This window comes from Mesorhizobium wenxiniae, assembly GCF_002284535.1.
Taxonomy (GTDB): domain Bacteria; phylum Pseudomonadota; class Alphaproteobacteria; order Rhizobiales; family Rhizobiaceae; genus Mesorhizobium; species Mesorhizobium wenxiniae.
On record NZ_NPKH01000020.1, the window covers coordinates 112,870 to 343,555 of the forward strand.

Annotated in this window: 202 protein-coding genes, 2 other RNA genes and 8 pseudogenes (2 of these 212 running past the window's edge); 70 read left to right on the plus strand and 142 right to left on the minus strand. The window is 63.1% G+C overall.

Annotated elements, in window-relative coordinates; translation table 11 throughout:
• A pseudogene (locus tag CIT31_RS10810) lies at positions 1–416 on the plus strand (SDR family oxidoreductase); it begins 476 nt to the left of the window's first position.
• Positions 417–573: 157 nt separating this feature from the next.
• On the opposite strand, the gene CIT31_RS10815 reads toward CIT31_RS10810, so the two are convergent.
• Together CIT31_RS10815 and CIT31_RS10820 are read right to left on the minus strand one after the other, a co-directional pair.
• Positions 574–2,487 (minus strand): potassium transporter Kup, encoded by a 1,914-nt coding sequence (locus CIT31_RS10815; RefSeq protein WP_095518604.1) that lies wholly within the window; start codon positions 2,485–2,487, stop codon positions 574–576.
• 103 nt (positions 2,488–2,590) lie between these two features.
• Entirely contained in the window at positions 2,591–3,331 is a 741-nt protein-coding gene (locus CIT31_RS10820; RefSeq protein ID WP_029352125.1) for a pyridoxine 5'-phosphate synthase, read from the minus strand.
• Positions 3,332–3,444: 113 nt separating this feature from the next.
• Here CIT31_RS10820 and CIT31_RS10825 point away from each other — a divergent pair, with 113 nt between their 5' ends.
• Positions 3,445–3,867: a SpoIIAA family protein gene (locus CIT31_RS10825; protein WP_095518605.1), complete on the plus strand. Its 423-nt coding sequence runs from the start codon at positions 3,445–3,447 to the stop codon at positions 3,865–3,867.
• Between the two features lie 19 nt (positions 3,868–3,886).
• On the opposite strand, the gene CIT31_RS10830 is transcribed toward CIT31_RS10825, so the two are convergent.
• From CIT31_RS10830 to CIT31_RS10870, 9 genes are all read right to left on the minus strand, one after another.
• The gene (locus CIT31_RS10830) at positions 3,887–5,014 is read right to left on the minus strand and encodes an ATP-dependent DNA helicase (RefSeq protein WP_095519313.1); all 1,128 of its coding nucleotides are present in this window, start codon (positions 5,012–5,014) and stop codon (positions 3,887–3,889) included.
• A 147-nt stretch (positions 5,015–5,161) separates the two neighbouring features.
• Entirely contained in the window at positions 5,162–5,545 is a 384-nt protein-coding gene (locus tag CIT31_RS10835) for a nitrile hydratase accessory protein (protein WP_164891962.1), read from the minus strand.
• The gene (nthB, locus tag CIT31_RS10840) at positions 5,532–6,191 is read right to left on the minus strand and encodes a nitrile hydratase subunit beta (RefSeq protein WP_095518606.1); all 660 of its coding nucleotides are present in this window, start codon (positions 6,189–6,191) and stop codon (positions 5,532–5,534) included. The genes CIT31_RS10835 and nthB overlap by 14 nt, the downstream gene beginning before the upstream one ends.
• Positions 6,188–6,793: a nitrile hydratase subunit alpha gene (gene nthA / locus CIT31_RS10845; protein WP_095518607.1), complete on the minus strand. Its 606-nt coding sequence runs from the start codon at positions 6,791–6,793 to the stop codon at positions 6,188–6,190. The genes nthB and nthA overlap by 4 nt, the downstream gene beginning before the upstream one ends.
• Positions 6,794–6,863: 70 nt before the next feature.
• Entirely contained in the window at positions 6,864–10,028 is a 3,165-nt protein-coding gene (locus CIT31_RS10850; RefSeq protein WP_095518608.1) for an efflux RND transporter permease subunit, read from the minus strand.
• Positions 10,025–11,263, minus strand: coding sequence for an efflux RND transporter periplasmic adaptor subunit (locus tag CIT31_RS10855; protein ID WP_095518609.1), 1,239 nt, complete (start codon positions 11,261–11,263; stop codon positions 10,025–10,027). Before CIT31_RS10855 ends, CIT31_RS10850 begins: the two co-directional genes overlap by 4 nt.
• A 167-nt stretch (positions 11,264–11,430) precedes the next feature.
• Positions 11,431–12,027: a LysE family translocator gene (locus CIT31_RS10860; RefSeq protein ID WP_095518610.1), complete on the minus strand. Its 597-nt coding sequence runs from the start codon at positions 12,025–12,027 to the stop codon at positions 11,431–11,433.
• Positions 12,028–12,154: 127 nt separating this feature from the next.
• Positions 12,155–12,727 carry an acetolactate synthase small subunit gene (gene ilvN, locus CIT31_RS10865; RefSeq protein ID WP_029351349.1) on the minus strand — a complete coding sequence of 191 codons (573 nt, stop codon included), beginning with the start codon at positions 12,725–12,727 and terminating at the stop codon, positions 12,155–12,157.
• Between the two features lie 82 nt (positions 12,728–12,809).
• Positions 12,810–14,591 carry an acetolactate synthase 3 large subunit gene (locus CIT31_RS10870; RefSeq protein ID WP_095518611.1) on the minus strand — a complete coding sequence of 594 codons (1,782 nt, stop codon included), beginning with the start codon at positions 14,589–14,591 and terminating at the stop codon, positions 12,810–12,812.
• 495 nt (positions 14,592–15,086) lie between these two features.
• On the opposite strand from CIT31_RS10870, the gene CIT31_RS10875 reads away from it, so the two are divergent.
• A complete protein-coding gene (locus CIT31_RS10875) occupies positions 15,087–16,889 on the plus strand; it encodes an NAD(P)/FAD-dependent oxidoreductase (protein ID WP_095518612.1) in 1,803 nt (600 codons plus the stop codon).
• A 13-nt stretch (positions 16,890–16,902) separates the two neighbouring features.
• Here CIT31_RS10875 and CIT31_RS10880 read toward each other — a convergent pair whose 3' ends face one another.
• From CIT31_RS10880 to CIT31_RS10890, 3 genes and pseudogenes are all read right to left on the minus strand, one after another.
• Positions 16,903–17,430, minus strand: a complete 528-nt coding sequence (locus tag CIT31_RS10880) for a GNAT family N-acetyltransferase (RefSeq protein WP_095518613.1) — start codon at positions 17,428–17,430, stop codon at positions 16,903–16,905.
• Positions 17,431–17,488: 58 nt separating this feature from the next.
• Positions 17,489–17,796 (minus strand): annotated as a pseudogene (locus CIT31_RS10885) (hypothetical protein).
• Positions 17,797–17,800: 4 nt separating this feature from the next.
• Positions 17,801–18,367: a helix-turn-helix domain-containing protein gene (locus CIT31_RS10890; RefSeq protein WP_095518614.1), complete on the minus strand. Its 567-nt coding sequence runs from the start codon at positions 18,365–18,367 to the stop codon at positions 17,801–17,803.
• A 153-nt stretch (positions 18,368–18,520) separates the two neighbouring features.
• Between CIT31_RS10890 and CIT31_RS10895 the strand changes: the two genes are divergently transcribed.
• On the plus strand, positions 18,521–20,350 hold the full coding sequence (locus CIT31_RS10895) for an ATP-binding protein (RefSeq protein ID WP_095519315.1): 1,830 nt from the start codon (positions 18,521–18,523) through the stop codon (positions 20,348–20,350).
• Positions 20,351–20,670: 320 nt separating this feature from the next.
• On the opposite strand, the gene CIT31_RS10900 is transcribed toward CIT31_RS10895, so the two are convergent.
• Together CIT31_RS10900 and miaA are read right to left on the minus strand one after the other, a co-directional pair.
• Positions 20,671–21,462, minus strand: a complete 792-nt coding sequence (locus tag CIT31_RS10900; protein WP_065010266.1) for a GGDEF domain-containing protein — start codon at positions 21,460–21,462, stop codon at positions 20,671–20,673.
• A gap of 104 nt (positions 21,463–21,566) precedes the next feature.
• Positions 21,567–22,580, minus strand: a complete 1,014-nt coding sequence (gene miaA / locus CIT31_RS10905; protein WP_425350592.1) for a tRNA (adenosine(37)-N6)-dimethylallyltransferase MiaA — start codon at positions 22,578–22,580, stop codon at positions 21,567–21,569.
• Between miaA and serB the strand changes: the two genes are divergently transcribed.
• On the plus strand, positions 22,549–23,451 hold the full coding sequence (serB, locus tag CIT31_RS10910; RefSeq protein WP_095519316.1) for a phosphoserine phosphatase SerB: 903 nt from the start codon (positions 22,549–22,551) through the stop codon (positions 23,449–23,451). The genes miaA and serB overlap by 32 nt on opposite strands.
• Positions 23,448–24,011 (plus strand): GNAT family N-acetyltransferase, encoded by a 564-nt coding sequence (locus CIT31_RS10915; protein ID WP_095518615.1) that lies wholly within the window; start codon positions 23,448–23,450, stop codon positions 24,009–24,011. Before serB ends, CIT31_RS10915 begins: the two co-directional genes overlap by 4 nt.
• On the opposite strand, the gene CIT31_RS10920 is transcribed toward CIT31_RS10915, so the two are convergent.
• The 7 genes from CIT31_RS10920 to CIT31_RS10950 form a co-directional block, all read right to left on the minus strand.
• Complete coding sequence (locus CIT31_RS10920; RefSeq protein ID WP_095518616.1) at positions 24,012–24,272, minus strand: type II toxin-antitoxin system HicB family antitoxin; 261 nt, start codon at positions 24,270–24,272, stop codon at positions 24,012–24,014.
• Positions 24,273–24,481: 209 nt separating this feature from the next.
• Complete coding sequence (locus tag CIT31_RS10925) at positions 24,482–25,996, minus strand: DegQ family serine endoprotease (protein WP_065010270.1); 1,515 nt, start codon at positions 25,994–25,996, stop codon at positions 24,482–24,484.
• 138 nt (positions 25,997–26,134) lie between these two features.
• Positions 26,135–26,323 carry a DUF2065 domain-containing protein gene (locus CIT31_RS10930; protein WP_027154962.1) on the minus strand — a complete coding sequence of 63 codons (189 nt, stop codon included), beginning with the start codon at positions 26,321–26,323 and terminating at the stop codon, positions 26,135–26,137.
• Positions 26,324–26,329: 6 nt separating this feature from the next.
• Entirely contained in the window at positions 26,330–27,295 is a 966-nt protein-coding gene (gene hflC / locus CIT31_RS10935; protein ID WP_095518617.1) for a protease modulator HflC, read from the minus strand.
• On the minus strand, positions 27,295–28,398 hold the full coding sequence (hflK, locus tag CIT31_RS10940) for an FtsH protease activity modulator HflK (protein ID WP_095518618.1): 1,104 nt from the start codon (positions 28,396–28,398) through the stop codon (positions 27,295–27,297). Before hflK ends, hflC begins: the two co-directional genes overlap by 1 nt.
• Before the next feature lie 143 nt (positions 28,399–28,541).
• The gene (locus tag CIT31_RS10945; RefSeq protein ID WP_095518619.1) at positions 28,542–29,060 is read right to left on the minus strand and encodes a dihydrofolate reductase; all 519 of its coding nucleotides are present in this window, start codon (positions 29,058–29,060) and stop codon (positions 28,542–28,544) included.
• Positions 29,060–30,073, minus strand: coding sequence for a DUF4424 domain-containing protein (locus tag CIT31_RS10950; RefSeq protein ID WP_095518620.1), 1,014 nt, complete (start codon positions 30,071–30,073; stop codon positions 29,060–29,062). The genes CIT31_RS10945 and CIT31_RS10950 overlap by 1 nt, the downstream gene beginning before the upstream one ends.
• A gap of 129 nt (positions 30,074–30,202) precedes the next feature.
• Here CIT31_RS10950 and cobF point away from each other — a divergent pair, with 129 nt between their 5' ends.
• Positions 30,203–30,976: a precorrin-6A synthase (deacetylating) gene (gene cobF / locus CIT31_RS10955; RefSeq protein ID WP_095518621.1), complete on the plus strand. Its 774-nt coding sequence runs from the start codon at positions 30,203–30,205 to the stop codon at positions 30,974–30,976.
• A 30-nt stretch (positions 30,977–31,006) separates the two neighbouring features.
• On the opposite strand, the gene CIT31_RS10960 is transcribed toward cobF, so the two are convergent.
• The 6 genes from CIT31_RS10960 to CIT31_RS10985 all read right to left on the minus strand — a co-directional run bounded on the left by CIT31_RS10960 (position 31,007) and on the right by CIT31_RS10985 (position 35,615).
• On the minus strand, positions 31,007–31,348 hold the full coding sequence (locus CIT31_RS10960) for a winged helix-turn-helix domain-containing protein (RefSeq protein WP_029351372.1): 342 nt from the start codon (positions 31,346–31,348) through the stop codon (positions 31,007–31,009).
• Positions 31,349–31,437: 89 nt separating this feature from the next.
• Complete coding sequence (modC, locus tag CIT31_RS10965) at positions 31,438–32,550, minus strand: molybdenum ABC transporter ATP-binding protein (protein ID WP_095518622.1); 1,113 nt, start codon at positions 32,548–32,550, stop codon at positions 31,438–31,440.
• On the minus strand, positions 32,547–33,251 hold the full coding sequence (gene modB / locus CIT31_RS10970) for a molybdate ABC transporter permease subunit (RefSeq protein ID WP_065010276.1): 705 nt from the start codon (positions 33,249–33,251) through the stop codon (positions 32,547–32,549). Before modB ends, modC begins: the two co-directional genes overlap by 4 nt.
• 14 nt (positions 33,252–33,265) lie before the next feature.
• Entirely contained in the window at positions 33,266–34,063 is a 798-nt protein-coding gene (gene modA / locus CIT31_RS10975) for a molybdate ABC transporter substrate-binding protein (protein ID WP_425350593.1), read from the minus strand.
• Positions 34,064–34,344: 281 nt separating this feature from the next.
• Positions 34,345–35,139 carry a thymidylate synthase gene (locus CIT31_RS10980; RefSeq protein ID WP_095518623.1) on the minus strand — a complete coding sequence of 265 codons (795 nt, stop codon included), beginning with the start codon at positions 35,137–35,139 and terminating at the stop codon, positions 34,345–34,347.
• A 164-nt stretch (positions 35,140–35,303) separates the two neighbouring features.
• Positions 35,304–35,615: a DUF2853 family protein gene (locus CIT31_RS10985; protein ID WP_095518624.1), complete on the minus strand. Its 312-nt coding sequence runs from the start codon at positions 35,613–35,615 to the stop codon at positions 35,304–35,306.
• Positions 35,616–35,755: 140 nt separating this feature from the next.
• On the opposite strand from CIT31_RS10985, the gene ssrA reads away from it, so the two are divergent.
• Together ssrA and CIT31_RS10995 are read left to right on the plus strand one after the other, a co-directional pair.
• Positions 35,756–36,114: a transfer-messenger RNA gene (ssrA, locus tag CIT31_RS10990) on the plus strand.
• A gap of 39 nt (positions 36,115–36,153) precedes the next feature.
• Positions 36,154–36,462, plus strand: a pseudogene (locus CIT31_RS10995) (AAA family ATPase); the annotation flags it as partial.
• A 156-nt stretch (positions 36,463–36,618) separates the two neighbouring features.
• Here CIT31_RS10995 and CIT31_RS11000 read toward each other — a convergent pair.
• Positions 36,619–37,824, minus strand: coding sequence for a multidrug effflux MFS transporter (locus CIT31_RS11000; protein WP_095518625.1), 1,206 nt, complete (start codon positions 37,822–37,824; stop codon positions 36,619–36,621).
• A gap of 165 nt (positions 37,825–37,989) precedes the next feature.
• Here CIT31_RS11000 and CIT31_RS11005 point away from each other — a divergent pair, with 165 nt between their 5' ends.
• The 4 genes from CIT31_RS11005 (at position 37,990) to CIT31_RS11020 (ending at position 39,840) form a co-directional block, all read left to right on the plus strand.
• The gene (locus CIT31_RS11005) at positions 37,990–38,679 is read left to right on the plus strand and encodes a TetR/AcrR family transcriptional regulator (RefSeq protein ID WP_065010280.1); all 690 of its coding nucleotides are present in this window, start codon (positions 37,990–37,992) and stop codon (positions 38,677–38,679) included.
• 118 nt (positions 38,680–38,797) lie between these two features.
• Positions 38,798–39,328: an SspB family protein gene (locus tag CIT31_RS11010; protein WP_095518626.1), complete on the plus strand. Its 531-nt coding sequence runs from the start codon at positions 38,798–38,800 to the stop codon at positions 39,326–39,328.
• 18 nt (positions 39,329–39,346) lie between these two features.
• On the plus strand, positions 39,347–39,592 hold the full coding sequence (locus tag CIT31_RS11015; RefSeq protein WP_065010281.1) for a DUF4169 family protein: 246 nt from the start codon (positions 39,347–39,349) through the stop codon (positions 39,590–39,592).
• A 20-nt stretch (positions 39,593–39,612) separates the two neighbouring features.
• The gene (locus tag CIT31_RS11020) at positions 39,613–39,840 is read left to right on the plus strand and encodes a ribbon-helix-helix domain-containing protein (RefSeq protein ID WP_095518627.1); all 228 of its coding nucleotides are present in this window, start codon (positions 39,613–39,615) and stop codon (positions 39,838–39,840) included.
• Between the two features lie 6 nt (positions 39,841–39,846).
• On the opposite strand, the gene CIT31_RS11025 is transcribed toward CIT31_RS11020, so the two are convergent.
• The gene (locus CIT31_RS11025) at positions 39,847–43,905 is read right to left on the minus strand and encodes an AsmA family protein (RefSeq protein WP_095518628.1); all 4,059 of its coding nucleotides are present in this window, start codon (positions 43,903–43,905) and stop codon (positions 39,847–39,849) included.
• Positions 43,906–43,999: 94 nt separating this feature from the next.
• Entirely contained in the window at positions 44,000–45,412 is a 1,413-nt protein-coding gene (locus CIT31_RS11030) for an FAD-binding oxidoreductase (RefSeq protein WP_095518629.1), read from the minus strand.
• A gap of 203 nt (positions 45,413–45,615) precedes the next feature.
• On the opposite strand from CIT31_RS11030, the gene CIT31_RS11035 reads away from it, so the two are divergent.
• Both CIT31_RS11035 and CIT31_RS11040 read left to right on the plus strand, forming a co-directional pair.
• On the plus strand, positions 45,616–46,122 hold the full coding sequence (locus tag CIT31_RS11035; RefSeq protein ID WP_095518630.1) for a thioesterase family protein: 507 nt from the start codon (positions 45,616–45,618) through the stop codon (positions 46,120–46,122).
• 122 nt (positions 46,123–46,244) lie between these two features.
• Complete coding sequence (locus CIT31_RS11040) at positions 46,245–46,442, plus strand: hypothetical protein (RefSeq protein WP_095518631.1); 198 nt, start codon at positions 46,245–46,247, stop codon at positions 46,440–46,442.
• Between the two features lie 284 nt (positions 46,443–46,726).
• Here CIT31_RS11040 and CIT31_RS11045 read toward each other — a convergent pair whose 3' ends face one another.
• Positions 46,727–47,206, minus strand: coding sequence for an Lrp/AsnC family transcriptional regulator (locus tag CIT31_RS11045; RefSeq protein ID WP_095519319.1), 480 nt, complete (start codon positions 47,204–47,206; stop codon positions 46,727–46,729).
• An 88-nt stretch (positions 47,207–47,294) separates the two neighbouring features.
• Between CIT31_RS11045 and CIT31_RS11050 the strand changes: the two genes are divergently transcribed.
• Positions 47,295–48,200 (plus strand): EamA family transporter, encoded by a 906-nt coding sequence (locus CIT31_RS11050; RefSeq protein WP_095518632.1) that lies wholly within the window; start codon positions 47,295–47,297, stop codon positions 48,198–48,200.
• Here the strand turns inward: CIT31_RS11050 and CIT31_RS11055 are convergent, their stop codons facing one another.
• A complete protein-coding gene (locus CIT31_RS11055; protein WP_095518633.1) occupies positions 48,201–49,049 on the minus strand; it encodes a dienelactone hydrolase family protein in 849 nt (282 codons plus the stop codon). It lies immediately after the preceding gene.
• Positions 49,050–49,173: 124 nt separating this feature from the next.
• Positions 49,174–49,409 (minus strand): annotated as a pseudogene (locus CIT31_RS11060) (membrane-bound PQQ-dependent dehydrogenase, glucose/quinate/shikimate family); the annotation flags it as partial.
• Between the two features lie 96 nt (positions 49,410–49,505).
• Here CIT31_RS11060 and CIT31_RS11065 point away from each other — a divergent pair.
• Complete coding sequence (locus CIT31_RS11065; protein ID WP_095518634.1) at positions 49,506–52,175, plus strand: ATP-dependent helicase; 2,670 nt, start codon at positions 49,506–49,508, stop codon at positions 52,173–52,175.
• A gap of 13 nt (positions 52,176–52,188) precedes the next feature.
• Here the strand turns inward: CIT31_RS11065 and CIT31_RS11070 are convergent, their stop codons facing one another.
• The 5 genes from CIT31_RS11070 to CIT31_RS11090 all read right to left on the minus strand — a co-directional run bounded on the left by CIT31_RS11070 (position 52,189) and on the right by CIT31_RS11090 (position 57,179).
• Complete coding sequence (locus CIT31_RS11070; RefSeq protein ID WP_095518635.1) at positions 52,189–53,238, minus strand: ABC transporter permease; 1,050 nt, start codon at positions 53,236–53,238, stop codon at positions 52,189–52,191.
• Complete coding sequence (locus tag CIT31_RS11075) at positions 53,235–54,032, minus strand: ATP-binding cassette domain-containing protein (protein ID WP_095518636.1); 798 nt, start codon at positions 54,030–54,032, stop codon at positions 53,235–53,237. Before CIT31_RS11075 ends, CIT31_RS11070 begins: the two co-directional genes overlap by 4 nt.
• 89 nt (positions 54,033–54,121) lie before the next feature.
• Positions 54,122–55,135, minus strand: coding sequence for a substrate-binding domain-containing protein (locus tag CIT31_RS11080; protein ID WP_095518637.1), 1,014 nt, complete (start codon positions 55,133–55,135; stop codon positions 54,122–54,124).
• A 104-nt stretch (positions 55,136–55,239) separates the two neighbouring features.
• On the minus strand, positions 55,240–56,148 hold the full coding sequence (locus CIT31_RS11085; RefSeq protein WP_095518638.1) for a sugar phosphate isomerase/epimerase family protein: 909 nt from the start codon (positions 56,146–56,148) through the stop codon (positions 55,240–55,242).
• On the minus strand, positions 56,145–57,179 hold the full coding sequence (locus CIT31_RS11090; protein WP_095518639.1) for a Gfo/Idh/MocA family protein: 1,035 nt from the start codon (positions 57,177–57,179) through the stop codon (positions 56,145–56,147). Before CIT31_RS11090 ends, CIT31_RS11085 begins: the two co-directional genes overlap by 4 nt.
• Before the next feature lie 197 nt (positions 57,180–57,376).
• On the opposite strand from CIT31_RS11090, the gene CIT31_RS11095 reads away from it, so the two are divergent.
• The 3 genes and pseudogenes from CIT31_RS11095 (at position 57,377) to CIT31_RS11110 (ending at position 59,654) form a co-directional block, all read left to right on the plus strand.
• Complete coding sequence (locus CIT31_RS11095; RefSeq protein ID WP_095518640.1) at positions 57,377–58,402, plus strand: LacI family DNA-binding transcriptional regulator; 1,026 nt, start codon at positions 57,377–57,379, stop codon at positions 58,400–58,402.
• Between the two features lie 228 nt (positions 58,403–58,630).
• A pseudogene (locus tag CIT31_RS11105) lies at positions 58,631–58,873 on the plus strand (hypothetical protein); the annotation flags it as partial.
• 205 nt (positions 58,874–59,078) lie between these two features.
• Complete coding sequence (locus tag CIT31_RS11110) at positions 59,079–59,654, plus strand: TMEM175 family protein (RefSeq protein WP_065010296.1); 576 nt, start codon at positions 59,079–59,081, stop codon at positions 59,652–59,654.
• Between the two features lie 108 nt (positions 59,655–59,762).
• On the opposite strand, the gene CIT31_RS11115 is transcribed toward CIT31_RS11110, so the two are convergent.
• Positions 59,763–60,044, minus strand: coding sequence for a hypothetical protein (locus CIT31_RS11115; RefSeq protein ID WP_029351415.1), 282 nt, complete (start codon positions 60,042–60,044; stop codon positions 59,763–59,765).
• A gap of 134 nt (positions 60,045–60,178) precedes the next feature.
• Between CIT31_RS11115 and CIT31_RS11120 the strand changes: the two genes are divergently transcribed.
• Entirely contained in the window at positions 60,179–61,045 is an 867-nt protein-coding gene (locus CIT31_RS11120; RefSeq protein ID WP_095518641.1) for an SDR family NAD(P)-dependent oxidoreductase, read from the plus strand.
• 3 nt (positions 61,046–61,048) lie between these two features.
• Here CIT31_RS11120 and CIT31_RS11125 read toward each other — a convergent pair whose 3' ends face one another.
• From CIT31_RS11125 to CIT31_RS11135, 3 genes are all read right to left on the minus strand, one after another.
• A complete protein-coding gene (locus CIT31_RS11125; protein ID WP_165778411.1) occupies positions 61,049–61,477 on the minus strand; it encodes a low affinity iron permease family protein in 429 nt (142 codons plus the stop codon).
• Positions 61,478–61,550: 73 nt separating this feature from the next.
• Positions 61,551–62,192 (minus strand): DapH/DapD/GlmU-related protein, encoded by a 642-nt coding sequence (locus CIT31_RS11130; protein ID WP_029351421.1) that lies wholly within the window; start codon positions 62,190–62,192, stop codon positions 61,551–61,553.
• Between the two features lie 59 nt (positions 62,193–62,251).
• Positions 62,252–62,746, minus strand: a complete 495-nt coding sequence (locus CIT31_RS11135) for a CreA family protein (RefSeq protein ID WP_425350606.1) — start codon at positions 62,744–62,746, stop codon at positions 62,252–62,254.
• A 210-nt stretch (positions 62,747–62,956) separates the two neighbouring features.
• Between CIT31_RS11135 and CIT31_RS11140 the strand changes: the two genes are divergently transcribed.
• Both CIT31_RS11140 and CIT31_RS11145 read left to right on the plus strand, forming a co-directional pair.
• A complete protein-coding gene (locus tag CIT31_RS11140) occupies positions 62,957–63,535 on the plus strand; it encodes an SCO family protein (RefSeq protein ID WP_095519321.1) in 579 nt (192 codons plus the stop codon).
• Between the two features lie 11 nt (positions 63,536–63,546).
• On the plus strand, positions 63,547–64,419 hold the full coding sequence (locus tag CIT31_RS11145; RefSeq protein WP_095519322.1) for a 50S ribosomal protein L11 methyltransferase: 873 nt from the start codon (positions 63,547–63,549) through the stop codon (positions 64,417–64,419).
• Positions 64,420–64,454: 35 nt separating this feature from the next.
• Here the strand turns inward: CIT31_RS11145 and CIT31_RS11150 are convergent, their stop codons facing one another.
• Complete coding sequence (locus CIT31_RS11150) at positions 64,455–64,640, minus strand: hypothetical protein (RefSeq protein WP_095519323.1); 186 nt, start codon at positions 64,638–64,640, stop codon at positions 64,455–64,457.
• Between the two features lie 381 nt (positions 64,641–65,021).
• Here CIT31_RS11150 and CIT31_RS11155 point away from each other — a divergent pair, with 381 nt between their 5' ends.
• Positions 65,022–66,866 (plus strand): aminopeptidase P family protein, encoded by a 1,845-nt coding sequence (locus CIT31_RS11155; RefSeq protein WP_095518643.1) that lies wholly within the window; start codon positions 65,022–65,024, stop codon positions 66,864–66,866.
• A 42-nt stretch (positions 66,867–66,908) separates the two neighbouring features.
• On the opposite strand, the gene CIT31_RS11160 is transcribed toward CIT31_RS11155, so the two are convergent.
• A complete protein-coding gene (locus CIT31_RS11160; RefSeq protein ID WP_095518644.1) occupies positions 66,909–67,820 on the minus strand; it encodes a LysR family transcriptional regulator in 912 nt (303 codons plus the stop codon).
• Between the two features lie 167 nt (positions 67,821–67,987).
• On the opposite strand from CIT31_RS11160, the gene CIT31_RS11165 reads away from it, so the two are divergent.
• Complete coding sequence (locus CIT31_RS11165) at positions 67,988–68,686, plus strand: type 1 glutamine amidotransferase domain-containing protein (protein ID WP_095518645.1); 699 nt, start codon at positions 67,988–67,990, stop codon at positions 68,684–68,686.
• 172 nt (positions 68,687–68,858) lie between these two features.
• Here the strand turns inward: CIT31_RS11165 and CIT31_RS11170 are convergent, their stop codons facing one another.
• The 23 genes from CIT31_RS11170 to mraZ all read right to left on the minus strand — a co-directional run bounded on the left by CIT31_RS11170 (position 68,859) and on the right by mraZ (position 95,900).
• Positions 68,859–69,155 carry an AzlD family protein gene (locus tag CIT31_RS11170; protein WP_077383210.1) on the minus strand — a complete coding sequence of 99 codons (297 nt, stop codon included), beginning with the start codon at positions 69,153–69,155 and terminating at the stop codon, positions 68,859–68,861.
• Complete coding sequence (locus CIT31_RS11175; RefSeq protein ID WP_095518646.1) at positions 69,152–69,880, minus strand: AzlC family ABC transporter permease; 729 nt, start codon at positions 69,878–69,880, stop codon at positions 69,152–69,154. Before CIT31_RS11175 ends, CIT31_RS11170 begins: the two co-directional genes overlap by 4 nt.
• A gap of 107 nt (positions 69,881–69,987) precedes the next feature.
• Complete coding sequence (locus tag CIT31_RS11180) at positions 69,988–70,674, minus strand: DUF2461 domain-containing protein (protein ID WP_095519324.1); 687 nt, start codon at positions 70,672–70,674, stop codon at positions 69,988–69,990.
• Positions 70,674–72,881 (minus strand): NAD-dependent DNA ligase LigA, encoded by a 2,208-nt coding sequence (gene ligA, locus CIT31_RS11185; RefSeq protein ID WP_095518647.1) that lies wholly within the window; start codon positions 72,879–72,881, stop codon positions 70,674–70,676. Before ligA ends, CIT31_RS11180 begins: the two co-directional genes overlap by 1 nt.
• A 138-nt stretch (positions 72,882–73,019) precedes the next feature.
• Positions 73,020–74,690, minus strand: a complete 1,671-nt coding sequence (gene recN / locus CIT31_RS11190; RefSeq protein ID WP_095518648.1) for a DNA repair protein RecN — start codon at positions 74,688–74,690, stop codon at positions 73,020–73,022.
• Between the two features lie 13 nt (positions 74,691–74,703).
• Entirely contained in the window at positions 74,704–75,573 is an 870-nt protein-coding gene (locus tag CIT31_RS11195; RefSeq protein WP_095519325.1) for an outer membrane protein assembly factor BamD, read from the minus strand.
• A gap of 203 nt (positions 75,574–75,776) precedes the next feature.
• On the minus strand, positions 75,777–76,724 hold the full coding sequence (lpxC, locus tag CIT31_RS11200) for a UDP-3-O-acyl-N-acetylglucosamine deacetylase (RefSeq protein ID WP_095518649.1): 948 nt from the start codon (positions 76,722–76,724) through the stop codon (positions 75,777–75,779).
• 272 nt (positions 76,725–76,996) lie between these two features.
• Entirely contained in the window at positions 76,997–78,661 is a 1,665-nt protein-coding gene (gene ftsZ / locus CIT31_RS11205; RefSeq protein ID WP_095518650.1) for a cell division protein FtsZ, read from the minus strand.
• A gap of 67 nt (positions 78,662–78,728) precedes the next feature.
• Entirely contained in the window at positions 78,729–80,036 is a 1,308-nt protein-coding gene (ftsA, locus tag CIT31_RS11210) for a cell division protein FtsA (RefSeq protein ID WP_095518651.1), read from the minus strand.
• On the minus strand, positions 80,033–80,974 hold the full coding sequence (locus CIT31_RS11215) for a cell division protein FtsQ/DivIB (protein ID WP_095518652.1): 942 nt from the start codon (positions 80,972–80,974) through the stop codon (positions 80,033–80,035). The genes ftsA and CIT31_RS11215 overlap by 4 nt, the downstream gene beginning before the upstream one ends.
• Positions 80,962–81,888, minus strand: coding sequence for a D-alanine--D-alanine ligase (locus CIT31_RS11220; protein WP_065010308.1), 927 nt, complete (start codon positions 81,886–81,888; stop codon positions 80,962–80,964). Before CIT31_RS11220 ends, CIT31_RS11215 begins: the two co-directional genes overlap by 13 nt.
• Before the next feature lie 301 nt (positions 81,889–82,189).
• Positions 82,190–83,155, minus strand: coding sequence for a UDP-N-acetylmuramate dehydrogenase (gene murB / locus CIT31_RS11225; protein WP_095518653.1), 966 nt, complete (start codon positions 83,153–83,155; stop codon positions 82,190–82,192).
• Complete coding sequence (gene murC, locus CIT31_RS11230) at positions 83,152–84,558, minus strand: UDP-N-acetylmuramate--L-alanine ligase (protein ID WP_095518654.1); 1,407 nt, start codon at positions 84,556–84,558, stop codon at positions 83,152–83,154. The genes murB and murC overlap by 4 nt, the downstream gene beginning before the upstream one ends.
• On the minus strand, positions 84,555–85,682 hold the full coding sequence (gene murG / locus CIT31_RS11235) for an undecaprenyldiphospho-muramoylpentapeptide beta-N-acetylglucosaminyltransferase (protein WP_095518655.1): 1,128 nt from the start codon (positions 85,680–85,682) through the stop codon (positions 84,555–84,557). The genes murC and murG overlap by 4 nt, the downstream gene beginning before the upstream one ends.
• A 1-nt stretch (position 85,683) precedes the next feature.
• Positions 85,684–86,835 (minus strand): putative lipid II flippase FtsW, encoded by a 1,152-nt coding sequence (gene ftsW / locus CIT31_RS11240; protein ID WP_029351459.1) that lies wholly within the window; start codon positions 86,833–86,835, stop codon positions 85,684–85,686.
• Positions 86,835–88,238 (minus strand): UDP-N-acetylmuramoyl-L-alanine--D-glutamate ligase, encoded by a 1,404-nt coding sequence (murD, locus tag CIT31_RS11245; RefSeq protein ID WP_095518656.1) that lies wholly within the window; start codon positions 88,236–88,238, stop codon positions 86,835–86,837. The genes ftsW and murD overlap by 1 nt, the downstream gene beginning before the upstream one ends.
• An 8-nt stretch (positions 88,239–88,246) precedes the next feature.
• Positions 88,247–89,329 (minus strand): phospho-N-acetylmuramoyl-pentapeptide-transferase, encoded by a 1,083-nt coding sequence (mraY, locus tag CIT31_RS11250; protein WP_029351461.1) that lies wholly within the window; start codon positions 89,327–89,329, stop codon positions 88,247–88,249.
• Between the two features lie 24 nt (positions 89,330–89,353).
• A complete protein-coding gene (locus tag CIT31_RS11255) occupies positions 89,354–90,787 on the minus strand; it encodes a UDP-N-acetylmuramoylalanyl-D-glutamyl-2,6-diaminopimelate--D-alanyl-D-alanine ligase (protein ID WP_095518657.1) in 1,434 nt (477 codons plus the stop codon).
• Positions 90,784–92,238 carry a UDP-N-acetylmuramoyl-L-alanyl-D-glutamate--2,6-diaminopimelate ligase gene (locus CIT31_RS11260; protein WP_095518658.1) on the minus strand — a complete coding sequence of 485 codons (1,455 nt, stop codon included), beginning with the start codon at positions 92,236–92,238 and terminating at the stop codon, positions 90,784–90,786. The genes CIT31_RS11255 and CIT31_RS11260 overlap by 4 nt, the downstream gene beginning before the upstream one ends.
• 54 nt (positions 92,239–92,292) lie before the next feature.
• A complete protein-coding gene (locus tag CIT31_RS11265; RefSeq protein ID WP_206073354.1) occupies positions 92,293–94,017 on the minus strand; it encodes a peptidoglycan D,D-transpeptidase FtsI family protein in 1,725 nt (574 codons plus the stop codon).
• Complete coding sequence (gene ftsL / locus CIT31_RS11270; RefSeq protein WP_095518660.1) at positions 94,014–94,409, minus strand: cell division protein FtsL; 396 nt, start codon at positions 94,407–94,409, stop codon at positions 94,014–94,016. Before ftsL ends, CIT31_RS11265 begins: the two co-directional genes overlap by 4 nt.
• Positions 94,410–94,413: 4 nt before the next feature.
• The gene (gene rsmH, locus CIT31_RS11275; protein WP_095518661.1) at positions 94,414–95,445 is read right to left on the minus strand and encodes a 16S rRNA (cytosine(1402)-N(4))-methyltransferase RsmH; all 1,032 of its coding nucleotides are present in this window, start codon (positions 95,443–95,445) and stop codon (positions 94,414–94,416) included.
• Entirely contained in the window at positions 95,442–95,900 is a 459-nt protein-coding gene (gene mraZ, locus CIT31_RS11280) for a division/cell wall cluster transcriptional repressor MraZ (RefSeq protein WP_095518662.1), read from the minus strand. Before mraZ ends, rsmH begins: the two co-directional genes overlap by 4 nt.
• Positions 95,901–96,315: 415 nt before the next feature.
• On the opposite strand from mraZ, the gene CIT31_RS11285 reads away from it, so the two are divergent.
• Positions 96,316–97,431 carry a cystathionine gamma-lyase gene (locus CIT31_RS11285; protein ID WP_095519326.1) on the plus strand — a complete coding sequence of 372 codons (1,116 nt, stop codon included), beginning with the start codon at positions 96,316–96,318 and terminating at the stop codon, positions 97,429–97,431.
• A gap of 9 nt (positions 97,432–97,440) precedes the next feature.
• Here CIT31_RS11285 and CIT31_RS35035 read toward each other — a convergent pair whose 3' ends face one another.
• The 7 genes from CIT31_RS35035 to CIT31_RS11325 form a co-directional block, all read right to left on the minus strand.
• Positions 97,441–97,527 carry a hypothetical protein gene (locus CIT31_RS35035; RefSeq protein ID WP_245316283.1) on the minus strand — a complete coding sequence of 29 codons (87 nt, stop codon included), beginning with the start codon at positions 97,525–97,527 and terminating at the stop codon, positions 97,441–97,443.
• 209 nt (positions 97,528–97,736) lie between these two features.
• A complete protein-coding gene (locus CIT31_RS36010; RefSeq protein WP_425350595.1) occupies positions 97,737–97,913 on the minus strand; it encodes a ribbon-helix-helix domain-containing protein in 177 nt (58 codons plus the stop codon).
• A gap of 276 nt (positions 97,914–98,189) precedes the next feature.
• An RNA gene (gene rnpB / locus CIT31_RS11300) (RNase P RNA component class A) lies at positions 98,190–98,588 on the minus strand.
• Between the two features lie 58 nt (positions 98,589–98,646).
• On the minus strand, positions 98,647–99,426 hold the full coding sequence (locus tag CIT31_RS11305) for a lytic transglycosylase domain-containing protein (protein ID WP_095518663.1): 780 nt from the start codon (positions 99,424–99,426) through the stop codon (positions 98,647–98,649).
• 184 nt (positions 99,427–99,610) lie between these two features.
• Positions 99,611–100,372: an N-acetylmuramoyl-L-alanine amidase gene (locus tag CIT31_RS11310; RefSeq protein ID WP_095518664.1), complete on the minus strand. Its 762-nt coding sequence runs from the start codon at positions 100,370–100,372 to the stop codon at positions 99,611–99,613.
• Positions 100,369–101,088 (minus strand): J domain-containing protein, encoded by a 720-nt coding sequence (locus CIT31_RS11315; protein WP_095518665.1) that lies wholly within the window; start codon positions 101,086–101,088, stop codon positions 100,369–100,371. The genes CIT31_RS11310 and CIT31_RS11315 overlap by 4 nt, the downstream gene beginning before the upstream one ends.
• 267 nt (positions 101,089–101,355) lie before the next feature.
• Positions 101,356–101,547 (minus strand): hypothetical protein, encoded by a 192-nt coding sequence (locus tag CIT31_RS11325; RefSeq protein WP_029351485.1) that lies wholly within the window; start codon positions 101,545–101,547, stop codon positions 101,356–101,358.
• A gap of 201 nt (positions 101,548–101,748) precedes the next feature.
• Here CIT31_RS11325 and CIT31_RS11330 point away from each other — a divergent pair, with 201 nt between their 5' ends.
• The 3 genes from CIT31_RS11330 to CIT31_RS11340 all read left to right on the plus strand — a co-directional run bounded on the left by CIT31_RS11330 (position 101,749) and on the right by CIT31_RS11340 (position 107,684).
• Positions 101,749–105,672 (plus strand): hydantoinase B/oxoprolinase family protein, encoded by a 3,924-nt coding sequence (locus CIT31_RS11330; RefSeq protein WP_095518667.1) that lies wholly within the window; start codon positions 101,749–101,751, stop codon positions 105,670–105,672.
• Between the two features lie 81 nt (positions 105,673–105,753).
• Entirely contained in the window at positions 105,754–107,001 is a 1,248-nt protein-coding gene (locus CIT31_RS11335) for a BtaA family protein (protein WP_095518668.1), read from the plus strand.
• Positions 106,998–107,684: a class I SAM-dependent methyltransferase gene (locus tag CIT31_RS11340; RefSeq protein ID WP_095518669.1), complete on the plus strand. Its 687-nt coding sequence runs from the start codon at positions 106,998–107,000 to the stop codon at positions 107,682–107,684. Before CIT31_RS11335 ends, CIT31_RS11340 begins: the two co-directional genes overlap by 4 nt.
• Before the next feature lie 3 nt (positions 107,685–107,687).
• On the opposite strand, the gene CIT31_RS11345 is transcribed toward CIT31_RS11340, so the two are convergent.
• The gene (locus tag CIT31_RS11345) at positions 107,688–109,067 is read right to left on the minus strand and encodes a serine hydrolase domain-containing protein (protein WP_095518670.1); all 1,380 of its coding nucleotides are present in this window, start codon (positions 109,065–109,067) and stop codon (positions 107,688–107,690) included.
• A 309-nt stretch (positions 109,068–109,376) separates the two neighbouring features.
• Between CIT31_RS11345 and CIT31_RS11350 the strand changes: the two genes are divergently transcribed.
• Positions 109,377–110,168 carry a glycoside hydrolase family 25 protein gene (locus CIT31_RS11350; RefSeq protein WP_095518671.1) on the plus strand — a complete coding sequence of 264 codons (792 nt, stop codon included), beginning with the start codon at positions 109,377–109,379 and terminating at the stop codon, positions 110,166–110,168.
• A gap of 80 nt (positions 110,169–110,248) precedes the next feature.
• Positions 110,249–111,427 (plus strand): lytic murein transglycosylase, encoded by a 1,179-nt coding sequence (locus CIT31_RS11355; protein ID WP_095519327.1) that lies wholly within the window; start codon positions 110,249–110,251, stop codon positions 111,425–111,427.
• Between the two features lie 6 nt (positions 111,428–111,433).
• Here CIT31_RS11355 and CIT31_RS11360 read toward each other — a convergent pair whose 3' ends face one another.
• Entirely contained in the window at positions 111,434–112,327 is an 894-nt protein-coding gene (locus CIT31_RS11360) for a LysR family transcriptional regulator (protein ID WP_095518672.1), read from the minus strand.
• A 131-nt stretch (positions 112,328–112,458) separates the two neighbouring features.
• On the opposite strand from CIT31_RS11360, the gene CIT31_RS11365 reads away from it, so the two are divergent.
• Positions 112,459–113,190 (plus strand): SDR family oxidoreductase, encoded by a 732-nt coding sequence (locus CIT31_RS11365; RefSeq protein ID WP_095518673.1) that lies wholly within the window; start codon positions 112,459–112,461, stop codon positions 113,188–113,190.
• A 10-nt stretch (positions 113,191–113,200) separates the two neighbouring features.
• Here CIT31_RS11365 and CIT31_RS11370 read toward each other — a convergent pair whose 3' ends face one another.
• On the minus strand, positions 113,201–114,421 hold the full coding sequence (locus tag CIT31_RS11370) for an alanine racemase (RefSeq protein ID WP_029351502.1): 1,221 nt from the start codon (positions 114,419–114,421) through the stop codon (positions 113,201–113,203).
• 216 nt (positions 114,422–114,637) lie between these two features.
• On the opposite strand from CIT31_RS11370, the gene CIT31_RS11375 reads away from it, so the two are divergent.
• Positions 114,638–115,540: a DMT family transporter gene (locus tag CIT31_RS11375; RefSeq protein WP_029351504.1), complete on the plus strand. Its 903-nt coding sequence runs from the start codon at positions 114,638–114,640 to the stop codon at positions 115,538–115,540.
• Positions 115,541–116,027: 487 nt separating this feature from the next.
• On the opposite strand, the gene metF is transcribed toward CIT31_RS11375, so the two are convergent.
• Both metF and CIT31_RS11385 read right to left on the minus strand, forming a co-directional pair.
• Positions 116,028–116,945: a methylenetetrahydrofolate reductase [NAD(P)H] gene (metF, locus tag CIT31_RS11380; RefSeq protein WP_029351506.1), complete on the minus strand. Its 918-nt coding sequence runs from the start codon at positions 116,943–116,945 to the stop codon at positions 116,028–116,030.
• Complete coding sequence (locus CIT31_RS11385) at positions 116,945–117,967, minus strand: ArsR/SmtB family transcription factor (RefSeq protein WP_095518674.1); 1,023 nt, start codon at positions 117,965–117,967, stop codon at positions 116,945–116,947. Before CIT31_RS11385 ends, metF begins: the two co-directional genes overlap by 1 nt.
• Positions 117,968–118,109: 142 nt before the next feature.
• On the opposite strand from CIT31_RS11385, the gene tsaA reads away from it, so the two are divergent.
• The 3 genes from tsaA to CIT31_RS11400 all read left to right on the plus strand — a co-directional run bounded on the left by tsaA (position 118,110) and on the right by CIT31_RS11400 (position 120,001).
• Positions 118,110–118,631 carry a tRNA (N6-threonylcarbamoyladenosine(37)-N6)-methyltransferase TrmO gene (tsaA, locus tag CIT31_RS11390; RefSeq protein ID WP_165778412.1) on the plus strand — a complete coding sequence of 174 codons (522 nt, stop codon included), beginning with the start codon at positions 118,110–118,112 and terminating at the stop codon, positions 118,629–118,631.
• A complete protein-coding gene (locus tag CIT31_RS11395) occupies positions 118,628–118,939 on the plus strand; it encodes a DUF2293 domain-containing protein (protein ID WP_095518675.1) in 312 nt (103 codons plus the stop codon). Before tsaA ends, CIT31_RS11395 begins: the two co-directional genes overlap by 4 nt.
• 102 nt (positions 118,940–119,041) lie before the next feature.
• Positions 119,042–120,001 carry a D-amino acid aminotransferase gene (locus CIT31_RS11400; protein WP_095518676.1) on the plus strand — a complete coding sequence of 320 codons (960 nt, stop codon included), beginning with the start codon at positions 119,042–119,044 and terminating at the stop codon, positions 119,999–120,001.
• Positions 120,002–120,012: 11 nt separating this feature from the next.
• Here CIT31_RS11400 and CIT31_RS11405 read toward each other — a convergent pair whose 3' ends face one another.
• From CIT31_RS11405 to ettA, 4 genes are all read right to left on the minus strand, one after another.
• Positions 120,013–120,630 carry an MOSC domain-containing protein gene (locus CIT31_RS11405; protein WP_095518677.1) on the minus strand — a complete coding sequence of 206 codons (618 nt, stop codon included), beginning with the start codon at positions 120,628–120,630 and terminating at the stop codon, positions 120,013–120,015.
• Positions 120,631–120,775: 145 nt separating this feature from the next.
• Entirely contained in the window at positions 120,776–121,897 is a 1,122-nt protein-coding gene (locus CIT31_RS11410; RefSeq protein ID WP_095518678.1) for a beta-ketoacyl-ACP synthase III, read from the minus strand.
• A 209-nt stretch (positions 121,898–122,106) separates the two neighbouring features.
• Complete coding sequence (gene tam / locus CIT31_RS11415; protein ID WP_095518679.1) at positions 122,107–122,877, minus strand: trans-aconitate 2-methyltransferase; 771 nt, start codon at positions 122,875–122,877, stop codon at positions 122,107–122,109.
• A 48-nt stretch (positions 122,878–122,925) separates the two neighbouring features.
• Positions 122,926–124,575 (minus strand): energy-dependent translational throttle protein EttA, encoded by a 1,650-nt coding sequence (gene ettA, locus CIT31_RS11420; protein WP_095518680.1) that lies wholly within the window; start codon positions 124,573–124,575, stop codon positions 122,926–122,928.
• Between the two features lie 262 nt (positions 124,576–124,837).
• Between ettA and CIT31_RS11425 the strand changes: the two genes are divergently transcribed.
• The gene (locus CIT31_RS11425; protein ID WP_095519329.1) at positions 124,838–126,133 is read left to right on the plus strand and encodes a GGDEF domain-containing protein; all 1,296 of its coding nucleotides are present in this window, start codon (positions 124,838–124,840) and stop codon (positions 126,131–126,133) included.
• A gap of 21 nt (positions 126,134–126,154) precedes the next feature.
• Here CIT31_RS11425 and CIT31_RS11430 read toward each other — a convergent pair whose 3' ends face one another.
• The gene (locus CIT31_RS11430) at positions 126,155–127,180 is read right to left on the minus strand and encodes a ribonuclease T2 family protein (RefSeq protein WP_095518681.1); all 1,026 of its coding nucleotides are present in this window, start codon (positions 127,178–127,180) and stop codon (positions 126,155–126,157) included.
• A 198-nt stretch (positions 127,181–127,378) separates the two neighbouring features.
• Here CIT31_RS11430 and CIT31_RS11435 point away from each other — a divergent pair, with 198 nt between their 5' ends.
• From CIT31_RS11435 to CIT31_RS11445, 3 genes are all read left to right on the plus strand, one after another.
• Positions 127,379–128,314 (plus strand): alpha/beta fold hydrolase, encoded by a 936-nt coding sequence (locus tag CIT31_RS11435; RefSeq protein ID WP_095518682.1) that lies wholly within the window; start codon positions 127,379–127,381, stop codon positions 128,312–128,314.
• A 96-nt stretch (positions 128,315–128,410) separates the two neighbouring features.
• Entirely contained in the window at positions 128,411–129,586 is a 1,176-nt protein-coding gene (locus CIT31_RS11440) for a CaiB/BaiF CoA transferase family protein (protein WP_065009916.1), read from the plus strand.
• Positions 129,583–131,232: a thiamine pyrophosphate-binding protein gene (locus tag CIT31_RS11445; protein ID WP_065009915.1), complete on the plus strand. Its 1,650-nt coding sequence runs from the start codon at positions 129,583–129,585 to the stop codon at positions 131,230–131,232. Before CIT31_RS11440 ends, CIT31_RS11445 begins: the two co-directional genes overlap by 4 nt.
• A gap of 42 nt (positions 131,233–131,274) precedes the next feature.
• Here CIT31_RS11445 and CIT31_RS11450 read toward each other — a convergent pair whose 3' ends face one another.
• From CIT31_RS11450 to CIT31_RS11475, 5 genes are all read right to left on the minus strand, one after another.
• Positions 131,275–131,724, minus strand: coding sequence for a CHRD domain-containing protein (locus CIT31_RS11450; protein WP_065009914.1), 450 nt, complete (start codon positions 131,722–131,724; stop codon positions 131,275–131,277).
• A gap of 197 nt (positions 131,725–131,921) precedes the next feature.
• Positions 131,922–132,893 carry an ABC transporter substrate-binding protein gene (locus CIT31_RS11455; RefSeq protein ID WP_029351531.1) on the minus strand — a complete coding sequence of 324 codons (972 nt, stop codon included), beginning with the start codon at positions 132,891–132,893 and terminating at the stop codon, positions 131,922–131,924.
• Positions 132,894–132,974: 81 nt separating this feature from the next.
• Positions 132,975–134,111: an ABC transporter permease gene (locus tag CIT31_RS11460; RefSeq protein ID WP_095518683.1), complete on the minus strand. Its 1,137-nt coding sequence runs from the start codon at positions 134,109–134,111 to the stop codon at positions 132,975–132,977.
• Positions 134,108–134,986, minus strand: a complete 879-nt coding sequence (locus CIT31_RS11465) for an ABC transporter permease (RefSeq protein WP_095518684.1) — start codon at positions 134,984–134,986, stop codon at positions 134,108–134,110. Before CIT31_RS11465 ends, CIT31_RS11460 begins: the two co-directional genes overlap by 4 nt.
• 517 nt (positions 134,987–135,503) lie before the next feature.
• Positions 135,504–136,295 (minus strand): ABC transporter ATP-binding protein, encoded by a 792-nt coding sequence (locus tag CIT31_RS11475; RefSeq protein WP_095518685.1) that lies wholly within the window; start codon positions 136,293–136,295, stop codon positions 135,504–135,506.
• Between the two features lie 134 nt (positions 136,296–136,429).
• Between CIT31_RS11475 and CIT31_RS11480 the strand changes: the two genes are divergently transcribed.
• Positions 136,430–136,834 carry a cupin domain-containing protein gene (locus tag CIT31_RS11480; protein ID WP_095518686.1) on the plus strand — a complete coding sequence of 135 codons (405 nt, stop codon included), beginning with the start codon at positions 136,430–136,432 and terminating at the stop codon, positions 136,832–136,834.
• Between the two features lie 35 nt (positions 136,835–136,869).
• Here the strand turns inward: CIT31_RS11480 and CIT31_RS11485 are convergent, their stop codons facing one another.
• The 5 genes from CIT31_RS11485 to aptA form a co-directional block, all read right to left on the minus strand.
• Entirely contained in the window at positions 136,870–137,244 is a 375-nt protein-coding gene (locus tag CIT31_RS11485) for a hypothetical protein (RefSeq protein ID WP_245316171.1), read from the minus strand.
• Positions 137,241–138,692, minus strand: a complete 1,452-nt coding sequence (gene hydA, locus CIT31_RS11490) for a dihydropyrimidinase (RefSeq protein ID WP_095518688.1) — start codon at positions 138,690–138,692, stop codon at positions 137,241–137,243. Before hydA ends, CIT31_RS11485 begins: the two co-directional genes overlap by 4 nt.
• 62 nt (positions 138,693–138,754) lie before the next feature.
• Complete coding sequence (locus CIT31_RS11495) at positions 138,755–140,005, minus strand: Zn-dependent hydrolase (RefSeq protein ID WP_095518689.1); 1,251 nt, start codon at positions 140,003–140,005, stop codon at positions 138,755–138,757.
• Positions 140,006–140,008: 3 nt separating this feature from the next.
• Positions 140,009–140,455, minus strand: a complete 447-nt coding sequence (locus tag CIT31_RS11500; protein WP_095518690.1) for an endonuclease domain-containing protein — start codon at positions 140,453–140,455, stop codon at positions 140,009–140,011.
• Between the two features lie 112 nt (positions 140,456–140,567).
• Complete coding sequence (aptA, locus tag CIT31_RS11505; RefSeq protein ID WP_095518691.1) at positions 140,568–141,896, minus strand: omega-aminotransferase AptA; 1,329 nt, start codon at positions 141,894–141,896, stop codon at positions 140,568–140,570.
• A 254-nt stretch (positions 141,897–142,150) separates the two neighbouring features.
• On the opposite strand from aptA, the gene CIT31_RS11510 reads away from it, so the two are divergent.
• Entirely contained in the window at positions 142,151–142,786 is a 636-nt protein-coding gene (locus CIT31_RS11510; protein WP_165778413.1) for a TetR family transcriptional regulator C-terminal domain-containing protein, read from the plus strand.
• Positions 142,787–142,955: 169 nt separating this feature from the next.
• Here the strand turns inward: CIT31_RS11510 and CIT31_RS11515 are convergent, their stop codons facing one another.
• The 6 genes from CIT31_RS11515 to CIT31_RS11540 form a co-directional block, all read right to left on the minus strand.
• A complete protein-coding gene (locus CIT31_RS11515; protein ID WP_095518693.1) occupies positions 142,956–143,447 on the minus strand; it encodes a DUF3592 domain-containing protein in 492 nt (163 codons plus the stop codon).
• A 102-nt stretch (positions 143,448–143,549) separates the two neighbouring features.
• Positions 143,550–143,924, minus strand: coding sequence for a DoxX family protein (locus CIT31_RS11520; RefSeq protein ID WP_095518694.1), 375 nt, complete (start codon positions 143,922–143,924; stop codon positions 143,550–143,552).
• A gap of 59 nt (positions 143,925–143,983) precedes the next feature.
• Positions 143,984–144,442 carry a carboxymuconolactone decarboxylase family protein gene (locus tag CIT31_RS11525; RefSeq protein WP_095518695.1) on the minus strand — a complete coding sequence of 153 codons (459 nt, stop codon included), beginning with the start codon at positions 144,440–144,442 and terminating at the stop codon, positions 143,984–143,986.
• Positions 144,443–144,454: 12 nt separating this feature from the next.
• Complete coding sequence (locus CIT31_RS11530) at positions 144,455–144,973, minus strand: RrF2 family transcriptional regulator (RefSeq protein ID WP_095519330.1); 519 nt, start codon at positions 144,971–144,973, stop codon at positions 144,455–144,457.
• Between the two features lie 530 nt (positions 144,974–145,503).
• Positions 145,504–146,817: an NAD-dependent dihydropyrimidine dehydrogenase subunit PreA gene (gene preA, locus CIT31_RS11535; RefSeq protein WP_095518696.1), complete on the minus strand. Its 1,314-nt coding sequence runs from the start codon at positions 146,815–146,817 to the stop codon at positions 145,504–145,506.
• A 2-nt stretch (positions 146,818–146,819) separates the two neighbouring features.
• A complete protein-coding gene (locus tag CIT31_RS11540) occupies positions 146,820–148,184 on the minus strand; it encodes an NAD(P)-dependent oxidoreductase (protein WP_095518697.1) in 1,365 nt (454 codons plus the stop codon).
• A gap of 210 nt (positions 148,185–148,394) precedes the next feature.
• On the opposite strand from CIT31_RS11540, the gene CIT31_RS11545 reads away from it, so the two are divergent.
• Positions 148,395–148,862 carry a hypothetical protein gene (locus tag CIT31_RS11545; protein ID WP_133116136.1) on the plus strand — a complete coding sequence of 156 codons (468 nt, stop codon included), beginning with the start codon at positions 148,395–148,397 and terminating at the stop codon, positions 148,860–148,862.
• Positions 148,863–148,881: 19 nt separating this feature from the next.
• Here CIT31_RS11545 and CIT31_RS35040 read toward each other — a convergent pair.
• Positions 148,882–148,971 (minus strand): annotated as a pseudogene (locus tag CIT31_RS35040) (gamma-glutamylcyclotransferase); the annotation flags it as partial.
• A 173-nt stretch (positions 148,972–149,144) separates the two neighbouring features.
• Between CIT31_RS35040 and CIT31_RS11555 the strand changes: the two are divergent.
• Complete coding sequence (locus tag CIT31_RS11555; RefSeq protein ID WP_095518699.1) at positions 149,145–149,921, plus strand: VOC family protein; 777 nt, start codon at positions 149,145–149,147, stop codon at positions 149,919–149,921.
• Positions 149,922–150,011: 90 nt separating this feature from the next.
• On the opposite strand, the gene CIT31_RS11560 is transcribed toward CIT31_RS11555, so the two are convergent.
• Both CIT31_RS11560 and CIT31_RS35045 read right to left on the minus strand, forming a co-directional pair.
• Complete coding sequence (locus tag CIT31_RS11560) at positions 150,012–150,500, minus strand: hypothetical protein (RefSeq protein ID WP_240992767.1); 489 nt, start codon at positions 150,498–150,500, stop codon at positions 150,012–150,014.
• A 102-nt stretch (positions 150,501–150,602) separates the two neighbouring features.
• Positions 150,603–150,821, minus strand: coding sequence for a hypothetical protein (locus CIT31_RS35045; RefSeq protein WP_245316306.1), 219 nt, complete (start codon positions 150,819–150,821; stop codon positions 150,603–150,605).
• Between CIT31_RS35045 and CIT31_RS11565 the strand changes: the two are divergent.
• Positions 150,756–151,087 (plus strand): annotated as a pseudogene (locus CIT31_RS11565) (DoxX family protein). The gene CIT31_RS35045 and the pseudogene CIT31_RS11565 overlap by 66 nt on opposite strands.
• A gap of 19 nt (positions 151,088–151,106) precedes the next feature.
• Here CIT31_RS11565 and CIT31_RS11570 read toward each other — a convergent pair.
• Entirely contained in the window at positions 151,107–153,548 is a 2,442-nt protein-coding gene (locus tag CIT31_RS11570; protein WP_095518700.1) for a GcvT family protein, read from the minus strand.
• Positions 153,549–153,666: 118 nt separating this feature from the next.
• A complete protein-coding gene (locus CIT31_RS11575; RefSeq protein ID WP_165778414.1) occupies positions 153,667–155,205 on the minus strand; it encodes a trimethylamine methyltransferase family protein in 1,539 nt (512 codons plus the stop codon).
• Positions 155,206–155,423: 218 nt separating this feature from the next.
• Here CIT31_RS11575 and CIT31_RS11580 point away from each other — a divergent pair, with 218 nt between their 5' ends.
• Positions 155,424–156,014: a transglycosylase SLT domain-containing protein gene (locus CIT31_RS11580; protein ID WP_095518702.1), complete on the plus strand. Its 591-nt coding sequence runs from the start codon at positions 155,424–155,426 to the stop codon at positions 156,012–156,014.
• A gap of 13 nt (positions 156,015–156,027) precedes the next feature.
• Here the strand turns inward: CIT31_RS11580 and CIT31_RS11585 are convergent, their stop codons facing one another.
• From CIT31_RS11585 to CIT31_RS11610, 6 genes are all read right to left on the minus strand, one after another.
• The gene (locus tag CIT31_RS11585) at positions 156,028–158,232 is read right to left on the minus strand and encodes a dipeptide ABC transporter ATP-binding protein (RefSeq protein ID WP_095518703.1); all 2,205 of its coding nucleotides are present in this window, start codon (positions 158,230–158,232) and stop codon (positions 156,028–156,030) included.
• A gap of 52 nt (positions 158,233–158,284) precedes the next feature.
• The gene (locus tag CIT31_RS11590) at positions 158,285–159,442 is read right to left on the minus strand and encodes an ABC transporter permease (RefSeq protein ID WP_095518704.1); all 1,158 of its coding nucleotides are present in this window, start codon (positions 159,440–159,442) and stop codon (positions 158,285–158,287) included.
• A 12-nt stretch (positions 159,443–159,454) separates the two neighbouring features.
• Complete coding sequence (locus tag CIT31_RS11595; protein WP_029351580.1) at positions 159,455–160,489, minus strand: ABC transporter permease; 1,035 nt, start codon at positions 160,487–160,489, stop codon at positions 159,455–159,457.
• A 226-nt stretch (positions 160,490–160,715) separates the two neighbouring features.
• Positions 160,716–162,368, minus strand: coding sequence for an ABC transporter substrate-binding protein (locus CIT31_RS11600; protein ID WP_095519331.1), 1,653 nt, complete (start codon positions 162,366–162,368; stop codon positions 160,716–160,718).
• Positions 162,369–162,765: 397 nt separating this feature from the next.
• A complete protein-coding gene (locus tag CIT31_RS11605; RefSeq protein ID WP_245316172.1) occupies positions 162,766–170,682 on the minus strand; it encodes a translocation/assembly module TamB domain-containing protein in 7,917 nt (2,638 codons plus the stop codon).
• Positions 170,682–172,610 carry an autotransporter assembly complex protein TamA gene (locus CIT31_RS11610; RefSeq protein WP_095518705.1) on the minus strand — a complete coding sequence of 643 codons (1,929 nt, stop codon included), beginning with the start codon at positions 172,608–172,610 and terminating at the stop codon, positions 170,682–170,684. The genes CIT31_RS11605 and CIT31_RS11610 overlap by 1 nt, the downstream gene beginning before the upstream one ends.
• Before the next feature lie 278 nt (positions 172,611–172,888).
• On the opposite strand from CIT31_RS11610, the gene CIT31_RS11615 reads away from it, so the two are divergent.
• The 9 genes from CIT31_RS11615 to CIT31_RS11665 all read left to right on the plus strand — a co-directional run bounded on the left by CIT31_RS11615 (position 172,889) and on the right by CIT31_RS11665 (position 187,434).
• Positions 172,889–178,369 (plus strand): alpha-2-macroglobulin family protein, encoded by a 5,481-nt coding sequence (locus CIT31_RS11615; protein WP_095518706.1) that lies wholly within the window; start codon positions 172,889–172,891, stop codon positions 178,367–178,369.
• 195 nt (positions 178,370–178,564) lie between these two features.
• Positions 178,565–180,670: a penicillin-binding protein 1C gene (gene pbpC, locus CIT31_RS11625; RefSeq protein ID WP_095518707.1), complete on the plus strand. Its 2,106-nt coding sequence runs from the start codon at positions 178,565–178,567 to the stop codon at positions 180,668–180,670.
• A 1-nt stretch (position 180,671) separates the two neighbouring features.
• Positions 180,672–181,391: a M15 family metallopeptidase gene (locus CIT31_RS11630; RefSeq protein WP_095518708.1), complete on the plus strand. Its 720-nt coding sequence runs from the start codon at positions 180,672–180,674 to the stop codon at positions 181,389–181,391.
• Between the two features lie 243 nt (positions 181,392–181,634).
• Positions 181,635–182,663 carry a sulfate ABC transporter substrate-binding protein gene (locus CIT31_RS11640; protein WP_095518710.1) on the plus strand — a complete coding sequence of 343 codons (1,029 nt, stop codon included), beginning with the start codon at positions 181,635–181,637 and terminating at the stop codon, positions 182,661–182,663.
• A 32-nt stretch (positions 182,664–182,695) separates the two neighbouring features.
• Entirely contained in the window at positions 182,696–183,547 is an 852-nt protein-coding gene (gene cysT, locus CIT31_RS11645) for a sulfate ABC transporter permease subunit CysT (RefSeq protein ID WP_029351596.1), read from the plus strand.
• Positions 183,540–184,424: a sulfate ABC transporter permease subunit CysW gene (gene cysW, locus CIT31_RS11650; RefSeq protein WP_029351598.1), complete on the plus strand. Its 885-nt coding sequence runs from the start codon at positions 183,540–183,542 to the stop codon at positions 184,422–184,424. The genes cysT and cysW overlap by 8 nt, the downstream gene beginning before the upstream one ends.
• Before the next feature lie 81 nt (positions 184,425–184,505).
• Positions 184,506–185,546, plus strand: a complete 1,041-nt coding sequence (locus CIT31_RS11655) for a sulfate/molybdate ABC transporter ATP-binding protein (RefSeq protein WP_065006751.1) — start codon at positions 184,506–184,508, stop codon at positions 185,544–185,546.
• Positions 185,547–185,746: 200 nt separating this feature from the next.
• The gene (locus tag CIT31_RS11660; RefSeq protein WP_095518711.1) at positions 185,747–186,733 is read left to right on the plus strand and encodes a sulfate ABC transporter substrate-binding protein; all 987 of its coding nucleotides are present in this window, start codon (positions 185,747–185,749) and stop codon (positions 186,731–186,733) included.
• Positions 186,734–186,984: 251 nt separating this feature from the next.
• Positions 186,985–187,434 (plus strand): RrF2 family transcriptional regulator, encoded by a 450-nt coding sequence (locus CIT31_RS11665; RefSeq protein WP_029351604.1) that lies wholly within the window; start codon positions 186,985–186,987, stop codon positions 187,432–187,434.
• 38 nt (positions 187,435–187,472) lie between these two features.
• Here the strand turns inward: CIT31_RS11665 and CIT31_RS11670 are convergent, their stop codons facing one another.
• From CIT31_RS11670 to CIT31_RS11715, 10 genes are all read right to left on the minus strand, one after another.
• Entirely contained in the window at positions 187,473–188,021 is a 549-nt protein-coding gene (locus CIT31_RS11670) for a gluconokinase (protein ID WP_425350596.1), read from the minus strand.
• 8 nt (positions 188,022–188,029) lie between these two features.
• A complete protein-coding gene (locus CIT31_RS11675) occupies positions 188,030–189,016 on the minus strand; it encodes an ABC transporter permease (RefSeq protein ID WP_095518713.1) in 987 nt (328 codons plus the stop codon).
• Positions 189,013–189,993 carry an ABC transporter permease gene (locus CIT31_RS11680; RefSeq protein ID WP_095518714.1) on the minus strand — a complete coding sequence of 327 codons (981 nt, stop codon included), beginning with the start codon at positions 189,991–189,993 and terminating at the stop codon, positions 189,013–189,015. The genes CIT31_RS11675 and CIT31_RS11680 overlap by 4 nt, the downstream gene beginning before the upstream one ends.
• Complete coding sequence (locus CIT31_RS11685) at positions 189,990–191,606, minus strand: sugar ABC transporter ATP-binding protein (protein WP_245316174.1); 1,617 nt, start codon at positions 191,604–191,606, stop codon at positions 189,990–189,992. Before CIT31_RS11685 ends, CIT31_RS11680 begins: the two co-directional genes overlap by 4 nt.
• 70 nt (positions 191,607–191,676) lie before the next feature.
• On the minus strand, positions 191,677–192,801 hold the full coding sequence (locus CIT31_RS11690) for a sugar ABC transporter substrate-binding protein (RefSeq protein ID WP_065006774.1): 1,125 nt from the start codon (positions 192,799–192,801) through the stop codon (positions 191,677–191,679).
• A gap of 307 nt (positions 192,802–193,108) precedes the next feature.
• Positions 193,109–194,137, minus strand: a complete 1,029-nt coding sequence (gene gntR, locus CIT31_RS11695; protein WP_095519333.1) for an HTH-type transcriptional regulator GntR — start codon at positions 194,135–194,137, stop codon at positions 193,109–193,111.
• A gap of 234 nt (positions 194,138–194,371) precedes the next feature.
• Complete coding sequence (locus CIT31_RS11700) at positions 194,372–194,692, minus strand: hypothetical protein (protein WP_425350597.1); 321 nt, start codon at positions 194,690–194,692, stop codon at positions 194,372–194,374.
• Between the two features lie 22 nt (positions 194,693–194,714).
• Positions 194,715–195,125, minus strand: coding sequence for an SRPBCC family protein (locus CIT31_RS11705; protein ID WP_095518715.1), 411 nt, complete (start codon positions 195,123–195,125; stop codon positions 194,715–194,717).
• The gene (locus CIT31_RS11710) at positions 195,122–195,445 is read right to left on the minus strand and encodes an ArsR/SmtB family transcription factor (RefSeq protein WP_095518716.1); all 324 of its coding nucleotides are present in this window, start codon (positions 195,443–195,445) and stop codon (positions 195,122–195,124) included. The genes CIT31_RS11705 and CIT31_RS11710 overlap by 4 nt, the downstream gene beginning before the upstream one ends.
• A 150-nt stretch (positions 195,446–195,595) precedes the next feature.
• Positions 195,596–196,828 carry an MFS transporter gene (locus CIT31_RS11715; protein ID WP_095518717.1) on the minus strand — a complete coding sequence of 411 codons (1,233 nt, stop codon included), beginning with the start codon at positions 196,826–196,828 and terminating at the stop codon, positions 195,596–195,598.
• A gap of 177 nt (positions 196,829–197,005) precedes the next feature.
• Between CIT31_RS11715 and CIT31_RS11720 the strand changes: the two genes are divergently transcribed.
• Positions 197,006–197,293 (plus strand): DUF3175 domain-containing protein, encoded by a 288-nt coding sequence (locus CIT31_RS11720; protein ID WP_029351626.1) that lies wholly within the window; start codon positions 197,006–197,008, stop codon positions 197,291–197,293.
• Positions 197,294–197,302: 9 nt separating this feature from the next.
• On the opposite strand, the gene CIT31_RS11725 is transcribed toward CIT31_RS11720, so the two are convergent.
• A complete protein-coding gene (locus CIT31_RS11725) occupies positions 197,303–198,079 on the minus strand; it encodes a FadR/GntR family transcriptional regulator (protein ID WP_095518718.1) in 777 nt (258 codons plus the stop codon).
• Positions 198,080–198,180: 101 nt separating this feature from the next.
• Positions 198,181–199,077 (minus strand): NAD-dependent epimerase/dehydratase family protein, encoded by an 897-nt coding sequence (locus tag CIT31_RS11730; RefSeq protein WP_095518719.1) that lies wholly within the window; start codon positions 199,075–199,077, stop codon positions 198,181–198,183.
• Between the two features lie 155 nt (positions 199,078–199,232).
• On the opposite strand from CIT31_RS11730, the gene CIT31_RS11735 reads away from it, so the two are divergent.
• Positions 199,233–200,171, plus strand: coding sequence for an NAD(P)-dependent oxidoreductase (locus tag CIT31_RS11735; protein ID WP_095518720.1), 939 nt, complete (start codon positions 199,233–199,235; stop codon positions 200,169–200,171).
• 170 nt (positions 200,172–200,341) lie between these two features.
• On the opposite strand, the gene CIT31_RS11740 is transcribed toward CIT31_RS11735, so the two are convergent.
• Positions 200,342–201,139: a FadR/GntR family transcriptional regulator gene (locus tag CIT31_RS11740; RefSeq protein WP_095518721.1), complete on the minus strand. Its 798-nt coding sequence runs from the start codon at positions 201,137–201,139 to the stop codon at positions 200,342–200,344.
• A 134-nt stretch (positions 201,140–201,273) separates the two neighbouring features.
• The gene (locus tag CIT31_RS11745) at positions 201,274–202,263 is read right to left on the minus strand and encodes a sugar-binding protein (protein ID WP_065006737.1); all 990 of its coding nucleotides are present in this window, start codon (positions 202,261–202,263) and stop codon (positions 201,274–201,276) included.
• 426 nt (positions 202,264–202,689) lie between these two features.
• Between CIT31_RS11745 and CIT31_RS11750 the strand changes: the two genes are divergently transcribed.
• The 11 genes from CIT31_RS11750 to CIT31_RS11800 all read left to right on the plus strand — a co-directional run bounded on the left by CIT31_RS11750 (position 202,690) and on the right by CIT31_RS11800 (position 212,764).
• Complete coding sequence (locus CIT31_RS11750; protein WP_029351636.1) at positions 202,690–203,430, plus strand: ATP-binding cassette domain-containing protein; 741 nt, start codon at positions 202,690–202,692, stop codon at positions 203,428–203,430.
• Positions 203,431–203,470: 40 nt separating this feature from the next.
• Positions 203,471–204,469 carry an ABC transporter permease gene (locus tag CIT31_RS11755; RefSeq protein WP_029351638.1) on the plus strand — a complete coding sequence of 333 codons (999 nt, stop codon included), beginning with the start codon at positions 203,471–203,473 and terminating at the stop codon, positions 204,467–204,469.
• A gap of 175 nt (positions 204,470–204,644) precedes the next feature.
• Entirely contained in the window at positions 204,645–205,472 is an 828-nt protein-coding gene (locus CIT31_RS11760; protein ID WP_029351641.1) for an AraC family transcriptional regulator, read from the plus strand.
• 115 nt (positions 205,473–205,587) lie between these two features.
• Positions 205,588–206,031 carry an SRPBCC family protein gene (locus tag CIT31_RS11765; protein ID WP_095518722.1) on the plus strand — a complete coding sequence of 148 codons (444 nt, stop codon included), beginning with the start codon at positions 205,588–205,590 and terminating at the stop codon, positions 206,029–206,031.
• 16 nt (positions 206,032–206,047) lie between these two features.
• Positions 206,048–206,839, plus strand: a complete 792-nt coding sequence (locus tag CIT31_RS11770) for an FAD binding domain-containing protein (RefSeq protein ID WP_095518723.1) — start codon at positions 206,048–206,050, stop codon at positions 206,837–206,839.
• A 50-nt stretch (positions 206,840–206,889) separates the two neighbouring features.
• Positions 206,890–207,372 (plus strand): (2Fe-2S)-binding protein, encoded by a 483-nt coding sequence (locus CIT31_RS11775; protein ID WP_095518724.1) that lies wholly within the window; start codon positions 206,890–206,892, stop codon positions 207,370–207,372.
• Between the two features lie 14 nt (positions 207,373–207,386).
• A complete protein-coding gene (locus CIT31_RS35715) occupies positions 207,387–208,754 on the plus strand; it encodes a xanthine dehydrogenase family protein molybdopterin-binding subunit (RefSeq protein WP_095518725.1) in 1,368 nt (455 codons plus the stop codon).
• Position 208,755: 1 nt separating this feature from the next.
• Positions 208,756–209,760 carry a xanthine dehydrogenase family protein molybdopterin-binding subunit gene (locus CIT31_RS35720; protein WP_065006732.1) on the plus strand — a complete coding sequence of 335 codons (1,005 nt, stop codon included), beginning with the start codon at positions 208,756–208,758 and terminating at the stop codon, positions 209,758–209,760.
• Between the two features lie 9 nt (positions 209,761–209,769).
• Positions 209,770–210,651, plus strand: coding sequence for an AAA family ATPase (locus CIT31_RS11790; protein ID WP_095518726.1), 882 nt, complete (start codon positions 209,770–209,772; stop codon positions 210,649–210,651).
• Positions 210,652–210,740: 89 nt separating this feature from the next.
• Complete coding sequence (locus CIT31_RS11795) at positions 210,741–211,877, plus strand: vWA domain-containing protein (RefSeq protein ID WP_095519335.1); 1,137 nt, start codon at positions 210,741–210,743, stop codon at positions 211,875–211,877.
• Positions 211,877–212,764: an amidohydrolase family protein gene (locus tag CIT31_RS11800; RefSeq protein ID WP_165778457.1), complete on the plus strand. Its 888-nt coding sequence runs from the start codon at positions 211,877–211,879 to the stop codon at positions 212,762–212,764. Before CIT31_RS11795 ends, CIT31_RS11800 begins: the two co-directional genes overlap by 1 nt.
• Positions 212,765–212,963: 199 nt before the next feature.
• Here CIT31_RS11800 and CIT31_RS11805 read toward each other — a convergent pair.
• A pseudogene (locus CIT31_RS11805) lies at positions 212,964–214,391 on the minus strand (MFS transporter).
• A 246-nt stretch (positions 214,392–214,637) separates the two neighbouring features.
• Between CIT31_RS11805 and CIT31_RS11810 the strand changes: the two are divergent.
• Together CIT31_RS11810 and CIT31_RS11815 are read left to right on the plus strand one after the other, a co-directional pair.
• A complete protein-coding gene (locus CIT31_RS11810; RefSeq protein ID WP_095518728.1) occupies positions 214,638–215,639 on the plus strand; it encodes an ornithine cyclodeaminase family protein in 1,002 nt (333 codons plus the stop codon).
• Entirely contained in the window at positions 215,636–217,117 is a 1,482-nt protein-coding gene (locus tag CIT31_RS11815; protein WP_095518729.1) for an HAL/PAL/TAL family ammonia-lyase, read from the plus strand. The genes CIT31_RS11810 and CIT31_RS11815 overlap by 4 nt, the downstream gene beginning before the upstream one ends.
• A 59-nt stretch (positions 217,118–217,176) precedes the next feature.
• Here the strand turns inward: CIT31_RS11815 and CIT31_RS11820 are convergent, their stop codons facing one another.
• The 14 genes from CIT31_RS11820 to CIT31_RS11885 all read right to left on the minus strand — a co-directional run.
• Positions 217,177–217,977: a 3-methyl-2-oxobutanoate hydroxymethyltransferase gene (locus tag CIT31_RS11820; protein WP_095518730.1), complete on the minus strand. Its 801-nt coding sequence runs from the start codon at positions 217,975–217,977 to the stop codon at positions 217,177–217,179.
• 37 nt (positions 217,978–218,014) lie between these two features.
• On the minus strand, positions 218,015–218,329 hold the full coding sequence (locus CIT31_RS11825; protein WP_065006726.1) for a MocE family 2Fe-2S type ferredoxin: 315 nt from the start codon (positions 218,327–218,329) through the stop codon (positions 218,015–218,017).
• 43 nt (positions 218,330–218,372) lie between these two features.
• The gene (locus CIT31_RS11830; protein WP_095518731.1) at positions 218,373–219,461 is read right to left on the minus strand and encodes a fatty acid desaturase family protein; all 1,089 of its coding nucleotides are present in this window, start codon (positions 219,459–219,461) and stop codon (positions 218,373–218,375) included.
• An 88-nt stretch (positions 219,462–219,549) separates the two neighbouring features.
• Positions 219,550–220,734, minus strand: a complete 1,185-nt coding sequence (locus CIT31_RS11835) for an aldose 1-epimerase family protein (protein ID WP_095518732.1) — start codon at positions 220,732–220,734, stop codon at positions 219,550–219,552.
• A gap of 16 nt (positions 220,735–220,750) precedes the next feature.
• Positions 220,751–221,533: an ATP-binding cassette domain-containing protein gene (locus CIT31_RS11840; RefSeq protein WP_164759565.1), complete on the minus strand. Its 783-nt coding sequence runs from the start codon at positions 221,531–221,533 to the stop codon at positions 220,751–220,753.
• Complete coding sequence (locus CIT31_RS11845; RefSeq protein WP_245316182.1) at positions 221,530–222,534, minus strand: ABC transporter permease; 1,005 nt, start codon at positions 222,532–222,534, stop codon at positions 221,530–221,532. The genes CIT31_RS11840 and CIT31_RS11845 overlap by 4 nt, the downstream gene beginning before the upstream one ends.
• Before the next feature lie 61 nt (positions 222,535–222,595).
• The gene (locus tag CIT31_RS11850; protein ID WP_095518735.1) at positions 222,596–223,534 is read right to left on the minus strand and encodes a sugar ABC transporter substrate-binding protein; all 939 of its coding nucleotides are present in this window, start codon (positions 223,532–223,534) and stop codon (positions 222,596–222,598) included.
• 37 nt (positions 223,535–223,571) lie between these two features.
• A complete protein-coding gene (locus CIT31_RS11855) occupies positions 223,572–224,486 on the minus strand; it encodes a sugar phosphate isomerase/epimerase family protein (RefSeq protein ID WP_095518736.1) in 915 nt (304 codons plus the stop codon).
• A 26-nt stretch (positions 224,487–224,512) separates the two neighbouring features.
• Positions 224,513–225,610 carry a Gfo/Idh/MocA family protein gene (locus CIT31_RS11860; RefSeq protein WP_095518737.1) on the minus strand — a complete coding sequence of 366 codons (1,098 nt, stop codon included), beginning with the start codon at positions 225,608–225,610 and terminating at the stop codon, positions 224,513–224,515.
• Positions 225,611–225,646: 36 nt separating this feature from the next.
• On the minus strand, positions 225,647–226,738 hold the full coding sequence (locus CIT31_RS11865) for an ABC transporter ATP-binding protein (protein WP_095518738.1): 1,092 nt from the start codon (positions 226,736–226,738) through the stop codon (positions 225,647–225,649).
• 4 nt (positions 226,739–226,742) lie between these two features.
• Positions 226,743–227,834, minus strand: a complete 1,092-nt coding sequence (locus CIT31_RS11870; RefSeq protein ID WP_095518739.1) for an ABC transporter ATP-binding protein — start codon at positions 227,832–227,834, stop codon at positions 226,743–226,745.
• On the minus strand, positions 227,831–228,790 hold the full coding sequence (locus tag CIT31_RS11875) for a carbohydrate ABC transporter permease (RefSeq protein ID WP_095518740.1): 960 nt from the start codon (positions 228,788–228,790) through the stop codon (positions 227,831–227,833). Before CIT31_RS11875 ends, CIT31_RS11870 begins: the two co-directional genes overlap by 4 nt.
• Complete coding sequence (locus CIT31_RS11880) at positions 228,787–229,647, minus strand: carbohydrate ABC transporter permease (RefSeq protein ID WP_095518741.1); 861 nt, start codon at positions 229,645–229,647, stop codon at positions 228,787–228,789. The genes CIT31_RS11875 and CIT31_RS11880 overlap by 4 nt, the downstream gene beginning before the upstream one ends.
• 80 nt (positions 229,648–229,727) lie before the next feature.
• On the minus strand, positions 229,728–230,686 hold the 3' portion of the coding sequence (locus CIT31_RS11885; RefSeq protein WP_095518742.1) for an extracellular solute-binding protein. 655 nt of this gene lie beyond the right edge of the window; the window shows 959 of its 1,614 coding nt (coding positions 656–1,614); its start codon lies beyond the right edge, outside the window; the stop codon is at positions 229,728–229,730.

A 230,686-nucleotide genomic window follows, 5' to 3' on the forward strand; every position in this document is an offset into this window, starting at 1 on the left:
ATGCCATTGTTTCGGGGCAGTGGTACACATCGGCGGCCGACGGCCGCATCGCCCATGGCGCTCGCGACGACATGGCCGTGGCGATCGCCGCCGGTCTTGCCTCGGGCGATACCGAAAGCACCACATACACGCTGACGGGTCCGCAGGCCTACACGGTCGCCGAGATCGCGGCCCTGGTCACCGACGTCACCGGCAGGCCCATCGAGGTCGTTCAGCTTTCGGATGAAGCCTTGACCGACGGTCTGACGGCCGCCGGCGTTCCCTCGGATTTTGCTCCCGTTGTCGTTTCCTTCGACACCAACACGCGCTCCGGCCGCATCGGCGTGGTGACCGACGCGATCGAGACACTTTCAGGCAAAAAGCCGCAATCGCTGAAGCAATTTCTTGAAGCGAACAAGGCAGTGCTAGCCGGCTGAAGTCCGCCGTGGTCAGGGGCATGTCGAGATTCAGGTCAGGCCGGGTCGAGAATGGTGGGTTCCGAGAACCGGAACGGAGCGGACATTTGGTCCGTGAGTACCGGAAGCGCAGGAACCCGCCGTTCGCAGGCCGGCCTCACCTGAATATCGGCATGTCCTAGATAGCCACCTGCGTTCCGATCTCAACCACACGTCCGGTCGGGATCTGAAAATACTCCGTCGCATCCGCTGCCGTGCGCGCCAGCCCGATGAACAGCTTGTCCTGCCACACCGGCATGCCGGAATTGGGTGACGCCTTGAGCGAGCGCCGCGACAGGAAGAAGGAGGTCGTCATGATGTCGAACTTCCAGCCCTGCTTGCGGCAGATCGCCAGCGCACGCGGGATGTTGGGCTGTTCCATGTAGCCGAAGGTCAGCGTCACCCGCATGAACAGCTCGTTGATCGTTTCCATCTTGACCCGCTCGCTGTCGGGCACCACGGGCTGCTGCGCCGTCACCACCGAGAGGATGACATTCTGTTCGTGCAGCACCTTGTAGTGCTTCAGGCTGTGCATCAGCGCCGTCGGAGCGCTGACGGGATCGCTGGTCAGGAACACGGCCGTACCGGACACCAGCTGCGGTTTCTTCTTCAACAAATTGCCGGCAAGGAAATCGAGCGGAATCTCGTTCCTGCGCGTCTTGTCGAATAGGTAGCGACTCCCGCGTATCCAGGTTCCCATGACCAGCCCCATGATGCAGGCAACAGCGATTGAAACCCATCCGCCTTCCACGAATTTCACGATATTTGCCAGGAAGAAGCCGGTGTCTATCGTGCCAAAGAGCAGCGCAAGCGCCGCAGCGAGTGCGGTCTGCCATTTCCATTGCCACCGCATCACCACGAATAGCAAAATAGTCGTCATCAGCATTTCGCCTGTCACCGAAATTCCATAGGCGGAAGCCAGGGAACTCGAACTGCCAAAGCCGACGACCAGCAGCATTACGCCGAGCGCGAGAATGAGATTCACGCGTGGCATGTAAATTTGGCCGAGTTGCATCTCGGAAGTATGCTGAACTTCGATTCTGGGCAGAAGATTGAGCTGCACCGCCTGCCTGGTCAGCGAAAACGCCCCGGAGATAACGGCTTGACTGGCGATGACAGTCGCTGCTGTGGCGAGCCCGACCATCGGTATCAGTGCCCAATCTGGCAGCATCTGGAAAAACGGATTGTCGGGCAGCCCCCCGTGAGCAAGAACGAACGCGCCTTGCCCAAAATAGCTGAGTAGCAGGCAGGGGAAAACGATCCAGAACCAGGCTAGCACGATTGGACGGCGACCGAAGTGCCCGAGATCGACGTAAAGCGCTTCAGCACCGGTAACCGCCAGAAAAACCGCACCGACTGTGAGAAATGCACCCGTTTTGGCTTCGGCAAGGTAGGCGACCGCATAGTAGGGGTTGATTGCCAAAAGCACCGACACATCGTCAAGAATATGCACCAATCCGGCAATGCCGATCGCCAGGAACCAGAGCGCCGTCACCGGCCCGAAAACGGAGGCCACTCTACCGGTCCCGAAGCGCTGCACGGCAAACAAGACGGCAAGAATCACCAATGTAATGGGAACCACGTACGGATCGAACGCCGGGGTCACGACGCTCAGGCCTTCCACCGCTGAAAGCACCGAGATGGCCGGCGTTATGATCGCGTCGCCGAAAAACAGTGCGGCTCCGCAGAGACCAATGGCAAGAATGATGCCGGAACCAGCCGGATAAGCTTTCCGGGCCAGCGCCATAAGCGACAGGGTACCGCCTTCACCCTTGTTATCCGCCCGAAGCACGAAGGCGACGTATTTGATTGTCACGATAATCGTCAATGCCCAGACGATCAGCGACAGAATGCCCAGAACGGCACTGCGCGGATCGGTGCCGGACGAAGCATGCAGTGCTTCGCGAAGCGCATAGATCGGGCTGGTGCCGATATCGCCGTAGACCACGCCGAGAGCGCCCAGCATCAAAACCTTGGTGCTGTGCTTTTCGACCTCAGGATGGCTTGATTGTTCGACTGGTTCTGCCTCACTACCACTGTTGGTAAGGGCCATGGACGACACTCCGATAAGCGCGCGGTGCTCTACGCTTGCTGCGATGCAATATCAAGTGCCCCAACGTGATGGCTGCCATGTCCGCAAAGCGAGGCTTCCATCGCTACCACCCACAGGCCTTCAGAAATCTTTTGACCGTACCGGCCATGCCATACTCCAACGCATCGGCTGTCAACCCATGTCCGATCGACACTTCGGCCAGTGCCGGAATGCGCTTTGCCAATGCCGGCAGGTTGTTCACCACCAGATCGTGCCCGGCATTGACCTGAAGTCCGGCGGCAAGCGCGGCATCCGCGGTTTTCCCTAATCTTTCCAGCTCCTTCGCCGCTTCTGCCGAATCGGAATGATAGCTGCCATATGGACCCGTGTAGAGCTCGATCCGGTCGGCGCCGGTGTCGCGCGCGGCCTTCATGCCTGCCGGATCCGGGTCGGAAAACAACGACACGCGAAAGCCCCCCTTTTTCAGGCGTTTGACGACCAGCGTCAGGAACGCCGCCTCGGCGGCAAAGTTCCAGCCATGGTCGGAGGTGGCCTGGGCAGGGTCGTCGGGCACCAGCGTCACTTGCTCCGGCTGGTGCTTTTCCACAAGCGCCAGGAAATCCTCGCTCGGATAGCCCTCGATGTTGAACTCCGCCTGAGGGAATTCGTCGTCGATCAGCGCCCTGATCTGCGGCAGGTCGGAATGCCTGGTGTGCCGCTCGTCGGGCCGCGGATGCACTGTCAGCCCATGCGCGCCCGCGGCAAGTGCGATGCGTCCGAGCCCGGTGACGCTTGGCCACGGCAGATCGCGCCGGTTGCGCAGCATGGCGATGGCATTGAGATTGACGGAGAGTTTTGCAGGCATGGCTTCTCGGGTCCGGACGTATTTGCGGCCACCTATAACGCCTTTGGCGGGAACAGACAGGGGGTTTCCGGTGTTCCAGAGGAACGAATAAATATCCAGCAAGAGGAAGGCCCGTGAATTATCTTGAAGCCGTGCCGGCGGTTCGCCGCATCGACACCGACCGCGACGACCTGTTCGCCATCGACGTCGTCGGCCATATCACGGCCGCCGACGCGGAGAATCTGTTCGGTTTGCTGGAGGCGGCTTACGCGCTGCACCCGAGAATCGACGTGCTGGTGCGTCTGGTCGATCATGACGGCGTCGACTGGGCCGATGTGTCGGACAGTACTATCGAACAGGGCACCGCCGATGCCGTGGCGCATATCGGCCGCTGTGCGGCAATCGGCGAGCCAAACTGGATACCGGGCGCACAAGGCATCTTGCCCGCCTCCGTGCCAATCGAATTCCGGCATTTCGAGGCCGAGGACGAAGCGGCCGCCTGGGAATGGCTGGGCGCCAAGCCGCTTAGTGCGCCGGTGATGCCAGCAGGGTCATGATGGTGACGCGGGATCGATCCTATCTGACGATCGTCAGCCCTTCGGCCGCGCGCGTGATCGCGGTGTAGAGCCAGCGCTGGCGGGTTTCCTTGAACGCCCAGCTTTCGTCGAAAAGCACGATATCGTTCCACTGCGAGCCCTGCGCCTTATGCACGGTCAGCGCGTAGCCATAGTCGAAATCGTCGAAGCGCTTTTTCTGCTGCCAGGGAATATCGGCGTCCGGGTCCTCGAACGCCGCTTTGAGCAGCTTGATCTTGGCAACGCCGCGGTCCGGATCGTCCTCCTCCGGTGAGACCAGCAAATTGATGCCGGGTTTCACCGTCTCGCGCGACGAGGTCATCACCTTCCACAGCGAGCCGTTGAGCAATCCCTTGGCCGGGTCGTTGCGCAGGCAGACGAGCTTGTCGCCGGCCTGCGGGTAGTCGGCATTGAACCCCTTCAGTTCGCGCAGCCGCTGATTATACCGACGCCGCGTCCTGTTGGTGCCGACCAGCACCTGGTCCGCCTTCAGCACCAGTTCCTGGGTGACATCTTCCTTGCCGATCACCTGCGCCGTGCCATAGTCGCCGCGCATGAATTCGCGTCCCTCGCGTACGTCGAGCGCCAGCCGGATGATCGGGTTGTCGCGCGCCTGCCGGTGGATCTCGGTGAGCAGAATATCCGGCTCATGGTCGGTGAAGAAGCCGCCGCCCGAGATCGGGGGCAACTGCCCGGGATCGCCGAGAACGAGGATCGGCGTGCCGAAACTCATCAGGTCGCGGCCGAGCTGTTCGTCGACCATCGAACATTCGTCTATGACCACGAGCTTCGCCCGCGAGATCGGGCTCTGCCGGTTGAGCGAGAAGGTCGGCGACATCGAAGTCTTGCCGGTCACCTCGTCCGCTACCGTCTCCTCGCCCTTCGGCCGGTAGATCAGCGAATGGATGGTGCGGGCATTGACCGCGCCCTTGGAACGCAGCACCTGCGCCGCCTTACCGGTGAAGGCGGCGAACTGCACCTGGCCGTCGACATGCTCGGCAAAATAGCGCGCCAGGGTCGTCTTGCCGGTACCGGCAAAGCCGAACAGCCGGAAGAGCTGCGGCTTTCCGGTCTTGAGCCAGGTGGCGACCGCTTTCAGCGCATCGTCCTGTTGAGGAGAGAATTCCATCAGCGCGAGAGACCGGATTCGCGAGGGAAAGACAAGGCCGACGACTACCGGCACCAAGATCATCAGTGGCGGGTCTACCGCCGACAATAACGCAAGTTATCAGGCAGAGGTCGGAACGTAAAGGGAACAAAGTCGAGCCGCCACGACCTAACCGGTCGGGCCGCCACGACCTTCGGTCCGGCTGGGATCGTTCTCCAGCAGGATCGGCTTGCCATGGGGCGTTGCGTGCGCGGCGCGTTCCCAGGCAGCGGCAAGCGTATCGACATCGCTTTTGCCGGCGACGCCTTTGGCCGACAGCAACTTTTCCAGTGCTGCCAGCCAGTGCTCGTAATAATCATGGCCATCGCTCGCGGCACCCGGCTTCTTGACCTCGGCGGACAAGGCGTCCGCCCATTCGCTCCAAGAGAACAGGCCCTTGTCGTGCAGCGCGACCGTCATGGCGAAGGCTTCCGCTTGCCATGGCTCGGCGAAAACCGGCGCATCGACGCCGGCCGGCAGCGCGGTGACTGACTTCGCCTCACGCCGGTTCAAGATAGCTCTCCCAGGCGTCGATCGACACGGTCAGCGTCGGGTCGGCGCCCTCGCCCCAGATTTCCGCGCCCTCAAAAACCACCGTATAGACCCATTGCGGGTTTTCGCCTTGCCCATGCGCGTTGGTGTCGGGAAAGACAAAACCATCGCGCACCGCCTCGACGGCGCCTTGCTTGCCGCGTGCGTAGCGCGGCAGCCGCGTATGGCCGGTCGGATGAAAATTCTTCGTCTGCACGAGGTCGCCCGCCTTGAACCGAGCCGGGGTGGCGATCGGCCGGTCGCATGGGCCGCCCGTGGCCAGCACCGCCAGCACGTTTTCCGCCTTCAGCACCCTTTTGGGCGCCGCCGCTGGATCGACCGCCTTGCCCGCGACCAAATCGCGATCGCTGACGAAGCCATGCCGCTTGAGCAAGGTTTCCAGCGCCTTGATCCAGATCTCGTAGTAGCTGGAGGCATAGTAGTCGGCTGGATGCAGCGACTCCCGCGCATGCCGGCTCTCGTCGATGTTCCACGCCCCCATCGCGCCGGCGCACAGCGTCACGCCCAGTGCACGCCTTTCCCAGGCGGCATGGAAATAGGGCTCGTCCTTCTCAGGCGCGACCGGCCCGAACCCCATCTGTCCGCCGAGATCCTGCGGCCCGTTCATTTCGGCGCCCCGGCCAGTTCGGTGCCGATCATCGCGTCGCGCGTCACCAGATCCGCCAGCCGCTCCTCGCTCCAGTCCTCGGTGCCCTTCGGCCGCGTCGGCACGACCAGATAGCGGAGCTCGGCAGTAGAGTCCCACACCCGGATTTTGGTCGTTGCCGGCAAGGTCAGCCCGAATTCTTCGAGCACGCCGCGCGGATCGATCACTGCACGCGAACGATAGGGCGGCGCCTTATACCAGACCGGCGGCAGGCCGAGCACCGACCACGGGTAGCACGAGCACAGCGTGCAGACGACGAGGTTGTGCGTGTCAACCGTGTTGAAGACGGCCTGCATATGCTCACCTTGCCGTCCGGTGTAGCCGAGCGAGCCAATCGCCACCGTCGCGTCGCGTTTCAGCAAGGCAGCAAAGTCAGGATCGACCCAGGCCTTCGCCACCACCTTGGCGCCGTTGCGCGGGCCGATTTTTGTCTCGTAGGTGTCGACGATCACGTCGATGGCGGCCGGATCGATCAGCCCTTTCTGGGTAAGGATCGTCTCCAGCGCGCGCACCCGGGCGGCAAAAGGATCAAGCTCGTTGTCGTGGTCGTGATCATGGGACATGGGCGTCAAATTACGATCGCGAGCCGCCGGCGGCAAGCGCCACGGCTTGGGCCAGTGAAATCCATCGGCTTTACTCTGCAGCCGCCTTTTGCGGCTCGCCCTGCAACTCTTCTCCGCCCTCGAACATCGACGGCTGGTCGACGGTTTCGACCGGTAGCTGCTCGTCCCGACGCTGCGGCCACAGCCCGAGAAGCCAGCCGGAAAAATGCTCCATGTAGACATAGATGACCGGCGTGACGAACAGCGTCAGCGCTTGCGAAGCGACCAGGCCGCCGACCACCGCAACGCCGAGCGGCTGGCGCAGTTCCGCGCTGGCGCCGGTCCCGAGCGCGATCGGGATCGTGCCCATCAGCGCCGCCAGCGTCGTCATCATGATCGGACGAAAGCGCATCAGGCAGGCCTTGTGGATGGAATCGAGCGGCGACATCCCCTCGCGCCTGAGTTCGAGCGCAACGTCGATCATCATGATGCCGTTCTTCTTGACGATGCCGATCAGCATCAGCATGCCGATGACCGCGATCACCGACAGGTCCATGCCCGCAAGCCGCAACGCCACCAGTGCGCCGAGCACGGCCGACGGCAGTCCGGTCAGGATGGTGAGGGGATGGATGAAGCTCTCGTAGAGGATGCCGAGGACGATGTAGATGGTCAGGATCGCGCCGCCGATCAGCAGGCCCTGGTTGGCAAGCGAATCCTGGAACGTTTTCGCCGTGCCCGAAAAAGTGGTCGAGATCGTCGCCGGCATTCCGATCTTTTCCTTCAGCGCATTGATGTGGGTCACGCTGTCACCGAGCGCGACGCCCTGCGGCAGATTGTAGGAGATGGTCACCGCCGGAAGCTGGCCGAGCTGATTGACGGTCAAGGCGCCGGCGGTCCGATCGACACTGGCGAAAGCGCCGAGCGGCACCAGGCTGCCGCTGGCCGTCCTCACCTTGATCGCCAGCATCCTTTCTGGCGACCACTCGATCCTCGGGTCGAGCTCCATGATCACCTCATAGCTGTCGGCCGAACCGAAGATGGTCGACACTTGCTCGGTGCCGAAACCGCCATAGAGGCTGGAGCGCAGCGTATCGGTGTCGATGCCGAGCGTCGCCGCCTTGTCCCGGTCGACCACCAGCGACGCCTGCAAGGCGTTGTTCTGCAAATCATTGGTGACGTCGGTGAAGGCGCTATGGTCAGCGGCCATCGCGTAGGTGAGCTTCTGCGCCCAGCTGTCAGCCGCGCCGATGTCGAGGCCCTGCACGACGAGCTGATAGGCGCTGGCCGAAGCGCGCGCGCCGAGCCGCAGATTCTGCACCGGCTGCATGAAAGTTTCGATGCCGGGAACATTGGCCAGCTGCCGCCGCAGATCCGAGAGCACCTTGTCGATATCGGGGCGCTGGTCCTTGTCCTTCAATTGCACATAGAGCCGGCCCTGGTTGAGCGCGTTGTCTCCGCCGCCTACCGACCACCCTACATGCGAGACATAGGGTGAATGGGTGAAGACATCAGCCACTTGCCCCTGCAGCTTCACCATGGCGTCGAACGAAATGTCCTGGCGCGCGGTGGTCGTCACCGAAATCTGGCCGATATCCTCCTGCGGGAAGAAGCCCTTCGGCGAGGTCTGGATCAGCCAGACCGACAGTGCGGCCGTTCCGATAAAGACGAGAAAAACCAGGAAACTGTGCCGCAGGCAGAAGGTCAGCAGCCAGCCATAGCCTCGCATGAAGAAATTGTGCCTGTGATCTCCGCCCTGCGCTGCTTCGCGCTCGGCCTTCGACACCGATAAAAGCCGCGAGCACAGCATCGGCGTCAGTGTCAGCGACACGAACATCGACGCCAGGATGGCGACTGTCACCACCACCGCGAACTCGTTGAAAATGCGGCCGATCACTCCGCCCATCAAAAGCACGGGGATGAACACCGCCACCAGCGAGATCGAAATCGAAATGATGGTGAAGCCGATTTCCCGCGCACCTTTGAGCGCCGCGTCGGGGGCCGAGAGCCCATCCTCCTCCATGTGGCGGAAGATGTTCTCCAGCATGACGATCGCATCGTCGACGACAAGGCCGACCGCCATTGTCAGACCCATCAGCGATATGTTGTCGATAGAAAAGCCGAACAGGAACATGGCGCCGAGCGTGGCGATCAGCGAGGTCGGCACCGCCACCGCCGGGATGATTGTCGCGGTTACCCGGCGCAGGAACAGGAAGATCACCATCACCACCAGTGCGATGGTGAGCAGCAGCGTGAACTGCACGTCGTCGACCGCCTCGCGGATCGAAGTCGAGCGGTCGTTGAGCAACTGGATACTGGCCGCCGCCGGCATTTGATCCTGGAAGGACGGCAGCATCGCCTTGACGCGGTCAACGACGTCGACGGTGTTGGCATCGGGCTGGCGCTGCACCGCCATGATGATCGCGCGGGTGCCGTCGTACCAGCTTGCCGTCGTCGTGGTCTCGACCGAATCGATGACGCGGGTCACCTCGCCGAGCCGCACCGGACGGCCGTTCCTGGTGGCTATAATGATGTTGGAAAATCCCGCCGCGTTGTTCAGCTGCGTATTGGCGGTGATCGTCAGCTGCTGCTTGTCGTTCTGCAGCACGCCGAGCGGCGTGTTGCTGTTGGCCGAGGCGATCGCCGTCTGCAGCTGGTCGATCGAGATGCCGCGTGCGGCGAGCGCCGTCGGATCGATCTGGACGCGCACGGCGTATTTCTGCTGCCCGAAGATCGAGACCTGCGCCACGCCTTCGATCGTCGACAGCGACGGCGAGATCACATTCTCGGCAAAGGCATCGAGATCGGTCAGCGGAACCGTGTCGCTGACCAGCGACATCAGGAGGATCGGCGCATCGGCCGGATTGACCTTGCGGTAGCTCGGCGGGCTGGTCATCTCGGGCGGCAATTGCCGCTGCGTTCGCGCGATCGCCGCCTGCACGTCGGCCGCCGCGGCGTCGATGTCGCGATTAAGCACGAACTGGATGGCGATCGAGGTGGAGCCAAGCGAATTCGTGGTCGAGATCGAATCGATGCCGGCGATGGTGGCGAACTGCTTGATCAGCGGCGTTGCCACCGAGGTCGCCATGGTTTCCGGCGAGGCGCCGGGCAGCGAGGCCGAGACGTTGACCACCGGAAACTCGGCGCTCGGCAGAGCGGCCACTGGCAGGAACTTGTAAGCGAACAGCCCGCCCAGCACGAGGGCAAAGGACATGAGCAGGGTGGCGACGGGCCTGCGGATGCAGAATTCGGAGATCATGGGCGCGTCCCGGCCGCCTTGCCAGCCTCCGCAACCCTTGGAGACGCCTGATCGCCGGTTCCGACCTCGGCTTCGCGGATCGGCGAACCGTTCTTCAGCTTTGCCTGGCCCTCGACGACGACACGTTCGCCGCTTTTTAGCCCCTCGCCGATAGCGCTGCTGTCGCCTTCGGTCAGCGCGACCTGCACGGGCCGCATCTCCACCGTCTCGTCAGGCTTGATCACATAGACGAACGGTCCCTTCTGGCTGGGCTGGACCGCAACCGTGGGAACGGAGGTCATTTGCGGCATGATGCCGGCATCGAGAACGACATTCACATATTGGCCCGGCCACAGCGAAAGATCGGCATTGGGCACGCGGGCACGCGTTGCGATCGTGCCGGAGGCTGTGTCGACGCTGGAATCGACGAAATCGAGGGTCCCCTTGCCGATCGGCGTCGGATCGCCGTCCCCGGTCAGCGTGACTGCGCCTTCCCTTGGCTCCGCCAGCGCCTTGTGCAGCAAGGCAAGATCGCTTTCCGGAAGATTGAAGTTCACCTGCAACGGGTCCACCTGGGTGATGGTCACCAGCGGGGTCGACGTGCTGTTGCCGTTGCTGGTGGTGACAAGATCGCCGATCGCGACGTTGACCGCGCCCAGCCTGCCGGAAATCGGCGCCGTGATCGTGGCAAAGCCGAGTTGGACAGCGTCGGCATCGAGCGACGCCTTGTCCGCATCGACTGTGGCCGCAGCGGACTTCTGCGCGGCGATTGCCTGATCATAGGTTTGCTGCGTGCCAGCCTGCCTGGCGACAAGGTTCTTGGCGCGCTCAAGATCGGCCGTGGCACTGGCAAGCAGCGCCTCGTCCTTGGCGAGCGTCGCCTGGTCACGGGCCTGTTGCGCCTTCAGTGAGCGGTCGTCCAGCGAGAACAGAAGGTCGCCAGCCCTCACCATCTGCCCGTCCTTGACGGCGATCGATGTGATCTGGCTCGAGATCCGTGCGTTCACGCTGACCACGGCGGGGGAGGATACGAAGCCGATGGCGTAGCGCCGGATCGGGAAATCGGCCGTCGAAGCGGTGGCGGCAACCACCGACGTCGAACGTGCGGCATTTGCGGCGGCCGCCGGTTTGTCAGGAGCCGCCTGCCCCGCTGACAGCATCTGCCGGACCTTGTCCGTTGCCGCGGGCGAAAGGTAGAGCCCGGCTGCGACAAGGCAGGCGGCCGCAAGCACCGCAAGCACGATCTTCCGACGCATTGTCAAAAGCCTTCTATCCGACACGCCATGGTTCGGTGGTCATATCTTGACGTAACTCGCAGCCTAGTGCCGCGGTTTTCACCAAGTAGATAGCAGGCGCCGAAGGCGAAAAAGTGCCAAAACCCGGCATTACGAAGATTTAATGTGCAGTGCACAATAAAAGGCAGCTACCGAAGCATCGGCCACAGCGTCGCCGCCAGCAGAACGCCCATGGCGATGTTGAACCATTTCAGCCGTACCGGATCCGACAGAAAACCGCGCAGCGCCATGCCGAAACCTGCCCACACCGAAACACTCGGCAGGTTGACGACGGTGAAGGCTATCGAGATCAACGCCACCGACAGAAACGGATGCTCCGGAATGGCATAGACGGCCATGGCAGTGATAGCCATCACCCAAGCCTTGGGATTGACCCACTGGAACGCCGCCGCATCGATGAAACGCATCGGTCGCGCATTGGCCTCGCCCTTGCCGCTGAGCGAACGCGACATGGCGACCTTCCAGGCGAGATAGAGCAGGTAGACGCCGCCCGCGACCTTCAACCCGGTGTGCAGCGCCGGAAACGCAGTCAGCACGGCGCCGAGACCGAAGCCGACGGCCAGCAGCAGCACGAGAAAGCCGATGCTGATGCCCAGCATGTGCGGAATGGTTTTGGCAAAACCGAAATTCACGCCGGAAGCCAAAAGCATGAAGTTGTTCGGGCCCGGCGTGATCGAAGTCACGAAGGCATAGACCAGCAGGGCAAGAAATGCATCGAGGGTCATGGCTTCTTCCCAAGCAGGTCAGCAACAAAGGCCACCCCGCGCCGGCAGCCGGCCCAGAGGATCAGCACCAAAAGCAACAGACAGGTGTAGGCGGCGCCAGCGCGTTGGAGCCATAGCGCCGGACGGTTTACATCCCTTGCGGGCCGCGATTCATCGCCGCCACGCCGGTCCGGCAGATCTCGACCAGGCCGAGCGGTTTCATGATGGCGATGAACTGGTCGATCTTGGAGCCCTTACCAGTGATCTCGAAGATGAAATGCTCGGTATTGGCGTCGATGACGCTAGCGCGGAAGGCATCGGCCAGCCTCAGCGCCTCGACGCGACCTTCGCCGGTGCCGGCCACTTTCACCAGCGCGAGCTCCCGCTCCAGCGGCCGGTCCTGGCCGAGTTCATGCGAGCGCACGGTGAGATCGACGACACGGTGCACCGGCACGATGCGCTCGAGCTGATGCTTGATCTGCTCCAGCACATGCGGCGTACCCCGCGTTACGATGGTGATGCGCGACAGATGCTTTTCATGTTCGGTTTCGGAGACCGTCAGGCTCTCGATGTTGTAGCCGCGTCCGGAAAACAGGCCGATGACCCGGGCCAGCACGCCCGGCTCGTTGTCGACCAGCACGGAAAGCGTGTGAGTCTCCGGCTTTTCCGTTTCCTTGGCGATGAAGTAGGCGGAGCCGGTCGGTTGAAGCTGTGCGTTCATGACATGAATCTCGATTTCAAACTTTTGAGCCAATTCTCTGTTTCCGCACGGCTTCTTCCGACAGCCCTGCCCCGGCTGACAGTTACACCAGTTCCCTGCCCTTGGCGTCGATGGCGTTGGCCACCGCCTCGTCGGTCGCCTCATCCGGCAGAAGAATCTCGTTGTGCGCCTTGCCCGACGGGATCATTGGGAAGCAGTTGGCAAGTGTCGCCACCCGGCAGTCGAAGATCACCGGCTTCTTCACCGAAATCATCTCCTTGATCGCGTCGTCCAGCTCGTCCGGCTTCTCGCAGCGGATGCCGTGGCCGCCATAGGCTTCGGCAAGCTTGACGAAATCCGGCATCGCTTCGGTGTAGGAATGCGACAGCCGGTTGCCGTGCAGAAGCTGCTGCCACTGCCGCACCATGCCCATATACTGGTTGTTGAGGATGAAGATCTTGATCGGCGCTTCGTGCTGCACCGCGGCACTCATCTCCTGCATCGTCATCTGCACCGAGGCGTCGCCGGCAATGTCGATGACCAGCGCATCCGGGTGCGCGATCTGGACGCCGAGCGCCGCCGGCAGGCCGTAGCCCATCGTGCCGAGCCCACCGGAGGTCATCCAGCGGTTCGGCTTCTCGAAATGGTAGTGCTGCGCCGCCCACATCTGGTGCTGGCCGACCTCGGTGGTGATGTAGGTGTCCATGTCTTTGGTCAGTGCGTAGAGCCGCTGGACGGCATATTGCGGCATGATCACGTCGTGGTTCATCTTGTAGGCAAGTGAATCCCGCGCCCGCCATTTCGCGATCTGCTCCCACCACGGGTGGAGCGCCTTCTTGTCGGCTTTGGCGGTCGCCCGCCACAGCCGCACCAGATCCTCCAGCACCCGGCCGACATCGCCGATGATGGGCACATCGGTGTGGACGTTCTTGTTGATCGACGATGGATCGATGTCGATATGGATCTTCTTCGAGTTCGGCGAGAACGCGGTGAGCCGACCGGTAATACGGTCGTCGAAGCGCGCGCCGATGCAGACCATGACGTCGCAATCATGCATCGCCATATTGGCTTCATAGGTGCCGTGCATGCCGAGCATGCCCATCCAGTTCTTGCCCGACGCCGGATAGGCGCCAAGGCCCATCAGCGTCGAGGTGATCGGGAAGCCGGTCAGATCGACCAGTTCGCGCAGCAAATGGCTGGCTTCCGGGCCGGAATTGATGACACCGCCGCCCGTATAGAGGATCGGCCTTTTCGCGTTGGCCATCAGTTCGACCGCCGCCTTGATCTTTTCCAGGTCGCCCTGGACCTTAGGCTGATAGCTCGTGCGCGGCGCCGTCTGTGGCGGCACGTAGATGCCCTTGGCGAACTGCACGTCCTTCGGAATATCGACGACGACCGGACCGGGACGTCCTGTCGTTGCGACGTGGAAGGCCTCGTGGATGATTGCCGCGAGCTCGTTGACGTCCTTCACCAGCCAATTGTGTTTGGTGCAGGGGCGCGTGATGCCGATCGTGTCGCACTCCTGGAACGCGTCCGAGCCGATCAGCGAGGTCGGTACCTGACCGGTCAGGCAGACCAGCGGGATCGAATCCATCAGCGCATCCTGCAAGGGCGTCACCGCGTTGGTGGCGCCCGGCCCCGACGTCACCAGCATGACGCCGGCCTTGCCGGTCGAGCGCGCATAGCCCTCCGCCGCATGACCCGCGCCTTGCTCGTGACGGACGAGGATGTGCTCGACCTCGTCCTGTTGGAAGATTTCATCATAGATCGGGAGAACCGCGCCACCCGGATAGCCGAAAACATGTTTGACGCCGTTATCCTTCAGCGCCTGCACCACCATTTCGGCACCGGTCATTTCGCGCCGCTCGTTCTGTCCACTGCTCATCGGTCTGGTCCCGTACTGTCCGCCATGCGGCGATTGCTGGTCGTTTAGTCGTGTTTCGGGCAATAAAAAAGGCCCCCGAGGGAGCCTGTGTCTTGCGCATGGGAGGTTTTCGCCCGGCGGTTACACCGCCTTGCCCACGCGCTTTCCTACTACGAGAATGAGTGCCGTTTTCATGGTGGCGGACAATAGAATTGGTTTTGCGCCGCTGTCAACGGGGAATGTGACACGATGCCAAAGGGTTTGAACCCGTTGGTCATATCGGACGGCAGGTTGACGATCATCGCATTGAGCCAGTTGGTTCCGCCACAAGGCACCGTTCCGGTACGATCGCCGGCAGGACCAGAGTTCACGATCGTCCCGATAAGCCATTGAAACCACGCCAAACTATTTGACGACGTGACGCGGCGCACAGTTTGCCGCGATACTCCGGTCAACCGGGCTGGGAGGGTCCGGCATAGCCACGATGACGACCAGGACTTCACGGGAGGAAATCTGATGCTCGACAAGGCCCCAGGCAAGAAACTGTCCGACCTGCTCGACCGATTCGGCGCAGCGCTTGCCGCCGGCGACATCGACAAGGCGGTCGGGTGCTTTCAGGAAGACTGCTACTGGCGCGACCTGGTGACCTTCACCTGGAACATCAAGACCATGGAAGGTCGCGACCAGGTGCACGATATGCTGACGAGCCAGTTGGCGAAGTCGAAACCTTCGAACTGGGCGCTTGCGAAAGGCGAAGAGGCCACAGAGAGCGACGGGCTGCTCGAAGGTTGGATCAGCTTCGAAACGGAGGTTGCGCGCGGCTTCGGCCATATCAGGTTGAAGAACGGCAAGATCTGGACGCTCCTCACCACCATGGTCGAGCTGAAGGGTCATGAGGAACCCGCCGGCTTCGCCCGGCCGTTGGGCGCCAAGCATGGTCACGGAAAAAACCGGCCGACCTGGAAAGAGGAGCGTGAGAAAGAAGCCGCCGAACTTGGCTTTGTCAGTCAGCCCTACACGCTGATCATCGGCGGCGGCCAGGGCGGCATCGCGCTCGGTGCCCGGCTGAGGCAGCTCGGCGTGCCGACCATCATCGTCGAGAAGAACGAGCGTGCCGGCGATTCATGGCGCAGGCGCTACAAGTCGCTCTGCCTGCACGACCCGGTCTGGTACGATCATCTGCCCTATATCGACTTCCCCAGGAACTGGCCGGTCTTCTCGCCCAAGGACAAGATCGGCGACTGGCTGGAAATGTACACCAAGGTCATGGAGCTGAACTACTGGTCCTCCACCGAGGCCAAGAGCGCCGCCTATGACGACGAGAAAAAGGAGTGGACGGTCGTCGTCCATCGCGGTGGCAAGGACATAACGCTGAAGCCGAAGCAGCTGGTGCTGGCCACCGGCATGTCGGGCCGGCCCAACATCCCGAAGTTCAAGGGCATGGAGAATTTCAAGGGTGATCAGCACCATTCTGCGAAACATCCCGGTCCGGACAGCTACGTTGGCAAGAAGGTCGTCGTCATCGGTTCGAACAATTCCGCGCACGATATCTGCGCGGCACTCTGGGAAGCCGGCGTCGACGTCACCATGGTGCAGCGCTCGACCACGCATATCGTCAAATCCGACACGCTGATGGATGTCGGGCTCGGCGCGCTCTATTCGGAGCAGGCCGTGCAAAACGGCATGACCACGGCCAAGGCCGACCTCATCTTCGCCTCCCTGCCCTACAAGATCCTGCACGAGTTCCAGATCCCGCTCTACGAAAAGATGAAGAAGCGCGATGCCGCCTTCTATGAGGGCCTGGAAAGGGCCGGCTTCATGCTCGACTGGGGCGACGACGGTTCGGGCCTATTCATGAAATATCTCAGGCGCGGTTCCGGCTACTACATCGACATCGGCGCCTCCCAGCTGATCATCGACGGCGCCGTCAAGCTAAAAAGCGGCGTCGACGTGACCGAGATCAAGGAACATTCGGTCCTGCTCAGCGACAGCACCGAACTGCCGGCCGATGTCGTCGTCTATGCCACCGGCTACGGTTCGATGAACGGCTGGGCAGCGGAGCTGATCTCGAAAGAAGTCGCCGACAAAGTCGGGAAGTGCTGGGGTCTCGGCTCGAACACCACCAAGGACCCCGGCCCCTGGGAGGGCGAACAGCGCAACATGTGGAAGCCGACACAACAGGAAGCGCTCTGGTTCCACGGCGGCAATCTGCACCAGTCACGCCACTATTCGCAGTTCCTGTCGCTGCAGTTGAAAGCACGGCTCGAGGGCATCGCAACGCCTGTCTACGGGCTGCAGGAGGTCCACCACACGGGATAGAAATTCGGGGCTGTTACCGGGACTGGCCGATGCGCTTCCAGTAGATAAGCGTACCGGTCAGTCCGCCATGCGGCTTCAATGCAAAGTCCGGTATCTCACCGGCAAGCGTGAAGCCCAACCTCTCATAGAGACCGGAAGCGCCCTCCTCTGTCGCCGTATCCAGGACCAGCAGCGTGCGGCCTTTTTCGACTGCGAAGCTTTCGGCCGCCGACATCAGGCGAGTAGCCACGCCTTTGCCGCGATGGTCGACGCGGGTCATCAGCTTGGCGATCTCGGCCCGGTGCGGCTGGTTGGGGGGACAGTCGAGCAGCAAGGTCACGGTGCCGACCAGAGCCTCGCCGTCCCAGGCACCGAGCACAGCTCTTTCGCCTCTTGCAGCCGCGATAAGCGACTTCCTCCAGAAGGCGCCTGCGGCGTCCGGCGCCAGCGGATGCATGAAACTGACCGATCCACCGGCCGCAACCGTCTCGATCAGCATATCGACCAGCATTGCGTGCGTTTCCGCAGTTTGTGTCAGAGCCTTGATTTCGATGCAACTCATGCGTGCGGTGATCCTTGAACAAGATGAAACGACTGTGAAGTCGCGATCGTCGCTGCCGTCAGTCGGAAAGGTTGACACGCCTTCGCCTCCTGGCCCGACGAATTTCTGCGATGCGCTCTGCATCTTCTTCCTGCAGATGCCGCCCGCGCTCCAGCAGTTCGAGCGTGTATTCCTCATATGTCAGGCCCAGCCGCTCGGCCTTGTCCAGCCGCATCAAAACGACGTCACGGCTTGGCGCTTTCCAGCTTTGGCGTGGGCTGCCTGCCAGGCAAGGAAGATGTAGGCGTCGCACTTGCCCCATGGCGGCCCCTCATAGTCGTCAAGAGGCGGCCCGCCATTGTCGTTGCGTTTGGGGCGACGCGTCATTGCCTCAGCCTCTGACCAGCGCGACCAGATAGTCGGCGGCGGCCGGTCCCGGAGCATGGAACGTGCAATCCGATGGCGCGCCAAGCGCCAGGCAGTCACCCGGTTCGAGGCCGTGGACGATGTCGCCCTCGGTGAATTCCAGCCGTCCGGAAATCAGCCATATCTGCTGTCTGATGAAGGCATAGGACGCTGCCGGAAAGCTCACCTTGGCCCCCGCCGGCAATTGGACCCGGATCAGTTCGAGCGGCATGTCCGAGACCGGCGAAAGATGCCGCCGGACATAGCCGGTGGCGGGATCGCGCCAAACCGGCTGATCGTTTTCGCGAAGCAAACCGCCGGCTTGCAGCTCGGCCCGCGCGATGAGGGTGGAAAGCGTCATGCCGAAGGCCGCGGCGATGCGCACGAGAAGTGCCGCGGTCGGGCTCGTCTTGCCGCGCTCTATCGTGCTGAGCATGGCTTTCGACACGTCGGACCGGTCCGCGAGCTCCGCCAGCGACCAGTCCCTCAAGGCTCTTTCGGAGCGTATTCGCCTGCCGATGGTCGAGGAGATATCGTTCGCTATATCACTCATTCATCCGGTATATCGAAATTTTGGGGTCGAGCAAGGGCCGATCGGTCCAATTTTTGCGAATGGTTTAATGTCCCCTACACCATCCGACCTCATCCGCCTTTAACCCCGTCGGTGTAAGGTCGATTGCCTGGGGAAATGGGAAACAGCCTGTCCATGTTCGTCGACCGCGAAGCCTCCGTCGGAGAGCCGACCTTGCAGGAGCGCCGCAAGGCGGAGCAGAACGACAAGCGCGTTCTGGGCAATGTCGTCCAGTGCGACGGCGCGCGCGCCACCATCAGCGCCCATGCCGCCGATGTCGAAGGCACGGTCACCGGCCATTGGAGTGTCGGCAAGATGATCTCCATCAACCTTGGCGCCACGCGAACCGTCGGGCTGGTCTACGAGGTCGGCAAGTCGGATCGCGCCTGGCACAATGCGGGCCAGAACCCGATAGAGGTCAGCATCGAGCTCATCGGCGAGGTGCGCGACGGCGCCGAGCCCGGCACCAAACCGATTTTCGACCGCGGTATCACCACCTATCCGCATATCGGCGCCATCGCCCACCGCATCCGCAGCCGCGACCTGCAGGCGGTCTATGATCTCGCCGGACGTCATTCGATCACCATCGGCACGCTGTCACAGGATGAGGCGATCGACGCCAACATCGCCATCGACGACACGCTGGCGCGCCATTTCGCCATTGTCGGCACCACAGGCGTCGGCAAATCCACCGCTGTCTCGCTGCTTTTGCGCAAATCGATCGCCGCTCGACCCGACCTGCGCGTTCTCATCCTCGATCCGCACAACGAGTTCGCCGCGTCCTTGCCCGAGCACTGCGTCAGGGTCGATTCGACGACGCTGGACTTGCCCTTCTGGATGTTCAAGCTCGAGGAATTTGCCGAAGTGCTGTTTCGCGGGCGCGAGACCGTGCCGGAAGAGGTCGATGCTTTGCGCGATCTCATTCCCGCAGCCAAGAACTTGTATCGCAACCCGAATTCCGGCACCTATCTCAGGCGTGGCACTAATACACTGACCGCGGACACCCCGGTGCCCTATCGCGTTGTCGATCTTATCAAGCAGATCGACGAGCGCATGGGACTGCTGGAAAGCAAGAACGACCGCCCCACCCTCAAATCGCTGAAGACGCGCATCGAATCGGCAGCCTCGGATCCGCGCTACCGCTTCATGTTCAATTCGCGGCTGATCGAAGATACCATCCACGAGACGATCGGCAATATTTTCCGCGTGCCGCATCACGGGCGCCCGGTGACCTGCTTCGAGATGGCCGGCATGCCGTCGGAAGTGGTCAATTCCGTCTGTTCGGTGCTGGCGCGCCTGGCCTTCGACCTTGCACTGTGGAGCGAAGGCCGGCTGCGGCTGCTTTTGCTGTGCGAGGAAGCACACCGCTATATGCCGGCCGATCCGCGCCTTGGTTTTGCGCCGACCCGACACGCGCTGTCGCGCATCGCCAAGGAAGGCCGCAAATATGGCTGTTATCTCGGTATCGTCACCCAGCGCCCGGGCGAGCTCGATCCCACCATCCTGTCGCAGTGCTCGACCTTTTTCGCTATGCGGCTTGCCAATGAGCAGGACCAGGCGATCATCCGCTCGGCGATCGCCGATTCCTCGGCCTCGACGCTGGCATTCCTGTCTTCGATGGGCCAGCGCGAAGCCATCGCCTTCGGTGAGGGCGTGGCAACGACCATGCGGCTGAAGTTCGAGAAAATGTCCGATGACCTGATTCCAGGCACGGCCAAGCGCGAGGAAGCCTTGCCGTCCGAAACCGGCAATGATGTCGACCTGGTGGCGATCGTCGAAAGGCTGCGCAACGTACCGAAATCGCAGCAGGCGATGGCCTTCGCCGAAGTCGTGGATTCCGCCCGACAGGCCGGTGACCCCAACTACCGAAAGCCACCCGTCCCGCGCGTCCAACCCGACGACGATTTCGACATGCGTTATGGCTTGAAACCCGCAACCTTCGGCCTGCGCCCGCAGAACGATTGAGCCGGCGACGGTTAAAGTCTCCATGGATCCAGCGCCCTGCGCGCTTGAGATACCGGGCAAGCTTTCCCTGCTTGGGTAAATCCCGTCAGGAAATTCGTCAGGCTGAGCCGGATTGTGTCGTTTTCGAGAACCGGAGCGGAGTGGACATTCAGTCCACGAGCACGCGCATGACCCCAAAATCGTGATCGATTTTCGGAAAGGATCATGGGCGCAAAATCAAGATGCTACAGCGTCCTTTGCGAGTCCAAAGGACGCGCGGCGCTGTAGTAGCGCAGAAAACGGCATCAGGCGGCTAGCCTCACGAATTTAGTGACGGGATTTTAGGCGCAGACGCGGTTTCGGCCTTGCCTCTTGGCCTCATACAGCTGGCGGTCGGCGCGGCGATAGAACTCTTCGGCGGTTTCCTTACGGTCCCAGACGGCAAGGCCGACGCTCGTGGTGATCTTCAGGCGGACATTGCCTGACAGTATCGACATGTTGGCAATAGCCTTGCGGATGCGCTCGGCGAATTTGGACAGAAGTTCGGCGTCCATGTTGGGCGTGACGACTGCGAACTCCTCGCCACCCAGACGCGCCACCACATCGTGATAGCGTGTCATGTCCTTGAGGCAGTTGGCGACCGCCCGCAACACCTCGTCACCAACATCATGGCCGTGGGTGTCGTTGACCTGCTTGAAATGGTCGAGGTCAAGGATCATCAGCCCGACCGGCTTCTCGATGCGGCGGAATTCCTCGAGATATTCCTTCAGTGCGTCATCGAAATAGCGCCGGTTCTGCATACCGGTCAGGCTGTCGGTCAGCGCCGCATGTTCCAGCGTTTCCGAACGGGCGCTGAGCGAAACCGTCATGGCGCGCAGCTTGCCTTCTTCTGTCGCCTGCTTGCGGATCAGCGGATAGATGAAGAAAATGCCGAAGAACAGGGCAGTCGCCAAAAGAACGCCGGTCCCAAACAGCAGCTTGTTGAGATAGATGATCTTGTCGACCCTTGCGGGTGTATGAACGTCTTCGGCGAAGGCCTGCAGAAGCCCATAGGCGTGAAGCGTCACTAGGCCGGCGGCCAGGATCACGAATATAAACACAAAAAAGGCTGATTCCGCCTTGTGAAAACGCATCTGCTCCCCGTTGGAAAATTCCCAAAGGCGTTATGGCATGGACGGGCTTACGGAGGGTTAATTAGGACAACTTCGACGGGAAGTCTCCCCTCAAAATCAACTTTTCAGGTTGCACTGGAAAGGGGATCCGAGATCGTGGATTCCACACGATCACCAGGGCGCAATCTCATCCATTCCGGACCCAACTGATGCCTGAACCAGGTCGCCTGGCGCTTGGCATATTGTCGCGTCGCGATCTTCGCGCGCTCGATCGCTTCGGGGAAACTCAACTCGCCGGCCATTGCGGCCTGGAGTTCGCGAACGCCGATCGCTTTCATCGCCGGCAAGTCGGGATCGAGGCCAAGGTCGGTCAGCCGCCTGACCTCGTCGAGAGCGCCCTTCTCCAGCATGCGGTCGAACCGCGCCTCGATCCGCTCCACCAGCTCCGCTCGGTCCGGTTCGATCACAAAGAAACGCGTGCTGGCCCTGTCGATCAGTGGACGGCCGCGCGCCGCCTGCCATTCCAGGATGGAACGGCCCGATGCGTCGAGCACCTCCAGCGCCCGCACGATGCGCTGGCCGTCGGTCGGCTTCAGCATCATGCCGGTTGCGGAATCCTCGCGCAGCAGGATGCGGTGCAGCTTGGCTGCGCCCTGCTCCTGGAGTTCGTAGCGCCAGCGATCACGGATCGACTGCGGAATGTCGGGCATTTCCGAAATGCCTTCCGCAAGCGCCCGAAAATAAAGCCCCGTCCCACCGACGAAAATCACCGGCCGTTCGAAGAACGTGCCGACCCGTCGTTCCAAGAACGCACCGTTGTCGATGAGCTTCATCACATCGCGCAGCCAGGCGCCGGTGGAATATGCGGTGGAGGGATGGACATGTCCGTAGAGGAAATGCGGGACGCGAGCGAGTTCGGCAGCAGTCGGCCGCGCCGTCAGCACGTCGAGCACCGAATAGCCTTGCATGGAATCGGTGTTGACGACGACGCCGCCATTGCGCTCGGCGAGGTCGACCGCAAGGGCGGACTTGCCGCTGGCGGTCGGCCCGGCTATCAGGATCGCGTTCTTAACGCGGCCCTCGCCCGCCTGCCTGCCGGAATTTTCGATGCCCCCGCTTGCCACGCCCTTGGTCGCCACGCTTGTGTCCCATCCCGCCGGCCGCGCATTGTCGCCGGCGCTTGCGAATATGGTGTCACGGTCGGTTGGCGCAAGCACTGTTCGCTGGCTGGCCGAAGGCATCGCCTGCGAAATCGCTTTGCCCGAGGCGGCCGAAGCCGTTGAAACGACCGCCGGCCTGCGCGCCGTGCTCGCACCCGAACCGGTCGACGTGATCGTCCAGCAGGCCGAGGGAAGGCGGAAGAAAATCCTCATCGCCGATATGGATTCGACTGTTATCGACCAGGAATGCATCGACGAGCTTGCCGACGAGATCGGCGTCAAGGATTACGTCGCCGCCATCACGGCGCGATCGATGAATGGCGAGATCGCATTCGAGCCGGCCTTGCGCGAGCGGGTGGCGCTGCTGAAAGGCCTCGACGCTGCCGTGGTCGACCGCGTCATCGCCAACCGCTTGACGCTGGCCTCCGGCGGCCGCGCACTTGTCCAGACCATGCGGGCCAATGGCGCATGGACTGCACTCGTGTCGGGTGGCTTCAACGTCTTCACCTCACGCATCGCCGCCATGCTCGGCTTTCAGGAGAACCGCGCCAACCGCCTGATCGAGCAGGACGGCCACTTCACCGGGCTGGTGGCCGAGCCGATCCTGGGGCGTGCCGCCAAGGCCGATGCGCTGCTCGAGATTTCGGCGCGACTCGGGCTGACGACCGCCGACGCCATGGCTGTCGGCGATGGCGCCAACGACCTCGACATGATCCGCCTAGCCGGCACCGGTGTGGCACTTCATGCCAAACAGGTCGTGGCGGCGGAGGCAAAATTCCGCATTGACCACGGCGACCTGACGGCGCTGCTCTATCTGCAGGGCTACCGGCGGGAGGAATTTGTGGAGTGACGCCGATCCGCACCGAGCGCCTGATCCTGCGCAACTGGGAGGATCGCGACCGTGAGCTCTTCTACCGCATCAATTCCGACGAACGCGTCATGGAATTCTTTCCATTTCGCCGCGACCGCGCTGCCGCGGACGCCAAAATGGACGAGTTCCGCGCCTGGATCGCCGAGGATGGCTACGGTTTCGCTGCCGCCGAGATAATTGAAACGCGCCAATGCATCGGCTTCGTCGGCCTCCTCGACACCGATCATTTGCCCTTCCTGCCTGCCGGCACAGTCGAGATCGGCTGGCGGCTGGCGCCCGAATTCTGGGGCCATGGTTATGTCACCGAGGCAGCCGAAGCGTGGCTCGCCTATGGCTTCGAAACGCTTGGCCTCGACGAAATCGTGTCCTTCGCCGTTAGGGATAACAGCCGTTCCACAGCCGTCATGAAGCGCCTGGGCATGATTGCCGACCCGGCCAGCGATTTCGACCACCCCGGCATTCCGGACAGCCATGCCATGCTCAAGCGGCATGTGTTCTACAGGCTGACAGCCAAGGAATGGCAAAAAAACCGGCCTTGATCAGTGCTTGTCAAACGGAAGCTCGCCGCCGGGTTGCGGCGGTTTGACGCCGACGCGATCGAGCATTTTAGCGAAATCATCGCCTGATGCATCACCAGCCCGTCGACGTAGGAAATCGGCCGCTGTCTCCATGGCTCCAACCTTTTGCGCCACGGCCGAAGCGATCCACTGGTTAAGCGACACCCCATCAGCCTTTGCCAGACGTGCAGCCGCCTCCTTGATCGACAAGGGAAGTTTCAACGGATAGGTCGCCTTGCTCATGTTCGAAATCCTTCCAACAATTCGGCGGGACTGATGACTGGAACTTCAAAACGGCCTGCCGCAGTGACAAAATCGCGGCGATTGTGAGTGACCAATGCGTCTGCCCGACGATTGATCGCAGCCGCAAGCACCATCTCATCCTTCGGATTGCGGGCGCCAGAGAAAGTGCAGCTCGACCGGTTCTGCCAAGACAGCAAAGCCGGCCGGACTTAGTCCATCCGGATCGTCACAAACCGCAATTCGCCGGTCTTCGACGCCAGCATCAGCAGCGCGTTCTTGCGTCCCTGCTCCTTCAACGCAGCAATCCGGTCCATGACATCCTTGGGCGTGGCGACCGATTCCTGAGCGATCTCGGTGATCACCTCGCCGGCCTGGATGCCACGTTCGGCAGCGGCCGAGTCCTTGGTGACTTCGGTGATGACGACGCCGGAGACTTCGGCGGCGATGCCGAATTTCGTCCGCGTCTCGTCGTTGAGCTCGCCAACGGTCATGCCGAGCACGGAAGCCGTCGAAACGGCGGGCGCCTCGTCGCCATTATCCTTGCCGGCGGTGCCATTCTCGCCGCTGGCAAGCTTTTCGCCATCTTCGAGCCGGCCGAGCGTCACCTTCACGGTCTGCTCGACACCCTTGCGCACGATGACCACGTCGACAGCCTTGCCGACCGTGCTTTCCGCGACGACGCGCGGCAGGTCGCGCATTTCATTGACGTCCCTGCCGTCGAACTTGATGATGACGTCGCCCGCCAGGATGGTGCCGTTGTCGACAGGCCCGCCCTTGATGACGCCGGCGACCAGGGCGCCCTTGGCGGTGGCCATGCCGAGGCTTTCGGCAATGTCGTCCGTCACCGGCTGGATGCGCACGCCGAGCCAGCCGCGCCGCGTCTCGCCGAACTGGCGGAGTTGGTCGACGACGCCCAACGCAAGCTGCGAGGGAATGGAAAAGCCGATGCCGATCGAGCCGCCGGACGGCGAGATGATCGCCGTGTTGATGCCGATCACCTCGCCGTCGCTGTTGAACAGCGGTCCGCCGGAGTTGCCTCGGTTGATCGCGGCATCAGTCTGGATGAAGTCGTCATAGGGACCGGAATTGATGTCGCGGTTGCGGGCCGAGACGATACCAACCGTCACGGTGCCGCCGAGGCCGAACGGATTGCCGATCGCCATCACCCAGTCACCGACACGCATCTTGCTGGAATCGCCGAATTTCACCGCCGTCAGTTTGTGCCCTTTCGGATCGACCTTCAGCACCGCCACGTCGGTCTTGGTGTCGGTGCCGACCAGCGTCGCCTTCAGAGTCACGCCGTCGGAGAAATTCACCTCGATGTCGTCGGCATCGGCGATCACATGGTTATTCGTCACCACGATACCCTGCTCGGCGTCGACCACGAAGCCGGAGCCCAGCGACTGCACCTTTTGCGAGGGGTTGCCCTGTTCGCCGGGACGGTTCTTGAAGAAATCGTCGAAGAAATCCTGGAAGGGCGAGCCCTCCGGAAGCTGCGGCATCGGCACCGCGCCCGGGCCTTCCGTGCCCTTCACCCTCTGCGAGGTCGATATGTTGACCACGGCGCCGAGCAGGCCCTGCGCGAGATCGGCGACCGAAGCCGGGCCGTCGGCGGCGGCCGCAGGCGTCACCAGCGACGGGACGGTAGCGGCGCCGATAAGAAGTGCTGCAGCACCCGCGGTGAACGTCCGCCTCGCCGCGCGCAAAAACCTGTTGGATGTCATCGAGAAATCTCCCGGTGTCTCTGAGAAGAAAAGCGCTCGCCGAAAACGCTGCGTCGAACCATGTTGGCAAGAAATACGGCACGTTTGCGGCTATGGCCATCGGTGGAGGATAAATCCTCCGTTATCCCGAAATCATCGTCATCCACCACGCACCAGCCAGACGAGGCCGACACCGACGGCGATTGCAATCAGCCCCGCGACCCGCAGCGTATTCTCCGGCATCGACAGAACTTCGCCGGCAAGCTTCTTGGCCAGACCGGGAAAGCCGCCATAGACCAGGCCCTCGACGACGAGAACCAGGCCTATTGCCGCCAGAAAATCCTGCACCGGCCGTTACTGGCCGGCGCCTGGCTGCGCTGCCGGTGCAGCGGGCGCTGCTGCACCAGGCGCTGCTAATGCAGCCGGCGCTGCCGGCGTATCAGCGCCGGCGGGATTGCGGAAGAAACGGAAGAAATCCGAATTCGGCGACAGCACCATCGTCGTCCCGGTATTGTCCAGCGCCGTGCCGTAGGCATTCATCGACCGGTAAAAGTCGAAGAAGGCTGGATCGCGCTGGTAGGCGTTCGCGAAGGTGGCGCTGCGTTGAGCTTCGCCTTCACCGCGCAGGATTTCAGACTCTCTGCGTGCCTCGGCGACGATCTCCACCACTTCGCGGTCGGCGCGCGCCCTGATGCGCTGCGCCGCCTCATTGCCGCGCGCCCTCAGCCGTTCGGCTTCGGCCAGACGCTCGGCCTTCATGCGGTCATATGTCTGTTGCGAGACTTCCGCCGTCAAATCGGTCCGGCGAATGCGGACATCCTCGATCTGCAGGCCGAGCGACGTGGCGTCGGGCCTCAGCTGATCGCGCACTTCGCGCATCATCACGGCTCGCTCTTCCGAGAGCGCCGCCTCGAAGTCGCGCAGACCGTAAACACGGCGCAAGGCGGCGTCGAGACGCGTCCTCAACCGTGCCTCGGCCAGTTCGATCTGGCCGGACACCGCGGAGCGGAACACGCGTGGATCGGAGATCCGATAGGCGATGAAGGCGTCGACCTCATAGAACTTGCCGCCTGAAACCTGGACGCGGATGTTGTCGAGGTCGAAGCGCAGCACCCGGTTTTCGATCAGCTGCACGCTGTCGGCATCGAAGAAGGCGAACGGCGCCTTGAAATAGATGCCCGGCTGGCTTTTGACGTCGACGATTTCGCCGAACCTGAGCACCAGCGCCTGCTGGCGCGCATTGACGACGAAGACCGACGAATAAAGCAGGAACAGGATGACCGCGGCGATGACGGCGATGATGGGAAGACGGTTGGCCATCACTGGGTTCCTCCAAGGACCGGCGCCGGCGCCTTCTGCTGCAATGCTGGCAGCGGCAGATAGGGAACGACCCCTGGTCCGCTGCCTTGCTCGATAATGACCTTGCTGGAATCCCTCAGAACCCTCTCCATCGTTTCCAGATAAAGCCGCTGGCGCGTCACATCCGGCGCCTTGGCGTATTCGTCATAGACCGAGATGAAGCGCTGCGCCTCGCCTTCGGCCTCCTGCACGACCCGGTTCTTGTAGCCGGCCGCCTCCTCGCGGATCTGTGCGGCCTCGCCGCGCGCCTGGCCGAGCTTCTGGTTGGAATACTGGTTGGCCTGCTCGACGAACTTGTCCTCGTCCTGTTCGGCGCGCTGCACCTCGTCGAAGGCGTCGGCCACTTCGCGCGGTGGTGCGGCATCCTCGATCGAAATCGCGTTGACGTTCAGGCCGGCCTTATAGCCGTCCAGCGTCGTCTGGATGATTTCGCGCACCGACGCCGCAATGCCCTCGCGATCGTCGCGGAAGATGTCCTGCGCCGGCCGCCGGCCGACCGCTTCGCGCATGGCGCTTTCGGCGACCTGGCGCAGCATGCCGTCGGGATCGGACACGTCGAACAGATAGGCTCTCGGATCGGAGACCTGATAGGCCACCGAGAACTGGACGTTGACGATGTTCTGGTCGCCCGAAAGCATCAGCCCTGATCCGTTGCCGGTGGCCGTGCCGCCGCCGATGTTGACGAGTTGTTCGGCGATGTTGGCCGTCTCGACCGTCTCGATGGGCCACCAATGGAAATGCAGGCCTGGCTGCGAGAACTCCGCCTTTGGCACGCCGAATCTGAGTTCGACCGCAACCTCGTCGGGCTGCACGGTATAGACCGCCTTGAACGCCCACAGCACGACAAGCGCCGCCGCGATCAGCCCGAACACGGCAGGGCTGGCGCCGCCGCCACCCGGCAAAGCACGCCGCAACCTGTCCTGGCCGCGCCGGATGATATCTTCGAGATCGGGAGGCGAGCCCTGCGGACCGCTAGGCCCCTTCGGCCCCTGCCCCCAGGGTCCTGGATTGTTGCCGCCGCCCCATGGGCCGCCGCCTCCGCCGCTTTTGTCATTCCAGGGCATGAATGTCCTTTCGCTCCCTCACGCGCCGGCCTGACGACGCAAAAATCCAGTATCGTCCTTCTATAGGGACGCGACGGCACGCTTTCAACGCGATCGGTCGTCGGCACCGCCCGTTTTGGACCGTCGCGACCCTTTATCGCCTCTCAATGCACGTCGCGACGTCGCTCGTAAACCGAATAGCGTGTCGCCTGGGTATCCTTTTCACCGGCCGGAACGTCCTGCGAGCGGACAATGCGCCACAAATCCGGGTCTATCGGCGGGAAATGCGCGTCGCCGTCGACCGCGGCAAGGATATGGGTGACATGCAAGCGATCGGCCAGCGGTAGCGCCTGGGCGTAGATCTCGCCGCCGCCGATAACGCAGATTTCGTCGGCGCCGGCCATGCAGCGCCCGCGCACCTTCGCCAGACTGATCGCCTCGTCGAGCGAATGCACGACTTCGACGCCCTCGGCGCGCCAGGCCTTGTCACGGGTCACCACGATGTTGAGCCGGCCTGGCAGAGGCCGGCCGATGCCTTCATAGGTCTTGCGACCCATGATGATAGGTTTGCCCATCGTGTCGGCCTTGAACCGCTTGAGATCGCTGGAAAGCCGCCACGGCAAACCACCATCGCGCCCGATCACGCCGTTTTCGGCGATGGCGACATAGATCGCGACGTCCATCAGCCGCCGCTCCCGCCATCGTCCGAACGCACCAGCAGCAATATGTCGATATCGTGCTCAGGGTAGAAATTTTCTGCCGTCATCTCGAAACGGGTCGGTCCGACTTTCCTGACGTTTTCGCCACAGAACGAGACCAGGTTCTTTGGATCGCCCTTGTCGACGGTCAGCTTGAACTTGCCGATGGCGCCCGTCGCCCAGTTACCGCCCGTGGTCAGGATATAGGCGATGCGGTTCTCGAAATATTTCGGATTGCCGTCGGGATTTTTCTTCGCTGCCTTGCGGATCGCGTTCTCGAACGTGCCGTCTATGCAGTATCGGGTCTTGTAGGCGGCGTATTGGCCCTGGAACTGGCCATCGTAGAAGAAGCTGACCGAGGACGTGCCGCCGACGCTCGGTTTGTAGCGGTGGGCGACGTGGACTGCCTTATTGGCTGGAAAGGTCGAGCGCCACCAGTAGGTCGAGCGCAATTGCCAGAACGGCACATAGACGGTCTTCATGCCCGAACCGTCGTCGGAGGTGTCCTCGATGATGAGGCCGCGATCGACCCAGTCGTCGGCAACCGCCTGCGGCAGCTTTGCCAAAGCCGCCCTGGCCGCATCGCCGAACGGGTAGAGCGGCACGTTTTGCGCCTTGAAATCGGCGCTGATGTCGATGCCGAGCGCAAATGCCTTCTGCTCGAGCTGCGGCTTTGCAGCCACGCCGTCGATCGTCACCTCGAAGCCGAGGAAATTGTCGCTCTGCCCGTCGGGGATCGCCGGCATCTCGTTCGGATCGCCTTCGATGTCAGGCATCGGAAAAGCAACGATCGCGTCGACATCCTTGTCGGTGTTGTTTCGGAAGACATAATCGACCGTCACCTTTTCCGGGGAGATGTAGAGATCCTCACTCTCCATAGCGACCGCGTCGCTGCGAGACAGGATCAGGCCGCCCGTTCCCAATTCGGCAATCGAATCATTGGCGAATACGGGCGTGGCCGAGAGCGCCAGCGCTGCGGTCAGAACATAACGGAACATGGAAGCTCCCTTGGCGAGATGCCGGCATGACTCTAGCCGTTTCAATGTGGAGTTTCAAAGCCCTTCCGCGCTTGCGCACATGCCATGGCTCTCTGGACACCGACGTTCCGATCGGGCAGGAGTTCGTCCATGCGCAAGCTTCTCGTAATCGGCATCGGCGCCGGCAATCCCGACCACATGACCGTGCAGGCCATCGGCGGCTTGAACCGCGCCGACGTACTGTTCATTCCCGACAAGGGCGAGAAGAAGAACGACCTCGCAGAACTGCGCCGCCAGATCTGCGACCGATTCGTCACCAATCCAAACTCGCGTCGCGTCGAATTCGACGTGCCGGTGCGGGCCGAGCCAGCGCCCTCCTATCGCTCGACCGTCGATGACTGGCACGAGGCGATCGCCGCGATCTATGAAGGCCTGATCCGCGACGAGCTCTCGCAAGATGGCTGCGGCGCCTTCCTGATCTGGGGCGATCCCTCGCTCTTCGACAGCGCGCTGCGCATACTGGAGCGTGTGCGCATGAGAGGCAATGTCGGGTTCGAGCTCGAGGTGATCCCCGGCATCACTGCCGTCCAGGCGCTCGCCGCCAGCCACAAGCTGGCACTGAACCGCATCGGCGACGCGGTTCAGATCACCACCGGGCGCCGGCTTACCGAAGAAGGTTTGCCCGACAATGCCGGCAGCACCGTCGTCATGCTGGACGGCAAATGCGCCTTCGACTCGCTGGATGACAAGGATCTCCTCATCCACTGGGGCGCCTATCTCGGCACGCCCGACGAGATCCTCATTTCCGGCCGCCTTGGAGACGTCGGCGCCGAGATCGTGAAGACCCGCGACGAGGCCCGCCGGAAAAAAGGCTGGATCATGGACACTTATCTGCTGCGCAAGCCCGGCGAGCCGGAGGAATAGGCTCGGCCGGTACAGAATCCATCATCGACCTCACCCGGCATCGATCTCCGCCTGTAGTGCCTCCATATGCGCCGCCGCCGCGGAAGCCGCAGCCCGTTCGATGGCGCGAAAGCGGCTGACGACCGCAAGCCCCACCGGCGTCAACTGGGCGCCGCCGCCCTTTTTCCCACCGGTCTGCGCCGCGACCAGCGGCTTACCGAACACCCTGTTCATGTCCTCGACGAGATCCCAAGCGTGTTTGTAGGACATTTCCATGCCGCGCGCCGCCGCCGAGATCGATCCGAAGGCGGCGATCTGCTCGAGAAGCTCGATCTTGCCCGGCCCGATGCGCCCTTCTGGATCAAGGTTTATCCGCAAGCTCAGCGACGGCATTTGCTCCTCCGCAGTCGCGTCACATCCATCCTAAACAGCTCTCCGCGATACCGCTATTTCAAAATGATATAGCGACAATCATCCGTCTGTCATCCATCCGCCTCGACAGGCAGGCCGGCGCTCGTATTCGCCTGGTCGAAGCTTACCGTCTTGACCACCGCGTAGGCTTTTCGACCGAGCCGAAGTTTCAGCGTCTGTCGCGATTGCTCGGTGATCCGGGCAAGCACGGTTGCGCCATTGCAGTCCATGCCGATCTCGACCGTAGGCCCCTCGCCCGGCTCTATCGCAACGATCCTGCCCGGCAGAATGTTGAGCGCGCTGAGACCCGTTGGCTGTTCGATGGCGATCATCACATCGCGGGCACGGATGCGGATGCGCACCGGCGCACCCACCGGCACTGCCAGAAGCGGCACGCGGATGTCGCCCGCCGCCGAGCCAAGCACGGTCATGCCAAAGACTTCGTCGTGGCGCAGCACCGCAGTATCCAGCACCGCGCCCCCCTCGCCGCGCTCTTCTGCCGGCAGCAGGTCGAGCCGCTGCATGATCGCTCCGGTCGGGCCGCAAGCGGCGACTTTGCCTTGCGCCAGCACAACGACGTCGCTTGCCAGCCGCGCCACTTCCGGGATCGAATGGCTGACATAGACGATCGGGATTTTCGTCTCGTCGCGCAGCCGCTCGATGTAAGGCAGGATTTCTGCCTTGCGGGCGTCGTCGAGCGAAGCCAGCGGCTCGTCCATCAGCAACAACCTTGGACTAGCGAGCAGCGCCCGGCCGATTGCCACGCGCTGTTTCTCGCCGCCGGAAAGCTTCGCCGGCCGCCGGTCGAGCAAAGGACCGATGCCGAGCAGGTCGACAACGGCATTCATGTCCGCATAGCGTTCCGCCGCCGGCGTGAACCAGCGGCCGTAACGCAGATTGCTGGCCACGCTCATATGCGGAAACAGCCGCGCATCCTGGAACACCATACCGATGCGGCGCTTGTGCTTCGGCACGAACAGGCCCGCATCCGTATCGACCAGCACGCGGCCGTCGGCCTCGATCCGCCCCTTCTCGGGCCGGATTAATCCGGCAATCATGTTGATCAGCGTCGTCTTACCGGAACCCGAGGGCCCGAACAGCGCGGTCAGCCGCCCGGCGCTCCCGAAGCGGACGTCGAGCCCCAAATCGCCAAGCCGATGGGTGATATCGAGCGCGACCGTCATTCGATATCCATCCGCTTGCCGACGCGCCGCGCCAGAACCTCCGAGGCGACAAGTGCTGCCATCGAAATGACGATCGAGATCAGCGTCAGCCTGAGCGCGCCGGCATCGCCGCCCGGCACCTGCGTGAACGTGTAGATCGCCGATGGCAGTGTCTGCGTCTCGTTTGGGATATTGGAAACGAAGGTGATCGTTGCGCCGAATTCGCCCATCGCCTTGGCGAAAGACAGGATCGCGCCGGTGATCAGGCCGGGCAGGATCAGCGGCAGCGTGATCGTCCCGAACACCCACAGCGGATTGGCGCCAAGCGTTCCGGCCGCCGCCTCGATTCTGCGGTCGACCGCCTCGATCGACAGCCGGATCGCCCGCACCATCAAGGGAAAGCCCATGACGGCGCAGGCCAGTGCGGCACCTGTCCAGCGAAAGGAAAAAACGATGCCGAAATGCTCGGCCAGAAACGCCCCGGCCGGGCCGCGCCTGCCGAAGGAGAGCAGCAGCAGATAGCCGACAACCACCGGCGGCAGGATCAACGGCAGATGCACCAGCCCGTTGAGCAGCGTCTTGCCCCAGAATTGTCCACGGGCGAGCACAAGCGCGATCAATATGCCGGGCGGCAGGCTGGCGATCATCGCCACTGTCGCCACCTTGATCGACAGCCGGACCGCATTCCATTCGTCGGGAGTGAGATCCAGCAGCCAGTTCATCTTTTTGGCGTGCCTCAGTTGCTCGGCGTAAGGACCGTAAAACCTTGCGCCTTGAAGATCTCGCCTGTCTTGGCGGATTGCAGGCATTCCAAAAACGCCGGCGCATCCTTGTCCCTCGAATCCGCCATCTGGGCAACCGGGTAGACGATCGGCGGGTGCGAATCCTCCGGGAGGGTGCCGATCACCTTGACGCCGGGCTCGGCGTGCGCGTCGGTGGCGTAGACGATGCCGAGTGCTGCTTCACCGGTCGAGACCAGCTTGAGCGCTGCGCGCACATTCTCGGCCTGTGCCACCTTGCCTTCGATCGAGGACCAGACGCCGAGCGATTCAAGTGCGGCCTTGCCATATTTGCCGGCCGGCACCGCTTTGAAATCGCCCATGGCCAGCCTGCCGTCGCCGATCAGCCCGGCAAGGTCAAAACCCTTTACGATCCTGGTTTCGACCGACGAATCCTTCGGCGCCACCAGCACGATCTGGTTGCCGAGCAACTTCACTTCGGTATCCGGCTTGGTCAGCTTTTTGTCGGACAGATATTTCATCCAGTCGAGGTCGGCTGCGATGAAGACATCGGCTGGCGCGCCGCCCTCGATCTGCTTGGCCAAGGCGGAGCTTGCCGCATAAGAAATGATTGCCACCTCGCCGACATCGGCCTCGCAGGCGGTGTTCACGGCGTCCAGGGCGTTCTTCATGCTTGCCGCGGCGAAGACGATCAATCTGTCATCCGCATGGGCAACCGGCATGGCGGCGATCAGCATCGCTGTCAGGCCGCCAATGGCAGCCGCCTTCAATCCGAAACCGTTGCGCACCAGCATGAACTCTCCTGGGCTTGAAAATCCGATCGTCGCGAGCCTGCCAATCGATATATCCATGTGAATATAACAAGGAAAGGGCTTTTGCCAGACAATGGCCCAGCCGATGGCCTTGCATGGTGCTGCCACCGCCGCGATAAATAGCGGTGGATACAGCGCGACATCGCAGGGCCGACGAGGCAGGTCAAAGCATCTGTTGTCGTGGTCGGCATCGCGGGCGGACGGCACAGCGCTACAGCCGCACAATTTCGAAACAAGGTAGGTAGAAGCCCGATGTTTGCGGCTCACACCGCGATGGGCGCCTTGATCACCGCATCGGCGAGGTAGTTTTCCAGCCGGAAATCCTCGAAGCGGAAGGCAAAGAGGTCCTTCACCTCCGGATTGATCCACAGCGTCGGCAGCGCCTTGGGCGTGCGCCGCAACTGTTCGCGCGCTTGCTCGAAATGGTTCGCGTAAAGATGCGCGTCGCCCAGCGTGTGGACGAAATCGCCGGGCTTCAGCCCCGTCACCTGCGCCACCATCAAGGTGAGCAGCGCATAGGAAGCGATGTTGAACGGCACGCCGAGAAAGATATCGCCGGAACGCTGATAGAGCTGGCAGGAAAGCCTGCCTTCCGAGACATAGAACTGGAACAGGCAATGACAGGGTGGCAGCGCCATGGCTTCCACTTCGGCCGGGTTCCACGCCGAAACGATCAGCCTTCGGGAATTAGGATTCTTGCGTATCTCCTTCAAGAGATTGGCAATCTGGTCGATGGCGCCACCATGGCCGTCCGGCCAGGAGCGCCATTGCTTGCCATAGACCGGGCCGAGGTTGCCATTCTCATCGGCCCATTCGTCCCAGATCGAGACGCCGTGGTCGTTCAGGTATTTGATGTTGGTGTCGCCGGCCAGAAACCACAGAAGTTCATGCACGATCGACTTCAGGTGAAGCTTCTTGGTGGTGGTGACCGGAAAGCCGCGCGCAAGATCGAAGCGCATCTGGTAGCCGAACACCGAGCGCGTTCCGGTGCCGGTGCGGTCGCCGCGATCGGCGCCGTTTTCCAGCACGTGCTTCAAGAGGTCGAGGTACTGGCGCATCGGCTTCGGCTCGATTCGGGACTCGATTCGGGTTACCGGCCATCATAACCGACTGGCTGCTGGCCGAACATATCAAAGCGCAGAATCTTAAGACAAGACACTCGCGGCCATGCTCTGGGCTGGCGCGGGAATCGCACCAGCATCCGCCGATGCAGGATGATTGTTCAGAGGCTGGCGAGCTTACCCAGATCCTTGGCGACCAGGTAATAGAAGGTCACGCGGCTCTTGGTGTTGTCGGCCTCCATCGCCTTACAAGTCTTTTCGATGGCCGCGTCCGCCTTGCTGCCGTCGGCTATGCCGAGCTTTTTGGCAACCCAGTTGGCCTTGACGCGATCGAGTTCCTTGGGATCCGTGCAGGACACCAGCGAGGAATCCCGATTCCTGAGCGCAATGCCCAAATGCTTCACGATCTTGGCGACCGCGTCGGCATCTGCCGCGGCGTCGTACTTCTTCACGTCTGCAAGATAATCGGCCATCAAAATTCCCCTCGTCAGCGCCACGGGATCCGGTCGATGAGGGTCGTGGCGCGCTGCCGCAAATGGCAAGCTTCGGTTGAGACGGTTGACAAGTCAAGCCTTCGCGAGGCTGTTTGACCACAGCGACAAGCATCAATTGAGGCCTTTCATTTTCCATGATCGGTCCCTATATCTGTTTGGTCGGCTCGACCGACTATGGCGATAAACAGGCGATGAAATAAGCCGTTCGGACCCGGGGGCGGTACCCGGCGCCTCCACCAAAAACCGCTGTTATCGAGGAGCGGCTTTTGCTGGGGGCGAAATAGGATCGACGAAGGTGTAAAGATCGTACTTTTGCCCGGCATTGTACCACCGTTATCGGGCTAAACTTATAGTTGCCAACGACAACTATGCGGAAGCACGTCTCGCCGCGTAAGCGGTGCGATAGCTTCAATTCAAGCCCTAGTGGTTCGCACTTCTAGGCGGGGTTCGGAGGTACCTGGCAACAGAAACCTCCACTTCTCCCCTTCGATTCCACCTCTCCCCCTTCGAAACGATAATGGGAGCAGGCTTGCTGGCCGCGCTTCTTGCGCTATGCCTCTTCACGACGCTGTCTTGCTGTCCTGGGAGCTGCGCTCCTATCGAGCCGCCCTCGAACAGAACGGTCCCGTCTTCTTTCGATCGCGGCGTGCCGGACACTCTTGATTATTTGCGCCTCACTGGCCTGCCGGTGCCCGACCACATCAGGAATGCCGCCCAACGCTTCCGCTACGCCAGTCATGTCTTAATCGCCCCGCCATGGCGCGAGATTTTCTGGCAGGATTGCGAGCGAAGGCAGCCCTCGACGAAGCCGAACGCGCTGGCCAGCATCTACACCGAATTGGGCTATGAGCTGGTCCCGTTGCCCTTGGCGCCGGTCGAGGCTCGACTGCGATTATCTTGGCCGAGGCGGGCTTGCAGCTTGAGCCCAGACGTGAAAAAGGCCGGGAATGACCGGCCTTTTCATGCTCTCGCTGGAAAGCATCTACTCTGCCGGCGCTTCGACAACCTCCCGCCCACGGCCAAGCGTGACCTTGGCCAGCACGAACGAGATCACCGCGCAAAGCGTGATGCCGGCCACCATCGGCAGCGGCGTGCCGTCGAAGAACACGCCGGCGATGCCCATGGCGACCGCACCGATCGCGAAGTGCAGCGTGCCCATCAGCGCCGAGGCCGTGCCGGCGATCGCGCCATGCTCCTCCATGGCCAGCACCGAAGTCGTCGGGATCACCAGGCCGAGGAACCCGTAGCCGACGAACAGCAGCACCGCCATCACGTCGAGCCGGTCGACGCCGGACGCCATCACCGCGAACAGCACCACCATCGTCGTCGCATAGCCGACCACCGCGACCCGCACCACGGGCCTTAGCCCGAACCGTTCGGACATCACCCCCGTCAACTGCGACATGCCGATGAAGGCGACCGCGTTGATTGAGAAGAACACGCTGTAGACCGACGGCGACAGCCCGTAATGGTCGATCAGGATGAAGGAGGAGCTCGATAGATAGACGAAGAAGCTCGCGATCCCGAAGCCGCCGATAGACGCCAGGCCAAGGAAGTTGCGGTCGCCCATCAGGAAGCGATAGGCCGTGAGCGCGGTGCCGAACGAACTGCCTGCACGCGCCTCGACCGGCCGCGTCTCCTTGAGCGAGGTCGCCAGCAGGACGGTGGCGAGCACCGCCCCACCCGTTACCGTCCAGAACACGGCACGCCAGCCGAAATTCTCGATGATCACGCTACCGGTCAGCGGCGCCAGGATCGGCGACACCGAAAACACCAGCATCAAGAGCGACATCAGCTTGGCAGCGTCGGTGCCGGTGTGCAGGTCACGCACGATGGCGCGCGGCACCGCCATGCCTGCGCTGGCGCCGAGCCCTTGCAGGAAACGGAAGGCAATCAGCCATTCGATCGAGGGAGCGAGCGCCGAGCCGATGCCGCCGACCATGAACAGTGCGAGGCCGCCATAGAGCGGCAGCTTGCGTCCGACCATGTCGGAGATCGGTCCGACGACGATCTGGCCAAACCCCATGGACAGGAAGAAGATCAGCAAACTCATCTGCACGGCAGCGGTGCTGGCCTGCAGATCCGCGCCGATCGAAGGCAGCGCCGGAAGATACATGTCGATGGCAAACGGACCGATGGCGGTCAACAGGCCGAGCACGATCGCGATGCGGAGGAATCGGGGACTCATGATAGCAGGCTTCTTTCAAATCTGATTGGCCGCCGACCGGCGCATAATCCTAGGACGTTCCATGCCGTGAAATTCCGACTTCCTGCGGAGGGAAATTCCTTTTAGCTAAGTCCATAAATTTAGACACTCTTGTCTAATCCGTCAATCACCTCTATATAGTTTTTCATGAAGCACGACGTTTCTCCTGACAGCATCCCGCCACGCGGTCATGAGGCAAAGCGCGCCTCCATCATGGACGCTGCCGGCGAGGTGTTCTGCCGCGAAAGCTTCGCCGGCGCCAATATCGACATGATTGCCGCCGAGGCCGGCGTTTCGCGCCAGACGATCTACAACCACCACGGCGACAAGGAGAAACTCTTCGTCGCCATCGTCCGCGACCTCACCGAGCGCTGCAATGCCGGCATCTTCGCCACCATTTCCACCTTTCCGGACCAGCCGAAGGATCTCGAGGCCGATCTGATCGCTTTTGCTGTGCGCATGAACCGCAACTGTATCTGCAACCGCGACGGAAAATTCCTGCGCAAGCTGATCCAGACCGAGGGCGAGCGCTATCCCGAGCTCTTTGCCGAATGGCGCGAACAGGGGCCGGGCAGGACATGGCCGGCGATCGCCGCCCGTTTCGCCCGCCTCGCCCATGCCGGTTTCCTCGACATCGAGGACCCCGATGTCGCGGCGCGCCAGTTCCTCGCCCTGGCCAATGCCGAATTGCAGACCACCTTCATGCTTGGCGGCACGCCGACCGATGACGAGGTGCTGCAATCGGCGACACATGGCGTGCGCACCTTCCTGCGCGCCTTCGGCAAGCGGCAGCCGGCGGCCGACGCGCAAAAGCACAGCGCGCTCGCTGGCGCCTGAGCGATCAAATCTGAGGCATGCCCTCTCGCATCTGCGCTGCCGGCGTCTATATCCGGTTTACGCCGCGCTCAAGCTTGATTACAGCTATGCGGACGATTCAACGGAACCCGACAGCCACATGGCCGACGACCACATCCGCTACGACATTCTGGCCCAGGAGGCATTGCGCGGCGTCATGCGCAAGGTCCTGGCCGAGGTCGCGCGCACCGGCCTTCCCGGCAACCATCATTTCTTCATCACTTTCCTGACCGGTGCCCCGGGCGTGCGCGTATCTTCCCGCTTGCGCGAGCGCTATCCCGAACAGATGACCATCGTCATCCAGTTCCAGTATTGGGACCTGAAGGTGACCGACACCGGCTTCGAAGTCGGGCTGTCTTTCTCCGACGTGCCGGAAAAGCTGGAAATCCCGTTCTCGGCCGTGCGCGGCTTTTACGACCCGTCCGTCAATTTCGAGCTCGAGTTCGACGTGAGGACGGAGACCTCGGCAGAAGAGGAACTGGGCGGCCAGCCCGCTTCCGAAGCGCTGGCCGTCGTCGCCGAGAAAAAGCCTGAGAAGAAGAAGACCGCAGAGGCTGAAAAGAAGCCTGCCGCGGCCGATGCCGCAAAAGGCGCCGAAGTGGTGTCGCTCGACGCCTTCCGCAAGAAGTGATCCGACGGGCCGCGCGACATGGCCGACATCGTCAATCTCCGCCAGGCCCGCAAGCAGAAGGCACGAGCCGAGAAGGGGCGCCTAGCCGAACAGAACCGGACGCTGCACGGCCGTTCCAAGGCCGACCGGGAGCGTGACCGTCTGATCGCCGACAAGGCAGAAAAGTTTGTCGCCGGCCATCGCCGCGAAGCCTCGGGCGATCCGGATTCCCCGGGTATCGGACCGAAAAGTGCGCCGCGGTTTTCGGATAAATCCGATGCTTGAAGTGAAATGAGTCACGTCCGGTGAGCCCGGTCGAGAAACGCTCGGTGACCATTCGCGGCCATCGCACCAGCTATTCGCTCGAAAAGGCGTTTTTCGACGACCTCGTCGCCATCGCGGTCGCGCGCAAACTGACGCTCGCCGCCCTCGTCGCCGAAATCGACGAGGCCCGGCCGCGCGATGCCAACCTGTCCTCGGCGCTCAGGCTCTACGTCTTGGATTGGGCGAAGCGAAAGATGAAACCAGTCTAGGTCGAGCTATCCGCCGCCCAGCGACTTCAGCAGATTGTCGATCGACGAAGGTTCAAGCGTGGGTTTTGGCGCGGATTCTGCTGGCGGCGGGTTGTCATTGGCCGGTGGCTGAGGCGCGCGCTCGATTTTCTGCGCCTGCTCAGCGGCGGCCCTGCGCTCTGCGTCGAGCTTTGCCTTTTCTTCCGCAGCGATCCGCATCGCCTCTTCCATCTTCCCGCGTTGCTGTTCTTCGGCCCCCGCCGCCTCGTCCGCCGCTTTTTGCGCCGCCCTGGCTCTCGTTTCGGCATCCGCCTTAGCCTTGGCCTCAGCATCCGCCTTGGCTTTGACCTCCGCTTCAGCCTTCGCCTGTGCATCCGCCTTGGCTCTGGCCTCCGCTTCAGCCCTGGCCTGCGCCTCGGCCTTGGCTTTAGCCTCGGCTTCAGCCCGCGCCTGAGCATCCGCTTTGGCCTTCGCCTCCGCTTCGGCTTGAGCCTTTGCCTCGGCTTCAGCCTTTGCCCTGGCATCTGCCTCGGCTTGCAGCCGCGCCGCCTCCTGCTGTTTGCGCAATTCTTCGGCTGCCCTCTCACGCTCGGCTTGCAGGGCCGCGTAGTAACGCACCTCGCGCCGCAGCCGCTGTTTTTCAAGCAGTGCCGCCTGCATGGCCTCGACCCGCTGCTGTTCCTTTTCCAGCGCGCGCTGGGTCAGGAACTGCGCCAGCGGCTCACTGTCGAATTGCCGCTTCGCGGCGCCGAACGGCCCGTCGACGCTGAAATTCACAGTCGGATCGGAGCCGACCAGCGCCTCGTCGCCGGGCCGATAAGTGATCGAACCGCTGACGGCGACCGTGCTGGCGTTCAGGTCCGCCGTGATGTCGGCGGACAGCTTCGCCGCCGGATTTTCAAGATTGACCGGCGGTGCCCTCAGCGTGCCACCGGCGATTGTGAAGGCGATGTCGATATCCCCGGCCGGAAAACTGCCGTCCGCGGCGATCTGCGGCGCGAAGCGGGCAGTCTTTGCCGCATCGATATCGCGCCCGATCGCGTCGGCCTTGGCGATGAAGGCGCCAAAGGCCTCGGGATTGACACCGGCAATGGTCAAGCCCTTCAGCGCCGCCGTGCCGGAACCGGACAGCGCCGCAACCATCGCATCGACCGATTTGCCGCTGGTCGAGAGCGCCGCCGAGAAATCGCCGCTTCCGCTGATGCCAGCCTGTGGCAGCACGGTGGCCAGATCGGCGCCGGCAAGTTTCATCTGGCCGGAGAAAAGCCCGGTGCCGTCATTGTTCTTCAGCTCGAACAGCCCGGAAAGCGCACCGCCGGCGAACTTTGCCTTGAGGTCCGACACGCGGATGCCTTCCTGATCGAGCCTCAGCGAAAGCGCTGCGTCATAGGCCGTGGCCAGCGGGCCGGCGGCCAGCGATGCCGTGGTCAGGTCGAGTTCGGCGGTGAATGGCAGGCTGGACTTCTGGCTGAATGGGGCGGTCGGCCAGGCCCCGCCGGCGCCCAGGAAGGCCTGGTCGCCAAACAGTGCCACCGCCATCGGATCGAGATCCAGTTCATCGAGTGCCAGCGCGCCGGCAAGATGCGGCAGCCCGTCCTTGACGTCGACATTGACGTCGCCGGAAACCGCCGCCTCGTTGATAGCGCCGCTGAGCCTGGACAGAACCAGAAGGCCGTTGCCGAAATCGGCGTCGGCCGCAAGCCACGTCGACATGCCTGTCCCCATCCCCGGCAAGCCAACGCCTGTCGTCATCAGCCACGGCTCGATGTCGGCGGCTTCCAGACTGACCTTGCCTTTTGCGGTGGGGCCTTCTGGCGTGCCCGCGATCGTCCCGTCGAAACCGGCCTTGAAGTCGTTGCCGATGAGGTTGAAGCTCGTCGCCATGCCGCCGCCAAGCGTGCCTTTTGCCGAGACATCGGTGGTCGCCTCGCCAAGCATGCCGAGTGGCAACGCCGGCAGGCCGTAAAGCGCCAGAAGTGCGGTGGCGTCGGTATTCCTGGCGTTGAAGGTTAGCGACACCGGCGCCTCGAGAAGCCGGTCGGCCACCCCTTTGCCGGACAGCGACGCCGAAAACGCCGAACCGCCGGCCTTGCCTTGCGCGCTGACTGCCAGGCCTGTCGTGCCATCGCCATTGGCGGCGGCACTCGTCACCAGATCGACGCGCGCATCCTGGAACAGTTCGGGATAGGCCGCCGCACGCCCCGCCAACCCCTTCAGCACGGCATTATTAGGATAGTGCTGCGCCGCGACATCGACCAACGGCTTGAGGTCGACGGCGACTACGGAGGCATCGAGCTTGCCGGTCGGGCTCACCGGGAAATCCTTGATCCGGCCGGTGGCGCTGATCGAGGCGCCGGCGAGCCCGCCAACCGAGAGCCGGTCGATTTCGAGCAGACCGTCGCGCAGCCTGAGCGCCGTATCGACGGTATCGGCGGTCAGCCCGCCGGCACTAACCGGTCCGGCCTTGATCTGGAAATCGAGGTCGCGGTCGGAAAAACGGTTGGCCCCCTTGTCGCTGATGAAGATCGAGGCGAAGGCGGCGAGGCCGTCGACATCGAGTTCGCCACCTTCGAGCCGCATCAGCACCGACGGCCTGGCCTCGTCGGGCTGGCTGGAATCGATGCGACCGGAAAATTTCGCCTTGCCGAGAACGAGTTCGAGGTCGCTGAAGGCTTGGCGCTTTCCGGTCAGGTCGACCTTGGCCTTGAAGCCGGCGGCCGGCAGCCGGCGGATCGCTTCGTCGACATCCCTCGACAGCCAGGCGGCAAAGCCGGAAGGCTGCGCCACCGCCAGAAGCAGCGAACCGGTGAAGCCGAAGTGATCCTCGACGCTGAGCATGCCATTTGCTTCCAGCCTGGCACGGCCGGGCAGTGTCGCGGCCAGCGACTTCACTGACCAGCCAGCATCGGCCGGCTCAGCGGAAAGGCGTACGTCGCGAACCGTCGTGTCGCCGGCCACCACCGCCGGCAGCTTCACCTCGACGGTGCCCGGTATGGTCGGCTTGGGCAGATCGAGCAGAGCCTGCTCCAGCGCCGCGACACGCGCCGACAGCGTCAGCCCGGCGCCGGCCGCGGCGCCGACGGCTTCATCGAACTGTACCTGAGCGCCATCGGCCTCGATCGAAAAGCTTGGGTTCGGCCCAAGCTCGACGGCAGCCTTGCCGTCGGCGGTGTATGGGTTGTCGAGCGGCCCGGTCTCGAAGCGGAATTCGTCGACCCCAAGTTTCTGGTGGTCGAGCGAAAACTTGCCGTTCAGCCTGAACCCCGGCTCCGGCTTGCCTGCGCTGGCCTTCATCATCTCACCGTCGGTGCCTTGAAGCTGCGCCGAACTCTTGTCGGCACCATTCTTGTCGGACCTTGCGACCTTGAACTGGCCCGAATAGATGGCCGCGCCGTTGACGATGCCGGCATTGCCGTCGGCTTCGATGACCAGCGGATAGGCGTCCGGATCGGCCTTGAGCCTGAGCCGCATCTGCCCGTCGCTACCGGCCTTGCCGGTGGAGGCGACGACCATGCTGCGCAGACCGTCGAGCCGCAGCGAACCATCCATCCGCCAAGGTCCGGCCAGCGATTTGGCAGAGATCGTCGAATTGATCTCGGAAAGGAGATGGCTGCGCCCGCCGGCGGCATGGCGCAGTGCGATCTCTCCGTCCGTCACCGTCAGCTTCTCGATCGAGATCTGGCTGGGATCGAAGGGCGACGACGGGCGTATCGCCCAGTCGACCGTGCCGTCGGCGGCAATGTCGATCGTCGCCTTCGGCCGCACCAGCCGCATGTCGAAGATCAGCACTTCCCCGCTCAGGAAGGGCGCCAGTTCCGCATCCATCGAAAAGGTCTCGACGGTCATTGCCGGCTGGCCGCCGGGGCCGCCGGCAACAGTGACGTTCGAGAAGGTCACCGACGGAAACGGCAGCAATTTCGCCGTCGCATCGCCCTGAACGGTTACCTTGCGGCCCAGAATGGCGCTTGCCTCGCGCTCGAAATCGGCACGGTAGCCCGTCCAGTCGATAAAATACGGCACCACCAGCGCCGCACACAGCACCAGCACGAAAAGGCCACCGAAGATCACGAACAGGCGTGCGAGCATGAGCTCCGAGCAGTTGATTGAAAAATCAGCCGCACTCTACCCGCATCCGCGTGTCGATAAAGAGGCAAATCGATCGCCCCAAGAGCAAAAAGCTCTAGTCGGCCGGCAGTATCTTCCCAGGGTTCATAATATTCAGCGGATCGAGCGCCTGCTTGATCGTGCGCATGATGTCGACGCTGTGGCCGAGTTCATGGCGCAGGAAGCCGACCTTGCCTTGTCCGATGCCGTGCTCGCCGGTGCAGGTTCCGTCCATGCCGATCGCCCGCATATTCAGCCGCGCGACGAACTCTTCCGTTGCGGCGATTTCCTTCGGATCGTCCACGTCCATCAGCACCAGCACATGGAAATTGCCGTCGCCGGCATGGCCGACGATGGGCGCGATCAACCCCATCTCAGCGATGTCGGCCTCGGTTTGCGTGACGCATTCGGCAAAGCGCGAGATCGGCACGCAGACGTCGGTCGACAGCCCCTTGGCGCCGGGCCGCAGCGTCAGCGACGACCAATAGGCGTCGTGCCTGGCCTTCCACAGCTTCGTCCGTTCCTCGGCGACGCTGGTCCACAGGAATGGTCCGCCGCCATATTCTTCGGCGATCATGCCGAAGGTCTCGGCCTGCTCGGCAACGCCGGCATCACTGCCGTGGAATTCGACGAACAGGCATGGGCTTTCCGGGTAATCGAGTTTCGAATAGTTCTTCATCGCCCGCATCTGCAGCGCATTGACCAGTTCGATGCGCGCCACCGGAATACCCATCTGGATTGTCGCGATCACCGCGTTGCAGGCCGCCTCGACGCTGGGAAACGGGCAGACGCCGCCGGAAATCGCCTGCGGAATGCCCTGCAGCTTCAGGGTCAGTTGGGTGATGATGCCGAGCGTGCCTTCAGAGCCGATCAGGAGCCGCGTCAGATCGTAGCCGGCCGAGCTCTTTTTTGCGCGCTTGCCGGTCGTCACCATCTCGCCGTCGGCCATCACCGCCGTCAGCGACAACACATTCTCGCGCATCGTCCCGTAGCGCACGGCATTGGTGCCCGACGCCCGCGTCGCCGCCATGCCGCCGAGCGATGCATTGGCGCCCGGATCGATCGGAAAGAACAGGCCGGTGTCGCGCAGATGCCGGTTGAGATCCTCGCGCGTCACGCCGGGCTCGACCGTGCAGTCGAGATCCTGCGGGTTGACCGCGAGGATGCGATTCATCCGCGACGTATCGACAGAGATGCCGCCACCCGGCGCGTTGGTGTGGCCTTCCAGCGAGGAGCCGACGCCGAAAGCGATCACCGGCACGCGGTGTGCGGCGCAGGCCGACACGACCTCCTGCACCTCCACCGTCGTCTCCGGAAGAGCCACGCCATCCGGCGCCTGGGTCGGAATGTAGGTGGTGGTATGCGCGTGCTGGGCGCGGATCGCCTCGCCGGTCTGGAATCTCTCGCCGAGCCGCTGCTTGAGGATGCCGAGCACAGCGGCGATCCCTTCTTCATTGCGCTCGACCGGATTGAGGTCGCTCAGAGCCATGTTTTCCTCCGCGAATGGACCAGTGCCCACCCTGCTATGGATCTATGGAGGCTTATCGCATCGGCCCGAAAATCGGAATCGATTTTCGGAAAGCACGATGAGAAGATTCAAAGTCTTGAGACGCGTACTTTGTGCGTCCAATTGGACGCACATCCGCTCTAGTCTCACCGACCACGCTCTGTCCAGCCAGAAGGAAGTTTTCGATGTCCACCCCCGCCCCCTTCGTCTCTCCTCCCATGGCCATCGAGAAGGACTGGATCGACTACAACGGCCATCTCAACATGGCCTATTACAACGTGCTGTTCGACCGCTGCTCCGACGAAGCGTTCGAGATGATGGGGATGGGGCTGGATTATGTGAAGCAGCGGCGGCTGACCATCTACACGGCGGAAGTCCATGTCTGCTATATCAGGGAGCTGCATCTCGACCACAAGGTCGATGTCTCGTTCCAACTCCTCGACCATGACGACAAGCGGCTCAGAGCGTACCAGGAAATCCGCCATGTCGACGGCTGGCTCGCTGCCACTTCCGAATCATTGTCGCTGCATGTCGACATGTCTGGACCGAAGGTGGCGCCATTCCCGGCCGATGTTCTGGCCAAGGTGGAAACCATGCGCGCCGCCCATGCGGCGCTGCCGATGCCTGAGCGCGCCGGCCGTTCGATCGGTATTCGTCGCAAGACGCTTGAACCGCAGTCGGACCGCCGTTAACCTTACCAAGGTTTTAACGTGAACAAGTCGAATTGAGGCGTTGAACGACTCAGCGCGGCGTTGGAAAACCCTCCGCATCGGGTTGATACGGGGGCGGAGCTGAAGCGGTTCGGGAAACGTGCATGAAAACCGACATCAACGTCGAGGCGGACAGGCTGGCAGCCGATCCACGCATCAGCGACTATGATTTCTGGCGCTCGCTGAAGAACCTCAACAACGAGATCTTTCACATTGCCAACAACAACGAGCCGATCCCTTTCGCCATGGTCCGCTGGCGCGCCATCCTGAAGCAGGCGCGCTCGAAGCGCGGCCATGCCTGATCGGTGCGGGAAGAAAATAGGCTCGTCGTTCGGTTGCATTTTTCTGGGGCGTTTGCGCCGCCCTTTATCCGGCTGCCCCCACCTTCTCCCCGTATAGTGACGGGGAGAAGGGAGCTTGCCGCAGCCTTGGCGCTTTCTCTGCAACGCTGGAGATTAACGAAATCCGCCGCAAACGCGTCCTTCTCCCCGTCACTATACGGGTGCCCGGCAGGGCGCTGAGGGGCGGCGCGACGTTTCTAGTTAAGCTGATGATGCGCTGACGAGCGACCACTTCACCTCGAACATCAAGGCTGGTGCTTCACCGCCCCCAGCGGCGAGCGCGCCACCACCGGTGACGACTGGATGATCGCGGTATTGGTCATCGCAAACGGAATGATGCGGTCGATCACCCGTTCGAGCTCGGCCACGGAGCCGACATGCGCCAGCGCGACGAAACAGTCCTCGCCGGTCACCCGGTCGCATTGCGCGATCTCCGGCAAGTCGCGGATGATCTCGGCCACCACAGCCAGTTGCCCCGGCACCGGCCTGATGCGCAGCCATGCCGACAGTTTCATGCCGAGCGCGGCCGGGTTGATCCGCACCGTATAGCCCTCGATCACGCCGCTCTCCTGCAGCCGCTTGATGCGTTCGGCTACGCTCGGCGCCGATAGGCCGACGGAACGCGCCAGTTCGGCGGTGCTGGTGCGCGCATCCTTTTCCAGCAGGCGCAGGATCTTCAGGTCAGCCGCATCCAGATCGGTATTTTCGTTTCGAAGGCGTTTCAGACAAAACTCCTTGGTTTTGGAAAAGAGCTTATCTCTTCGGCCGACTATCAGCCATATAATCCAAAAAACTGCCTGCGATAATGATCTCATGGATGATCCAGCGCAAGCTCCGGCTGCAATCCCTGCCCTCGCCGGGCCTGTCTTTGGCAAGCTGGCGACCTCCCTGCCGCCGCATGTCTGGTTCGGCGTCAGCGCCGTGTTCCACTATCTCGGGCCGGCTTTCGCCGTGCTGCTTTTCCCGCATGTCGGCGTGCTCGGCATGGCCTGGCTGCGCATCGTCACGGCCGCCCTCGTCTTCGCGCCACTGACCCGGCCCTGGACGGTCTTCGCCGGCGCCGACCGGCGCACACGACTGCTGCTTCTCGCCTTTGGCGCCTGTCTCGGCGTGATGAATTGCTCCTTCTACCTGGCACTCGACCGATTGCCGATCTCGTTGGTCGCGGCGATCGAATTCGTCGGCACTATCGGCGTCGCGCTGGTCGGCGTCAGAAGCCCGCGCAACCTCGCAGCTCTTGTCATCGCCGTCATCGGCACCTTGCTGCTGATCGACGTCAAATGGTCAAGCGACCTGATCGGACTGCTCTGGGCCTTCCTTAACGGCGCGCTGTTCGTTGGCTACATCGTGCTTGGCCATCGCGTCGCCCGCGCCGGCGCTGGCGACGGCATCGCCGGCCTGGGTGCCGCCATGGCGGTCGCCTTCCTTATCGTGCTGCCGGTCGGCTTCACCGATGCGCTGCCGGCTTTCTCGGCGCCGCCACTGCTCATCGCCGCCATCGGCGTCGGCATCTGCTCGTCGGTCATCCCCTACATCTGCGACCAGCTTGCCATGTCGCGGCTGCCGCGCTCGAGCTTCGCGCTGATGCTGTCTTTGCTGCCGGTCACCGCCACCCTGATCGGCGTCATTGTGCTCCGCCAGATACCTGGCCCTATCGATTGCATCGGCATTGCGCTGGTGATGGCCGGGGTCGCTTTTCACAAACCGGCAAATGCCTGATCAGGCAAGCTTCTCCTTGAGAAAGGCGATCGTCCGGCCCCAGGCGAGGTCCGCCGCGTTCTTGTCGTAGCGGGCCGCGGACGTGTCATTGTTGAAGGCATGATTGGCGCCTTCATAGACATAGACCGTGTACTCGACCTTGGCGGCATCGAGTTCTTTCTTGAAGGCGTCGATACCGGCATTGATGCGGGTGTCGAGCCCGGCATAATGCAGCAGCAGCGCCGCCTTGATCTTCGGCACATCCTCGGCCTTCGGCTGCATACCGTAATAGGCGACAGCGGCAGCCAGATCCGGCGTGTTGGCAGCCAGCGTGTTCACCGTGCCGCCGCCCCAGCAGAAGCCGACCGCGCCGACCTTGCCGTTGCCATCCGCATATCCCTTGAGGAAAGCGACCGTTGCGACCGCATTGGCGGCGGTCTGCGCCGGATCGAGCTTGGAAAACTGGTCGCGCGCCTTGTCTTCGTCGGCCGGCGTGCCGCCGAGCGGCGACAGGAAGTCCGGGGCAAGCGCCACGAATCCTTCCAGCGCCACGCGCCGCGCCACATCGCGTATATGCGGATTGAGCCCCCTGTTCTCATGCACGACGATGACGGTGCCGAGCTTGCCGGACTGGCCGGCCGGCTTGACCAGATAGCCCTTGACCTCGCCGCCGCTGCCGGGATAGCTGATGTCCTCGCCGGTCACGCGTGAATCGTCCTCGGCAACGATCGCTGCCCGGGCCGAATTCGCCGCCAGCAGCGGCGCAATTGCGGCCGCCGCCGCACCTGATCCGGCAATCCTGGTCAACTGTTCCATGAAGCGCCGCCGGTCGAGCGTCAGATGCGTGTATTCGTCATAGGCGTCTATCATCGCCTGGGTGATGGCGGGCTCGTGACGGCTGGGCTGGCAGGGCTCGGTTTTGTCATGGCGCTCTCCTCGGCTTCGGGAAATTCCCGCCGCGCAACATAGGGTAGAAGCCCGCACGGTCCAGTCACGGATGAGTGAGGCTGTCGTCGACGGTGCCGTTGCGGTGTTTGTAGACGATCTTGCCGGTCCTGAGATCGACGCCCGCGACATAGCCCCAGGGCCGCGCCTGGCAGGGAATGCCGAGCGGCGACAGAAACGGCTTCAATATCACTGCGTAAGGCGCACGTCATTGCGGTTTAGGCCCTGGTCGCTGCCCTTTGTATCGCCCGGCGGCGGCACGTCCGCGTGCGGGGCCAGCTTGGAGATGTGTTCTACCGGATTTGTAAGTTCCGGCCTGGATCGAGAACAAAACGGAGACACTTCTGGCCTTTCGCTGCCGAATCACTACATTCGGGGACAATGTCCGGCTTTTCGGAAGATATGCCTTTTTTTGACGAACCGAACGCGCGGCCCGTGGCCCCGTCGGGCATTGCTGCGCGTGCCATGGCTGCGCGCAGCGGCCACAACAAAGCACCCGATTATCTGAACGGGCTCAACCCCGAGCAGCGGCTGGCGGTGGAAACCACCGAAGGCCCGGTCCTTGTGCTGGCCGGCGCCGGCACCGGCAAGACGCGCGTCTTAACCACCCGCATCGCTCACATCCTCGCCACCGGCAAGGCTTTCCCCTCGCAGATCCTCGCCGTCACCTTCACCAACAAGGCGGCGCGGGAGATGAAGCAGCGCATCGGCATGCTGATCGGCGAAGGCAATGTCGAGGGCATGCCGTGGCTCGGCACCTTTCATTCGATTGGTGTGAAGCTGCTGCGCAGGCACGCCGAGCTTGCCGGGCTCAAATCCGACTTCACCATTCTCGACACCGACGATGTCGTGCGCCTGATCAAGCAGCTGATCCAGGCCGAAGGGCTGGACGACAAACGCTGGCCGGCCAAGCAGTTCGCCCAGATGATCGACGGCTGGAAGAACAAGGGGCTTGGCCCCGCCGACATTCCCGAGGGCGACGCCCGCGCCTTCGCCAACGGCAAGGGCCGCGAGCTCTACAAGGCCTACCAGGAGCGGCTGAAGACGCTGAACGCCTGCGACTTCGGCGATCTCCTGTGCCACCCGATCCGCATCTTCCGCGCCAATCCGGACGTGCTGAAGGAATACCACAAGCGCTTCAAATACATCCTCGTCGACGAGTATCAGGACACCAACACCGCCCAATACATGTGGCTGCGCCTGCTGGCGCAACGGCCGGATGCCGGACGTGCTTCAACGTCGACAGATCTGCGATCGGCCGAAGGCCGCAAGCCCGACCGGGCGCCCGAGCCGTTGCGAGGCCCGCGCGGAGGGCCCGCGCCGGCAGGCGCGGAACAGCCGGTGAGCGAAAACAAAGTAAATATTTGCTGCGTCGGCGACGACGACCAGTCGATCTATGGCTGGCGCGGGGCCGAGGTTGACAATATCCTGCGCTTCGACAAGGATTTCCCCGGCGCCAAGATCATCCGGCTAGAGCGCAACTACCGCTCCACCGCGCACATCCTCGGCACCGCCTCCCACCTCATCGCCCACAATGAGGGCCGCTTCGGCAAGACGCTGTTCACCGAAAAGGTCGCTGAGGACGACGAGAAAGTGCATGTCCACGCCGCCTGGGATTCCGAGGAAGAGGCCCGCGCCGTCGGCGAAACCATCGAAGCGTACCAGCGGCAGAAGCACAATCTCAACGATATGGCCATTCTTGTCCGCGCCTCCTTCCAGATGCGCGAGTTCGAGGACCGCTTCGTCACGCTCGGTCTCAACTATCGCGTCATCGGCGGCCCGCGATTTTACGAGCGTCTCGAAATCCGCGATGCGCTAGCCTTCTTCCGCGTCGTCGCCCAAGGCGCCGACGACCTCGCCTTCGAGCGCATCGTCAACGTGCCGAAGCGCGGGTTGGGCGAAGCCACCATCCGCCAGATCCACGACACCGCCAGGGCGCTCCGCATCCCGATGCTGGAGGCTGCGGAAAAACTCGCCGAGAGCGACGAACTGAAGCCGAAGCCGCGCGCAGCATTGCGCGAAGTCGCCGCCAATTTCGAGCGCTGGCAGAAGGCGCTGGAGACCACGCCGCACACCGAGCTCGCCGAGACCATCCTGGAGGAGAGCGGCTACACCGACATGTGGAAGAACGACCGCTCGGCGGAAGCGCCCGGCCGGCTGGAAAACTTGAAAGAACTGATCCGCTCCATGGAGGAGTACGAATCGCTGCGCTCCTTCCTCGAACATGTCGCACTCGTGATGGACGCCGAGCAGAACGCCGAGCTCGACGCCGTCAACATCATGACGCTGCATTCGGCCAAGGGCCTCGAATTCGAGACGGTGTTCCTGCCTGGTTGGGAGGAAGGTCTTTTTCCACACCAGCGCGCGCTCGACGAGGGCGGCCGCTCCGGGCTCGAGGAAGAACGGCGGCTGGCCTATGTCGGGCTGACCCGCGCCAAGAAGAACCTGCATTTGTGGTTCGTTTCCAACCGCCGTATCCACGGCCTGTGGCAATCGACCATCCCGTCGCGCTTCCTCGAGGAATTGCCGGAAGCCCATGTCGAAGTCGCAGAGAGCGGCAACAGCTACGGTGGTTACGGCAATTCCTACGGCGGCGGTTCTTTTGCCCCGGGACGTGGCGGCCGGCAGAACCCCTATGGCGCGTCGCGCTTCGACAATGTGGGCGGCAATACAGGCGGCACTGAGAAATCCGGCGCCTTCTCCAGCACCTACGCGACGCCGGGCTGGCAGCGCGCGCAACAGAACCGCACCGAGGCGACCGACCGCAACTGGGGCACGCGTTCCGGCCACCAGGTCGAGCGCATCGGCTATGGCGAAACCGACAGTGGCTATGGCGCCGGCCGCACCTCGATCAAGGGCCGCACCATCGACGGCGAGCTGGTCGCCAAATCCGTCGCCGACAAGCCCTCGGCCTTCAATGTCGGCGACCGCGTCTTCCACCAGAAATTCGGCAACGGCAATGTTTCGGCCATCGAAGGCAACAAGCTGACCATCGACTTCGACAAGGCCGGCCAGAAGCGTGTGCTGGACGGGTTTGTCACGGGGGTGTGAGCGTCGGTCCCGTTCAGCGATAGCGCGCCTGGTTCCATTTGTGACCGAGCAGCGACAGGATGATGATCAGCCCGTTGAAGAACTGGACGTAGAAGCCGCTCAGGCCCGCCGCGACGACGCCGGTCTGAATGAACGACACGGTGACCGCGCCAATCGCACCGCCAACGACCGTGCCGATGCCACCCCAGGTCGGCGTGCCGCCGACGAACACCGATGCCAGCACCGGCAGCAAATAGCCGTCGCCAGCGGTCGGCCACCAAGTGAAGTTGATCATCACCGAGAAGGTGCCGGCGATCGCCGCCCCGATGCCGACGAAGACGAACACTTTCACCCGCACGCGCTTGACGTCGATGCCCATCTGCTGGGCGCTGTCGGGATTGTCGCCGACCACCTTCACCTGCGCGCCGAAACGATGGCGGTTGTAGAGCAGCGCCGACAGCACGACGAAGCCGATGGCCCAAAAGATCTGCACCGGAATGCCGTAAAGCTGGCTGGAGAAGATCTTGTAGGCCCAGCTGTCGGCAAGGCCGGTCAATGCCGTCGACCTGCCCTCGTTGATGATCTGGATCAGGCCGCGCAGCAGGAAATTCATGCCAAGCGTGGCGATCAGCGACGACAGCCCGCCATAGACGACCAGCGACCCGACCAGGAAGCCGAGCAACGTGCCCGTTGCAATGGCGGCGGCGATGCCGAGAAACGGGTCGTAGCCGGCCTGCACGACCAGCGCGAAGACCCAGGAAGCAAAGCCCATTGTCGCCGGAAACGACAGGTCGATCTCGCCGCAGGTGACGACGAACACCAGCGGCACCACCACGAACAGCGCCACCGGCAGCGTGGTGAGCACGGAACTATAGAGGTACCAGGTGGTGAAAACGGTCGGATTGGCGATCATGAACAGCGCCATCATGACGATGAACACGGCAAGCGTGCCGAGCGCGGCGCGGTTGTCGAGGATGAAACCGCGCAGCAAATTGTCGGATGGATGTCTCCACTCTTTCCCGGCGGCCTCATTATGCGTGCCGCCGAGGGGACTCTTCAGATCGGGTTCCATGGTCTTGCTCATCGCGCTGCCCTCCCCGCATCGCCGGCCTCGTGCAACCCGGGCAATCCGCCGGGGTGGGCTAGGTCTTCCATGAAGTTGATCAGGTCTTCGGCCGACTTGACCTCGCTGCGGCCGGCGGTGAACGCCACCTTGCCGCGGTCGAGCACCACGAAGCGATCGGCAATGTCGAAGACATGGTGGATGTTGTGGCCGATGAACAGGATCGAGCGCCCGCTCGCCCGCACCTGGCGCACGAAGTGGAAGACCTTGGCGGTCTCGGTCAGCGACAGCGCCGTCGTCGGCTCGTCGAGGACAATCAGCTCAGCCTTCTTGTAGATGGCGCGGGCGATGGCCACGCCCTGGCGTTCGCCGCCCGAGAGCTGGCCGACGATCGAGTGCGGCGTGAACACTTTCGAGGTGAAGCCGATCTCGCGCATCAGTCGGCTCGCCTCCTCGATCTCCTTGTTGACCTTCAGCCAGCCCAGCCAGCCGGTGAGTTCGCGGCCCATGAAGATGTTGCGCACGATCGTCTGCTGCACGGCGAGCGCCCGGTCTTGGAACACCGTCTCGATGCCGGCGTCGCGCGAGCGCGCGGCGCTCCATCCGGTCACCGGCTTGCCGCGCACAAGGATTTCGCCGCTGGTCGGCTTGACCACGCCCGACAGGATCTTGATCAGCGTCGATTTGCCGGCGCCGTTGTCGCCGATCAGGCCGACGACCTCGCCACGGTCGACGCTGAGATTGACCCCGCCCAGCGCGTAGACCTGACCGTAGGACTTGCTGATGTCGCGCAGTTCGATGATGCGTTCGGCCATCGGATCCTCGCTTGATTGTCGCTTACCGGCCTTTTCCGCCGGCGGTCCCGCCGGCCGGGGTCGATCCCGGCCGGCGGCGGCTTGGGAGGTCAGCGCAGCGCCTGCTTGGCTAGTTCGGCGACGATCTCGTAATTCTGCGGCGTGACGAAGCCGGCACCGGTGTCGACATTCATCGGCGCCAGACCCAGCACCACCTGCTGGCAGAGGCTGAGGATCGGCAGATAGCCCTGCAGGAAGGGCTGCTGGTCGGCGGTGAGCTGCACCCAGCCGCCCTTGAAGGCTTCGACGATCTGCGGGCTGGTGTCGAAGCCGAAGTTGAAGATGTCGCCCGGCTTGCGTCCAGCCGCCTGCATGTAGGTGGCGACGTTGCCGAGCATCTGGCCGCCGGGATAGCCGACCGCCTTGACGTCGGGATTGTTGAGCAGTGCCGCCGTGAGCACCGGAATGGCCAGATTGGGATCGGAAGCCCATTCGCCGCTCGGCGGCGAGGGGAGCTGGATGACCTCGACGCCGGCCTCCTTCAACACGGCAACCGTGCCGCGCTCGCGCGCGCCGCGGGCCTCGTTCTCGAAGGGGCCAATCATGATCGCCTTGTCGCCGGCCTTGAGCCCGGCAAGCTTGAGCGCTTCGGCGCCAAGCGCGCGGCCCTGCTGCTCCTGCTGGGCGCCGACATAGCCGCCGCCGAACGCCGCCACCACCTTCGGCACCGGCACGTTCTGGTACATCATCTTGATGCCGTCCTTGTGCGCTTGTTCGGCGAGCGGCATGATCGAGGCGTCACCAGGATGGCCCATCATGGCGATGCCGCCGGGCTTGACCGCGACGGCCTCGCGCAGCTGCTGCACCATCTTTTCGGCGTCCCACTGGGAGAAGATGTAGTCGACCTTCGGTCCGAGATCGGCCGCCGCCTGCTTGGCGCCATTGTAGACGATGGTGCCGAAGGCGTCGCCCTCGGCGCCGCCGACGAAGAAGCGGATATGGACGTCCTTGCACCACTGGGCGTCGAGCGCCTGCGCCGGCAAGGTGGAGATGGCGGCGGCGAGCGCCGTGGCGGCCGCCACGACGGTCGAGCGCAGAACGGTCGTTCTCATCGCGATGCTCATGCACGTTCCTCCCATTGTTCCCTCGCAAGCCGAGGGGTTTCGACGAATGCTTCGGCTTTTCGCCGCAATGCTTCACTGACCGGCCCTCCCGCCGGGCCGGATTCTCAACCTGGATTTGGCAGGTAGCTGGCACCTCCCCGGCATTGCTTGAGGTAATCCAGCGCCCGCACCTGGCCGGTAATCTCGAGGTCGCCGCGATAGACCGGGTCGTGCCAGCCTTCGATGTCGATGGCACCCTTGTATCCGGCCAGCCGCAATTCGCTGATCACCCGCGTCCAGTCGCTGTCGCCGAAGCCGGGCGTGCGCATCTGCACGAATGGCAGGCGGCCGAACACGCCATGCTCGCGGATCACGTCCCAGCGCACCGTCGCGTCCTTGCCGTGGACATGGAAGATGCGCGGCGCCCATTTGCGGATCTGCGGGATTGGATCGATCAGATAGACAAGCTGATGGCAGGGTTCCCATTCCAGGCCGAGATTGTCATCGGGCAATTCGTTGAACATCAGCTCCCAGGCGTCCGGATTGTGGGCGATGTTCCAGTCGCCGCTCGCCCAGTTGCCGTCCATCGCGCAATTCTCGAAGGCGATGCGCACGCCCTTGTCAGCGGCGCGTTTGGCCAGCGGTTCCCACACCTCGCGGAAGCGCGGCAGGCTGTCGGGCAGCGGCTTGCCGCGAATGCGGCCGGTGAAGCCGCTCACCATGCTGGTGCCGAACAGATGCGCATGGTCGATGGCCGCTTCCCAGGCATGAAGCACGCCGCGATCGACATCGCCGCTCTCCAGCGGATTGCCGAACACGCCGAGCGAGGAGACGATGACGTCGGCGTCACCGATCGCCTCCCGGATCTGGCCGGCCAGCCGAGGAAGGTCCTTGCCGCCCAGTGTCTGCCAGAAGAACGGCTGTATGCTCTCGAAGCCGAGCGGCAGAATCTGTTTGATGTAAGCCGCCGGGTCATCAAGGTTGGCCCGCACCATGGTGCCGATCCTGATGTCGAGCAGCGGGTTTGGCATCATGATCCTTCCTGTGCAGCGATGGCGACCCGGCGCCCGGTCTCGGCGCTCTCGATCGCAGCGAAAACCATGGCCAGGCTCTTGATGTTGTCGGAGCCGCGCGTCTCCGGCTCGGTGCCGGTCTCGACGGCGCGGACGAAATCCTGGATGATGCCGAGATGGCCGCCGACGCGATCGGCCGGGTCGAGCGACGGCACGGCTATCGGTTCGGTGCGGTCGAACAGGCCTTCACGGACCGGCTGCACGATTTCCGCCTTCAGCCCGTCCTCGCCGTCCCAGACAATGCTGCCGCGCTCGGCGACGATCCGCCATGTACTGTCCCAGCTGGTGCGGAATCCGGCCGCGCACCAGCTGCCGGCATAGGTGAACAGCTTGCCGCCGCCTAGGTCGAAGCTTGCGGTTGCCGACGACCCTTGCCGATACCAGGAATTGGCCGGCTCCCACTCCTGGCAATAGACACCGGCCGGCTCGCCGGCCACCATGTAGCGGGCGGCATCGAATGTGTGGATCGCCATGTCGAGCAGCAGCACATGGCGCATCTCCTCGCGAAAGCCGCCGAAATGCGGCGCGACGAAGAAGTCGGCGTGGATGCTGGTCGCAGCACCAATGGCGCCGGACTCGAGAAAACGCCTGATACGCCTGACATTGCCGACGTAGCGGCGGTTCTGGATGACGGCGTGCACGCGCTTTGCGCGCCGGGCGGCTTCAACGATGGCGCGCGCATTGTCCGGGCTGTCAGCGAGCGGCTTCTCGGTCAGGAGATGGCAATGATGGGCAAAGGCTGAAAGCGCGACGTCGCGCCGGGCCGCGGGAACCACGACGTCGAACACCGCATCGGGCCGGGTCTGGTCGAGCACGGCGTCGAGGCTGGTTCCGATAACCGCGCCGGCAAGCTCGTATTCGCGCGCCCTTGCCCTCGCCCGCTCGGCGTCAAGGTCGACAAGCCCGACAATGGCGAGCCCGGCGACCTGCCTGGCTGCATCGAGCCAGGCCTTGCTCATCGCTCCGCAGCCGACCAGGACGACATTCATCATCCAGCGCTCCTCCTCCGCTCGGCCCCTCCAGACCGATCGTCACGGCATTCACGGCATGACCGTAAACGTTTTTCCGTAAACGTTTACGAGAACACACCCGAAGGCGTAGAATGTCAATTGGCCGCTCCCGAAAATCACCTTGATCACCTTGGCCCGGAGAGCAGCCGGTGCTAGCCAGGCTAGGGGAGAACTGTCCTTTGGCGTCCAGCATTCACGACCTTGCGCGTCACCTGAACATTTCGATCGGCACGGTGTCGCGCGCGCTCAACGGCCGCGCCGACGTCAACGCCGACACACGCCAGCGCGTGCTCGATGCGGCCAAGAAGCTGAATTATTCGCCGAACCAGTCCGGCCGCAGTTTGCGGCGCGGCGCCACCCATTCGATCGCCTTCATGCTGCAGCCGCATCCGGGCGATCAGGAATATGGCGAGCCGTTCTTCATTCCGTTCCTGACCGGGTTGCAGGCCAAGCTCGCCGAAAGCGGACTCGACCTGATCGTGGTGATGGGCGCGCCGGGCGACTATCAGCAGGAGCGCCTGCGCCGTGTCGTCGAGACCCGGCGGGCCGATGCGGTGGTGCTGGCCTGGACGCGGCGCGAGGACGAGCGCATCGACTATCTGACCCAGGCCGGTTTCCCGTTCGCGACGCTTGGCCGCAGCCGCTCTGGCGGCGATGCCTACCCCTCGCTCGACCTCGACTTCGAAAAAGCCGGGGCTGACGCGGTCGATCGTCTCGTCGCGCGCGGCCACCGCCGCATTGCGGCCATCCGCCCGTCGCTCGATCTCAACTTCGGTTATCTGTTCCTCACCGGATATCGCAAGGCGTTGCGGCGGCACGGCATCGAATTCGACCCCGAACTGGTCGCCGACGGCTTCATCAACGAGGCCGGCGGCTACGCGGTGACCCCTGAGGTGATGCGCCCCAAGGATCCGCCGACCGCCATCATCTTCAACAATGACGCCATGGCACTTGGCGGCTGCAAGGCGCTGGCCGAGATGGGCATCAGGCCGGGTCACGACATTGCGGTGATCGTCATCGTCGACACGCCGCTCTGCCGCTATTTCTCACCGGCGCTGACCGGCTTCCGCCCTCCCCTGGAGCCGATGGGACGGCGGCTGGCCGAAATGTTGCTGGCGTCGATTCCGGCCTTCGCCGGCCCTGAGGGGGCCCGGATCATCCGCGAGGTCTGGCCGCTGGAGCTGATCGCACGAGACAGCGATTGATGATGGCCTTCCCCTCGTTGTTGTGAAAAGAAATATCTGAACGAAGTGAAGGCAAATGAGGGGTGTTGGAAAAAATCCAACGCATCAACGGCAAGGGCGAACTCGGTGCTTCGGCCTGCACAAAAGCGTTGGGCACCGACCGCAAGAGAAAGATCTCAATTGCCCTCTACATCGCCGCCATCCCGCTGGCCTTCGTCAATCAGTCGATCGGCGTCGCGCTCTATATGCTATGGCGCTGGCCGTACCTCCATCAAGGGCCGCACCATCGACGGCGAGCTGGTCGCCAAATCCGTCGCCGACACGCCATCCGCCTTCAGTGTCGGCGACCGCGTCTTTCACCAGAAATTCGGCAACGGCAACATTTCGGCCATCGACGGCAACAAGCCGAACCATCGACTTCGACAAGACCGCCAGAAACGCGTGCTGGACGGGTTCGTCGCGGCGGTGTGGGACATTTGCCCAGCCGCCTGAAACGCTCAAAAACCCCTCCGCATTGGCGTACCATGCACATGATCGAGGACCGGCCGGCTGCCGGCGAGCCGCCGGACAGCGGCCTCGGCGTACCGCGCCAGCGCGCATCTGTCGCCGGAGACGCCGAGCGGCTGAAAGACAGTGCCAAGCCTTCCCTCCAGCCCCTTCGATCGTCTAGGATGAGCCAGGCACAGCAGGAAGAATCATGGGCAAGGGACGGGTCGAGGCATTTACCGATGGCGTCGTCGCCATCATCATCACCATCATGGTGCTGGAATTGAAGGTGCCGCACGGCGAGGATTTTTCAACCCTGGCGCCACTATGGCCGGTCTTCCTCAGCTATGTCTTGTCCTTCATCTATGTCGGCATCTACTGGAACAATCTGCACAACATGTTCCACACCGTGCAGCGCGTCGACGGCCGCGTGCTATGGGCGAACCTCAATTTGTTGTTCTGGCTGTCGCTGATGCCGGTCACCACTGCCTTCATGGGCGAAAACCATTTCGCGCCGGTTCCGGTCGCCGTCTACGGGGCCGAACTCGCGCTGTGCGCGGCCGCCTACATCATCCTCGCCGTCATGCTGCATCGGTTGCACAGCAACGATACCGCCTTTGCCAGGGCGCTGGGCAGCGACCGCAAGGGAAGGATCTCGCTGGCCCTCTATATCGCCGCCATTCCGCTGACCTTCATCAGCCAGTGGATCGGCGTCGCTATCTACGTCCTGGTCGCCATGATCTGGTTCGTGCCGGACAGGCGCTTCGAGCGGGTGATCGAAAAATAGGCCTGCTGGAGCATTTTGCAGCCAAGTGGAATCGCTTGGCGTCGCACAAATGCGGCTAAAACAAACAGATAGAGCAGGATGCCCCATTCAATAAGAATGCGTTCCGCTCTAGCCTCGCATCGCCTTCAGCTTTTCCGCCACCGAGGCCGCAAGGTCGGCATAGCGCTCCTCAAGCCGCTCGGCCGCCTTGATCACCGAAAAATCATGACCGAATTTCTCCAGCGCCATGCGCAGCTTCTCGACAAATTCCGCTTGCTTTTCGAGCGCCGAAAACAGCGTCTTCACTTGCGCTTCGCTGATGTCGGGATTGGCAAGCATTTGCGGCACCTCGCGGCTCATCTGGTCGCCGGTGGCGGTCTGTTCTTTCAGGATCTCGATCCAGTCGGTCAATCGGTAATCTCCTTCTTACGCGGACAGCATGCGCAGCGCCTGCCGATGTGGTCAACCCAAGGACGCCAAAGCGGGCTTGCGCGAGCCCCGCGCCGCGTTAAGTTCGGCGCAACTTGAATGAGGACGCTATAGCCATGACCACCGATGCCGAAATCCAGAGCGCTTTGCCTGCCCTTGCCTCCGGCAACGTTGCCGTCATCACCGGCGGCGCCAGCGGCATCGGCCTTGCCGCGGCCAAGCGACTGGCGGCGATGGGCCTGAAAATCGTGCTGGCCGATATCGGCGGCGCGCGGCTCGATGAGGCTGCCGGCGCCGTTGCAACGATTGCCGGCGACAGCGCGGTGCTTGCTGTCGCCACCGACGTTTCCAAGCCCGACGAACTCGACCGGCTGGCCGAAAAGGCGTTCGGTGCCTTCGGCGGCGTGTCCCTGTTGATGAACAATGCCGGCGTCGGCAACAATCCCGGCAAGCCCTGGGAAAACCGCGACGCCTGGAAGCGGCTGCTGGAGATCAATTTCTGGGGCATCGTTCATGGCGTCGAGGCCTTCACACCGCGCATGCTGGCGACCGGCAGGCCGGGCCTGATCGTCAACACCGGCTCCAAGCAAGGCATCACCACGCCGCCCGGCAACCTTGCCTACAACGTCTCCAAATCAGGCGTGAAGACCTTCACCGAAGGCCTGGCACACGCGCTGCGCAACGAGCCCGGCGCAAAAGTTGCTGCGCATCTGCTCATTCCGGGGTTCACCTATACGGGCCTGACCGAAGGTGCGACCGAAAAACCCGCCGGCGCCTGGACCGGCGAGCAGGTGATCGACTTCATGCTGGCCGCGCTGGTGCGTGGCGACTTCTACATCCTGTGCCCCGATAACGAGGCGACACGGCCCATGGACGAAAAGCGCATGGCCTGGGCGATCGGCGACATCATCGAAAACCGCCCTGCTCTGTCGCGTTGGCACCCGGACCACAAGGAAGCGTTCGCGGCGTTCATGGAAAGCTGACGCTCACGCCGCATGGGTCTTCGAGCCGGGCTTTTGCGCCGCGGCTTTCTTGACCGCCATATCGGCGACCTGCCGGTCATGCCGCTTCGCCGCGCGCTCACATTTTTCGCGGATCTCCTGAACCTCGGATTCGGTCAGATGCTCGATACCGATAAAGCTGTTTTTGGCTTTGCTGACCCGGATCAATTCATCGAGCTTCGCCTGGATCGCGGCGCCATCACGGTTTTGGGTATTCTGTATGAGGAACACCATCAGGAAGGTGACGATCGTCGTGCCGGTATTGATGACGAGTTGCCACGTATCGGAAAACCCGAACATCGGTCCGCTTGCCCCCCACGCGACAATGATCAGGAAACAGACGGCGAATGTCGACGGCAGACCGGCGAGATGGGCAACGTAGTTGGCGATCCTGGTGAAAAGCTTTTCTATCATGGCAGGAGAAACAACCAGCATCCGCTCCGGGTTCCCTTGCACGGAGGGATTTCGCGGACATAGCCCCGCAAGATCAGGGTATTTCGTTATCCCAGACGTCGAGGAAGGCCTCGATGGACAGCGTCTGCATGTCGGGGACTGCCTTGGCCAATCTCTCGGGCGGCCAGTCCCACCAGGCGAGGCTTTCGATCCGCGCGGCGACGTCCGCCGCGAAGCGTTGGCGCAATTGCCTGGCCGGAACGCCGGCGACAATCGCGTAGGCAGGTACGTCGCGCGTCACCACAGCGTTGGCGCCGACGATCGCGCCATTGCCGATGGTCACATCAGGCATGATCACCGCGCCATGGCCGATCCAGACGTCGTGGCCGATGCTGACGGACTTCGCCCGCCGCCTTTCCCGAAACGCCCCGTCGACGCCCAGCCAGCGAAAATATTCGTTCGGGCGATAGCTGACCTTGTGCTGGGTCACCCGCTCAATCGGATGCTCCAACGCGTTGATGCGGCTGTTGGCGGCGATCGAACAGAACTTGCCTATGGTCGTGTAGATCGCCTCGGCATGACGTTCGAAATAGGAGAAGTCGCCGACCGATACCTCGCGCAGGATGACCCGCTCGCCGATCGAGGCGTAGCGCCCGAGCTTGCACGCCTTCAATTCCGCTGTCGGATGGATGCGCGGCTCAGGATCCTTGGGGACAAGATTTTCGGGACGGTCCATGCCCGCGGCTTTACGCCCGAGCGATTGGTCCCGCAAGCGGGGACCAATCGTCCCAGAGCCTATTTCGGCTTGTCGTTGGTCCACACCACGTTCTGGCCATAGAGCGGCACCGTGGTGACCGACATTTTCGCTGAACCGTCCTGCACCTGGCGCGAATGCGACAGATAGATCAGGGTCTCGTTGGCTTTATCGTAGATGCGGTTCACCACCTGCTTCTTCCAGATCAGGCTGATGCCTTGCTTGAACACTTCCTCGCCGGCCTCGCTCATATCGATGTCGCCGATGGTGATCGGCCCGGTCTGGCGGCAGGAGATCGAAGAATCGGACGGATCCTCGAACCAGTTGCCCTTCTGCAGGCGATCAATCACGCCGCGGTCGAAATAGGAGACGTGGCAGGTCACGCCTTCGACCTTCGGATCCTTGATCGCCTCGACGATGATGTCGTTGCCGAGCCAGTCGACGCCGACCTTGCCGACCTCCTGAGCGGCGGCTGCGCCGGCACCGACGACGAGGCATGCGACCAAAGCGCCGCCGATCAGTTTTCGCCCAATCAGTCTTTGCAAGGGGAGCCTCCTGCGGTTCGAGTTTTGCCGACCTCAGGTGGGACGGGCGGCAGTGCTTTGCAAGCGGATCACCTTTTGACAGGAATGCCGGTTGCGGCAACGCGACATCTTTGCGCGCGTGAGATCAAACCGTTAAGAGTGTTCGCCGAACAAGCTTTGCGCCGATACGGCGGCAATGAAATCACGACGGACACCCAATTGATGATGCGTTCAATACTGGTCGGCATTCTCGTCCTGATGGCGGCGGGCATCGGGTGGCTCACCTTTGAGTGGTACCGCGACCGCTTTGGCGGCGAACCATACGGCGCGCCGTTCACCCTGGTCGACCAGAAGGGCGCTCCGATCACCGAGGCTGCCTTTCGCGGCCACCCCAGCGTCATCTTCTTCGGCTTCACCCATTGCCCGGAAGTGTGTCCGACCACGCTGTTCGAACTGGCCGGCTGGCTAAAGACGATGGGCGACGACGGCAAGAACCTGCGCGCCTATTTCGTCACCGTCGACCCGGAGCGCGACACGCCCGAAATCATGAACGCCTATATCAGTAATTTCTCCGACCGCATCCTTGGCATCACCGGCGATCCGGAAAAGGTCCATGCCATGGTCAAGGCCTTCGGCATATACTGGAAAAAGGTCGACACTGGCGACGGCGACTATACGATGGATCACAGTTCTACGATGCTCTTGCTCAACGCCAAGGGTGACTACGCCGGCACCATCGCCTATGGCGAAAGCCCGGACGCCGCCGTCGCCAAGCTCAAGCGGCTGGCCGCGGCAGGTTGATGCATCGTTTGATGACCCAAGCGCGACTTTATTTCACCACTGGAAAGATCGAGGCCGACCGTATCTTCGCGGCGTTCGAAGCGGCCTTCGAAGACGAGGGCCTGCCGATTGGCGTGCTCGAGGTCGACGAGGACCGCGACGTCCACGAAGTGTCGCTCTATGCCGACGGCGATGTCGATGCCGTCGAGGCGCGCGTGAAAGACATTCTTGCCGGGCTCACCCTGTCGATGCCGATTAGGCGGGAGCCCGTGCCTGATATCGACTGGGTGACGCGTTCGTTGGAGGGACTGAAGCCGGTGCGGGCCGGCCGTTTCTTCGTTCACGGCGCGCATGACCGCAGGAAGCGCCACAGCGGCGAGCTCGCCATCGAGATCGAGGCCGGCCTCGCCTTTGGCACCGGCCATCACGGCACCACCGCCGGCTGCCTCGAAATGCTGGAACAGGTTGTTCGGCGCGAGCGCCCGCGCAACGCGCTCGACCTCGGCACCGGCAGTGCGGTGCTGGCCATCGCGCTGGCCAAGCTCGCCAATATCCCGGTGCTGGCGACCGACATCGATCCGGTCGCCATAACAGTCGCCGCCGCCAATGCGCGGCTCAATCACGTCAAGGCGCTCGTCGAGACGGTGACGGCGCCGGGCTTCCACCATCCGATCTTTGCCGCGCGCGGCCCCTTCGACCTCGTCGTCGCCAACATACTGGCGCGGCCGCTGATGCGGCTGGCGCCCGAAATGGCCAAGCATATCACCCTGGGCGGCTCGATCGTACTGTCAGGCATTCTCGACCGGCAGCGCGACGCCGTGGTTTCGGCCTATGTCGGCCAGCAATTCCGCCATGTCAGGACGTTGCACCGCGAAGGCTGGGTGACGATCCACCTCAAGCGGTGACGCGCAGCACCTTCAATCGCAAGCCGTAAATTCGCTCAGACGTAGCGCGACCTTGCCGTCTTTCTCAGTTCTTCGCGATCGTAGCCGTGCGCTTTCAGCGTTTCGTCGTCAAAACCAAGCAGAACGCCGCTCACATAGCGGCTCGCTTCGCGCTGGCGCGCTTCGATGAGAGCGTTCACAGCACTTCTGAAAAATCCGCGTCTGGCTGAAATCGTGGACATGATGGTCTCCTTTGCAGGGCAATAAGACTCGTTCCTCCACATCGAAAAGGTAAGGTCTGCTGACCTATTTGAAAATCGCTGATTCTGCATGGCGTCTATGCGAAAAAGCGATGTTGCTGGACCAAACCCCACCGGTTGCCAGGCGGCGGACGCTGTAGCACTTTGATCTTGCGCTGATTTTCTCCGGACCAAAGATCAGTGCAGCAAAAGTCGATACCGATTTTCGGGGTCATGCGCTACGGTCGCGCTAGAGCATCGGGCCCAAAAGTGGAAAACCGGTTTTGGGAAAACCCGATGCTCAAACAGAAAGCTAGATGTGAGCGGCGGCACGGTTCGACTTGAAAGTCCGCCGGTCACATCTAGCATCCGAGGAGAGGCCAGATGTTCCAGACCTTTGATTCCGCCGGCGACCCCGCCGTCGGCAAGCCGCGTGTGGCGTTGCTGCGTCAATGGCTGGCGGCCAACGGGCTGGATGGCTTCATCGTGCCTCGTGCCGACGAGCATCAGGGCGAATATGTCGCCGACCGCTCGGCGCGGCTGAGATGGCTGACCGGCTTCAGCGGTTCGGCCGGCGTCGCCATCGTGCTTGGCGACCGTGCCGTCATGTTCGTCGACGGGCGCTACACGCTGCAGGTGCGCCAGGAGGTCGATCTCGACATCTTTTCGATCGAAAGCCTGGTCGACAATCCACCCGCCCCCTGGATCAAGGACAATCTCGGCAAGGGCGTGCGGCTTGGCTTCGATCCGTGGCTGCAGACGATCGGCGACGTCAAGGCGCTGAAAGCTTCGGCCGAAAAATCGGGGGCGACATTGGTGCCGCTCGAGAAGAATCCAATCGATGCCATCTGGAAGGACCAACCCGAACCACCGCTGGCGCCGGTCGAGCTCCATCCGATCGCGTTTGCCGGCGAACTGGCCAAGGACAAGCTGGCACGCCTGGCCGAGGCCATTGGCAAGGATGGCGCCACCCATACCGTGCTGACCGACCCGTCCTCCATCGCCTGGGTCTTCGACATCCGCGGCGGCGACGTGCCGCATACGCCGCTGGCGCTCGGCTTCGCCGTGCTCGCCGCCGACGGGTCGCACCTACTTTTCATGGACCAGCGCAAGTTTTCGCGGACCGTCGCGGCCTATCTGACGCAGCTCGCCGAATTGCACGAACCCAGTGAATTCGAAGCGGCGATGGCAGGATTGGCCAAGGGTGGCGCAAGAATCGCGCTGGACCCGGTGCTGGCGGCGGAGAAACTGAGAATGCTGGTCGAGGACAATGGTGGCACCGTCATCACTGCACCTGATCCTGCCCGCATTCCACGCGCGACGAAAAACCAGGCCGAGATCAACGGCGCCCGCGCCGCGCATCGCCGCGATGGCGCCGCCGTAGCCAAGCTGCTTTGCTGGCTCGACCGTCAGGAACCTGGCAAGCTCGACGAGATCGCAGTCGTCACCAAGCTCGAGGAGTGCCGCCGCAGCACCGGCGAGGAAACGCAGATGCCGCTGCGCGACCTGTCCTTCGACACCATCTCGGGCGCCGGTCCGAACGGCGCCATCATGCACTACCGTGTCTCCCGTGCCACCAGCCGAAAGCTTCAGTCTGGCGAGCTGTTCCTGCTCGATTCCGGCGGACAGTACCAGGACGGCACCACCGACATCACCCGCACGGTGCCGATCGGCAAGCCGACCGAGGAAATGCGCGAACGCTTCACATTGGTGCTGAAAGGCATGATCGGCATTTCCATGCTGCGCTTTCCGCCGGGCACGCGCGGCTCCGAGATCGATGCTGTGGCGCGCCTGGCTCTATGGAAACACGGTTGCGATTTCGCCCATGGCACAGGCCACGGCGTCGGCTCCTATCTGGCAGTGCACGAGGGCCCGCAGCGCATCGCCAGGACCGGCACCGAAAAGCTGCTGGCAGGCATGATCGTTTCCAACGAGCCGGGCTACTACAAGGAAGGCTCTTACGGCATCCGCATCGAGAATCTCGTCCTGGTGACGCCGGCCGAGCCGATAGAGGGCGGCGACATCGCCATGCACGGCTTCGAGACACTGACTCTGGCGCCTATCGACGTCAGGCTGGTGCGGTCCGACCTATTGTCGCGCGACGAGCTGCATTGGCTCGACATATACCACGCCCGCGTGCTGGCCGAGATCGGACCAATGCTCGACGGCGAGACGCTGGCATGGCTGCAAAAGGCAACCGCACCGCTGCCGCACGACCAGAAGATTTGATTTTGAAGGGCGGTGGGTCAGCAACGAATACAGAAAGCCATCCTAAGTCTCTTCCGAAGTCATTTCTTTTGCCAGTTGGCCGATCATCGAACGCAGCCACCTGTGGGCCGGGTCGTGGCGGTAGCGAACGTGCCAAGCCATCTGCACTGGGAAGGTGCCGAGATCGACGGGAGTCGGTAGTACCTTCAGGCGAGGATCGCGCTCAAGGCTCCGACAGATAAGGCTCGGCAGCGTTGCGCAGTAATCCGTTACGGCAAGCATCTCAGGCACGGCAAGGAAGTGCGTGACAGAAACGGCGACCTCTCGCTTAAGGTTTTGTTGCTCCAATGCCTGGAAGAGGCCCGCGCGCAGCCGGCCCGGCGGGAGCACGTTCACGTGCTTGAGCCTCTCATACTGTTCTCGGGAAATACTGTCTAGAACGTCGGGATGGTCGTTACGCATCACGCAGGCGAGCCCATCGTCCATAAGATGCTGGACGACGAGGTTGTCCGGCGGATCGACGATGCGGCCAAGCACCATGGCCGTGGTGCCGGAAATGACGCCGGTCTCGGCGAGATCGTTGCCAAATGCTGTCATGCGGAGCTTGATACCCGGCGCTAGCTCACGCACCCTCGCGACGAGGGCCGGCATCAACACAAGCTCCACGTAGCTGTTGGGCGCAAGCGTGAACAGTCGTTCGGCGTTTGCTGGCTGAAACTCTTGCTGGTTCAAAATGAGATCGTCCAGTTGCGCCAGCGCTGCTTCGATTGTTGGAGCGATCTCCTCGGCCAGTTGCGTCGGCTTTATGCCGTACCTTTCCCGGATGAACAGCGGGTCCCGCAGGGTGTCGCGCAGGCGGTTCAACGAATTGGACAGCGCCGGCTGGGTGATGCCCAGTCGCACTGCTGCCCGTGTCACGCTGCGCTCCTCCATCAGAGCCAGGAAAACCGGGAGCAGGTTCAGATCGTATCTCATCGAGATGTAATCTCATATGAATATCTAAAATCAAATAAGTAAATTTCTGAAATATGTGGGCAAGTGCCATTATTAGCTCGTCGACAGGCCGCTGAGGCTGATCGAGCTTCAAATCAACCGGCTACGACGCCTCATGGCGCGGCATCATCTGACGAAAGGATCCGACAATGAAGGTACTCATGGTACTCACCTCCCACGACACTCTCGGCGACACCGGCAAGAAGACCGGCTTCTGGCTCGAGGAGCTGGCAGCGCCGTACTACATCTTCAAGGACGCCGGCGCCGAGATCACCCTCGCCTCGCCGAAGGGCGGCGAGCCACCTCTCGACCCGAAGAGCGACGAGCCGATGTTCCAGACCGACCTTACGCGGCGCTTCAGCGCTGACGAGGTTGCCAAAGCGAAGCTCGCCGAAACTGAGCGCCTGGACAGCGTCGACCAGAAGGACTTCGATACGGTCTTCTACCCCGGCGGCCATGGCCCCTTGTGGGATTTGGCCGAAGATCCGAATTCGATCAAGCTGATCGAAGCCTTCATCGCGGCCGGCAAGACGATCGCTCTCGTTTGTCATGCACCGGGCGTCCTGCATCGCGTGACCAATCCCGACGGCACCCCGTTTGTTCAAGGACGCTACGTCACCGGCTTCACCAACAGCGAGGAAGAGGCCGTAGGTCTCACGAAGGTCGTGCCGTTCCTGGTCGAAGACGAGCTTCTCAGCCTCGGTGCGGTCTTCTCCAAGGTCAATGACTGGGGCGTGCACACAGTAGTCGATGGCCAGCTCATCAGCGGTCAGAACCCGGCGTCATCGGGTGAGGCAGCAGAGGCGCTTGTAGCCGCTCTGAGCCAAAGGAAGACCAAGACCGCCTGAGTGGCCTACAATATCGTGATCTGTTGACGGCTCGCGTCGGCGGCAGATCACCTTCAGAAACCGGAGTTCGTTACGTGATGATATGAAGGGCAAAGTCCCACCGCTAGACGACGTGCCGCATGTCATGAAAGGCCTGATTTGAAGACCGGCGCGTGTGTCTCAGCCGGTCCGGTTACCCGACGAATTGGCGGGCGAGGACCAGCACAGCGGCGCCGGCCAAAAACATCGCCATAAGCCCGCCGCGCAGCGAGACCAGCCCGGCGACGATCAATGCCGCCCATTCCGCCGGCCCGGCGCCAAGCGCCGCGGGCGCCACCAGCGTCGTCAGCACCGCGGCAGGCACGGCGTTCAGCCCGGCCTCGACGCGCGGATGGATGTTTTCGAAGCGCGAGATCACCAGATGCCCGCCGATGCGGGTCAGATAGGTCGCAATCGCACCGGCGATGATGATCCACAAGGTTGTGCTCATGGCCGCGCCTCCACACCACTGTGGTGCGGCGGCAGGATGACCGCGAGCAGCACGCCGGCCACGGCGCCAATGGAGACGTGCCAGGGCGAGCCTACCGTTTTGTAGGCGATGATGGAGGCAGCAGCACTGGCGACGACCACCGGCAGCCACAGCGGCCGTTTGCGAAAGCTCATGACCAGTCCGAGAAAATAGATCGGCAGCAGGAAGTCGATGCCCAGCGCATGTGTGTTAGGAATGAGCTTCCCGAACACCGCGCCGAGCGCGCTTTCGGTCACCCAGAACACATAGACCGGCAGGCCAAGCCCCATATACCAGGCGAAGCCGACCGTCTCGCCGGCCTCCGCCTTGCGCTCGGCCACCGCGAACTGCGGATCGGTCAGGATGAAATAGCCGACGGCCTGCTGCACCAGCGGCCAGTGCGCGATGCGGCGGCCGATACCCGCCGAGTAGAGCACATGGCGGAAATTCACGGCGAAGATCGACAGCACGATCAGCCATGGCGCGACATGCTGCCCGAACAATTCGATGCCGACCATCTGGCTGGCGCCGCCGAAAACCATGGCGCTCATCAGGAAGGCTTCCAGCACCGAAAAACCGTTGTCAACGGCAAGCGCCCCGAACAGCAGTCCAAAAGGCGCCGCCGCCACCACGACGGGCAAGCTGAGCCGCACGCCTTGCCAGAAATCGCTTTTTGCGTGATTTTCGGAGTCTGCTTCCGCCGACATCAGCCACTCCTTGGGGAAAGGCCGTATGTAGGGAGCGCCGCCAGCCTTGTCACACCAATTCGCTTGAGCCAATCATCAGCGGAAATGATTGCTGGAACGCAGCCAGTCTACTCGACCTGGCCTTCAATCGCCCTGCCCCAGTCGAGCAGCGGCTTGGCCCGCAAGGCGAAATCGACAAGCTCGTCGACCAATGCCGGCCCATAGATTCCCGCAGGGTCGATTTCGTGCCGGACGGCGAAATGCCGGTTGCGGGTGGCCGCCGCGAGATCGGCCTCCGTGACATGCTCGAAGCCGCGTGGCGCTCGCTTCATGCAACCTTCCGCATCGAGTTCGAGACGGTTTTTCTTCAACGACTTCATGAGCGCCCGGAATTCGCCCGGCCGCGTCGCGACGGCGTTGCGCATCGCCAGCAACAGCGACGGCCCGGGCTGCCACCAGGCAACGCCGGCAAAGCAGCGCTCAAGCCCGATATGGACGAAGAATACCCCCTGCTCCATCTTGGTGCCGTCAGGCGAAAGGATCGCCGACAGATGCCGGTTGTAAGGACTTTTGTCCCTGGCGAAACGCACGTCGCGATTGATCCGGAACAGCGACTTCTTGCGATCGCCGCGCAAACCCAGCCCCGCTGCCGTGAAGCGCTCGGAGAGCGTTTCGATCAAATCGCCGAAGGGATCGCGCAGCTCGCGTTCGAAGAGGTCGCGGTTTTCCAGAAACCACTCCCGGCTCTGATGAAAATCGAGTGCCTTGAGAAGGGGAATGGCCTTTTGGCCGAAACCGTTAAATGCAGCGGCCATCATGCTCCTTTGCCGATCCGCTGCAACCAAGTGTCCTCATCGATCACCTCGATGCCGAATTTGGTCGCGTCCTTCAGCTTGGAACCGGCCCCTGGGCCTGCCACCACGAGATCGGTCTTCGCAGAGACTGAGCCGGCGACCTTCGCGCCGAGACGTTCAGCCATCGCCTTGGCCTCGGGGCGTGTCATCTTTTCCAGCGTGCCTGTAAACACGATCGTCTTGCCGGCGACCGCACTGCCGGCTGAGACGTTCACAATGTACGGCTTCGGGTGGACCTGCGCGAGCAAGGCTTCAAGCACGTCGTCGTTGCGTTCATTGCCGAAGAAATCGCGAAGCGCGCCTATCACCGTGTCGCCGATGCCATTGATCGATGGGAAAACGGTGTGTGGATCGGCCGCCGCCGCAGTCTCCTTGCCGATGCGGATCAACTCCTCAATGGTTGAAAAGGTTCGGGCAAGTACAGCGGCCGTGGTCTCGCCGATATGGCGGATACCCAGCGCGAAAATAAAGCGATCGAGTTCCGGTTCGCGGCGAGCGTCGATGGCGGCGAACAGCTTGTCGAGCCCTTCGTAGTTGCGTTCCTCCACACCGCGCACATTCTTGCGCGTCTTGCCCGATGCGGCCTCGCGCTGCCTGGCCTGCTCCTCGCGCCGCTCAGCCAGCGCCTTGGTCACGGCGGGACGGCGATCCCTAAGAGTAAAGATATCGGCGGCTGTTTTGATCAATCCCGCATTGAAGAACAGGTCTATGTTTTCGGCGCCCAGGCCTTCGATATCCATGGCGCCACGTGACACGAAGTGGCGCAATCCTTCCACGGCCTGCGCGGGACAGATCAGTTCGCCGGTGCAGCGTCGGCGCGAATCTTCCTTGCCGGTCTTTTCGTTGATCTCGCGCGTTGCGGGTGAGCCACAGATTGGACAGGTGTGCGGGAATTCGTAGGGCACGGCATCAGCGGGGCGCTTGTCGATAACGACGCTGACGATCTGCGGAATGACGTCGCCCGCCCGCTGGATGACGACTGTGTCGCCAATACGCACGTCACAGCCGTCGCGGATTGGCTGGCCGTTGCTGTCGAGACCCTTGATGTAGTCTTCATTGTGAAGCGTGACATTTTCGACCACCACGCCGCCAACCGTGACGGGCGCAAGCCGTGCAACGGGCGCCAGGGTGCCGGTGCGGCCGACCTGAATGTCGATCCTGAGCACGGTCGTCATTGCCTGTTCGGCAGGAAATTTATGAGCGATGGCCCAGCGTGGTTCGCCAGTGGCGAAACCCCATCTGCGCTGCAATTCCAACTGGTCCACCTTGTAGACGACGCCGTCGATGTCGTAGCCGAGCGACGAGCGCTGGGCCTCGATCAGGTGATAGTGCGCGACGAGATCGTCGACCGACTTCGCCCGCACCATCAGCGGGCTGATCTTGAACCCCCACTCAGCGAATTTTTGCACTGAATCGTATTGCGTCGGAGCGGGATCCTCTGACGTGTAGCCCCAGGCGTAGGCTAAGAACTTGAGGTTGCGGCTGGCGGTAACGGACGGATCCTTCTGACGCAGGGATCCGGCCGCCGTATTGCGCGGATTGACATAGTCCTGGCCGCCAACCGCCGCCGACCGTTCCTTCAAAGCCTCGAACTCCGCATAGGTCATATAGACCTCACCCCGTATCTCGATCACATCAGGCCAGCCCGAGCCTTTCAGGTGCTTGGGGATGTCGGCGATTGTCCTGAGATTGGCGGTGATGTCCTCCCCGACGGCGCCGTCACCGCGCGTTGCTCCCTGCACGAACACACCGCCTTCATAACGCAGCGAAGCCGATAGCCCGTCGATCTTCGGCTCAGCCGTGAACGCAATGTCCAGATCCTTGTCGCGATTAAAGAAACGCCGGCCGCGTTCGATGAAGTCGGCGACATCCTGGTCGGTATAGGCCTTGGCAAGACTGAGCATCGGCACCGCATGGCGCACCTTGGCAAAGCCTTCCGCCGGTGGCGCGCCCACTCGGCGCGATGGCGAATCCTCTAGCACCAAAGCGGGGAAGCGCTGTTCGATGGCGAGGTTGCGCTGCGTTAGCGCGTCATATTCCGCGTCCGTTATAACAGGTGCGTCCTCGGTGTGGTAGCGCCGGTCGTGCTCGGCGATCTCCGCCGCCAGCCGCTTTAGCTCGCTTGCGGCTTCGCTTTCGCTGAGCGAATCAACTGGTTTTTCGGCCATGCATTGCTCCCTTCCCGGTGGCGCGACACAATAGAACAGGATTCTCCCATGAGGGAGAGACCGGGACGAGAAAATCATTCCTGAACAGCGGGATGGAGCCACATCCTGACTCGATCCACAACGCCGAGCATGAGCTTGCTATGCTGCGGTGTTTTCCCGCAGCAGACGCTCGGCAGCCGCACGCGCCTCGTCGGTGATGGTCGCCCCGGCAAGCATCCGCGCGATCTCTTCCTGGCGCTCCGCCCGGTCCATCTCGGCAATGCCGGTGGCGACACGATCGGCCTCGCCCGATTTGGAGATCAGGAAATGCGTCGCCGCGCGTGCCGCCACTTGCGGCGCGTGCGTAACCGAAAGCACCTGCACGCGCTTCGACAGCCGCGCCAGCCTTTGGCCGATGGCGTCCGCCACCGCGCCGCCAACGCCGGTGTCGATTTCATCGAAGACCAAGGTCGGCGCCGAGCCGCGGTCGGCCAGCGCCACCTTCAGCGCCAGCAGGAACCGAGAAAGTTCGCCACCGGAGGCGACCTTCATCATCGGGCCCGGTCTTGTGCCGGGATTGGTGCGCACCCAGAACTCGACCTGATCGATGCCGTCTTCCATGCGGCTCTCGGCCTCACTTGCGATCTCGACGATGAAGGCTGCCCGTTCGAGCTTCAGTGCCGGCAGTTCGGCCATCACCGCCTTGGTCAAGCCGATCGCCGCCGCATGGCGAAGCGACGAAAGCTGTGCCGCCGAAATGTCGTAGGTCTCGCGCGCGGCGGCAGCTTGCTTCTCCAGCCCGTGCAGGCGCTCCTCGCCGGCGTCGAGATCGGCGAGATCGGCGGCCATCGTGTCTCGCAATTGCGCCAGATCGTCCACCGCCACGCTGTGCTTGCGTGAGGCGGCGCGCAGCGAAAACAGCCGCTCCTCGGCCTGTTCCAGCCGCCGCGGATCGTATTCGGTGGCGCGAAGTGCCGCTTCCACCCCCGACTGTGCCGCGTCGAGCGACAGCATCGCCTCATCAAGCGATTTGACCACGTCTTCGAGCAGGCCGGGTGCCTCGGTCACCTTGCGCTGCAGTCGCCGCAACAGGCTGGCGAGTTGCGGCAAGGGCGAGGACGGGCCCGAGAGCACATCTTGCGCGTCATGGATTTCCGAGGCGATCTTTTCCGCTCGCATCATCGAGGCACGCAGTTCGGCAAGGTCGGCTTCCTCGCCGGGCTGGGGGTCGAGCTTCGTCAATTCGGCGACCGCGGCGCGCAGATAGTCGGCCTCGCGGGCGGCCGCTTCCACCTTGGCGCGATGTCGCGAAAATTCCTGCTCGCACGCCCGCCAGTGCCGCCATGCCTCGCCGGTCGCCCGCACAGCGCCGAGATGACCGCCGAAGCTGTCCAGCAATTCGCGATGGGCGCCGGGATCGACCAGGGCACGCTCGTCATGCTGGCCGTGGATCTCAACCAGCGCGTGACCGACGTCGCGCATCAGTGTCACGCTGGAAGGCTGGTCGTTGACGAAGACGCGAGTACGGCCATCCGCCGTCTGCACGCGGCGCAGAATGATGTCGCCATCGTCCTCGATAGCGTTATCGGCAAGCAGCATGCGGGCAGGATGGTTGCGCGGCACGTCGAACACGGCGATGACCTGGCCCTGTGCCGCGCCATGCCGCACCAGCGAGGCGTCACCGCGGGCGCCAAGCGCCAGCGACAGCGCGTCCAGCAGGATGGATTTTCCAGCGCCGGTTTCGCCGGTCAGCACCGAAAGACCGGACGAGAAGTCGATGTCCAGCTTCTCGATCAGAACGATGTCGCGGATCGACAGTCTGGAAAGCATGGTGACGCGCCGCTCAGGCGCCGGTGATCAGCTTCCCGGCCTTGGCGATCCACGAGCCCGCATTCTCGCGCGGCTCGAGCCCACCAGTCTGCAGGAGCTTGTAGGAATCCTTGTACCACACGCTGTCGGGATAGTTGGTGCCGAGCACAGCCGCGGCAGTCTGCGCTTCCGATGTCAGCCCCATCGCATAATAGGTTTCGGTAAGGCGCGCGAGCGCTTCCTCGACATGGCGCGTGTTGGAATAGGTCTCCACCACGACGCGGAACCGCTTGACGGCGGCGATGTATTCACGGCGCTCGAGATAGTAGCGGCCGATCTGCATCTCCTTGCCGGCGAGCTGGTCGTTGGCGAAGCGGATCTTTTCCTTGGCGTCGTCGACATATTCGGAATCGGGCCAGCGCGTCACCAGATCCTGCATCGTCTGCACGGTCTGACGCGCTTCCTTCTGGTCCTGGGTGACATCCCTGATTTGCCGGTAGTAGCTGAGCCCGATGATGTACTGGGCATAGGCCGCGTCGTCGGTCGACGGATAGAGCGTGAGATAGCGCTTGGCCGAACCGATCGCCTCGGTATAGTTGCCCTGGCGATAGTCGGCAAAGGCGCCCATCACCATCGATTTGCGGGCGTATTCGGAATAGGGATGCTGGCGGTCGACCGCACTGAATTTGCGGCTCGCCTCCTGCAGGCGCCCGGCATTCAGATTGGCGAGGCCCTGATTGTAGAGAACGTCGGCCGGCTCGGTCTGCTCGACATAGGTCGACAGGTCGACATCCTTCTCGGACGACATGCAGGCCGACAGGGACAGCGATGGAACAACCACCGAAAGCGCCAGGAAAACAGCCCGATGCGGCGCTTTCGATTGACCAATTCGCTTGAAGAACATGATTGGATTCCGCCCTTTCGGCGTCATTTCAGTCGTCGGCAGCAGGCATAACCACAATCGCCGTGCCCGGCAACGCTATCTCCGGCCAATCGCACATTTTTGTGGCAGCCTAGCGCAGCCCGCACACTTGCGTGATTTCGCCGGCCAATGGTGCATTCATGCAACACACGCCGGCGGCCATAGAACCCGAAAAACGTTAAGAATCAGATCATCCAGGGTGCGTAGACAGGTGCATAGACGGCGCTCATCTCGGCGGTACGACCGCGCTCGCGGCGTGTCGTCTCGACGATCTCGAACGCCGAACGGTCCGACAAAAGGCGGCGCAGCGCTGCCGCATTCAGCCTGTGTCCGCCGCGATAGGAGCGGAAGCAGCCAATGAACCGGGCGCCGGCCAGCGCCAGATCGCCCATGGCGTCCATCGTCTTGTGGCGCACGAACTCGTTGGGATAGCGCAAGCCTCCCATGTTGATCACGCGGTTGTCGTCGCCGATCACCAGGGAGTTTTCCAGCGAGGAGCCGAGCGCATAGCCGGCTGCCCACAGCCGCTCGACGTCCTTCATGAAACCGAAGGTACGGGCCCGCGCGATATCGCGGCGGAAAATGTCGGCATTCATGTCGGATGCGAAGAGCTGACGGCCGATCGCAGGGCTTTCGAAATCGATCTCGATTTCGAAGCGCGTGCCGTCATAGGGCCTGAACTCCGCCCAGGAGGCACCGTTCTCGATGCGAACCGGCTTGACCAACCGGATATAGCGGCGCTTGACCGGCAGCGCGTCGATGCCCGCCTGGTCGATAGCCTCTACGAACGCCATGGCGCTGCCGTCAAGGATCGGAACCTCATGGCCGTCGATCTCGATGACGACATTGTCGATGCCGAGCCCGAAAAGCGTGGCCATCAGATGTTCGACGGTGGCGATGTGCTCGCCTGCCGGATCGCCGAGCATGGTGCACAGATCGGTAGCGCCGACCTCGGAAACGAGCGCACGGAACTCCCGGTCTTCGCTTCCATTCGAAAGCTGGAACACGACACCTGTATCAGCGTCTGCCGGCAGAAAATGAACGGTAACGGAATTGCCGCTGTGAACGCCGGTGCCGGTCAGCGTCGCACGCGATTTAAGTGTCGTCTGATAGTCGTGCAAAACAAACCCCATAGCCCATACTGCCTTCGTCCGCTTCATCAGCCCGAGGGCGCGGCTCTTTGATCGGCAGGCAGGGCCACTTCCCCGAATCCCAGCAAACCGACATTGCTCGGGCGAAGATAGTTGCCCGGCAGGAAGTCTCCAAATCACGGTTTCTTACTTTGTGTAACCGCGATCCGGAGCGGGTATAGTCTCGTAACACCTTGTTTTGCAACCGCTTTTAAGATTAACAGGCAAACAACTCTTTGTCTGCCTGTTAATAACTGTTACGGACCGTTAACAGATCAATTCGCCTGGCGGCGCAGGAACGCCGGAATCTCCAGCTGATCGTCTTCTTGGACAGCCCTGCTGTGCGGCGTCAGCCGGCCTTGGTCGTCCAGCTGGCCGCGGCGTGGCGCGTAAAGCTGCGGATCCTGGCTGGCAAGGCGACGCACCTCGGGTGCCGCCTGGCGCAGTTTCGGCTCGCGCGGCTGCGCCGGCTGCAGTCGTGCGGGCTCTTCTTCGCGGCGGGTAAGGCCGTTCGTCAGGCGCTTGAGCAGTCCCATCGGTCCGCTGTTCTCGTGGTCGGCCGGACGGCTTTTGGCTTCCACCTCGGCTTTAACCACCGGCGGAAAGTCCTCAACGCGCGGCATGCGCTGGGGCGCTGCGGCTGCCGGCTGAAGCACTTCACGCTGCGGGGCAGGCTGCATCGCCTGCTGAACCATTGGCTGCACCATCGGCTGCGGCTGGGCCGGCGGAGCCTGGAAGATCTTGCTCTGCGGACGAAAATCTTCCGCCTGGGCAGCTGGCGCGGGACGCGCCATCGCCGCGGCATTCGCCTCGGCGAGCTGGATTGCCTCTGCTACAGGATCGACGGCGCGTGGCTCGTAGCCCGCCTGCTGGACAGGCGCCGGACGGTTTTCCGTGACCGGAGCGGCCGGGCGACTGACCGGCTTTGGCGGAGCCGTGCGGATGGCGATCGGCGCGGCGGCGATTTCGGCCGCCGATTTGTCGATGCCGGTGGCGACCACCGAGACGCGAATGACGCCTTCGAGGTCCTCGTCGAACGTCGCACCCAGAATGATGTTGGCCTCCTGGTCGACCTCCTCGCGAATGCGGGTCGCCGCTTCGTCGACTTCGAACAGGGTCAGGTCGCGGCCGCCGGTGATCGAGATCAACAGGCCCTTGGCGCCCTTCATCGAGGTCTCGTCGAGCAGCGGGTTGGCGATCGCGGCTTCGGCGGCGGCCATGGCGCGGCCCTCGCCGGAAGCTTCGCCCGTCCCCATCATCGCCTTGCCCATCTCGCGCATGACCGAGCGGACGTCGGCGAAGTCGAGGTTGATCAGCCCTTCCTTGACCATCAGGTCGGTGATGCAGGCGACGCCGGAATAGAGCACCTGGTCGGCCATGGCGAAAGCGTCGGCGAAGGTCGTCTTGTCATTGGCCAGCCGGAACAGGTTCTGGTTAGGGATGACGATGAGGGTATCGACGCATTTCTGCAATTCCTCGATGCCCAGATCCGCCGTCTTCATGCGGCGCTGGCCTTCGAAATGGAATGGCTTAGTGACGACGCCGACGGTGAGAATCCCCTTCTCACGCGCAGCACGTGCAACGACCGGCGCGGCCCCCGTGCCGGTGCCGCCGCCCATGCCGGCAGTGACGAAGCACATATGGGTGTTGGAGAGGTGGTCGACGATCTCGTCGATGCATTCCTCCGCCGCCGCGCGCCCGACTTCCGGTTGCGATCCCGCCCCCAGGCCCTCGGTGACATGCGCGCCGAGTTGGATCAGGCGGTCCGACTTGGACATGGTCAGCGCCTGCGCGTCGGTATTGGCGACCACGAACTCGACGCCGCGCAAGCCAGCAGTGATCATGTTGTTGACGGCATTGCCGCCGCCGCCGCCGACACCGAACACGGTGATACGCGGCTTGAGCTCGGTGATATCCGGCTTCTGCAGATTGATGGTCATTGTCTCCGTCCTTTGCCTTTCCCGCCGCTTCGCCGCTGCGGCCGCCTATGGGGCTGTCCCCGTCAATTTAAAAACTGTCTCTCAACCACTGACTCATTCGATGCAGTTTTCCGCCCGTTCCGGTCATCCTGAGACCAGAAATTCCCTTCGCCGGATGGCTCTCGAAATTCGCCATCTGCGGGTAGATCAGAAGCCCGACCGGCGTCGAGAAAGCCGGCCCCTTGGCCGCCTCCGGCAGGCCCGCCACACCGAGCGGACGGCCGATGCGCACATTGCGTCCGAGAATGCGGCGCGCTGCCTCGGGCAGGCCGGAAAGCTGGCTGGCGCCGCCGGTCAGCACGACGCGCTTGCCGACGGCGTTGCCGTAGCCGGACCTGTTCAGCCGGTCGCGCAACAGTTCGAGCGTCTCGTCGACGCGCGCCCGGATGATGCGCGTCATCACCGAACGCGGTATCTGCAGGGGCACCTCGCCATCCTCGCCGATCGGCTGTATCGAGACCAGGTCGCGGTCGTCGGCACTGCCGGGCAGCGCCGATCCATGCATCACTTTCAGCCTCTCGGCGGCGTCGAGCGAGGTCGACAGGCCCTTGGCCATGTCCAGTGTGACGTGGTTGCCGCCGATGGCGATGGCGTCGCCATGAACGAACTTGCCTTCCGAAAACACCGAGATCGTCGTGGTGCCGCCGCCCATGTCGATGCAGGCCGCGCCCATTTCGAGTTCGTCGTCGACCAGTGCGGCAAGCCCGCTGGCATAGGGGGTCGCCACCATGCGCTCGACCGAGAGGTGTGAACGGTTGATGCAAAGCTCCAGATTGCGCAAGGGTGCCGCATCACCCGTCAGCACATGCATGTCGACGCCGAGCTGGTCGCCGACCATGCCGCGCGGATCACGCACGCCGCGCTCGGCGTCCAGCGAAAAGCCGACGGGAAGCGAATGGATCACCTCGCGCTCGGCCCGCAGCGCCTGCTTGGCGCCGGCGGCAAGCACACGCTTGATGTCGGCCTCGTCGGCCTCATGGCCGCCGAGGTTGATGGTTGCCGAGAAGCTTTCGCTCTTCAGCCGGCCTGCCGTCATGTTGACGATCAGTGAATCGACGGTCAGCCCGGCCATGCGCTCGGCGGCATCGACGGCAAGACGGATGGCGTGCTCGGCCCTGTCGAGATCGATGACGACACCCGATTTCACGCCTTGCGATTTCTGGTGGCCGATGCCGATCACCTGGATGCGATGCGAGCGCCCGCGCAGCAGCATGCCGTCCTCGCGCGGCTTGAGCTTGGCCACCACGCAGCAGACCTTGCTCGAGCCGACATCCAGCACCGTCATGATGCCGGACCGGCGCGACGAGGCATCGCTGTTGCCGCCAAGCCAGCTCATATCTTCGTCTCCGCCTTGCGCTTCGGCATTTTCGGCTTTTCATTAAGCGCGGCCTGACGCTGCGTCGCCGCCTCGGGCGTCAACTGGACGACGAGGCGATCGGAAAGGCGCATGTCGACGGCGGCGATATCGCGCGTCAGCAGCCCGTTCTCTCGGTCCATCCTGACCAGATCGGCGATCGCCTGGTCCTCGCCATCCTGGGGAAGCTTGACCGTGATGCCGTTTTCCAGCTTCAGGTCCCAACGCCGTTCGCCGATGCGGATATAGCCCTTGATCCGTGCGGCAAGCTCTGGATATTTCTTGATCCTGGCCAGGAAATCCGGCGCCTTGGCCGGCGCGCCGGTGCCCACAATCAGCGGCAGCAGCGACTGCTTGCCGCCGGAGAATGGCGCGATCACGGCGCCGGACCGCTCGATGACGGAAAGCTTGTTGCCCTGCTGCCAGAGCGCAAAAGGCTCACGCTCCTCGATGCGCACCTCCAGCGTGTGCGGATAGACCTTGCGCACCGCCGCAACCTCGACCCAGGGCAGCGTGGCTATGCGGCCCCGCGCGGCTTCGGCATCGAAGCCGATCAGCGACGTCCAGCCATCGAGCTGCATCCTGTCGAGAATGTCGATCTCGGAGGTTGCGCGGTTGCCGACGACCTTGATCTGGTCGACGGCAAAGCCGGTGCGGGCAGTAATGCCCTGGACGACACCGTCGACATGTCCGCCGAGATAGGCGCCATAGGCACTGCCCGATACGAGCAGCGCCGCCGACAGCATGGCTGCGAAAAACGGCGGCACCTCGAAGTCGCCCTCGCCCAGGCGCGCCAGCACGCGCGCCGGCCGGCGAAGCAGACGCGGCAGCACAAAATGGTCGAACGACAACGGCACACCGAACAGCGTCGGCCCGGCCGCGCCCTTCCCCTTGCCCTGTCCCCACTTCAACGCAGACACGAAGCGTCCTCCACCATCCAACTCAACAAATCGCCGAACGAGTGTCCCGCCTGCGCGGCGATTTCAGGCACCAAGGATGTCGGCGTCATGCCCGGCTGAGTGTTGATCTCGAGCCAGACAATTTCACCGTTCTCGGAGTGTCGATCATCATAACGGAAGTCCGACCGGGAAACGCCCCGGCAGCCGATAGCTTGGTGAGCCTTGAGCGTCAGTGTCTGTATTTTTTGGTAAATATTCGGTGAAATTTTTGCAGGGCATTCGTGTTTTGATCCGCCCGCGACGTATTTTGAATCATAGTCGTAGAAGGAATGGCCGGTCGGTATGATCTCGCACACCCCGAGAGCCACGTCGCCCATTACCGCGCAGGTCAATTCCCGCCCGTGCACATAGCGCTCCACCATGACGGTATCGCCATACTTCCAGTCGGATGAACCGATGACCTGCGGCGGATGCGACTGACCTTCGTGCACGATGACGACGCCGAAGCTCGATCCCTCATTGACCGGTTTGACGACATAGGGCGGCTTCATCGGGTGCTTGTTCTGGATGGCGAAGCGATTAACCACCTTCGATTCGGCAACCGGGATGCCGACGGACTTGGCGATCTTCTTGGCTTGTTCCTTGTTCATGGCAAGCGCCGAGCCGAGCACGCCGGAATGGGTGTAGGGGATGGCAAGATATTCGAGGATGCCCTGGATGGTGCCGTCCTCGCCGAAAGGGCCATGCAGCGCATTGAAGGCAACATCAGGCTTGAGCTCAGCCAGCACCGATCCGACATCGCGAGAGACGTCGACGCGAGTGACCTGGTAGCCTTCCCTCTCGAGCGCGTCAGCACAGGCTTTCCCCGAAGACAAAGACACGGGCCGCTCGGACGAGAATCCACCCAGAAGGACGGCCACGTGCTTGCTTTTCATTTCCCGTCATTCCCTCTCACGGCGGGCCCTCTTACGGTGGGTCTGCATCTCACATGCCCCCAAAGGGCCACACACTCAAACGCTCGGAGCAGTCCCCGCCCCCATGATTTCCGCAACATCGAGTCCCCGAGCCTCCCGGCAGGTTGCCCTGACGAAAAAAACGCTGGTGACGCGTCGAAACGACTCAAATCAGGAAACGCTTCAGGGCAGAGAATCAGAGAGTTGAATCGCTGGCAAGTCCTTACGATTCCGAGAGATTCACTTTCCGCAAAAAGGGCAGCGAAAACTGTGTTGTGAGCCCTTAGAGCAACTGTCCGAGGAATTCCTGGACCTCGTGCCCCGGCCGAAAATTACCGATGCGCCTGATTTCCCAATGCAGCCGGATGCCCGACCGTTCGAGCACGCGCGTGCGCACGGTCTCTCCGAGATATTCGAGGTCGTAGCCGGTCGCGGTTCCCGTGTTGATCATGAAGTTGCAATGCATCGGCGACATCTGCGCGCCGCCGATCATCAGCCCCCGACAGCCCGCCCTGTCGATCTCCTTCCAGGCCGAGGTGCCCTCCGGATTCTTGAAGGTCGAGCCGCCGGTCTTTTCGCGGATCGGCTGCACGGTCTCGCGATGGTGCTGGACGGCGTCCATTGCCGCCTTGATCGCGGCCTTGTCTGCCAAGACCCCTTCAAACACAGCCGATGTGAAGATCAGCCCGGCAGGGGCTGCCGAATGGCGATAGGCGTAGCCCATATCGGCGTTGCTCAGCGTATGCAGGTCGCCCTTGCGGTCGAGCGCCCGCACCTCGACGACGCGCTCGCGCGTCTCGACGCCATTGGCGCCGGCGTTCATCCTCAGCGCACCGCCGACGGCACCCGGAATGCCGTGGTAAAATTCAAAGCCGCCTATACCAGCCTGATAGGCGACAGCGGCAAGGCGCTTGTCGGGCGTGGCGGCGCCCGCCTTGATCGTGGTCGGCGCAATCACTTCGGCTTCGCCAAAGCCCTTGGCCGAAAGCCGGATGACGAAGCCAGTAATGCCACCGTCGCGGACAAGCAAATTCGAGCCGATGCCGACGATGGTCAGCGGTATCTCCTCGGGCACCGCCCTCAGGAACGCGGCGAGGTCGTCCTCGTCGGCCGGCTGGAACAGTGCGTCGGCCAGCCCGCCGGCGCGGAACCAGGTGATCTTGTCCATCTCGGCATTGGGCGTAATGCGGCCGCGCAGGCCGTCAAGCCGGCCGCCGAGCTTGTCGATCAATGCCTGGCCACGCATCATGAGGCGGTACCGCCGAGTTCCCTGGGCAGCGCGTAAGCCCATTGCGTGATGTTGCCGGCGCCGAGGAAGACGACGAAATCGCCTGGTTTCGCCAGGTCCCGGATAACCGGCGCAATCGCCGCGGGGCCTTCGATGTAGCGCGCGTCGCGATGGCCGCCGGAGCGGATGCGCGACACCAATGCCTCGGACGTCACCCCGTCGATCGGCTCTTCGCCTGCCGCATAGATCGGCGCCACCATCACCGTGTCGGCGTCGTTGAAGCAGACGGAAAACTCGCCGAACAGATCATGCAGCCGGGTGAAGCGGTGCGGCTGGGCAATGGCGATTACGCGGCCCTTGGTGGCGTCGCGCGCCGCCCTCAGCACCGCCGCGATCTCGACTGGATGGTGGCCGTAATCGTCGAACACATCGACGCCGTTCCACGAACCGGTACGGGTAAAGCGCCGCTTGACGCCGGCGAAGGACGACAGGCCCTTCCTGATCGCCTCGGCCGAAAGGCCGAGCTCATGCGCGACGGCGATCGCCGCCGTCGCATTGGCGACATTGTGACGGCCGGGCATCGGTAGGCGCAGGCCTGATATCGTCGACTGGCCGCGGGTCTTGCGGTCGCGGATCACCACGTCGAATTCCGAGGTCGGGCCGTCCATGCGGTGATTGGTGAAACGCACGTCGGCCTGCGCGTTCTCGCCATAGGTGATGACGCGACGGTCCTCGATGCGGCTGACCAGTGCCTGCACTTCCGGATGGTCGGTGCACATGACGCCGAAGCCGTAGAACGGCACGTTCTCGACGAACTGGCGAAAGGCCTCGCGCACCTTGTCGAAGGAGCCGTAATGATCGAGATGCTCGGGATCGATGTTGGTGACGACGGCAATCTCGGCCGGCAGCTTCAGGAAGGTGCCGTCGCTCTCATCGGCTTCGACCACCATCCATTCGCCGTCGCCCATCCGGGCGTTGGTGCCGTAGGCATTGATGATGCCGCCATTGATCACGGTCGGATCGAGCCCGCCGGCTTCGAGCAGCGTCGCCACCATCGAGGTCGTCGTCGTCTTGCCATGCGTGCCGCCGATGGCCACCGCCTGCCGGAAGCGCATCAGTTCGGCCAGCATCTCGGCACGGCGGACAACGGGAAGCAGTTTCTCGCGCGCCGCCTTCAGCTCCGGATTGGATTTCTTGATCGCCGTCGAGACGACAACCACTTCGGCTTCGCCGACATTATCGGCGTGATGACCGACAAAGCACTCGATGCCCTTGTCGCGCAGCCGCTGCACATTGGCGCTGTCGGCCTGGTCGGATCCTTGCACCTTATAGCCGAGATTGTGCAGCACCTCGGCGATGCCGCTCATGCCGATACCGCCGATGCCGATGAAATGCACGAGGCCTATCGTCTGCGGCATCTTCATGCGTGCGTCTCCTTCCTGAATGCCGATACGCTTTTCTTCGACGCAATAGCCTCTGTCAGATCGGCGAGCAACCGTGCCGCGTCCGGTTTTCCGGCCGATTTCGCCGCCGCTGCCATTGTGGTCAGCCGCTCCGTATCGTCCATCAACGCGCCGACGAGCGCAGCGATGCGCTCGGGCGAGAGCGAGGATTGCGGATGCACTTCGGCGCCATCTGCCGCTGCTAATGCCGCGGCATTGGCTGCCTGGTCGTGGTCGAGCGCGTGCGGATAGGGCACCAGCAGCGCTGGCCGGCCAATCACCGCGATTTCCGATACGGTCGATGCGCCGGACCGCGACATCACAAGATGCGCCGCAGCCATGCGCGCCGCCATGTCGGTGAAAAAGGGCGATACCTCAGCCTCGACGCCAAGGGCGGCATAGGCCGCCTTCACCCGCTCGACATCGTCGGCACGCGCCTGCTGGGTGATCACCAGCCGCTTGCGTTGCGCGTCGGAAAGCTTTCCAATCGCAGCCGGCATTGCGTCGGAAAAGAACTGTGCGCCCTGGCTGCCGCCAAACACCAGGAAGCGGAACGGCTGCTTCCCGGTCGACGCCGCATAGGGGATCTTTGCCGCCTCAAGCACTTGCCGCCTGACCGGGTTACCTGTCGTCACTGTCTTGGCGCCTGCAGCGCTCGAATCTTCCGGCAAGAACCCGCCAGCGATGGCATCGACGCGGCCGGAGAGCGCCCGGTTGGCACGCCCCATCACCGCGTTCTGCTCGTGGATCATCGTCGGCACTTTGCGCCGCGTCGCCGCATAGAGCGGCGGCAGCGTCGGATAGCCGCCGAAACCGACCACAACGGCTGGCTTGATCCGGCCGATCACGGCGGATGCCTGCCGCACGCCACCCCAGATTTTCCAGAAGGCGGCAAGCACGGCAAAAGGATTTTTCGAACTCATCGTCGCCGACTGGATCGGATGGATGCCTGCGGCCGGAAACTGGCCGGCAAAACGCTCGGCACGAGCATCGGTGGCAAGATGCACCGTCCAGCCGCGCCTGATCAGCTCATGCGCCAGCGCCTCGGCCGGGAAGAGATGCCCGCCCGTGCCGCCGGCGGCCAGAAGGATCGAGCCCTTCGACATTTCACTCCGCCGGCATGGCGCGCTGCGACGGTGCGAAGCCCAACTGCTTGCGCTTTTCCGGCCGCTTGCGGGTCAGCGCCAGCACCATGCCCATCGAGATTGCGATGGCGATCTGCGAGGAGCCACCATAGGAGATGAACGGCAAGGTCATGCCCTTGGCAGGCATCAGCTGCAGATTGACGGCCATGTTGATGACAGACTGCAGACCGAAAACGGTGACCAGGCCGCCAACCGCATAGCGGGTGAAATCGTCCTGCTCCTTGAGCGCGGTGCTGAGGCCGCGCAGCACGATGAAGGCGAAGATGGTCATGATGAAGAAGCACATGATCAGTCCGAACTCCTCGCCGGCCACCGAGAAGACGAAATCGGCATGGCTGTCGGGTATGACCCGCTTGACGGTGCCCTCGCCCGGCCCGACGCCGAACCAGCCGCCATTGATCAGCGCATCGCGGCCCATGTCGACCTGGAACGTATCGCCCTCGCCGGTCATGAAGCGATCGATGCGGCCGGCGACATGCGGGAACACCGTATAGGCGGCAAACACGCCGCCGATGCCGGCAGCGCCCAGCGCGATGATCCACAGCCATGGCAGTCCGGCCATGAAGAACATCACTCCCCAGGTGCCGAGCACCAGCATTGTCTGGCCGAAATCAGGCTGCGCCACCAGCAGCGAAATGACGAGGGCCAGCAGCAGCATGGCGAACAGATTGCCTGGAATGTCGGGCTGGCGCTTGTGTTCGGCAAACAGCCAGGCGCAGATGACGACGAACGCCGGCTTCAGGAATTCCGACGGCTGGATCGACACGCCGGCGAGCGACACCCAGCGCCGCGCGCCCTTCACCTCGACCCCGATGTAGAGTACCGCCACCATCAGCACCAGCATGACGCACAGCATCGCCAGGGCCATGCGTCTGATCTGCCGCGATTCCAGGAAGGAGACGGCCAGCATCACGCCAAGTGCGGGAATGGTGAAGATGATCTGCCGTGTGGCGAAGTGGAAACTGTCCAGGCCGATGCGCTGGGCCACCGCCGGGCTTGCCGCGAAAGACAGTACGATGCCGAGTCCCATCAGCGACAGGAACGCAGCCAGGAACCAGCGATCGACCGTCCACCACCAGGTGGCGACCGGGCTTTTGTCGAGACGGCTTTGCATTATCGTGCCCCTCCGATGAGCTTCACGCCATCAATAGTGCTCGCAGCTTGCCTGAAGGCATCGCCGCGCACTTCGAAATTCTTGAACTGGTCGAAACTGGCGCAGGCCGGCGAAAGCAGCACCACCACCTCGCCGTTGTCATCATCCTTGGCCGCGTCGCTTGCGGCATGCTCGACTGCTGCGGCCAGCGTGCCGGAGATCTCGTAAGGCACCGCCTCGCCGAGCGTCGCCGAGAAGGCTGGTGCGGCCTCACCGATCAGATAGGCCTTGGCGACGCGCGGAAAGAGGCCGCGCAACGGCTCGATGCCACCCTCTTTCGGCAACCCGCCGGCAATCCAGTAAATGCGCGGAAAGCTGGACAATGCGGGCGCTGCCGCATCGGCATTGGTGGCCTTGGAATCGTTGATGAACAGCACATGGCCCTTGCGGCCGACCTGCTCCATACGGTGCGCCAGCCCGGGAAAGCTCTCCAGCCCCGATTGGATCTCGCCCAGCTCGAGCCCGACTTTGAGGCTGGCGGCGATAGCGGCCAACGCATTCTGCGCATTGTGCTGGCCGCGCAGCGAGCCGATGCCTTCAAGAAAGGCAACGCGGCTGTATCGGCCATGCACCGCTTCCATCAGATTGGTGCCGTCGGCAAAATAGCCATCGGTCAGCGGCACGCGTTTGGAAATGCGGATGACGTGCCGGCCCGTCCGCTCCAGCCGGTCGGCGAGCTGGGCGCACCAGGAATCGTCGACACCGACAATTGCCGTTTCGCTGCCGGCCGCCAGCCGTTCCTTGATCGCGGCGTAGTGCTGCATCGTGCCATGACGGTCGAGATGATCCGGCGTCAGATTGAGCAGGACGCCGGCGGTCGGATTGATCGAGGGCGCCAGGTCAATCTGGTAGGACGAGCATTCCACGACATAATGCCGCCCAGGCTCCGGTGGATCGAGCGTCATCACCGGGCGGCCGATATTGCCGCCCATCTGCGTGTCGCGTCCGGCCGATTTCAGGATATGCGCCGTCAGCGCCGTCGTCGTCGATTTGCCGTTGGTGCCGGTAATGGCGATGAAGGGCGCTGCCGGCGCCAGCAACGTCCGCTGCCGGCAGAACAGCTCGATGTCGCCAATGATCTCGACGCCTGAAGCGCGCGCCAGTTCCACTGTCCAGTGCGGCTTCGGATGCGTCAGCGGCACGCCGGGCGACAGCACGAAGGCCGAGAACTTCGCCCAGTCGGCGCCGCGCAGATCGCCGGTCGCGATCCCGACGGCCGCGGCATTGGCGACACTGCCGGGATTGTCGTCCCAGGCGAGCACCTCCGCTCCGCCCTCGATCAGCGCGCGCGCCGTGGCGATCCCCGAGCCGCCGAGCCCGAAGAGCGAAACGCGCTTGCCTGCGAAGGATGTGGCGGGGATCAAGCGGCCTCCTATCGGAGCTTCAGGGTCGACAGGCCGACCAGCGCCAGGATGACGGCGATGATCCAGAAGCGGATCACCACCTGACTTTCGGTCCAGCCGAGCTTTTCGAAATGATGGTGGATCGGCGCCATCAGGAACACCCGCTTGCCGGTCATCTTGAAGTAGCCGACCTGGATGATGACCGACAGGATCTCGACGACGAACAGGCCGCCGACGATGACCAGCACGATCTCGTGCTTGGTGGCAACTGCGACCGTGCCGATCAGGCCGCCCAGGGCCAGCGAGCCGGTATCGCCCATGAAGATCGCCGCCGGCGGTGCGTTGAACCACAGGAAGCCGAGGCCGGCGCCGATCACTGCGCCGAGGACCACCGCCAATTCACCGGTACCAGGCACGAAATGGATCTGCAGATATTCGGCGAACACCGCATTGCCGGAGAGATAGGCGATGACGCCGAAGGACGCCGCTGCGATCATGATCGGCACGATCGCCAGCCCGTCGAGGCCATCGGTCAGGTTCACCGCATTGCCGGCGCCGACGATGACGAAGCACGAGAACGGGATGAAGAACCAGCCGAGATTGATGAGAAATTCCTTGGCGAAGGGGAAAGTCAGCGACGACGAGAACGGCGCCTGGCCATTGTGCATGATCACCCAGGCGGCGATGCCGGCGATGACGAATTCAAGCCCCAGCCGCGCCCTGCCGGAAAACCCAAGATGCGATTGCTTCGTCACCTTGAGATAATCGTCGTAGAACCCGATCGAGCCGAAACCCAGGGTCACCAGCAGCACCACCCAGACATAGATGCTGGACAGGTTCGCCCACAAAAGCGACGAGCCGATGATGCCGCACAGGATCATCAGCCCGCCCATGGTCGGAGTGCCGGCCTTCTTGAAATGCGTCTGCGGCCCGTCGGCGCGGATCGGCTGGCCCTTGCCCTGCCGCAGCCTCAGCGAATTGATGATAGCCGGCCCGAAGATGAAGACGATCAGCGCCGCGGTGATCAGCGCGCCGCCGGTACGGAAGGTTATGTAGCGAAAGACGTTGAAGACCGAGATCTTGTCCGCGAATTCGACGAGCAGTGTGAACATGCGATTCGGTCCCCGGACCTGGCTCTAGGCCTGTTTGGCGGTTGTGGCTACCGCCGGAAATTTGCTGAGCAATGCGTCGACCAATTTGGAGAACCCGATGCCTTTCGACGATTTGATCATCACCACGTCGCCAGGCTTCAGCGCCGACAGAAGCACCAGTTTCAGATCCTCTGCGCCGGCGCGATACTCCGTCTCGATCTCATCAGGAAGGGTGTCGGCCAGCGCCCGCATTTCCGGGCCGGCGAGAAAGACCGTGCGCGTTTCGGTGCCGGCGATGAGATCGGCAAGGGCTGCGTGCAGCTTCGCGGAATGCTCGCCGAGTTCGAGCATGTCGCCGAGCACCGCGATGCGCCTCCCTTCGCCCGACACCGGCGTCGCGTTGAGCAGCGCCATTGCAGCGCTCATCGACGCCGGATTGGCGTTGTAGCTCTCGTCGATGAGCGTGATCGGACCTTTCGGGTGACGCAGCACGTGGCGCTTGCCGCGTCCGCGTTCGGCCGAAAGATCGGCCAGCGCCGTCGCCACCCTGGCGATGTCGGCGCCGACCAGATGCGCGGCGCCCAGCACGGCCAGCACGTTCTGCACCATATGTCGGCCCGGCGCGCCAACCCTGGTGGTGATTTCCTGACCGCCAATCTTGGCGGTGATGATAGAATGATCGGCATGCAGCGCGCATTCGAGCAGTTTGAATGTCGCCCGGGCATTCTCGCCAAAGCCGTAAATGTGCTCGACGCCGGCGGCTCTTGCCATCTTGTCCAGAAGCTTCCAGCGCGGGTCGTCGCGGTTGAGAAGGACAGCACCATCCGGTTCCAGCCCCTCGAAAATCTCGGCCTTGGCCCTGGCGATCTCGTCCAGATTGCGGAAGAAGCCGAGATGTGCCGCGGCGATCAGCGTGACGATGGCGACATGCGGCCGGACCATCTTGGCCAGCGGCCGGATCTCGTCGGGATGGTTCATGCCGATCTCGAACACGGCATAGTCGCAATCCACCGGCATCCGCGCCAGCGTCAGCGGGACGCCCCAGTGGTTGTTGAAAGACTGGGCCGATGCGTGCACCTTGCCGACCGCGGAGAGCACATGGCGCAGCGCTTCCTTGGTGGTGGTCTTGCCCGCCGAACCGGTCACCGCGATGATCTTGGCGTTCGAGCGCGCGCGGGCGGCCAGCCCGAGCTTTTCCAGCGCGGCCAGCACGTCCTGCACGACGATCATCGGCGCGGTCAGCCGCCCGAGCGACGGCAGCTTGCCCTCGGCGACGACCAGCACGCCGGCGCCGGCCTTGATGGCGGCGGTCGCGAAATCATGGCCGTCCATCGCCTCGCCTTTGATGGCGAAGAAAGCATCGCCCGGCTCAAGGCTGCGGCTGTCGATCGAGATGCCGCTGATACCCTCCGGCATCGGGCCAAGGGGTCGTCCGCCCATGCCGGCGACGAGATCCTCGGAGGTCCACAGAAAGCTCATGCGGCGCGCTCCTGCAGCGCGGCGCGGACTTCCTCATGGTCGGAAAAATGCAGCGTCTCGGCGCCGATGGTCTGGCCTTCCTCATGGCCCTTGCCGGCCACGATCAGCGTGTCGCCGGCATGGAGCATGGCGACTGCCTCGTGGATCGCCTTGCGCCGATCGCCGATCTCTATAGCGCCGGGTGCTGCGGCAAGGATCGCGGCACGGATCGTTTCAGGCACTTCCGAACGCGGATTGTCGTCGGTGACTATAACGACATCGGCGAGCCGCGTAGCGATTTCACCCATGATCGGACGCTTGCCCCCGTCGCGGTCGCCGCCACAGCCGAACACGACGATGACGCGGCCGGTGGTGAACGGCCGCACCGACGCCAGCACGTTTTCCAGCGCGTCCGGCTTGTGCGCATAATCGACATAGACCGGCGCACCATGGGATGTTGTCCCAACGAGGTCGAGCCGACCCGGCGCGCCCTTCAATTTCTCCAACGCCATCAGGGCTTTGGCGGCTGGCGTTCCAGTAGAAATGGCGAGGCCCGCCGAAACCAGTGCATTGGCGATCTGGAAATCCCCGGCCAGCGGCAGGTCAACCTCGTGGAGAACGCCATCGACTTCCACTTCGGCGCGCTGGCGGTGGCGCTCGTGCTCGACTCGCTTCAGTCTCAGGAACTCGCCGTGGCGGCCGACCGTCAGCACATCCAGTCCTGCCGCCCTCGCCGCCCGGATCGTCGGCTCCGACCACGGATCGTCGGCAAAAATGACGGCCGGCGCGCCCTTCGGCAGCAGCGCGTCGAACAGGCGCAGCTTGGCGCGATGATAGTCCTCGACTGTCGGATGATAGTCCATGTGGTCCCGGCCGAGATTGGTGAACCCGCCGGCTGCGAGCTTCACGCCGTCGAGCCGGCGCTGGTCGAGGCCGTGGCTGGAGGCCTCCATCGATGCGTGGGTAACGCCGGCATCCGCCAGTTCCCTCAGCAGCCTGTGCAGATCTACCGGGTCGGGGGTGGTCAGCGAGCCATATTCGTTGCGGCCCGGCGCCACCACGCCGGTCGTGCCTATCGAAGCAGCGGCAAACCCTGACTGCTCCCATATCTGCCTTGTGAAGGCCGCAACCGATGTCTTGCCGCTGGTACCGGTCACCGCGACCATGGTTTGCGGCTGCCTGCCGAAGTAGCGGGCGGCACTCAGCGCCAGCGCAAGGCGCGGATCGTCGACGGCGAGAACCGGCACCGGCAGTCCGGCGACGGCGCTGCCCTTGCCGGCCACGATCGCCACTGCGCCGCGACTGGCGGCATCGGCGGCATAGGCCGCGCCATCGGCCTTGGTGCCAGTGAGCGCGAAGAAGACCACGCCCGGTGCTACCTGGCGGGAATCCGACGAAATCCCGGTAACCTCCGTATCGAAGGAAGCTGTCCCCTCGACAGACAGGATACCGGCTAGATCTTTCAGCTTCATCGAACCCCGTTCATAGCAACAAAATAGCGCGCAGTTGCCGGCGCGCCCCAAGAATCACTGATAGGAAACCAGCGTTGCGCCATTTTCATGGCTGAAATCTGGCTTCACGCCAAGCATGGAAGCCGAACGTCGGATAATGTTTGCAGCCATGACACCAGCATTCGAGGCGGCCGTTGCACCCATGCCGGGTTTTTCCGGCTTCGGTTCGTCGGCGATCGTAAGCACGATATATTGCGGATCGTCCATCGGGAAAGCCGCGACGAAGGCGTTGAAATTCTTGTCCTTTGAGTAGCGGCCGTTGACAACCTTCTCTGCCGTTCCGGTCTTGCCGCCGACGCGATAACCAGGAACCCTGGCGTTCCTGCCTGAGCCTTTCTCGGCGTTCAGTGCGTAGAGATAGCGCATGCTCTCGGAGGTTTTGTCGCTGACAACTTTCTTGGCCACCGACATCGCCTGTTCCTGCGCGCGCCTCAGGAATGTCGGCTGGATCAGATAGCCGCCGTTCACCAGCGCGGCACAGCCGACCGCCGTCTGCAGCGGCGTCGTCGACACGCCGTGACCGAAGGCGATGGTGATCGAATGGACCTGTTTCCAGACTTTGGGCTCGGTCGGGCGGGCGACTTCAGGCAGTTCCGTCTGCATCTTCTCGAGGATGCCCAGGCGATGCAGGAATTCGCGGTGCCCCTCGATGCCGACCGCTTCGGCTTCCTTGGCCGAACCGATGTTGGACGAATAGATGAACACTTCGGGCACCGACAGCACTCGGGCCTTGCCGTGAAAATCATGGATGGTCTGACGGCCGATCCTGATCGGGCGCGAAGCGTCGAAACGGCTTTCCAGCGTCACCTTGCCGGAATCGAGCGCCATGGCGGTGGTAAAGCTCTTCAAGGTCGAACCCATTTCGTAAAGGCCGGCCGACATGCGGTTCAAGCGGTCCTTGTCCTGCGCATTGTACGGGTTGTTGGGATCGAAATCCGGAACCGAGGCCATCGCCATCACTTCGCCGGTCTTGATGTTGAGAACGACGGCGCCCGCTGCGATTGCGCGGTATTTCTCCATGCCGGCGGCGACCTCGTCACGCACGATATGCTGGACGCGAAGGTCGATCGAGAGCTGCACCGGCTTCAGATCCTTGGCCACCGCAAGTCCCGACGCCTGAAGGTCGCTCAGCCCCTGTTCGTCGATGTATTTCTCCATGCCGGAGATGCCCTGATTGTCGACGTTGGTGAGCCCGACAATGTAGGACGAGGTTTCGCCGGCCGGATAGAAGCGGCGCTTTTCGGTGCGGAAGCCGAAGCCGGGAATGCCGAGCTGCATGATATCCGATTGCTGCTTGGGCGTCAGTTGCCGCTGCAGCCAGACGAAGCCGGCGCCGCTCTTCAGCTTATGGTAGGTCTGTTCGTAGTCGATTTCGGGAAGCACCGTCGCCAGCTTTTCGATCGCCTCGTCGGCGTCGACAATGCGGCGCGGTTCGGCAAACAGCGACGCCGTCTTGATGTCCGTCGCCAGAACTTCGCCGTTGCGGTCGACGATATCGGGCCGAGACGCCGTCACCCGGCTCTGCGGACCGCCGGACAGGTCGGGGTTCTGGAAACCCAGATAGACCAGCCGCCCGGTGATGATCGAATAGATGCCGAAGAACACCGCCATCGTCATCACGATGCGGGTCCTGCCCTTGCCGCCGGTCGCTTTGCGGGCGCCTTCGACCACAATCGATCCGTCTTCCGACTTGGCGGGGCGCTTCAGCAGTCTGGCGATCAATGGAAGTCTGGGAATCATTGGACGATGCCTCCGGTGACCACAGGGTCCTTGCCACCCAAGGATCCTTTGCCAGAATTGTCGGCCATGCCACCCAGTCGCTCGGACGAAAGGTCCTCGATGGTGAGGGGTTTTGCCGGCAGATCGTCCAGCCCGATGATCTGGCGGGCGCTGACCGGCTCGAGCTCGAGTTGCGATCTATAGATCTCGGCCAGCTTTTGCAGGCGCGACGGCTGGGTCAGCAGGCTCCAGTCCGCCTTCAGGAGATCGATCGTATCCTCCTCGTAGCGGATCTGCGCCTGGATCTTGTGCACCGCCGCCAATTGTTCTTCGGCCTCGCGCTTGGTCTTGTAGGTCAAGGCCGCAGCCGAAACCATGACGGCGATCAGGACTATGTCGCTGGTACGAAACACGTGCTCACCTCTCTCCCGGCCAATTGACGCCGGGAAGTTTTGGCTCAGGAAGCTTTGGAAGCCCGAAAATCGAAAAGTCGCCGGTGCGCGGCGGTGCGTCGGTGCGGACCGCGGCGCGCAGCCTTGCCGAGCGCGCCCGCGGATTGGCTGATATCTCGGCCTCATCAGGCGTCACGCCGCTGCCCACCTTTTTGAAGGTGGCGCTGCGCGCCTGCGCCTCGGGCAGGTGCCGCGATCCGGATGCCGCATCGGCGCGATCGGCGATGAAGCGTTTGACGATGCGGTCTTCCAGGGAGTGGAACGTCACGACGGCCAGCCGCCCGCCCGGTTTCAGCACGCGTTCAGCCGCAAACAGCGCTTTGGCCAGTTCGCCGAGTTCGTCGTTGACGAAAATGCGCAGCGCCTGGAAAACGCGGGTCGCCGGATGGATCTTGTCCTTCGGCGCGCGGCCGACATGCGTCTCGATGGCATCGGCAAGGTCGAGCGTGCGCTCGAACGCATGTTTTTCGCGACGGCTTTCGATCATGCGGGCGATGCGCCCGGCATGGCGCTCTTCGCCAAGGAACCCGAAGATGCGGGCAAGGTCGCCCACTTTGAAGCTGTTGACGACATCGGCGGCGCTGAGACCAGCCTGGCCCATGCGCATATCGAGCGGTCCGTCGGTCCGGAACGAAAAACCGCGCTCCGCCTGGTCGATCTGCATGGATGAGATGCCGATGTCGAGCACGACGCCTTCGGCGCTTTCGACATGCTCGTCCAACGTCGAGAATGGCGCCTGAACAAGCCGGAGCCTGCCGCCCGATTGTTTTTCGAGGGCACGACCGGTAGCAATCGCATCCGGATCGCGGTCGATAGCGACGACCGAGGCGCCGCATGCCAGAATGGCTTTGGTGTAGCCGCCGGCGCCGAAGGTGCCGTCGACGATCACCTCGCCCGCTTTAGGCGAAAGCGCCTCCAGCACTTCGGCAAGGAGGACCGGAATGTGACGGGCCGGTCCGCCAGCGGCGTGAGGGTCATCGCCGTAGCCCGCCATCATTCCGGCCGCTCCCCAGGCTTCGTCCCCTGCCGAAGCTGCAAAAGCCGGGCGCGTGCTTCCGCCCCATAGGCGGCGAGCCGTCCAGGTTCCCAGATCTGAAAGAAATTGCCGCGGCCGACAAACGCTGCTTCCGCGGAAATGCCGGTGTGCTCGCGGATGAAATCGGTCATCGAGATGCGGCCGTCCTGATCGAACTTGAGAAAGGTTCCATCGCCATGGCAGAAGAACGACATGTCGTCCGCCGCCTGCAGGAAAGGATCTTCCTGCGCGATGCGCTGCTCGTAGCGGTCGAGCAGGTCGAGCCCGCCGACATCCATCGCCGGACGGTCCAGGCAGCGCAGCGCATAGAGTTCCGAATAGCCGCGTTTCTGCACAACCGCACGGAAATGCGCTGGAACGGACACCCGCCCCTTCGCATCGATCCTGTTCACCGCGCTTGACAGAAACCGGTCCATTACGCGTTACGGCCGCTTGCGCCGCCGCACCCCTCTGCATCTTCCCGCCCGCGCCGCCGCGGCGCGGTCCCTGCCCAAAACTCACTTCGTTCTGAAAGGCGAAAACAGGCGAACGCGCAGCCGCCGCGGCTGCCCGATTGGCGTACGCTTCACCCTGACGCGGAACGAAGGCTTGAATATCGAAATGGGATATCATGGGGCGCTATGGGCGTCAACGGGACAGGCTTCACAAACGCGCGCGCCACAACCGATGAGAGCAGCTCTGACGGCACTCCCGTCTTTATGCTCCATTAAGCCTAACGAAGCGTTTAGAGCGCCTGGCCTACCGGAGGCGGCTTGCCGCGGATCGCCACCGCGCATAGCGTCAGCCCGTGTTTTCCCGGTCAGAAACAGGTCAGAAACAAGGTTGAAATCCATGTCCGAAACAGCCAGATCGCGCGCGGCGGCACTTCCCCATCTGCGTCGCGGCAGGCTCACCATGGGCGACCCAATTCCCCTGCCGCTAACTATGGCCGCCATTTATCATGCACCCGGCGACGCCACCGGGTTCGATCAATATGGCCGCTTCAGCAATCCGACCTGGGACGCGGTCGAACACATGCTGGCGCATCTGGTAGGGGCGCCATGCGTCGCCTTCCCCTCTGGAATGGCTGCAATCTCGGCGGTGTTTTTTGGATTGCTCAAATCCGGCGACCGTATCCTGCTGCCGTCAGACGGCTATCACACCACGCGGGCCCTGGCGGAGGGTTTCCTAAAACCTTTCGGCGTCGCCTACGATGTCCGGCCGACATCGACTTTCCTCGACGGCGGCTTCGATGGATATCGACTGGCCTTCGTCGAAACTCCCGCCAATCCGGGACTGGATATCTGCGACATTACGGCTGTCGCCGAAGCGGCGCACAAAGCGGGGGCGATTCTGGTGGTCGACAACACGACAATGACGCCCTTCGGCCAACGCCCGCTCGATCTCGGCGCCGACATCGTCATTGCCGCCGACACCAAGGCACCCAATGGCCATTCCGACGTGCTGTTCGGCCATGTCGCCAGCCGCAATGCCGACATCATCGCCGCCGTGTCCGGCTGGCGCGAGACATCGGGCGCCATTCCCGGGCCGTTCGAGGCGTGGCTTGTGCATCGCGGCTTGGAAACGCTCGACGTGCGTTTCGACCGCATGTGTTCTTCCGCCGAGGTGATAGCGCGGCGTCTGGAGAGCCATCGTGCGATCAGCGGCTTGCGCTTTCCGGGTCTGGTAGGCGACCCTTCGCACAATCTCGCCCGCGCCCAGATGGAGCGCTTCGGCTTTCTCATCTCGTTTGTGCTGGCATCGAAGGACAAGGCCGAGGATTTCATCAACAACTGCTTATTGATGCAGGCGGCGACGTCGTTCGGAGGCGTGCATACGTCGGCGGAACGGCGAGCAAAAAGAGGAGACGCTGTTCCGCCCGGCTTCGTTCGCCTGTCGGTCGGCTGCGAACCGGTGGAAGAGCTTTGGCAGGCGATCGAAGCGTCGCTGGACGGTACCAGCGGCTGAACGAACCGATCACGAAGCCAGATCGTCGGCTTCGATTTTGCGCCGGCCATGCAGCACGCGCAGGATCTCGACTGCATCCTCGCTGACACGATACAAGGTGAGATACTCGCCGACGGCCAGATGGCGGATGCCGGGCGAATGTCTTCGCGCGGTGCGCCTGAGAAGGGATAAGTCGCCAGTAGTTGCTGCCAGCGGGCTTCCGGTCGAGCAGCCGGTCCGCTACAGCCTCGTCGTCTCGCGCGACATGGAGCCAGGTCGCGATCAAATCCTCTTCTGCATTGCAGTTCGGCTGATGGGCAGCAAATTCATGCCGCGTTATCGGATTTCAATCGTCTGCGCGCTTCGGCCTTGATTTCGTCGATCGACGCAAACCGACCCGGTCCGCTGTCAATTCCCTCCTGCACCAGCTTGCGCAACTCCTCGACCGTATAGCCGTGCAGGTCGCGGGGGTCCTTGCATTGCCTGAGCGCGTCGCGGATCACCTCGCTCGCCGAGCATATTCGCCGGCGGCGACCACAACGTCGACCGCCGCCGCCAGTTCCGGCGAAAGCGTGATGCTGCGTTTGTCGACCTGACCCATGATGCGCTCCTGATATTGCCCGCGCCTATATGGTACGATTAATCGCACCGACTTCAAGAAACGCTTGTTACGCCCACTGCCCAGCAAAGCCGGTTCAGTAGTAAAGCGCCTGAACCAGCAGGCGCCCGATGACGCAACCTGCTGATATCAGGGGATGTCCTTGTAGTATCTGGAAGAAATTGCCAGCTGGCCTGTAAGCCGGGTTCTGTATGGCCCTCGCCCCTTGCGGCGCGAGAACGTGGCGGCCATTCATCTTGGGCGCATGTTGCCATGCACCTCACGCAACCTACCCGGACGGTGAGCCGGAAACAGCCCTCGAGGGTTTCCCCTCGCACCGTCCCTATTCGGTCTTGCTCCCGGTGGGGTTTACCGTGCCGCTCCTGTTGCCAGTCGCGCGGTGGGCTCTTACCCCACCCTTTCACCCTTACCACGGTAAAACCGTGGCGGTTTGCTTTCTGTGGCACTTTCCCTAGGGTCGCCCCCGCCGGCCATTAACCGGCACCGTGTCTCCATGGAGCCCGGACTTTCCTCACCCGCAGCCTTTCGGCTTCGCGGGTGCGGCCGCCCGGCCAGCTGGCAAGGCGTATAAAGGGGTTCAAGGCCGAAAACGCAAGAAAAAAGCAGGTTCGGGCTTATTACGCCGGCGCTCCAAGCGCGGCCAACTGCACCTTGACCTTGCCGCAATAGGCCGCGGAAATCGGGTTCATCCGCTTGGCGCCATGGCCGGCATTGTATTTGAGAATCGTGCCGCAGGTCGTGCCGCCGCCGAGGTTGTGCGCCATGGCGAGGTATTTCATGCCGTATTTGATGTTGGTCTCGGGATCGTAGAGGCCCTTGATCGAGCCGCTGTAACCCATCATCCGCGCCGTCGACGGCTTGATCTGCATCAGGCCGATCTCACCGGCGCTGCCGACCTGGTTCGGCCGGAAGCTGCTTTCGATCATGATGACGGCCTTGGCGAGCGAGACCGGCACACCATTGCTGGCGGCATGACGCTCGATGATCGCCGAATACTGGCCACTGCCGCCAGCGGCCGCCGCGTTCGGCGCCGCCGCCCGGCTTTTCCCGCCGATCGACGCCGTCGTCGCCTGGTCGATGCGGGTCCTGTTGCGCTTCACGTGCCGTTTGGAGACTGCATTTTTTGCGGAGGCTGGCTTGTTTACCTTTACCCCAGCTTTTTCCGCCTTTGCGGATGCTGGCTTTTTCACCTTTACCGCAGCAGCTTTTACCGCCTTTGCGGAGGCTGTCCTTTTTTCCTTTGCATCTTGGCCGGCTTTCGGCGTGGCGGTTTTATCGGACACGGTAATGAAACCCTGGTCGGCCCGCTGGCTCAGCGGCGCGCCATTGGCGGCACCGATGGCAAAAGTCATTACGCCGGCAGCAACAGCTGCCGTTAAAACGGTCAATTTCTGCATGGGATCCTGTTCTGTTTGAACCGCGCGAAGAACTTCACGCAGCTACGCTAAATCAACATCGGAACATCTGGGGGCTCTAGGTCCGACAATTTGCACGGATCGCCTTTGACGGCCGAATTGGCGGCAAAAAAGGCGAGGCAAGTCACTTTGAGTGACAGGCTGTAACTGAACAGCTAGGAAAAGACTACTTGGGCGGAACTGCCTTCACGGAAGCAAACAGCCTTTCCAGCGTGCGGATTGTCGATCCGTCGGCCACGCCATCCACTTTGCGTTGGCGGAAGTGCCGTTGAAAAGCCTCGACCACGATTTCGGTATGCCGGTCAAAATTGCCTGATATCTCTACGCCATAACCGTAGAGCGCCAGCATCGATTGCAACGCCTCGACCTCGGCATTCGCATCGCCGGCCTTCAGCACCGCGCCGCGCCTGAGGGGTGCCGCTTCGACGAGATGGCCGACACCGGCCTCGAACAGCGCTTTCCAAGGGAATTTCTCGCCGGGGTCGATCTTGCGTCCCGGCGCCACGTCGGAATGGGCGAGCACCCGTTGGGCTGGAATCGAATGGCGCTGAACAATTCCCTTGCACAGGCCGATGACGGCATCGATCTGCGGTTTCGGAAAATTCCGATAGCCCAGCGAATGCCCCGGATTGACGATCTCGATGCCGAGCGAACAGGAGTTGATGTCGCTGCGTCCGAACCAGGAACTCTTGCCGGCATGCCAGGCACGGTCGCTTTCCCTGACCATCTGGACGATGCGGCCGTCCTCATGGACGAGATAATGCGACGAAACCTCGCTGGCCGGATCGCACAGCCATGCTTCGGCGCCGGCGCCAGTCTCCATCCCGGTGTAGTGCAGCACGATCATGTCGGGCTTCTCGCGTCGTGGACCGAAATTCGGCGATCCCCTTACCTCGGCGCTCGGCTCGTCGGGCGGAAAGCCGCTCATGCGTGCCGCAGGCCTCGTTCGATCATCTCATAGGCCGCGTTGATCGCCGCTATCCTGCTCGTTGCGATCTTGATGAATTCCTGCGGCAGCCCGCGCGCGATCAGCCGGTCGGGATGGTTGTCCGAAACCAGCTTGCGATAACGCCTCCTGACCTCCTCGAACGTTTTTCCCCGCTCGATGCCAAGCACGACATAGGGATCGGCCGCACCCAGGTCGACGTGCCGGGCCAGAATGCTCTGGTAATGCGCCTCCTCGATCCGGAAGATCTCGGCGATACGATGCAGGAACTGCCCTTCGCGCTCATGGACCAGCCCGTCGGCCTTGGCGATGTGGAACAGCCCGTCGAGAATGTCCTCCAGCATCTTGCAGTTCGAATGACCGGAGCCGCAAAGCTGCGCCATGCGCGCGGCATAGGTCTCGAACCCGGCAATGTCGCGCTTGGCCAGATCGTAGAGCCGCGCCACATTGCGCGTTTGGTCTTTCGGCACCTCGAATATCTGCTGGAAGGCGCGCACCTCGTCCTGCGTGACGATGCCGTCGGCCTTGGCCATCTTGGCAGACAGCGCGATCATCGCTACCGAGAAGGCGACGCGCCGGCGCAGATCCGGGTCGCCGGAGAAAACCGTGCGCACAGCCTCGACCACGTCGGCGACGCCGGACGAGGTTGAGGACGAAACGCGCGTGATGAAGTCGCCAAGGCGATCCCAAATCGACATGGGCACCTATTAGGGCGAACTGGCCACCGCTATCAAGCGAAGACAATGCCGCAGCCCATTTCGCGGCCGCCTGACCAGCTGGCGCAACCGTCGTTCATGGAAAATCAGCGGGCGGCAGCGGCGGCCACAGCGAGCGAAACTGCCAGCCTTCGTCGCCTTGCCATTCGGCCCCTTCGGGCGAAACTGCGCTTGCGGCGCGGCCGCAAGGAGCGTGTCCTGAAGTCAGAAGGCCGGCATCATGCCGGCCTTCTGTTCATCACCTGAGAACTACTGCGCCGGCGCAGCCGGAGCCGGCTCGGCCGGCTTCGTCGCGTCAGGAGCCGGCTGCATCGGCTGTTCGTTCGCCGGCGGATTGGTGCTCTGCGTGGTTGTGGCGTCCCCGCCCGTGCCGCTGTCGCTGCAAGCCGCAACGCCAAGCAGGGCAAGCGCCGAAACCGACGCAAGAATGAGTTTCTTCATGACATCTCTCCTCTAATCACGCCCCCCGCTACCGGGTGACGAGCGAGGACAGAATGCATCAGGCGCTTATGAGTTTCATAACGTTGCGTTTCCGCATGTAACATCATCTGCTTTTGCCGTTGCCGGCGAAGCCCTGGCGAACTAACACCAAGCCATGGCGAATTACCATATTGAATCAATAAAATGCCTGGGAGAGCTGCCGTGACCGCCAAATGGGATTTCTGGATCGACCGCGGCGGCACCTTCACCGATGTCATCGGCCGTGATCCGGAAGGCGGGCTGCACCCGCGCAAGCTGCTTTCCGAAAATCCTGAAGCCTATACCGACGCCGCCATCCAGGGCATTCGCGATCTGCTCGAATTAAAATCCGGCGCGCCGATCCCGTCCGGCCTGATCGGCGACATCAAAATGGGCACTACCGTTGCCACCAACGCGCTTCTGGAGCGCAAGGGCGACCGCGTGCTGCTGCTCATCACCAGGGGATTTCGCGACGCGCTGAGGATCGCCTATCAGGCGCGGCCCGACATCTTCGCCAAGGAGATCATTCTTCCCGAACAACTCTACGAGCGCGTCATCGAGGTCGACGAGCGCGTGCGCGCCGACGGCTGCGTCGATCGGCTGCTCGACATCGCCGCCGTGCGCCCAGCCATCGAACAGGCCAAGGCCGACGGCATCGACGCCGTGGCGATCGTCTTCATGCATGCCTGGAAATATCCCGACCACGAAAAGGCGGTTGCAAAAGTCTGCAGAAAACTGCGGTTTCGCCAAGTCTCGGTCAGCCACGAGGTCTCGCCACTCATCAAGCTGGTCGGCCGCGGCGACACCACCGTGGTCGATGCCTATCTGTCGCCGATCCTGTCGCGCTATGTGCAGAGGGTGGCGGAAGAGCTGGGCGTTTTCTCCCCCCTCGAGGGGGAGATGGCCGCGAAGCGGCCAGAGGGGGTCGCCCAAGGCAGCGCGAGGCCTCAAGGAATGTCGAGCACTGCCGCAACGACCCCACCCGGCGGCTTCGCCGCCACCCTCCCCTCGAGGGAGAGGGAATCCCCCCGCCTCATGTTCATGATGTCGTCGGGCGGTCTCACCGCCGCCGATATGTTCCAGGGCAAGGACGCGTTGCTGTCCGGTCCGGCCGGCGGCGTCGTCGGCATGGTCGAGACGGCGAAACTCGCTGGTTTCGACAAGGTCATCGGCTTCGACATGGGCGGCACATCCACCGACGTCGCCCATTATGACGGCGACTATGAGCGCGCCTTCGACACCGAGGTTGCCGGCGTGCGCATCCGCGCGCCAATGATGCGCATCCATACCGTCGCCGCCGGCGGCGGCTCGATCCTGCATTACGAGGCCGGCCGCTTCCGCGCCGGGCCAGATTCGGCCGGCGCCAATCCCGGCCCGGCCGCGTACCGGCGCGGCGGCCCGCTGGCCGTCACCGACGCCAATGTCATGCTGGGCAAGCTGCAGCCCGACTTCTTCCCGGTCATTTTTGGACCCGGCCAGAACGAGCCGCTCGACGTGCAAACCGTGCGTGAAAAATTCGCAGCACTCGCCGCCGAAATCGGCGACGGCCACACGCCGGAGGCGGTGGCCGAAGGGTTCGTCACCATCGCCGTCGAAAATATGGCCAACGCGATCAAGAAGATTTCCGTGCAGCGCGGCTACGACGTCACCGAATATATCTTGAACTGTTTTGGTGGCGCCGGCGGCCAGCACGCCTGCCTCGTTGCCGACGCACTCGGCATGGAAGCGGTGCTGATCCATCCGTTCTCGGGCCTGCTGTCGGCTTATGGCATTGGGTTGTCCTCGAGTTTTTCGTCGCGCCAGCAGGCGCTGCTGAAACCACTGGCGGAAGACTCCAAGCCGGCGATCGACAAGCTTATCGCGACATTGCGCAAAGCCGTCATCGACGAGCTCGCCGCACAAGGCATCACCGAGGGCACCGTCGCCTCGAAACCGGTGCTGCAGGTCCGCTATGACGGCACCGACACCGCACTGCCGGTAAATTTCGAGCACCGCTCGATTTCACGAGCCAAGAGCGATTTCGAAACGGCGCACAAGGCGCAGTTCGGCTTCGTCTATGACAAAAAGCCGATGATCGTCGAATCGGTCGGCGTCGAAGGCACCGACACCGGCGACGCCAGCTGCGAGGAAAGCGATTCAGTTCTTGAGGACATAACCCCAAGCCCTTCGGAGAAACGGCAAATCTTCGCCGACGGCATCTGGCGTCACGCCGGCATCTTTCGCCGCGAGGCGCTCAAGCCGGGGCACAGCGTTGCCGGTCCTGCCCTGGTCATCGAACCGAACCAGACCATCGTCGTCGAACCGGGCTGGCAAGCCGAAATCACCGCCAAGAACCATGTGCTTTTGCGCCGCGTCGAGAAAAAGCGGCGGCAGGCAGCGCTCGGCACCGAAGCCGATCCGGTCATGCTGGAGGTCTTCAACAACCTGTTCATGTCGATCGCCGAGCAGATGGGCGTGACGCTGCAGAACACCGCCTACTCCGTCAACATCAAGGAAAGGCTGGATTTCTCCTGCGCCATCTTCGACCGCAATGGCGCGCTGGTCGCCAACGCGCCGCACATGCCGGTGCATCTCGGCTCCATGGACCGTTCGGTGGAAACCATCATCCGGCTCAACTCGGGCGACATTCACCCCGGCGACGTCTTTGCATTGAATGCGCCTTATAATGGCGGCACGCATCTGCCTGATATCACCGTGGTGACGCCGGTGTTTGAGGAAGAGCGACCAATCTCCCCCCTTGTGGGGGAGATGTCGGCGAAGCCGACAGAGGGGGGCGCTGCCCCGCCAACGCCTCCAATTGGCGAGGCGGCGTATCGCGAAGCTGAGCGCTCGACGTTGCCCCCCTCTGCCCTGCCGGGCATCTCCCCCACAAGGGGGGAGATCGGCCAATCGCCAAAAATCCTCTTCTACGTCGCTTCACGCGGTCATCATGCCGACATCGGTGGCACCGCGCCTGGCTCGATGACGCCGCTCGCCACCACGGTCGACGAGGAAGGCGTGCTGTTCGACAATTTCCGCATCGTCGATCGCGGCCGGTTCCGCGAGAAGGAACTGGAGACGCTGCTCACCGACCACCCCAATCCGGCACGCAATCCGCATCAGAACATCGCAGACCTCAAGGCGCAGATTGCTGCTAACGAAAAGGGCGTCGCCGAACTGCGCAAGATGGTCACGCATTTCGGCCTCGACGTCGTTGAGGCCTACATGGGTCACGTCCAGGACAATGCGGCCGAAAGCGTGCGCCGTGTACTGGAGCGACTGCCCGACAGTTCCGTATACGAGTATCCGACCGACACCGGCCAAGTCATCAAGGTGAAGATCTCGGTCGACCGGAAAAAGCGTGAGGCGACTGTCGACTTCACCGGTACCTCGCCGGTCATGAAGAACAATTTTAACGCCCCCGAGCCGGTCGCCCGCGCAGCCGTGCTCTATGTCTTCCGCGTCATGGTCGAGGACATGATCCCGATGAATGCCGGGTGTCTGAGACCCATCAACATCATCATCCCCGATGGCTCGATGCTGAAACCCGCCTATCCGGCGGCGGTCGTCGCCGGCAATGTCGAGACCTCCCAGCATGTCACGAATGCGCTGTTCGGCGCCATGGGCGCGATGGCCAACGCGCAAGGCACGATGAACAACCTCACCTTCGGCAACAAGCAGTACCAGTATTACGAGACGATCTGCTCCGGCTCGCCGGCAGGCAGGATGAACTCCGGCCGCGGCTTTGCCGGCACCTCCGGCGTCCACACCCACATGACCAATTCGCGCCTGACCGATCCGGAAGTGCTGGAATTGCGCTTTCCAGTCCTGCTTGAGGATTTCCACATCCGCGAAGGCTCGGGCGGCAAAGGCAAATGGAGTGCCGGCGACGGCACCAAGCGCACCATCCGTTTCCTCGAAAAGATGGAATGCGCCATCCTGTCCTCGCACCGCGATCGCCCGCCGCAAGGCCTGAATGGCGGCGGCGATGGCGAGGCCGGCTCGACCACGGTCCGCCGCAAGAATGGCCGCGTCGAAATCCTGAAGGCGTGCGACCAGACGGTGCTGGAGGCCGGTGAAGCCGTCATTGTGACGACACCGACGCCAGGCGGATTTGGCGAGGCCTGAGCTCATCTCAACAAGCTGTCACCCGCCTGTCATCCACCTGCGCTACCCGCTTGCGCCAGAGCAAACGGGAATCGCCTTGTCATGACGGATCTTTCCGGAGAACTGGTTTTTCGCCGCGGCAAGGAAGTTGGCAAAGCCGTCTACCAGAACCGCCCGCTGTCGAAGGCCGGCCTCTCCGAACGGCTCTTCGCGTTGCTGTTTTCCGGCCTCGTCTATCCGCAGATCTGGGAAGACCCCGATGTCGACATCGACGCGATGCAGCTTGGCCAGGGCCATCGCGTCGTCACTATCGCCTCGGGCGGCTGCAACATCCTCGCCTATCTCACCCGGTCGCCCGAAAGGATCGACGCCGTCGATCTCAACGCCGCCCACATCGCGCTGAACCGGATGAAGCTCGAAGCGGTGCGCCATCTGCCGTCCCAGGGTGACTTGTTCCGTTTCTTCGGCGCTGCCGAGACCCGTCACAATTCGCAAGCCTACGACCGCTTCATCGCGCCGCATCTCGACCCGGTCAGCCGCCATTACTGGGAACATCGCAACTGGCTCGGCCGTCGCCGCATCGCCGTCTTCGACCGTAATTTCTACCAGACCGGGCTGCTCGGGCTGTTTATCGCCATGGGTCACCGCACCGCCAAATTCTTCGGTGTCGATCCGGCCGGCATCATGCAAGCCAAAAGCCTCGCCGACCAGCGCCGCTTCTTCGACGAGGAACTGGCGCCGGTCTTCGAAAAGCCGTTGCTGAAATGGGCCACCTCCCGAAAAGCCTCGCTGTTCGGCCTCGGCATTCCGCCGGCCCAGTACGATTCGCTGATCACCTCGGGCGACGGCACCATGGCCAGTGTCCTGAAGGCCCGGCTGGAAAAGCTCGCCTGCGATTTTCCGCTACAGAACAACTATTTCGCCTGGCAGGCTTTTGCCCGCCGCTATCCCAATCCCGGCGAGGCGGCGCTGCCCGCCTATCTCGAAAAGCGCAACCACAAGACGATCCGCAACAATGTCGACCGCGTCGCCATTCACCATGCCAATCTGATCGAATTCCTCGCCGGCAAGGATGCCGGTTCGGTCGACCGCTTCGTCCTGCTCGACGCACAGGACTGGATGACCGACGACCAGCTCAATGCGCTGTGGGCCGAGATCACCCGGACCGCGTCGACTGATGCCCGCGTCATCTTCCGCACCGCGGCCGAACCCAGCCTGTTGCCCGGCCGGGTCTCGAATTCGCTGCTCGACCAGTGGAATTATGCGGACGAGGCGTCGCGCGAATTCTCGGCCCGCGACCGGTCGGCCATCTATGGCGGCTTCCATCTCTATGTGAAGCAGGCCACATGAGCACGACCGAACTGCCGGCCAGGCACGCCGAACCGCCGGCTAGGCACGCCGAGCTGATGGACGGCGTCTACCGCTGGCAGCGCCACATCTACGACCTGACCCGCAAATATTACCTGCTCGGCCGCGACCGGCTGATCGCAGGGCTTGATGTGCCCGCAGGCGGCACCGTGCTCGAACTCGGCTGCGGCACCGGCCGCAACATCGTCCTCGCCGCCCGCCGCTATCCCGACGCCCGCTTCTTCGGTCTCGATATTTCGGCCGAAATGCTGGAAACGGCCACTGCTGCCATTGCCCGCGAAGGCCTGTCCGGCCGCGTCAAGCTGGCACGCGGCGACGCCACCGATTTCGACGCGAAAGCGCTGTTCTCTATCGAAAGTTTCGACCGCATTTTTGTCTCGTATTCGCTGTCGATGATCCCAAGTTGGGAGAAGACGGTTTGCGCGGCTCTTGCAGCCCTGTCACCTGGCGGCTCGCTTCACGTCGTCGATTTCGGCCAACAGGAGGCCCTGCCCCGCTGGTTTGGCACATTGCTGCGCGGCTGGCTGAGAAAATTCCATGTCGAGCCTCGTGAGGCCCTGCGCGCGGTTATGGCATCGGAATCCGAGCGGATAGGTGCAAGCTTTCGATTCAGAACACTGTACCGCGGCTATGCTTGGCTCGCAGTGATCGGACCGCGCAAATAGCAGCTAATGCAGCGCCTTCACCAGCGCTGCCACCATGATCTGTGGCCGATAGCCGAACGTGGCCGGCGTCAGGCCGAGCCGTACCACCACCATCTGCTCCGAGGGAATGATGGCGACCGTCTGTCCGTCATGGCCTTCCATCCAGTAGGTATCCCTTGGCAGGCCCGCAGCGATGCCGGCGCCTGGGCTCTGCTCGTCGCCCGGCCCCTCGATCCACAACTGGCCCCTGCCGTAGACTTTCGAGGCCGGTGCGGCTTCCCGCATCCAGGCGACGAAGCCGCCGGGCAGGATCTGCTGGCCGTTCCATACACCATCCTGCAGCAGGAACTGGCCGAAGCGCGCCCAGTCGCGCGCGGTGGCGTAGAGATAGGACGAGCCGACGAAAGTGCCGTACTCGTCGGCCTCCAGCACCGCGCTCTGCATGCCCAGCGGGTCGAACAGCGCAACCCTCGGCCACGCCAGCGCCTTGTTCTTGTCGCCGATCGCATCCTGCCAGAGCCGCGACAGCATCACTGCCGTGCCGCTCGAACAGGAAAACATTTTGCCTACCTCGCCGGTCAGCGACTTGGATCCGGCAAAGCCCGCCATATCAGGCTCGAGGTAGAGCATCCGCGTCACGTCGGTGACGTCGCCATAATCCTCGTTGAACTCCAGCCCGCTCGACATCGCCATCATGTCGGCGAGACTGATGGCGGCGCGGCCGTCCGCTTTCCAGGGTCCGAACAGGCCCTGGTTCGTCATCACCATCTTACCGTCCTTCATCACCGTGCCGACGATCGCGGCATTTACCGTCTTGGTCATCGACCAGCCAAGCAGCGGCGTCTTTTCGGCAAAGCCGTCGCCATAACGCTCGGCGATGATGCGGCCGTTCTTGACTACTACCACAGCCCGCATACCGGCGCCGGTCATTGCAGGGTCGTCGAGGATTTTCGCGATTTCGGGGTTCTGCGAGGCATCGACCCTGTCGCCCTCCGGCCAGAGTGCATCGAGCGGCGGCGCCGGTGTCAGCGCCGGCCCGGCGACTGCTTTGGCCGTGGCGATGTCGCCATCCGGAACCGAAGCACAGCCGAGCCCGTCACGAACGACCGCGACGCTTTTGCCGAACACGCCGAACAGCCCGGCCGAGACGGTGCCCTGCTCCTTGTCGACGGAGACCCTCATCAGCCCCAGCAGCGGATGGCCCGGCGCCTGCACGTCGACGGCGAGCACCTGGTCGGCATCGCGTCCGGCGATAAAGACATTCGAGCAGACGATCTTGGCCGTATAACCCGAGCCGACGCGGATCAGTTCCGGCGGCGCGATGTAAAGCCAGGCGGCGAGTGCTGCGACCGCCAGCACGGCCAGCCCGAGCAGCCATTTCACCAGCCTCAGAACAATCTGCATTTTTCCGACTCGCCCCGGACGCTCATTTATGCCATCGATTTGCCGCCATTGCTTCGGCAAAAACGCGGTTCCTGTCGAGCGCCGTCAACGGAATATCAACCATGATCGGCGATCACTGATGGGTGTCGCCCAAAGTGCGCAGCGGTTTTGGGATAAGGACACGCATAAAAAACGAAGGCTAAAGCGCGTCGAAGCGCGCGCTTTAATATGGGAGCGGTCCTGTGGGGCGATCGCTTGGGGGTACGGTCGAGGGGCCCACCTGCAGCAACAACCCATCAGCGGCCGGCTGAAACCGGTTCAGGAGTAGCGATGCGCCGTTTCGCGGCTTTCATCATGCTGACGCTGCTGGGCGCCTGCTCGACCGTCGACGATCTTGCGCCGTCGCTGCCGAGCTCCCCGACCGTTACGGTGCGCGCACCCCGTTTTGACGACTCCGACCCCCATAAGTGGGAAAGCGGGGCGCCGTGGAGCTATGCCGTTCACGGCACCGACGTCTCGAAATACCAGACCTCGGTCGATTGGCCGGCGGCCAGGGCCAGCGGCATTTCCTTCGTTTTCATCAAGGCGACGGAAGGCGGCGATCGCTTCGACGAGTATTTCAACGAGCATTGGAGCCGCACGAAAGCCTCAGGAATCCCCCGCGCGGCCTATCATTTCTACTATTTTTGCACGCCGGCCGCCACGCAAGCGCGGTGGTTCATCAAGAACGTGCCCAAAGACCGTTCGGCGATGCCGCCGGTTCTCGACATGGAATGGAACCCGCAATCGCCGACCTGCAAGCTGCGGCCCGACGCGGCCACGGTGCGCAGCGAGATGAGCACATTCCTCGAAATCGTCGAAAAACACTATGGCAAGAAGCCGATCATCTACACCTCGATCGATTTCTTCGACGACAACGGCCTATCGGCCTTCCGTGGCTATCCCTACTGGCTGCGTTCGGTGGCCGGCCACCCGCGCAAGAGATACGGCAGTCACCCGTTCACCTTCTGGCAGTACACCGGAACCGGTATTGTGCCGGGCATCCCCGGCAAGGCCGATATCAACGTGTTCAACGGCACGGAAGCCGCCTGGAACAAGTGGCTGCGGCAGAACACCCGTTGACAGCGGGCCTGCCGCCTGCTTTTCGACACAGCCAAATGGAGGATGCTTGCAACCGCTGGTGATCTTCTTGGGGGATGGCGATGCGATTGCGCTTGGAAATTCTCGCGGCGCTGCTTCTGGCCGCTACGGCGGCGCCGGCGGTGGCACAGCAATGCGGCGGCGATTTCGAGGCATGGAAGCAGGGTGTAGCGGCGGAGGCCAGGAACGCCGGGGTCGGCACTGCCGGCCTTGAGGCGCTGGAAAAGGCCACCGCCGACAAAAAGGTGCTGGCGCGCGACCGCGCCCAGGGCGTCTTTACCCAGACCTTCATCGAGTTCTCGAACCGGATGATTTCGGCTTACCGGCTGAAGCAGGGCGCCGCCAATCTGAAAAAATACGCCGACGTCTTTGCCCGCGCCGACCAGGAATTCGGCGTCCAGCCGCCGATCATCGCCGCCTTCTGGGCGCTGGAAACCGATTTCGGCGCCGTGCAGGGCGATTTCCACACGCTGAACGCACTGGTCACGCTCTCGCATGACTGCCGCCGCCCGCAACTCTTTCGCCCGCAGATCACGCCGCTGCTGACCCTCATCGATCGCGGCGTCGTACCGGCCGATGTCACCGGCGCCTGGGCGGGGGAAATCGGCCAGACACAGATGCTGCCGTCCGACTATCTCGGCCGCGGCGTCGACGGCGACGGCGACGGCCTGGTCGACCTGCGCAGCAGCGCGCCGGATGTGATCATGACCACGGCCAACAAGATCATGTCGCGCGGCTGGAAACGCGACCAGCCCTGGATCGAGGAAGTCCGCGTGCCCGAGGACATGCCATGGGACCAGACCGGCCGCACCAACAAGCTGCCGCTGACGCAGTGGGCTCAGTGGGGTGTCACCAACCCCAACGGCACGCCGCTTGTCGACAACGGCCTAAAGGCAGGCCTCGCGCTGCCCATGGGCCGCAAGGGGCCGGCCTTCCTCGTCTACGACAATTTCGATGTCTACCTCGAGTGGAACCAGTCCTTCACCTATGCGCTGACCGCGGCAAATCTCGCCGCGCGGCTGGCGGGTGCGCCGCAATTCGATCCGCGCAATCCCGAACCCGGCCTCAACGGCGATCAGATGAGGGCATTGCAGACAAAGCTCGAGGCCAAAGGCTATGACGTGGGAACGGTCGACGGCATCCTGGGCACCAATACCCGCGAGGCGATCCGCAAGGAGCAGAAGCGGCTAGGCTTGCCGGTCGACGGCTGGCCGACACCGGAGCTTCTGGCGAAGCTTTAAAGCGGGTCATCGCCTGGCAAGCAGGAAATCGATGAAGGCGCGCAAGGCCGGTGGAACCTGCCGAGAGCTCGTATGATATAGGTAAAAGCCCGGAAATCGGGGTGACCAGGCTTCGAGAAAACGGATGAGCTTGCCGGCTTCGATCCACGGCCGAACTTGGTAATCCAGCATGTAAGCCACGCCGACCCCATCCAGGGCCGCCCTGATCATCAGTTCCGTGTCGTTGACCGTCAAACCGCCGTTGACGGCTATTTCCAAAGCGCGTCGGCCTCGCGCGAACTCCCATCGATAGATGTTGCCGCCACCGGGCCACTGGAAATTGATGCAGCGGTGCTGATGCAGCTCTTGCGGATGACGAGGTATGGTCCGGTTCTCGAGATAGGCTGGAGCGGCCACCGCGGCCATTTGCAAATCCTCGCTCAGCTTCACCGCCACCATATCCTTCTCCAGCCGCTCGCCGAGCCGGATTCCGGCATCGAACCGCCCCTCGACAATGTCGGTCAGCATATCGTCGATGATGACGGTCAGCGCGATATCGGGATAGGCGCGCTGAAAATCGCCGAGGATGGGAGCAATGAAACGCATGGCAGCGGTGCGTGGAATGTTGATGCGCAGCGAGCCTGCCGGCCGATCGCGTGATGCATGAGCGTCGGCGACAGCGCCTTCGAGTTCGCTGAATGCCGGAGCGAGGCGGGCAAACAGCGTTTCGCCTGCCGCGGTCGGCGACGCGCTGCGGGTCGTGCGGTTGAGCAGCCGGACACCGACACGCTCTTCGAGCCCGCGGATCGTCTGGCTGAGCGCCGGCGGCGAGATCCTGAGCCTGGCCGCGGCGCGGACAAAGCTGCCCTCCTCGACGATCGCTGCAAACGCCTTGAGCTCGGAAAACTCGGTTCCTCGCATTATGTACCTTCAGCTTAACGAGTTACTTAGATAATAGCCCATTATTTGATCAATAGCATGCTCCTAGCTTTCGACAGATGGAACCGTCGCTCTATTGAAGCGGCCGCAGCACCAGTCGAAAGGAATGCTTCATGTCTCAGTCGCTTAAAGGCAAAACCGCGCTCGTGACGGGCAGTTCGCGCGGCATCGGCCGCGCCATCGCCGAGGGGCTAGCTGCAAACGGGGCGACCGTCGTCGTCAACTATGTCGGTAACGAGAAAGCCGCCCAGGAGGCCGTTGCCGCCGTCCGCGAGAGTGGCGGAAAAGCTCTTGCCATTCAGGCCGATATCTCCAGCGTTTCCGACATCCGCCGGCTGTTCGATGAGACCGAAAAGCAGATGGGGGCAATTGACATCGTTGTCGCCAATGTCGGCGTCGCCGTCATAAAGCCGCTGGTCGAGGCCACCGAAGCCGACTTCGACCACGTCTTCGGCGCCAACGCCAGAGGCACCTTCTTCACGCTTCAGGAAGCGGCGCGCCGCGTGCGCGACGGTGGCCGCATCATCGCCGTCTCCACCGGTGGAACCAAGATGTTCTTCACGCAGACGGCCCTTTATCTCGGCAGCAAAGGAGCCGTCGAGCAGTTCGTCCGCGTCCTCTCGCGCGAACTCGGGCCGCGCCGCGTCACCGTGAATGCGCTATCGCCAGGCTTTACCGACACCGACCTGCTGCCCGAGCGAGATCGCGCGATCGCCGCCGGCATGTCGCCTTTCGGCAGGATCGGAGCGCCGCGCGACGTTGCCGAGGTCGCGGTTTTCCTCGCCTCCGACCAAGCCCGCTGGCTGACCGGCGAGAACATTCAGGCCGGCGGCGGAGTGGCCTGACCTACATGGCCTAATCCGCCATCGTCTCCAGGCTGGCAAACCCCTGCGGCGCGTCCCCTTCGTCGAACGGCGTCGTCACTTCGACGAAGGTGTCGGGATAGAAGCCATTGAAGCGTGTCCTCAGCGACAGCGAATAGGCGCCGATATGGCCGATCTCGATCCAGTCACCGGTATCGACCGTTTCCGGCAGCCAGAACGGCCGCGACAGGATATCGACGGAATCGCAGGTCGCGCCGCAGACCTTGAACGGCACAATGGTCTTCTCCTCGCCATTGCGCGAACGGATCGCCGGGTCTGGGATGAAGCGCGCCGGCAGTGTGATCTTGCCGGTCCATGAATCCGACAGCGACGCCCAGATGCCGTCATTGATGTAGAGCCGCTTGCCCTTGCGCAGCAGCACGCGCACGATCAGCGACAGGCAGCGCGCCACGATCACCCGGCCCGGCTCCGCCACCAGCGGCATCTGGTCGAACTGATATTCGTTCAGGTCGCCCGACAGCCGCGACATGATCTGGCCGAGCGACGGCATCTCGATCAGCTTGCGGTTGGGATCATGGCCATATTCGGCGGGAAAACCGCCGCCGACATCGAGCCCGGCAATGTCGAAGCTGACGCGGTTGCGCACCCAGTCGGCCGAGGCCAGCGCCCGCTCATAGGTGTCGGGATCCTCGATCTGGCTGCCGACATGGAAGCACAGCCCGACCTTGTAGCCCGTCCGGTTCAGCCGTTCGGCCAGCTCGACCGCATTGGCCGGTCCGGCGCCGAATTTCTTCGACAGTTCGTAGGCGGCCGATCCTTTCGTCTGGATGCGCACGAACACAGTGATCGCACCCGGATCGATATCGAGCGCCCGCACCACGCGGGTCAGCTTGGTGATCTCGTCCTCATGGTCGAGCGAGATGACCCGGATGCCATATTTCTCCAGCGCCAGCTTGATATCCGACTGTGCCTTGACCGGATGCATGTAGAGCATCTCGGCGTCGGGCGAGACCGCGCGCACGGCGGCGAATTCGCCGGGCGAGGCCACGTCGAAAGTGCCGACGCCGGCCTCAACCAGCGCCTTCAGCACGATCTGCTCGCCGTTGGTCTTGACCGCATAGGCGGTCTTGCCGGGAAACATGCCCATGAACTGCGCGGCGTCCGCCTTCAGCACCTGCGGGCGAAAGCAATAAATCGGATCGTCCGGGCGAAGCGCCAGCGCCGCTTCGCGCGCATTTTCGAATCGCTGCATGGACGAATCCCTTGACCTAGACCGCGCACAATTAATCCAACCTATGCGGGAATGAAAACAATTCTGTGTCTCGCGGCCCGAACGCCGCGGCGCTACGCCAGATGATGGGAATGCTAGCCCACCGTTCTGGTTTCGGGTGGCCCTTGCCGTCGAACAGGATATGACCTGAACAGACGCCTGATTGGCTTGATTCAGAGCCATCTGGGAGGACGATCCATGGCAATGCGCGGACCTATGGCCCTGAAAGACTGGGCACAACTTCTGCTGTTAGGTGCGATCTGGGGTGGCTCGTTCTTCTTTGCCCGCATTGCGGTTGCCGAGATTCCCCCGCTGGTGCTGGTGCTGTTTCGCGTCGCCATCGCGGCGCTGGCGCTGCATCTCTATCTCGGCCAGCGCGGTCCGTCGTTCCGCCTCGCCTTGCCGCATGCCGGTCTGTTCTTCCTGCTGGCGCTCGTCAACAACGTCATTCCCTTCTCGCTGATCTTCGCCGGCCAGACCGAACTTGGCGCCGGTGTCGCCTCGGTGCTCAATTCGACGACGCCGTTCTGGACGTTAATCCTCGCCAACGCGCTGACATCAGACGAAAAACTCTCCTGGAACAAGCTTGCCGGGATCGCGCTCGGCATCGTCGGCACGGCGGTGATGATCGGTCCCGGCCTGCTTGCCGGGCTGGGCGGACCGGTCTGGGCGAAATTCGCGCTGGTCGGTGCGTCGCTGTCCTATGCGGTCGCCCTGATGATTGCCCGCCGCTTCAAGGGCGTGCCTTCATCGGTCATCGCCACGGGACAATTGACCGCCTCGACCATTATCATGATCCCGATCGTGCTGCTTAGCCACGGCACTGCCAACCTGTTTTCGGCCTCGCCGCCGGTGTGGGCAGCGGTGTTGGCGCTGGCCCTGCTGTCCACCGCCTTCGCCTACATCCTTTATTTCAACCTCGTCGCCTCGGCCGGCGCCACCAACGCCTCGCTGGTCACGCTGATCGTGCCGGCCAGTGCCATCCTGCTCGGCTTTCTGTTCCTGGGCGAACGGCTCGAATTTTTCGAGCTCGGCGGCATGGCACTAATCGCGCTCGGCCTCGTCACCATCGACGGCCGCCTGTTCGGCCGCTGGCGCTAGAGCTTCGCATCCAATTGGACGCGCAAACCACGCTCTAACTCGTTGAATCCTCGCATCGACCCGAAAATCGATTCCGATTTTCGGCGGCGGTAGCGCTGCCATAACCCATCGCTGCCCCAGCTTCGTCACATTTTATGCACAGGTCCGAAGCGGGATTTTGCCTAAGAGTTTCAATGCCTAACGGCAAAGAGCCGGTCGTAAATTCCACAATGTCGTCGCATTGCAACATATTTTCCGCTTGCCTGTGGCACAAATGACCCTAGACTCTGGCCATAGCTCTTTAAGAGGAGGCTATGACGTGGGACTCACGAGGCCAATCAACGCATTGATGATCTGTGCTGCGTTTGCATTCATCGGAGCCCTCATTATGGGCTTTCTTCCGTAGACCCGCCAAAGCAACGGAAGATCAGCACCGAATAGTCCAAGTCATTGAAAAGGCCGGGTTTTTACCCGGCCTTTTTTGCATTTCCAAAGACTCGATCGAGACTTACGCCGCAGCAGACCCCGCAGCTTCAGCCTCATGCGAGCGGATGCCGATCATGTGGCAGACGGCGAAGACCAGATCGGCCCGGTTCATCGTGTAGAAATGGAAATCACCGACGCCGCGCTCGACAAGGTCCAGCACCTGCTCGGCCGCCACCGCGGACGCCACCAGCGCATGCGTCTGCGGGTCCGTCTGCAGCCCGTCGAAGCGCTCGGCCAGCCATGCCGGCACCAGCGCGCCGCAGCGCGACGAGAAATTGGCGACCTGGGTGAAATTGTGGACCGGCAATATGCCCGGCACGATCGGGATGTAGATGCCGGCCCGCCGTGCCCGCTCGACATAGCGCTCGTAGAGGTCATTGTCGAAGAAGAACTGGGTGATCGCCCGCGTCGCGCCATTGTCGACCTTGCGCTTCAGCATGTCGATGTCGGTGGCGAAATCCGGGCTCTCCGGATGCTTTTCCGGATAGGCGGAGACCGAGATGTCGAAATCGCCGACACTCTTCAGCGCCCCCACCAGTTCGGCGCCATTGGCATAGCCGTCCGGATGCGGACGGTAGGCGGCGCCGACGCCCTCGGCCGGGTCGCCGCGCAAGGCGACGAAGCGGGTGACACCCATCTCGGCGAATTCCTGAATGACCTCATCGACCTCGTGACGCGCCGCATCGACGCACGTCATGTGCGCCGCCGGCGTCAGCGCCGTTTCGTTGAGGATGCGCTTGACCGTGCGTGCCGTGCGCTCGCGGGTCGAGCCGCCGGCGCCATAGGTGACGGAGACGAATTTCGGCTTGAGCGGCTGCAGCCGGGTAACTGTGTCCCACAGCCGTGCTTCCATTTCATCGCTCTTCGGTGGGAAGAACTCGAACGAAACCCGGATCTTGTCACCAATGTCAGGGCGGCGGGAAAAGCGGAACTGGTTCATTAGGCGGTTTCCCCTATCGGATAGGCATTGGCCGGTTGTGCGTGGTTGGAAGGATCGGCGATCAGCATGCGCTGGTCACGGCCGAGCCATAGTTTTACGGTGAGCCTGGCCTCGTTGCCGCCGCGCGGCTCGAATTCCTGGCTGTCCGCGAGGTCGAGCCCGGCATCGGAAAACCACTCGGTGATCTGCCGGTCGGAAAAGCCGAGCCGCACATGCGCGTGCGCGTCGCGCAGGAATTCCAGCGCGTGCGGAGCGAAATCAACGATCACCAGCCGGCCTGCCGGGCGCAGCAGCCTTGCTGCCTCGCGGATGGCGCGGGCGGGATCGTCGAGATAGTGCAGCACCTGGTGGATTGTAACGAGATCGAAGGCATCGCGCTCGACCGGCGGCGCAAAAATGTCGCCCTGGCGCACCTGCGCATTCGAAATGCCGGCCTTGTCGAGATTGGCGCGCGCCACCGTCAGCATCTCGCGCGACATGTCGATGCCGATGCCGCGCCGGTAGAGCGGCGAAAAGATCTCGAGCAGCCGCCCGGTTCCGGTGCCGAGATCCAGCATCGACTGGAACGGCCGCTTGCCGACGAGCTTGAGCAGCGCCGCCTCCACGGCGCGGTCCGGCACATGCAGCGAGCGGATATGGTCCCAGCTTGCGGCGTTTAGGGAGAAATATTCGGCGGCGCGATCCTGCCGCTTGCGCTTGACCGCCGCCAACCGCTCGAGGTCACGCTCGACCTGCGGATCGGCAGCCCGGATGCCGGAGACCAGCCTGAGCACGAAACCCCGCGCCGCATCCGAATCCGACAGCCGGAAGAAGGCCCATGAGCCCTCCTGGTAACGGCCGATCAGTCCCGCCTCCAGCAAAAGCTTCAGGTGGCGCGAGACGCGCGGCTGCGACTGGCCGAGGATTTCGGTGAGATCGGAAACGGTCAGGTCACCGCGCGACAGCAACGCCAGGATGCGCAACCGGCTAGATTCGGCCGCCGCCTTCAATGTATCTACCATGGTGTCGAGTGCGACATGCATGCGAGCATTCTCTTTGAAAAGATATAAACATATGTTTATGTCGATTTTGATAGGCTTGCAAGCGCTATGTCGCTTTCGGACAAGAATATGACGCATGCGCGGTGGATCGCGCAAAGCCAGAAGCATGATCGGGGCGGAAACCATGTTCGAGACTCGCAGCGGCGAAAAGCTTCTGGAAAACGATCCGGCAGATATGCCGCCGGACGGCCATGTCGTCTTCATCGGTCGCATCGCCTCGCTCTGGACCGCGCGGGAAACTTGCCCCAAGAACATGAGATCCGCGCGGGAAACGGGACAGCCGGCGGTTCTCACGATCGACCAGCCCTATCGTAACGGCCTGCTCGGCCTGGAGCGCGCCAGCCACATCATCATCCTGTCCTGGCTGCACCATGCGCCGCGGACCCTGATTGTCCAGAACCCCCGCCATGCGGCTGAACCGAAAGGCGTTTTTTCGCTGCGCTCCCCTGCCCGGCCGAACCCTGTCGGGTTGCATATCGCCAAGCTCGTCGCCCTCGACATCGACACGGGCCGTATCGATATCGATGCGATCGACGTGCTCGACGGCACGCCGGTCATCGACATCAAGCCTTATTTCGCGTCGACCGATGCCTTTGCGGACGCCACCATTGCCGGGCGGGACGAGCCCGGACAGGACGGGAGATGAGCGCGCCGACCGGCCGTCGCCGCGCCATCGCCAAGGCGCTGACGGCGCTATTACCGCTGGCGCCCTATGCTGACATGGAAAAGATCCGCGCCGACGCCGGCGCGGTGCATATGAAGAGCCTGCCGCCGACGATCGCCGTGTGGCTGGCGACGACAGCTCATATCCGTCATGTGCACACCGACTACGAAAAACTGCTGGCCGAAGGCTATGACCGCGACTCCGCGCGCTTCTTCGTCATGGAACAGACCAACGTCGTCCTGACCCGCTGGCGCGCCACCCGTCTGCTCGAGGATGACGATGAGGACTAACAACTTCTCTCGATGGCCCAGCGGCAAGCCCAGCCTGTGTCTTGTACTCTGCGGCTCTATCCCGCCATCTGATCGGCGAAAAACGATCTGACGGAGGACGTGATGAGCAAGCCGGCCGATCGGCACACTAAACCACTGCCCTCGCTCTCCGCCCGTCACATAGACCCGCATTCCTATCCGGAAGGCGTTGCCTTCCTGGACGGGCAATATCTGCCGATGTCGCAAGCCAAGATCTCGGTGCTGGATTGGGGCTTCCTGCATTCCGACGCTACCTACGACACGGTGCATGTCTGGGACGGCCGCTTCTTCCGCCTCGACCTGCATCTCGATCGCTTCTTCGGCGGGCTGGAAAAGCTGCGTATGACGATCCCGTTCGACCGCGAAGGCGTCGCCGAAATCCTCCACAATTGCGTGTCGCTGTCGGGTCATCGCGCCGCTTATGTCGAGATGCTGTGCACGCGCGGCGCCTCGCCGACCTTCAGCCGCGACCCGCGCGACGCGGTCAACCGCTTCATGGCTTTCGCCGTTCCCTTCGGCTCGGTCGCCAATGCCGAACAATTGCAGCGCGGCCTGCATGTGGCGATCAGCGACAAGGTGCGCATCCCACCGGCTTCGATCGACCCGGCGATCAAGAACTATCACTGGCTCGACCTGGTGCGAGGCCTCTACGACGCCTATGAGCGCGGCGCCGAGACCGCGCTGGTCCTCGATTTCAACGGCAATGTCGCGGAAGGCCCCGGCTTCAACGTCTTTTGCGTGGATGACGGTAAACTGTCGACCCCGGCTGTCGGCGTGCTGCCCGGCATCACCCGCCGCACCGTCTTCGATCTCTGCGCGGAGGCCGGGCTTGCCGTCACAGCAGCCGATGTCAGCGTCGCTGCCCTGCGTCAGGCCGACGAGGTCTTCATCACCTCGACTGCCGGCGGCATCATGCCGGTGACGATGATCGACGGTATTCCGGTCGCGGACGGTAAGGTCGGCGCGATTACCAGGCGCCTCACGGCGATCTATTGGCAAAAGCACGAAGACCCGGCCTGGTCCAGCTTGGTGCGCTATCCCTGACCCGAGCGTGGCTACGCGCGGTAAATCCACTGCTCGGGCACACGCACCGAAATCTCCTCGCCGGTCGTGATGCGGCCTGGTCTTTCGACCCAGGCGACGAGGCCGCGCAACCGCTTTGCCGCCTTCGGGAACAGCAAAGCGCCGCCCTCGTGGTCGGCCATTCCGGCATTTTCGGCGACCGATCGCCCGGCGATGCGGCAAGGCCCGTTCTGCGCGTCGACCTTGATGGTGACGCCGCCCTTGAAGAACAGCAGTGTGCCGGACGGCAGCATGGAGAGATGGGGCAGGCCTTCGATCAAGAGATTGGCGCCGATCCACTCCGGCTTGATATCGGCGATGCCCATCCGCTGGGCGACGATCGCCAGCTCGTCCGCCGCCACGATCGACAGCTGCCGCTCGTTGCGCATCTCGGTGCCGCGTGGATACCAGGGCTCGCGCCCGCCCGAGCGCCGCGTCGCGCCAGCGTGGAAATCGCCGTCGATGCCGTTGAAGCCGAGCCGCAATTCATCCACCGCGCGTGTCTCGAAATGATCTGATGGCGCGACGTAAAGCGCGGCAACCTGCGCGGCAAGCTTCCGCGCCGGGATGATTTCGACCGGGTTCTCGGTCTCGGGGAAGAGATGTAGCATAGGCTTCGCTCCGTGCGTGACGCCAGGCAATTAGCCGCAGTGAGCTCACCAGGTCCAGACTAAAGCACTGATGCTCCAATCAAGCAGACTGATGCGATTACAAACCGGCGCCCGCTAATGCTGGTGCCGTTCGCGCCAAGACAAATCAGAGCATGCGCAATAGCGCCCCGCCAATCGAATAGCCGGCGCCGAAGGCGCAGAGCAGGCCATAGTCGCCGGCCTTCATGTCGGCGTGGTTCTCCGACAGGGCGACGATCGCGCCTGCGCCTGCGGTATTGCCGAGGCGCTCCAGCACCATCGGCGCACGGTCATGGCCGACCTCGTGGCCGAACGACAGCTTCAGGATCATTGCGTTCATCCGGGCATTGGCCTGATGCAGCCAGAAGCGCCGGATCGCCTGCGGCGTCAGCCCGTGCTCGGCCAGGAACTCGACGATGAACTTGTGCCCGGCGACGGTGACTTCCTTGAACACCTTGTTGCCGACCTGCTTGATCAGATTGCCTTCCAGATTGATCATATATGGATCGTCCTGGGAGGTGCGCGTGTAATAGCCGAGATTGGTGCGAATGTTGTTGGACATCTGCGTCCAGGTCCGCGTGTCGAGCACCTCAAAGCGTCCCGGCCGCTTGTCGCCCTGGGCAAGCCCCTCGACGATCATCGAGACAGAAGCATCGCCGAAGATGAAATGCGTCTGCCGGTCGCGGAAATTGAGATGGCCGGTGATGATCTCGGGCGTCGTGACCAGCACGCGCCTGTGTGCGCCGGCCCGTACCAGATTGACCGCAATGTGCAATGCCGCCGCCGCCGATGAGCAGCCCAGGCCCATATCGAAACCAGCGCCCTTCGTGCCCATCGCCTGCTGCATCTCGATGGCGATCGCCGGATAGGGCCGCTGGTGATGCGAGGCCGAGCAGATCACCAGGTCGATATCCCCAGGCTCCAGGCCGGCATGGTCGAGCGCTTTCCTGGCGGACGCGATGCCGAACTCGGCCTCCAGCGACAGCGCATCGTCCGGCCGCGCCGGAATGCGCGGCGCCATGCGGGTCGGGTCGAGAATGCCTTCGCGCTCGATCACATGGCGGGTCTGCACGCCCGAAGCATGGACGATGAAGGCACTGTCCGACTTCTGCAGCAGTGTCTCGCCCGAAGCTTCGCGGCGGACATTCTCCATGTCGACCCAGGCATTGAAGCTGTCGACCAGTTCTTCATTGGTGATTGAAGGCTCGGGGATTTCAACGCCGATGCCGCTGATGATGACGCGATGCATTTTTGGTTCGTCCCCATGCGCAGCGTTGCGGCTTGATGTGGGCGCCGCCAGGATTGGGCGCAACTGTTTTTCCTACCTGGTGGGCGTTTACGCCGGCTTAAATCAAGTGCCTGAGACAAAAAGACCACGACCTTGCGTGGCTGAAATGCGCATGGTGGTGAAACCGGGTCAAGCGCCGCCAGGCACTGCCTCTCGGTGTGGTTCCGTTTCTAAGCGGATCGCCGCGCAACGATGAACAGGCGCGGGAAACGCAGCAGCACCTTGCCGTTCGCCGTGTTCGGATAGGCCTCGGCTATCCTGGCTATGTAGCGCGTGAGAAAAAGCCGGCGCTCGGCCTCGTCGAGCGGATCGAGGAACGGCTTCAGCCCGGTCGACTTCAGCCACTCGACGATTTCTTCGGCACCGGCCAGCGGATGATTGTAGGCGGTGTGCCAGATGTCGAGCCGGTCAGAGCACGGCGACAAAAGATCGTAGTAGAACGACACCGGCGGCAGCGGCCCGCGCGCAGCACCCGCGAGCTTTTCGGCAAACGGCATTTCGGCCGCCGTCTCCCGCATCAGCCGGTGCGAGGGCTCGCTCATATTGTCGGGCATCTGCACGGCAAGCGCGCCGCCCGGCGCCAAAAAACCCATCAGCCGCTGGAAGATCGCCGGATGCTCCGGCAGCCACTGGAACACTGCGTTGGCGAAGATCACGTCGACAGGCTCCGCCGGCTGCCACGCCGCCGCATCGGCCAACTCGAAGGTTACATCAGGCAAGCGTGCCCTCGCCTTGTCGATCATGTCAGGCGAGGTGTCGAAACCGCTGACCTGCGCGCTCGGCCAGCGCTCGACCAGCAATTCGGTGGAATTGCCCGGCCCGCAGCCGATGTCGACCACCCGGCGCGGTGCCTCCACCGGCACCCGCGCGACGAGATCGCGCGACGGCCGCGTGCGCTCGTCCTCGAATTTGAGATATTGGGCGGCGGACCAGTCGGCCATTTCAGCTCCTCAGATCACTTGAGAATTCGCCGCCCTAAAATAAGAACCCTATCGCGTCAGCCGCTTGTACGTCATGCGGTGCGGGTTGACGGCGTCAGGGCCGAGCCGTCGGATCTTGTCCTGCTCGTAATCCTCGAAATTGCCCTCGAACCATTCGACATGGCTGTCGCCCTCGAAGGCAAGGATATGCGTCGCCAACCGGTCGAGGAACATGCGGTCGTGCGAGATGATGACGGCGCAGCCGGCGAAGTTTTCCAGCGCGTCTTCGAGTGCCGCCAGCGTTTCCGTATCGAGATCGTTGGTCGGTTCGTCGAGCAGCAGCACATTGCCACCGGTCTTCAGCATCTTGGCCAGGTGCACACGGTTGCGCTGGCCGCCGGACAAATTGCCGACCTTCTGCTGCTGATCGCCGCCACGGAAATTGAACGACGCGCAATAGGCGCGGGTGTTGGCCTCGAACTTGCCAAGCTTGACCACCTCGGCGCCGCCCGAGATTTCTTCCCACACGGTCTTGGTTGGGTCGAGTGCGTCGCGGCTCTGATCGACGTAACCGAGCTTGACCGTCTCGCCGACGCGGATCGTGCCGGCATCCGGCTTTTCCTGGCCGGTGATCATGCGAAACAGCGTCGTCTTGCCGGCGCCGTTCGGGCCGATGACGCCGACGATACCGCCGGGCGGCAGCTTGAATTCGAGATCATCGATCAACAGCGTGTCGCCAAAGCCCTTCGACAGGCCCTCGACCTCGATCACCACATTGCCGAGCCGCTCGCCATGCGGAATGACAATCTGCGAGTCGGTCGGGCGCCGCTTGTCGGCCGCATCCAGCAGATCCTGGAACGCCTGGATGCGCGCTTTCGACTTGGTCTGCCGGGCTTTTGGGCTGGACTGGATCCACTCGCGCTCGCGGCCGATCGCCCGCTGGCGCGCGTCGTCCTCGCGGCCTTCCTGCTTGAGCCGCTTGGCTTTGGCTTCGAGATATTTGGTGTAGTTGCCCTCATAGGGAATACCACGGCCGCGATCGAGCTCCAGGATCCAGCCGGTGACATTGTCGAGGAAGTAGCGATCGTGGGTGATGATCATCACCGCGCCCGGATAGGCGCGCAGATGCTTTTCCAGCCAGGCCGTCGTCTCGGCGTCGAGATGGTTGGTCGGCTCGTCGAGCAGCAAGAGGTCGGGCTCGCGCAGCAGGAGCTGGCATAGCGCGACGCGCCGGCGCTCGCCGCCCGACAGCTTGGTGACGTCGGCTTCCTTGGGCGGGCAGCCCAGCGCTTCCATCGCCATTTCGACCTGCTGTTCGAGATCCCACAGGTTCAGCCGGTCCATCTCGTCCTGGAGCTTGGCCGACTCGTCGGCCGTCTCGTCGGAATAGTTCATCATCAATTCGTTGTAGCGCTCGATGATCGCGGTCTTGGCGGCGACGCCTTCCATGACGTTCTCGAACACAGTCTTGCTCGGATCGAGTGCCGGCTCTTGCGCCAGGTAGCCGACAGTGGCGCCTTCGGCCAGCCACGCCTCGCCGCTCCACTCCTTGTCGATGCCGGCCATGATCTTGAGGATGGTCGACTTGCCCGCGCCGTTCGGCCCGAGGATGCCGATCTTCGCGTCCGGGTAGAAGGAGAGGTGGATGTTCTCGAGCACCTTCTTGGTGCCATAGGCCTTGTTGAGGCCGGCCATGTGATAGATGAACTGGCGTGCCACGCGCGCTTTCCCTGAAAAGTCGACTGTAATGTCGGATTGAATGGAAGTTGGGCGCTATGTAGGCGATGCCGCGCCGAACGGCAAACTGTTTTGGCGCCTCATGCCTGCATTCGGGCCGAAGACGCTCATTGAACTGGCGCCGCTTTCGGTTCGCTGGACAATCCGGCGAAATCTGCGGTTAACCATTCCGCGTCAGAAAGGTGTTGGATGGGGAATCGCTGGCAAGCCGCGATTTCTGCAGAGAAAGATCGGATCGACGGCGTTGCTGAACAGTTTCCTGCTCCTTGCCGAAGCGGTTCTCTACTTCGGCGTCATGGTCACGCTTTTCCGTTTCAGGCACCGCATCGGCCTCGGCGTGTTTGTCTGCGCCCTCGGCGTCATGCATTTTCTCGAAACCTACCTCGCCAGCGTCTTCTATGTCGCGCTGCCGTTCGGCATGGTTTCGCCCGGGTCCGCGGTGCTGTTTTCCGGCAAGCTGGTGATGCTGCTGCTGCTCTACATCAAGGAGGACGCGGCAACCGTCCGGCAGCCGATCTACGGCCTGCTGCTCGGCAATGCCCTGATGATCGGGCTTGTGCTGGTCCTGCGCCTGCACGAGATCGCACCGCTTCCCAACGGCAGACGTCCCGACATCGGCTTCATCGACCAGATGGGCTGGCTGATGGTGTGGGGCACGACGCTGCTCTTCCTCGACGCCATCCTGATCATCCTGCTTTACGAAAAGCTCGGGCGTTATCTCCGCAAGGCGCTGTTCTCTCGCATCCTGATCTCCGTCGCTTGCGTGCTCACTTTCGACCAGACTGGATTTTTCACCGCGCTGCACTTCGTCACCGGTGCGCCGATCGCGGTTTTCTTCGGCGGCTGGTTCGCCAAGATGGGGGCGGCGCTTGCCTACAGCATCATGCTGGTCGCTTATATCAGATGGTTCGAGGCGCGGCAGATCCCGGCGCCGCGTGGACTATCCGACATCTTCGACACGTTGACCTATCGCGAGCGCTATGAGGCGCTGGTCGAGCATGTCGGCCGCGACGGCCTCACCGGTCTGCTGCACAGAGGACGCTTCGACAGCGACGGCGAAGCCGCTGTTGCGGCCAGCCTGCGGACGGCCAAGCCGCTCAGCCTCTTGGTCATCGATGTCGACCACTTCAAATCGATCAACGACCGCTTCGGCCACGCCGAGGGCGACAAGGTGCTGAAATCCGTCGCCGCCCTGCTTGGCGAGATTGTCGGTCCAGAGGATCAGGTGTTCAGAATTGGCGGCGAGGAATTCGCCATCCTCTGCTCACGTTCGCATTCGGTCGCCAGGCTGCTTGGCGAAAGCATCAGGCACGCGGTCAAGGCATCCGCAAGCACGAGCCGGTTCGACATCACCGTCAGCGCCGGCATCTCCACTGTCAGCGAGACGACCCGCTGCCTTGCCGATATCTTTGCGCTGGCCGATCAGCGCCTCTACAAAGCCAAATCGACCGGACGCGACCGCGTCGTCGGCGAACCGGGCGGCCACGAGGCTGACAGCCTCACCGCTTGGACCAGATCAGGACGCGGTATCGGCTCATAGCATCCAGACCGGCTCGGCGTGTCACTGGAACTCGATCGGATCGACGGTGCCTTTCGGACAGCCGGCATTGTTCGTCGGCACCGATGCCAGCAACAGCTCACTGAGCGAAGGGTTTGGACCGATCGGGCCGGCCAGGCCGAGTGTCAGTTCGCCGATCAGCCGCCTGCCGCTCGAATGGTCGTTCAGACAGGAGACGCGAACCCGCTCGCCCGCGCCGGGACCGAAAGCACTATCGAAGGCGCTGCGGATCTGGTCGGAGGTCAGATCCCGGCCAACGTTTTGTGTGAAAAGATCACGCACCGGTGAAGCATTCACCGCGCGCGTCAGGTTCAGCGCATCGGAAAAATACTCCTGCTGGCTCTTGCCGTAACAGGTGCCATGCTTGATCCACTCATGCCTGTCGAGATCAGATGCGGTGCCTGGCATCACCTGATCGAGCTCCGACCGCGTGTTCGGCTCGAGCTCGACCGGCGGCAGGTCCCGCCAGTGCGCCGGATTGTCGTTCGCCCTGTCGGCCGCTGCCACCTCGCAATAGAAATTTCCGTTCGGCTGCGGCCACAGCCCATGCAAGGTGAAATGCCTCGCTTCGAAACCGGCAGCCGTCTCCGCCTTGCATTCGGTCTTGCTGGGCTTGGTTTCGCAAAACGCCGGCTGCCAGCTCAGCGCGAGGACATATTCGGGCCCTCCCGAGATCGGCGCAGCGGACTTCCCCCGGTCGACCGGCGCGGGTGCTGCCGGTTCCGTGGATGCGCTGTCACCCGAAACATGGCCGCAGTCGATCCTCACCCAGCGGCGCTCGGGGTCGGCGCCCGGCACTCGGATCAGATAGTGCGTGGGAGCATCCTTGTTGCCAGCCAGCAGCTCATAGCTCTGTCCCGCATCGGTCGAGATGTTGCCGGGATTCTTGCCGTTTTTGATGGCCTGTGTCGCTGGACAGGTGGCGTCGGCCACGAAGGAGCCGCTCATCTTCACCTCGGCCCGAGCAGCACCCGTTAGCAACGCGGCGACAAGCGCAAATTCGAAAACCAGACCTGTCCGCGTATGCATGAAAATACCCCGGTGAAAAATGCGGCAACAGACTGCCGCCCTCTCTTGGTATCAAATTCTCCATGTCAGAATTGCGATACCCGCGTTGCGACGCAAGAACAGCACTGCGGAAAACAAGGCCAACGGATTGACGCAAAACCGGCGTCGGCGCAGACAAACGTCCGCAGGCGTGAAAGACGCGTTGGAGACGAAGCGACAATGTCATTCAGCCAGCAGCGCGTGCTCCGATCGCCGACCGGCGCCGAGCTCAACCTTTATGTGAAACGTGCCGAGGGCCGCCCGCGCGCGGTCGTCCAGATTAATCACGGGCTGGCCGAACACGCCGCGCGCTATGTCCGCTTCGCTACCTTTCTGGGTGAGCGCGGCTTCCATGTCTACGCCCATGATCATCGCGGCCATGGCGCAACCAAGGCGCCCGATGCCCCACTCGGCAGGTTCGCTCAAAAACACGGCGGCGCCAAGGTCGTTGCCGATGTCGCCGCTGTGCACGACCTGATCGCCGGCGACCACCCCGGCCTGCCCGTCATCGTCTTCGGCCATTCCATGGGCGGCCTCGTCGCGCTGAATTTCGTGCTTCATCATTCGAGCCGCCTGCACGCCGCCGCCATCTGGAACGCTAATTTTTCCGCCGGGCTCGCCAGCCGTGCCGCGCAAATCATCCTGGCCTGGGAAAAATTCCGGCTCGGCTCCGACATGCCGTCGCGTATGCTGCCGCGACTGACCTTCCAGGCCTGGGGCAAAGCCGTCCCCGATCACCGCACGCCGTTCGACTGGCTGTCGCGCGACGCAGCCGAAGTCGACAAGTATATCGCCGATCCGCTATGCGGTTGGGATGCCTCCGTGTCGATGTGGCGCGACCTGTTCGGGTTCGTCTTCGACGGTGCCGACGACACTAATTTTTCCGGTGTCCGCAAGACCCTGCCGATCTGCCTGGTCGGCGGCGAAAAGGACCCCGCCACCGACGGCGGCAGGGCGGTCAGCCATCTCGCTGGCCGCCTGCACAGGATGGGTTTTTCGAATCTCGTTTCAAAGGTTTACGCCGAGACCCGCCACGAAAGTCTGAACGAGGTGAATCGAGATAAAATCATGGACGATTTCGCCGCATGGGCCGACAGCGTGCTGAAACAACCATGATCGACATCGACAAGATCGGTTTGGCCCATTGCAAGAACCGTGACAGCATCACGCGGGATTGATACAGGCTGCGTTTCCGATCAATCACGGTGATCCATGACTGAGCCTCCGCTGAAAGGTGTCCGCGTAATCGAACTCGCCCGCATCCTGGCCGGACCGTGGGCGGGGCAGATGCTTGCCGATCTCGGCGCCGACGTCATCAAGGTCGAGAGCCCGGATGGCGGCGACGACACCCGCAAATGGGGTCCGCCCTTCGTCATGAGCCATGACGGCGAAAACCTCTCGGCCGCCTACTATCATTCCTGCAATCGCGGCAAGCGCTCCATCGCCATCGATTTCTCGACGCCCGAGGGCGCCGAGACGGTGCGCCGGCTGGTCGCCACATCGGACGTTCTGATCGAAAACTTCAAGGTCGGCGGCCTGAAGAAATACGGCCTCGACTATGAGAGCCTCAGGGAAATAAACCCGCGGCTGATCTATTGCTCGATCACCGGCTTCGGCCAGGACGGGCCCTATGCGCCGCGCGCCGGCTATGACTTCATCATCCAGGGCATGGCCGGCATGATGTCGATCACCGGCGAGGCCGGCCGCGAGCCGCAAAAGGCCGGTGTCGCCGTCTCAGACATTTTCACCGGCTTGTATTCGGTGATTGCCATCCAGGCCGCACTTCGCCATGCCGAGAAGACCGGCGAAGGCCAGCATATCGACATGGCGCTCTACGACACCCAGATCTCGGCGCTTGGCAACCAGAACCTCAATTATCTGGTCTCCGGAAAATCGCCGGTGCAGATGGGCAACGCGCATATGAACATTGCGCCTTACGAAGTGGTGCCGGTGAAGGACGGCCATATCATCCTGGCGATCGGCAATGACGGCCAGTTCGCTAAATTCTGCGCGGCCATCGGCTTGGACGATCTGCCATCGAACCCCGATTTCGCCACCAATCCCGCCCGGGTCGCCAACCGGGCGAAGCTGCGCGAGCATATAATCGAGGCGCTGAAAACCTTCGATCGCGATCCGCTGCTGGCTAAACTGGAGGCGGCAAGTGTGCCTGCCAGCCCGATCAACACGATCGGGCAGATGTTCGCCGACCCGCAGACCATCGCGCGCGGCATGCGGCTCGACCTCGACGACGGCCACGGCAATCTCTTGCCCTCGGTGCGCGCGCCGATGGTCATGTCGGGCACGTCGCTGGTCTATGAGCGGCCCTCGCCGCGTCTCGGCGAACACACCGAAGAAATCCTTGCCGAACTGGAGAGGTCAGGAAAATGAAGACCGGCGGACAACTGATCGTCGATGCGCTTGAAGCCAACGGCACCGACCGCATCTATTGCGTGCCCGGGGAATCCTATCTTGCGGTGCTCGACGCGTTGCACGATTCAACGATCCGCACCATCGTCTGCCGCCAGGAAGGCGGTGCTGCAATGATGGCCGACTGCCATGGCCGCCTGACCGGCAAGCCCGGCATCTGCTTCGTCACCCGCGGACCCGGCGCCACCAACGCCTCGGCCGGCATCCACATCGCCATGCAGGATTCGGTTCCCGTCATCCTGTTCATCGGCCAGGTCGCCAGCCATGCCAAGGGGCGCGAGGCTTTTCAAGAGGTCGACTATGTCAGGTTCTTCGGCGATATCGCCAAATGGGTGGTCGAGATCGACGATGCCTCGCGCATTCCCGAATTCGTCACGCGCGCCTTCGCGGTGGCGACGTCCGGCCGCCCCGGCCCGGTCGTCATCTCGCTGCCGGAAGACATGCTGACCAGCCTTGCCGAGGCGCCAGAAGCCCTGCCCCACACGCCGGTCGAAACGCGGCCGGGCGAGGCCGAGCTCGATGCTCTCGAAAAGCTCCTCAACAAGGCGCAGCGCCCTTTCGTTATCCTAGGCGGCACGCGCTGGGATGCGGAGGCCGTCGCGCGAATGCGGACGATCGCCGAAGCCTGGTCGCTGCCGGTCGGCTGCTCCTTCCGCCGCCAGATGCTGTTCGATCATCTCCACCCGAACTATGCCGGTGATGTGGGCATTGGCATCAACCCGAAGCTGGCCACCGCGATCAAGCAGGCCGACCTCGTGTTGCTGATCGGCGGCCGCATGGGCGAGATGCCGTCCTCCGACTACACGCTGCTCAAGAGCCCCTATCCCGACCAGATGCTGGTCCATATCCACGCCGATGCCGGCGAGCTCGGCCGTGTCTACCGGCCGACGCTGGCGATCAACGCCTCGCCTTCCGCGTTCGTCGAAGCCTTCGCCGGGCGCAAGCCGGCCGCCACGCCGGTCTGGGCGGATGAAACACCGAAGCTGCACGCAGCCTATCTCGACTGGTCGACTCCGCCCGAAAGTGGTCCCGGCTCCGTCCAGATGGGGCCGATCATGAACTATCTCGAAACGATGCTGCCCGACGACGCGATCCTCACCAACGGCGCCGGCAACTACGCCACCTGGGTGCACCGTTTCCACCGGTCCCGGCGCTTTGCCACGCAGGCCGCCCCCACCTCCGGCTCGATGGGCTATGGCACGCCGGCAGCGGTCGCAGCCAAGGAATTGTTCCCCGAGCGCGATGTGATAGCCTTTGCCGGCGACGGCTGCTTCCTGATGAACGGGCAGGAGTTCGCCACCGCCGTGCAATACGATCTGCCGATCATCGTCATCGTCGTCAACAACGGCATTTACGGCACCATCCGCATGCATCAGGAGCGCGAGTATCCGGGCCGCGTCGTCGCCACCGATCTGCGAAATCCCGACTTTGCGGCTTTGGCCCGCGCCTATGGCGGCCATGGCGAAACGGTCGAGAAGACGGCCGATTTCGCGCCGGCCTTCGAACGCGCGCGTGCCAGCGGCAAGCCGTCGATTGTCGAGATCAGGCTCGACCCCGAGGCCATCACGCCAACCCGCACGATGACCCAGATAAGAGACAGGTCGTGATCCGATAGGAAGGGCTGCCCTTTCCGTTGGCGCAAGATTTGGCTACATCGTCGCCGCCTTCTCGATCTGTCCGCGGATCTCGCCGTCCTTGTGGGCCGCCGTATGGATGTTGATGTAGTATTTGCCGGCCATCAGGTCGGCAGCCTGCGCGTCGGTCAGAATCGCCGCCCCCTTGAACGGGCTTTTCGGAGCGCCCTTGAACGGGACGGCGACGCCGGCATTTTCACCCTTTGCCGCCGGACCGTGAATATGTCCGGCCGTCGCCGGGCCGCTGAGACCTGAATACGTCACGTTCCAGGTGAGCTGTTTCGTGGCGGTGTCGAAGACGAGAGCGGCGGTACCCTTGCCCTCCGTGGTGATGGGCGGATTCTGCTGAGCGCCATCGAGCGTCGCCTTCATCTTCATCATGTCGGCCAAAGCCGGTGAAGCGCATAGGACGGAAGCCGAAACGGCCAGCGCCGAAAGCTTCGGCGAGAAGGATTGCATGCGCATGGGAATCTCCGTTGTGGCGGTGACATCCGCTGAAGCTGGATGCACTGGAACAACGGTTGTGGCGAGCGGATGTTTCCACCGGTAACGGCTATTTTACATCCCAGCAAAAAGGGCCGGTCGCCCGCCCCTTTCCGAATTGCAGGCTGCAGAGGCCAGGTTGATCGCCTCTACCCGACCGCCCTATTGATGGCCCTGCCCTACTTGATCGCCTTGTCGGTGATGGCAGTCGTGTAGGCGCCGGTCGGCTCCTTGGTGATGATCTTCTGGTCGAGCAGCGCCTTGGCGGTGCGCGCGTAGGTCGCCGGGTCGAGTTTGCCGTCGGCATTGTCGATCAGCTTGGCGACTTCGCCCATCATGCGCTTTTGGTGGTTCTCGTCCTGGCCGCCATTGTCCATGACGATGCCGGCCGCCTCGTCGGAATTGTCGACGGCGTATTTCCAGCCCTTCATCGAGGCGCGCACGAAACGCACCATCTTGTCCTCGAAGGCCGGATCCTTGAGCTTGTCCTCCAGGGCATAGAGCCCGTCCTCAAGCAGGTCGTTGCCCATGGCGGAGTAGTTGAAAACGATCAGCTCTTCCGGCTTGTAGCCGGCATCGATGAGCTGCCAATATTCGTTGTAGGTCATGACCGAAATGCAATCCGCCTGCTTCTGGATCAGCGGCTGCACGTCGAAACTCTGCTTCAGCACGGTGACGCCGTCCGGGCCGCCGTCGGTCTTCAGGCCGAGTTTGTTCATCCAGGCGTAGAACGGATATTCGTTGCCGAAGAACCAGACGCCGAGCGTATGTCCCTTGAAGTCGGCTTCGGTCTTGACCGGGCCATCCTTCGGACAGACCAGCTGCATGCCGGCCTTCTTGAACGGTTGGGCGATATTGACCAGCGGCACACCCTTTTCGCGGGCGGCGAGCGCGCCGCCCATCCAGTCAACGATGACGTCGGCGCCGCCGCCGGCGATCACCTGCTCCGGCGCGATATCGGGGCCGCCCGGCTTGATCTCGACGTCGAGGCCCTCGGCCTCGTAGAACCCCTTGTCCTTGGCGACGTAGTAGCCGGCGAACTGGGCCTGCGTGACCCATTTCAGCTGCAGCGTCACCTTGTCCGCGGCCATCGCCTGGAACGCGGCAAGCGACATCGCGCCGGCCAGCATCGAAATAACAAGTCTTTTCATGTTTTTACCCTCTGAAGTTAAGTGTTCACCCTTTAGGATCAGGACCTTCAATGCGCTCCTGATTCCAAACCCGCCACCGCTCTATCCACCACGGACGGAGGGATGCCAAAACGTAACGGCTCTCTCGAAAAGAGCGACCACGCCATAAAAGACCGAACCCGCAAGTGCTGCAACTGCGATTTCGGCCCAGACCATATCGATGTTCATCCGCCCGACTTCGGTCGAAATCCGGAATCCCATGCCGACCACCGGCGTGCCGAAGAACTCCGCGACAATGGCGCCGATCAGCGCCAGCGTCGAATTGATTTTCAGCGCGTTGAAGATGAAGGGGGCTGCCGCCGGCAACCGCAACTTAAACAGCGTCTGCCAGTAACTCGACGCATAGGTGCGCATCAGGTCGCGCTCCATGTGGCCGGAGGCGGCAAGGCCTGCGACCGTATTCACCAGCATCGGGAAGAAGGTCATGATGATGACGACGGCGGCCTTCGACTGCCAGTCGAAGCCGAACCACATGACCATGATCGGCGCCACGCCGATGATCGGCAGCGCCGACACCATGTTGCCGATCGGCAAAAGCCCGCGCCGCAGGAACGGCACGCGGTCGGCCGCGACGGCGGCGAGGAAGCCGGCGCCGCTGCCAACCACATAGCCGAAGATCACCGCCTTGAAGATGGTCTGCCGCACGTCGGCGGCCAGCACCGGCAGCGAATTGGCGATGCGCACGCCGATGGCGCTTGGCGGCGGCAGCAGAATGAAGGGGATGCCCGCGCCGCGCGTCACCGCCTCCCAGATGATCAGGATCCAGGCGCCGAAGATAGCCGGAATGATCAGCCTCAAAGCGGTCGCCGCCCAGCGCGAGGTCGGGCGAAGCGCGGACAGGGCTGTCACGCAGCGCCAGGCCAGAAGCCATGCCGCGGCAAGCAGCAAATAGAAGGATGCGCGAGCGGTCCCCTCATTGCCGGTTATGCCGGCGAGAAGCATCCACGCCGCGCCGTGCACGCCAAGGAAGAGCAACACCACCCCAATCACAGGTGGGAAATTATCGGCCGCGATTGCCAGAAGCAGCAAAAGGAAAATCAAAGCCACGGTGGCGACACCATAGCCGGGCGTGGCATTGACAAGCGGCAAAAGAAGGAGCGCTCCGGCAAGAAGGACAAGCGCGGCATACCCCTGCCAGGAACGAGGCGTGATCGACGAAAGGCTGAGGAGATCGCTCATGCCGGCCTCCCGCCCATGGCGCGGTCGACGATGCGCCCGGCCATGCCGACCACCATAACCAGCAGGGCTGCCACGACCGAGCCGGCAACCAGCGCCGACCAGATGTCGATGGTCTGGCTGTAATAGGCGGCGGCAAGCAGCTTGGCGCCGATGCCGGCGACGGCGCCGGTCGGCAGTTCGCCGACGATGGCGCCGACCAGGCTGGCGGCGACCGCCACCTTCATCGAGGTGAACAGGAACGGCACCGACGCCGGCACGCGCAATTTCCAAAAGGTCTGCGAGGGGCTGGCATTGTAGGTATGCATCAGGTCGAGATGGGTGAGCTCGGGCGAACGCAAACCCTTGACCATGCCGACAGCCACCGGGAAGAACGACAGATAGGTCGAGATCAGCGCCTTCGGGATCAGCCCGGTGACGCCGATCGCCGCCAGCACGACGATGATCATCGGCGCCACCGCCAGGATCGGAATGGTCTGCGAGGCGATAATCCAAGGCATCAGGCTGCGGTCGAGCGTCGCCACATGCACGATACCGACGGCAATCACGATGCCGAGCGCCGTGCCGAAGGCAAAGCCGAGCAGCGTCGAGGACAACGTCACCCAGGCATTGTAGACAAGGCTGCGGTTGCTGGTGACGCTGCGCAGAAACGTGTTCTCGAAGAAATTCACAGCCACCTGATGCGGCGCCGGCAGCGTCGGCTTCGGCTGCGACATCGTCTTGCCGATGAATTCCACAACCCCCGGCGTCTCGCCGGCACGGCGGTCGAGATCGCGCTGGAACGGCGCGTTGAGGATGACGGCGAAAACATACCAGAAGACGACCACGCCCGCGAGGATCGAGGTCACCGGAACGATCTTGTCGCGGAAGGAGTCCATCTAGCGATCCTCGCGAGGTTGGCCCCCTCCTCTCCCCAACGGGGAGAGGGTGGCCGGAGCGAAGCGGAGGTCGGGTGACTTCGGCTGCAACGCCGCCAACCACCCTCTGCTGGCAGCGCTGCCGCGTATGTGGCCATGCCTGTTCTTCGTCGTCCTAGGGCGGAGCCGGAAAGCGGCGTGCGTAGAGGGAGCGGCCAACCACGCCTTCGTCATCCTAGGGCGAAGCAAGGAGCGAAGCGACGCGGCGCAGACCCTAGGATCCATGCCGTAACTTTCGCGCTCCGCAACGGTGCGGAACAATGCTCCCGACCTGAAGAAAACGTCAGCCGTCGTCGCCTGCGTGGCGGACATTCTGAACCGTTTGGGCCTTTCGGCCGAAGTCACGGAATGGATCCTAGGGTCTGCGCACGCCGCTTCGCGGCGGCTCCGCCCTAGGATGACGAAAGCACGGTTAGCGTCTGCCTCGCTAGGGCGATGCACCTCCTGCGTTGAAGGCGCAAGCCAGTGCCGCTTCACCTCAATCATCATAGCTGTGTCCTGCCCTGAGCCCGTCGCGCACGCGTGCCGCGATCGCCAGGAACTCCGGTGTCTCGCGGATGTCGAGCGGTCGCTGCTTGGGCAGCGTCGATTCGATGACGTCGCTGACGCGGCCCGGACGCGGCGACATGACGATGATCCGCGTCGAGAGGTAGACCGCCTCGGGAATGGAATGGGTGACGAAGCAGATGGTCTTGTTGGTCCGCTCCCAAAGCTCCAGAAGCTGTTGGTTGAGATGGTCGCGCACGATCTCGTCCAGCGCGCCGAACGGCTCGTCCATCAACAGGAGATCGGCGTCGAAGGCCAGCGCCCGCGCGATCGAGGCGCGCTGCTGCATGCCGCCGGAAAGCTGCCACGGGTATTTCTGCTCGAAGCCGCCCAGGTTGACGAGGTCGAGCGTGCGCTTGATCCGCGCCGCCTGCTCTGTCTTCGACAGGCCCATGATTTCCAGCGGCAGCGCCACGTTGCGCTCGATCGTACGCCACGGATAAAGCGCCGCCGCCTGGAAGACATAGCCATAGGCGCGGCTCTGGCGCGCCTGCTCCGGCGTCATGCCGTTGACGGAGATGCTTCCCGATGTTGGTTTTTCCAGATCGGCGATGACCCGCAGCAGGGTCGTCTTGCCGCAGCCGGACGGCCCGATGAAGGAGACGAATTCACCTTTGCCGATGGTCAGGTCGACATTCGACAGCGCCTGCACCGGGCCGTCATTGGTCTGGAAGGTCAGGCCGAGCTTGCTTGCCGAAACGACGGCTGGCGATGTTCCCGTCATAGGCCGCAGCCTGCCTTTTCGCGCCGCTGCTGCGCCGGGCGGAATCCGGTTGATTTTGCCGCAATATTGCTTTCCACTCGCCCCGTCCTATCCGACTGAGAGTTCCCACTCGATCGACGCCCAGAGCATCCCAGATGTCGTCCAAACCCACTTGTCATCTTATCCGCCCTGAAAGCTCTTATGAAGGCAAGCAGGGACTGAGTTATTTCACCGGTATCGCCGCCGAGACGGTCGGCTCGACCGGCATCTGCATGCACCTGCTGACCATGCCGCCCGGTGCCCGCGCCAAGGCGCATATGCACGAAAGCCATGAAACGGCGATCTATGTGCTCTCCGGCGAGGTTCATACCTGGTATGGCGACCGACTCGAACAGCAGATCGTGGTCAAGGCCGGCGACCTCTTCTACATTCCTGCCGGGGTGCCGCATCTGCCGGCCAATCTGAGCGACAGTTCGGCCTCGGCGGTCATCGCCCGCACCGATCCCAACGAACAGGAAAGTGTCATCCTGCTGCCGGAACTGGATGGGCTGGTCGCCTGAGGTCGGCATCGGCGGAGAGGCCATCATCGGCACCGTCACGAACATGATTTCAACGGCCCTATCTCTTCAAGGCCGGGAATGGTCACGAAGAAACCGTCAGCTCCCTTGTTGGTGACCTTGACGGTCTCAGTCGTCGTTCCCTCCTCGCCTTCAGCGAAACAGGTCGAGCTCAACGACTGCGTACCAGGCGCCGTCACCAGTTGCCGCGCGAACCGGCAGCCGCTGCCATAGGTTTCGACGCCGTCGGCGGTCAGCACGACATAGGCATCGCTGTCCTGATAGCCGAGCCATACACCGGCACAACCGACATCATTGCCATAGGAACCGGCAAGAACCTCAGCCGCTACCGGTACGCCGGTAATGCTCGCCACAACCAGTGAGGCGATCGCTGCCGAACGCGCCAAGCTCACACCCCGGTCGCCGGAATGCCGGTGCGTTCCACCTTGCGCGGTGCGGAAATTTCCTTCCAGGTCGACAGCGCCCGGTTGACCGCTGCATTCGGCTCGCGAGCGACGAACTCCCCATGGCCGGGCTTCGCCTTGACCTCAGCTTCCTGGATCGACAGTTCGCCGCGCGAGAAGACATAGCGCGGCAGGCCGGTCACCTCAAAACCTTCGAAGACGTTATAGTCGATCACCGACTGCTGCTTTTTGGCCGTGATCTTCTTCTTGCGCTTCGGGTCCCAGACGAGGATGTCGGCGTCCGCACCTTCAACGATGGCGCCCTTCTTCGGATACATGTTGAGGATCTTGGCGATGTTGGTCGAGGTCACCGCGACGAATTCGTTCATCGTCAGCCGGCCGGTGTTGACGCCCGTCGTCCACAGCACCGGCAAGCGGTCCTCGAGTCCGCCGGTGCCGTTCGGGATTTTGGTGAAATCGCCGACGCCGTTGCGCTTTTGGCTGGTGGTGAAGGCGCAATGGTCTGTCGCCACCACTTGCAGCGATCCGGCCTGCAGGCCGGCCCACAGCGAATCCTGATGCAATTTGTTGCGGAAGGGCGGGCTCATCACGCGGCGCGCCGCGTGATCCCAGTCCTTGTTGAAATATTCGCTCTCGTCGAGTGTCAAATGCTGGATCAGCGGCTCGCCGAAGACGCGCATGCCTTTCTGCCGCGCCCGACGAATGGCTTCGTGAGCCTGCTCGCAGGAGACATGCACGACATAGAGCGGCACGCCGGCCATGTCGGCGATCATGATGGCGCGGTTGGTCGCCTCGCCTTCGACCTCCGGCGGGCGCGAATAGGCATGCCCCTCCGGGCCGTTGTTGCCGGCAGCCAGAAGCTTCTGCGAAAGCGCGGCCACCACATCGCCATTCTCGGCATGAACCAACGGCAGCGCGCCAAGGTCGGCGCAGCGCTGGAACGACGAATACATCTCGTCGTCGTCGACCATCAGCGCGCCCTTGTAGGCCATGAAGTGCTTGAACGAGGTGATGCCCTTGTCGACGACGGTGGCCATCTCGTCGAACACCTGCTTGCCCCACCAGGTGATCGCCATATGGAAGGAATAGTCGCAGGAGGCCTTCGAGGTTTTATTGTCCCACATCTGCAAGGCCTCGAGCAGGGACTGCTGCGGCGACGGCAGACAAAAATCGACGACCATGGTGGTGCCGCCGGCAAGGGCGGCGCGCGTGCCGCTCTCGAAATCGTCGGCCGAATAGGTGCCCATGAACGGCATTTCGAGATGGGTGTGCGGATCGATGCCGCCTGGCATCACATAGCAGCCGGTGCCGTCGAACTCGTGGTCGCCATGCAGGTCCGGGCCGATGGCGATGATCTTGCCGTGCTTGAACAGTACGTCGGCCTTCCAGGTGCGGTCGGCGGTGACGATGGTGCCGTTCTTGATGACTTTGGTCATTTTTGTTCCCTTGTTTTTCTCGCGCTTCTTGGTGAGCGGCGTTCGGACTTTTGGTTTCTAGTTCACTCCACAATCACCGCTGTTTCCACCACCGCGTGGAACAGCACGTCGGCGCCGGCCGCCGCCCATTCCTTGGTGATTTCCTCGGCCTCATTATGCGACAGCCCGTCGACGCACGGGCACATCACCATTGCGGTGGGCGCGACGCGGTTGATCCAGCAGGCGTCGTGGCCGGCGCCGGAGACGATGTTGCGATGCGTATAACCCAAGCGCTCCGCAGCATCCCGCACAGCCTTGACGCAGCCCGCATCGAAAGCGACCGGATCGAAATGGCCGACCTGCTCGATTTGATATTTGATATCGAGCGCCTCGCAGATCGTGTCGATGCCTTCGCGGATGCGCGCGTCCATCGCGTCGAGCACCTCCTTTTCCGGCGAGCGGATGTCGATGGTGAAGACGGTGCGTCCGGCGATGATGTTGCGCGAGTTCGGATAGACTTCCATGTGGCCGACCGCGCCTACGGCATCGGGCTGGTAGTGCATGGCGATCTCGTGCACCAGCTCGATCACCCTCGCCATGCCGAGCCCGGCGTTGCGGCGCTTCGGCATCGGCGTCGAGCCGGTATGCGCCTCCCTGCCGGTCAACGTCACCTGCAGCCATTTCAGTCCCTGGCCATGGGTGACGACGCCGATGTCGATGCCTTCGTCCTCGAGGATCGGACCTTGCTCGATATGCAGCTCGAAGAAGGCGTGGATTTGGCGCGCGCCGACTTTCTCGGTGCCCTTCCAGCCGATGCGTTCGAGCTCCTCGCCAAATTTCTTGCCGTCCTTGTCGACATGCGAGTAGACGTCGGCCTGATCGAGCACGCCGGCGAAGACGCCGGACGCCATCATGGCTGGCGCAAAGCGCGCGCCTTCCTCGTTCGTCCAGTTGGTGACGACAATCGGATGTTTTGTCTTGATGCCGAGTTCGTTGAGCGAGCGCACGATCTCCAGCCCGCCGAGTACGCCGAGCACGCCGTCGTACTTGCCGCCGGTCGGCTGAGTATCGAGATGGCTGCCGACATAGACCGGCGGCAGATCAGGGTCAGTGCCTTCACGGCGGGCAAACATCGTGCCCATCTCGTCGAGGCCCATTTCGAGCCCCGCTGCCTCGCACCAGCGCTTGAACAGACGCCGCCCCTCGCCGTCCTCGTCGGTCAACGTCTGGCGATTGTTGCCGCCGGCAATGCCGGGGCCGATCTTCGCCATCTCCATTATCGAATCCCACAAACGGTCTGAATTGATTCGCAGATTCTCGCCCGGAGCGGCCATTTCCTAAAACCTCATCGATTGCGGCACGCCGGCGTCCCCCTCCCCCTCGAGGGGAGGGTGGCCGCGAAGCGGTCGGGTGGGGTCGCCGAACATGCGCACGACCTTCTCCTTCACCACCTGCGCGACATGCCATGCGCTGTTTATGACATCGGGCTCGTCAACGCGAAATATATCGAACCCGAGCGATCGCAGATAGGCGTCACGGACAGCATCGTGCCGTCTGCCCAGTTCCTGCTCGTGCAGATCGCCATCCACTTCCACGACCAGCTTTACCGCGAGGCAGGCAAAGTCAACGATATAAGGCCCAATCGGACACTGGCGGCGGAACTTGATGCCGGCTGATTTCAACTCGCGCAGTTCGTACCACAGCAGGGATTCGCCTTTGGTCGCATGAACTCGAAGCGCGCGCGCCTTTTGACGCATTTCGAAGCTCACGCGGGTACGGGGCATCAGAAACAACCTCGCGGCAAGAGATCAGGTCGGCGCGCTGCCGCACCGACCCCACCCGGCCGCTTCGCGGCCACCCTCCCCTCAAGGGGGAGGGAAAGCTGCGGCACGTCCCTCAATCCACCGCCCTCAGCACTTCACGCACATGGTCGATCAATTCGTTGATCTGGCCCTTGGTGATGATCAGCGGCGGCGACATCGCGATGATGTCGCCGGTGGTGCGGATCAGGGCGCCGCGCTCGAACGCCTTGACGAAGGCCGAGAAGGCACGCTTGGTCGGACTGCCGGGGATGGGCGCCAGCTCGATCGCGCCGATCAGGCCGATGTTTCTGATATCGATGACGTTCGGCTCGCCCTTCAGCGAATGCAGCGCGTCTTCCCAATACGGCGCCAGTTCCTCGCCGCGGGTCAGCAGGCCCTCTTCCTTGTAGGTGTCGAGCGTGCCGAGGGCTGCCGCGCAGGCGATCGGATTGCCCGAATAAGTGTAGCCGTGGAAGAACTCGATCATATGCTCGGGACCGATCATGAAAGCGTCGTGGATTTCCTTCTTGACGAACACCGCGCCCATCGGGATGACGCCATTGGAGACGCCCTTGGCGGTCGTCATAATATCGGGGGTGACGCCGAAATAGTCGGCGGCAAACGGCGTGCCGAGGCGGCCGAAGCCGGTGATGACCTCGTCGAAGATCAACAGGATGCCGTGCTTGGTGCAAATCTCGCGTAGCCTCTCGAGATAGCCCTTCGGCGGCAGGATGACGCCGGTGGAACCGGCCACCGGCTCGACGATGACGGCCGCGATGGTGGAGGCATCATGCAGCGCAACGATGCGCTCCAGCTCGTTGGCCAATTCCGCGCCATGCTCGGGCACGCCCTTGGTGAACGAATTCTTCTCGGGAAGATGCGTGTGCGGCATGTGGTCGACGCCACCGAGCAGCGTGCCAAACATCTTGCGATTGGTCACGATACCGCCGACCGAGATGCCGCCGAAATTGACCCCGTGATAGCCGCGCTCGCGGCCGATCAGGCGGGTGCGTGAGCCCTCACCTTTGGCGCGATGGTAGGCGATCGCCATCTTCAGCGCAGTCTCCACCGATTCCGATCCGGAATTGGTGAAGAACACGTGGTCCATGCCCTTCGGCGCGAGATCGACCAAACGGTTCGCCAGTTCGAAGACGATCGGGTGGCCCATCTGAAAGGCCGGCGCATAGTCGAGTTCGGCGGCCTGTTGCTGGATCGCCTCGGTGATCTTCGGCCGGCAGTGGCCGGCATTGACGCACCACAGGCCGGCGGTGCCGTCGAGAACCTTGCGCCCGTCGCTGGTCGTGTAATGCATGTCCTTGGCGGACACCATCATGCGGGGCGCCTGTTTGAATTGCCGGTTCGCCGTGAACGGCATCCAGAATGCGCTGAGATCGTTCGGCGTGACTTTCAGCCGGTTGGACATGACCAAGACTTCCCCTTGTAACCTGTTTCGGTGCGGCTAACGCTTGGTCTTCCCGACACTTGGTCTCTGCTGCGTTTTCGTGCTACGCAAATTTTTGACCGATCGGACAAACGTTAGCACCGCCCTGTCGGCGGTCAAGGATTACTAGCGGAAATGCGGCAGCTGAGGCGCGCTCCACAGGCCGGAGAAAAACTGGTCCAGAGAATTGGTCCAGATGACCCTCGCGGCAATGTCCTGCGGCGATGACGACAGGCATGGACATCCCTGCCCCTCGCCGCACCCGCATTCAGCAGGAAAAACGCGAGCTGATCCTGGAGGCGGCGCTCGAGGTGTTCTCAACCAACGGCTTTCGCGGCTCGACCATCGACCAGATCGCCGAAGCCGCCGGCATGTCGAAGCCGAACCTGCTCTACTATTTCCGCCGCAAAGAGGACATCCACGAGACGCTGATGCAGCGGCTTCTCGACACCTGGCTGGCGCCGCTGCGCGAGCTCGACGACATCGGTGATCCCCTGACCGAATTGCGCAGCTACATCAGGCGCAAGCTCGAAATGGCGCGCGATTTCCCTAGGGAAAGCCGGCTGTTCGCCAACGAGATCCTGCAAGGCGCGCCGCGCATCATGCCGATGCTGGAGGGCGAGTTGAAGACGCTGGTCGACGAGAAGGCCGCCGTCATCAAGGGCTGGATGCGCGCCGGCAAGATCGCCCGCACCGACCCCTGGCACCTGATCTTCTCGATCTGGGCGACGACGCAGCACTATGCCGATTTCGACGTTCAGGTCCGCGCCGTGCTCGGCCCCGACCGCGGCGGAGCCGGCCGCTTCGAGGACGCGGCAAGGTTTCTCGAGCAATTGTTCATCGACGGGCTGAAGCCCAAAAGCCAATCATAGCAATCAGGCGCTGCACCGCTCGGCCGGAAGCCGGTCGAGCAGTTCGAGCAGCTTTTGCAGCCTTGTGATCGAATTCTGCTCGGCGAGCGGCGTATAGACGATCAGCCTCACGACGACCTGCACTATGCCGCGTGAGCCGCACGGCGATGATACTTTCCTGAGAAGGGGCTCAGTTGGTCAGCCCTGGCAAGAAGGCCAGCGCCATCAGCAGGGCGACGATCGTATACCAGAGCGCCGTGTGCGTCGCCTTCATGACCGGCCGCCCCGCTTCGCGCGCCCTGTCTGGATGCAGGGGGTCATATATCACTTCGACTGTCGCTCCGACCGAACCGGTGGTGTCGTTGACCGGCAGGTTCGATTCAAAGCGACGGATCTTTCCGAAATGATCGGCGAACTCGATGGTCGGAGTGCTGGGTGACTCGTCCGACATGTCGATTTTCACCACCTTGCCCGTCGCATGGGCGCGGCGGCGGCGCAGCACGAGATCGCCATAGGTGTGGGGGGCGACCAGAACCAGCATAAAGACGCTGCACAGGAAGCACCAGATCTGTATGTCCGTGGGGAAATAGCCGAAGGCTTCGGCGATCGCCCGAAACGGCGACAGCGCGTGGTGGAAGGCCTGAAAAACGCTCCCCCAGAAGCTGTTCCAGCTTTGCTCCATAAATGCTCCGACAGGCGAAACTAAGCCAATCATAGAGGGGAATCGCGACAGAGCGATTAATGCGCCGCCGGCAATTCATCCGAAATCAGCTGAACCATCGCCTCAAACCGCCTGCGCCAGCGCCAGGAACCCGCCGGTCAGCGCGACATTGGCGACGAAGCCGTTGATGCGGACTGCGCGTTCCTGCCCTTGATGGTCCCAGAAATTGTGAAACATCGGCGTCGCGACAAGCAGGAACAGGATCAGGCATGCGGCCGCCAAGGCGGTCCAGATGCCTACGATCACCAGACCTCCGGAAACGATCTGCAGAACGATCCCCAGCCACAGCATCAGCCGCGCCTGCGGCACGCCGCGCGTCGTCATCAGCTGGGTCAGGAAGCCTGCATTCTGGATGTTGCGCAGGCCAGCAAAGACAAAGGCGCCGCCAAGCAGCAGGCGTGCGGCAACCAGAATCTCATTCTCAAAATTCGACAACATGGTCTGATCCCAAAGCAAAGAGACGCGCGGCGTAAAGGCCGCGCGTCAGGTCCGTCCGCTCAAGCGGCCTTGGCTGCCGCTACCGGATGAATGGCGTGAAAGGAGACGCAGAGTCGGTTCCAGATGTTGATCATGCCGATCGCCACCGTCAGCTTGGCCAGTTCCTCTTCCAAAAAGTGTTCAAGCGTTTTTGCGTAGAGATCGTCCGACACGCCGCTGTCGGCGATCTTCGTCACCGCGTCGGTCCAGGCGAAGGCAGCGCGTTCGCGCTCGGAAAACAGCGGCGATTCCTTCCAGGCGGAGACGAGATATAGCCGCTGTTCGGTCTCGCCGTCATGGCGTGCCTCGCGGCTGTGCATCTCGACGCAGTACGAACAGCCATTGATCTGCGACGCCCGCAGCTTGATCAGATGCAGCAGGCTTGCCTCCAGCCCGCATTCGTCGACTGCCTTGTTGAGCGCCGATACCGCTTTCATGATTTCCGGCGCCGCGCCGAAGAATTGCAGCCTCTGTTTCATCGTCTTTGCCTTTCATGCTTGCTTGGTTGAACTGGATTTCTGCGGTCGCTGATGGCGCTCGACGAAGGCGCAGTTCGCGGCGACTGAACGAGGATCGGCATCGCTCATGTATTCCGCCACGATGTCGGACAACCGGGCCTCGGCAAGAGCGGCGCGATAGGCGCGCTCGGCCTTCAGCATCGCGACGCTGATGCCGCAGGGTTTGACATAGGCCGAGGCATCGAGCCTGGCCGGCCCGCGCTGCCGGATTTCGCCGCAACGAAAGGCCGGTTCGCGTCCTTCCACGGCGAGCACGATGTCGAGCAGCGTTATGCGCTCGGCCGGCCGCGCCAGCCGGTAACCGCCCGATGGACCCGGCACCGATTCCAGGATGCCCGACGCCGTCAGCGCGTTGAGATGCTTGAGGAGATAGCTCGGCGACAGGCCGAACGCTTCCGCCATGGCAGCACCCGGCATCGTCGCTGCGCCTTCCATTCCGGCAAGCATCGCGGCGCAGTGGATGGCCGCTTCGACGCCCTCGCCCAGCTTCATCGTGCTGATCTCCAATTCATGGATATATCTTATCGTTGATAAATTTTATCCGCAATAGAAAAGTGAGAAATCGCCCATTTCAAAAATGAGATGTGCATGAGGTTTGCGGAAAGTCGGAGAGCTTTGGGCGCGCTCTTTTTTAAAGGTGGCACCGCTCATCCTGCGGACGCAAGTTTGCGGAACTTGGGTTCCTCGCCCCCGCGGAGCGGGGTGGCCCGGCGAAGCCGGGACGGAGAGGGGGGCGACAGTCGCGAAGCCAGAACCGGTGAAGGATGGGGCGCGAGCATATGGGGCAGGCCATCAGGAGCCTTGAACAGTTCCCGCCCGCCGCAAGACCCTCCCCGTCCCGGCTTCGCCGGGCCACCTCTCCCCACTTCGTGGGGCGAGGAACCCAAGTTCTGCGGAGGCAGCCGCACTTGGCGCTTAGCGTTTCCTCTGAGGGGCAGCGCCAACCTCAACGGTTGCACGCTCGCGCGCCGAACAAATCTCCTCTTGCCCCAGCGCGAGACAGACCGCTCACCCGTCCGCCCCTATTCCGCCGCCACCTTGGCCATCGGGTTGTTCGGGTGCGTCGTCCAGTTGGCATAGATCGGCGACACCGGTCTGCCGGTGCGCTGGTCGATCACGCCAGCCGCCAGCGGTTCCATGGTGATGCAGTTCTCGACCGGGCAGACATTGACGCAAAGATTGCAGCCGACGCATTCGGCCTCGATCACCTCGAAATGCCTGACGCCGTCGACGATTGCGGTGATTGCCTGGTGCGCAGTGTCCTCACAGGCGATGTGGCAGCGGCCGCATTTGATGCAGGCCTCCTGGTCGATATGTGCCTTGGCGATGTAGTTGAGGTTGAGATACTGCCAGTCGGTGACGTTGGGCGTGGCGCGGCCGACGATGTCGTCGAGCGAGGCATGGCCTTTCTCGTCCATCCAGTTTTCCAGGCCGGCGATCATCTCCTGGACGATCTTGAAGCCATAGGTCATCGCCGCCGTGCACACCTGAACATTGCCAGCGCCGAGCGCCATGAATTCGGCGGCGTCGCGCCACGTGGTGATGCCGCCGATGCCGGAGATCGGCAGCCCATGCGTTTCGGGATCGCGCGCGATTTCGGCCACCATGTTCATGGCGATCGGCTTCACCGCCGGGCCGCAATAGCCGCCATGCGAACCCTTGCCGTCGATCGTCGGCTCCGGTGCGAAACTATCGAGATTGACGCCGGTGATCGAATTGATGGTGTTGATCAGCGACACCGCGTCGGTGCCGCCGGCAAGGGCGGCCCGCGCCGGCTTGCGTATGTCGGTGATGTTGGGCGTCAGCTTGGTGATCACAGGCATGCGGGTGTTGGCCTTGCACCAGCGCACCACCATTTCGATGTATTCCGGCACTTGGCCGACCGCCGAGCCCATGCCGCGTTCCGACATGCCGTGCGGGCAGCCGAAATTGAGCTCGATGCCGTCGGCCCCGGTCTCCTCGACCACCGGCAGGATCGCCTTCCACGCGTGCTCCTCGCAAGGCACCATCAGCGAGACGACGATGGCGCGGTCGGGCCAGTCCATCTTGACCTGCTTGATCTCGCGCAGATTGACCTGCAGGTCGCGGTCGGTGATCAGCTCGATGTTGTTCAAGCCGAGCAGGCGGCGATCGGCGCCCCAGATCGCGCCGTAACGCGGACCGTTGACGTTGACCACCGGCGGGCCCTCTTCGCCGAGCGTCTTCCAGACAACGCCGCCCCAGCCCGCCTTGAAGGCGCGGATGACGTTGTAGGCCTTGTCGGTCGGCGGCGCCGAAGCCAGCCAGAACGGATTCGGCGATTTGATGCCGACGAAGTTGTTGCTTATGTCTGCCATGCTCATGCCCTCCCGTTCGAGGTCAGTGCCCGGTGAATCGATTCGGCCGCGTCGCGGCCTTGCGCCACGGCCGAGACGGTGAGGTCGTCGCCGCCAAAGATACAGTCGCCGCCGGCCCAGACGTTGGCCAGCGAGGTGCGGCCTTCGGCATCGACCTTGATGCGGCCGGCTTCCAAAGCAAGCAAGGCCCCGCTGCCGTTGAGCGCAGCCGGGACAAAACTCTGGCCGATCGCCTTGAACACCTGGTCGGCGGTGAGCGTCAGCCGCTCGCCGGTGCCGACGAGTTTGTCGCCATCCATCGCCGTATACTCAAGCTCGATGCCCGACACCTTGCCGCCTTCGGCAATGACCCGCTTCGGCTGCAGCCAGTGACGGATGATGACGCCGTTGGCGGCGGCCAGATCCTGCTCGAATTCGGAAGCGTTCATGTGCTCCTGCCCGCGCCGGTAGCAGATCGTCACCTCTTCGGCGCCGAGCAGCTTCGATTGCACCGCCGCGTCGATCGCCGTCATGCCGCCGCCGATGACGACGACCCGCCGGCCGACCGGCAGGCTGGCAAGATCGCTCGCCTGGCGAAGCTCCGCGATGAACTCCACCGCATTGGTGACGCCTTGCGCGTCCTCGCCGTCGGCGCGCAGCGCATTGACGCCGCCAAGCCCCATGCCGAGGAACACCGCGTCGTAGTTCCTGGTCAGGTCCGACAGCTGGTAGTCGCGGCCGAGCGCCTTGCCGTTCTGGATGTCGATGCCGCCGATCGACGTGACATAGTCGACCTCGGCCTGGGCGAAATTGTCGATGCTCTTGTAGGCGGCGATGCCGTATTCATTGAGGCCGCCGGCTTTCGGACGGGCTTCCAGGATGGTCACGTCGTGACCGTGGCGGGCGAGCCGATGAGCGGCGGCAAGCCCGGCCGGTCCGGCGCCGACGACGGCGACCGTCTTGCCGGTCGGGGCGGCGCGCGGGTAAAACTGCTTATTCTCAGCCATGGCGACATCGGTGGCGTAGCGCTGCAGGCGGCCGATCTGCACCGGCTTGCCTTCGGCCACTTCGCGCACGCAGACCTCTTCGCACAGCGTTTCGGTCGGGCAAACGCGGGCGCACATGCCGCCCAAAATATTCTGGTCGAAAATCGTCTTGGCCGAGCCGATCGGATTGCCTGTCGAGATCTGGCGGATGAACAGCGGGATGTCGATCGAGGTCGGGCATGCGTTCATGCAGGGTGCGTCGTAGCAAAAATAACACCGATCGGACTCGACCAGCGCCTCGTGATCATCGAGCGGCGGATGCAGGTCGGAAAAATTATCGGCATATTGCTCGGGCGAAAGCCGGCCGCCGGCAATGCCCTGCTTGAAATGACCAGTCGCCATTCCGCTTCCCCATTCTTGTGGTTTGGGAAGGCTAGCACGTTTTGTTTTTTTATCAATTGGTCAATTTTCGACGCAAGCCGCTGAAAGGGCTGAATAAAACATGATACAATCCCTCATGTTTGAGCGTTACTGTCGTGTCGTCGACCGCTTCGATGGAGGCGGCGCGCTGCATCGCCTCGTAGGTCGCAACAACCTGTTCGAACCGCTCGCGTGGTGATAGGCGTTGAGCATTTAGAACACACAAAGGTCGCGTTGAAGGGTGGCGAAATGGGGGAACCAATCTTAGAAACGGCAGTCAAATGGGCGCCCGTAGCCGAGCTTCCTCCGGTCGCCTGCCAAACATGGCGGCTGCGCACCGATGACGACTTTGAGCTCGAATTAGAGGGTGATTTTTTGGTGGGCACCGCGACGAGGACGCTGGCGCTAAAGTTCTGCGGAGTGTTTGCAGTGGCCGCTCACGAGGACATGGGCGGCAAGTCGATGACCTCGGCCACACATCTCCCGACAATCGGGACGGGCGCACAAGCTGAGTATATATACCCGCTGATGAAGGTCGAGAATTCCCGTTGGCTGGCCTCAATGCCGGTACCAATTAGAGACTTCTCGCACTACCTCGTCGTCAGCCTAACGTGCACGGTAGAGGTGATTGCAGAGTGTGCTGTCGCCTCCTGGCGGTAAGCTAAGCCGCGCACCAAGTCAGTTGCGTCCAGCTTCCATCGGGACCGGGATCGGCCTCCTCCCGATGGCATAGCGCGACAAGCTCTGAAGTGAGCGACATCCGGCGCATGGACCAACACCCCTCGTTGACCAAAGGAAAGGCGAAAACCGCGAAGTACGCAAGACTTGAACGGCGGTGCCTTGCCTCGGTCGATTCTTGACCCAGGTGTCGGATTCACGTCGCGAAGATCGTCCTAGGATGGATCGCACACGATCAACGACAGAAACGCAAGGAGCACGACGATGCCAGAAACCCCCATGCCCTTCTTCTGGTACGAGCTAATGACCACCGATCTCGACGCTGCCGAGGCCTTCTACACGAATGTGGTCGGCTGGAAAGCGCAGGTTTTCGACGGGGCGCCAGGCATGCCTCGTTACATGGTCATGAATGTCGGCGAGCGCGGCGTTGCCGGGCTGATGGCGCAGCCAGAAGAAGTGCGCAAGACGGGCATGCCGCCGGCCTGGGTCGGCTACATCCATACCAGGGATGTCGACGCTGCGACGAAGTCGTTGAAGGCGGCGGGCGGCACTGTTCACCGCGAACCCGACGACATCCCCGGTGTCGGTCGTTTTGCCGTCGTCGCCGATCCGCAAGGCGCGGTGTTCAATTTCCTGCAGCCCGACGGTCCGGACCTACCTGCCCTGCCGGCCACCACTCCTGGCAGTATCGGCTGGCATGAGCTCTATACATCAGACTGGAAGGCGGCCCTCGATTTCTACTCCGACCAGTTCGGCTGGGAAACGGGCGATGCCATGGATATGGGGCCGATGGGCATCTACCAGCTCTTTACCGCCGGCGGCGAACCTATTGGCGGCATGATGAACAAGCCCGAGCAGATCCCCGTGCCGGTCTGGCAGTTCTATTTCAATGTACCTAGCATCGACGCGGCGGCCAAGCGCGTGACCGACAATGGCGGTCAAATCCTGGTGGGCCCGATGGAGGTTCCGGGTGGAAGCTGGATCGTAATGTGCACGGACCCGCAAGGCGCCCATTTCGCGCTAACGGCGCCGGTGCGGTAACAACGTCGGCAGCAGTGGCCGATCTCCCCCAATTGGGGGAGATGTCCGGCAGGACAAGGAGGAGCCCTGTCCTTCCGGCCCCTTCGAGAATTACTCCGGCGTCAGCACTGCGACCTTGAGGGTTTCTTTTTTCGCGCCGCTGAACTGCACGGTGGCCGGACCGGCGGCCAGCTTGAAGCGCACGCTCTTGCGAATCCCCGGACAGGTCTTCATACGACTGAAAGCCGCCGACTTCACGGCTCTGCCGTCCTGAACGACATCGACCCAGGCCTCATCAGACAGGCTGATCTGGAGCTCTCCCTCAGGGGGCACGGCCACGCTTGCCGTCGCGCCGAATGTACCGGCTGCCGGCGCGCGTTCCGGCGGAACTGTGAAGCTGATCGTGTCGACCGGCGCCAACGCCACATCTGCAGCCTCGCCGACCGAAAGGTCAGCCCCGGACTGCGCGGCGGGCGCTGCCGCAAACAGGGCCTGCTCGCGCGTCACCGGCCATTTGAAAGCAGCACAGCTGGCGTCGTCGGCTATGGCGACGCTCGTGCCTGCAAGGATTGCGAATAGGCTGACGACGACTTTTTTCATGGCAAAGGTAACCCGCATGGTTTCGAGCTACACATCAATACAACCGCAGAGATATAAACGCAACCATAGAGAGAAAAAATATATGAGGTAAACCGTTTCCAATCACCGATTGTTGATGGCAGGCCATGGCAAGTGAGTGGTCCATTGCCCTGGCCATAATTTATGGCCGATCCCGAGGGGTGAATGGAGCTTTTGATGAAGGTTTTTGACGGTCTCGCCAGATACCAGCCGCAGGCTCTGGCGGCATTGCGCATCATGACGGCGCTGCAGTTTATGGAGCACGGCACCCAGAAACTGTTCAATTTCCCGGTCAGCGATCATGCCGGCACCCTGAGCGGCCTATCGCTCACCGCGGGCGTCCTCGAATTCGTCGGCGGCATCCTGCTGGTTTGGGGCTGTTCACCAAGCCGGTCGCGTTCCTTCTCAGCGGCCAGATGGCGATCGCCTATTTCATGGCCCATATGCCGCGTGACTTCTTCCCGGTCAACAATGGCGGCGATGCGGCGATCTCCTTCTGCTTCATCTTCCTCTATCTTGTGTTCGCCGGTCCCGGCGCCTTGGCGCTGGACAACCGCCGCAGCGCTTGAGCCGCCACCAGCGGCGCCTTTACCCCCGCATCCGCTCGAGATTGGCGTCGAACAGCGGTGTCGGCTGCACGCGCGCGGGAAAGCGCTTGCCCAACAGCTCGATCTGGAAACCGTCGGCCTCGTCGGCGATTTCCTTCGGGACATAGCCCATGGCCACAGACGTCTCCGAATGGTGCGCGTAGCCGCCTGACGTGACCCAGCCGCGCACGGCGCCGTCGAACCAGATCGGCTCGTCACCGATGACGTCGGCGTCTGCCGCATCGACGACAAAGGCACGCAGCCGCAGCTTGCCGCCTTGCTGGCGCTCGGCCACTGCAGCCTCCTTGCCGATGAAATCGGCCTCCTTGCCATAGGCGACGAAACGGTCGAGGCCGGCTTCGAGCGGCCCGTAGATCGGCCGGTATTCGCGCGCCCACGAGCCGTAGTTCTTCTCAAGCCGCAGCGCGTTGAGCGCGCGTGAGCCGAACAGGCCGATGCCGAATTCTTCGCCCGCCGCCATCAAGGTCTGGTACGCGGCACGCTGATACTCCGGTGCCACCCAGATCTCGTAGCCGAGATCGCCGGTGTAGCTGACGCGGCCGACCAGGCACGGCGCCATGCCGACATCCATCTTGGCCGTAGCCATGAACGGAAACGCCGCATTCGACACATCCGCCCGCGTAACTCTGGCCAACACGTCCCGCGCCTTGGGTCCTGCGATCGACAGGCCCGTCAGCTTCGCCCCCAGCGCCTCGATACGGACCGAGCCATCTTGCGGCAGATGCGCCTCGAACCAGCGCATGTGATACTCCTCGGCAATGCCGGAGCCGGCGAGGAACCAGTCCTCCCCGTTGGAATTGGGACTGCCGAGATTGGCCAGCGAAAAGTCGCCGATCAGCCTGCCGTCTTCCTTCAGCATCGGCGCCAGCGTCATGCGGCCGGGTTTTGGCAGCTTGCAGGCAAGCAGGCGGTCGAGCCAGCCCGCCGCGCCCTCGCCCGTCACCCTGTATTTGGCGAATGACGAGATTTCCGACAAGCCGACACGTGTCCGCACCGTCTTCACCTCTTTTGCGACATGCTGGAAATCGCTCGAGCGCCGCCACGAGAACTCGTCCTTGACGCCCTCGGGCGCATACCACAGCGGCACTTCCAGCCCATAGGCAACGCCCCATTGCGCGCCCTTGGCCGACAAAAGGTCATAGACCGGCGTGGTCTTGAGCGGCCGCCCGGCAGGCAGCTCCTCATTGGGGAAGCGGATGGAAAAACGCCGCGAATAATTCTCACGCACCTTGGCGTTGGTGTAGGCCATCGTCGCCCAGTCGCCATAGCGCGAGACATCCATCGCCCAGATGTCGGCGCCGGGATCGCCCTCGATCATCCAGTTCGCCAGCGCCAGGCCGACGCCGCCGCCCTGTGAGAACCCCGCCATGACGCCGCAGGCGACCCAGAAACCCGGCAGGCCGCGCACCGGTCCGACCAGCGGGTTGCCGTCCGGCGCGAAGGTGAAGGGACCGTTGATGATCTGTTTGATGCCGGTGTTCTGGAAGGCCGGGAAATGCCTGAAGCCGACTTCCAGCGACGGCGCGATGCGGTCGATGTCGGGCTCCAGCAGTTCGTGGCCGAAATTCCACGGCGTGGAAAATTCGGACCATGGCTTATTGGCCTTCTCATAGGTACCCATCAGCATGCCGCCGCGCTCCTGGCGCAGATAGAGCTCGCCGTCGAAATCGACCGCGTGGATGATCTCCGTGCCGGTCTTCTGGTTCCAGGCGGCGACTTCCGGCATGTCCTCGGTGATCAGGTACATGTGCTCCATGGCCAGCACCGGCAGTTCCAGCCCGATCATGCGGCCGACCTCGCGCGCCCATAGACCGCCGGCGTTGACGACATGCTCGGCCACCACCTCGCCCTTGTTGGTGATGACGCGCCACAGCCCGTCGGGGCGGCGCACGATGCTCTCGACCTTGGTGAAGCGCTCAACCTCGGCGCCAAGTTTTCTCGCGGCCTTGGCATAGGCATGGGTGACGCCCGATGGATCGAGATGACCGTCCTCCTTGTTGCGGACGGCGCCGACGAACTGCTTCGGATCGAGCAGCGGCATCAGTTCGGCCGCCTCATCAGGCGAAATCTCCTCGAGGTCGATGCCGAGATAGCGTCCCTTGGCGACGACGCCGCGCAGCCAGTCGAGCCGCGCCTCGGTCGCCGCCAAAAGCACGCCGCCGGTCAGATGCACGCCGGTCGCCTGGCCGGACAGCTCCTCGATCTCCTTATAGAGCGAGATCGTGTATTTCTGCAGCTTGGCGACGTTGGGATCGCCATTGATCGTATGCATGCCGCCGGCCGCATGCCAGGTCGAGCCGGAGGTCAGCTCGTCACGCTCCAGAAGCAAAATGTCGGTCCAGCCGTGACGGGCGAGATGGAACAGCACGGAACAGCCGACGACGCCTCCGCCAATGACCACGACCTTTGCATGCGATTTCATGGATTTTCTCTTTTATTTCAGTGGGTTGGACGGGTGACGTGAATCGGGACGGAAGGAGCTAAATCACCCCCTCTGGCCGGCAGGCCAGAGGGGGTTCTCGAGGACGCAGGACACAACATCACGGCTCGCCCTGCCCGATCGCTTCCTTGCGCTTTGCCACATACGCCTCCAGCGCCTCGCGCACGGAAATATCCATCGCCGGCTCGACATGATCTTGCAGCGCTTTCTTCCACAGCCGCGTCGCCCGCGCGGTGGCGTCGAGCCCGCCGGCCTCCTGCCAGGCCTCGTAATTCTGCCAATTGGAGAGTATCGGCTGATAGAAGGCGGTGGCGTAGCGCTCCAGCGTGTGCGGCTCGCCGAAGAAATGGCCGCCGGTCGGCACCGCCCCCAATGCCTCGACGGCGAGTTCGGCCTCGTTGACTTCGATCGGGCGCAAAAACTCCATCATGTGCTGGATCATCTCGACGTCGATGATGAACTTTTCGAACGACGCGGTCAGCCCGCCCTCCTGCCAGCCGGCGGCGTGGTAGACGAGATTGCCGTGGCCGAGCACCGCGCCCCACAGCGCCATCAGCGTCTCATAGGCGCCTTGCGCGTCGGCGGCGTTGGAGGCCGAGCCCGGCGTCGTCCGGTAGGGCAGTCCATAGCGCCGCGCCAGCTGCCCGGAGGCGATGTTGGCCTTGGTGTTCTCCGGCGTGCCGAACGCCGGTGCACCGGACTTCATGTCGACATTGGAGGTGAAGGCGCCATACATGACCGGGGCGCCAGGGCGGACAAGCTGCGTCAAGAGCACGCCGAACAGCGCCTCGGCGTTCTGTTGGGCGAGCGCGCCGGCAAGCGTCACCGGGCTCATCGCCCCCATCAGCGTGAACGGCGTCACCGCGACCGATTGGCCGAACTCGGCCATGGTCATCAGCCCTTCGGCCATCATCTCGTCGAAGCGGCGCGGCGAGTTGACCGAAATGATGGTGGTGATGCCGGGATCGTCGCACATCTCATCAAGCGTCAATCCGCGCGCGATTGCCATCATTTCGACGCCGTCCAGCGCCCTGCCGCGGCCGATCGCCGAGACGTGAAAACTTTTGTCGGTCAGCGTCAGATTGGCAAAATAGGTGTCGAGGTGGCGGGAATTGGCCGGCAGTTCCACCGGGGCGCAGACCTGGTTGCCGAGCATGTGGATGCAGTTGAAATGCTGCGCCAGCCGGGTGAGATCGCAATAGTCGCGCAGGTTTCCGGCGCGGCGGCCGCGTTCCATGTCATGCACATTGGGCGGCCCGGCGACCAGTGTGAAATTGATGGTGTTGCCGCCGAGATGAACGGTACGGCCGGGGTTGCGCGGCGTCAGCGTATAGCTCGACCGCGTCGTCCGCAGTGCCTCATCGACCATACCGCGGTCGATGCGGACGGTCATCGACGCTTGATCGACCTTGGCCCCGGCATTCTCGAACAGCGAAAGCGCCCGCCGGCTCATCACCTCGATGCCGAAATTCTCTAGTATGTGCATCGAGGCCTGGTGGATAGCCTCGATCTGGTCGGCCGAGAGCATCGCCATTGGCGGATAGGGATTTGTCACGCGGCGCAACGGCAGTTGCGGAATGGCCGCGAGTCCCCGGTTGCTGGTTCGCTCGGCGCCGCGCTTGCGTCTCGGTTCGTTCATGCGGGGCATCAAAGCGCCGGCACGAGGATCGGGCTGTCAGAAATCCGCCACCCGCGGGCGTGATTTTAGCCAAGGCGGCATATCGGGAATTTCACGCCGACAAAAGCGACATAAAACGTCGGAATATCTATCCTCGCTCTGCCGCGACCAAAGCGGCCGATGGGCCGTTAAGGAACGCAGCAAGATTCCTTTTATGTTTTCGGCCTAATCCTCTTCCAATGGGCAAGTCGAGTTTTAGTAAAATTATAGCTGCTACCGTGTTGCTGGCGCTGTCGGCCTGCGCGACGCCGCCACGCCATATCAACGATGTCTGCGCCGTGTTCGACCAGAATGACGGTTGGTTCGACAACTGGCAGGCGGCGGCCGAACGCGCCGAACAGAAGCACGGCGTGCCAGTTCCCGTGCTGATGGCGACGGTGCGGAAGGAATCTGGTTTCAAGAGCAACGCCAGGCCGCCGCGCACCAAGCTTCTCGGCTTCATTCCCTGGAAACGTCTCTCCAGCGCCACCGGCTTCTCGCAGGCGCTCGACGGCACCTGGGCGCAGTATCAAAGCGAGACCGGCAGCTGGGCGGCGCGCCGCACCAGCTTTGCCGATGCCGTCGATTTCGTCGGCTGGTATCATTCCAAGACATCAGACACGCTCGGCGTCGCCCGCAACGACACCTACAACCTCTATCTGGCCTATTATCTCGGCTGGACGGCCTATGGCCGCGGGAATCGCGGCGATGCCGGCGTGCAGCGCTATGCGCGAGCCACCGAGAAGATGGCTCGGGATTATGCCGCGCAGCTACGCCAATGCGCGCGTTGATGAAGCGAAGGATCTAGCCATCCGTCAGCTTCGGCCTTTTGCCGCGCGGACGTTTGGGCGGAGCGCCGGCAAAGCCAGGACCGATGCCTTGCGGCGCGTCGTCCGGCAACCCCTCATGGGCGGCATGCTCCTTGTCGAATTTGATCACCGGCTCCATTTTCGCCAGCACGTCGTCGGCAAGCCAGCACAGGCTCATATGACCGTCGCCGAGATTCTTCACCGGCGGCACCTGCGTCTCGCAAAGATTGTCCGGCACCAGCTTCTTGTAGCCGCAGCGCGTCTGGAACGGACAGCCGGTTGGCGGGTTCATCGCCGATGGGATGTCGCCCTCCAGCACGATGTGCTTCTTGATCACGCTGGTATCGGCGATCGGGATCGCCGAGAGCAGCGCCTCGGTATAGGGGTGATAGGGCGGCGAAAAGATCTGGTCGGTCGTGCCCTGCTCGACGATATAGCCGAGATACATGACGACTACACGATCGGCGATGTAGCGCACCACCGACAGGTCGTGGCTGATGAACAGCATCGTCGTCTTGTTCTTGCGCTGGATGTCCATCAGGAGCTCAGTCACCGCCGCCTGCACCGACACGTCGAGCGCCGAGACCGGCTCGTCGGCCACCACCACCTTGGCGTCGCCGGCAAAGGCCCGCGCCACGCCAATGCGCTGTTTCTGGCCGCCGGAAAGCTGGCGCGGCTTGCGGGTCTCGAATGCTCGCGGCAGCTTCACCAGGTCGAGAAGCTCCAGCATGCGCTGACGGCGATCGGCGACCGTGTTGCCGACATTGAACTTTTCCAGCGTGCGGATGATCTGCGAACCGACCGTATGGCTGGGATTGAGCGTGTCGAACGGATTCTGGAACACCATCTGGATCGACGACACCGTCTCGACACTGCGCTTCTCGACGCCGGTCGACTGGATCTGTTGGTTGCCGAGCGTCACGCTGCCCGAGCTTGCCGTCTCCAGCCCGAGCAGCACCTTGGCCAGCGTCGACTTCCCACAACCGGACTCGCCGACAATGGCGACGGTCTCGGATTCGCGCGCCATGAAGGAGATCGTCTCGTTGGCCTTGACGACGCGGCCTTCGCTTGAGCCGAACACTTCGCTGCCGCCGACCTTGTAGTACTTTTTGAGGTCCTCGATCTTGAGCACCGGCGCGCCGGGCTCGACGCGCTCGTTGACCTTCTTGGCGCCGGGCGGCAGCGCCTCCCAGTCGATCTCGTTGAAGCGCACGCAGCGCGAAAAATGGCCTTCATGGCCGTCGACCGCGATCATCGGGATTTCGGCGGCGTTGCAGACGCCCTCGACGAAATGGTGGCAGCGGGGGCCGAAATTGCAGCCCTTCGGCCGCTCGTGCGGCAGCGGCAATTGCCCCGGGATGGAGATCAGAGGCCGCGAATTCTTGTCGGCGCCGGGCAGCGGGATCGAGCGGAACAGGCCTTGGGTGTAGGGATGGCGCATCCGGTCGAAGACGTCCTTGATCTTGCCGGTCTCCACCGCTTCGCCCGAATACATCACTGTGATGCGGTCGCAGGTTTCCAGGATCAGGCCGAGATTATGCGACACGAAGATCATCGAGGTGCCGAACTTCTCGCCAAGCCCCTTGACCAGGTCGACGATGCCGGCTTCCACCGTCACGTCGAGCGCCGTCGTCGGCTCGTCGAGCAGGAGCAGCGCCGGCTTCGACAGCAGCGCCATGGCGATGACGATACGCTGTTGCTGGCCGCCGGAAAGCTGGTGCGGAAAGGAGCGCATCATGCGCTCTGGATCGGGCAGCCTGACCGCGCGCACCATTTCCAGCGCGCGTCTATAAGCCTCTTCCTTCGACACCCTGTCGTGGATCAGCGGCACTTCCATCAGTTGCTGGCCGACCTTCATCGCCGGGTTCAAGCTGGCCATCGGCTCCTGGTAGATCATCGCGATCTTGTTGCCGCGGATGGCGCGCAGTTCCTCGTCGGACAGCTCGCCCATGTCCTTGCCCTGGAACTTTATCCGGCCGCCGACAATCTTTCCGATGTTGGAGAGGTCGCGCATGATGCCGAGCGACACGGTCGACTTGCCGCAGCCGGATTCGCCGACGATGCCCATCGCTTCGCCAGGCATGACCGTGCAGGAGAAGTCCATAACGGCCGGTATTTCACCCTTGCGGGTGAAGAAGGAGATCGACAGGTTCTCGATCTCGATGATCGGCTCGGCGGGATTTCGAACTGCCTCATTCATGGGTCGCTCCAATCCTTGTTCTTTCAAGCATATCGGGTCGAGAACCCGTCCATCAATCTTTCATCGATTGTTCACGCAGCGAGTCGGCCAAGAGATTAAGGCCCAGCACGAACGACATCAGCGCGATCGTCGGCGGCAGCGCCGGATGGATGAAGGAGCGCAGCAGCCGGCTGGCGTCCTTGATCGCGGTGCCCCAGTCCGGGCTCTCAGGCGCCAGCCCCAGGCCGAAATAGCCGAGCGTGCCGAGCAGGATCGTGGTGTAGCCGATACGCAGGCAGGCATCGACGATCAGCGGCCCGCGTGCATTGGGAAGGATCTCCCACAGCATGATGTACCAGGGCGATTCACCGCGCGTCTGCGCCGCCGCCACATAGTCGCGCGTCTTGATGTCCATGACAAGGCCGCGCACGATGCGGAACACGCCAGGGCTGGAGGCGAACACCACCGCCACGAAGATGTTGAGCTGGTTGGGATCGATATGGATGATCCTGAACGGGTCGGCATCGAAGACCAAGCCGGAATAGACCCAGCCGCCAATGATCAGCGTCAGCCCCAGGAGGATGTAAAGGCGGTCGGGCCGCTTCTTGTAGCGCGTCCAGAACAGCACGCTGAAGAAGATGATCGGGAACAGAAAGAACAGCCCGGCCATCGCATAGGGAATCGGTGTCTCCATGATGCCCGGTGTCACCAAGAGGTAGAACAGAAGGATCACCGGGAAGGCCAGCACGAGATTGGCGAGGAAGGACAGCACCGTATCGATCCTGCCGCCATAATAGCCGGCCGGCAGGCCAAGCGTGATACCGACCATCAGCGCGAAACCGGTCGCCGCCGGCGCGATGATCAGCACGATCTGACTGCCATAGACCATGCGGCTGAATACGTCGCGGGCAAGCTTGTCGCCGCCGAACAGATAGACAAGTCCCGATTGCGGCTCGACCGCGCCCGGCAGCGCATCCTTCATGATCGGGATCTGGACAAGCGGATTGAAGGGCGAGATGGTCGACGCGAAGATCGCCGTGAACAGCCAGAACAGGCAGATGCCGACGCCGACGATGCCGACGCTGCTGTCGAACAGCTGACCGTAGAGGCCAAGCCTCTTCTTGTAGACGAAGCTCGCCCCCATCACCAGGACGAGAGCGATCCAGACCGGCCAGAAACGCGCAAGCACGCCAAGCACCACATCGAAGGCGCCGATATATTCAAGCTGCATCCGCCCGATCCCCTATTGAACTCTGATACGCGGATTGAGAAACGCGTAACCGACGTCGGAAATGAGCTGCGTGATCAGGACGATGAACACCGAGACCAGGGAGCAGCCAAGCAAAAGATCGATGTCGTTGTTGCCGGCCGCCTCGACCAGCGTGTAGCCAAACCCCTGGTAGCGGAACATCACCTCGACGATGACGACGCCGGTGAGCAGCCAGGGAAATTGCAGCATGATGACTGTGAACGGCGCGATTAGCGCGTTGCGCAGCGCATGCTTGACCACGACGCTGCCGAAGGAGAGGCCCTTCAACCGCGCGGTGCGGATATATTGCTGCGTCATCACCTCGACCATCGAGGCGCGGGTCATGCGGGCGATGTAGCCGATGCCGTAGATCGCCAGCGTCATCACAGGCAAAGTGAAATTGTAGAAGGTGATGCCCCGGCTGGCCGAAGCCGCCGAACCGTTCAGCAGGCCGAGCCATGAGGCGAAAATGACGGTGAAAATGACGCCCGAGACATATTCGGGCGTCGCCGTCGAGGCGATCGAGGCGACGGACAACGTTCGATCGGTTCGCGAGCCTTCCCGCATGCCGGCGAGGATGCCGATCAGAAGCGAGATCGGCACCATCACCACAAGCACCCAGAACATCAGGATACCGGTGGCGCCGAGCGCCGGGAAAAGCTTCGACGCGACCGTCGTTTTGAACTTGGTCGAGCAGCCGAAATCACCCTGCAACACGCCGGAGAACGTCGGCTCGACAGGATCGTTGCAGAAGGAAAAACGTCGCGCGGGTTTGCCCGTTGCCGGGTCTGTGACCGGCTGTTTGGGCACGATACCCAGCCATTGGCCATAGCGGGAGAAGAAATTCTGGCGATAGCCATGGTTGACCAGCCAGCTTTCGAGCTGCTCGGCCGAGGTGTGCATTTCGGTCTGGCTGATCGCCAGTTTTTTCAGATTGGGGTCGAGATTGATCAGGAAGAAGACGACCAACGTCAGGCACAACATCGTCAATGCCATGGTGCCGAGGCGTCGAAGGATGAAAGAAAGCATGGCGGTCCCCCTGCCGGTCTGGTTGGGGTTGAGGCCGGCTTGGCGCCACTTCAGCCGCTATCGGCAGAGTTGGCTGTCAAACGGACCCTCAGAATGCGATCAACCCTGTCTTATTGCACGCCCCTATCCGAAGAGTCCGCGCCTTTCTTGCTGCGCCTACTTCGGTTCTGGAATCATGCATGGCGTGGGTGGAAGGGGCGAACCGCCCCTTCCACGATCGACCCGATCAGGCCTCGTCGAGCCAGACCTTGCCATAGTCGCGCTCGAAGGTCGGGTGCATGGCGTAGTTCTTAACGGCAGCCACCGAGTGACTGTAGAGCTTGCGCCAGTAGGGCTGGATGATGATGCCGGAATCCTGCAGGATCTGCTCGATGTCCTTCATCATCTCCTTGCGCTTGGCGGCGTCGGCGACCGAAAGCGCGGCGTTGAGCTTGGCATCCCATTCGGGATTCGACCAGGCGGTTTCGTTCCAGGCTTCTCCGGTGCGGTAGCCGATCGCCAGAACCTGGACGCCGAGCGGCCGCATGTTCCAGTTGGTCATCGACAGCGGATACTTCGTCCAGTCGTTCCAGAACGTCGAACCCGGCAGCACCGTGCGCTTCACCTTGATGCCGGCGTCGCGCATCTGCGCGGCGATCGCATCGCCGGTATTCTTGTGCCAGTCTTCGTCGACCGTGATCAGCTCGTGCTCGAAATCGGCCTGACCGGCTTCCTCCATCAGCGCCTTCGCCTTGGCCGGATCGCGGGCAATCTTCGGCAGCTCGTAATATTCCGGATGGATCGGGCTGACATGGTGGTTTTCGGCGACAGTACCGGCATTGGCCATGCCAAGCTGCAGCACGACGGCGTTGTCGACTGCGAGCTGCAGCGCGTTGCGGACCTTCTGATCGTCATAAGGCTTGTTGGCCACATTGGTGCGGCAGACGATGGTCGCTGCGGTGACCACCTCGTACTTGACCAGGTCGACACCGTCGAGGATCGACACATAGTCGGCCGACGTCTCGAAATTGGTATGGACCTCTCCCGATTCGAAGGCGCTGACCGTAGCCGCGGGATCGGTGCCGTAGTCGATGAACTCGATGCCGTCGAGAAAGACCTCGCCGTCCCACCACTTGTTGTCTTCGCGGCGCTTGTAGACGACTTTCTGGCCGACATCGTAGGAGACGAGCTCGAACGGGCCGGTGCCGATCGGGCAGGCTTTGAAATCGCCGCCCTTTTCGTCGAAGGTCTTGTGGACGATGAGGCCGGGATAGTCGCACACGTTGGGAATGAGCGCGATATCAGGCGTGCTGAGCTTTAGCTTGACCGTGTGTTCGTCGACCTTGGTGACTGCGCTCTCATCCAGCTTGTCGTCCTTGACCAGCGAGCCGAGACGACCGGGCATGGAATTGCCTTCGGCTTTCTTGTCGGCCCAACGCTTGAAGTTGAAGATGACGTCATCCGCGGTGAACGGATCGCCGTTGTTCCAGGTGACGCCCTTGCGCACATGCAGCGTGTATTCGGTGGCGTCGTCGTTGACGTCCCAACTCTCGAGCAGGTAGGGGCGGAACGTGAATTCGTTTGTGTACTTGACCAACGGCTCGAGTGCCTGGCGCTCGGCATTGGCGATTTCCGACCAGTCGGCCTTGCGCGGATCCTTCGGATCCTTGATCCACATGGCGACCTTCAATATGCCGCCCTTCTTGCCCTGTACGTCCTGCGCTCTTGCCGGCGTCGGGTCGGCGAGGCCGAGCATTCCATAGGCCATCGCCGTGGACGCGCCGAAGACGCTGGCCAGAGCCAGAAACTCGCGGCGATCGACACGCCCGGCCCTGGCTTCTTCGGCCATTGCATGGATGTGATCCGGAACGCGATCGCCATTACTCTTGTAGATTGTCATCACGAAACTCCCATTGTTGGCTTTCTGCCTTTTACCATTCCGCATCCGGGCCATGATGTCAAAAACGGCACGGGTTGGGAACATGTCAAGGAATGTGCAACTTTGGAAGGGAAGCAGTTCGCGTGATAACGACAGTCTTGGCGCAAAATTGCTATTGCCCGGCAGATTTCGTTCGAATCTCCGGGATCGATCAAACTGAGACATTCACGACAGCGCCGCGCGTCCTCTGGGCGCGCAAAGGACGCTGTAGCACTTTGATTTTGCGCATAATCCCTAACCGAAAGTCGGTTCCGATTTCCGGCGTCATGCGAAGCCTGCACCGCGCCAGCCGATCCCGGACAGGGTCCCAAAACGGCGACAATTGTGGGATTGCCAGACCCTCTCGCGTCGGCCGGCTTCAGTACTCGCGCTCGTAGAAAACGCCGCCCTTGGCTTCGCCGGCGTCTGTGGCCTCGCCGCGCAATTTGACGCCGCGCCCGACGTCGAGATCGATCGCCGCCTTGCCCGAACCCGGCTTGTCGCCCTTCTGGATGGTCACATAGGTGCGGTCGTTGAGATATTTGCCCGCCGACACCGCGGTGCCGCCTTCCTCGTCGGTGATGACGTCGAGATCGTCGACGCCGATCGCGCTGCGCAGGTTCTGGAGCAGCGAGGTCGAGCCACCGACACCGGCCAGCTGCGCGGCGGCTTCGGCAAGCTGGGCGATCTGCAGCGGCGACAGGTTAGACATCGAGCGGCCGAAAATCAGTTGCGCCAGGACCTCGTCTTCCGGCAGCGCCGGCACCGACGAGAAGTTGAATTTCGGATTGGTCGCCTCGCCCGATACCACGATGGTGACGGTGGCGCTGCTCGTCGTCGACGTCGCCGTGAGGTTGAGATAAGGCACCAGCGAGCCGGAAAAGCCGACCGTGCCTTCGGTGAAGGTCAGCCGCTTGGCGAGGATCGTCAGCCGCCCGCGCTGCAAGGTGAAGGTGCCAACGGCCTGCGGCGACGATGCCGGGCCGGTCAGCCGCAGCGAACCGCCAAGCTCGGCATCGACACCCCTGCCCTGGATGAAGATCTGGCTCGGCGCGTTGACCGTGACATCGAGGTTGAGGCCGCCGCCACCGCTGCTGCCGCTCGCCGTCGCCGGGCGCAACGCCTTGTCCTGCGCGCGCACGGCTGCCGGTGCGTTCTTGTGCTTGACGTCGAGCGCCGCCAGCGAGCCCGGCAGCTTTTCGGGAACGGTGATGACGGTCTTGGCCAGGTTGATCGTACCCGAGATCACCGGCGCCGACGCGAGCGGCCCCTTGATGGTCAGGTCGCCACTGAGGTTGGCGGTGACCACCCTGCCGTCGGTGTAGCGGCCGTCGACGAGCTTGACCGACAGATCGGCTGGAAAACCTTGCGCCGGATTGATGCCGACCGTGCCGCTGGCCGACAGGCTGCCGCGCGTCGACAAATTGCCGGTCAGGCGGTTGATCCTGGCGACGCCACCGCCGATCACCACATCGGCGGTGATATCGTTGATCGCAAGTCCCGAGCGTGCATCGATCAGGCGGGCACCTGACGTGCGGACCGTGCCTGTGATCACCGGCGACGTCGCCGGGCCGCGCACCTTCAAATTGACGTCGGCCGTGCCGCTCAAAGACAGGCCTTGAGCGGCAAGTGTCCGGGTGAGGAAAGCGAACGGCACCTTGCCGGCAAAGTCGAGATCAAGGGTGGGCGTGCCTGATGTCGTCATCGTGCCGCCGCCCTTGAGACCGAGACCGGCGGCATCGCTCATGCTGGCGTCGAAGGTCAGCCTGTTGCCAGAATATGTTCCGGAGGACGAAACGCCCATGCCGCCGAAACCGGCACCGCGGGTCTGCGACGTCTGGACGCCTGCGGCGTCGATCTTGAAGGCGACGGCCGGATTGGCCGGCGCGCCCGTCACCTTCACCGTGCCCGATATCGAGCCGGCGGCATCGAGGCCCGGCGAGAAACTGTTGGCCAGCGACATCGGCACCCGCGCCAGCGTCGCGTTGAGATTGAGCGCCTCCCCGACCTTGCCCGAAACCGTCGCCGTGCCGCCGCCGAGGTTGAGTGCGAGCTTGTCCAGGCTGGTCGTGCCGTTGGCGATGGTGATGGTCGAGGCCTGAGCGATCGCCGCTTTGATGCCGCGCATGGTCGCCTGGCCGGAGGTGAGCTCGACGGTCGTCGTGCCGTTGGCGACCCTGACGCGGCCGGCGGCCCTGGCCGGAATGTCCTTGATGTCGGCGCCGCCGGAAAAGCCTGTCCAGTCGCCGTCACGCTTGAGATCGACATCGATGCCGCGAATGACGGTGCCGCCGGAGGTGACGCTGTCGGCGCGGATCTTTCCGGAGATCACCGGTGCGGCGAGATAGTTGGCGATCGATGCATCGATAGTGACCGTCCTTGCCGAAACATCGCCGCGTGAAATCGAAGCCGTCGAAGCCTTGATCGTGACCTCAGGCGCATTGCCGGTCTTCGAGAAGGCGATCGTGCCACGCACGTCGCCTTCCGCCTTTTCCAGCGCAAGGGCTGCGAGCGGTCCGATATCAGGCAGGTCGAGCGCCACGGTGCCATCAGGCACGAACGCCTCGTCAAGTGCCAGGTCGCCTGATACCCGGTTCTTGCCGAGTGACAGCAAAAGCCCGTTGATAGCGCGCTTGCCGTCGGACGTCGCCAGCACGGCACGGCCTTGCAGGGGCTGGCCCGCAACATTTCCGGTCAGTTGGACATTGGCCGCCGGGTTGGCGGCATCGGCCTTGCCGGTAGCGGTGAGTCTCAACCCAGTGATCTCGCGTTCGGCCACCGAGAGCCGGTCGCTGTTGACGGTCAGCGACAGGTCAGGCGCGGTGCCGGCGCCTTGCGCGTTCAGCGCGAAAGCGATGGCGCCCTTGGCATCCCCGGACAGAAGCGAGATGTCGGTCAGCGCGCCCTTGATGTCGACGGCGAGTTGGTTGTCGGCAAGGCTGGCCTGCCCGTCGGCGGTCAGCGCGCCGGACACCAGTCTGATCGCGTTCGCGGTGACATTGCCATTGGCGTCACGCTTCAACGCGGCACTGAGTTCTGTCCGCTCCGCGAGCACACCGCGCGCTGCCGCCGGCAGCGCCGCGGAAGCCGCATCCGCCCTGAGGTTGAGATCGATGGCGCCGTCGGTCAGCGAGACCCTTCCGTCGAAGCCGGTGTTCAGCGCGTCGCCCGTCACCGACCCGCTGTCGATCACGATGGTGTCAGTCGCGAGGCTGCCGGCGACCTTGGCGGTGATCCTGCCGGCGATCAGCGGCGCGATGGTTGGATTGTCCAGGCCGATCTTGTCCGCCGTCACCGTGCCGGAAATCGGCCCTGTCCGGCTTTTCACGTCGAAGGCGTCCGAGTGCAATGCCAGGGTGAGCCCCTCGACCTTAGCTAGACTGGTGGCGGCCGAAGGCAGAACAGCGGAGATATCGAGCTTCGGCTGCGTGCCCTGCCCTGCAGCCATTACCGAAAGCGCCTGCAGCTCGAGCTTGATCGGGCTCTCGGTGCTGCCAAGCGCCAGCGGCAGGCTCGGGCCGGTCGAGGCCAGGTCGAGCGCAAAATCGCTGGCGCCGTTCGGGTTGATGGTGCCGGCGGCCTTGCCGGAAATTTTGTCACCGGCAAGCGTCGCATGGTCGAGGGCAATGCCACCGGCAGAGGAGTAGCTGCCTGCCGCATCGAAGGTGAGCGGCCCGAGCCCCGCTTGGCGGGTCTGGCTGGTCTCGGCGCCGCTGAGCTGCGCACTGAAACGAATGTCGGGGGCCGCCGACGGTCCCGTCACTTGCGCCGTTCCGCCGAGCGTGCCCGCGGCGTCGAGGCCGGGTGAAAAATCATTGGCAAGGGCGGCCGGCAGTGCGGAAAACTCCGCCGCGAGGTCGAGCGTCGGGCCGGCGGTGCCGGACACGGTCACCGATCCGCCGCCGACATCGAGCATCAGCTTCTCGATGCTGGCCGTGCCATTGGCGATGCTCAGGGTCGATGGCTGCGCGACCGCCGCCCTGATGCCGCGAATGGTCGCTTCGCCCGAAGCGATCTCGACACTTGTCGTGCCGTCGGCGATCTTCACCCTGCCTTCGGCCCTGGCCGGAATGTCCTTGACGGTGGCGCCGCCGGAAAAGCCTGTCCAGTCGCCGTCACGCTTGAGATCGACATCGATGCCGCGAATGACGGTGCCGCCGGAGGTGACGCTGTCGGCACGGATTTTTCCGGAGATCACCGGTGCGGCGAGATAGTTGGCGATCAGCGCATCGATGGTGACCGTCTTTGCCGAAAGATCGCCGCGCGAAATTGAATCTGTGGTCGCCTTGATGGCGACATCAGGCGCATTGCCGGTCTTCGAGAAGGCGATCGTGCCACGCACGTCGCCGTTAGCTTTTTCCAGCGCCAGGGCTGCGAGCGGACTGATATCGGGTAGATCCAGCGCCACCGTGCCGAGCGGCAGGAAGCTATCGTCGAGAGCAAGGTCGCCCGAAACTTTGTTGTCGCCCAGCGACAGGCTTAGTCCGTCTATGGACCGCTTTCCCTGCCGCGTTACCAGCGACGCCTTGAAATCGAGTGGCTCGTCATTGACGGATCCGGTTAGCGAGATATCGGCCGCCGGGCTGGCGATGTCGCCCTTCCCCGTCGCGGTGAGCTTTAGCCCGGTGACTTCTCGCGCCGCCATCGAAAGCCGGTCGCTGTAGACCGTCAGCGACAGGTCCGGCGCTGTACCGGCGCCCTGCGCTTTCAGCGCGAACGTTATGGCGCCCTTGGCATCCCCGGACAGAAGCGAGATGTCGGCCAGCGCGCCCTTGACGTCGGCGCTGACCTTGTTGTCGGCGAGGCTGGCCTGCCCGTCGGCGCTGAATGCACCTGATACCAGCCTGAGGGCGTTGGCGGTGACATTGCCGTTGGCGTCGCGCTTCAGTGCCGCGCTGAGCTGCGTCCGCTCGGCGAGCACGCCGCGCACTGCCGCCGGCAGTGCCGCGGAAGCCGCAACCGCCCTGAGGTTGAGATCGATGGCGCCATCGGCCAGGGAGACCCTTCCATTAAAGCCGCTGTCCAGTACCTCGCTCGTCACCGAGCCGCTGTCGATGACGATGGTATCGGTAGCGAGATCGCCGGCGACCTTGGCAGTGATCTTTCCGGCGAGCAGCGGCGCGATGGTCGGATTGTCCAGGCCGATCTTGTCCGCCGTCACCGTGCCGGAGATCGGCCCTGTCCGGCCCTTCAGATCGAAGGCGTCGGAATGGAGCGCAAGCGCGATGCCTTCGGCCTTGGCGAGGTTGGTGGCGACCGACGGCAGTGTCGCCGAGATATTCAGCGTCGATTGCATGCCCTGCCCCGCGACCTCCACCGACAGCGCCTGCAACTCGAGATTGATCGGGCTCTCGGTGCTGCCAAGCGCCAGCGGCAGGCTCGGGCCGGTCGAGGCGAGGTCGAGCGCAAAATCGCTGGCGCCGTTCGGATTGATGGTGCCGGCGGCCTTGCCGGAAATTTTGTCACCGGCAAGCATCGCGTGGTCGATGGCGACGCCGCCGGCGGAGGACAAGCTGCCTGCCGCATCGAGGTTGAGCGGCCCGAGCCCCGCCTGGCGGGTCTGGCTGGTCTCGGCGCCGCTGAGCTGCGCACTGAAACGAATGTCGGGGGCTGCCGACGGTCCCGTCACTTGCGCTGTTCCGCCGAGCGTGCCCGCGGCGTCGAGGCCGGGTGAAAAATCATTGGCAAGGCCGGCCGGCAGTGCGGAAAACTCCGCCGCGAGGTCGAGCGTCGGGCCGGCGGTGCCGGACACGGTCACCGATCCGCCGCCGACATCGAGCATCAGCTTCTCAATACTGGCCATGCCATTGGCGATGCTTAAGCTCGATGGCTGCGCGACCGCCGCCTTGATGCCGCGAATTGTCGCTTCGCCCGAGGCGATCTCGACGCTTGTCGTGCCGTCGGCGATTTTCACCCTACCTTCGGCTGTGGCCGGAATGCCGGCGACGGTGGCGCCGCCGGAAAAGCCTGTCCAGTCGCCGTCACGCTTCAAATCGACACCGATGCCGCTGATCACGGTGGTTCCCGACGTGACCGTATCGGCCTTGATCGTGCCGGAGATCGCCGGTGCCTTGAGATAGTTGGCGACCAGCGTGTTGACGGCGATGGTCTTCGCCGCCAGATCGCCGCGCGAAATAGACCCGCTCGTGGCATCGATCGCAACTGCCGGCACGCCACCATCATTCGAGAGGCGGATGCTGCCCTGCACGTCGCCGGCCGCCGTCTGCCCGGCAAGTGCGGCCAGCGGGCCGATATCGGGCGCTTCGAGTGTCAGTGTGCCGAGCGGCAGCAAGCTGTCGTCGAGCACGAGATCGCCCGAGACCTTGTTGTCGGCCAGCGACAGGCTAAGCCCGTTGAGGGAACGCGTTCCGTCACGCGTCACCAAAGATGCCCTGAGATCGAGCGGCTGGTCGTCGACGGACCCTGTCAGTGCGACATCGGCAGCGGGATTGACGATGTCGGCCTTGCCCGTCGCTGTCAGCTTGATCGTCTTGACCGTCCGGCCCGACGCGGTCAGGCTGTCGCTGTCGGCCGAGACCGAGAAATCCGGCGCCGTGCGCGCGCCGCTCGCCGTCAGCGCGAAATCGACGGCCCCGCCGACCGGTACGCCGACCATCGGCGACAGCACCGAAACATCGCCGAGCGTGCCCCTGATGTCGGCCTGGATGTCGGTGCCCGTCGCGCTGGCGGTGCCGCTGGCGCTGAGCGAGCCCGAAGTGAGTTGCAGCGCGTTGGCGGCAAACAAGCCTTGCGGGTCGCGGGTCGCGGTCGCCGAGAATGTCACACGCTCACCGAGAACCGGGCGAATCTGCGGCGGCAGCGCTGTCGAGACGGCATCGGCATTCATCTTGAGCGTCATCGCCAGATCGGCCAGGGTCACCCTGGACGTCACCGAAGCATTGAGCGCATCGCTGCGCAGCGTGCCTTGATCGACGACGATCTCGTCCTCGCTGACCGACCCGGCGAGATCAGCGGTGACCCTGCCGGTCACCAGCGGCGCCAGCGTCGCCACGTCGGTGTTCAGGCCGCCGGCGACAAGCTTGATAGTGACCGGTCCGCTGCGGTCCTGGATGTCGAAGCCGTCGGAATGGATTTCAGCCACCAGATCGTCCACCCGCGTGCCGCCCGCCACCACCGAGACCAGAGACGCGCCGATGTCGACTATCGGCGCCTTGCCGCCGCCGAACGCGCGGGCCGTAGCGCCGGTGATCGCAACGGTCACGGGCTGCGCCGCAGTGCCGAGGCTGAGTACGATCGGTGGGCCTTTGGCGGCGAGCTCCACCGAAAGGTCGCTGGCGCCATTGGGGTCGATGATGCCCGCGGCCGTGCCATGCACGGCATCGCTGTCGATGCTGGCGCGCTCGACTTCGACGCCGCCCGTCACGATCGCGGTTCCGGCAAGGTCGAAACTGGTCTTGCCGGCAAACAAGGATTTCAGATTGTCCGGCAAGAAGCGCTGGAAATCGCCGTCGCCCTTTGCCTCGACATAGTTGCCCTTGTCGGTGAGTTGGTGGCGACCGGTGAGCTGGGTGACGATCTGGCCGTCGACGACGAAGGTACCGATGCCGCTCCAGTTGGCGACCGGCCCCGTGCCGGTGACGACGACGTTGATCGGCGGCGCATCCGGCAATTTGAGCAGATTGGCGATGATGCCGCCGGCCGGCTCGGATGCCTTCAGATCGAGATCGAGCTTGTTGTCGGCGGGCGCAAAATGGATGTTGGCGTCGACCTTGCCTTGCTTGCCGTCGTGGCGGGTGATGTTGAGGCTGGTTTCTAGCGCCAATGGCGCCGCGTCGGCCTTGAACGAACCCTTGGCCGCGAGCTCTGCAATACCGCTGCCGGCCAGGGCCTGCCCGAGCGCGATTTCTGGCAGGTCGATCTGCTTGATGTCGAGCGACACCGGCAGCGTGGGGGCGCCACCCTGGCTCGGCTGCGTGCCGGCCACCGGCAGCCGCGCCAGCTCGATGCGATCGGCGGCGATGCGGCCGGCGCTGAAGTTTTTCGACAGAAGCGCCAGCGGCGACCAGTCGACGGCCACCTTGCGCGCCACCAGCCAGGCGCCCTGGCGATCCGCCAGCACGACATGATCGACAGTCAGCGCGCCGGACCAGATGCCGTCGATGCCGCTGACCGTGACCTTGCGGTCATCGGTTGACGCCACGGTCGAGATGATGCCGGCGAGATTGTCGCGGCCGCGCTCGGTCTTGGTCAGCACGACGAGCGCACTGACCACCGCCGCCACTAGGATGAGCAGCGTGTAAAGAACAATGCGGAGGATGCGTTTGAACATTGTCATCAGAACGCCTGGCCGATGCCGGCATAGATGCCGAAATGCGGGTCATCGGGACCCCGGTTGAGCGGCACCGCCGCATCGATGCGCAGCGGTCCGAACGGCGTAATATAGCGCAGGCCGACGCCGGTGCCGACCTTCATGCCAGAAAAATCCGGGAATTGATTGGTCGAGACGGTGCCGACATCGACGAACGGCACGACGCCGATCGTGTCGGTGATGGCGATGCGCATCTCGACCGAGGTCTCGAAGAAGGATAACCCGCCGATCGGCTCTCCGTCGATGTCCTTGGGACCGATGCCTTGATAGGCATAACCGCGCACCGAGCCGCCGCCGCCGGAATAGAAGCGTCGGTCGGCCGGAACATCCTGAAGGCCGGCACCGATGATCGAGCCGATGGCGACACGTTCGGCCAAGACGAACTTCGAGGCCGCGTCGAGCGACTGATAGGCCGATCCTTCGCCCCTCAACTTGACGAAGGCCGCACCGTTCAAAATGTCGTAGCTCGGCTCGGCATAGGCCAGCGCCCTGAATCCCGTCGTCGGATTGAGCCGGCTGTCCCGGTTGTCGAAGACATATCGCAGCGGAATGCTGGCTATCAGATAGGTGTGCTTGCCGAAGGAATCGGTGATCTTCGAATAGTCGAGCGCGACTTCCGCGGAAACCGTCTGCTGCCTGTCGAGTTCATAAGACAGGCCGGTGTTGCCCTTGACCGAGAAATGGTCGTAGGCGTCGGGATGCTCTAACACGGTGTTGGCGCCGGCGAAGAATTTCGACGCCGGCCCGACCACGCCCGGTTTTTCGAACATGATGCCGGCATTGTAGTTGAGCTCGGTCAGCTCATTGCTGCCGATACCGCTGATTGCGCCCTCGATGCGCAGCTTTTCGGCACGGCCGAACAGGTTGCGGTGGCCCCAATAGCCTTCAAGGCCGAGCCCCTCGGTGTTGGAGAAGGTGCCGCCAAGGCCGAAATAGCGCGGCTTGCGCTCGCTCACTTCGACGCCGATCGGGATGTTGCCGTCGGCGTCGAGACTGTCGGCCTCCTTCAGCGTCACGCTGTTGAAGACTTCCAGCCCGAGCAGGCGGTCGCGCGCCTCGTCGATCTCTTCCGGCGAATATTGGCGGCCGCGCTTCAGGCCTGTCATATATTCGGTGAAATCGCGGTCGACCTTTTCGGTGCCCTCGACCGTGGTATCGCCGTAGCTGGCTACCGGCCCGGCCGCCACAGTCAGCGTCACGTCGAGCGTCGAGGTGGCGTGGTCGGCAATGATCTCGCGCTCCGTCACCTTGGCCAGCGGCCTGCCTTCCTCTTTGAGCGCCCGCACGATCGACGCCTCGGCCTTGAGCACGGCACCGGAACCGGCATCGCCGCCGGCGATCAGGCCGAAATCGGCCCCCGCCAGCCCCGCCGCATCGCCCGCCAGCCTGATGTCGCCAAGCGTGAATTTCGGCCCGGTCGCAATGTTGATCACCACCGGAATCGGCTGCGGACCCGAAAATTCGGCGTCGGGCAGCAAATCGTCGAGCGGCTTGCCTTCGATGGTGATGGTGACGACGCCCTCGTAACGGGCGTCCGCATAAAGTGCGGCGACAAGCTGATCGCGGTCGCCACGCGCCTTGGCCAGCAGGCCGAGCGAACCAGAGACTGGACGTTCTTCGTCGTCCTTCAGCGCCGAGGCGTTTTCGAGCTTCTCGGCGAGATCCTCGTCGGCGTCGGGCGCCTCGATGGTCACCGCATAGCGCAACGGATCGACGATGTCGGCATCTTCATCCTCCGACGATCCCCACAGCTTGATGCCGAAGATCTCAAAAGCGGCCGCATTTCCGCTCGCCGCAACCAGTGCAGTCGAACATAGCAAGGAGAAAAGCAAGGCGAGCGAAAACACGCGCCGTGGCGCGGTTCCTCGCGACATCTGCTTTTCATACGCCGACATTACAACTCTACCCTAGCGTCCAAAGCTAAAATTGGAATGAAGTTCTGAATTGCTCGTAAAGGGGCCACAATCCAATTGTCTGAAATGGACAGGGCTTGGAATTCACACCTTCTGCGTCGCCGCAAGAATGCGTGATCCCTGTCCTATGGAGGTACTACCGGTCATCGGCCGGAAAGGAAACCGTTGGCAGGCGGAACCTGCCGCGTCCTCGTGTTGACAAGGCTGACTGAAGCTTGAACATGTCCGGACGTAACGTAAAGCAGTGTCTGGAGGGGTTTATGGCAATGCGCGCGGCTCGTGGTCTGTCGATTCTTTTCCTTCTCTTTTTCACCTGGAGCGGTGTCGCGCAAGCGGCCGAAGCGCGCCGGGTGGTGACGTCAGACAATTCCGATTATTTCGGCTTCGATCTCAGATCCGACCAGAATGTCAGCCTCGACCAGTGCAAGACGACATGCCTCGGCGATCCGGCCTGCCGCGCCTTCACCTACAACCCCAAAGCCAAATGGTGTTTTCTCAAATCCGACTACAACACGCTGAAACCCTTCAAGGGCGCCGTCGCCGGCAAGGTCGTTAACATCGATGGCGACCTCGATATCGGCGCGCCGCCGGATCTCGCCTTCTTCCCCACCTGGATGGCCGACCAGGCCCAGCAATACCGCAACAGGCTCACAGGCCCGGCCTACACCAAGCCCACCGAAGGGCTGACGGCACTGAGGGAGGCGGCCGAACAGGCGTCGCTGACCGGCGACCACCGCTCGGCCATGCAGAAATACGAGGCTTTGGTTTCCGTATTGCCCGATGATGGCCAGCTCTGGTTCGAACTGGCGCAGGAAACGCTCGCCGTGCAGCCGACCGCCAACAGCGCGGAGGCGTCTACCCTGCCTGCGAACACCACCTCCGCCGGCTTCAACGCCTACAAATTGCTGCGCACCACCAAGACGCGCGCCGACGTGCTGGCGCTGCTCGGCGGCGCGCTCGATCGCCGCGACCTCGCCCGGCCCGCCCTGCAGGCTTACGAAGCGAGCCTCGCACTGGTCAATTCTCCGGCGGTCAAGGCCGATTATGAAGACTTGAAAGCGCGCAAGGGCTTTCGCGTCATCGATCACACGGTCGAAGCCGACACCAGTGCGCCGCGCATCTGCGCGCAGTTTTCCGAGGATCTGGTCAAGACCGGCGTCGACTATTCGCAATTCGTCACCGTCGACAACGCCGCTCCCAAGGGCGTCGAGGCCAAGGACAAGCAGATCTGCGTCGAAGGGCTCGAGCACGGCCAGCACTACGATGTGACCTTCCGCCCCGGCCTGCCGGCCGCCATCGGCGAGGTGATCACCGCACCGGTGGTGCTGTCCATCTATGTGCAGGACCGCGCGCCGTCCGCCCGTTTCACCGGCGACAGCTTCGTGCTGCCTGCCGGCGCGCGCCGCGGTATTCCGGTCGTCACCGTCAACATGAACGCCGCCGAAATGAAGCTCTATCGCATCGGCGACCGCTCGCTGACCCAGCTTCTGTCCGGCTACCAGTTCCTGCGCCAGCTTGACGGCTATGACATCTCCAACATTTCCGATCAGATGGGCGAGCCGGTCTGGCAAGGCCAGCTCGACATCGCCAACGACCTGAACAAGGAAGTCACCACCTCCTTCCCGGTCGACGAAGCACTGCCGCAGCGCAAGCCCGGCGTCTATGTGCTGACCGCGCAACCGGTGGACGAGAATGACAACGACTATGATTCGCGCGCTACGCAATGGTTCGTCGTCTCCGATATCGGCCTGTCGACCTATACCGGACAGGATGGGCTGAACGTCTTTGCCCGTTCGCTCGGAACCGCCAAGCCGATATCAGGTGCTGAACTGACGCTGCTCGCCAGGAACAACGAAATCCTCGGCACCGCGACCACGGACGCGGAAGGCCGCGCCGTCTTCAACCCCGGACTGACGCGCGGCGACGGCGGCATGGTCCCGGCCGTGCTGACAGCCAAGCAAGGTGACGGCGACTTCGTGTTCCTCGACATGGGCCGCGCCGGCTTCGATCTTTCCGATCGTGGCGTCACCGGGCGTCCAGCGCCGGGCGCACTCGACGTCTATGCCTGGACCGAACGCGGCATCTACCGCGCCGGCGAGGACGTCCACGTCGCGGCGCTTGCCCGCGACGGCGCCGCCAAGGCCGTCGAGAACCTGCCGCTGACCTTCATCTTCACCCGTCCCGACGGCGTCGAGAACCGCCGCATCGTCAGCGACGGCGCATCGGCCGGCGGCCATGCCGTCGACCTGCCGCTCGAACCCAATGCCATGCGCGGCACCTGGACGGTGGCGATCCACACCGATCCCAAGCAGGCGGCGATCGCCAGCCAGATGTTCCTGGTCGAGGATTTCGTGCCGGATCGCATCGAGTTTGATCTGTCCTCCGACAAGCGGGAGATCGCGCAGGGCGAAACTGCCAACGTCACCGTCGACGGCCGCTTCCTTTATGGCGCGCCGGCCGCCGGGCTGGCGCTCGAAGGCGAACTGACGCTGTCGACCACCCGTGACTGGGACCGCTTCAAGGGCTATTCCTTCGGCCTCGCCGACGAGCAGTCGGCGGAACCGTCAGTCACGCCGTTCACCAATCTGCCGGTGGTCGGTGAGGACGGCAAGGCGAACTTCCCGGTTTCCGTCGACCAGTTGCCCTCGACCACCAAGCTCGTCGATGCCAAGGTTACGGTCAGGATGCGCGAGACCGGCGGCCGCGCCGTCGAGCGCTCGCTCAGCATCGGCATCCGGCCGCAGGGCCACATGATCGGCATCCGCCCGGATTTCGACGGTGACGAGGTGCCGCAAGGCGGCACGGCGAAGTTCAGCCTGATTGCGGTCGACCCCGACGGCAGGCGCGAGGCGCTGCAGGGCGCGCAATGGTCGCTGGTCAAGGTCGAACGCAATTACCAATGGTACCGCTCAAGCAATTCCTGGAACTATGAGCCGGTCACCTTCACCAAGTCGGTGGCCAACGGCCAGGTCGACCTAACCGCCGACGGCGAGGCCACTGTCTCGCTGCCGGTCGACTGGGGCCGCTATCGGCTCGAGATCGAGACATCGGACCCGGAAGGCCCGGCGACCAGCTACGAATTCGACGCCGGCTGGTATGTCAGCTCCACCACCACCGAAACGCCTGACGGCCTCGAAATCGCCCTCGACAAGGACAACTACGCGGCGGGCGAAGTGGCCAAACTCAAAGTGACACCGCATTTTGCCGGCGAGCTGCTCGTCACCATCGGCGCCGACAAACTCTTGAAAACCGTCACCGCCAGCGTGCCGGCAGATGGCAGCACCATCGACATCGCGGTCGGCGACGACTGGGGCGCCGGCGCCTATGTCACGGCAACGCTGTTCAGGCCGGGCGATGCGCAGGAAACGCGCATGCCGGCGCGCGCCATCGGCGTCAAATGGCTGAAGGTCGATCCGGGCTCCAAGAAGCTCGCCGTCACCCTGACGCCGCCGGACAAGACAATGCCGCGCCAGCAGCTGTCGATCCCGGTCTCCGTGGCCGGTGTGCAGCCGGGTGCCAACGCCTATGTCATGGTCGCGGCCGTCGATGTCGGCATCCTCAACCTGACCAATTACAAGGTGCCGGATCCTGAGACCTGGTTCTTCGGCCAGCGCATGCTCGGCCTTGAGGTACGCGACCTCTACGGCCGTCTGATCGACGGCTCGCTGGGCACATCAGGCAAGCTTCGCACCGGCGGCGACGGCGCCAACATACAATCGCAAGGCAGCCCGCCGACCGAAAAGCTGGTCGCCTTCTTCTCCGGTCCGGTCCCGCTCGACGCCGACGGCAAGGCGCGGATCGACTTCGACATCCCGCAATTCAACGGCACCGTGCGCGTCATGGCCGTCGCCTGGACTAAGGACGGGGTCGGCCATGCCCAGTCCGACGTGATCGTGCGCGATCCGGTGGTGATCACCGCCGGCCTGCCGCGCTTCCTGGCGCCTGAAGATTCGGCCGTCATGCGGCTCGACGTCACCGACGCCGACGGCCCGGAGGGCGACTATGCACTGTCGATAAACACCACCGCCAATCTTTCGACCGGCAGTGCCGCCCTGCCCGAAAAGCTGACGCTCGCCAAGGGTAAGCGGCAGACGCTAACCGTGCCGCTGATCGCTGAAACGCCGGGCAACGCCTCGATCACCATCAAGCTCGCCCATGCCGACGGCACCGCTGTCGAGCAGACGCTGTATGTTCCGGTGCGCCCGGCGCAATTGCCGGTGACCACCCGCATGGTGGTCGACCTCAAGGGCAATGGCGGGTCGCTGCGCGTCGACAAGGAGCTCCTGGCGGCAAGCGTGCTCGACGGCGCTTCGGTTAGCGTCGGCGTTTCGCAGGCGGCGGCCTTCGACGTGCCGTCGCTCCTGATGACGCTCGACCGCTACCCCTATGGCTGCGCCGAGCAGACCACCAGCCGCGCCATGCCGCTTCTCTATGTCAACGAAATGGCCTCGGGCGTCGGCATGGCCAGCGACGCCGACCTGCACGGCCGCATCCAGGACGCCATCTACAAGGTGCTGAGCTACCAAGCCTCGGCCGGCAGCTTCGGCCTGTGGGGCCCGGCCTCCGGCGACCTGTGGCTCGACGCCTATGTCACCGACTTCCTGACCCGGGCGCGCGAGCAGAAATACGACGTGCCGACCCAGGCGATGAACCAGGCGCTGAGCAATCTGCAAAACGCGATCGGCTACGACCAGGACGTCAAGGATCGCGGCAGCCAGATCGCTTATGCGCTCTATGTACTGGCCCGCAACAAGAAGGCCTCGATCGGCGATCTGCGCTACTATGCCGACACCCAGATCGAAGCTTTTACCAGCCCGATGGCCGTTGCCCAATTGGCGGCGGGCTTGGCGCTCTATGGCGACACGCAGCGCTCGGAAGCCACCTTCCAGGCCGCCCTGCAACTGGCCAGTTCAAGCTCAGCATACGACTACTATAGGTCCGATTATGGCTCGCCGCTGCGCGACGGCGCGGCGATGCTGGCGCTTGCCGCCGAATCGAAGCCGGTGCCGACGATCGTGCCGGCGCTGATCAAGCGGGTGACGCAGGAACGCGCCGCCGTCAGATGGACCAGCACGCAGGACGAGTCCTGGATGCTGCTGGCGGCCCGTGCACTGAAGGCCGGCAACGATTCGATCGCGCTGACCATCAACGGCGCGCCGCATGCCGGCGCCTATTCGGACCAGATCGCCGGCAGCGACATTGCCAACAGCCCGCTGACCGTCACCAACACCGGCAGCAACCCGCTGCAGGCGGTCGTCACCACGGTGGCCTCGCCGATCCAGCCGCTGGCGGCCGGCGGCAACGGCTTCACCATCGGCCGCACCTACTACAAGCTCGACGGCACCGAAGCCAATGTCACGGAGGCGACCCAGAACGAACGCTATGTCGTCGTGCTCAATATCTACGAGCAGAACAAGTGGCCGTCGCGGCTCGTGATCACCGATCTGCTGCCGGCCGGCTTCGAAATCGACAATCCGGGGCTGGTTTCCAGCGCCCAGTTGTCGAACTTCTCGTGGCTGGCTCAGACCGACGCCGCCCACCTCGAATTCCGCGACGACCGTTTCGTCGCGGCCTTCAATCCGAACGATGGCGACGGCGACCGCAACATTACGCTCGCCTATGTCGTGCGCGCGGTGACGCCGGGCACCTATGCCCATCCGGCTGCAACGGTCGAGGACATGTACCGGCCGCAATATTCGGCCCGCACCGCGACCGGGATGATGGAGGTCAAGGCGCCGTAAGGCGCCGATGGTGGCGAATATGGCTATGGCGCTGCCCCTCATTGCCCTGCCGGGCATTTCTCCCCGTACAGAGACGGGGAGAAAGAAGCTTGCGCCGAAGTTTTCGCCAACCTCGAACGTCGCAGAAAAGGCGCCAAGGGTCGCGACAGCCCTCTTTTCCCCGTCACTATACGAGGAGAAGGTGCCGGCAGGCGGATGAGGGGCAGCGCCGTGCTTTACCGAAAAATCCTGCGCCGTTCGGCCATCGCCGCCGCCTCCCTCGCTGGCTTTGCAGCAATCGCCGCGGGCGGGCTTTGGCAGCTCGACCGCGCCTTTCCGCCGCCGCTGCCGGCCGAACTCACCGTGTCGACCGAAGTGCAGGACCGCGACGGCCAGCTGTTGCGCGCCTTCGCCACGCCGGACGGGTATTGGCGGCTCGCCACCCGCCTCGACCAGGTCGACAAGCAGCTCGTCGACATGCTGGTGATTTACGAGGACAAGCGCTTCTGGGACCATGGAGGCGTCGACGTGCTGGCGCTGGCCCGCGCCGCCGGCCAGTTTTTAAACAGTGGCCGTATCGTCTCCGGCGGCTCGACGCTGTCGATGCAACTCGCCCGGCTGGCAGAGCCGCGCGACAGCCGCAGCCTAGGCTCGAAGATCAAGCAGCTGCTGCGCGCCCTACAGATCGAGCGGCGGCTTACCAAACGTGAGATCCTCGAACGCTATTTGACGCTGGCGCCCTATGGCGGCAACCTCGAAGGCGTGCGCGCCGCCTCGCTGGCTTATTTCGGCAAGGAGCCGAAGCGGCTGACGGTCTCGGAGGCGGCCCTGCTTGTTGCCCTGCCGCAATTGCCGGAAAAGCGCCGGCCCGACCGCAATCTCGCAATCGCTCATGCCGCCCGCGACCGGGTGCTGGCGCGCATGGTTTCATCGGGCCTGCTCGGCGAGCGCGAGGCCGCACGCGCCGCGCTCGACGACGTTTCAGGCGTCCGCCGCACGCTGCCGGCGCTCGCCGCTCACGCCGCCTACGCGGCGCTTTCCAAGGCCGGCCCCGGCCAGAAGCTACAACTGACGATCCGCAAAAGCGTCCAGGAAGGGCTGGAACAGGTGGCCAGGGATGCCGCAACCAGGCTCGGCCCCCGCCTGTCGGTCGCCATGGTGCTGGCCGACGCCCGCACCGGCGAGATCCTCGGCGAAGTCGGGTCTGCCAACTATTTCGACGCCAGCCGCTCCGGCTGGATCGACATGACCAGAATCGTCCGCTCGCCCGGTTCGACGTTGAAACCGTTCATCTACGGGCTCGCCTTCGAACAGGGATTGGTCGCGCAGGAAACGCTGATCGACGACAGTCCGACGGATTTTTCCGGCTACCGGCCGAAGAATTTCGACATGGGCTACCAGGGCGACGTCAGCATCCGGCAGGCGCTGCAACTGTCTCTCAACGTGCCGGCGATCAGTGTGCTCGACGCGGTCGGGCCGGCGCGGCTGCTCGCGCGCTTCCGGCAGGCCGGCGTCACGCCGATCCTGCCCGTCAACAAGGCGCCGGGTCTCGCCATCGGCCTTGGCGGCGTCGGCGTGACGCTGCGCGACCTCGTCCAGCTCTATGCCGGGCTTGCCAATGGCGGCAAGGCCCACACGCTGCATGACGGCACCGAGCCGGCGAATGCCGAACGCGCGACCGCTACCATCCTTGACGATCAGGCGAACTGGCAGATCACCGACATATTGTCGGGCGTCAAGCCGCCCGAGGGTGCCGCCCGGCGCGGCATCGCCTACAAGACCGGTACCTCCTACGGCTACCGCGATGCCTGGTCGGTCGGCTTCGACGGGCGCTACGTGCTGGGCGTCTGGGTCGGCCGACCCGATGCCGGCGCGGTGCCTGGCCTGTCCGGCTATGTCTCGGCCGCACCGATCCTGTTCGAGGGCTTTGTCCGCTCCGGCCTGGCTCCCGTGCCGCTGCCAGGCCAGCCGGCCGGCGTCACCAGACTCAGGCGCGACGATCTGCCGGTGACATTGGAGCGTTTCGGTTCTGGCGCCGACGGGCTGGTCCAGGCGACGCCGACCGAGCCTGCGCCGACGATCATCTTTCCGCCCGACGGCGCCCGCGTCGATCTCGGCACCACCGCCGCCAGGGCCTCGCCGCTGGTGCTGAAGCTGCAAGGCGGCCGCGCCCCGTTCCGCTGGCTGGCCAATGGCAAGCCGCTGGTCGGCATCGACCGGCGGCGCAGTGCGACCTGGCAGCCGGACGGCGCCGGCTATTCGACCCTGACCGTGATCGACGCGGTCGGGCGCGCGGCCAGCGTGAAAGTGTTCGTTGAATAGAATGCGCCAAGCGATTCAGCGCATTGCGTTTTGCGCCCTGCTGTCGGCTGCCGATACCGCCCCTGTCCTTTCCGCGGACCTCCCCGCCGGCTTCGTTCGGCTGGCCGACATCGATCCCACCATCCGGCAGGACGTCCGCTATGCCCGCACAGTCAATTTCCTGCGCCGCAAGGCGGCCGGCTACGACGCGCCAGTATGCATCCTCACCGGGCGAGCGGCGGAAGCGCTCTCCGGCGTCCAGAAAGCGATTGCCGAAGGCCTGACGCTGGTCGTCTTTGACTGCTACCGCCCTGCGCGCGCCGTCTCCGACATGGGCGAATGGACGAGAGAAGGCGGACCACCCGACCCGCAATGGTATCCAGCGGTCAAGCGAAAGGACCTCATCGCCAAAGGCTATGTCGGTGAACTGTCGACGCATTCGCGCGGCTCGACCGTCGATGTCGCCATCGCGCGAGTCGACCGCAACACCGCTCCGAAACAGGCCTGTGGCGCGCCCGATGCCGACACGCTCGATTTCGGCACCGGGTTCGACTGTTTCGACCCGATGAGCGAAACGGCGCACCGTCCGCTCGCCGGGGAAGCAACCGCAAATCGCAAGAGGCTTGTCGAGGCCATGCGCGCCGGCGGCTTCAGGAATTATGCCCGCGAATGGTGGCATTTCACGCTGGAAAACGAGCCGTTTCCAAAGCAGCGTTTCGATTTTCCCCTCACCGCCGACTAAATCACTGATCGCTGCGAAGCAAATCGCGTCCAGACCACATCGAGCCATAGCCGTGGCGCCACTTTTCTCCAGATAGATCGCTGCATGAGCCCGGATTCGGTACCCCGCCGTTGAGAGGAAAGAATTTCTTCATAAGGCCAAAGATCGGCGGAAAATTGCTTCGAACGGACAAAAAAAGCAACATTGAGTGCATCTAATTTCTATTAATTCAGTAGATTTGCAGCGATCTCAACGGAGGCGTAAATGACCAATCCTCATTTCAGGAAACTGCTCGGCGCCCTGGTCGCTGCATCGGTCCAATTCGGAACACTCGGTTTCGCGTTTGCCGATACCACCATCCTCAACGTGTCCTATGATCCGACGCGTGAGCTGTACAAGCAATTCGACGAGGCCTTTGTCGCCCACTGGAAGGCCGAGACCGGTGAGACGGTAACCGTCCAGCAATCGCATGGCGGGTCGGGCGCACAGGCCCGCGCCGTGATCGACGGCCTCGACGCCGACGTGGTGACGCTGGCGCTCGAAGGCGACATCAACGCCATCGTCTCGAAATCGAAGAAGATCAATCCCGACTGGAGGACCAAGTTCGAGAACAATTCGGCGCCCTACACCTCGACCATCGTCTTCCTCGTCCGCAAGGGCAACCCGAAGGGCATCCACGACTGGGGCGATCTGGTCAAGGACGACGTCCAAGTGATCACGCCAAACCCCAAGACCTCGGGCGGCGCACGCTGGAACTATCTCGCCGCCTGGGCCTATGCCAACGCCAAGGATGGCGGCGACGAAGCCAAGACCAAGGAATTCGTTGGCAATCTCTACGGTCATGTTCCGGTGCTCGACACCGGTGCGCGCGGCGCGACCGTAACCTTCGCGCAAAAGGGCCTGGGCGACGTGCTGCTGGCCTGGGAAAACGAGGCCTATCTGGCGCTCGACGAGTTCGGCGCCGACAATTTCGACATCGTCTACCCGCCGACCTCGATCCTGGCCGAGCCGCCCGTCGCTGTGGTCGACGCCAATGTCGATGCCAAGGGCACGCGAAAAGTCGCCGAAGCCTATCTGAGCTACCTCTACTCCAAGGAAGGCCAGACGCTGATCGCCAAAAACCATTATCGCCCGTCGAAGCCCGACCTGGTGCCGGCGGAGGACCTCGCCAAACTGCCGGAGATCAAGCTGATCACCATCGACGATCCACTTTTTGGCGGTTGGAAGAAGGCGCAGCCTTACCATTTCGGCGATGGTGGTATATTCGACCAGATCTATAAGCCGGCCCAGTAGACCCAGTAAGCAAGACTCTAGATCAGGACGACATGACCACAGCACCCGCAAAGGCGGGGTGGCGGTTCAGACAGCCGAGCGTCATTCCGGGTTTCGGATTGACGCTCGGCTTCTCTCTTGCCTACCTCACGCTCATCATCCTCATTCCCCTTTCGGGGCTGGTCTGGCGATCGGCCGCGCTCGGCTGGGCCGATTTCTGGGCGATCGCCACCGACCGCCGCACCATCAATGCGCTTGAAATCAGCTTCGGCACCGCCTTCATTGCCGCCGCGGTCAATGTCGTCTTCGGCACGATCGTCGCCTGGGTACTGGTGCGCTACAACTTTCCTGGCCGCCGCATCGTCGATGCCATGGTCGACCTGCCCTTCGCCTTGCCGACGGCGGTGGCCGGTATCGCGCTGACCACGCTCTACGCGCCGAATGGCTGGCTCGGGAGCCTGCTGGCACCGCTCGGCATCAAGGTCGCCTACACGCCGCTCGGCATCGTCATAGCGCTGATCTTCATCGGGCTGCCTTTTGTCGTGCGCACCGTTCAGCCGATCATGGAGGAGATCGACAAGGAGGTGGAGGAAGTGGCCGCGACGCTCGGCGCCAATCGCTTCCAGACCATCGCCCGGGTTCTGCTTCCGGGCCTGGCGCCGGCCATCGTCACCGGTTTCGCGCTGGCTTTCGCACGCGGTGTTGGCGAGTACGGCTCCGTCATCTTCATCGCCGGCAATCTGCCCTACAAATCCGAGATCGCGCCGCTTCTGATCGTCATCCGGCTGGAGGAATACAATTATGCGGCGGCGACCGCGATCGCGGCGATCATGCTCGCTTTGTCGTTCGTGATGCTGCTGGTCATCAATCTGGTGCAGACGTGGAGCCGCAAGCGCTATGGCTGATCCGGAGATCAAATCCTACGCACCGCACCACGAAAGCCAGTCGGCGGCAGTGACCGAAAGCCGCCCGGCGAAAGCCGTGCTGATGATCGTGACCTTTGCCTTCCTCGGCATTTTCCTGCTCTTGCCGCTGATCGTCGTCTTCAACGAAGCCTTCGCAAAGGGCCTCAGTGCTTATACGGAGGCGCTGACCAACCCAGACACGCGCTCGGCGATCCACCTGACACTGCTGGTGGCGGCGATCTCGGTGCCACTCAATGTCGTCTTCGGCATCTCCGCCGCTTGGGCGATCGCCAAGTTCGAGTTCAAGGGCAAAGCCTTCCTCACCACGCTCATCGATCTGCCGTTTTCGGTCTCGCCGGTCATTTCCGGCCTGGTCTATGTGCTTTTGTTCGGAGCACAGGGCCTGCTCGGCGCCTGGCTGAAGGCGCATGGCATCGTCATCCTGTTTGCCGTGCCGGGCATCGTGCTCGCCACCATCTTCGTCACTTTCCCGTTCGTCGCCCGCGAACTGATTCCCTTGATGCAGGAACAGGGCAATGGCGACGAGGAGGCAGCGCTGTCGCTCGGCGCCAATGGCTGGCAGGCGTTCTGGTACGTGACGCTGCCCAACGTCAAATGGGGGCTGCTCTACGGCGTCTTGTTGTGCAATGCCCGCGCCATGGGCGAGTTCGGCGCGGTCTCCGTCGTGTCGGGCCACATACGCGGATTGACCAACACCATGCCGCTGCATGTCGAAATCCTGTATAACGAGTACAATGCCGCAGCCGCCTTCGCCGTCGCTTCCCTACTTGCGGGCCTGGCGCTCGTCACGCTGGTCTTGAAAACACTTCTCGAAATGCGCTACGGCGCCGAGCTCGCCGCGACGCGCGGACACTAGATGAAATAAAGAGTTTGATGTCGCCCAAAGTGCGTAGCAGTTTCGGGATAACGACATGCATCGACAAAAAAGGGACGGTTGATGGAAGTTCGCGTTGCCAACGTGCGCAAGGAGTTTGAGCGGTTTCCGGCCCTCCACGACGTTTCGCTCGACATCAAGTCCGGCGAGCTGATCGCGTTGCTCGGACCCTCCGGCTCCGGCAAGACGACGCTGCTCAGGCTGATCGCCGGGCTGGAGCGGCCGACGAAAGGAACGATCTTCTTCGGCGAGGAGGATGCGTCGCAAAAGTCGATCCAGGAGCGCAATGTCGGCTTTGTCTTCCAGCATTATGCGTTGTTTCGCCATATGACGGTCGCCGACAATATCGGCTTCGGCCTCAAGGTCCGGCACGGGCCGACACGTCCGTCGGCGCAGGAAATCCGCCGCCGTGCCTCCGAGCTTCTCGACCTCGTCCAGCTTTCCGGCTTGGAAAAGCGCTATCCGGCGCAGCTTTCGGGCGGCCAGCGCCAACGCGTGGCGCTTGCCCGCGCCATGGCGATCGAACCGGCCGTGCTTTTGCTCGACGAGCCGTTCGGAGCGCTCGACGCCCAGGTCCGCCGCGAGCTGCGCCGCTGGCTGCGCGACATCCACGACGCTACCGGCTACACCACGGTCTTTGTCACCCATGACCAGGAAGAAGCGCTTGAGCTTGCCGACCGCGTCGTGGTGATGAGCCAGGGCAGCATCGAGCAGGTCGGCACCGCCGATGAAATCTACGACACGCCGAATTCGCCCTTCGTCTACGGCTTCATCGGTGAATCGAGCTCGCTTCCCGTCAAGATCGAGGACGGCCAGGTCTGGATCGCCGATCGCCCGATCGGGCTGTCCGCGCCGCAGGCACCGCAAGGCGAAGCGACGCTGTTCTTCCGTCCGCACGATGTCGAACTGGTAGACGAATGCAACGGCTGCATCGCCGGCACGGTCGCCGCCAGCCGCCGCGTCGCCGGCACCAGACGGGTGGAGCTCGAAATTGGCGGCGAGCGTCAGCGGGTCGAGGTCGAGCTGCCCGTCGACCATCCGGCGGCGCAGAAAAGCCGGGTGGCCTTCAGGCCGCGGCGCTGGAAGCTTTTTCCAGCTGTGTAGAAGGCTGTATCTAAGCGGGCTACCTCGGCGTGCTGAGAACACGCCGAAATGCATCTGCTTGGAAGAAAATCCTTTCAACGGGCCGATTCGGCAATGCTTTTTCTCACAGCAACACCATAGATCCGGGTTGCATGCCTCGTCGCGTCGGGCATCGCCCGATTATCCTTCTGCGATAAACGGCATTTCAGGAGCCTGTTTTCATGAAGCGATTTTTGCTTGGCGTCGCCACATTGGCCGGCCTGTTCCTGGCATCCTCCCAAGCGTGGTCGGCCGACAAATTGCTGAACGCGTCCTATGATGTCGGCCGCGAACTGTTTGCGCAGGTGAACAAGGCCTTCGTCGCCGAGCACCCCGGCGTGACCATAGATCAGTCGCATGCCGGGACGTCGGCGCAGGCACGTGCCATCGCCGAGGGCCTCGGCGCCGATGTCGTCACCTTCAACCAGGTCATCGACATCGACTTCCTGGTCTCGAAGGGTCTTATCTCCGCCGACTGGCAGAAGGACTTCCCCGACAACGCCTCGCCTTTCTATTCGCTGCCGTCCTTCCTGGTGCGCGCCGGCAATCCGAAGAACATCAAGGATTGGGACGATCTCGTGCGCGACGACGTGCAGGTGATCTTCCCCAATCCGAAAACGTCGGGTAATGCGCGCTACACCTATCTTGCGGCCACCGCCTACGCAAAGGAAGCCTTCAAGGGCGACGATGCCAAGGTGAAGGAATTCGTCACCAAACTGTTCAACAATGTCCCGATCTTCGACTCCGGCGGGCGCGCCGCGACCACCACCTTCGTGCAGCGCGAGATCGGCGACGTGCTGATCACCTTCGAGTCGGAAACGCGCGGCGTCCGCAGGGAGTATGGCGATGACAAGTTCGAGCAGGTGACGCCTTCGGTCAGCCTGCTGGCGGAGTTTCCGGTGGCGATTGTCGACACGGTCGCCGACGAGCATGGCACGCGTGACCTCGCCAGGACTTATCTGGACTTCCTCTACACGCCGCAGGGCCAGGACATCGCCGCCCGCAACGGACTGAGGGCTCGCGACGCGGCGGTCGCCGCCAAATACAAGGCTGAGTTTCCCGATGTCCGCCTGCTGACGGTGGAGGACGTCTTCGGCGGCTGGGCCAAGATCCAGGCCGAGCATTTCGCCGCGGGCGGATTGCTCGACAAGACTTATGGCAGCCGCTGAGCAAGCGATCTTCGAACTTGAACCGAAAGCCGGCTTTTGCCGGCTTTCTTCGTTTTCGCGGTCCTAAAAGGTGATTTCGCGCATTTCCGGCCGCACCATCCAAAACGTCACGAAGAATCAACGTGTTTGTGCCTACTGTGCCATCAGACGGCTTGTTTTCGCGAAACTGCGTCGTGCGACCAAACGTCATGATTTACACACAAACAACCGCCAGATGCGGGCGGTTGGGGTTTTCGTGAACTGAATCGAGCATGCTTACCAAAAAAGGCAAATACGGCCTCAAGGCCCTCGTGCATCTGTCAGGCTTGCCGGTCGGTCAGCTCGCATTCGTCAACGACATTGCCGTCGCCAACAACATCCCGAAGAAATTCCTGGATGCCATTCTGGGCGAATTGCGCAACGCCGGCTTCGTCCAGAGCCGCAAGGGCAAGGAAGGCGGCTATCGCCTCGCCCGGCCGGCCTCCGAGATCAAGATCGGCCATGTCGTGCGTGTCCTCGACGGGCCGCTGGCGCCAATCCCTTGCGCCAGCCGCACCCAATATCAGCGCTGCGAGGATTGCGACGAGGCGACATGCCAGGTCCGGAACATGATGCTGGAGGTGCGCCAGGCGATCGCCGAGGTGCTGGACAATCGCAGCCTCGCCGCGATGCGGGATGCCGACAATGACGATTTTCCAGTCGAGCTGACGTCGCAAATCTGATCAGGCGCCCCTGAAGCGGATCCGCGCCGGCGACCGGCTCAGGAATTCGCCTCGAACAGGCTCACGACGTCGCCGACAATGTCGGCGATCGGGCGCGTCGCATCGAGCGTCAATGCGTTCTCGTCGGCTGCCGGCGCTTCTAGCGTGGCGAACTGGCTGTCGACCAGGCTTGCCGGCATGAAATGGCCCTGGCGGGAGCCGACACGCTGCTTCACGGTCGCGGGATCGATTTCCAGATAGAGGAAAACGATGTCCTGGCAAAAGCCGCGCAGACGCTCGCGGTAGCTGCGCTTTAGCGCCGAACAGGCGGCCACCACGCCCTGCCCATCGCCGACCGATCCCGCAATGCGCCGGCCGATCGCGTCGAGCCAGCCTTCGCGCAATGCGTCGGTCAGCGGCTCGCCGCTTGCCATGCGCGCGACGTTTTCCGGCGGATGCAGCCGGTCGCCCTCGACGAAGATGGCGCCCAACGCTGCGGCCAACGCTTCGCCGACGGCCGATTTGCCACAACCGGCGACGCCCATCACTACGACGGCCGGTGCGGGCCGAACGCGATGCCCCTGCGTTTGTGCTGCCTTTTCGTCCACGATGCGGGTCAGCGGCTGGCCGGCGCGCGGCCGTAAAGCAGGAGCATGGCTACGATGACGACGCCGTAGATGATCTGCCGCCCCGCCTCCGGCATCTGCATGACCGAAAGAATGGATTGCAAGAGCGTGATCAGGATGACGCCAGCGACCGTGCCGAGATACGAGCCGCGGCCGCCGAGGATCGAGGTGCCGCCAAGCACGACCGCTGCGATCGACGGCAGGAGATAGGCGTCGCCCATCGACTGCGCCGCCTTGGAGGCATAGCCGGCCAGAAGCACGCCGCCGAAGGCGGAGAGCCCGCCGGACACGGCGAAGGCCATCAGCACGACGCGCCGCGTGTCGATGCCGGAGAGGTAGGCGGCGCGCTCGCGGTTGCCGATACCGTAGACGGTACGGCCGAAGCCGGTGCGGGTCAGCACGAAAATCATCGCAGCACCGATCAGCGCCCAGATGACGACCGCGTTGGGCACGCCCGGAATGGCAAAGCCGGTCGCCAGATAGCGCATCGCCCGGGTCGCCGAATCCTGCGGCGAGAACCCGCCCGTATAGACCACCATCAGCCCTTGCGCGACGGCATTGGTGGCGAGCGTGATGATCATCGAGGGAATGCGCAGATAAGCGACGCCGATGCCGTTGACGACGCCGATCGCGACACCGCAGCAGATGCCGAACGGGATCGCCAGCGCCACGCCGACCGGGCCGTAGGCGGCGGCCGCACATGCCATCATTGCGCCCGCCGCCACCGACCACGGCACCGACAGGTCGATCTGGCCGAGCAGGATGACTAGCATCATGCCGGTGGCGATGACGCCGAGAAACGAGGCCACCTTGAGCTGCTGCAGCAGATATTCCGGCGACAGGAAGCTGCGCGAATAGAGGCTGCCGACAAACAGCAGCAGCACGATGCAAGCAAAGGCGGTCAGCACCGCGGGATCAGCGCGGCGGATGAATTTCGGCATGCGGCCGGCGATGCCGCCGATGGTCGCTTCGCTCACAGGAACCACTCCAGCCGGTTACGGACCCTGAACAGGGCGAAGGCGCCGAGGCTGACGGCGATCAGCAGGATGACGCCCTGGAACAGCGGCTGCCAGAGCGGATCGAAATCGAAGACGAAGAGCAGGTCGCCGATGGTACGGAAGGCGAGCGCGCCGAAGATCGCGCCGATGGCGCTGCCCTTGCCGCCGAACAATGAGACGCCGCCAAGCACCACGGCGGCGATCGAGAACAGCGTATAGGCATTGCCGCTGGCATAGGCCGCCTCGCCCGTATAGGTGAAGAAGGTCAGGAACAGCCCGCCGATCGCGGCCAGCAGGCCGGCGAGCGCATAGGCGGCGAACTTGCCGCGGCGGATCGGCACGCCGGACATGTAGGCCGCCGTCTCCGACGATCCCGCGGCATAGGCCGCGCGGCCGAGCACCGATCGGCTGAACGGCACCCAGACCACGAGCAGGACGGCCAGCAGCGCCACCAGGCTCGCCGGCACCACGCCGAACAGCCGCCCGGTCAGCGCGTCGGCGAGATCCTCGTTGACCGAGCCGCCCGGGAACGGCCGAAGCAGCAGCGCGATGCCGAAATAGACCGCGCCGGTGGCGATGGTGGTGACGATCGGCTGCAGCCTTCCGTAGATGACGATGGCGCCGTTGATCGCCCCGCACAGCAGCCCGGTGCCGAGCACCGCGACGACGCCGAACGCGGTTTCGATGCCGGTGCCGATGACCAGCCATGAGGCCAGGCAGTTGGTCAGCAGAAAGATCATGCCGACGGAAAGGTCGATGCCGGCGGTGATCACCACCAGCGTCTGCGCCATGGCGACGAAGGCGAGCAGCACGCCCTTGTTGGAAGCCGTCTGCACGACATTGGCGGTAAAGCCCGCTGGATGGTTCGAGGTGTAGATCGTAAACATCACGATGAAGATGCCGAACGCCAGCAGCGTTCCGCGTTGTTCGGCAAGCCAGTAGCGCCAGTCCTTCACGCGTCCGCTCCTCGGGCTGGCGTCTTCGCCATGCCTCGGGCTGGCGTCTTCGCCATGCCTCGGGCTGGCGTCTTCGCCATGCCTCCAACAGGCATCTCTTCGCCATTGATATTGAGCGCGCTGGCGATCAGCGCCCGCTCGGTTATCTCGGCGCCGACCAGCTCGCGCTTTACTGCTCCGTCATAGAGCACCAGCACCCGGTCGCAGCAGCCGATCAGCTCGTCATAGTCGGTCGAGTAAAACAGGATCGCCGCGCCTTGGTCGGCAAGCTTGCGCATCAGCTGATACAGTTCCTGCTTCGTGCCGACATCGATGCCCCGCGTCGGGTCGTTGAGCAGGATGATGCGCGGCTGCCGCATCAGCCATTTGGCGATGACGACCTTCTGCTGGTTGCCGCCGGACAGTGCGCCGACCGGAACGTCGAGGCCTGCCGTCTTGATCGCCAGCAGAGCTACCATGTCGTCGATCAGCCGCTGCTCGGCGGCACGGTCGATGATGCCGCCCCTGGACAGCCGGTCGAGTGCGGCGAAGGAGAGGTTTTCGCGCACCGTCATCGGCAGCATCAGGCCTTCCGTCTTGCGGTCTTCCGGGATCAACGCCATGCCGATCCGGTCACCGCGCGCCTTGGCCGGACTGGCGATCGCCACCGGTTTGCCGTCGATCAATATCTGCCCGCTGAGGCCGCGCAGCACGCCGAAGAAGGCGAGCAGCAATTCGCGCTGGCCCTGGCCGTCGAGACCGCCGAGGCCGACGACCTCGCCTGCGCCGACCGACAGCGAGATATTGTCCAGCCGGTCGGTCCAGGAAAGCTTGCGCGCCTCCAGCACGGGAGCGGCGGTGGCCGGCGCGCGCATCGGCCTCGGTGGGAAAATATGGCTGTATTCGCGGCCGATCATCAGCTCGACGACTTCATTGTCGCTCTTGGTGCCTGCTGCGTAGCTGGCGACATTGCGGCCGTTGCGGAAGACCGTGCACTGGTCGGCAAGCTCAGCGATCTCGTTCATGCGATGCGAGATGTAGAGCAGCGCCAGCCCTTCCGAGCGCAGCCGCTTCAGCACGCCGAAAATCTTAGCGACGTCGGCCGCGGTCAGCGCCGAGGTCGCCTCGTCGAGGATCAGGATGCGCGGCTTCCTGGCAAGTGCTTTGGCGATCTCGACCATCTGCCTTCTTGAAAGCGGAAGATCCTTGACCAGCGCCAGCGGGTGGATGTCGGCAGCGCCCGCGCGCGCCAGGGCTTCTTCCGCGATGCGTCGCTGCGCCTTGCGGTCGATCATGCCGAAGCGTTTCGGCGGATCGGAAATGACGATGTTGTCGGCAACGCTGAGTTCGGGGACGAGCGACAGTTCCTGGAAAATGCAGACGATGCCGGCCTGGTTGGCCGCGGCCGGCGAAGCGAAGCTCACCTCGCTTCCGTCCAGCATCATGCGGCCTTCGTCAGGCGCGACGACGCCGGCCATGACCTTGATCAGCGTCGATTTTCCGGCGCCGTTTTCGCCGAGGATGGCGTGAATGCTGCCTGGTGTTACCGAAAGCTCGGCCTTTTCCAGCGCCCGCACACCGCCATAGCGCTTGGATATGCCCTCCATGCGGAAGAGCGGAACCGCACCGTCCATCGGCCCCTCCCAAGGCGCTTGTTCTTCGGGACCGGCGCCGCGGCATATCCCGCGGCGCCGAGCGATCAGTCTATTGGTTTTCCTTGCTCTGGCCCATGATTTCCTGCGCCGTGAAATTGATGCCGCAGGTCGGGAAAGAGTTGCCGACGAAGAAATTGTCGGACTGGTCGGGGAAATAGTCCTCGCCTTCTTTGAAGTTCGGATGCTCGACGATCGCCAGCGGCAGCTTCACCGCTTGCGGGACGACCTGGCCTTCGAGCGCTGCGATTGCCGTCTTGATGGCGACCGCCACCTGTGCGGGGCCGGTTCCGGCCGACGAACATTTCAGCCCGTCTGCGGCAAACTTGGCGCAGAATTTGCGGAAGCCGTTCTCCGTTTCGCCGCCGAACGGCACGAACGGATGCTTGGCGTCGATCATCGCCTGGACGATGCCGGTGTCGCCGCCCTGCCCAGTGACGCCGTCGAAGGGGCCGTTGGTGGCGATCGCGTCGGCCGAGGCCTTTTGCGCCACGCCATCGTCCCATTTGCCGATGACTTCGGTGACCTCCCACTTCTTACCAGAAGCGTTGAGAACTTCATGGATGCCGTTGTGGCGGTCGGTGTCGACCGACGTGCCGGCAACGCCGCGCACTTCGAGGATCTTGCCACCATTGGGAATATGCTTGATCAGCCAGTTGGCCCACAACTCGCCAAGGCCTTTCTGATCGACATTGACGTTGATGGCGTCCTTGGTGTCGAGAATGTTGTCGAAGGCGACCAGCACGACGCCGGCTTCCTTGGCGCGCTTGATGACCGGTCCGAACGCCGTCGGATTCTGCGCGTTGACGACGATCGCGTCATAGCCGGAATCGATGAAGTTGTTGATCGCCGAAATCTGCGCCGGCACGTCTTCGCCGGTCGAGACGACCTTGAATTCCTTCAGTTTCGCCGCGACCTCCGGCTGCGCCGCATAGGCTTTTGCCGTCTGCACCATCTGGATGCGCCAGGTGTTGGCGATGTAGCCATTGGCGAGCGCGATGCGGTACGGGCCTTCTTTCTTGGGAAACTTGAAGAACTGCGTGTCGGCCGCCCATGGCGCGAAGCATTCCGGCTCGGCAGAGGGGCCCTTGACGATTTCGGCTTCGGCGAGCGCCGACGAACTCAGCATAACCAATGCAGTGGCGGCAATGATGCCACCAACGAGTGACTTGATCATCGATATTCCTCCCAGTTGCAATTTCTGATTGTTCTTTCGCGTCTCGCGCGTCTGGCCCGGCACCTCCCGCCTTGCTCGTCGCGCCTTTCAGGCGGCCGAATGCCGACCCGTTCTCCTCCCTTGCCGGTTGGTAAACCGAAGTAAAAACTATCATATTATACATAATAAACAAGTGTGAGCTGTCGCTTATATATAATAAACAGACTTCGATCTATGCCGCGACTTCTGCCTAGAGGCGTATGGTAGCGCTACCCATTACGTGGTGTAAAGCGGCATTTCGCGATGCCTGCAAAGCGCTTCAGTGCCTTTAGCGGGCAGTGCTCTCGCGGCACTTGAGTTCGAAGCCGAGGTCGACGACCGGCTCGTGCGGCCGCTTGCCTGCAATCGCCGCGAGCGCCATCGCGACAGACAGCCGGCCGATCTCGTAGCGAGGCGTCCGGATGCTAGTGACCGATGGAAAAGCCACTTCCATCATGTCGAGATCGTTGAAGCCTGTGATGCCGATCGTCATCGGCACGGCGATCGAGGCGCGGTGGCACTCGAACAGTACGCCGAGCGCGATGTCGTCGTTGTTGCAGAAAACCCCGTCGAGCCTCGGCACCTTGGCCAGTGCGTCACGAAACAGTTCGCGGCCGAGCGTCACGCTGGACGGCACCGGCGTGGTGGTGATCAGCCGCGGGTCGAACAGACCGGCCCCCTCCATCGCCGCGCGATAGCCTGCCAAACGACGCTGCGAGCGCGGGTCCATGCGCGCGCCGATGAAGCCGATGCGGCGATAGCCCATTTCGATCATGTGCTCTGTCGCCGCCTTGCCGCCGTCGAAATGCGAGAAGCCGACCATCATGTCAACCGGATCGGGCCCGGTCTCCATGACCTGTACCACCGGGCAGCCGGCCGTCTCGAGCAGTCTTCGCGACGTTGGCGTCTGGTCGATGCCCGCCACGATCAGCGCCGCCGGGCGCTGCGGGCCGAACACCTGCAGCAGCCGTTCCTCCTCGAGGCCGGAATAATGGGTATTGCCGAGCTGGATACGGTAGGAACTGTCGGACAGGCTGTCATAGATGCCGCGCAGCACTTCGGCAAAGACGCTGTTGGTGAGCGACGGCACCAGCACGCCAAAGACCTCGGCGCGCGCCGAAGCCAGCGCCCGCGCATTCGGGTCGGGCAGATAGCCGAGCTCATCGACAGCCGCCTGGATCTGGCGGCGCAGATCTTCCGAAACACGCCCCGGCTCGCGCAAGGCGCGGGAAACCGTGATGGCGCCGACACCGGCCTTACGCGCGACATCGGCGATCGTCGGACGGCCGCCGCCGCGGCGCGAGCGCGGTTTGGTCACAGCCTTGTCCCGAACGCGGCGCCTTCGCCGAAGCGCGGCCACGAAATGCTGTTCAGCGTCTTTGCCACTATCGCCATGCCAACCCGACTTGCCGCACCCGTCTGGCGTCGCGCAGCCTTACCCCATTGTCAAGCTAACCGGCCAGGACAGCTACCCGAACTCGGGTAGCGCCACAGTTTGAATTTCGGCTGTGGGTCGTGAGTGGGCGTCTTGTCGTCCCCCGTGCTCAGGCTTCTACGCCGTGCGTCGTCCGCTGCGCCACTTCGTGGCGTACGGCAATGCGAACAAGTAGAGACCGCTGAGCATGAGCAAGGCGAGCGGGATCAGCGGCATGAGGTACACCCAGTAGGCGGGCTCGACACCTACGCCCAAGGTGATGAAGATGGCAGCGACGACCGCCGTAAAAATGATCGACAGCCAGCGGTGGAGTTGCCGAATCCACGTGTTCCAGTTCATGAGCACCTTCTCTGAAGACGAGCTGAAGCGGATCGGGCGACCCGCTTGGCGCCAGCCTTCTTGCACGCTTGTTTGATTTGATGACGTCTTGTTGGCCATTGCCCGTTGGCGCCGGCACGCCTTACTCTATCCGCGCCAGGACCTGCTCCAGGTTCGCAAAGAACCGCTGCCACCCATATTTGGCACCCTGGTAATACTGCTGCTGATCCGGCCGGAAGCCCAACTGCTCCATGCGCAGATGGGTCCCCGTGCTCGTAGGGGTGAGCGTCCACGTGACGACACTCCGGAGATCCTTGGTATCCCACGTGTAAGACAGCGTCTTGTTGGGCTCGACTGCCTGGACCTGACAGTCGACCGCCCCCCAGTCCGCGCTAAGATTGAAACGGTGCCCCTCGTCTGGCTCGAAATCGTTCTTCATCAGCCACTCCTCGATCAGGTGTGATTGCGTGAGGGCGCGCCAGATCTTTTCCGGCGGAAAAGCTACCTCCCGTTCGACAACGACGGCGCGCGTTTCGGTCTCAGTATTGGTCATTGGTCCATCCTTTTGAGCAAGTCTTCGAGGTTGTCGAACCGGCTTTGCCAGAACCCAGCCATTTGGTTCGTCCAGTCGATCAGCGGCGCCAAGGCGCCGAGCTCCGCGCTATAGTGCGTGTTGCGGCCTTCGTGGCGGTCGCGCACCAACCCGGCGTGCTTCAGAACCCCAAGGTGCTTTGACACTGCCGGTTGCGAGACCCCAGCCCGAGCGGTCAGAGCCGCGACGGTCTGGTCTCCGTCGCGACACAGCCGCTCGAAGATGGCCCGTCGCGTCGGATCGGCAAGCGCTCTGAAAAGGATCTCATGGGGCTGTGACATGGCAATCGATAACTCGCTGGCTATTTGACAAATCCAATAACCGCCGAGATATGTATAAGTCAAGCAGGAACGTGGCCCGGTGATAGGGGACTGTCAGCCATTAGTCAACTTCCGCTGGGGGTCGCGAGCCGAAATTCAAAGGGTCAGTGCTCAGCCCATTGCCGCGGCGCTGCGCCGCGCTTTCCACAGCAGCAGCACCATGGCCGCTATGTTCAGCAGGTTCCAGGCGATGCCGTTGAGGAATGCGGCGGCGTAGGAGCCGGTCAGATCGTAGATCCAGCCCGACATCCAGCCGCCGATCGCCATGCCGAAGATCGTCGCCATGATTACGATGCCGACGCGCTGGCCGGCCTCTCTGGCCGGCATGTATTCGCGCACGATGATGGCATAGCAAGGCACGATGCCGCCTTGCGACAGGCCAAAAACCAGCGAGACGACGTAAAGCGAGGCGAGCCCGTCGAAGGGGATGTAGAACAACAGCGACAAGCCTTGCAGTACCGAGCCGATCAGCAGGGTTTTCACGCCGCCGATGCGATCGGCAAGAAAACCGGATGCAAGCCGGCTGATGACGCCCGCCACCATCATGATCGACAGCATGTCGGCGCCACGCGCCATGCCATAGCCGAGGTCCATGCAATAGGCGACGATATGGACCTGCGGCATCGACATCGCCACGCAGCAGCCCAGGCCGGCGACGACGAGCAGCATCTGCAGGGCTGCCGGCGACAGCGATATCGGCTGGACGGGCCGGCTGCCGGGCGACCCGGGAGCGGCGGCACGTGGCGCGCCGCGCCTGAGCAGCAGGATCAGCGGCACCATGGTCGCGACGCAGACGACGCCGATCGCGCCATAGGTGAAGCGCCAGCCTTCGCTCTGCATGACATAGGGCATCGCCATCGGCCAGACCGCCCCGGCGAGATAGCTGCCGGCGGCGGCAGCCGTCACCGCGACGCCGCGCCGGCGGTTGAACCAGTGCGAGATGTCGGCGATCAGCGGCCCGAAGATCGCCGACGTGCCGACGCCGATCAAAAGCCCCTGGGCAAGAGTGAACTGCAGGATCGAAGTGGTCAGCGACGCCAGCAGGAAACCAGTGCCGAGCGCCACCGAGGCAATGAGCGCCGGTATCCAGTAGCCCACGCGGTCGATGGCGCGGCCGACCACAACATTACCGACGGCGAAGCCGACCATGGTCGCGGTATAGGGCATCGACGCGGCGGCGCGATCGACGCCGAATTCGGCCTGCACCGCCGGCAGCACCACGACGACCGCCCACATGCCGACGCCGCCGATCGTCGCCAGCAGCAGCGAGATGCCGAGCCGCATCCAGGCATAGGCGCTGTCGATGCCGGGGCTGCTTGGCTGGCTGGAGAAGGTTGTGGTCAAGGCGTTTCCTGTCCGCGATTCTGCAAAATCGACCGGTTCGACACCACTATCGGCACATTGGCGGCGCCGTGCAGCGCCACATCACGCAAATCCGTGGCTCCAGGGATTTGAGCTGAAGTGGAACAGTGGCCGCCGTCCCGGAGTTTTCCATCAACGCACCAATGGAAGGAGTTTGTCATGACCGCGAAGAGGAAATGGTCGGCCGAGGTGACGGAGCACAGCGATGCGCTGGACCTCGAGGAGCACGTCTTCGAATCCCACGACCCTAAAAAGATCGCGGCCTCGCTGAAGCGATCGGCCGAACATAGTGACCGGCGCAAGGCCGAGCCGTTCCAATCCGCCATGTCGATGCTGAATTTCTACATCAACCGTGCCGGCAAGAACCTGCCGGCCAAGCAGAAGAAAGTGCTGGAGGACGCCAAGGACGAACTGCGCGCGGTGTTTGGGCGCCCGAGAGAAGATTAGAGGGTCGGCCTACCTCGACTTGATGACGCTATCTGTATTGGCCAACAGCTTGCGCACCGCGTTGCGCGCCGCATCCGGCCGCTGCAGGCGAATGTTCTTTTCGATCGCCTCGTGCAGCTTCTGCGCGTGCTGCAAATCGTCCAGTTCCCGCGTCGTATAGGCGAACAGATGATCGAAGGCCGATTCGATCAGCACACCGAGCGGCACCAGAAGGTCGTTGCCCGAGGCGCGCAGGATGGCCAGATGAAAACGCGTGTCCGCGCGGGTGCGCTCCTGCAGCGTCGTCGCTTGGCCCATCTCCCGGCAGGCCTGGCTGATCTCGGCCATCTGCTCGTCTGTGCGGCGCATCGCGGCAAAGGCGGTCGCTTCCGGCTCGATGATGTGGCGGAACTCCTGCACCGTTTTCAGGAACACCTCGCGGTCGGGCGAGGTCGCGTACCAGGCCAGCACGTCGCGGTCGAGCAGGTTCCAGCGCTCTTTCGGCTCGACCCAGCTGCCGATCTTCGGACGCGACGCCAAAAGGCTCTTGGCCATCAGCATCTTGATCGCTTCGCGCACCGCCGAGCGGCTGACGTCGAAAGTCTCGGACCATTTGGCCTCGTTGGGCAGGATGGTTCCCGGCGGATAGTCGCCGCGCACGATCCTGAGACCGATCTCGTTGGCTAGTGACGCATGCACGCTCGACCCAGGCATACGCGCCGCATCGGCACGGCGGACGACAGCCGGGCGCTCGGCGGACGCCGCCTTGGCCGGTGTTTTTCCCCTATTCGGCTTGCCGTCCCGCATGCGTTCACAAAGTCCGGATTCCGAAAGCTGTCAAGCACAGGAAAAGCCTCGGGCTGCAAGCCTGCTTCTGTGCACAGATCAGCCCGGGTGCATCGACCCCGTCATGCCGACTTGACGTATTTCCGCCAGCTGTGTTCAGGGCGGAACCCGAGCACATCCCGCGCCTTGCGGTTCGAAAGCAGCGTCTCGTATTCGCCGAGCTCAGCGTTGACCAGCACGCCGGGATAAAACCGCTTCAAGAGTTCAGCCGTCGGCAGATCGGACGAGGTGTCGTTATTGGCTGCGTTGAACACCTGATAGCCGAGCCCATCCTTTTCGATCGCGCGAAGCGTGATCTGGCCGAGGTCGCGCGCGTCGATATAGCTCCAGGCGATCCGCTTGCGGAAACCCGGATCCGCGAACCATTTCGGGAACAGCGAATATTCATGCGGCTCGATGACGTTGCCGATGCGCAAGGCGTAGATGTCGATGCCGCTGCGCAGCGCGAAGGCGCGCGCCGTCTTCTCGTTGACGATCTTGGACAGCGCGTAGCTGTCCATCGGGTCGACATCGTACTCCTCGTCGAGCGGGAAATGCGTCGGGTCGCGCGGCTCGTTGGCGAAGACCAGCCCATAGGTCGTCTCGCTGGAGGCGATCACCACCTTGCGGATGCCGAGCTTCACCGCCGCCTCGATTACATTATAGGTGCCGAGCGCATTGATACGGAACACCTCGTTATCGGGCGTGATCATGATGCGCGGGATCGCCGCGAAATGCACCACGGCGTCGACCGGCTGCGCGCGCAGCGACGGGTCGAATTCATGCAGGCCCATATAGCTCGACAGCGCGTTGAACACCTGCCCGCTGTCGGTGATGTCGGTGATCAGCGTGCGCACCTTGGGATTGTCGAGCGGCTTGGTATCGATGTTGAGCAGCTGGCACCCCTGCTCGACCAGATACTGCACGACGTGACGCCCGGCCTTGCCGCTGCCGCCGGTGAACATGATCCGCTTCGTCATTTTGCTCTCCACATTCCCTGGAATTCATGTGTATTGTCAGACAATATCGAACTCTGCAATCGTCTACCAACCGCTTGCGGCAAAAACCCGCTTCAACAATTCGCCTGCCAAAGTGCAGCGCCGTCATCGAGACCGCAACACAGGATTACACGGACATGAACACCACCGCCGCGAGCGAAAAGATCGGCTTCATCGGACTGGGCTTGATGGGACACGGGATCGCGAAGAACATCGTCGATAAGGGCTATTCGCTGACATTCCTCGGCCGCAAGAACCGCGCTCCGGCGGAAGACCTGCTCGGCCGGGGTGCGGAGGAAGCCGCGACCTCGCGCGACGTGGCAGTGGCATCCGATATCGTCTTCATCTGCGTCACCGGCTCGCGCGAGGTCGAAGCCATCATCCGCGGGCCCGGCGGCCTCAAGGAAGGCCTGAAGAAGGGTTCGGTGGTCGTTGATTGCTCGACCTCGGACCCGACCTCGACCGTAGCGCTTGCCGCCGAACTCAAGGCGCTCGGCGTCGACTATGTCGATGCCCCGCTCAGCCGCACGCCGAAGGAGGCCTGGGAAGGCACGCTCGACGCCATGGTCGGCGCGTCCGACGCGGTCTTTGCCCGGCTGAAGCCGGTGCTCGACACTTGGGCCGGACGCATCGTCCACATCGGCGACACCGGCGATGGCCACCGCATGAAGCTGCTCAACAATTTTATTTCGCTGGGTTACGCGGCGATCTATTCCGAGGCGCTGGCGCTGGCTGAGAAGGTCGGCATCTCGCCGCCGCGCTTCGACAGCGTTATCCGCAACGGCCGCATGGATTGCGGCTTCTACCAGACCTTTATGCGCTGGACCCTGGAAGGCGACCGTGATGCGCACAAATTCACCATCGCCAACGCCTTCAAGGACCTCACCTATCTCGAATCGATGGCGGGTGCTGCCGGCATCGCCAACCCGCTTGGCAATGCCACGAAGAACGCATTCGCCGGCGCATTCGCCGCTGGGCCGGCCGATCAATATGTGCCGATGCTGGCGACGCATATCGGCAAGGTCAACGGCGTCGACCTGACACCGACGAAAGATGGGAAGAAGCAGACGATTTGAGGCTGCCGCCCGCCGCTTTTTTGATCAAGCCTGGCACCGCCCCTCATCGCCCTACCGGGCACTTCTCCCGGTATAGTGACGGGGAGAAGGACGCCCTCGCCGACTGTTTGCGGCCAGACCCTCTCCCCGGCGGCAGCCGGATGAGGGGCAGCGCCAACGTTGGGCATGAATCAGCGCCGCGACCGCCCGATAACGTCGTCGGTATTGGCGAGCAGTCTATGCACTGCGGTGCGGGCTGCAGCCGGCCGCTGGAGCCGGATGTTCTTCTCGATCGCCTCATGCAGCGCCTGCGCTCGAGGCTGGTCGCTGGTTTCGCGGGTGACGAAAACGAAGAGGTGGTCGAGCGCGGATTCGATCAGCACGCCGAGCGGTACCAGGAGGTCGTTGCCCGACGCCCGCAGGATGGCGAGATGAAAACGCGTGTCCGCGCGGGTGCGCTCCTGCAGCGTCGTCGCTTGGCCCATCTCCCGGCAGGCCTGGCTGATCTCGGCCATCTGCTCGTTGCTACGCCGGATCGCGGCAAAGGCGCTGGCTTCCGGCTCGATAATATGACGGAACTCCTGCACGGTTCTGAGGAACACTTCGCGGTCGGGCGACGTCGCGTACCAGGCCAGCACGTCGCGATCGAGCAGGTTCCAGCGCTCCTTCGGCTCGACCCAGCTGCCGATCTTGGGGCGTGAAGCCAGCAGGCTCTTGGCCATCAGCATCTTGATCGCTTCGCGAACCGCCGAGCGGCTGACGTTGAAAGTCTCGGACCATTTGGCCTCGTTGGGCAGGATGGCTCCCGGCGGATAGTCGCCGCGAACGATCCTGAGGCCGATCTCGTTGGCCAGCGACGCATGCACGCTCGATCCGGGGATCAGCGCCGCATCGGTACGGCGCGCGCCGGGCGGACGGGCAGCCTGTGCCTTGACCTTGGCCCGTGCATTAACCGTGGTAAGTCGCTTTTTCGATCTTGCGTCCGACATCCATGTTCCCCGGCACATGCTGAACTCAAGGCGCGGCAAAGCAGGAGCGGTTCGCCCCAGCAATCTCACCTCGTAGGTTTTCGTGAACCGGTGTGACGGGGCGCCCGTCGATCGGACGCCCCGAAACTGCGAACCTACTTCTGGATGCAGGTGTCGGCCGTATCCTTGGTGCACTCGTCGAGACCGGTGAAGACCGGATCGGCGACCGGCTTGCCTTCGATCAGGTCAATCATCACCGAGGGCGCCTTGTAGCCCATCTCGAACGGCCGCTGGCCGACCAGCGCGGTGACCAGACCCTCCTTGGCGATCGCCACTTCCTCACCGATCGTATCGGCAGCGCCGATGACGAACTCGTTCTTGGCGATCTTGTCGGCCATCGGCTTGAACAGGTCGCGATAGGGCTGCGGCGCACCGAACAGCGGCCAGCCGCCCATGATGCCGAAAGCGTCGAGATCGGGATTGGCGGCGAGGATATCGGTCATCGCCTGCACGCCCTTGGCGCCGTCGTCATTGGTGAACACCGGGCAGCCGGCGACCTCGGTCCAGCCGCCCTCGCCGGCGAGCGCCGGGAGATCCTTCTGGCCTGTAAGCGCGTCGCGCATGCCCTGAGCGCGGCGCAGGATGTTGTCGGCCGCCGGATTGCCTTGGATGGTGCAGATCTTGCCGCCATCCGGCTTGGCCTTCTTGATATACTCGCCGATCTTGTAGCCCATCAGGTAGTTGTCGGTGCCGAGATAGGTCTTGCGCAGCGCCGCATCTTCCTTGCTGAGGTCGGCGTCGAGCGTCATGATCGGGATCGACGGATTGGCGCTTTTGATCGTCTGCGCGATCAGCGGCGCGTTGGACGGCGAAATGGCCATCGCCACCGTGTCTGGCTTGCTCAGCATGTCCTGAACGATCTGGGCTTCGCCGGCCTCGTCCGAGGTCGACGCTGGACCTGTGTAGAAGCATTCATATTCCGAGTTGGCGTTTTCCGAGTTCCATTTCTGGCAACCCTGGTTGATGGCCTCGAAGAACGGATTGTCGAGCCCCTTCACCACGATGACGAGCTGTTTCTTGGCCATAGCCGGCCCGGCGCCCAGCGCCAGCATGGCAACGGCGGCGAGCAATAGTGATTTCCTCATTTCAGTCCTCCCTTGAAACAGACGGACACGGCGTGCCCGCCACACAGACCGGCCCGGATGCGCGATGACAGAGGTTCGTTTCGCGAGCGCTCGTGTCGCCAAGCCGGGCCGATAAGTATTTCCAGATGCGGCCGCAGACCAGCGCGGTACGGACGCTGCCAGATCCTCGACCGATAAACCTCCGCCGATTCCGCCGGCGCGCCGGAACAGGAGATCGGCATAATCTCCTCCGACGCTTAGCTAATATCGGCTTGCGACCAACGTCAATTGCTATTTGTCCTACAAAACGGATTTTTCGAAAGAAGCCGCTGTTGACGGCAAGGGGGCATGTGCGTAAATGGGCGAAAGCGCTGTTCCCGGGAGGGGCTGGGGAGAGCGAGGCCGCGGCAGAACCGCTGGCCGGAACCACGGGGAGGAAGCAGTCTGGTGTCGGTTCTCGAACTCGCCAACATCTCGAAACATTTCGGCGCCATCCAAGCCGTCAACGACGTTTCGCTGTCGATCGAGGCCGGACAGGTGGTCGGCCTGATGGGCGATAACGGCGCCGGCAAGTCGACACTGGTCAAGATGATCGCCGGCAATTTCCGCCCGAGCCACGGCACGATGCAGATGGACGGCAAGGAACTGATCCTGCACAAGCCGGTGGAGGCGCGCCAGCACGGCATCGAGATCGTCCATCAGGATCTGGCGCTGTGCAACAATCTGACGGCCGCCGCCAACGTCTATCTCGGCCGCGAGCTGCGCCGCGGCGTCGGGCCGTTTCGCATCCTCGACTACGCCGCGATGTACAAGCGCGCCGGCCAGATCTTTGCCGTGCTGAAATCCGAAACCCGCCCGCGCGACTTGGTCAAGCAGATGTCGGGCGGCCAGCGGCAAGCGGTGGCGATTGCCCGCACCATGCTTTCGCAGGCTAAGATCGTGCTGATGGACGAGCCGACGGCGGCGATTTCGGTCCGACAGGTCGCCGAGGTGCTGAACCTGATCCGCCATTTGCGCGACCAGGGCATTGCGGTCGTGCTGATCAGTCACCGCATGCCCGACGTCTTTGACGTTGCCGACCGCGTCATCGTCATGCGGCGCGGCCGCAAGGTTGCCGACAAGACGATCGCGTCGAGTTCGCCCGAGGAAGTCACCGGGCTCATCACCGGCGCCATCGAACAGGTTTGATGTCAGCGGGTTTCACCACGCAAGCAGATAAAGGTCGACGATGGCAGTAACTCTTGACCAGACGATCGCGCAGAAGCAGCACACTTTGCTGACCAGGGTGTTTGCCAGCCAGACCTTCTGGGTGGTGATCGCGGTCATCCTCGCCTGCCTGTTCCTGTCTGTCGCCACGGATTCGTTCGCCACGACGAAGAACCTCTACAACATCACCCGTAACGTCACCTTCGTCGCCATCGTCGCTTTGGGCATGACCTTCGTCATCATCACCGGCGGCATCGACCTTTCGGTCGGTTCGGTGCTTTGCCTGTGTTCGATGGTGCTGGCGGTGACCATGCATGCCGGCTACGGCATCGAGATCGGCATTGCCGCCGCAATCGCGACAGCGCTGATCATCGGCGCCTTCAACGGTATCTTGATCGCCTATCTCGGCTTTCCGCCGTTCGTGGTGACGCTCGGCATGCTGTCGATTGCGCGCAGCCTTGCCATGGTCGCCTCCAACAACACCGTCGTCTTCCAGTTCGGGCCGGATCACGACAAGCTTCTGGCGCTGGGCGGCGGCGCCTTTGTGTTCGGCATCGCCAATCCGGTGCTCTACACGATCGTGCTGGCACTGATCACCGGCTTCGTCCTGCGCTGGACGAAATTCGGCCGGCACATCTTCGCCATCGGTGGCAACGAGCATGCGGCGACGCTGACCGGCGTTCCGGTGCGCCAGATCAAGGTCGCGGTCTATATGATCTCGGCGCTGGCGGCCGGTATCGCCGGCATCATCCAGACCGGCTGGCTTGGCGCCGTCACCACCAATCTCGGCAACGGCATGGAGCTTCAGGTCATCGCCGCGACCGTCATCGGTGGCGCCAACCTGGCCGGCGGCATGGGCACGGCCTTTGGTGCCGTCGTTGGCGCGGCGCTGATCGAAGTGATCCGCAACAGTCTCGGCCTGCTCGGCATCAATGCCTTCTGGCAAGGCGTGTTCATCGGCGGCGCCATTCTGCTGGCGGTCCTGTTCGACCGGATCCGCAATTTCAGGCGCAACGAATAGACCGCAGTTGACGAACGCTATTCGTTTCCCCTGCTATCGCTCAGTCTGATAATCGGCCGGTACGGCCCATGACGGGCGCCAGGCGTGCGCATGTGCCTTGACGCAGGCCCGGACTGAGCCCCACTATCCCCACTGCAGGCGAAGGGAGGCCAGTCGCCTGCGGGAGGATATACCCATGACGGAAGCGATCAGGCTCTACTGGGGCCGGTTCGGACATGTTTCTGTCCTGAACGTCGCCAGCGACTTCGTCACCCATGCCCATGTCGAGGCGCATATCATCATCTGGCTGGAAGGCACGGCCGGCGAGATGACCATCGGTCGCGAAACGGTGCGGCTTGGGCCCGGCACCGCCGCCGGCATCAATTCCTTCCAGCCGCACAGCCACGCTTTGTCCAGCGACGGCCGGCCCGGCCTGTTCCTCGCCTTCTACATCGATCCGGACTGGGCGCGCCGGCGTCGCGACCTGCCGTCGTCCGCGCCGCTATTTTCAGCACCGGCGATCACGCTGGAGCCCTGGCTGCACAAGGCGGCAGCCAACCTTCTCGACCATCTCAGCGACAATGAGAGCATCGACGACATCGCCAATTACGAGATCGAGCGCTTCATCGACAGCGTGCTCGACGCCGCCGACGCCTCGGCACCGCAAGTAGCACGCGCCCGCGTCCACACCATGCAGGATTTCCGTGTCCGCAAGGCGATCCAGCTGATGAAGGCCAATGTCTGCGAGCGTATCTGCTTCGACGATGTGGCACGCAGCGTCGGCCTGTCGCGGCCGCATTTCTTCGCGCTGTTCAAGGAGCAGACCAATCTGACGCCCAACGTCTACTGGAACACGTTGCGCATGGAGGAAGCCGTGCGGCAGTTGCAATGGTCGCAGGAGCCGCTGATCTCGGTCGCCTGCAATCTTGGCTTCACCACCCAGGGCAATTTCTCGCGCTTCTTCCGCGATCATGTCGGCGTTCCGCCGACACTCTATCGCGAGGCGGCGCGGGCCATTTCCTGAGCCGCCTGGCAGCCGTTTTTCAGACTATTTGATAGGCGGTCAAGACGCATTGATAAGCGCCGCCGGGCCCGCCGCCCTACCCTCGCGACATACATGCTTGCAAGGGAACGACCATATGGCGAAAGTTACCATCTCCAGCGTCATCGACGTGCCGGTCGAAAAGGTTTGGGCGCGCATACGCGACTTCAACGGCCTGCCGAGCTGGCATCCGCGTATGGTCGAAAGCCATATCGAGGACGGCAAGGATCCCGGCACGATCGGCTGCGTGCGCAACTTTCAGCTCGCCAGCGGCGCCCGCATTCGCGAAAAGTTGCTCGACTTCTCCGACGGCAATTTCCTCGTCAGCTACTCCATCCTGGAGACACCGCAGCCGCTGACCAACCACAAGGCGACGCTGCAGCTGCGGCGGGTGACCGATGGCGACCGCACCTATGCCGAATGGACCGCCAGCTTCGACGCGCCCCCGGAAGAAGCCGACAAACTGGCCGAGGGCATGGGCGCCAACGTCTTCCAGGGCGGTTTCAACGCTTTGAAAAGTCATTTCGCCGGCCAAAGTTGAGCAAAAGGAGCCTTCCATGGCGCTCGCCCTGCAGACTTTCTCGACGGTCAAGGACGCCAATGCGGCGCTGAAAGCCGCCGGTACCCGATACCTCGGCGGCGGCACGCTGGTCGTGCGCGCCGCCAATGAAGGCGATGTGTCGGTCTCCAGCCTCATCAGGTCGACCGAGCCGGCGCTGTCGGCGATCACCGTTTCCGGCGGCAAGGTCCGCATTGGCGCTTCGGTGACCATGGCGGCGATCGCCCGTCATCCGGATCTCGCGTCGCTTGCCCACGCGGCGCGCGCCGTCGGCGGCCCGGCGATCCGCAACATGGCGACCGTCGGCGGCAATCTCTTCGCCCCGGCGCCCTATGGCGACTTCACCGTGGCGCTGCTGGCACTGGACGCAACCGTCAATATCGACGACGGCGAGCTACCGATCGAAACCTTCCTGGCAAAACGCGAAAGCAACCACGCCATCATCACCGCAGTTGGATTTACGTTTCCGGCTGACGGCTTTCGCTTCCTGAAAGTGTCGAGGATCAAGCCGAAGGGCGTCTCGGTGCTGAGCATCGCCGCCGTGCTGGAACAAGCACCGGACGGAACCGTGTCTTCGGCACGGATAGCGCTTGGCTGCATGGCCGACCGGCCGATGCGTGCGACGGCGGCGGAGAAGGCGCTGCTCGGCAGGACGCTCACCAGCGATGGCATCGCGCCGACGCTTGCTGCGGCCGGCGACGGCACCTCGCCTGTTACCGATCCGATCGCCAGTGCCTGGTATCGCAACGAAGTCCTGCCGGTCCATCTCGGCCGGCTGCTACTCGGCTGAAATATCCAGGGGAGCGCGCTTGCCCACGAGCAGGCGCGCAAGGAGGAAACATGGCAAAGGTCCCGGTTCAGTTCACGCTCAACGGCGCGGAGAAGGCCGAATTCATCGACAGCGGTACGACGCTGCTCAACGCACTGCGCGACAAGATCGGCGACACCTCACCGAAAGGCGGCTGCCATCAAGGCACATGCGGCGCCTGCTCGGTCATCATCGACGGTGAGCTCCGGCTCTCCTGCCTGACGCTGGCGGAAACCTGCAACGGTGCGGCCATCACCACGACATCGGGGCTTTCGGAAGGCGGCGTTCTGCATCCGCTGCAGCGGGCCTTCCTCGACGCCTTCGCCACCCAATGCGGCTTCTGCACGTCGGGCATGATCATGGCCGCCAAGGTGCTGCTCGACCACACGCCGAACCCCAGCCGCGACGAGGTGGTCGAGGCGCTGTCGGGCAATATCTGCCGCTGCACCGGCTACGAGCCGATCATCCAGGCGGTGCTGACCGCCGCGCGATCCAATTCGCAGAACGCGGCTTGAGGGGAGTCAAAAAGATGGAACTCCGCAAGAGCTACTTCGCCGACCAGCGCAAGGACGACCTGCACGAGATCGGCCAGCCCAGGCCGCGCTCCGATTCACCCGGCCATGTCACCGGCAAAACCGCCTATTTCGCCGACCGCAATTTTCCCGGCATGCTGCATCTGAAGATGGTGCGCAGCCCGCATCATCACGCCCGCATCCGCAGCATCGACACTTCAGAGGCCGAGAAACATCCAGGCGTCGTCAAGGTGCTGACCGCCAAGGATGTGCCGCACAATGTCTACACCATCCTGATCCTGATCCAGATCGGGCCGGAAGACGAGACGGTTCTGGCCGACGGCAAGGTGCGCTGGAAAGGCGAGGCCGTGGTGGCGGTGCTGGCCGAGACCGAGCGTGCCGCGCAGGAAGCGGCGGCCAGGGTCAAGGTCGATTACGAGGTGCTGCCGGCAGTCTTCGATATGGAGGAGGCGCTGAAGCCCGGCGCGCCGATAGTGAACGAATATCACGGCCGGAACTATTATCTCTATGACAGCGGCGAATGCCGCAAGGTGCGCTTCGGCGATGTCGAGGCCGGCTTCGCCGGGGCCGATCACGTGCTCGAACAGACCTACCAGTCCTCGCCGATTGAACACGCACCGACCGAGACGACCGGCTGTATCGTCGCGCCGGAGGGCAATGACCGCTTCACCTGCTACACCAACACGCAGGCGATGTTCTTCACCCTCGACAATGCCTCAATCATCCTGCAGATGCCCGGCAACAAGCTGCATTTCGTCGGCGGCACTGTCGGCGGCGGCTTTGGCGGCAAGGTCGACGTCATTGTCGAGCCGATCGCCATCCTCGGCGCCAAGCTGACCGGGCGGCCGGTCTCCTTCATCTACAGCCGAGAGGAGGAGATGCAGATCTCCTCGCCGCGCGCTGCCGAAAAGGTCGTCATCAAGGATGGCGTCATGAAGGATGGCCGCATCGTCGCCCGCAAAGTCACCGGCTACACCGATGCCGGCGCCTACTCACGCCATTCGCCCTATGGCGCGCAGAAGGGCGCTGGCCACTACCCCGGCCCTTACACGATCCCGAATGTCTGGATCGACACCTACTGCGTCTACACCAACCGCACGCCTTCCTCCGCCATGCGCGGCTTCGGCGTCACCATCGGCGATTTCGCGCTGGAGGTACAGATGGACAAGCTCGCCCGGTTGATCGGCATGGACCCGCTCGAATTCCGCTTCATCAATGCCTACCGCGACGGCGACATGAAGGCGCACCGCCAGCCGACCGAAGGCGCTGCGCTGATCGAGTGCATGCAGGAAGCGTCGCGCACCGCCAACTGGCCGGTGGCGGAGAAGTTCATGGCGATGTCGTCCTACGCGAAGGGAGCTTGAGATGGCGATCAGGCGTGGACGCGGCGTCGCCGCAATCAACTATCCGACCGGCATGAACCTCGGCGGTGACCCGACCCAGGCGCTGGTGCATTCGACGCCGACCGGCAATTTCATGGTGACGCTGTCGAGCGTCGATCTCGGCCAGGGCATGAAGCAGATCATGGCGCAGATCTGCGCCGAGACGATCGGCGTGCCGTCCGATCGCGTCGTCGTCGACACCGCCGACACCGATACCGGCCCGCACTGCATGGGCACCTTCGCCTCGCGCGGCACCCACCGCGCCGGCAACGCCGTCATCCAGGCGGCCAGGGAAGCCCGCCAGGTGATGCTGGAAGTGGCGGCCGAGGAACTGGAAGTGAATGCGTCGGACCTCGAAACCGACGGCCAAGGCAACATCCTGGTCAAGGGCGCGCCGCAAAAATCGATTTCGATCTTCGATGTCGCGCTGTCGGCTCACTTCAAGCGCGGCCGCTCGATCTCCGGTCGCGGCATGTTTTTGATCCCCCGCTCCTATCCCGAGAAAGAAACCGGCGCGATGAAGCCGTCGACCTGCTACGCCCACGCCTGCACGGTGGCCGAGGTCGAGGTCGATGACGAGACCGGCGAGGTCACCGTGCTGACGGTCAAGAACATTTTTGAGATCGGCCGCGCGCTGAACCCGAAGATGGTTGAGCAGCAACTCATCGGCGGCTCATGGATGGGCATCAGCCACGCGCTCTACGAGACGACTGAACCCTATTATCCCAATCGCGATCATGGCGGCACCGACTTCAACCAGTATCTGATGCCGGGTCCTGGCGATCTTGCGCAAACCGAGATCATCGTGCTGGAACGACCCTCGGCCGACGGCCCGTACGGCGCCAAGGGGCCAGGCGAAATGTGCGCCAACCCGCAGATCCCGGCGGTCGCCAATGCCGTCTTCGACGCCGTCGGCGTGCGCATCGACACGCTGCCGATCACGCCGGAGCGCATCCTGCGCGCGTTGAAGGCGCAAGCCCCGAACTGAGTGTTGGAAATGCCCAAGAGAAGCGCCGAGACTGTCGCGACCTCGCCGGAGGCGGTGGCGTCGCACCTCGCCGCCTCGCGCTATCTGGCCGATGAAAGCCTGGCGACTGCCGTCTTCCTGGCGATCCGGCTGGGCAAGCCGCTGCTGCTCGAAGGCTCGCCGGGCGTCGGCAAGACGGAAGCGGCCAAGGCGATAGCTGAAGTGCTCGGGCGCGACCTCGTGCGGCTGCAATGCTATGAAGGCATCGACGCCGCGCATGCGCTCTACGAATGGAACTACCAGCGCCAGCTGCTCGCCATCCGTCATGCCGGCGAGCATGAGGTCGACATCTATGACGACCGTTTCCTGATCGCGCGGCCGCTGCTGCAGGTGCTGAAGGCGCCGGAAAAGCGCGTGCTGCTGGTCGACGAGATCGACCGTTCCGATCATGAGTTCGAAGCGCTGCTGCTGGAGTTTCTTTCCGATTTCCAGATCAGCATTCCTGAGAGAGGCACCATCCGCGCGACGGCGCAGCCGATTGTCATCCTGACCTCGAACCGTACCCGCGAGCTGGCGGAAGCGCTGCGGCGGCGCTGCGTCTATCACTGGATTACCTATCCCGACGCCGAGCGCGAAGCCGAGATCATCATGCTGCGCGCCGGCGACGTCGCCGAGGCCACGGCGCGTGCGGTGGCTGCTGCCGTGCACGATATTCGCGCCCGTCCGCTGGCCAAGCCGCCGGGCATCGCCGAAGCGGTCGAATGGGCGAACGCCGCGACCATCCTCGAACAGGGCGGCAGCCCGTGGCCGGAAGCTTTTCGCCGCGCCATCGGCGTGCTGATCAAGGACGAGGAAGACCTGTCCTATATCGCCCCCGAGCTTGGCCAGATCGTCGAGGAGGCACTGGCGTGACACGCGACGTCAACGACCCCTTCGCCCCGTTCGCAGCGCAGCCGAATACGGATCGACCTCACCGCTGGCGGGACAGCACCCGCGAAGGAATGATGCGGGGAGAAAACTTACCCCTGGCGGCAGCACCCTTGCTCGGCTTTGGCCGGCTGCTGCGCCGCTATGGCTTCCCGGTGGCGCCCGAGCAGGTATCGGGCTTCATGCAGGCGGTGACGCTACTTGGACCGCGCTCGATGATTGACATCCACGAGGCAGCGCTTGCCACGCTGGCGCCGCCGCCCGACCGCCGCGACGAATTCGAGGCGCATTTCCAAAGCTATTTCTATGGCAACGCCACGGCCGTGGTCGAAGGCGAGGCCGACGACGAAACCCGCATCAAGGATGACGGCGGCCCCGGCGACGAGGAGAACAAGGTGGCACGCCAGGCAGAAGGCGGCGATTTATCGTCCGGCGCCGAACTGTTGAGCGGCCGCGACTTCCAGCGCGACGGCGACGGGCTTGCCGCCTTCCGCCGCAAGCTCGCTACCGCCTTGCCCGCCCGCAGCTCCTTCCGCACCGTGCGCACGCACGCGCGCGGCAAGCTCGATCTGCGCCGTTCGCTGCGCGAAGTCGTCAGTGTCGATGGCGACATACCGTCGCCGCTGCTGCGCCGCCGGCAGACCGTGCCGCGCAAGCTGCTGATCCTGATCGATGTGTCAGGCTCGATGAAGCTCTACACATCGGATTATCTCAAGCTGGCGCATGCGGCGGTGCAAGGTGCGGGCCGGGCTGAAATCTTCACCTTCGGCACGCGCCTGACCCGCATCACAGCGGCGCTGCGCATTCGCGACCGAGACCAGGCTCTGGCCCACGTGGCAGCACTGGTCGACGACTGGGACGGCGGCACCCGCATGGGACCGACGCTGCTCGCCTTCCTGTCTGTGCCGCGCTTTTCCGCTTTCGCGCGCGGGGCGGCGTTGGTCATCCTGTCCGACGCGCTGGAGCGCGGCGATCACGCCGAACTGGAAATGGCGATACGCCGGCTGAGCGCACGCGCCTTCCGTCTTTCGCTGGCGACGCCGCTGGCCGGCGATCCGCGTTTCCAGCCGGCAACGGCAGCGCTTCGCGCCATCCTGCCGGTGCTCGACGATCTGATCGATGGTTCGTCCATCGCCGGTCTCACCGATTTCATCCTGTCGCTCGCCCGCCCTGCCCCGGCGGCCGCAGCCATCTGGAAAAGGGTCTCATGATGCAGAAGGCGATCGACGCACACTTCCACATCTGGCGCCAAAAGGATCAGCCATGGCTGGTCGGCCCGATGGTGCCGCGCATCTTCGGACCCTATGAACCGATCCGCCGCGACTATCCGATCGAGGAATTCCTGGCCGATCAGCAAGGCTCAGGCGTCGAGAAGGCGGTCTATGTCCAGACCAACTGGGCCAAGGAGGATTTCGAGACCGAGGTCGCCTTCCTGCAGAAGACAGCCGACGAGACCGGCTGGCCGCATGCCATCGTCGGCTATGCCGACATGACGGTGGACGATATCAGGCCCCAGATCGACCGGCTGATCAAGTACCCCCTGCTGCGCGGCGTGCGCATGCAGCTGCACTGGCACGAAACGCCGGCTTTCCGCTTCGCCGCAGCACCGGATCAGGTGATCGACCCGAAAGTGCGGGCCAATGTGGCGCGGCTGAAAGACTACGGCCTGTCCTTCGATCTGCAGCTTTTCCCAGCCCAGATGAAGGACGGGCTGACGCTTGTCGGCGAGAATCCTGAGACCAATTTCATCCTCACCCATGCCGGCATGCTGACCGATACGTCGGACGAAACCACGGAGGCCTGGAAGGCGGGACTGCGAACGTTTTCAGCGGCACCCAACCTCTACGCCAAGCTCTCCGGCCTCGGCACCTTCGTCCACCGCAACGACCCGGCGCTGATCGCCTATATCGTCGACAATGCAATCGACGTCCTCAGCAGCAATCATCTGATGTTCGGCTCGAACTTCCCGATCGAGAAACTGTGGACCAGCCACGCCGAGCTGATCAAGGCGCACCGGGAGGCGGTGGCCAAGCACGGCGTGGCCGCCGAGGCGGACATCTTTTGGAAAACTGCGGAGAAGGTATATCGGCCGGTGTAGCGCGGCGCCTTTCCTTCTCCCCTTGTGGGGAAGGTGGCCGAGCGAAGCTCGGTCGGATGAGGGGTGCTGGAAGGGTCGTTGCGTAGAAGATATAAGCGCTTCAAACCATTTTATATTTTCTCGCTGCGTTTCTCCCAGCACCCCTCATCCGTCTCGGCGCTACGCGCCGATCCACAAGGGGAGAAGGTCAAGCCCGATTTCAGTTCCGCGGAAAATGGCCCGAAACCTCGGTGCCGGCGGCCGGCGGCAGCGCCAGGAAGCGGAGCGAGACCGCGAGCCCGATTGCGCCGATCACCAGGAAGGCAAGGCGGAAGTCGACCAGGTCGAGCGCCGGACCGCTTCTCGCGATCTGCGAGAGGTTTAGGAGCGCCGCCGCGACCGCCACGCCGAACGGCATCGCCTCTTGCTGCAGCATGCTGGACAGTGTCGCCGCCGAGCTGCGCTGCGATGAGGCTACGCCGGCGAAAGCCAGTGTGTTGAGCGCGGTGACCTGCATCGAACGCGTCAGTCCGGCAATCAGCATCAGCGCCACCACCAGCGCTTGGGGGTCTGCGGCGATATCGCTGCGCAGGCCATGATCGACAGCGATGCGATCACGCCGCACCGAACGGAAAACGAAGCGCCTCAGCGTCGGTGTCGTCACCGTCTTCATTCCGAGATTGCCGAGGAAATAGGCAAGGATCAGCATGCCGGCATCGACGGGTCTCAGGCCGAAGCCGACCTGGAACAGCAGCGGCAACAGGAATGACGTGGCGTTGATGGCGACCCGGAAAATGGTGCCGGCCGACAGTGTCGAGATGGCGAAAGTCTGTACCTTGAAAGCCGAGAGGTCGAGCAGCGGATTTTTTGTGCGCGCCAGATGCCGCACCGCCAGCCAGCCGACCAGGGTGCCGGCGGCAAGCAGCGCCACGGTCGGCATGGCGCCGTCTTCCGGATGGGCGATCCGCTCGAGGCCGTAGAGCATTGAGGCGAGCCCGGCCGAGTCAGAAGAAAGCCCGGCCAGTCGAGCGGCCTGGTTTCGGAATCGCGGTCGCCGGGAATGAAGCGGGCGACCAGCGCCAGACCGGCCAGCCCGAGCGGAATGTTGATGAAGAAATTCAGTGCCAGGAGAGATAGGTGGCCATGAAGCCGCCAAGCACCGGCCCGATCACCGGCGCGAACAGCGCCGGCCAGGTGATCGGTGCGGTGGCGTTGAGAAGCTCGGACTTCGAGACGTTACGCAGCACCAGGATGCGGCCGACCGGCGTCATCAGCGCGCTGCCCAGGCCCTGCACGGCACGCGCGGCGACGAACTGGGTCAGGCTTTGCGAGATTCCGCAGGCGATCGAGGCCAGCGTGAACAGCGCGATCGCCATGAGGAAAATGTTGCGCGCCCCGAAGCGGTCGGCGAGTCAGCCCAACAGCGGCACGAACGCCGCCATGGGCAGCATATAGACGGTGATGCCGATGCTCATCGCCACCGCCGGCACGCCGAAGGATTCTCCCATCTGCGGCAGCGATGTCGAGATGATCGTCGCATCCAGAAGCTGCATGAAGAGGCGACGACGACGATCAGCGCCACGCGCCGCGCCTGCCGCGCCGCCGTCGCGGTCTCGGCCAAGGCTTTGTTTTCGGGCATGGCGGTCATGCGCAGAACTGTATGAAAGTTTTTCCCGCGCCACTGGGAACCAGGCAATTGTCCGGCAAATCGATGACGCACCGGTTTGAACAAGCATTTGGGCGGCGCCGTCCAGACATGGACCAATAAACTTTCGTGTCGTATCGCGCCTTTTATGCGATGACTGAACCTAGCCACCGAACCAGCCTTTGACACTTCGCGATTTCGTTTCGCCTCTTCTGACTAGGACCCCACTTCATCAGGACCAATCTGCGCATGAAGCCCATCTACATCGATTATCTCAACGCCCTCGACATCGAAGCCCTTGATATGGTCGATGCGGAAATAATCGATGCGGTCGAGGGCGGGCTGGTGGCGCAGGGCAACGGCCAGGCGGTGATCGAGCCGCGCGTCCATCTCGAGCCGGACCCGTCCTTCAACGGCCATTTCAATGTCCTGCGCGGCTACGTCGCGCCGCTCGATGCGGCGGGCGTCAAGATCGTCGGCGACTATGTCGACAATTACCTGCACGGCCTGCCATCGGAATTCGGCATCCTCAACCTGTTCGATCCGCGCACCGGCACGCCGCGCGCCATCCTCGACGCCACCGTCATCACCGACATGCGCACCGGTGCCGTCACCGCCATTGGCGCAAAACATCTGGCGAAAAAGACGTCGAAGATCCTCGGCCATATCGGCGCGCGCGGCACCGCCTACTGGAACGTGCGCCTGCTCGACCATCTCTTCGACTTCGAAGAGATCCGCGTGCATTCGCGTCGGCCGGAAAGCCGCGACGGCTTTGCCGCCAAGCTGTCCGCCGATCTCGGCAAGCCGGTCATGGCGGTCGCCGACTGGCGCGCCTGCGTCGAGGGCGCCGACATCGTCGTCGAGGCCTCGCGGCTGCCGGAACCGCAGCCGCTGCTGAAGACCGCATGGATCAAGCCCGGCGGGCTGGTGATGCCCTACGGCACGATGAGCGCGGTGGAGCTGTCGTTGACCGACATCATGGCAAAGATCGTCGTCGACGACTGGGGCCAGTGCAAGGGCGGCAAATTCGGCTCGCTGCGCGCCCATGTCGAGACCGGACGCCTGAGCGAGCAGACGCTGCACGCCGAACTTGGCCAGATCGCCGCCGGCCTCAAGCCGGGGCGCCAGTGCGACGACGAGACGATCCTGTTCTGGCATCGCGGCCTGTCGCTCTCAGATATCGCGCTGGGTAAGGCGATGCTGGCCAAGGCGCAGGCGCAAGGCATCGGCCAGCGGCTGCGTTTCGCATGAGCGCGCTTGTCCTCACCGGAAGGGGCGTGAGCATCGAGGACGTCGCGGCGGTTGCCCGCGCCGGACGTAGGGTGGAGGTAGCCCCCGCGGTCATGGAGAGGCTGGACAGAGCGCGAAAAGTGCTCGACCGCGCCGCCGCTTCTGGCCAGCCGATCTATGGGCTCAATACCGGTCTCGGCGCCAATCTCGGCACGTCGGTCAGCGGCGACGCCAGCGCCTTCCAGCACCAGTTGCTGGAAGGACGCAGCGGCGCCGTGGGTGACGCGCTGCCACAAGACATCGTGCGGGCGACGATGCTTGCCCGCACCGCGATGTTTTCGGCCGGCGGTTCGGGCATTTCATCAGAGGTTTTCCTCGCACTCATCGGCGCGCTCAATGCCGGCGTGCATCCGGTGATGCCGTCACTGGGCTCGATCGGCGACAGCGACCTGGTGCTGATGGCAACGCTCGGTCGCATGCTGACCGGCGACGGCGAAGCTGACTTTCAGGGCCGGCGCATGCCGGCGGCCAAGGCGCTTGCGATGGCCCGCCTCGCCCCCGTCAGCCTCGCCCCCAAGGACGGGCTGTCGCTGATAAGCGCCTCGGCGGTGTCCGCCGGCAGCGGTGCGCTGGCAGCGGCTGACGCATTGTCCGCCTTCGCACAACAACAGCAGGCGGGCGCGCTGACCATTGAAGGCATCGGCGCCAACCAGACGATCCTCGATCCGCGCCTGCAGGCGGCGCGACCGGCCGCTGGCCAGCAGCAGGCCGCGCAAGGCTTGCGCGATCTGCTGGCACGCGACAAGGCGCCGACGCCGGCGACCTTGCAAGACCCGCTGTCGATCCGTTGCATGCCGTCGATCCATGGCGCGCTGTTGCAGGCAATCGATCAGGCCAGGCAAGCTGTCGAGATCGAGCTCAACGCCGCCGCCGACAACCCGCTGGTGCTGGGCGACGACGACACGGTGCTGTCGACCGGCAATTTTCACACCCCGTCACTGTCGCTTGCCTTCGAGACGCTCAGTCTTGCCATCGCTCAATGTGCGGCCGCCTGTGCTGCCCGCTTCCTCCAGCTTACCGGCTCAGGCCGCAACGGCCTGCCCAAATATCTGTCGCCGGTCGGCGGCGCTTCGGCCGGCTTCGTGCCGCTGCAAAAGACAGTAAGTGCTATTCTCGCCGCCATCCGCCACAGGGCCAACCCGGTGATGCTCGACTTCCTGCAGGTCTCGGAGGGCGTTGAGGACCATGCGACGCAAGCACCGCTGGCCGTTTCGAAATGCGCCGACATGATCGCGCTGTGGCAGCGGCTGATCGCCTTCGAGCTGATGGCCGCCGCACAGGCCGTAGACCTGCGCGACGGGCTGACTCTCGCGTCGGGCACAGCGGGAATTCACGCAGCCGTGCGTGCCCTCGTCGCGCCGCTTAGGGAAGACAGAGCGCTCGGTATTGACGCGGAGGCGCTTTACGCTGCGCTGGCTACCGGAACATGGCTGCCATAGCGCCGGCCGTCGCATATGCCGGCTTACGATATTGTCGAGCAGGTCCTAGCCGACGCGTTTCATCCGGCGTCGATCTTCTCCATGAACAGACCGAGTTGGTCCGGGTCCATATGCACCACATGCTTGTCTTCGGGATAGGCCAGGCTGTTCACGTCGGCGACATATTCGGAAAATGCGGCGATGCGTTCCGCCTGCAGGCGGTCATATTCGGCGGCGAAATTGCGGTAGACTTTGGAGTGGCGCGGCATGTGGCCACGGTTCTGGCCAAGGATATCGTCGGCGAACAAATATTGCGCGTCGCAGCCGGTGCCCGCCCCCATCGACAGCATGATCAGCGAGGTCCGCTCCGAAATCGCATTGGCCACCTCGACCGGCACCACTTCGATCTCGGCGCCGACCGCGCCTGCGGCCTCGTACTGCTTGACTGCCTCGAAAATTTGCATGGCGCTGTCGGCGGTCTTGCCGACAGCCTTGAAGCCGCCGGTCCAGGTGGCGCGCGACGGGATCAGTCCGACATGGCCGATCACCGGGATGTTGTCATCGGCCAGCCGTTTGACAGTTGCAAAGCCGGCGCTGCAATAGACCGCGTCGGCGCTCGCCTTGTAGAGCCGAAACGCCCAGCGGACGAAGTCGTCGGCTGTGCCGATCTCGTAGAAATTGTCGCCCGGCATGGTGAACAGGCTGGGTGCGGCATCGCGGAATTGCGGGTTGAGCACCAGCTCCGGCGGCACCGAGACGATGTCGACCCCGGCTCTTTCGGCTGCCTCGGCCTCGTCCATCGTCAACACGCGCAGCATGGTCAATTGCCGCTTGCCCTTCATGGCGCGCAGATCGGCGATCGTGGGTCTTTTGCGGCTCATCGATTTTGGTCCCCTTTGTTGCGTGTATTAAAGCAGATCAATTGATCTGGATCATCACTTTGCCCGCTTCGATCTTGACCGGATAGGTCTGCAGATTGATGCAGACGGGAGCCCCTTTGGCCTGGCCGGTCTTGTAATTGAAGCGGCCATTGTGCTTGGGACATTCGATGATGTCGTCCATGACAAGCCCATCGGCCAGGTGGGCCTTCTCATGCGTGCAAAACCCGTCGGTGGCAAAGAATTCGTCGTCAGGGGAACGATAGATCGCGAAGGTGCGGCCGCCATGATCGAAGCGGATGACATCCTCTTCTTCGACATCGTCCACGGCGCACGCTTCGACCCAATCGGCCATCTCTGTTTCTCCTGAAATCTGTATTGCGGCAGTGCCCAGTGCCTTATTCCGCGGCCGCCGACATGTTCACCTCGTGGAACTCGCCACGATAGGGCCGCGCCGTCAGCGGCAGTTCGCGCTTGAGGAAATAGTCCTCGTATTTGAGCTGCCTGAGCAAGACCGGCCAGACCTCGCGATAGGCATGCCACATCGACGGGTTCGGCTCAGGCAAATCGTGCTTGATCAATTCGTGCAGCCTGGGCAGCGCGTGATAGGGCACCATCGGGAACATGTGATGCTCCACATGGTAATTCATGTTCCAGTAGATGAACCGGCTGATCGGGTTCATGTACACGGTACGGGTGTTGAGCCGGTGGTCGACCACATTGTCGGCCAGGCCGATGTGCTGCAGCAGGCCGGTCAGCACCATGTGCCAGGTGCCGTACAGGCGCGGCACGCCGATCAGCACCAGCGGCAGCCACGACCACGTGTAAAGAGCGACCGCGATGGTCGCGATATAGATCACGATATGCCAGCGCGCGGCGATGACGGCCTTGTGCTGTTCCATCTCGGGAACGTAGCTTTTCTCGTCGGGCGTCAGTTTGCCGAACGCCTGGCGTACCAGCGCCGGAAGCGAGTAGCGAAAATCGAGGATACCGGTGAAAGCGAGTGCGGTGCGCAGCAGGTCCGGCGGGCGCATCACGGCGATCTCGGCATCGCGTCCGACAATGATGGTGTCGGTGTGGTGGCGGGCATGGCTCCAGCGCCAGGTCACCGGATTGCGCATCAGCATGAAGCTGGCGATCTGGTAGACCACATCATTCATCCAGCGCGTTCGGAAGGCAGTGCCATGACCACATTCGTGCCAGCGCGAGTCGCTGGAGGAGCCGTAGAGCACGCCATAGACGAAGAAGAACGGCACGCACCACCAGGTGCCCCAGAAATAAATGCCGCCGGCAGCTGAACCCAGGATGGCGACGATCCAGATGATCGTGTCGCGGATCGCCGGGCCATCCGACCGTTGCATCAACTCCTTGATCGCCTTGCGGGAGACGTCGGTGTGATACCACTTGGCCGAAGCCAGCCCCGTCTCGATCGCCCTGCGTGTGCTCTCGCCGACCAGGCTGTAGTCGCGCTTCACTGTGCCAGCCATTGTGACCTCCAAATCCTGATGGCCCGAGAGCCCTCCCCGCTCCGATCGGACTCAGCCTCCCAACTGGTGTTTCGCATCCTCTTCGCCATTATCGCGACCTGCCTCCGATCACCGGAAAATTGCCCGACGGCAGCGGATAATCCTGTTGCGGCTGCCGGGCGATCGCCGCGATCCGGCTTTCAGCGGCAGCGATGTCGCCGGTGCCATCGAGAACCCGGAACACCGCATTGTATGAGCGGCTCTCGCCATGCTCCAGCCAGATCATCTCGCCGCGTTCTCGGGCCGCCAGATTGCCGAGCACATGATGCGTCGACGGCTCGATGCCCAGCGCATAGTGCCCTGCCTGGAAATTCTGCCACTCATAGGCACAAGGCAACTGATCCTTGCGGGTCACGACTTCCAGCCCAAGGCCAAGACGGTCGTTGACCACCGCCACCGGCACTTCCCCGGCGCCGTTAGCGCCAAGCTCGTGCTGCCAGACCTGCTCTTTGAAACCCAATTGCGGCGCCGGCACTGTGCGGTAGCCGACCTTCTGCGCCTCGTAGCGCTCGCCGGCATGCCCGGCCCACACAACGTCACGGATCGGCGCCAGATAGCGAGACCCCTCGTCGAGCACCGGATGGCTGACATTGATGTGGTAGAAATACATATGCGGCGTCCGGCTGAACCCGTGATTGAAGACCCGGTCCGAAAGCCGGATCTCGTTGCCGCCGACATCGGCTTCGATCCGCCGCAGCAGATGCAGATCCTCGCCGAACACAGTCGATTGCTGGACGATGCCTTCGGCCCACACCACGCAGCCGTCGCCGTCCCAGGTCTCGCCGTAACCGGTCAGGCGCGCCGGAATGGTGCCGATGCGGCCATGCAGCGAATGGCGCACCGTTTTCTTCGGCGGATAATTGTAGCTGTCGGCGGGAACCTCGTTCATGAACAATATATGGTCGAGACCGCAGGTCAGCAGCAGGCCCGAGAAGGAACGCGCCCAGGCCAGCCCCTCCTCGCCTTCGTACTCATGCAGACCGGGATGGCGAAAGCCGCTCGGCGAATGCCAGCCGATCGCCTGGCCCTTGAAGTCGCAATCGGCGATATCGAGCGCCCGATCGACCAGCGCGGTGAAACGCAGGCCGGAGCCGGTGCGGAATTCGAGCATGCGAATGCCGCGCTCCACGCCGTCGCCAAGTGTCATCAGCCGCACGCCGGCGAATTGCGACAGCATGCCGGACCGTTCCGAAACCTGCCGGCGCGACAGCGTCTTGCCGTAAAGCTCTACCATGTGACGGCCAGTTCCTTCACTTCGCTCTCGTCTCCTTGAGCAGGGCCGACATATCGGCGCCGGTAATGATGCTTTCCACCGTCAACAGATCGGTATCGGCGACCGTCTGCTCAGCGACGATCTCGCCGCGGCGCATGACGATGATGCGGTCGGCGACCTGAAAGACGTGATGGATGTTGTGGGTGATCAAAAGCACCGAATGGCCGGCCGCGCGCACCTCCTTGACGAAGCGCAGCACGCCGTGTGTTTCCTCGACGCCGAGATTATTGGTCGGCTCGTCGAGGATGATGACCTTGGCGGCGAACTGCATCGCCCGCGAAATGGCGATCGACTGGCGCTCGCCGCCCGAAAGCGTGCTGACCAGCGCATCGGCGTCGAGCTTTTTCGAAATGCCGACGCGCTTCAGCAGCGCCGCGGCGGCGTCGCGCAGCTTGGCGAGATCGAGCGGCGCGAACACGCCCAGCCATTTCAGATTGACCGGTTCGCGACCGAGAAAGAGATTGCGCGCGATGCTCAGGTCCGGCGCCAGCGACGTGTCCTGGTGGATGGTCTCGATGCCGAGATCCATCGCGTCGCGCGTCGAGCGGATCGAGACTTTCTGGCCGCGCACATAGATGTCGCCGCGGTCGACGGGAAACACGCCGGAGATCGCCTTGATGAGGGTGGATTTGCCGGCGCCGTTGTCGCCGAGCAAGGCCACCACTTCACCTTCATTGAGTGCGAACGATGCGCACTTCAGGGCGCGGACGCTGCCGAAGGACTTTTGCAGGTTCTGCAACCGAAGCACTTCCATTGTCAGTTCCTGGCGGCGTTCTTCTGCAGCAAAGCGTGCAGGATGAGCATGGCAAGGATGATGACGCCGACGAAGATGTTGTAGGCGAGCCCCGGCACGCCGATCAGCACGATGCCGTTGCGGATGCTGCGCAGCATCAGCGCGCCGACAATCGTGCCCAGGATCGTGCCGCGCCCGCCGGTCAGCGCCGTGCCGCCGACCACCACCATGGCGATCACTTCGAGTTCATAGCCGGTGCCGGCCACCGGCGAGGCGGCAGAGATGCGGAACGCGCTGATCATGCCGGCGAGACCGGCCAGCGCGGACGTCAGGATGAACAGCCAGACCTTGACCGCATCGGCCGGCACGCCGCGCGCCACAGCAGCGTTACGGTTCGAGCCGATGGCGCTTATCCAGTTGCCGAGCTTGGCGTAGTGCAGGACGTAGATCGCCAGCAGCGACAGGCCGATGAACCACCACAAGGATGTATAGAAACGGAACGTTCCGATATTGAAGCTGCCGGCCAGCAGCGTCACGAAAAAGCCTGGCTGGTCCCAGGATTTCAGCGGAAAGCCTTGCGTGATGTAGAGCGCAGCCCCGCGCACCACGAGCAGCATCGACAGCGTGACCAGGAAGGAGGAGATGCCGATCTTGGTGACGATCAGCCCGTTGACCGCACCGATCGCTATGCAGAGCAGCAGACCGACAAGCAGGGCGATGCCGATGTCAAACCCGCCGTTCTGCACCAGAAGCATGACCACGACCGGTGCCAACCCGAACACGGCTCCGACCGAAAGGTCGAACTCGCCCGCAGTGAGAAGCAGCGTCATGCCGAGCGCGATGATGCCGAGTTCGGGCAGGAACGCCATCATGTTGGAGATGTTGAGCGGCGACAGGAAGTTGGCATCGGCAACGGCGAACACCGCCAGCAGGACAATCAGGATGACGAGCGAAGAGAATTGCGGCGAGCGGATCAGGCTCGACCTGCGTTTGGAGCGCGGCATTTCCTCTTCTGCGGCGATTGTCATGACTGCTTGGACCATATCTCAGGGTGACGCCCGCCGCCTGCGCGGCGGACGTCAGTTTCCATCACTTGTTGTAGAGTTTCAGGATCGGTTCGACGCTCGAGGCGTCGTAGAGGCTGAACGTGTGGATGTCGTAGCCGATCGGCTCACCCGAGGCGGCGAGCCCGAGCAAAGCAACCGGCATGAAGCCCTGTGCCGAAGGGAACTGCCATGCCGCTGCGTTGACGAAGCCAGCCTTGACGGATTCGGCTGTTTCCTTCGAATTGCCCCAGCCGACGACCGGGATTTTGCCAGCCGGCACGCCAGCGCCGTCGAACACCCGCTTGATGCTGGCCGCCACGGAATCGCCGAGCGCGATGATCGCCGGCGGATTGTTGGCCACCATATAGTCGGTCATCTTGGCGATGATACCGGCCGGATCGGTGCCGCAATCGACGACGTCGTATTTGATGCCGAGCGGATCGAACACGGTGGCGATGCCTTCGGTCTCGAGTTGCTGGTAGCTGGCTCCCGGCACTTCGACCGGCAGGAACACCTTGTCGCCCCGCTTCACCATCTTGTGGTCGACCAGGTATTTTGCCCAGATGGCGCCGGCCTCCTTGAGGTCAGCGCCGACATAGGCCTGCCGTCCGGTCGCCCGATCGTCGGTGTTGAAGAACACGATCGGGATGCCGGCGGCCTTGGCCGCCTTGACCTCCTCGGTCCACAGGCCTGGCTGCGCCGAGGTGGTGGCGATGCCGTCGGGCTTGGCGGCGAGCGCCGAGTTGAACGCTTCCTTCTGCGCCGCCATGTCGCCGCCGCTGAAGGAGATATTGCAGGTCACCTTGAGCTGGTCGCAGGCCTTGGTGGCGCCGGCATTCCAGTCGAGCCAGAAGGCATCCGATGGGCCGCCATGCGACAGCAGGTAGAACGTCTTTTGAGCATCTTGCGCCAGCGCCGAGCCCATGGTCACGCCGGCGAGCACGGTCGCGGCAACGGCGAGTTTTGACACGAATTTCAACATTTCTCTTCCTCCCTTTTTTGGTAGCCGAACCGTGCCGTCACAGTCCGTTGGCGCGGAATTTGCCGTCGAGGAATTTCTTGGCGCGCGGCACGTCATCTTCCGAAAGATGCTCGATGATAACCGGGATGTTCGGGTGCTTTTCGGCCAGCCGCCTGAGATAGAGGTCGTAGTTCAGCGAACCGAGGCCTGGCGCCGGCAGCTCGATCTCGCCAACACCGCGGAAAGTGTGGCTCTCCAGCGCGTCCTCGTCGCCGATGTCGGCGTGCTTCTCCGACTTGTCACCTCCCGAGCGCTTGACGTCCTTGGCATGGGCTATTCTGATCTTGTCGGTCAGCGTGTCGAATACCTGGTTCAGAATCTGGTCCATCCTGTCGATGTTGTGCGTCTCGAAATAGTTGGTCGGGTCCATCAAAAGGCCGAGACCGGGATGGTCGACCTGCGCGAACATCTTCACCGTCTCCTCGACCGAGCCGACGACATTGTTGACATAGGTTTCGAGCAGGAAGACCGCGCCGTGGTCGTATGCGGTCTGGGCAAGATCTGATATGACCTTGCGGCATTCCTCGAACCCTTCCTCGGTCTTGTTCTTGGGATGATGCACCCAATCGGACTCGCTGTTGTAGGTGCCGGTTTCCGAGATAACGTAAGGCGAGCCGAAATCGCGCGCATTGCGGATGATTTCCTTGAGATAGCCGACACGCCTATCACGCTCGCCCATGTCCGGATGGATGATGTTGGTGTAGCCTGACACGCAGCACACCGGCAGATTGTGGTCGCGGAAGGTGTCGCGAACAGTCCGGGCCTTTTCCTTGGTGATCTGCCCGGCCGACAGGTCAACGTCCTTAAAATGGAGGTCGAGCTGCACCGTGTTGAAATCGAGCGCGCGGATCTTCTGCGCGGTTTCCTCGAGGCTGTACGGGAAATAGCCCGTGAAAATACCTGCCTGCATCATGATGTGAAGTCCTCCCTGTAGGCGATTCAGTTGATTGAGTTTGTCGAGATTTCGGAAAGCTTGACCGTGCGGCCCTCGTCGATCGAGCGATAGCCGGCTTCGATCAGCGCCATGGTCTTGACGTTGTCGGCGACGGACAGCGCCGGCGGCGTGCCGGTCTTCACCGCGTGCTGGAGCTGCTCCATCACGCCGATGAAGGCATGCGGGAACCACATCGTGTCCCAGTTGGGCGTCATCCATTCGCCCCCGGTGGTCTCGGTCGAAGCATAGGTCAGCGTCGAGGCAGCGCCCGTCGGCCAGCCGATCGTGCCCTTGGCGACGCCCTTTGTGCCCTCGACGCGCCAGTTGATGTGCTGGTCGTCCTTGTAGCCCTCCTGGCGCGGACCGGACCAGACATCCTCCAGCGAAACGGCGAGCACGCCGGACGGGAACCGCAGCGTCGAAACAGTGATGCCGTCCGAATGGTCGAAGCGCGTGCGCGGATCTTTGCGGGTCAGCGTCGTGATCTCGTCGGGATCGCCGAACAGAAAACGCAGCACGTCGAGATGGTGGACGCTCATATTGGCAAGCGTCAGCCGGTCGTAGTCCTCGAGGAAGGTCTGCCAGTGGGGGATCGCATGCATGTCGATCTGGGCGAAGACGATGTCACCGAGCGCGCCGCTGTCCATGATCTGCTTCAGCACGCGCATCGACTGATCGTAGCGCATGTTCTGGTTGACCGAGAGGATCTTGCCGGCCTTGGCCGCCTCGTCGCGCAACTCGATCGCATCCTTGAGCGACAGCGCCAGCGGCTTCTGCGCCAGGACCGCCTTGATGTGCTTCTGCTTCAGCGCATGGCGGATCAGCGCCGGCTGCTGGTCCGGCGGAAAGGCAAGGTCGATGATCTCGACGTTTTCGTCCTCGATCAATTGTTCCGGCGTGTCGTGGACGGTCGGGATCTCCCAGCGCTTGGCGACCTTCTCGGCACTGGCCTTGGTCCGCGAGGCGATCGCCACCACCGGAAAGCCGGCGTCCTTGTAGGCGGCAAGATGGCATTCGGCCATGATCATGCCGGCGCCGACACAGCCGATTTTGTACTCCCTGGTGCGGACTTTAACGTCCGGCTCGAAGTCTTTGCTCGTCAATGTCTTTCTCCCGAAGCTCGTTTCTTGCGACCGCTGTCATCGTCCCAGCGCTGCCCCGCTTTGCCCGAAATAATGCACGCGGCCGGGCTCGCAGGATATCGCCACCATCGCGTCCGGCCTGATATCCGGCTGGCCGCGCAGCAATGCCCTGAGGCGCGCCTGCCCGGCAGCGAGTGTCACCACGGTATAGCCGCCGAGCGGCTCGACCTCGAACACTCGCGCCGGGCGGCCCGCGCGCCCGTCTGAGACTCCACCCTCCGATATTTCCCCATCCGACCAGGGCCGCACCTTGATGTCTTCCGGCCTGACCCCGATCTCGACGGCATCGGCCGGAGCAGCCTTGTCCGCGATACGGATCGCGCCTTCAGCCGCCTCGACGCCGCCCTCGCCGCGCAGCGACTTCAAGATATTCATCATCGGCGAACCGAGCAGCCGCGCCACATAAGTGCTCGCCGGCCGGTCATAGATCTCGGCCGGCGCGCCGATCTGTCTGATCCTGCCGTTCTCCAGGATGGCGATGCGGTCGGCAACCGACATCGCCTCTTCCTGGTCGTGGGTGACATAGATCAGCGTCTTGCCGAGCTCGCGCTGGATGCGCTTCAACTCGACGCGCGTCTCCTCGCGCAGCCTGGCGTCGAGCGCCGAGATCGGATCGTCCATCAGATAGGCATTGGGATCGCGCACCAGCGCGCGGGCGATCGCAACGCGCTGCCGCTCGCCACCGGAAAGCTGCGCCGGCGGCTTGTGCAGGATGTGGCCGATATGCAGCTTGGCCGCGACGTCGGCGACACGCTTTTCGATTTCGGCCTCGGCGACCCGGTGTTCGACCAAGGGGAAGCGAACATTGTCGCGCGCGCTCATATGCGGAAACAGCGCTAGGTTCTGGAACACCATGGCGACGTTGCGCTCGGCTGGCGACATTGTATTGACTGGACTGCCGCCGATCAGGATCTCGCCTGAGTCAGGCGTTTCCAAGCCGAGCACCAGACGCAGCATCGTCGACTTGCCCGACAGCGGCGGACCGAAGAAGCAGAAGAACTCATTGTCGTTGACCGTGAACGAGGCATCGTCGACGGCGATCGTGGCGCCATAGCGTTTCGTCACATTGCGGAAAACGATATCGGCCATGGTCTCAGCCCGCTTTCATGGCAAGGCCGGTGGCGGCGTCGAAGACGCGTACCGACTGCGCGGCCGGTGCGATCACAGCTGTTTGCCCGACCGACAGTGCCACATCATTGTCGAGCACCGCCTTCACCGCAGCCTCGCCGTCGCCGAGATGGATAATGGTACGCGCGCCGATCCGCTCGACGAAATTCACCGGCATCGACAGGCCGCGGCCGCTTTCGGCCAATGTCACCTGCTCCGGTCGGAAGCCGTAGAGCACCTCACCCCGCACGCCCCGCACAGCGGCGGTAATTTCGACCGGCAGCGGCGGCGTGACTCCGAGCGGCCCGAGATCAACGACCAGCCCACGGTCGCTTTCCGCCGGCCTGCCTCTGAGCAGGTTCATCCCCGGCGCACCGATGAAGCGGGCGACGAAGACATTGGCCGGATCGTTGTAGACCTCGAGCGGCGTGCCGACCTGCTGCAGCACGCCGTGGTCCATCACCGTGATGCGGTCGGCCATGGTCATCGCTTCGAGCTGGTCGTGGGTGACATAGACCATGGTTTGCCGGAACTGCCGCTGCAACTGCTTCAGTTCGGTCCGCATCACCGCCCGGAAGGCCGCATCGACATTGGACAGCGGCTCGTCGAGCAGGAAGATCGCCGGCTCCATGATCGCCGAACGGCCGATCGCCACGCGCTGCAATATGTTGACCGACAGCCTGTCGGCCTTGCGGTCGAGCAGCGGCGTCAATTGCAGCATCTCGGCAATGGCTCCGACGCGACGGTCGATCTCGGCCTTTGGCGCGCCGCGCATTTTCGGGCCGTAGGCGAGGTTCTGCCGCACGCTCATATGGGTGAAGATCGCGTAGTTCTGGAAGACGAAGCCGACGCCGCGCCGTCCCATCGGCACGCCGGTCATGTCGCGCTCGCCGAACAGGATCTTCCCGCTGGTCGGCTCCTCCATGCCGGCGATCATGTTCATGGTCGTCGACTTGCCGCAGCCTGACGGCCCGAGCAGCGCCATGAACTCGCCGTCGGCGATTGCCAGATCCATCGTCTTCAGCGCGGTGAAGTCGCCGAACTTCTTGACCAGATTCTGCAGATGGATGGCGCTCATGCCAGCACCTCCCGCGCCCGCGCCATGCGCTTCATGGCAAATACCGCTGCGATGGACAGCACGATCAGGATGGCCAGCGCGATCGCCGCGACATAGCCCCAGATCAGGTCCTGGGTGGTGAGCTTGTAGATGTAGACGGAGATCGTCTCGGTTGCGACGCCGGGACCGCCGCCGGTCATGATGTAGAGCGTGTCGAATATCTTGAAGTTCTCGATCACCCGGATCGCCAGCGCGATGATGATGATCGTCTTCATCTTCGGCAGCACGATGGTGACGAAGCGCTGCCAGGAATTGGCCCCGAGCAGCGTCGCCGCCTTGATCTGGTCCTCGGGCACGCCGACCAGGCCGGCAAGCAGGATGAGGAACATCAGTGGTGTCCACTGCCAGATGTCGGCGATCATGACGGCGATGAGCGCCAGCGTCGGGTCCGAAAGCCAGGCGATCGTGACGGGAAAGCCTGATAGCGCCGACAGGATGTCGTTGACCGGGCCGCCCGACTGGAACAGCATGAAGAACATGTAGCCGGCCACCGCCGGCACCACCATCATCGGCATCAGCAGGATCGAATAGAATACCCGCCTGCCCAGAAACTCGTCGGCAAACAGCGTGGCGAGCGCGAGGCCGAGCAGGAATTCCGCAGGCACGCAGATGATCATGACGATGGCCGTGCGCTTCAGCGCGCTCCAGAAGCGCGCGTCGGCGGCAAGGTCGGTGTAGTTGGCGAAATTGTTCCACAGCGACCAGGCGTTCCACCAGCCGAGGCCGGACAGCGGCGACCAGTCGGTCAGGCTAATATAGAGCTGCATGAGCAGCGGGAAGACGGCGATGAACAGCACCAGGATCTGCGCCGGCAGCGTCAGCCGGAAGCCGAGCTTTGCCCCTTCGTCCCGCAAGGCCGGCTTTGCCTGGACGGCCTTCATCACGTCCTCCGAAATCGTCGCAGTCACCGCGCTCATTGCTTGAGCGCCCCAAAGGTCAGCCCGCGCACCAGATGGCGCTGGATGGCGACGCCCATGATCACAGGCGGCACTGCGGCGATGAGACCGAGCGCCGCTTTGGCGCCGTAGAGCTGTCCCGTCATCGAGGAGGACAGCGAGGCCATGTAGACGGGGACCGTCACCCATTCGCGCGTCGTCAGAAGCAGCGCGATCAGATAGTCCGACCAGTTGAGAATGAAGACGAACAGCGCGGCGCTGGCCAGCGGTGCGCGCATCATCGGCAGCGTGATGCGGGTGAAGACGCGCCACCGCGAACAGCCCTCAACCAGCGCCGCTTCCTCGATCTCGCGCGGCATGTCGTCGAAGAAGGTCTTCATCAGCCAGAAGGCGAAAGGCAGCGTGACGATGCCGTAGATCAGCGACAGTCCCCACCAGCTGTCGGTGAAGTTGAGGAAAGCCCACATGATCATGACCGGGGTCATCACCGCCATCGGCGGAAACAGGCGAAGCTGGATCAGCGCCAGCGGCAGATTCTGGCCCGAGCCGAAGCGCGACAGTCCGTAGGCGGCTGCCGTGCCGGCCGACATGGCGATTGCCGTGCCGAACGTGGCCGACAGCAGCGACGACAGGATCGGTTTCAGCGCGGTGCGGTCGAGCGCGACGATCAGATTGTTGGTCGATTCCCCGAAGACGAACCGGAAATTGCTGAGCGTCGGGTTCTTCGGCCACCAGGTCAGGTGGGCGCCGGTCGCCGACCATTCGGCGATCGGCTTGAAGGCCATCGACACCATCCACAGGATCGGCACCAGCGTCACCGCCATGGCCGCAAGGATCGCCGCATAGCGGAATATTTCGAAAGGAACGGAACGCTTCATCTTGCAGCTTTGCTGGGGTCATCGTTTGCAGAGGGGAAGAGCAATCAATCCTCCCCTCCATTCGGATTCAGGGAGCAGGATCAGCTGACCGGATCGAGAACAGTAGGCCAGGCTTCCTTGTTGGTCTTGATGGCTTCGAGAAGCTTCTCCTCGCCGGTGCGGCGGGCGATCTTCTTCCATTCGACCTCGGTGTCGGCCATCGCCTGCTCGGCGGTCTTGGCCTTGGTAAGTGCTGCGACGAGGTTCTCGTCCAGCGCATTGTGGAAGGCGGTGGCGCCGGGATAGTTGATGGTCGGCACGGTGCGGGCGACCGTCTCGCGCACCACATCCATGTGGTAGGCGTGATAGGTTTGGCGGACGAGCGGGTCGGAGAAATCCGACAGTCGGAACGGATCGAAATAGCCGCCGGGATTGGCGGTCATCCAGGCATAGATCCGGCTCGATCCCAACCACTGCAGGAACAGGTAACAGGCCTCCGGATTCTTGGCCTGCGAGGAGACCGAAGCCGAGAGGTTCAGCCACAGCACCGAACGGCTGATCAGCTTCCCGTCGATCTCGCGGCCGGGCGGCAGCATCGAGCCGATCTTGCCGGTGACCTGCGAATCCTTGTTGCCGGCATTGTCGAGGAATTTCGGCAGGTTGGAGAAGGCGCAGGTCATGGCGGCGCCGCCCTTGGCGAAATTGCCGTACTGCTCCGGCCAGCCCCAGGAGATCGTGTCCGGCGAATGATGGGCCAGCGAGGCGATGTACTCGTTGGTCGCAGCGATGCCTTGCTCCGAATTGATCAGCGGCTTGCCGGTGTCGTCGAACAGGAACTGATTGGGCGAAGCCATTGAGACATAACGCTGATACCAATTGGTATAGCCCCAGCCCTGGTTGCGCAGATCCGTTGAGCCGAACAGGCCCTTGTCCGGGCGCTGGAAGAAGGCCGCGATCTCGTCATGCTGCTTCCAGGTCTTCGGCGGCGCCAATTCGTAGCCATGCTTGTCGGAGAAGGCTTTCTTTTCGGCCGCGTCGCCGAACAGATCGGTGCGGTAGA

Excerpts from the sequence above, each read along its gene's own strand:
- CIT31_RS10815 (WP_095518604.1), bottom strand. The coding sequence starts at position 2,487 with ATGGCCCTTACCAACAGTGGTAGTGAGGCAGAACCAGTCGAACAATCA.
- CIT31_RS10820 (WP_029352125.1), bottom strand. The coding sequence starts at position 3,331 with ATGCCTGCAAAACTCTCCGTCAATCTCAATGCCATCGCCATGCTGCGC.
- CIT31_RS10830 (WP_095519313.1), bottom strand. The coding sequence starts at position 5,014 with ATGGAATTCTCTCCTCAACAGGACGATGCGCTGAAAGCGGTCGCCACC.
- nthB (WP_095518606.1), bottom strand. The coding sequence starts at position 6,191 with ATGAACGGGCCGCAGGATCTCGGCGGACAGATGGGGTTCGGGCCGGTC.
- nthA (WP_095518607.1), bottom strand. The coding sequence starts at position 6,793 with ATGTCCCATGATCACGACCACGACAACGAGCTTGATCCTTTTGCCGCC.
- CIT31_RS10850 (WP_095518608.1), bottom strand. The coding sequence starts at position 10,028 with ATGATCTCCGAATTCTGCATCCGCAGGCCCGTCGCCACCCTGCTCATG.
- CIT31_RS10855 (WP_095518609.1), bottom strand. The coding sequence starts at position 11,263 with ATGCGTCGGAAGATCGTGCTTGCGGTGCTTGCGGCCGCCTGCCTTGTC.
- CIT31_RS10860 (WP_095518610.1), bottom strand. The coding sequence starts at position 12,027 with ATGACCCTCGATGCATTTCTTGCCCTGCTGGTCTATGCCTTCGTGACT.
- ilvN (WP_029351349.1), bottom strand. The coding sequence starts at position 12,727 with ATGAACGCACAGCTTCAACCGACCGGCTCCGCCTACTTCATCGCCAAG.
- CIT31_RS10870 (WP_095518611.1), bottom strand. The coding sequence starts at position 14,591 with ATGAGCAGTGGACAGAACGAGCGGCGCGAAATGACCGGTGCCGAAATG.
- CIT31_RS10875 (WP_095518612.1), top strand. The coding sequence starts at position 15,087 with ATGCTCGACAAGGCCCCAGGCAAGAAACTGTCCGACCTGCTCGACCGA.
- CIT31_RS10880 (WP_095518613.1), bottom strand. The coding sequence starts at position 17,430 with ATGAGTTGCATCGAAATCAAGGCTCTGACACAAACTGCGGAAACGCAC.
- CIT31_RS10890 (WP_095518614.1), bottom strand. The coding sequence starts at position 18,367 with ATGAGTGATATAGCGAACGATATCTCCTCGACCATCGGCAGGCGAATA.
- CIT31_RS10895 (WP_095519315.1), top strand. The coding sequence starts at position 18,521 with ATGTTCGTCGACCGCGAAGCCTCCGTCGGAGAGCCGACCTTGCAGGAG.
- CIT31_RS10900 (WP_065010266.1), bottom strand. The coding sequence starts at position 21,462 with ATGCGTTTTCACAAGGCGGAATCAGCCTTTTTTGTGTTTATATTCGTG.
- serB (WP_095519316.1), top strand. The coding sequence starts at position 22,549 with ATGCCCCCGCTTGCCACGCCCTTGGTCGCCACGCTTGTGTCCCATCCC.
- CIT31_RS10920 (WP_095518616.1), bottom strand. The coding sequence starts at position 24,272 with ATGAGCAAGGCGACCTATCCGTTGAAACTTCCCTTGTCGATCAAGGAG.
- CIT31_RS10925 (WP_065010270.1), bottom strand. The coding sequence starts at position 25,996 with ATGACATCCAACAGGTTTTTGCGCGCGGCGAGGCGGACGTTCACCGCG.
- hflC (WP_095518617.1), bottom strand. The coding sequence starts at position 27,295 with ATGGCCAACCGTCTTCCCATCATCGCCGTCATCGCCGCGGTCATCCTG.
- hflK (WP_095518618.1), bottom strand. The coding sequence starts at position 28,398 with ATGCCCTGGAATGACAAAAGCGGCGGAGGCGGCGGCCCATGGGGCGGC.
- CIT31_RS10945 (WP_095518619.1), bottom strand. The coding sequence starts at position 29,060 with ATGGACGTCGCGATCTATGTCGCCATCGCCGAAAACGGCGTGATCGGG.
- CIT31_RS10950 (WP_095518620.1), bottom strand. The coding sequence starts at position 30,073 with ATGTTCCGTTATGTTCTGACCGCAGCGCTGGCGCTCTCGGCCACGCCC.
- cobF (WP_095518621.1), top strand. The coding sequence starts at position 30,203 with ATGCGCAAGCTTCTCGTAATCGGCATCGGCGCCGGCAATCCCGACCAC.
- CIT31_RS10960 (WP_029351372.1), bottom strand. The coding sequence starts at position 31,348 with ATGCCGTCGCTGAGCTTGCGGATAAACCTTGATCCAGAAGGGCGCATC.
- modC (WP_095518622.1), bottom strand. The coding sequence starts at position 32,550 with ATGACGGTCGCGCTCGATATCACCCATCGGCTTGGCGATTTGGGGCTC.
- modB (WP_065010276.1), bottom strand. The coding sequence starts at position 33,251 with ATGAACTGGCTGCTGGATCTCACTCCCGACGAATGGAATGCGGTCCGG.
- modA (WP_425350593.1), bottom strand. The coding sequence starts at position 34,063 with ATGCTGGTGCGCAACGGTTTCGGATTGAAGGCGGCTGCCATTGGCGGC.
- CIT31_RS10980 (WP_095518623.1), bottom strand. The coding sequence starts at position 35,139 with ATGCGCCAGTACCTCGACCTCTTGAAGCACGTGCTGGAAAACGGCGCC.
- CIT31_RS10985 (WP_095518624.1), bottom strand. The coding sequence starts at position 35,615 with ATGGCCGATTATCTTGCAGACGTGAAGAAGTACGACGCCGCGGCAGAT.
- CIT31_RS11000 (WP_095518625.1), bottom strand. The coding sequence starts at position 37,824 with ATGAGTCCCCGATTCCTCCGCATCGCGATCGTGCTCGGCCTGTTGACC.
- CIT31_RS11005 (WP_065010280.1), top strand. The coding sequence starts at position 37,990 with ATGAAGCACGACGTTTCTCCTGACAGCATCCCGCCACGCGGTCATGAG.
- CIT31_RS11010 (WP_095518626.1), top strand. The coding sequence starts at position 38,798 with ATGGCCGACGACCACATCCGCTACGACATTCTGGCCCAGGAGGCATTG.
- CIT31_RS11015 (WP_065010281.1), top strand. The coding sequence starts at position 39,347 with ATGGCCGACATCGTCAATCTCCGCCAGGCCCGCAAGCAGAAGGCACGA.
- CIT31_RS11025 (WP_095518628.1), bottom strand. The coding sequence starts at position 43,905 with ATGCTCGCACGCCTGTTCGTGATCTTCGGTGGCCTTTTCGTGCTGGTG.
- CIT31_RS11030 (WP_095518629.1), bottom strand. The coding sequence starts at position 45,412 with ATGGCTCTGAGCGACCTCAATCCGGTCGAGCGCAATGAAGAAGGGATC.
- CIT31_RS11035 (WP_095518630.1), top strand. The coding sequence starts at position 45,616 with ATGTCCACCCCCGCCCCCTTCGTCTCTCCTCCCATGGCCATCGAGAAG.
- CIT31_RS11040 (WP_095518631.1), top strand. The coding sequence starts at position 46,245 with ATGAAAACCGACATCAACGTCGAGGCGGACAGGCTGGCAGCCGATCCA.
- CIT31_RS11050 (WP_095518632.1), top strand. The coding sequence starts at position 47,295 with ATGGATGATCCAGCGCAAGCTCCGGCTGCAATCCCTGCCCTCGCCGGG.
- CIT31_RS11055 (WP_095518633.1), bottom strand. The coding sequence starts at position 49,049 with ATGATAGACGCCTATGACGAATACACGCATCTGACGCTCGACCGGCGG.
- CIT31_RS11065 (WP_095518634.1), top strand. The coding sequence starts at position 49,506 with ATGTCCGGCTTTTCGGAAGATATGCCTTTTTTTGACGAACCGAACGCG.
- CIT31_RS11070 (WP_095518635.1), bottom strand. The coding sequence starts at position 53,238 with ATGAGCAAGACCATGGAACCCGATCTGAAGAGTCCCCTCGGCGGCACG.
- CIT31_RS11075 (WP_095518636.1), bottom strand. The coding sequence starts at position 54,032 with ATGGCCGAACGCATCATCGAACTGCGCGACATCAGCAAGTCCTACGGT.
- CIT31_RS11080 (WP_095518637.1), bottom strand. The coding sequence starts at position 55,135 with ATGAGCATCGCGATGAGAACGACCGTTCTGCGCTCGACCGTCGTGGCG.
- CIT31_RS11085 (WP_095518638.1), bottom strand. The coding sequence starts at position 56,148 with ATGATGCCAAACCCGCTGCTCGACATCAGGATCGGCACCATGGTGCGG.
- CIT31_RS11090 (WP_095518639.1), bottom strand. The coding sequence starts at position 57,179 with ATGATGAATGTCGTCCTGGTCGGCTGCGGAGCGATGAGCAAGGCCTGG.
- CIT31_RS11110 (WP_065010296.1), top strand. The coding sequence starts at position 59,079 with ATGGGCAAGGGACGGGTCGAGGCATTTACCGATGGCGTCGTCGCCATC.
- CIT31_RS11120 (WP_095518641.1), top strand. The coding sequence starts at position 60,179 with ATGACCACCGATGCCGAAATCCAGAGCGCTTTGCCTGCCCTTGCCTCC.
- CIT31_RS11125 (WP_165778411.1), bottom strand. The coding sequence starts at position 61,477 with ATGATAGAAAAGCTTTTCACCAGGATCGCCAACTACGTTGCCCATCTC.
- CIT31_RS11130 (WP_029351421.1), bottom strand. The coding sequence starts at position 62,192 with ATGGACCGTCCCGAAAATCTTGTCCCCAAGGATCCTGAGCCGCGCATC.
- CIT31_RS11140 (WP_095519321.1), top strand. The coding sequence starts at position 62,957 with ATGATGCGTTCAATACTGGTCGGCATTCTCGTCCTGATGGCGGCGGGC.
- CIT31_RS11145 (WP_095519322.1), top strand. The coding sequence starts at position 63,547 with ATGACCCAAGCGCGACTTTATTTCACCACTGGAAAGATCGAGGCCGAC.
- CIT31_RS11150 (WP_095519323.1), bottom strand. The coding sequence starts at position 64,640 with ATGTCCACGATTTCAGCCAGACGCGGATTTTTCAGAAGTGCTGTGAAC.
- CIT31_RS11155 (WP_095518643.1), top strand. The coding sequence starts at position 65,022 with ATGTTCCAGACCTTTGATTCCGCCGGCGACCCCGCCGTCGGCAAGCCG.
- CIT31_RS11160 (WP_095518644.1), bottom strand. The coding sequence starts at position 67,820 with ATGAGATACGATCTGAACCTGCTCCCGGTTTTCCTGGCTCTGATGGAG.
- CIT31_RS11165 (WP_095518645.1), top strand. The coding sequence starts at position 67,988 with ATGAAGGTACTCATGGTACTCACCTCCCACGACACTCTCGGCGACACC.
- CIT31_RS11170 (WP_077383210.1), bottom strand. The coding sequence starts at position 69,155 with ATGAGCACAACCTTGTGGATCATCATCGCCGGTGCGATTGCGACCTAT.
- CIT31_RS11175 (WP_095518646.1), bottom strand. The coding sequence starts at position 69,880 with ATGTCGGCGGAAGCAGACTCCGAAAATCACGCAAAAAGCGATTTCTGG.
- CIT31_RS11180 (WP_095519324.1), bottom strand. The coding sequence starts at position 70,674 with ATGGCCGCTGCATTTAACGGTTTCGGCCAAAAGGCCATTCCCCTTCTC.
- ligA (WP_095518647.1), bottom strand. The coding sequence starts at position 72,881 with ATGGCCGAAAAACCAGTTGATTCGCTCAGCGAAAGCGAAGCCGCAAGC.
- recN (WP_095518648.1), bottom strand. The coding sequence starts at position 74,690 with ATGCTTTCCAGACTGTCGATCCGCGACATCGTTCTGATCGAGAAGCTG.
- CIT31_RS11195 (WP_095519325.1), bottom strand. The coding sequence starts at position 75,573 with ATGTTCTTCAAGCGAATTGGTCAATCGAAAGCGCCGCATCGGGCTGTT.
- lpxC (WP_095518649.1), bottom strand. The coding sequence starts at position 76,724 with ATGGGGTTTGTTTTGCACGACTATCAGACGACACTTAAATCGCGTGCG.
- ftsZ (WP_095518650.1), bottom strand. The coding sequence starts at position 78,661 with ATGACCATCAATCTGCAGAAGCCGGATATCACCGAGCTCAAGCCGCGT.
- ftsA (WP_095518651.1), bottom strand. The coding sequence starts at position 80,036 with ATGAGCTGGCTTGGCGGCAACAGCGATGCCTCGTCGCGCCGGTCCGGC.
- CIT31_RS11220 (WP_065010308.1), bottom strand. The coding sequence starts at position 81,888 with ATGAAAAGCAAGCACGTGGCCGTCCTTCTGGGTGGATTCTCGTCCGAG.
- murB (WP_095518653.1), bottom strand. The coding sequence starts at position 83,155 with ATGATGCGTGGCCAGGCATTGATCGACAAGCTCGGCGGCCGGCTTGAC.
- murC (WP_095518654.1), bottom strand. The coding sequence starts at position 84,558 with ATGAAGATGCCGCAGACGATAGGCCTCGTGCATTTCATCGGCATCGGC.
- murG (WP_095518655.1), bottom strand. The coding sequence starts at position 85,682 with ATGTCGAAGGGCTCGATCCTTCTGGCCGCCGGCGGCACGGGCGGGCAT.
- ftsW (WP_029351459.1), bottom strand. The coding sequence starts at position 86,835 with ATGCAAAGCCGTCTCGACAAAAGCCCGGTCGCCACCTGGTGGTGGACG.
- mraY (WP_029351461.1), bottom strand. The coding sequence starts at position 89,329 with ATGTTCACACTGCTCGTCGAATTCGCGGACAAGATCTCGGTCTTCAAC.
- CIT31_RS11255 (WP_095518657.1), bottom strand. The coding sequence starts at position 90,787 with ATGAGCTTTCTGTGGACCTCCGAGGATCTCGTCGCCGGCATGGGCGGA.
- CIT31_RS11260 (WP_095518658.1), bottom strand. The coding sequence starts at position 92,238 with ATGAAGCTGAAAGATCTAGCCGGTATCCTGTCTGTCGAGGGGACAGCT.
- CIT31_RS11265 (WP_206073354.1), bottom strand. The coding sequence starts at position 94,017 with ATGATTCCCAGACTTCCATTGATCGCCAGACTGCTGAAGCGCCCCGCC.
- rsmH (WP_095518661.1), bottom strand. The coding sequence starts at position 95,445 with ATGATGGCGGGCTACGGCGATGACCCTCACGCCGCTGGCGGACCGGCC.
- mraZ (WP_095518662.1), bottom strand. The coding sequence starts at position 95,900 with ATGGACCGGTTTCTGTCAAGCGCGGTGAACAGGATCGATGCGAAGGGG.
- CIT31_RS11285 (WP_095519326.1), top strand. The coding sequence starts at position 96,316 with ATGTCCGAAACAGCCAGATCGCGCGCGGCGGCACTTCCCCATCTGCGT.
- CIT31_RS11305 (WP_095518663.1), bottom strand. The coding sequence starts at position 99,426 with ATGCAGAAATTGACCGTTTTAACGGCAGCTGTTGCTGCCGGCGTAATG.
- CIT31_RS11310 (WP_095518664.1), bottom strand. The coding sequence starts at position 100,372 with ATGAGCGGCTTTCCGCCCGACGAGCCGAGCGCCGAGGTAAGGGGATCG.
- CIT31_RS11315 (WP_095518665.1), bottom strand. The coding sequence starts at position 101,088 with ATGTCGATTTGGGATCGCCTTGGCGACTTCATCACGCGCGTTTCGTCC.
- CIT31_RS11325 (WP_029351485.1), bottom strand. The coding sequence starts at position 101,547 with ATGAAGAAACTCATTCTTGCGTCGGTTTCGGCGCTTGCCCTGCTTGGC.
- CIT31_RS11335 (WP_095518668.1), top strand. The coding sequence starts at position 105,754 with ATGACGGATCTTTCCGGAGAACTGGTTTTTCGCCGCGGCAAGGAAGTT.
- CIT31_RS11340 (WP_095518669.1), top strand. The coding sequence starts at position 106,998 with ATGAGCACGACCGAACTGCCGGCCAGGCACGCCGAACCGCCGGCTAGG.
- CIT31_RS11345 (WP_095518670.1), bottom strand. The coding sequence starts at position 109,067 with ATGCAGATTGTTCTGAGGCTGGTGAAATGGCTGCTCGGGCTGGCCGTG.
- CIT31_RS11350 (WP_095518671.1), top strand. The coding sequence starts at position 109,377 with ATGCGCCGTTTCGCGGCTTTCATCATGCTGACGCTGCTGGGCGCCTGC.
- CIT31_RS11355 (WP_095519327.1), top strand. The coding sequence starts at position 110,249 with ATGCGATTGCGCTTGGAAATTCTCGCGGCGCTGCTTCTGGCCGCTACG.
- CIT31_RS11360 (WP_095518672.1), bottom strand. The coding sequence starts at position 112,327 with ATGCGAGGAACCGAGTTTTCCGAGCTCAAGGCGTTTGCAGCGATCGTC.
- CIT31_RS11365 (WP_095518673.1), top strand. The coding sequence starts at position 112,459 with ATGTCTCAGTCGCTTAAAGGCAAAACCGCGCTCGTGACGGGCAGTTCG.
- CIT31_RS11370 (WP_029351502.1), bottom strand. The coding sequence starts at position 114,421 with ATGCAGCGATTCGAAAATGCGCGCGAAGCGGCGCTGGCGCTTCGCCCG.
- CIT31_RS11375 (WP_029351504.1), top strand. The coding sequence starts at position 114,638 with ATGGCAATGCGCGGACCTATGGCCCTGAAAGACTGGGCACAACTTCTG.
- metF (WP_029351506.1), bottom strand. The coding sequence starts at position 116,945 with ATGAACCAGTTCCGCTTTTCCCGCCGCCCTGACATTGGTGACAAGATC.
- CIT31_RS11385 (WP_095518674.1), bottom strand. The coding sequence starts at position 117,967 with ATGCATGTCGCACTCGACACCATGGTAGATACATTGAAGGCGGCGGCC.
- tsaA (WP_165778412.1), top strand. The coding sequence starts at position 118,110 with ATGTTCGAGACTCGCAGCGGCGAAAAGCTTCTGGAAAACGATCCGGCA.
- CIT31_RS11395 (WP_095518675.1), top strand. The coding sequence starts at position 118,628 with ATGAGCGCGCCGACCGGCCGTCGCCGCGCCATCGCCAAGGCGCTGACG.
- CIT31_RS11400 (WP_095518676.1), top strand. The coding sequence starts at position 119,042 with ATGAGCAAGCCGGCCGATCGGCACACTAAACCACTGCCCTCGCTCTCC.
- CIT31_RS11405 (WP_095518677.1), bottom strand. The coding sequence starts at position 120,630 with ATGCTACATCTCTTCCCCGAGACCGAGAACCCGGTCGAAATCATCCCG.
- CIT31_RS11410 (WP_095518678.1), bottom strand. The coding sequence starts at position 121,897 with ATGCATCGCGTCATCATCAGCGGCATCGGCGTTGAAATCCCCGAGCCT.
- tam (WP_095518679.1), bottom strand. The coding sequence starts at position 122,877 with ATGGCCGACTGGTCCGCCGCCCAATATCTCAAATTCGAGGACGAGCGC.
- CIT31_RS11430 (WP_095518681.1), bottom strand. The coding sequence starts at position 127,180 with ATGCATACGCGGACAGGTCTGGTTTTCGAATTTGCGCTTGTCGCCGCG.
- CIT31_RS11435 (WP_095518682.1), top strand. The coding sequence starts at position 127,379 with ATGTCATTCAGCCAGCAGCGCGTGCTCCGATCGCCGACCGGCGCCGAG.
- CIT31_RS11440 (WP_065009916.1), top strand. The coding sequence starts at position 128,411 with ATGACTGAGCCTCCGCTGAAAGGTGTCCGCGTAATCGAACTCGCCCGC.
- CIT31_RS11445 (WP_065009915.1), top strand. The coding sequence starts at position 129,583 with ATGAAGACCGGCGGACAACTGATCGTCGATGCGCTTGAAGCCAACGGC.
- CIT31_RS11450 (WP_065009914.1), bottom strand. The coding sequence starts at position 131,724 with ATGCGCATGCAATCCTTCTCGCCGAAGCTTTCGGCGCTGGCCGTTTCG.
- CIT31_RS11455 (WP_029351531.1), bottom strand. The coding sequence starts at position 132,893 with ATGAAAAGACTTGTTATTTCGATGCTGGCCGGCGCGATGTCGCTTGCC.
- CIT31_RS11460 (WP_095518683.1), bottom strand. The coding sequence starts at position 134,111 with ATGAGCGATCTCCTCAGCCTTTCGTCGATCACGCCTCGTTCCTGGCAG.
- CIT31_RS11465 (WP_095518684.1), bottom strand. The coding sequence starts at position 134,986 with ATGGACTCCTTCCGCGACAAGATCGTTCCGGTGACCTCGATCCTCGCG.
- CIT31_RS11475 (WP_095518685.1), bottom strand. The coding sequence starts at position 136,295 with ATGACGGGAACATCGCCAGCCGTCGTTTCGGCAAGCAAGCTCGGCCTG.
- CIT31_RS11480 (WP_095518686.1), top strand. The coding sequence starts at position 136,430 with ATGTCGTCCAAACCCACTTGTCATCTTATCCGCCCTGAAAGCTCTTAT.
- hydA (WP_095518688.1), bottom strand. The coding sequence starts at position 138,692 with ATGACCAAAGTCATCAAGAACGGCACCATCGTCACCGCCGACCGCACC.
- CIT31_RS11495 (WP_095518689.1), bottom strand. The coding sequence starts at position 140,005 with ATGGCCGCTCCGGGCGAGAATCTGCGAATCAATTCAGACCGTTTGTGG.
- CIT31_RS11500 (WP_095518690.1), bottom strand. The coding sequence starts at position 140,455 with ATGCCCCGTACCCGCGTGAGCTTCGAAATGCGTCAAAAGGCGCGCGCG.
- aptA (WP_095518691.1), bottom strand. The coding sequence starts at position 141,896 with ATGTCCAACCGGCTGAAAGTCACGCCGAACGATCTCAGCGCATTCTGG.
- CIT31_RS11510 (WP_165778413.1), top strand. The coding sequence starts at position 142,151 with ATGGACATCCCTGCCCCTCGCCGCACCCGCATTCAGCAGGAAAAACGC.
- CIT31_RS11515 (WP_095518693.1), bottom strand. The coding sequence starts at position 143,447 with ATGGAGCAAAGCTGGAACAGCTTCTGGGGGAGCGTTTTTCAGGCCTTC.
- CIT31_RS11520 (WP_095518694.1), bottom strand. The coding sequence starts at position 143,924 with ATGTTGTCGAATTTTGAGAATGAGATTCTGGTTGCCGCACGCCTGCTG.
- CIT31_RS11525 (WP_095518695.1), bottom strand. The coding sequence starts at position 144,442 with ATGAAACAGAGGCTGCAATTCTTCGGCGCGGCGCCGGAAATCATGAAA.
- CIT31_RS11530 (WP_095519330.1), bottom strand. The coding sequence starts at position 144,973 with ATGAAGCTGGGCGAGGGCGTCGAAGCGGCCATCCACTGCGCCGCGATG.
- preA (WP_095518696.1), bottom strand. The coding sequence starts at position 146,817 with ATGGCAGACATAAGCAACAACTTCGTCGGCATCAAATCGCCGAATCCG.
- CIT31_RS11540 (WP_095518697.1), bottom strand. The coding sequence starts at position 148,184 with ATGGCGACTGGTCATTTCAAGCAGGGCATTGCCGGCGGCCGGCTTTCG.
- CIT31_RS11555 (WP_095518699.1), top strand. The coding sequence starts at position 149,145 with ATGCCAGAAACCCCCATGCCCTTCTTCTGGTACGAGCTAATGACCACC.
- CIT31_RS11560 (WP_240992767.1), bottom strand. The coding sequence starts at position 150,500 with ATGAAAAAAGTCGTCGTCAGCCTATTCGCAATCCTTGCAGGCACGAGC.
- CIT31_RS35045 (WP_245316306.1), bottom strand. The coding sequence starts at position 150,821 with ATGATCGCTGACCGGGAAATTGAACAGTTTCTGGGTGCCGTGCTCCAT.
- CIT31_RS11570 (WP_095518700.1), bottom strand. The coding sequence starts at position 153,548 with ATGAAATCGCATGCAAAGGTCGTGGTCATTGGCGGAGGCGTCGTCGGC.
- CIT31_RS11575 (WP_165778414.1), bottom strand. The coding sequence starts at position 155,205 with ATGAACGAACCGAGACGCAAGCGCGGCGCCGAGCGAACCAGCAACCGG.
- CIT31_RS11580 (WP_095518702.1), top strand. The coding sequence starts at position 155,424 with ATGGGCAAGTCGAGTTTTAGTAAAATTATAGCTGCTACCGTGTTGCTG.
- CIT31_RS11585 (WP_095518703.1), bottom strand. The coding sequence starts at position 158,232 with ATGAATGAGGCAGTTCGAAATCCCGCCGAGCCGATCATCGAGATCGAG.
- CIT31_RS11590 (WP_095518704.1), bottom strand. The coding sequence starts at position 159,442 with ATGCAGCTTGAATATATCGGCGCCTTCGATGTGGTGCTTGGCGTGCTT.
- CIT31_RS11595 (WP_029351580.1), bottom strand. The coding sequence starts at position 160,489 with ATGCTTTCTTTCATCCTTCGACGCCTCGGCACCATGGCATTGACGATG.
- CIT31_RS11600 (WP_095519331.1), bottom strand. The coding sequence starts at position 162,368 with ATGACAATCTACAAGAGTAATGGCGATCGCGTTCCGGATCACATCCAT.
- CIT31_RS11605 (WP_245316172.1), bottom strand. The coding sequence starts at position 170,682 with ATGACAATGTTCAAACGCATCCTCCGCATTGTTCTTTACACGCTGCTC.
- CIT31_RS11610 (WP_095518705.1), bottom strand. The coding sequence starts at position 172,610 with ATGTCGGCGTATGAAAAGCAGATGTCGCGAGGAACCGCGCCACGGCGC.
- CIT31_RS11615 (WP_095518706.1), top strand. The coding sequence starts at position 172,889 with ATGGCAATGCGCGCGGCTCGTGGTCTGTCGATTCTTTTCCTTCTCTTT.
- pbpC (WP_095518707.1), top strand. The coding sequence starts at position 178,565 with ATGAGGGGCAGCGCCGTGCTTTACCGAAAAATCCTGCGCCGTTCGGCC.
- CIT31_RS11630 (WP_095518708.1), top strand. The coding sequence starts at position 180,672 with ATGCGCCAAGCGATTCAGCGCATTGCGTTTTGCGCCCTGCTGTCGGCT.
- CIT31_RS11640 (WP_095518710.1), top strand. The coding sequence starts at position 181,635 with ATGACCAATCCTCATTTCAGGAAACTGCTCGGCGCCCTGGTCGCTGCA.
- cysT (WP_029351596.1), top strand. The coding sequence starts at position 182,696 with ATGACCACAGCACCCGCAAAGGCGGGGTGGCGGTTCAGACAGCCGAGC.
- cysW (WP_029351598.1), top strand. The coding sequence starts at position 183,540 with ATGGCTGATCCGGAGATCAAATCCTACGCACCGCACCACGAAAGCCAG.
- CIT31_RS11655 (WP_065006751.1), top strand. The coding sequence starts at position 184,506 with ATGGAAGTTCGCGTTGCCAACGTGCGCAAGGAGTTTGAGCGGTTTCCG.
- CIT31_RS11660 (WP_095518711.1), top strand. The coding sequence starts at position 185,747 with ATGAAGCGATTTTTGCTTGGCGTCGCCACATTGGCCGGCCTGTTCCTG.
- CIT31_RS11665 (WP_029351604.1), top strand. The coding sequence starts at position 186,985 with ATGCTTACCAAAAAAGGCAAATACGGCCTCAAGGCCCTCGTGCATCTG.
- CIT31_RS11685 (WP_245316174.1), bottom strand. The coding sequence starts at position 191,606 with ATGGACGGTGCGGTTCCGCTCTTCCGCATGGAGGGCATATCCAAGCGC.
- CIT31_RS11690 (WP_065006774.1), bottom strand. The coding sequence starts at position 192,801 with ATGATCAAGTCACTCGTTGGTGGCATCATTGCCGCCACTGCATTGGTT.
- CIT31_RS11700 (WP_425350597.1), bottom strand. The coding sequence starts at position 194,692 with ATGGCCAACAAGACGTCATCAAATCAAACAAGCGTGCAAGAAGGCTGG.
- CIT31_RS11705 (WP_095518715.1), bottom strand. The coding sequence starts at position 195,125 with ATGACCAATACTGAGACCGAAACGCGCGCCGTCGTTGTCGAACGGGAG.
- CIT31_RS11710 (WP_095518716.1), bottom strand. The coding sequence starts at position 195,445 with ATGTCACAGCCCCATGAGATCCTTTTCAGAGCGCTTGCCGATCCGACG.
- CIT31_RS11720 (WP_029351626.1), top strand. The coding sequence starts at position 197,006 with ATGACCGCGAAGAGGAAATGGTCGGCCGAGGTGACGGAGCACAGCGAT.
- CIT31_RS11725 (WP_095518718.1), bottom strand. The coding sequence starts at position 198,079 with ATGCGGGACGGCAAGCCGAATAGGGGAAAAACACCGGCCAAGGCGGCG.
- CIT31_RS11730 (WP_095518719.1), bottom strand. The coding sequence starts at position 199,077 with ATGACGAAGCGGATCATGTTCACCGGCGGCAGCGGCAAGGCCGGGCGT.
- CIT31_RS11735 (WP_095518720.1), top strand. The coding sequence starts at position 199,233 with ATGAACACCACCGCCGCGAGCGAAAAGATCGGCTTCATCGGACTGGGC.
- CIT31_RS11740 (WP_095518721.1), bottom strand. The coding sequence starts at position 201,139 with ATGTCGGACGCAAGATCGAAAAAGCGACTTACCACGGTTAATGCACGG.
- CIT31_RS11745 (WP_065006737.1), bottom strand. The coding sequence starts at position 202,263 with ATGAGGAAATCACTATTGCTCGCCGCCGTTGCCATGCTGGCGCTGGGC.
- CIT31_RS11755 (WP_029351638.1), top strand. The coding sequence starts at position 203,471 with ATGGCAGTAACTCTTGACCAGACGATCGCGCAGAAGCAGCACACTTTG.
- CIT31_RS11760 (WP_029351641.1), top strand. The coding sequence starts at position 204,645 with ATGACGGAAGCGATCAGGCTCTACTGGGGCCGGTTCGGACATGTTTCT.
- CIT31_RS11765 (WP_095518722.1), top strand. The coding sequence starts at position 205,588 with ATGGCGAAAGTTACCATCTCCAGCGTCATCGACGTGCCGGTCGAAAAG.
- CIT31_RS11770 (WP_095518723.1), top strand. The coding sequence starts at position 206,048 with ATGGCGCTCGCCCTGCAGACTTTCTCGACGGTCAAGGACGCCAATGCG.
- CIT31_RS11775 (WP_095518724.1), top strand. The coding sequence starts at position 206,890 with ATGGCAAAGGTCCCGGTTCAGTTCACGCTCAACGGCGCGGAGAAGGCC.
- CIT31_RS35715 (WP_095518725.1), top strand. The coding sequence starts at position 207,387 with ATGGAACTCCGCAAGAGCTACTTCGCCGACCAGCGCAAGGACGACCTG.
- CIT31_RS35720 (WP_065006732.1), top strand. The coding sequence starts at position 208,756 with ATGGCGATCAGGCGTGGACGCGGCGTCGCCGCAATCAACTATCCGACC.
- CIT31_RS11790 (WP_095518726.1), top strand. The coding sequence starts at position 209,770 with ATGCCCAAGAGAAGCGCCGAGACTGTCGCGACCTCGCCGGAGGCGGTG.
- CIT31_RS11795 (WP_095519335.1), top strand. The coding sequence starts at position 210,741 with ATGATGCGGGGAGAAAACTTACCCCTGGCGGCAGCACCCTTGCTCGGC.
- CIT31_RS11800 (WP_165778457.1), top strand. The coding sequence starts at position 211,877 with ATGCAGAAGGCGATCGACGCACACTTCCACATCTGGCGCCAAAAGGAT.
- CIT31_RS11810 (WP_095518728.1), top strand. The coding sequence starts at position 214,638 with ATGAAGCCCATCTACATCGATTATCTCAACGCCCTCGACATCGAAGCC.
- CIT31_RS11815 (WP_095518729.1), top strand. The coding sequence starts at position 215,636 with ATGAGCGCGCTTGTCCTCACCGGAAGGGGCGTGAGCATCGAGGACGTC.
- CIT31_RS11820 (WP_095518730.1), bottom strand. The coding sequence starts at position 217,977 with ATGAGCCGCAAAAGACCCACGATCGCCGATCTGCGCGCCATGAAGGGC.
- CIT31_RS11825 (WP_065006726.1), bottom strand. The coding sequence starts at position 218,329 with ATGGCCGATTGGGTCGAAGCGTGCGCCGTGGACGATGTCGAAGAAGAG.
- CIT31_RS11830 (WP_095518731.1), bottom strand. The coding sequence starts at position 219,461 with ATGGCTGGCACAGTGAAGCGCGACTACAGCCTGGTCGGCGAGAGCACA.
- CIT31_RS11835 (WP_095518732.1), bottom strand. The coding sequence starts at position 220,734 with ATGGTAGAGCTTTACGGCAAGACGCTGTCGCGCCGGCAGGTTTCGGAA.
- CIT31_RS11845 (WP_245316182.1), bottom strand. The coding sequence starts at position 222,534 with ATGACAATCGCCGCAGAAGAGGAAATGCCGCGCTCCAAACGCAGGTCG.
- CIT31_RS11850 (WP_095518735.1), bottom strand. The coding sequence starts at position 223,534 with ATGTTGAAATTCGTGTCAAAACTCGCCGTTGCCGCGACCGTGCTCGCC.
- CIT31_RS11855 (WP_095518736.1), bottom strand. The coding sequence starts at position 224,486 with ATGATGCAGGCAGGTATTTTCACGGGCTATTTCCCGTACAGCCTCGAG.
- CIT31_RS11865 (WP_095518738.1), bottom strand. The coding sequence starts at position 226,738 with ATGGCCGATATCGTTTTCCGCAATGTGACGAAACGCTATGGCGCCACG.
- CIT31_RS11870 (WP_095518739.1), bottom strand. The coding sequence starts at position 227,834 with ATGAGCGCCATCCATCTGCAGAATCTGGTCAAGAAGTTCGGCGACTTC.
- CIT31_RS11875 (WP_095518740.1), bottom strand. The coding sequence starts at position 228,790 with ATGAGCGCGGTGACTGCGACGATTTCGGAGGACGTGATGAAGGCCGTC.
- CIT31_RS11880 (WP_095518741.1), bottom strand. The coding sequence starts at position 229,647 with ATGAAGCGTTCCGTTCCTTTCGAAATATTCCGCTATGCGGCGATCCTT.